Raw genomic sequence first — 229,921 nt, 5'->3', positions numbered from 1 at the left:
AGCAATAGGATGGAAGGGCGATTAACTAGCCCACGGGCGATGGCGACACGCTGCGCCATGCCGCCGGAAATAGCACTGGGTAGGTGGTGTTCAAACCCCTGTAAACCCACCAAATCGATGTGCTGCTGCACTCGCTCTTGTTGTTCTTGGGTAGACAGTTTGCTGTTGCGCAGAGCGAATTGGATGTTTTTACTGACTGATAACCAGGGCAATAAACGGTGATCTTGGAACACAATACCGCGATCTAAGCCGGGGCCGCGTATAGGCGTATCACCCAAGGTGATGCTGCCTGTGAAATCAGTGTCTAGACCAAGTATGAGACGCAGTAACGTCGACTTCCCGCAGCCGCTGCTACCCACAATACTGATGAACTCACCTGGGCGTATTGCCAAGTTGATGTCGTCCAGCACTTGTAAGGTACTGTGGCTGTCAGGCTGGTGAAAATGCTTAGTAATATGCTGCAGCGTGAGCGCAGGGCGTTGCTGAAGAGTCATAAGAATCCTTAGGTGGCGTTTAGGTAATGCGTTACTGTGGGAAGTACAGACGCAAACGTCGTTCTATGAGTCGGGCAGACCAGTTCAAGCCAGCGCCGATCAGCCCTATGGTGGTCATGCCTATCAGCACTAAATCCATGCGAAACAACTCACTGCCTTCAATCAGGATGGTGCCTAGCCCTGGTCCGGAAACTAGCAGGTACTCCGCCCCGATGGTGGCGAGCCAGGAGTAAATCAGTGCGAGATACACACCAGTGAAAATGGCGGGTAGCGCAGCAGGCAAAATGACGTGGGCGATGGTTTGTGGCGTGCTGTATTGGTAAACACGGGCCACTTCTAGCAAGCGCAGTGGTACGGCTTGAATGCCATCGGCGGTGTACACCGTGACAGGCACTAAGGCAGCCAAGGACAAAAACACGACTTTGGCGGTATCGCCCAACCCAAACCAGACAGAAATCAGTGGAATCCACGCAAATAATGAGATCTGTTTGAAGGTGTTGAAGCTAGGGCCTAGCAACTGTCTAGAACGCGTGGATAAGCCCAATGTGATACCCAGCGCTAAACCCAACACAGAACCTATAAAGAAACCGCTTAGCTCGCGTGTGAGGCTGGCCGTGATGGCGCGTTGCAGTTGGCCGGTACGGCACAGCTCCACCAACTGTTGCCAGACGCTGGTAGGAGACACCAGCAGAGATGAATGCCACAGTTGTTGAGTAGCGGCCCATTGCCAGAGCACAAGCAGGGATAGCGGTAGCACCCAAGGCTCAAGGCGATACAGAGTGTGCTGTAACCACGATGTAGGATGACGCATTACACAATCCTTGTTTTCGGGGTAGAGGACGTTAAAACACGCCGTTCTATGGCATCGAGTAGGCGGTCTATGAGCAGGCCTATCAGCCCCACAATGAAGACGGTTGCCATGACCAAATCCAGCTGGAATAGTTGACGTCCGTACACAATCAGATAACCCAAGCCTTCACTAGAGGCCACCAACTCTACGACCACTAATGACAGCCATGCTTTGGTGAATCCCAGACGTAATCCGGTAAAGAGAATGGGCACGCCAGCAGGCAGGCTCAGGTGCAGAAAACGTTGTGATGGGCTGTAGCCATACACGTGCGCGACTTCCAGTAAGCGCTGCGGCTGCTGGCGCAGTAACTGGAAGGTGCTCATGAGCGTAGGCACCAAAGCGGCTTTAGCAATCAAGATGTACTTGAGTGCCTCGCCTATACCCACGAGTAACATCACAAAGGGCAACCAGGCTAAGACGGGTATCTGCACCAGTGCATTAAGGGTGGGCATAAGTAGGCGTTCGGCATGTTTGGATACCCCCACCACAATACCTATTGCTATGCCAATGACGGAGCCTGCTAGATACCCCACCAACACGCGTCGCAGACTGGCTTCTACGTGTAGCCAGAGCTCACCACTGTTCAAGAGGTCCAGTAAGGCTTCCAGCACATACGCGGGTGGTGGTAGCACTTGGGGCGACACCCAACCTTGTTCTGTACTGATCACCCACACGGCAAAGAGCAACACAGGCACTAATAAGGCTTGGGCATACAGCGTCGCGGCGTGGCTCAGTTGGGCGGCTAAGGGATAGCGGTTAGCACCATAGCCCCCCGCGTGTTGCACCAGTTTTTCTTGTGGGACTAGGCTCATGGCGTGCTCTTAGCGCTAGGGGTCACACCATCGGCGTCATAGGCTACCCAGAAGTCGGTGAGCTGCTGTTCTTGTAGCGCATGTTGTAAGAAGCGATCGTCAAAGATTTGTTCTACGTTGACGGGGCGGCGGATGAATTGCAGATCTTTGGCGCCATCGGCCACCACTTGATAGCGGGTGCGGAAAAACTCGTCCAAAAGAGGGCTGTTACGTTGGGCGAGTGGTGTACCTTCGAACTCGACGACGAAAGACTCATACGGCGTGCCACTTTTGGCCCATATACGCAATAAAGCATCACGGTTTTCTTCTTGTGACGCCCAATGCGAAGCACGTACAAACTCATCCACTACTTTTTGAGTGAGATCAGGGTGATCAGTAATGAAGTCCTCGCGTCCTACCAACGAGGTTTGTCTCGTGAATTTTGGGTCTTTACCGTGGGTGGAGTAGGGTACGGCAATTAAACCGTCGTTGAGTAAACGTATGTATTCGAAGCCACCAAAAGCGGCATCGATGCTGCCAGAGACCAAGGCGGCTTGGGCGCTGCCTGTATCGAGGTTGATGCTACGTAGATCACTTTCTTTGATGCCGTTATCTAGCAGCAGATTATTGGCAACTAAGTGCCCATTAGTGCCTTTAAAAATTGCGACTTTGCGATCTTTAAGATCCTGAATATTGGTAATGTCTGAATCTTTAGGTGTGGCTAAATACAAATTGGTACGTTGCCCACTAGCAAGTAGAATTTTTGTATTTAACCCATTAGAAACGCCAATGATCGTGGGAAGGTCACCTAAATAAGCAAAATCAATTTGTTTGTTAGAAAGTGCTTCATTGACTGCAGGGCCCGCACCTTTAAAGAAAAACCACTGTACTTCGGTGTCGCCAAAGGCAGATTCCAACCATTTGTTTTCGCGTACTACGCTGCCAGGTGAGCCGCCCCAAGTGATGGGATCCCCGCCGCCAGCGGTAGCAACGCCTATGCGTATGGCTTTGGGGGCTTCGGTAGCGTGGCTAGGTGTAATGGCGGATAGCCCTAGGCCTATAAGTAGAGGGAGTGCGCGCAGTATTTTTCGAGTTAAGAACGTACCCAACATAAAAACTCCATGGTGTGGAAAATTGATTTTTTATGTTAGGTGAATAAAACTATTACAGATAAGAAATAATATATATTTAAAAATATCGAGATTTATAATAAGTAAATTTATTAGGTATTATTTTTTTAATAAAAATTAATTGATATAAAAATAATGAATTAATTAATAAATGGGTATGGCATAGATTATGTGTTTATAAGCCAAAATGGCATCAAGCTATATCCGATGGTTATGTGGAAAATCAAATGGTGTGGTGTGCTGAGTGATGCCGTTGATTTCCTGTTGCTTCAACATGTGCTGGCGTAGCTTTGGGTGTACAAAGCAGGCACTAATACGGCGTGGTTTGCCGGTATATGTTGTAGTCTTACCAAGAGCTTGAGGCTGAGTGCGTGTATTGCGATATAGCCAATGACTATTTTCAATAATCTTCGCTATAATCGCTCCATCAAGGGGAGTAGCTTAATTTCCGCTGCATCGTCATCACGGTAGTACCATGAGTACTCCCGGTGCACGGGTAACAAGCAGGCATTGCCTAATTTGTTACAAGCAAGACCTTGCCGTTAAAGGGCAAGGTACGACTCCAATTCGAGAAAGCCTGTCCTTTTGGATCAGGCTTTTTTTGTTTTTGGAGTGCTTATGTTGGAATTTCTGCAAACGCTTAGTTGGGCAGCTGTTTTTCAGATCATCATGATCGACATCCTGCTGGGCGGCGATAACGCGGTCGTCATTGCGTTAGCGTGTCGTAACTTGCCCGCTAAACAGCGTCTGCAAGGGGTGCTGTGGGGTACAGCAGGGGCGATTATCCTGCGTGTGATACTGATCGCTTTTGCGTTGACCTTGTTGGCAATCCCTTATTTGAAAGTGGTAGGTGCCCTATTGTTGGCATGGGTGGCCATTCGTTTGCTGATCCCAGAGGAAGGTGAACATGGCGACATCAAAAGTGGCGTCTCTATATTAAGTGCGATTAAAACCATCATCATTGCTGACTTTGTGATGAGTCTAGATAACGTGATCGCGATTGCAGGTGCGGCACAAATGGCTGATCCTAGCCATCAGTTGGGTCTTGTGATTTTTGGTCTGTTAGTGAGTATTCCTATTATTGTGTGGGGTAGCACTATCGTTCTGAAATTGATTGATCGATTCCCTGTCATTGTGACGCTGGGTGCTGCACTGCTAGGCTGGATCGCTGGTGGCTTGATGGTGACCGATATTGCTTACACCGAGCGTTTTGGTGAGCCAAGCAATGTGGTTTTCTACGGTGCACACATCGCGGGTGCTGTGTTGATCGTGGCGATAGGTAAATGGCTGGCAAGTCGCCAAGCTAAAAAGGCAATTACGCCAGCTGAGTAATACCCACGCATTCTATTACTGTTGTATCAAACAGCCATGGTGCCCGTTGCCATGGCTGTTTTTTGTTTGCCTAGTGAGACGAAAATGGGTTGTTCTTGGTTTTTTCTCATTAATAAATGATAATTATTATCGTTCTGTGTTTTGAGTGAAATTGTGTGTGGCCATGACCCAGCCTGTATTGCCAGAGAAAAACTGGCTTATCCGTTATGCCGAGCTACTAGGAGGATGGGTTAAACGCGCCAGTATTCAGCAGGATGCCGAGGACGCTGTCCAAGATGCGGCACTTAAAATGTTGGAAATGGGGCAGGTGGTGCCCAGAAATTCCACGCACTATTTTCATCGCATCGTGATGAATCAATCTATCAGTATCTACAGATCAGAGCAGGTTCGACAAACGCAGAACGTGGACGACTTAGCGGAAGATGCTGTACCTACTTCTGCCAGTGCAGAAGAACACTATGAGGCCAATGAATTGATGCGTACTATGCAGCAGGCGTTGGCGCTGTTACCTGATGCGTGTCAGGAAGCCTTTAGGTTGCGCCAGGTAGAAGGGCTTAGCAATAGTGAGATCGCTCAGAAGCTGGGCGTGTCCTTAAATATGGTAGAGCGTTATATGATGCGTACTATCCGACATTTACAAGATCATCTATGAGTGCCTTATGTCTTGTATTGATAGAGGTGGCGTAGCGCATGAGTGACCGTATAGAAGTAGACACACTGACAGATTCGCGAGATGTGGCAGCGTATTGGTATGAGCGCTTTCGCTCGGGCAATATGACACCACAAGAAAAACAAGATTTCGATGCATGGTTAGCACGCGACCCTCAACACCAGACGCACTACCAGCGTATTCAAGCATTGTGGGCGGTGACAGAGCAGTTGCCGCAGGCCTGTGCGGCGCAGTCTCAAAAAGCATCTACTTCACGACAGAGTAAGCCACTCCGTTCGCGTCGTGCTTTTCTAGGCTATGGCTTGGCAATGGCGGGCGCAGCAGGTGTTGCTGCCGTGACCGTAGGGCCATGGCAATGGGGCGCAGCAATCACCTTTCAACAGGTCTATACCACCGCGCAAGGCGAACAACGTAATGTGATGCTGCCAGATGGTTCTAGCATGATGTTGAATACGGATACGGTGGCTGAGGTGCGCTTTAGTCAGAACAAACGGCTCATTAACTTGCAAAAGGGCGAGGCCTTGTTCGCCGTGCAAACCGTCGCCAACTCCCCTTTCATTGTGCAGATGGACATGGGCTCCGTGCAGGTGACCGGGACACAATTCAATATTTACCAAGCGGATCAGGGATTCACCGTGACCGTATTGGAGGGTTCTGTGCAGGTAGAAACAGGGCCTAGATGGCACCCAGTGCGCCAAGCGTTAGCAGCAGGGAAAGCCTTGCGCGTGACAGAAGGGGTGTTGGCCGCCGTGCCAGCGGATGCGCATAAGGCCGTTGCATGGAGCGAGGGCAAAGTCGTGTTTAGGGGTACGTCATTGCGTGACGCGATTCAAGAACTTAAACGGTATAACGATTTGTCGGTACAGCTCACTACCGCGCAATTAGGGCAACTGAAGGTATCAGGGGTGTTTCGATTGGATGACCCCTATGCATTTCTGGAAGCACTGCCACATATTATCCCCGTGGGTGTGAAAGAAAACGCCCAAAATCGTGCGTTTGAAATCTTCCCGTTACAGCAATTTTACAATTAGTAACAAAATAAGAATAAATCTCATTCAGGTTACGGTGGGGTTAAAGCGTCTGTATGCATGAAGAGGTTGTCGTGACCTCATAACTGTTTATGGTGATTACCGTGTAGTGGTAATGCCTTTATGCTGCATTAAGGATGCTTAGAATCGTGAGTCGTCATTCTGTTTATCATGCGCCGCGCCGCTTGGCATGTCGTTCTGTTTTGAGTTTGAGGTTAGTTACCGCTGCGGTCATGTCGGTGGGCATGGTGGGTTTTTCGTCGTGGGTGCAGGCGCAAGATGCGGCTGTAGCCATTGACCTTCCTGCACGATCGTTAGATGAGTCCTTAATCGAGTTGGGGCGTCAAACATCATTACAGTTTTTCTATACCCCCGATGTGGTGGGTGGCATTCAAATCACGCCGGTTAAAGGGGTGATGACCCCAGAGCAAGCCTTGCAACGTATGTTGGCAGGTACGCCTGTGCAATATCGTCGACAAGGTAGAAATGTGACGCTGTCACGAGCTTCTGCGCCTGCCGCAGGAGAAACGACGCAGTTGAGCGCAATACGCGTAGCGGGTAAAGCTGCTACAAGCGTAGAGCCGGCCTACGCGGGTGGCCAAGTCGCTACAGGTGGTCGTATGGGGTTGTTGGGTAACAAAGACGTCATGGACACACCCTTTAACGTGGTGAGTTATACCGATCGCTACATACAAGATAAACAAGCTCAAGAACTGTCCAGTATTATTGCGGCGACTGACCCAGGCGTATTTAGCAACGGTTCTACCGGCATGATTGGGGACAGCTTCAGTTTGCGAGGCTTCTCCGTCAGCAATAGTGATATCGCGTTGGGCGGTCTGTATGGCATGGTGCCTTACTGGCGCATTACACCTGAGTTCGTTGAGCGAGTAGAAGTACAAAAAGGGCCAGCAGCCATGCTAAATGGTATGCCTCCCGGTGGTTCGGTAGGCGGTAGCATTAACTTGGTACCTAAACGTGCAGGGGATGAGCCGCTAGCACGCTTGACTGGTACCTATGCAGAAAAATCCCAATTTGGTACGCATATAGATTTGGGTAGGCGCTTTGGTGAAGATAAGCAATTTGGTGTGCGCTTTAACGCCATGTACCGAGACGGCGATAGCGCTGTAAAAGGGCAGTCTAAGCGTGCAGATTTAGCGTCTTTGGGATTGGACTGGCGTACTGATCGTGTACGTGTTTCTGCCGATTTATACACCAACAAAGACCATATTAGTGGTCTGAATCGCGGTATTTCCTTAGCCAAAGGCATGGAAGTTCCCGAGCCTCCTAAATCCAATACCTTATTAGCGCCAGATTGGACGTTTACGACTACCGAAGACAAAGCGGCGTTATTGCACGCGGAAGTGGATATCACGGATAGAACCATGGCCTATGCCAACTTTGGGCATAGCAAAACCAAGTTCAATTCCTTAGCGAGCTCAACCAACACGCTTTTCAATGAAGAGGGTGATTACAAGAATAACTACTCGTTTCAGCGCATGATTTATAAGAAAGATTCTGCTGATGCCGGTATACGTACGCAATTCAGTACGGGCCCTATTGGTCACGAAGTGGCATTTAATGCCTCTTATTATCATCACGATTATTACTTTGGTTTTCAACGTAATATGATGCCTAACGATTGGATCACGAACATTTATGATCCACAGTGGGGGCCAAAAGTAGACACGAGTTTTAGATACGCTAGCCTGCCTAAAACGGGTGAAGTCAAAATCACCAGTTTCGGTGTGGCCGACATGCTGTCATTTTTTGATGATCGCTTACAGTTAACCGTAGGTGTACGTCATCAGAACATTGTGAGTGATACTTTTGACGCCAATACCGGACGGCGTACCAACCGTTACGATGAAGGGGCATTTACCCCAACAGTAGCGGCATTGTTCAAAGTCACAGATCAGGTTTCGATTTACGGTAACTACATCCAAGGTTTAAGCCAAGGCGCTACTGCCCCAGTGACTGCGGCCAACGCGGGCGAGGTCTTTGCACCGTACAAAACCAAACAGCACGAAGTGGGTGTGAAGTGGGACAGTGGCAGCTTGATCACGTCGTTAAGCGCCTTTGAAATCAAACGCCCTAGCAGCTATACCGACCCTGTCACAAATGTTTTCTCGTTTGATGGCGAGCAGCGTAACCGAGGTTTAGAGTTTGGTTTTATGGGTGAACCAGGTAAGGGCGTGCGTCTATTAGGGGGCGTAGCGTATACACAAGCCAAACTGACTCGTACCGCAGGCGGTGTGAACCAAGGTCGCTATGCAACCTCTATGCCACGATGGCAAGCCAAGGCGGGTGTGGAGTGGGATCTTCCGTACCTGAATGGCCTGACCTTAACGGCGAATGCGGTCGCCACATCCAAACAGTACATCAATGCAGATAATTCGATGTCTGTGGCCGGACGTACCATTTTTGATGTGGGTGCACGCTACAGCACGGTGGTTGCGGGTAGAGATGTGACCTTGCGTGCGCAAGTGTTGAACGTGGGTAACAAAGCATACTGGGCCAGCTCGTTGGGCAGCGGTTTAGGCGCACCTCGCACTATTATGTTCTCGGCTAGCGTGGACTTCTAAGCGGCATGCAAGCGTTACGTTATTTGCCGCTGTTGTCGCGGTGTGTAGCAGCCATCATAGGAGGGTATGTGGTGGCTGCTTTGTTTTCTATTGCTATGTTGCGCTTGCCACAAGAGCCCGCTGAGGCGGTGATGTTTGGCATGTTGTATAGCTTTTTAGTATATGCGGCAGTCGTCATTTGGGTGTTTGCTGTACGTTCAGCTAAACGTGCATGGTTGGGTGTGATTGTTCCGGTGGCGGTGCTATGGCCTATGGCAAATTGGCCTGATCTGAGGGCAATGCTATGAGCGATGTCATCAAAAAAGCACCGCCTAAGCCGCGTGGTATACGACAAACCATGTCCGATCTGCATATCTGGACAGGGTTGTTGGTAGGGTGGGTGCTTTATGCCGTGTTTCTAACCGGTACAGCCTCATTTTTCCGAGAAGAAATTTCTCAATACATGCGGCCTGAGTTGGCTGTGCAGCATCAGGCCGGTGATGTGTCTGCATTGGTACAGCGCACAGTAGATGCCATACGCGAACAACAGCCTGAGTTAACCCAAGTCAGTATTCAGTTGCCCACAGAGCGTAAGCCTACGATCACAGCATCGTGGCGGGACCCACAAGCGGGTGGGCGCGGGTTCAAAAGCGTCACATTGGATCCCGCGAGTGGGCAAGAGGTCAGTGCGAGGGCAACGCGCGGTGGTGACTTCTTCTATGCTTTCCACTTTAATTTTCACTACATGTCGGGTTTGTGGGCCAGATGGATTATTGGTTTTTGTGCCATGTTCATGCTGGTGGCCATTATCAGTGGGGTGATTACGCACAAGAAAATCTTCACGGATTTCTTCACCTTCAGACGTAGAAAAGGCCAGCGTTCGTGGTTGGATGCGCATGCGGCGTTATCGGTATTTGGGCTGCCATTTCACTTCATGATTACGTGGAGTGGCTTGGTCACCTTGATGGTGCTGTATATGCCTTGGGGGCTGCAAAGCTTACCTACTCCCGCCGATAAAGCAGCGGTGACCAGTGAGATGCGTTTTATGCAGCCTGCTGCGCCGAAACCTGCTGGTGTACCGGCTACCTTAGTGGCATTGGCACCATTGGTTGAGCAAGCTGAGCAGCGATGGGGTAAATCCACCATAGGCAGCGTGCAGGTGAGCAACATTAATGATGCCAATGCTCGCGTATCAATGGTGCAAAGCCAGACAGCACAAGTGTCTACTACGCCTAAGTATGTGGTCTTTGATGGCGTGACGGGTGAGCTGTTACATGCTAAGGATGGTTCTGGCGCTGTAGCGACAACGCAAGGTGTGCTCTATGGCCTGCATTTGGGACGTTTTGCCGACATAGAAACACGGTGGTTGTATTTCATTGTCGGGCTGGTAGGGACGGCGATGGTGGGGTCAGGGCTAGTGTTGTGGACAGTGAAACGTCGCAGCAAATTGCCTGATCCAGATAAACCGTATTTTGGCTTTAGGTTGGTAGAGCGGCTCAATATTGCCTCCATTGCTGGGTTATCGATCGCCATGGTGGCTTTTTTCTGGCTAAACCGTTGGTTGCCCGTAGAGATGCTTGATCGTGCACAGTGGGAAATACATGGGTTCTTCTTGGTGTGGCTAGCCACCTTGGTCTGGGCCTTGGTGCGTCCTGCTAAGCGTGCTTGGGTTGAGTTGTTAGCGGTAGCGGCAGGGCTGTGCTTTTTGCTTCCTATCGCGAATATGTTGGGGTTGGGGCAGGGCATGCAATCCAGCTTTGCTCAAGCGGGTTGGCTGTTTTTAAGCTTTGACCTAAGCCTGTGGCTGTTGGCGATTGTCCATGCGGCTATGGCATGGCGGGTCGCTAAGCACCAACCGCCTCGCCCACGTCCCGTGGCGAAAAAGCGGCCGCCGGTTGCAGCGCCGACCTTAACCACGCAGGAGTCATGATGGATCAGGCATGGTGGGGTACGCATGTGGTGTTACTACTGACGTCTTGGCTGGGCTTTTTGTGTTTGGGTTTTGCCATGGTCAGACATCAAGAAGACGTATTTGAGCGAGAAATGCCCATTAGCGTGACGCGTACATTACGCAGTGTGGGGTGGTTGCTATTGATCGTAGCGGCGGTAGTGGCTGTGCAGCAGTTGGGATGGGGAAAAGGTTTGGCGGCGTATAGCGGGCATACCAGTGTAGCGGCGGGATTGGTCCTGTATTTTTTTGTTCTGATTGAACGCCTGAAACGGCGTTGATCAGTTGGTGACATAACAAAACATCGAGGTAAACATGAAAGTAGCAATGATTTCTACCGTAGTGGTAGCAGCATTAATCGCAGGATGTGCGGGGTCTAAAGATCTTCGTGCCACCTCAGTACAAGGAAGTGCCATGACGGCAGAAGTAGCAGCCCCTAAAGTGGTGCGTACAGCAGTTGCGCCGGCGTTATACGAATTGGCCTATTCGCCTAAACAGCGCGCTGTGTTTGTGGCATCAGTTGGTGGTCAGGGCGAAGCGGCCAACCCTAAAATTTTCCGTCTGAATCCGGATACGCTGGCGGTAGAAGCTGAAATTGCACTGGATCTACCCGGTTTGGGCGTCACTTTGGATGATGAGAATAACCGCTTATACGTAGGCAATGCCTTTGATGCAGCCGTAACGGTGATTGATACTCGCACCAACCATGTGGTGGGTGTGGCCAAACTGGCCGAGAAAGTTCATGCACTGGGCTTTGATGGTAAGCCTACCGAACGTTATCCACACAACCTACGTGAACTGCTGGTAGATAACACCACAGGTCGTTTGTTTGCGCCAGGTATTTGGATTGATGACAGCTCGTTGTATGTGGTGAACCTGAAAACCTTGGCAGTAGAAAAAGTGATGCCAGGCTTTGGTTTTGGTGCAGCGGGTGTGACGATGGACCCTAAAGCAGGCAAAGTCTATGTCGCCAACATGCAGGGTCAAGTGTTTGTGGTGGATGCCAAAACCTTAGAGCTGGATCGTGTCATGGAAGTACAGGCTGACCAGTTATTGAACATGGTGTTTGATAACAAAGCAGGCCGTATTTTGGCGATTGACCAAGGTGGCTCCAACGTTGATGGCGTGCGTGCGAATCTGGCTAAGCTGGATTACAAACCTCGTGGCGCAGGTAACCGTGTTGTGGTGATTAACCCAGCGACGGGTGAGATTGAGAAAAGCATTCCTACGGGTACTGGCCCAGTGAACTTGGCGTTGGATGAAGAACGTGGCCGTTTGTTTGTGACGAATCGTGTGTCTGGCACGGTGACGGTATACGACCGTAACGACAATGATCGTGAGCTACACAGTGTGGCTGTTCCCGATTTCCCGAACACACCGCGTTTGGATCCTCAGACAGGTGCGTTATACGTCAGTATTAAAAATGGCGAACAAGCTGGCAAAGGCAGCAACGAAAGTGTAGCTAAGCTGTCATTTGAATAACGGCAGTACAAGCTTTGTGAACCTTGCTCTGTGTGACGGCAAGTAGAGCAAGGATGGCAGAGAAAGCGCTATACCCTGACAGTGGCAAGGGGTATAGCGCTTATTTTTTTAAGCTACGCAGAGACGCTAAGGTGCTGTATTAAAAAATAATAGTTTCCACAGCCTGAAGTAGGCAGAACCCATATATTTGCGTACGGCATTTGGGCAGACTACAGATTTTTCTATAAACTATAGAAGAAGAGCTTGGTGTAACGCGCCTGCAAACGCTTGTAGGGTAACAATCGTTTTGGTGTGTAGCCCAAGTTAGATTTTGTAGCGTGTGGCGATGATTCTGTTATGTCTGAACAAGCATAATGTGGCATTACGTTCGTACAGTATGTAGTTGTTCTCACGGCAGTAACAGTGGCCATAGGCTGGCCCTGCAGGTTCTGGGTATCACCATGCCCTGAACGACTACGGTTGTGGTGTTATGCAGCAGAACATTTCAGGGTTCCCAATAGTGTGTAACCAGGAATTGGAGATGCGGTATGAGTAACGTGAACAGCTTTGGCGCGCAAGCATCGTTGCGTGTAAATGATCAGGATTATCGTATATACCGACTTGATGCCGTGCAGGGTGAGGATCTTGACGTCAAGACCTTACCGTACGGGCTAAAGATTTTGTTGGAAAACCTGCTGCGTACCGAAGATGGCGTGAATGTACGAGCAGAAGACATCCTGGCATTAGCGGGTTGGGATCCCAGTGCAGAACCTGATAAAGAGATTGCTTTTAGCCCTGCTCGCGTTGTGCTGCAAGACTTTACCGGTGTGCCTGCGGTGGTGGATTTGGCCGCGATGCGCGAAGCGATGTCGGCCTTAGGCGGCAGTGCAACCCGTATTAATCCTCTGGTTCCTGTAGAACTGGTCATTGACCACTCTGTGATTGTGGACGACTTTGCCCACAATGATTCTTTCCGACGCAACGTAGAAATTGAATACCACCGTAACCTTGAGCGCTACGAGTTCCTGCGTTGGGGACAAAGCGCTTTTGATAATTTCAGAGTAGTACCTCCGGGCACCGGTATTGTGCACCAAGTGAACTTGGAGCACTTATCGCGCGTGGTGTTTAGTCGCACTGAAGATGGCGTGAATGAAGCCTATCCCGACACCTGTGTGGGCACGGACTCGCACACCCCAATGGTGAACGGTCTGGGCGTATTGGCGTGGGGTGTGGGGGGGATTGAGGCCGAGGCCGCCATGTTGGGCCAGCCTATTTCCATGCTGATCCCGCGTGTGGTGGGCTTTAAACTAACGGGCCAATTAAACGATGGTGTGACTGCCACCGACTTGGTGCTGACCATTACCGACATGCTGCGTAAGCACGGCGTAGTGGGTAAGTTTGTAGAGTTTTACGGCTCTGGCGTCGGGTCTGTGCCGCTGGCTAACCGTGCCACGATCGGGAACATGAGCCCCGAATACGGCTCTACCGTTTCCATGTTCCCTATAGACGATGTGACGCTACAGTACATGGCATTAACAGGTCGTTCGGCTGAACAGATTGAGCTGGTGAAAGCCTATGCCCAGGCGCAAGGTTTGTGGCACGATCCTCTGCATGAGCCCCGTTACTCAGAGCGTCTAGAACTAGACTTGTCCACAGTGGTGCCATCCATAGCTGGCCCTAAACGTCCGCAAGACCGTATTGTTCTCAGTAACGTAAAACCAGCTTTCCACAAAGATTTGACGGCACTGTACGAGTCCAGAAATCAGGCCGTAGAACCGCGCCATGCCAACGTTAAGCTAGCCGATGGAGAGGCGTTTACGTTGGATGACGGTGCGGTGGTGATTGCCGCAATTACCTCATGTACCAACACGTCTAACCCCAGTGTGATGGTGGCCGCCGGTTTGGTCGCCAAAAAAGCCCATGCGTTGGGTATTACACGTAAACCATGGGTGAAAACCAGTTTGGCCCCCGGCTCCAGAGTCGTGACCGATTACCTCGACAAAGCCAAACTGACGGATCCTTTAGATGCCTTGGGCTTTAACTTGGTGGGTTACGGCTGTACTACATGTATTGGTAACTCGGGGCCGCTGATTCCTGAAGTCAGTGCGGCGGTAAACGAGCAAGATTTGACCGTTGTGTCGGTATTGTCTGGCAACCGTAACTTTGAGGGCCGTATTCACCCCGATGTGAAAATGAACTACCTGATGTCGCCTCCGCTGGTGGTGGCTTACGCGATTGCGGGTACGATGAACATCGATTTGATGAACGATGTGTTGGCAGTAGATAAAGCCGGTAATCCGGTGTACCTCAAAGATATCTGGCCAAGTACGGCAGAAATTCAAGAGGTAGTCAGCGCGGTGATTGCTACCGATATGTACCGTAAAGGCTATGCCGATGTCTTTGCGGGTGACGAGCGCTGGCGCAATCTTCCTACGCCTAAAACCAAACAGTTTGAGTGGAACCCACAGTCTACGTATGTGCGTAATCCACCGTACTTTGAGGACATGCCTAAAACACCGCTACCGGTGCAGGATATTCAGGGTGCTCGAGTGTTGGCGATGTTGGGTGACTCGGTTACGACTGACCACATTAGTCCAGCCGGTAATATCAGCAAAACGACGCCAGCAGGTGAGTACCTACTTGAGCATGGAGTGACACAGCCTGACTTCAACTCGTATGGCTCACGCAGGGGGAACCACGAAGTGATGATTCGCGGTACGTTTGCTAACGTGCGTCTGCGTAACCAGCTTGCTCCCGGTACAGAGGGTGGTTTTACTCGTGACTTTACCCAAACGGGTGCTCCTGTTTGCACGATTTATGAGGCCTCTAAACACTACTTGGCGGCTAAAACACCATTGGTGATTTTGGCTGGTAAAGAGTATGGCTCAGGGTCTTCTCGTGACTGGGCGGCTAAAGGTACGGCGTTGCTGGGTGTGCGTGCAGTGATTGCCGAGTCGTACGAACGTATTCACCGTTCTAACCTGATTGGTATGGGGGTGTTGCCACTGCAGTTCCCTGCAGGGCTCACCGCAACATCACTGGGGTTAACAGGCGAGGAAGTGTTCAGCATTACCGGCGTAAAAGCCTTGAATGCTGGGGGTATTCCTAAAACCGTACATGTAGAAGCCGGTAACGTGAAATTTGAAGCAGTCGTACGTATTGATACGCCTACCGAGGCAGACTACTACCGACATGGTGGCATTATGCAGTTTGTATTGCGTAGTCTGCTGTGAATGTTGGATATGAGCGACTGAGATTAGCCCTAGCACCATTGATGTAGAGAGTGCGTGTCGTATTGCAAATTTGGTGCTATGGTTTGTATTGTGCAGTGCCATATTTCTACGGAAATATGGCACTGTTTGCCGAAACCAGAAGCTGGTTTGCATCGGCACTATTAACAAGAAACATGTAGTCAACAGGAGTTATTCATGAGTGTACACAGCCAAATTAAGCGTCGTACAGTTCCCGAACTAATGGCTTGCAAAGGAGGCCAGAAGCTAGTTTCACTGACCGCTTATATTGCGCCTATAGCCCGACAGCTAGACCCTTACATGGATATGATCCTTGTTGGGGATTCCACAGCGATGGTTGGCTACGCCATGGATGACACCCTAAGTATTACCGTTGAGCAGATGACTGCCCATGCACGTGCGGTGGTACGTTCCACTTCACATGCATGTGTGGTGGTAGACATGCCTTTTGGCTCGTACCAAGAGTCGCCAGAGCAGGCATTTCGCAATGCGGCCTATATGTTGGCACATAGCGGCGCATCCGCCGTTAAAATGGAAGGTGGAGAAGCATTAGCAGAGACCACCCGCTTTTTAGTGGAGCGGGGCGTTCCAGTGTTGTCGCACGTGGGCTTGATGCCGCAGTACGTCAACACTATGGGTGGTTTCAAGGCTCAAGGTATGAGCGATACAGCTGCGCAGCGTATTTATAACGATGCGTTGGCCCATCAATCAGCAGGTGCTTTTGCAGTAGTGTTGGAAGGGGTGGCCGAAGCATTGGGGCGTCGCCTGACAGAAGATCTGCGCATTCCTACGATTGGAATTGGTGCATCACCAGCATGTGATGGCCAGATTCTAGTAACGGAAGATATTCTGGGCTTGGGTGATGGGCATATTCCACGTTTTGCTAAAACATTCGCGGATGCGGGTGCGGTAATTCGTGGTGCAGCAGCAGCCTACGCAGATTCTGTACGTAATGGCAGCTTCCCTGGGCTGGAAAATTGCTTTGGCGTGAAACGTAACGCTGAATAACTATGATCACCCGTCAGGGTGAGACAATCAACGCATGGAAATACGTCAACTGGAGGCTTTTGCCGCGGTTTTGACGGCGGGTAGTGTTACGGCTGCGGGGCGTCTCTTAGAGCGTTCGCAGCCGGTCGTTAGCCGTCAGCTTCAAGACTTAGAGCAAAGACTGGGTTTTACCTTGTTTCATCGTACCCGTCCCCACGTCAAATTGACGGAAAAGGGCAGGGAATTTTATGAGGAAGTAAGGCCAATCCTAGCGGGCTTGGAAGTGTTGGACGCGAGGGCACGAGATATTGCGCAAGGGTTAAGCCGCCCGTTACGGGTAGCGGCGACGCCGTCCCTGTCTCTGAGTGTGTTGCCCCAAGTTATTGCTTTATTAGAGCAACAACAGCCTTTCTTCCAGCAAAAGCTGTTTATAGACAGCTTGTTGCCTGATGAAGTGATTAAACAGGTCAGCGAAGGCAAAGTCGATATAGGACTGACCAGCCTGCCGGTAGACCTGGGCACCAACCGTTTACACTGGTCGGGCCAAGCACCGTATATGCTGGCGTTGCCAGAAGGGCATGCTTTAGCGGATCACGAAGTGATTGATTTATCCACCATTGAAGATCAGATGGTGGTGTCGGTGTTTCATCGTTATCGCATGCGGTACCGACAAGCGACAGCGTTGATGCGAGCTCATGCCACACCTAACGAGTTGCGCCGTATAGAAACCGCCAGCTCGGTTAACGTATTGAGCATGGTACGAGTGGGGTTGGGCGTGGGTATCTTGGACCCGTATCTAGCCGCCTGCTATCCCATGGATGGCGTGGTGGTGCGAGAAATACAAAACTACATTCCTGCCATGATAGGGGTAGTGAGTCATACCGATAGACCCTTACATGCAGAAGCCCCTGTATTGATCGAGGCCTTACGCCAGTTTGTGGTAGAAAGTGTGCCTCGCTTCATTATTGGCGATGATAGTGGGTTACCGCAGGAACACGATCCGTTTCCTGAATTATCAGTGAGTGAGTAAGCGTGAGTAGTTGGTTGGCAGCATTAGCCCCTTTTTGGACTCCATTACTGGGCGTGGGGCTAGTGATAGCGCTGCTGTTGCTGTATGGGCGACACACAGCGTTGCGTTTGGCCAGACAGCAAACTCAGCATGTGCAAGATAGGCTGGATGAAAGCTTGGATAGGGCGGCGTATCTGGAAGCGCAGTGGCAGCAAAGTCAGTCCGATGCACGACAACTAGACAAGCAACTCACCGAATTGCAAGTTAGGCATGATGAAAAAGAGCATGCCTATCAACGGTTGGAACACAACCTAGAGCAATCCAAGCAACTGATGCAAACGGAATTCCAGAATTTGGCCAACACCATTCTGGAAGAAAAAGGCCAGCGCTTTCAGCAAAGTAATCAACAGGCGTTACAGACCTTATTGCAGCCTTTCAGAGAACAGATATCGTCCTTTCAGCAGCGTGTTAACCAATTGCATGACCAGTCGCTTAAAGGGCAGGTCAATCTGGAAGCGGAAATTCGGCGCGTGCTGGATATAGGCTTACAGATGTCGTCCGAGGCAAAGCATTTATCCAAAGCATTGAAAGGGGATAAAAAGCTGAGCGGTATTTGGGGTGAGTTGCAGTTAGAACGTACGTTAGAAGCCGCCGGTTTGGTGCGCGGTGAGCACTTCCTTAGCCAAGCTGCCTTGCAAACAGAGTATGGTCATAAGCGCTTCCCCGACTTTCTGATCAAGCTGCCTGAAAACCGTCATATGGTCTTGGACAGTAAAACCTCGCTAGTTGATTACGAGCGAGCGGTACGTGCTGAGGATGATGTAGAGCGTGGCCAGCATATGGACAACTTGCTGCGGGCGATGCGTCATCATATGGATGATTTGGCGGGGAAACGCTATGACCAGTTGCCGGGGTTGAGTAGCCCTGACTTTGTATTTATGTTCGTACCTATTGAAGGGGCGTACATAGAGGCGATGCGCCATCAGCCTGATTTATTTGAATACGGCATGAAGCGCCATGTGATGTTGGTGTCGCATGCTACGTTGCTACCCGTGCTGCGCACGGTAGCGAACTTGTGGATGATTGTGCGTAGCAACGAGCAAGCACACGAGCTAGGGTTACGTGCTGCTGATTTGCATGACCAAGTAGTGTTGTTGGCAGATAGATTCAAGCGTATGGGTGAAAGCCTGCGCCAAATGAATGGGCATTTCAATAGTACGGTGACGGCGTTATCAGGGCAGCAAGGGGTGTATGGCAAGCTGCAGCGCTTCAAAGAGTTATCGGCGCGTAGCACCAAGACGCTGCCAGCGTTGGATAGCCAGCAGCATGATGTGGAGCTTTATCGCTTAGACAGCATTGAGCCTGAGTCCGCCGCACCTGAAGGCGATGATCAGCCCTAATCGCTACGATTAAGGCCGTGGTTTGCTCAGCAAAAATTGATGCCATTCTTCTTGTGGCATGGCTTCTGCGTATAAGTGTCCTTGCAAGGCCGAGCACTGATGCTGGGTTAAGAAATCAGCTTGCGCTTGCGTTTCTACCCCTTCGGCCACAATGTGTAAGCGCAGTTGCTGGCCTAAGGCCAAAACCGCCCTCACAATGGCGGCGCTATCTGGGTCTGTCGCTATATCGTGAATAAGGCTACGGTCTATTTTTAGCTCGTACAGCGGCAGGCGTTTCAGAGCAGCCAAGTTGGAATAGCCAGTACCAAAATCATCAATAGCAAAACGAATCCCTCGCTGCACCAACCTATTCATTAAGGCAGTGGTTTGGTAAGGGTCTTGCATCAACATGCCTTCGGTAATTTCAAAGATCAACCTGTTGGCTGGTGCTTGATGCGTGTCCAAGGTGCGTTCTATACGCTGCAAAAGGCTGGGATCACGAAACTGTGATGGACTGATATTGACCGATACAGTGAAGTGGTGTGAGGGGTAGGCCAATAATAAGGCGCAGGCTTGTTCTAGTAACCAGTCGCCCAATTTTGAAATCAATTGGCTTTCTTCGGCAAGAGGGATAAAACGCTCAGGAGTAATCCAGCCTCGTTCGGGGTGATGCCAACGCAGCAGCAGCTCTACACCTATGGTCTCTTGTTGTGCATTGAACTGAGGCTGAACATAGGCTTTGAGCTGATCAGAGCCTATGGCATAGCTTAGGTCGCGGCCTATGCTCACACGATCCTCTGCCTCTTGCGTCATGGTGGGTTCGTAAAAGGTGACCTGATTTCTGCCGTTGTCTTTGGCGCGGTGCATCGCCACGTTCGCTTCGCGCAGCACATCTTCTGTGCCCACACTGTGAGCCGTCAAAAAGGCTACCCCTATAGAAGCACTGAGCAGGTAGGCTTGGCCATTAATGAAGTAGGGGGCTTCTAGTGCGCGACGTATACGGTCGCTAACTTCTACAGTCGTGCTGTAGTAGGCTTGTGGGTCTTCTGATAACTGGGTAAGGACTACGACAAACTCATCACTGCCCAGACGAGCTACGGAGTCATCTTGACGCATCATGCGCATTAAACGACGTGCGACTTTTTTGAGTAACTCATCACCTATATGGTGGCCACGGGCATCATTGATGTGCTTGAAGTTGTCTAAATCAATGAACAACACGGCACTGTTTTGTTGATCTCTGCGAGCCGTGAGCAAGAGATTTTCCAAGCGGTTCAGCAGTAGACGTCTATTGGGTAGCTCTGTTAGCAGATCATAAAAAATCAGTTGGTGATTGATATCACGTATGGCTTTGTAAGCCGTAATATCCGTAGAGATGCTGCAGACAGCAGTAATGTGTTCGTATTTGTCTCGTAACGGAAATTTTACCGATAGAAAAGTGCTGGTACGTTTGTCGTGAGCATTAATGAACTGCTCTTCCATGCTCAGGTGATCGCCATGTAGCAACACCTGTAGATCACTTTTACGGTTTTTAGTTTGCTCTTGCGCGGAAGCATAAATATCATCGAAGCGTTTACCTAGGGCTTGCGTCGCATTAATGTTAAAAAAGTCACAGACTTTTTTATTCACATGCAGATATTGTAGGTTGGCGTCTTTGATGGTGATCAGGGCGTCAATATTATCCAGAATACCTTTTAGCTGTAGATTGCTATTGGACTCGGCTTTGGCCCAGCGTAAGGTGCGGTGCTGCAGTAGCAGTAAAAACGTACTGAGCAAAAAGAGAGCCCCTAAAACGAGGCCAGCTACCCAGAACCAGATATGCGAGTGTGTTGCACCGTTTGCGGTGGCCCAGGATGCGCTACTAAAGCATAATAATACGCTGTAAAGTATGGGTTTAATGGTGGTAAGAATAGCGATCACCGTAAGCGCAGTAAAAGGGTAGAGATAATGTCTGAGTCGAATCTGGATAATGAAACAGTAGAGGTAGTGGTAACGGGCAAGGTGCAAGGCGTAGGCTTTCGCGCGGCCACTGCACGACATGCGCATTTGCATAAGTTGACTGGCTGGGTTCGTAATGCTCCGGACGGTTCAGTTGAGCTGTTGTTACAAGGTGGGACGGACAAGATTGATAGATTACTGTCATGGCTGTACCAAGGCCCGGAGCACGCACGAGTAGAGCATGTACAGGTTATGCGTTCATACGATGACAGACGATACCAGCATTTTCAAATACGATAAAGATCATGGTGCAACGATTTAGTAGCGGTTTTTTAAGGTTTGGATTCGCCATAATTCTGAGTGGCATAACAGCACTTTCGCATGCTGAATCACTGCCCACGCCAGCGACAGTGGTGAGCATAGGTGCGGGTGGTGTAGGGGGCGTATATTACGCGGTAGGTGGCGCAATGTGCAGGATGTTAAGCCGTGCCACACTAGAAACGCCCTACATTTGCAAAGTCGATGCCACAGGCGGTTCAGTGTTTAACATGAACGCCCTGAAAACCGGCGAAATAGACTTTGCGATGGTGCAGTCTGATATTGCGAATCACGCGTATGTGGGCGATGCCCAGTTTGCAGCCGTTGGCCCATACGAGCCATTGCGTGCGATGTTTTCGCTGCATCCCGAGTCTGTCACGATTGTGGCACGTAAAGAGTTAGAGGCTACGAGCTTCGACGACTTACAAGGGAAGCGAGTCAACATTGGCCACCCCGGGTCGGTAGCGCGTGCGGCGGTAGACCAATTATTGGATGCCAAGGGCACAGACTACGAGTTCTTTTCCAGAACCACAGAGCTGCGCGCTGATGAGCTGACTGAGTCCTTATGTAGTGGCAGAATTGATGCCTTCATTCTGAGTGTGGGCCATCCATCAGCGTCTGTGCAAGATCCTGCGGCGTTGTGTGGTGCGCAAGTAGTGCCACTGACGGGTGAGGTGGTAGAGACATTGGTAGACACCTATCCCTACTACGCCAAGGTAGATATTCCGGGCGGTATTTATTCCAATAACCCTGCCAATGTGCCCACATATGGGGTGTTATCAACGGTAGTCACACGCGCCGATGTAGACGAACAGCGCGTCTATGACATGACCAAAGCGATCTTTGGTGGGTTGGATAATTTCAAGCGCCTGCATCCTTCGCTAGAGCACTTGGATAAGCAGCGCATGACTAAAGATGGGTTGTCCATGCCCTTGCATCCTGGTGCATTGCGTTATTTCCGCGAACAGGGCTGGGTGAAGAACTAAGTTATGCAGGACCTGAACACTATGCGCGACGCACCACGACGTCGCGCGCCTATTGCGCCCTTACCCACTAAAGAGGGCGTTTCCCCAAGTAGAGTGTGGTTACCTGAAGGTGCATGGCTCACCTTGGGTGAGTTTTTGCTGCAGCGTTTTGAATACTTGGACCCAGCCGCCTTACAGCAGCGTATTGAGCGTGGCGATGTGGTGAACGATGCTGGTGAGCCGCAAGCGCTAGATATGCCTTATGTGCCGGGCCAATGGTTGTGGTACTACCGCGAGGTGGCCGATGAAGCAATCGTGCCTTTTGAGATGCCTATACTGTATGCGGATGATCGGTTAATCGCCGTAGACAAGCCGCATTTTTTGGCGACCACACCGTCTGGCAGCTACCTGAAAGAAACCGCTTTAGTGCGCTTGCGTGCGCAGTTTGATAACCCTGATATTACGCCGCTGCATAGGTTGGATAGGGATACAGCAGGGGTGCTGCTATTTTGTGTGCAGCCGCAGTATCGCGGGTTGTACCAAAGCTTATTCCAGAGCCGTGATGTACAGAAAGAGTACGAGGCTATCGCACCAGCAGGGCTAAAGCTTAATTTGCCCAGTCACTATTGCAGCCATATAGAGGCCTTGAAAGGGGTGTTTCTCGTGCGTGAGCGCGATGACTTGGATGCAAACAGTGAGACCTACATAGAAGAACTGTCACGCTGGCAAATGGAAGATGAGTCGTGGTGGTGCCATTATCGTTTGCAGCCTACCACGGGGCGTAAGCACCAATTGCGTGTACACATGAGTAGTCTGGGTAGTCCTATTTTAAACGACAGCTACTACCCGCACTGGGATCAGTCTAGACCTATAGACGATTTCAGTTTGCCGTTGCAGTTACTGGCACGTCGTATCGCGTTTGTAGACCCGGTGGATGGTGAGCACAGGGCATTCACCAGCCAGCGCCAGTTGGACGCGTTACCCAACAAGCGTTAAGCGTGTTTAACGCTTGGCAATGTGTAGCCAACGCTCGATGACATGCACAATGGCGAGCAATGTGAAGTTGATAGCCAAATACAGCAAACCCGCAATCATGAAGGTTTCAATGATGGCGTAGCTTTGGTTCATCAAGCGTTTGGCATGGCCGGTTAAGTCCATCACGGCGATGGTGGACGCTAAGCTGGTGCCTTTGATGACCAAAATGATTTCATTGCTGTAAGCGGGTAGCGCTTGGCGTATAGCCAAAGGGAAGCTCACACGACAGAAGCGTTTGAACGGGCGCATACCTATGGCTTTGGCGGCTTCGATTTGACCGTTAGGGATGGACTGAAAACCGCCCCTAAACACTTCACCAATATAGGCACCACTGTTTAGCGCGATGGCCAAGATGGCACAGCGCGTCCCATCGCTGAATATCCACCACAGGGCAGGCGTGTGACGGATGAATCCCAACGTACCCAAGCCGTAGTAGAGGATAAACAGCTGTACCAGCAAGGGTGTGCCGCGAAATACAGTGCTGTAGCCAAAGGCAAAACCGACAGCAAGCTTGTTACCCGATACGCGCATCAAGGCCAGTGCCATGCCCACCAGCAGCGATAGGCCTATACCAAACAAGCCTATTTGCAGAGTAGTGCCAAAACCTTTTAGCAGGTTGGTGACCGTGTACTCAAACAGTTCCATGTCTATCATGCGACTGTCCTCATGCCACGGCCAAAGTGGCGTTCAGCCCAGACAAACATGCCTTGGCTGGCAGCACCAATAAAGAAATACAGCACGGCGGCCATTAAGTACAAGGCTAAGGGTTCGCGTGTAGAGGCGGCGCCCAACACGGCAGCACGCATTAGTTCGATCAGCCCCACTAGGGAGATCAGCGCGGTGTCTTTTAGCGCGGTTTGCCACACGTTGTTGGCGCCTGGCAAGGCATACCAAAACATTTGCGGCAAGGTAATGCGGAATAAGCGTTTTCGGGCTGACATGCCAATGGCGCGAGCAGCTTCGAATTGGCCTTCGGGAATAGCTTGTAATGCCCCCCTAAAGACTTCGACGCTATACGAGCCAGCAATCAAACCTATGGCCAAAATACCCACCAACGCAGGGAACCATTTATTGACGGTTTCTTGCCATTGCAGGAAGTTGGCTAAATCAGAAACGGCTTGAATACTACCGAAGAACAGCAGGTAGATAATTAGCAGCTCTGGGATACTGCGCACCACGGTGGTGTACAGGCTAATGAGCCAACTTAGCCACCGTGGTCCTCGAACTTTGATGCTGGCACCCGCTATGCCTATCACTGTACCCAACAACATACCAAAAAAGGCAATGAATACAGTCATGAGGGCACCGCGTACTAGCATAGTGCCCCAGCCGTCCTGCAAAATGCGCAGCATGGTGTCCAGCATAGTAATTCAGACCTACTTTTTGCAGACGTCGTAGTTAGCGATATCAATCTCGAACCATTTTTCGCTTGCGGTCTTCATGGTGCCGTTATTGATCAGTTCGCACAGAGCTGTGTCGACTTTAGCTTTCAGTTCTGCGTTATCTGGGTGAATACCCACCGCAATACCGTAGCCCAGAGTTTCAGGATCGGAAGAACCTTTGATGACGTACTCGGTCAGCGCGTACTCGTTGTTATCCATTTTGTGCAGGAAACGAGATTGCGATGTCAGGTCAGCAAATGTACCGTCTAGACGACCAGCGTCCAAATCGATTTGCATCTGATCCAGTGTTTCGTAGTTGCGAACGGTGGTTTTAGGAGCCACTTTGTTCAGGTATGCGCCGTGCGTTGTACCGCCTTGTACACCAATGGTTTTACCGTCTAGGCCTGCGAAAATCGTGTCAGCATCAGCAGCTTTGATCAAGTCGCTGTTCGCTGGCAAAACGAAAATTGCGTCTTCTACAGCGTAAGGGATACTGAAGTTCACACGTTTTGCACGCTCAGGGGTGTAAGACATGCCCGAGATGATCAAGTCAAAACGGTTAGCGTTCAGGGATGGAATCAAGCTGTCAAAGGCTTGAACCACAAATTGGCAGTCGTTACCCAACTGCGCGCAGAGGGCTGCGCCCACGTCTGCATCAAAACCAGTCACAGTACCGGTAGCATCAACCATGCTCCATGGTGGGTAACCACCTTCAGTACCAATTTTCATGGTGGCGGCGTTGACGCTGCCCAGACCCAAGAGGGCAAAGCTTGCGCAAATGGCCGCTTTTTTCAGAATTTTCATGAGTGTAGTCTCCCTTGAAAGGCGCAGTGGGACGTCCACGGCGAAAAGGCATTGTAAAGGGTGAATGCCATCGCACCCACTGTTTAGTGCGATGGTGTTAGAAACTGACGTAAACGCTCGGATTTCGGGTTCTGGAACAGTTCCTCTGGCGGTGCGTATTCTTCAATACGGCCGTTGTGCATAAAGATGACATGACCAGACACGTTGCGCGCAAATTGCATTTCGTGTGTGACCAAAATCATGGTGCGGCCTTCGCGTGCCAAATCGTTGATGACGCGCAGCACTTCCCCCACCATTTCTGGGTCTAGGGCGGATGTGGGTTCATCAAACAGCATGACTTCAGGGTCCATAGCCAGCGCACGGGCAATGGCTACGCGTTGCTGTTGTCCACCCGATAACTGAGCAGGGTAGGACGCGGCTTTGTCGGCAAGGCCTACTTTGTCTAGCAGCTCCATGGCGTAGCGTTGTGCTTGCGCTTTGGGCATGCTTTTGACATGCACAGGGCCTTCCACCACGTTTTGCAACACAGTACGGTGAGACCACAGGTTGAAGTTTTGGAACACCATGCCCAAGCGACGACGTACTTGTTCCAATAATTTTGGGTCAGCACTTACCATGGTGCCGTTGCGCAAACGTTTGCTGCGCAATACGTCATTCCCAATGTGAATGTCGCCTTGATCGGGGACCACCAAATGGTTAATGCAACGTAGTAGCGTGCTTTTTCCAGAGCCCGATGCACCGATGATAGAAACCACTTCACCTTTTTGCGCAGTAAACGAAATCCCTTTCAGGACTTCATTGTCTTGAAAGGCTTTATGCACATCATGAACCTGTACGGCATAGGGGCTAGAAGGGGTACTCACGTGATAATCTCGGGCGGAAAATAAATGCCAAACAGATAATTATAAAGAGTCTGGGGCATTATTGCCGAAATTACGGTGCTTTCATGCTCAGATGCAGCGAAAGCACCGCTTTTGCAGTGGCTATTTAGGGATATAGACCACGTAACTCTTGGGCTTCCAAGATGCGTGAACAGGCCATAATAAATGAGGCTGTGCGCAGATTGATGGCATGTTGACGGGCAATGGTAGAGATATCTTTGTAGGCATTGCGCATCATGCTTTCTAAGCGGCGATTAATCAGCTCTTCTTCCCAGAAAAAGCTGGAGAAGTTCTGTACCCATTCAAAATAGCTCACCGTGACGCCACCCGCGTTGGCCAGCACGTCAGGGATGACAAACACACCGTTTTGGGTGAGGATGTCATCGGCCTCAGGGGTGGTTGGGCCATTAGCGCCTTCCACCACAATGCGCGTGCGAATAGACGCTGCATTTTTAGCAGTGATTTGGCCTTCTAGCGCGGCAGGGATCAAGATCTCGCTTTCTAGTGTCCAGAAATCCTCATTGGCTAAGGCCTCGCTGTCGGGGGCATTCGCCACACCGCCAGTGCTACGTACATGTTCTAAAACAGCGGTGACGTTTAAGCCTGCCGCGTTATAGATAGTGCCCGTGTGATCTTGTGCAGCAATCACTTTAGCGCCGACTTCGGCGAACAGTTTGGCGGCAGTGCCACCCACGTTCCCCATGCCTTGTACCGCAATGCGTGCGCCCTCTAGGCTAATGCCCAAATCGCGTGCGGCTTCGACGGCAACGGTGAACACCCCACGGCCCGTAGCGTCTACACGGCCTAGGCTACCACCCAGTGCCAGCGGTTTACCCGTCACGACGCCGGTGCTGAGGTGACCCGTTTTCTGAGCATAGGTGTCTAGAATCCATGCCATGGTTTGGGCATTGGTGTTGACGTCTGGTGCAGGAATGTCTTGGTTAGGGCCAAGAATGTCACTGATTTCACTGGTGTAGCGGCGAGTGACACGTTCCAGTTCACGTTTGGAGTAGTTGCGCGGGTCGATGCGAACCCCACCTTTGGCACCACCAAACGGTACGTTGACCGCTGCACATTTCACGGACATCCATGCTGACAGCGCCATCACTTCAGACAAGGTCACGTCTTGGTGAAAGCGTATGCCGCCTTTGCCGGGGCCGCGCGCCATGTTGTGCTGCACACGATAGCCTTCGAAGTGGGCAATGGTGCCATTGTCCAGTTCGACAGGAATATCTACCGTCAAAATGCGTTTAGGGTGTTTGAGGGTGTCTACCCAGCGGGATAGTTTGCCTAGGTAGGGCGTGACACGCTCTACCTGTTCCAGATACACAGCCCACGGGCCGGGATTATCTGGTGGTAAGTAAGAAGGAAGTTGCGACATTACGGTGCTATAAATAGTGTTGTTGTAAAGATTGTGATCTGCCTCTTTGGGCAGTACTTCATTTTTGCGCCATTTGTGGTGTGTCGCAACCCTGTACCAGATACGTACACCCCAGACCTATGATTCAATAGTCATGGGCAGTCCTGTTATTTGATTACACATATTCTTGGTAAAACACTATGCAGCAACGTCTTGCCGCCATTAGGCACACTATTGAGCAAGCTTGTCATAACGCTGGTCGTGATGCGTCTGACGTGACGCTATTGCCGGTCAGCAAAACCTTTGATGACACTAAAGTACTAGAAGCCGCCGCGTTAGGTTTGCGACGCTTTGGTGAAAATCGTTTGCCGGATATACGTCAGCGCTGCGAAAACATGCCAGACCAGCAGTTTGAGTGGGTCATGATTGGGCATGCGCAAAGTAACAAAGCACGCGATGTGGCACGTTACGTTAGCGAGTTGCAGTCGCTGGACAGAGAGTCCTTAGCCGAGGCGTTAGATAGGCGTCTGGAACAAGAGGGGCGAACGCTAGATGTTTTGGTGCAACTTAAAACGGCCGCTGAAACGAGCAAAACTGGCTTGGAGCCTGCTGAGGTAGTCACTTTTTTGCAGAAACTCAAAGACTATCCGTGTTTGCAGGTGAAGGGTCTGATGACCATGGCAACGCAAACCGACGACGAAGCGGAAATACGCCGTTGTTTTAGAGCCGCTAAGTTGGCTCAGCAACAGGCATTAGATGCTGGATACCCCGTGCACAGGTTGTCTATGGGCATGAGCCAGGATTACGTGCTGGCCATAGAGGAAGGCAGTACTGAGCTACGTATTGGGTCAGCCTTATTTGGGCATCGTGACTACGCATAAATACCCGTTAGCCATAAACTAATGCTGCCGCAATGACGCATAGGCTGCGGTACTATTTTGCTTGTACACCATTATGGTAAGAAAGGAGATCAGAGATGCGTTTAACACAGATTGTGGCAGCAGTAGCCACGGCAGTTGTGGGGATGTCAGCAGCACAGGCAGGAACACTGGATGTGGTGAAAGCTCGCGGCTATGTGGCTTGCGGCGTGACTACAGGTTTTGCCGGTTTTTCTGCTCCTAACGATAAGGGCGATTGGGAAGGTCTGGATATTGATGTATGTCGTGCAGTGGCGGCAGCGACCTTGGGCGACTCAGAAAAATTCAAAGCAGTGCCGTTGAACGCGCAACAGCGCTTCACCGCATTGCAGTCTGGCGAAATTGATGTGTTGGCGCGTAATACTACCGTGACACAGCAACGTGATACATCGGTAGGTGCGATCAGCGCCGGTATCAACTTCTACGACGGTCAGGGCTTCTTGGTGCCCGTGTCTTTAGGTGTAGAGAGCGCCAAAGATTTGAACGGTGCCACAGTATGTATGCAGACTGGTACGTCCAATGAAAACACCATGGCTGACTGGGCACGTGCTCACAACGTCGAGTACACACCGGTGGTGTACGACCAGTTTAACGAAGTGGTAAACGCGTTTGTGTCTGGCCGTTGTGATGTGTTCACGACAGATGCGTCCGGCTTGGCGTCCATCCGTATTTCCCGCACGGCTAACCCTGCCGATTACGTGGTATTGCCAGAGATCATTTCCAAAGAGCCTCTAGGACCTTTCGTACGTCAAGGCGACGATCCATGGCTGAACATTGTGAAATGGTCACTGCAAGCGATGCTGAATGCCGAAGAGCTGGGCCTGACTTCCGCGAATGTGGATGCACATTTAGACAGCACAAACCCAAATATTCAACGTTTGTTGGGTGTGACAGCAGGTTCGGGTAAAAACTTAGGTCTGGACGAAACCTGGGCGTACAACATCATCAAACAAGTGGGCAACTACGGCGAAAGCTTTGACCGCACTGTAGGTGAAGGCAGCCCATTGCAGATCAAACGTGGTTTGAACGCGTTGTGGACTGACGGTGGTTTGATGTACGGCTTGCCAGTGCGCTAAGCCTTATGTCGGTAGGCCAGGGCGATGCGAGCAAAAGCCACTTGCACGTCCTGGTCACTGCCTTGAAACGTGACCGGTCTGCCGCGTACCGGAAAGCAGATCAATCGTTTAGAGAACAGCATAGGCACGAATTTAGCGTGTCGAATGTCTTGCCATGCAATGTGGCGTTTGAATAGCCAGCTTTGGCTAATCCCTTCTTCGGTAATGCTTGTTTGACCATGGTACATGTACCAGGCCATCACAATAATCCCTGCATACGCCATCACAATCGCTGCGATGATCATGGGGCTTACGCCTTGGCCGTGTGGGCCAGATGCCGTTAGTACCAACCGTATTCCAATCCCGATGACGACTACACATGCCAACCAAGCGATGGCTTTGGGCCATGCTCTGCCTTGTATGGGTAAAGAGCCCAGTTCAGCGAGTAGGGTAGTGGGAATAGGAGAGGTCATGAATCTGCTCGGGCAAAAACTAAAACGGTGTGGGTGGATTTAATCAGCGGTAATACGTTGGTAATGTCCGCTTTGCGACAGGGCAATATTACCTGCCAGCTCTAGTTCCAGTAAATGGGTGGCGAGCGTGGCCAAATCCATATTGGTACGTTGCTGGATGGTTTCCGGGCTGATGGGGTCAAAGCCCATTACTTCCAGAATCTGCTGCTGTGCCGAGGGCAAAGCAGGAGCCGGAGTGCGAGGTTTAACCGGCATGGCGTATTGAGACAGGCTAGGGTTTTTATGCGCGATTTCTTCTTGTATGTGTTCGGCAGACTCCACCAACTTTGCGCCTTGGCGTATTAACTGGTGGCAGCCCCTAGCTAAGGGGGAGTGTATAGAGCCGGGGATAGCAAAGACTTCTCGGCCTATATCTAGGGCTTGTCTGGCGGTGATTAATGAGCCGCTTTTTAAGGCAGCTTCTACCACTAAGACGCCAGCGGCTAGCCCCGCCACAATGCGATTTCGTTGCGGGAAATGGTAGTGCAGCGCCCGTGTACCCAGAGGGAACTCACTGATCAGCAGCCCATGTTGGGCAATGCGATGCGCCAAATCACGGTTGCGGGCAGGGTAAATGATGTCTAACCCCGTACCTAATACGGCGACGGTACTGGCATGTGGATTAGCCGCATCCAAACTGCCGGCGTGTGCGGCGGCATCAATGCCGCTTGCCAAACCACTGATAATGCTCCAGCCCAACTCGGTTAAATGTTTTGCAAAGGCGTAGGCATTTTCATTGCCCGCTTGCGTGGCACTTCTAGCCCCCACAATGGCGAAGCTAGGCACGTTCAGCAAATGCTTGTTGCCCTTGGCATAGATCAACAGTGGTGGATCATGGCTTTCCAACAAGGCTTGTGGGTAATCGGGGTCAGCCAAGGTGATGATGTGATTGGGTTCGGTAGTAGACCATTTCAAGGCTTGTTGAATGTGTGCTTCGATTTCAGCACTGGGCGATGCTTTTAACTGTGCAGCCAGATTGCTGGGCAATAGTTTGCTCAGCATACCCACGGGTTGGCTGTAAATATCGGGCGGCAGTCCAAAATGGGCCAGCAAGGCACGTGTTTGTGCCGGGCCTATGGCCGGCTCAAAACTTAGCCGTAGCCAGTAATACAGTTCGGAATTAGAAAGATCGGTGGTGGGCATCATGTAGCGAAGTGTGCCATGGAATCAGCACAAAAAACGGCCATAAGTGTTGCCATTATCCATGTATTTGTAAGGATGTAGCGCCTGTTACCTACGCAATGGCTGTCTACATCACGCATGATGGCTTAAAATACCTTTTTAAGTATCGTTTTGTGTACCGACTAAATGGCTTTACTTCCTATACTCCAATATCCTGATGCTCGTTTGCATACCGTGGCAAAACCTGTTGCGCAAGTGGATGATCGCATTCGCCAATTGGTGAAGGACATGGCTGAAACCATGTACGATGCTCCCGGCGTGGGCTTGGCTGCGACCCAAGTAGACGTGCACGAGCGCGTGGTAGTCATTGACGTATCCGAAGAGGGTAATGACTTACACGTACTGATCAACCCCGAAATCATCTGGAGCAGCGACGAAGGTCGTGTGTACGAAGAAGGGTGCTTGTCTGTGCCCGGTGTCTACGACAAAGTAGAACGTGCTGCTCAAGTGCGCGTACGTGCCTTGAACGAAAAAGGCGAAAGCTACGAGTTCGATGCCGATGGTTTACTGGCGGTGTGTGTGCAGCACGAACTGGATCACTTGCTGGGCAAGGTGTTCGTGGAATATTTGTCTAACTTGAAGCAAGACCGCATTCGTACCCGTCTACGCAAACAGAAACGCGAAGCCGAGAAGGTATAAATCAGTATGCGCGTTGTATTTGCGGGCACCCCCGAGTTTGCGCGTCAGGCGCTAGAGACAATTTTGGCTGCAGGTCACGAGGTTCCCCTTGTGATGACGCAGCCTGATCGTCCTTCCGGGCGCGGTATGAAACTGCGTCCTAGCCCTGTGAAAGAGGCGGCGTTGGCGCACGGCATAGACGTCGCCCAGCCGCAAAGCTTACGTTTGGATGGTAAATACCCCGAAGATGCCGAGGCGGCCTTACGTACGTTGCAAGCCGTTCAACCCGACGTTATGGTCGTGGCGGCTTATGGCTTGATCTTGCCGCAGTGGGTGTTGGATTTACCTAAGTATGGGTGTTTAAACATTCATGCGAGCTTGCTGCCGCGTTGGCGTGGTGCGGCACCTATTCAGCGTGCGATAGAAGTGGGTGATGCGCAAACTGGTATCACCATCATGCAAATGGATGCTGGGCTAGATACTGGCGATATGTTGCTGGTGCGTGCGATGGATATACGCCCCGATCATTCTGGCGCGAGCTTGCAAGACGAGCTTACCCATATGGGGGCGGACTGCATTGTAGAAATACTGCAGCAACTTGCTGATGGCACTGCACCTACCGCGGTGAAGCAGCCTGAGGCAGGTGTGACCTATGCCGAAAAACTGCTGAAAACCGAAGCGCCGTTGGATTTCACGCAATCTGCCGTGGCGTTGGAGCGTCGTATACGCGCGTTTGATCCTATGTTGGGCTCTACCATGACCTTGGATGGTATAGAGGGTTTAGTTAAAGTGTGGCGTGCTCAAGCATTGCCTGCCGCGACTAACGGTGCGGAACCTGGTCAGATTGTGGATGTCACAGCAGAAGGTATTGATGTGGCCACATCAGAGGGCATTTTACGTATTACCGAACTTCAGCGTCCGGGTAGCAAACGTCAGCCAGTGAGCAGCTTTGTGCAAGGTTGGTCCAGAGCGTAAGTGCATAGACCTGTATAAAAACAGCCCGTTTAACGGGCTGTTTTTTTATTGTGTGGCGTGTAGACCTATGCAGTTACCTTCAGCACCCTGTTACCCGTCCTTGTGGTGAAGCCTCGTACTCTGCCAGAGAAAATAGACGCTATGGTTACATTCAATGGGGAGTAGGTGTGCGGCGTTTTATAATCAAGGTACTACCCAACCGCGTATGGATACCGCAATAGGAATAAGTATGGACGCGTACAGCATTGCAGAGGTTCAGATTACAGAAAGCGACATTGTGTTGAATCTGCATAATGGGAGTACGCTCAGTACACCTATACAACGCTATATACGGGTAGAGAAAGCCTCGCCCGCAGAGCGCACAGGGTGGGAGCTGACCGAAGACGGTTATGGCGTGAATTGGCCGCAACTGTGGAAGCCTTTTCCTACGGGCATGGTGTCGGTGTGGGATCTATTGCAAGACCCGTTGTACGAGGCGGCCATGAAGAAAATGGCAGATAACGAGTGGGATATCAGCCGACTCACTCCACGCGATCAGGAACTAGTCGCGTTGTGGCGTTTAGAGGCTGACGTGAATAATGGCGGTTTTTTGCAGTTTTTTTGTAATTGGGGCGAAGAAAACTGTCTGATAGCTATAGGGGCATTAGAGGCGATTGGCTCTAGCGATATGCTGCATATCGTGCAGCAAATGTATGCACTTGTGGAACCATACGGGCAAACGGATGCCGCTGTGTCGCTGAGCGATTTACCGGTGTTGATCACTGAGGAAGATAACGACCGCATGTACGAGCTAGATCAGGCGTTCTGGGATTACCCAGAGCCATTACCTGAACTGGTCGTGCGGCATTATCTATAAACGGCAGCGTGTAGCGTTAACCGTGTGCTTGGCGACGCCATTCCATAATGCCAATCACAATGCCGCTGCTGCAAATAATGGCGATACCCAACCACGTTAGTGCATCAGGGAAGTGTCCCCATACCAACCAACCTAAGGTGGCGGCGCTCACAATCTGTAAGTATAAAAACGGTGCCAGCATTGAGGCGGGGGCGCGTTGATAGGCCTGTATTTGTAGCAAGTGACCTAGCCCACCCCAGAAACCCGTAGAGAGCAAAATCAGCCATTGGGTGAGGTCAAAGCCCGCCAAAATGCCGCTGATGTCTTGCCAATGAAAAGGCACTAACACTGCACTGAGCACAGAGCCGGTAATGCCCCCCCAGATTAAGGTGCTAAACGCATCATCCAGTGCAAGCTTACGCGTCACTATATGCTGCACAGCGAATAGACAGGCGGTAGTCAGCCCCCACGCTACGCCCACCATATCTAAGCCTGAACTGGGTCGAATGATAATCAACACCCCGGCAAAACCCGTCGCAGCAGCAACCCAGCGGGAAATGCGCATAGGCTCTTTTAAGACCCACGGTGCTACGGCTAGCATGAGTAAGGGCGACAGGAAATTAATGGCTGTTGCTTCGGCTTGTGGCAGGTAATGAAGGGCGGTGAAGAAGGTGAAGGTCCCCACCAAGGCGACCGTACCACGCAGCATCTGTAATCCTGGGTAGCGTATACGCAAGACAGATAGGCCCTTAGAGGGTAGGGTGATCATCAAAATCAGCCCTAAGTGCACGGTATAACGTACCCAGCACAGCAAGACTAGCGAGGCGCCAGCCCCCATGATCCACTTTCCACTGGCATCAAGGCCTGAAAGCGACCAAGAGGAAAGAATCAAAAGCAAAATGCCAAAGATGGGATTGGGTGCAGCCATGAAGCGATTCCTGCGGTGTCTCGTCGTGGAAATTATTATTTATGTAAATGATTATCCCTTGTTTGCTACACCTTGTCTGAGGTCCTAGCAAAAAGAGTAAGGAATGTTGTAAAAGATGAAAAAATGGTGAAAAAAAGAAATGCATGGACGTTGAATCGCCGCATTTCCCCTACGCTATAATGCAAAGATGACCTGTGAAATTCTAATCGTACGCACTTCCTCGCTAGGCGACTTAGTGCATATGCTGCCTGCTATCTCTGACATAGCTAGGCATGTGCCAGACGCTCGTATTGACTGGGTAGCGGAAGAGGCGTTTGCCGAAATCCCTGCTTGGCATCCGGCTGTGCGTAACGTCATCACAGTGGCACATCGCCGTTGGCGTAAAGGGTGGTGGTCAGCCCAAGTACGCGCTGAGCGTCAGCAGTTGAAGCAACAATTAGCCAGCAAAAAGTATGACATCGTGCTGGATATGCAGGCACTGATGAAATCGATATGGCTGGTGCGTCAAACTACAGGCGTGCGTCATGGGCTGGATTGGAAATCTGCACGTGAACCCTTGGCTTCCTTGTTTTACGATGTGAAGCACCGCGTTGAATTCTGGCAGCCTGCCGTTATACGTCAACGTACCTTGGCCGCAGCTACGTTTGGTTATCAGTACGATGGTGCTCCTGATTTTGGCTTGCAAGCAATCAGTGATCGCGTACCCGTACAGCCCTACGCCATCATCATGCCGTCCGCCAGCCGAGACGACAAACTGTGGGCACCAGCGAATTGGTTGCGCGTATTTGATGATCTACAAAACCGAGGTTTATCGTTGCGCTTATTAGCAGGTAGCCCTGCAGAAAGCGCACGCGCCGAAGCCTTAATTAAAGGCAGGTCTGACGCGCAAGTAATGCCGCGTATGGCCTTGTCTGAAGTAGCTGATCAATTGGCCGGTGCGACGCTGATGGTGGGTTTAGACAGTGGGTTAACGCACTTATCGGCGGGCTTGGGTAGGCCTACTATTGGTATCTACAAAGCTTCTACTCCTGTGCGTACACCGTTGGAAGGCGCTGCCTACACCGCTAGCTTGGGTGAACGAGGCAGAGAGCCTTCTGCAGAAACGGTGTTAAGTGCTATCAATCAAGCATTGAGCTCACCCAGACACGACTCGCTGACTGGAGCCGATGGCTTGTTGCAAGCCATGATCTAAGACGACGGCTAAACGTGAATCGTTTCTTTTATACCCTTCTGCTGCGTTTGTTTTCCCCATTACTGTTAGCGTGGATGGGGTTGAGGGCGCGGCGAGTCGGTGGTCGTTGGGATATTCTGGGCGCTAAGCGATTTGGCTATTACCGTGGGCCGCACTGGCAATCTAAACCTATTTGGATTCATGCGGTGAGCCTAGGCGAGATCCGAGCCGCGCAACCGCTGGTTGCGGCGTTGCTTAAGCAGGGCCACATTATTTTGCTCACACATCTGACCTACACCGGTAGGGCCGAGGGTGAGCGCATGTTTGCTCAGGAAATCGAAGAAGGGCGATTGTTTCAACAGTGGCTGCCTTACGATTTTCCCGGTGCTTGCAAGCGATTTATACGTCATTATCAACCTGCCATTGCCGTCATGATTGAGCGCGAGGTGTGGCCAAACTTGATGTACGCGGCGAGTAAAGCGCGTTTACCGGTAGTCTTGGCGAGTGCACGTTTTTCAGATCAGTCATTGCGTCAAAGTTTGCGTATAGGCAGCATGATGCGCGTTGCGTATTCACGTTTTACCGAGATTTATGCGCAAACCTTGAACGACGCGCAGCGCTTAGAGCAGGCGGGTGGTCATGCGGTACGGGTATCAGGCAACTTCAAATTTGATGTGCAGTTGTCAGAAGAGCAAGTCAAACGTGGCCGCAGTTTTGCGAGCAGTGTAGGCAGACGTGTGGTGTTGGTAGCCAGTACCCGCGAGGGTGAAGATGAGATGTTCGTGCCTGAACTTACTCGTCAAATACGCAAAGAGCAGCAAATGGACTTGGATCCTGCTCAGCGTACGTTGTTCTACGTAATTCCACGCCACCCCCAACGTTTTGAGTCAGCCTTTGGCTTATTAACTGGCCAAAGTTTGAATGTGTGTCGTCGTACCGATTTGTTGAAAGCGGGTGATGGTTGCAGCTCGGCCATCGCCATGTGTAAAGAGGCCGATGTGGTCTTAGGCGATAGCCTGGGTGAAATGCCTTGGTATTACGCACAAGCTCAAGTGGCGATTGTGGCGGGTAGTTTTGCACCCTTGGGTGGGCAAAACTTCATCGAAGCATGCGCGTTGGGTGTACCGGTGATCGTGGGTTCCCATACGCGCAATTTTGAGCAAGCGGTGACTGACGCCATCTTGGAAGGTGCCGCGTTGCGGGCAGCGAACGCCGCTACGGCAGTCAAACAGGCGATGGAACTACTCGAAGACCGACACAAGCTGGAAAGCATGTCCGATGCTGGGCTGCACTGGGTGCAGCAGCATAAAGGTTCGGTACAGCGTGTGATTGGTGGGATTAACGAGATCCTGCAGCGCCAACAGCCTTAAACGGCTAAAGGTCGCAACAGTTCTAATAACAGTTCGCGGTGTGCATGACGTAGGTTATGCAACCTGTCGGTATCTGTATCATTAAACAGCACAGCCAAAATGACCCATTGTAGGGACGGTGCTGCAGCCAAGAAAAAGTTGTCGGTAATCGGGCTTTTGCGTAGCAAGCCACGACGTACACACTCATCCACAATCAATTGATCGCGTTGTACCCGTCTATCGATGACGTGGGAGTGCCAGTGCTGAATCAACTCGGGCACACGCACACTTTCAGAGATCAGCAATCTAAAGGTAGTCAGTACCGCTGGGTCTTCCAGCTTGTCATATTGCTGCGCTAGGAAAGCATCCACGATTTCTTCTACCGAAGGGTTTTCGTGTTCTGGCATCCATGAGGAATCCACAGGCTTAACAGGCGTAAGCACCGTCATCATCAGCGCTTGGAAGATTTCTTCCTTGCTGCGGTAATGGGCGTAAATACCTGCCTTGGATATCTTGGCCGTAGCCGCAATACTTTCCATGGTGGTACTAGAGTACCCATTGCTGGCGAACTCAGTGAGGGCAGCATCCAAAATTTCCTGCTTGCGTTTAGCAGCAGGTAGATAACGCCGACGTGGCTTTTTCTCTGTGTCTTTAGTCTCTTCTGTAGACGTCGTGGCACAGGAATCAGGGTTGGGCGTACAAGGATGGTGGCTGGTAATCATAATAATGCTGAACTTCTGTATAATACAAAACAACCGACCGGACGTTTTATTCTATCAAATCTTTTCATACTGTGAAACAGAGCATGGTTTACACAATAAAGCCTGTGTTGAGTACGGGCACTGCGAAATGGCTGCAACGACCTATAGTGGTATTGGCCGCTTTGGCTCTCAGTGGGTGCATGTCATTGGCTCCTGACTATGAATCCCCGCCGTCTCCCATACCCGCTCAGTGGCCTGTAGACACAAAGTCTGATCAGAATCTAAACGCCTCGGTAGCCGCTAGTTTACCTTGGCAAAGCTACTTTACCGACCCTCAACTGCAACAGCTCATTCAGGTTGCATTGGAAAATAACCGTGATTTACGGTTAGCTATCTTGCGTATGGAAGAGGCACAAGCTGCTTTTCGCATACAACGTGCAGATCAGCTACCAACGGTAAACGTGGGCGGGCAAGGGGCTCGTGGGCGTGTGCCAGCAGATCTATCACCAACTGGGCAGTCACGCGTAGGCAGTGAGTACCGTGCCGAGGTGGGCTTTAATAGTTGGGAAATTGATCTTTGGGGGCGGGTACGCAACCTAAAAGATGCAGCATTACAACGTTGGTTAGCGACAGAAGCCGCACAACAAGCTGTGCGTGTGGCACTAATCTCGCAAGTAGCGGACGGCTATTTCCAGTTACGTGGTTTGGATGAGCGCGAGGCGTTAGCACGCCGCACAGTGGAAACACGCGAGAAATCGTATAGGATTTTTAAGCGCCGCTATGAAGAAGGCGCGACATCACGCCTAGACCTCACACAAGTAGAAACCTTGTTGCATCAAGCACAGGCATTGCATGTGAGCTTGCAACAAGCGCGTGCTGCACAGTGGCATGCACTGTATCAATTGGTGGGTACAGACATCAGTTTGCCAGAATCTTTGCCGCCTTTAGACACACAAAATGCCATGGTGGCTCTCACCCCCGGGTTGCCATCTGATTTATTGCTGAGTCGTCCTGACATCATGGCGGCAGAGCACCAACTACGCGCTGCGAATGCTGATATTGGTGCTGCGCGTGCCGCTTTCTTGCCACGCATTGCACTGACCTCCAGCTTGGGTACGGCGAGTGCTGAGTTAGATGATTTGTTTTCATCCGGCAGTAGAGCGTGGACATTTGTGCCAGTGATCTCATTACCGATCTTCGATACAGGGCGTAGACAAGCAAACCTTGATATAGCCGAGGTACGACATTCCATGCAAGTGGCAGAATACGAGAAAACGATTCAGACCGCTTTTAGAGAAGTGTCTGATGCGTTGTCTGCTCAGTATTGGTTAAGTGAACAACTGATTATTCAGCGTAAAGCTGAACAAGCCCAAGCTGAGCGAGCACGGTTGGCTCAGTTACGTTACGACAATGGTTCGGCTGCGTACCTAGAGGTTTTAGATGCCGAGCGCGATTTGTTGGCAGCAGGTCAGCAATTGGTGCAAGTACGTTACGAGCTGTTAGCCAGTCAGGTAGGGTTATATGCCGCTTTAGGTGGTGGCACACAGCAGTCCAAGGAAGAGGCTAAGGCAGCGCCTGCCTCTGAGTATGTTGCGAGTCAAAGAGAGTAATGCACAATGAAGAAAAAAATTGTGGTGGTAGCTGGTGTTTTGATTGTTCTGGGCCTGCTCTGGAAGGGCTGGGAATGGTACAACGATGATGGGCTAGGCGATGCGTTTGTCAAGGGCAATGGGCGTATTGAAGCTACCGAAGTGGATGTGGCAGCCAAGCTAGGCGGCCGTATTGAAAGTATTGTGGTACGCGAAGGTGACTTCGTGACCAAAGATCAACCGTTGGCGTCCATGCAAGTAGATGTGTTGATTGCCCAGCGAGACGAAGCGGTAGCCAGTTATCAACAAGCTGAGCACGGTGTGGCTGCGGCGCAAGCACAAGTACGACTGCGTGAAAGTGATGTATTGGCTGCACGGGCATTGATTGCTCAACGTGAAGCCGAGCTAGACGCCGCACAACGCCGATTGGCACGTTCACGTACCTTATCCAGAGAAGGCGCTGCCTCGGTGCAAGAGCTGGATGATGACCGTGCACGAGTACGTGGCGCAGAAGCCGTGTTGGCAGCGACCAAAGCACAAGCAGCTTCGTCTGATGCAGCGGTAGAAGCGGCCAAAGCGCAACTGATTGGTGCGCAGTCTACGGTGAAAGCTGCCGAAGCCACCATTGCTCGTATTGATGCTGACTTACGCGACAGCGAATTGAAGGCTCCACGAGCAGGTCGCGTGCAGTTCCGTATTGCTCAGCCAGGTGAAGTGCTAGGTGCAGGCGGTAAAGTACTGAATCTGTTGGACTTAGAAGACGTGTACATGACCTTCTTCTTGCCTGAGTCGGTAGCAGGTAGAGTGGCTATTGGTACAGACGTGCGTATTGTATTGGATGCCGCACCACACCTAGTGATTCCGGCCAAAGTGTCGTTTGTAGCAAGCAATGCGCAGTTCACCCCTAAAACGGTAGAAACGGCGAATGAACGTCAAAAACTGATGTTCCGCGTGCGAGCACACATCTCTCCTGAGTTGCTGCGTAAATACATGGAGCAAGTCAAAGTGGGCTTGCCAGGTGTAGCGTGGATCAAGCTGGACGCTGACGCGTCGTGGCCTGCTTCGTTATCCAACGTCGTTTCAGTTACGGAGTAAGCCATGGCTGAACAAGGTAGCCCGGCTGTGGTTGCCCAGGTTCGGGATGTATGGCAACACTACGGTGAAACGGTAGCCCTGCAGGGATTGAGTCTAGATATTCCTGCTGGGTGCATGGTAGGGTTGCTGGGTCCTGACGGGGTGGGTAAGTCAAGCTTACTGTCGTTGCTGGCGGGCGCACGGGCGATTCAAAAAGGGCGTATCGATGTGCTGGGCGGTGATATGGCCAGCAAAGAACACCGTGATAACGTCTGCCCGAATATTGCCTACATGCCTCAGGGCCTGGGTAAAAACCTGTACTTCACACTATCGGTAGAAGAAAACCTGCAGTTCTTTGGTCGATTGTTCGGTCACGATGCTGCCGAGCGTAGACGCCGTATTGATGAGCTGACTGCCGCCACCGGTCTACTCCCGTTTTTGTCGCGTCCTGCAGGTAAGTTATCGGGTGGGATGAAGCAAAAGTTGGGCTTGTGTTGTGCGTTGATTCACGACCCAGACTTCCTTATTTTGGATGAGCCCACCACCGGTGTAGACCCATTGGCGCGTGCGCAGTTCTGGGATCTGATTGACAGTATTCGCGTAGACCGCCCCAGCATGAGCGTGATTGTGGCGACTGCCTACATGGATGAAGCGCAGCGCTTTGACTGGTTGGTCGCGATGGACGATGGTCAGGTTCTGGCCACGGGTACGCCTGAGGAGTTTTTCGAGCGCACTGGAAAAAATAATCTGGAAGAAGCTTTTATTGAGTTGCTGCCAGAGTCCAAAAAGCAAGGCCACGCGCCAGTGGTCATTCCGCCGTTAGAGGTGGACGATGACGATATCGCTATTGAGGCCGAAGACCTCACCATGTGTTTTGGTAGCTTTGTCGCGGTAGATAGCGTGTCTTTCCGCATCCGCCGGGGCGAAATTTTTGGTTTCTTGGGCTCGAACGGCTGCGGTAAATCCACCACCATGAAGATGTTGACGGGTTTGTTACCGGCAACACGAGGTCAAGCGTGGTTGTTTGGCCACGAGGTGGATCCCCATGATTTGGATACGCGCCGTCGCGTTGGCTACATGTCTCAGGCCTTCTCGCTGTATAGCGAACTGACGGTAGAACAAAACTTGGTGCTGCATGCGCAATTGTTCCATGTTCCAGAAGCGGAACTGGATGAACGCATTGATGAAATGGTGCAGCGTTTTGATTTAAGCCAAGTTCGACACAGCCTACCGTCTAGTTTGCCGTTGGGTATACGTCAGCGTCTGTCGTTGGCGGTGGCAATGGTGCACAAGCCAGAACTCTTGATTCTGGATGAGCCTACGTCGGGTGTGGACCCTGTGGCGAGGGATGGCTTTTGGCGGTTATTGGTAGAGCTGTCACGTAGAGATAAAGTCACTATCTTTATTTCTACGCACTTTATGAACGAAGCGGCGCGTTGTGACCGTATGTCCATGATGCACGCTGGTAAAGTGCTGGACAGTGATGCGCCAGCCAAACTGGTAGAAAAACGCGGTGCTGCGACACTGGAAGAAGCTTTTATAGGCTACTTGCTGGAAGCCAGTGGTGAGTCCATGGAGAGCAAGCCTAGTGAGGCCGAAGCACTACACGAAGCCGTGGCCGAACCTGCTGCTACACCACATAAGCAGAAACGTTTTAGCCTGCAGCGGTTGTTGAGCTATACCTGGCGTGAAGCTTTAGAACTGCAACGTGATCCTATACGGGCTACCTTGGCGTTGGCGGGTTCGCTCATCATGATGTTCATCATGGGCTACGGGATTAGCCTAGACGTAGAAGACTTACGCTATGGGGTGTTAGACAGGGATCAATCGTCCATCAGTCAGAACTACACCTTGAGTTTGGCTGGGTCGCGCTACTTCATAGAACAACCGCCTATACAAGATTACGATGAACTAGATCAGCGCATGCGCAGTGGCGAGCTATCCCTGGCCATTGAGATTCCGCCGGGTTTTGGGCAGAGCGTGAAACGTGGTCAGAATGCAGAAATAGGGGTGTGGGTAGACGGTGCGATGCCTACGCGTGCAGAAACGATCCAAGGCTATGTGCAAGGTATACATCAGCACTGGTTGTTGGATCAGGCTCAGCAAGCAGGAATGGATTTCACGCTCCCAGCAGGCATAGAGTCGCGTTATCGCTATAACCCCGATGTACGCAGTTTGCCCGCTATGGTGCCCGTTGTGATTCCGTTGCTGCTGTTGATGTTCCCCGCCATGTTGACGGCGTTGGCGGTAGTACGCGAGAAAGAATTGGGTGCCATCATTAACCTGTACGTGACACCGGTCACCCGTTTGGAGTTCTTGCTAGGTAAGCAGATTCCCTACGTGTTGTTGGCATTGATGAACTTCCTGTGCATGTGCTTGTTGGCGGTGACGGTGTTTGGTGTGCCGATGAAAGGTAGTTTTGTGACGCTGTTCTTGGCGGCCTTGCTGTTCACCATCATTTCCACAGGGATGGGGCTGTTGGCATCAGCCATTACTCGTAGTCAGATCGCGGCCTTGTTTTTGGCGCTGATTGGTACCTTGATTCCCGCCGTGCAGTTTGCAGGCATGCTGAACCCAGTGTCTTCGCTAGAAGGGGTAGGGCGTTTGGTGGGGGATATTTATCCTGCCACCTACATGTTCATTATCAGTCGCGGGGTGTTTGGCAAGGGGTTGAACCTGCATGATTTGGCCACTACCTTTGTGCCGTTGTTGATTTCGGTACCGGTGATTATCGGGTTGTCGGTGCTGTTACTACGTAAGCAGGAGCATTGAGATGCGACAGTTACGCAATATCTTTCTGCTGGGACGTAAAGAGCTGTGGAGCTTGTGGCGTGACCCCATGCTATTGCTGTTGATTGTGTATATCTTCAGCGTGTCGGTGTACACCAGTGCTACGGCCATGCCTGAGACCTTGCATAATGCCGTGATTGCCATCGTGGATGAAGACGAATCTCCGTTATCCACACGTATTAGTTCGGCATTTTATCCACCGCAGTTCACCACACCACAACGTATTACGCTAAGTGATATGGATGCGGGTATGGATAGAGGGGATTACACCTTTGTGCTGAATATCCCTCCGGGTTTTCAGCGTGATGTGTTGGCAGGGCGTAGCCCTGATGTGCAGTTGAACGTGGATGCGACGCGTATGAGTCAAGCATTTACGGGTAATAACTACATCCAGCAAATTGTGAACGGCGAGGTGCAGGAGTTTGTGCAGCGTTACCGCGCAACTCAGGCGCTGCCTATTAATCTGGAAATTCGTCAGCGTTTTAACCCCACGCTTGAGCGCAGTTGGTTTGGTAGCATTGTAGAGGTGATTAACTCGGTCACGATGCTGTCCATCATTCTGACCGGGGCAGCACTCATCCGTGAGCGCGAGCACGGCACGATTGAACATTTGCTGGTCATGCCGGTCACACCAGGAGAGATCATGGTGTCCAAGATTTGGTCCATGGGGCTGGTGGTGGTGTTCGCCACCTTTACCTCCTTGATGCTGGTGGTGCAGGGGCTGTTGAAGGTACCTATAGAGGGTTCTATAGCGTTGTTCCTCTGTGGTGCAGCCTTATGTGTGTTTGCCATGACTTCGTTAGGTATTTACTTAGCGACCTTGGCGCGCAGTATGCCGCAGTTTGGTTTGCTGCTGGTGTTGATTTTATTACCGCTGCAAATGTTGTCGGGGGGGATGACGCCGCGTGAAAGTATGCCCTTGCTGGTGCAGAAAATCATGTTGGTGGCTCCCACTACGCACTTTGTGGAAATTGGACAGGCCATTCTTTTTCGCGGCGCAGGGCTTGCCGTAGTGTGGCCTGCATTTGTAGCCCTGTTAGCAATTGGGATTGTGCTGTTTTTGCTGTCGTTACGACGCTTCAGAAGCACGATCAACCAGATGGCTTAAGGCCGTTGGGGGCAAGGTGTAGCGGGTTGTTAACGTAGGGCCTTGGCGTCGTACAGCGGCATTTTTCAGATTGCTTTACTACTTTTGGAGAGAGCAAAAATGGCTAGTCGTAAACCCACTTCACCTTCCGAGAACACGCCTTTTTCGTGGGCATGGAATGCCGCTGAAGCGGGAGCAGAGTACGCCAAGGATTTCTGGCAACGTAGCGTGTTGTATGCCGATGTACGACGTCAGCGCGGTGACCAGTACCGTGAACACTTGGAAGAAGACGCTCCCACTGTATTGAAGTTCGAGTACGAGCAACTGTTGTGCGGCCAAGATTTGGCACGCCCCGTTAACTACTCCTTGATGCGCATTATTCCGCCTGCTGGTGTAAAAGTAGACGAGAAAAAACGCCCCTTCATTATTATTGATCCCAGAGCGGGCCATGGCCCAGGTATAGGTGGGTTCAAGGCTGAAAGTGAGATGGGAGCAGCTCTCAGTGCGGGCCACCCTTGCTACTTTGTAGGCTTTTTGCCTGATCCTGTGCCGGGTCAGACAGTAGAAGATGTCATTCGTGCAGAAGCAGAGTTTGTACGCCATGTAGGTAAGCTGCATGAGGATAGCGTGGGTAAGCCAGCGGTGATTGGTAATTGCCAAGCCGGTTGGCAGATCCTGATGACAGCGGCTCTATGGCCTGAACTGTTTGGTCCCATTATTGTGGCTGGTGCGCCGCTCTCGTACTGGGCTGGCGATAATCCTATGCGCTATAGCGGTGGTTTGCTGGGCGGTAGTTGGTTGACTGCCATGACCAGTGACTTAGGCGATGGTCGCTTCGATGGCGCGTGGTTGGTGGAAAATTTCGAGAATTTAGACCCCGCTAATACGCTATGGAATAAGCAATATAATTTATTTGCAAACGTCGATACGGAAGGCCCTCGTTATTTGGATTTCGAGAAATATTGGGGCGGCTATGTATTTTTAAATGACGTGGAAATGCAGTACATCGTCGATGAGCTGTTCATCGGCAATAAGTTGTCCACAGCACGTTTAATGACCTCAGACGGTCTACGTATTGATTTGCGTAATATCCGTTCACCCATACTGGTTTTCTGCTCACATGGCGACAACATTACGCCTCCGGGGCAAGCCTTAGGGTGGATTACGGATTTATACAGAAATGATGATGAAGTACTGAGTCATGACCAAACTATTGTCTACGCAACGCACGACAGTATTGGTCATTTAGGGATTTTTGTATCGTCGCGTGTAGGCAGCAAAGAATACCGAGAGTTCACCAGCCATATAGATACTATCGATTTGTTGCCAGCAGGTGTTTACCATGCCTCTGTAGAGGATTGTGATGAAGTACGCGCAGCATGCCCGGTAGATGACCCTTACATGCTGAAACTGCGACGTAGCAGTGTGGCTGAAGTACGTGACATTGTGCAGCCGGATCAGGAGTCCGAAAAGCGTTTCGCAGCCGCAGCTAAGGTATCAGAGATTAACTTGGCCCTGTATCGCAACCTGATGCAGCCGTGGGTGCGTGCATTTGCAACGCCCTATACTGCCTATTGGATGCAGACCTTGCACCCGCTACGTACCTCGTACGAGTGGTGGAGCAGCAATCATCCTTTTGCCGCATGGTTGGGTGAGCAAGCTGAACAGGTACGCGAGAACCGAGCTCCCGCCAGTGCGGACAATCCTTTCTTGTTATGGCAAGAGCAGGTGTCTGATGCGATTACTCGATTCCTGAATCACTACCGAGACAACCGCGACCAAGGCTATGCCGCTTTCTTTGACTCGGTATATGGTTCACCATTGATGCAGGCGTTGGCAGGGAGAGCGCTAGACGATACGTCCGATGTGCGACCGCACCCAGGTGATTGGCCAGAGCACAAAGCGTATGTGGAAGCGACCTTACGACACTTGTGTGAGCGTATGGATGAAGGTGGGCTGGCAGAAGCGGCTATACGTGCCATGTTCTATGTATTGAAGGAGCGTGGCGAAGCGGATGACAGGCATTTCCACTATGCTGAGCAGATGGATCAAGCGGGTTGGCTGAAAGGCAGTGAACGGCCAGCATTCCGTCAGCTATTGCGCGAACAAGCTTTGTTGCTGCACATGGATGAAAATGCAGCGATAGAGGCGATTCCTACGTTACTGAAAGATGCGACGCCTGATGCGGTTCGTAAGCTGGCAGAGTTCTTGTTGGGATTGGCACGTAGTAGTGAGAACCAGTTGTCCAAAGCAGAAGCTAAAGCTCTGGAACGTATCATTGTGATATTGGGGTCGGTATTGGAAAAGCAGGAACAAGCTGCCAAATTGACATCAACTGTTACAGAAGAAACTAAATCTATCCCAACTTCTATTCCTGTTAAAACTGCTAAGGCACGTAAAGTATCGACACGCGCTGCAAAGAAAACAGTTGCGAATATCAAACAGGAAAATGAAAAGAAATAATAAAATAATAATCTATTGATATAGATTAAGAAGAAATAAAAAAAAGCCCTGAATTTAATTCAGGGCTTTTTTAATATTCTTTACGAATATCGTGTCAGACTCAATTACAGAGCTTGCACGGATTTGGCTTGTGGGCCTTTTTGGCCTTCAGCTGGCTCGTAAGAAACGCGTTGGTTTTCTTGCAGAGATTTGAAGCCTGTACCGATGATATCGGAGTGGTGAACGAACAGATCTTTGCCACCGCTCTCAGGAGTGATGAAGCCGAAGCCTTTTTCGTTGTTGAACCATTTAACAATACCAGTTTCTGTTTGCATGATTGTTGCAATCCCTAAAAATGACGAGCTTGTGCTCTAAAAAAAGATTGTCAAGGTGTAAAAATCAGGCAACTGGTATATGGATACCGCATTGAACGAACTTACAACTAACTTGATAACCTACGAATCGAATCGTATTACGGGCATTGTTTGACGTCAAGCAGAACCCGTATACGAATACAATTATTAACGCATAAAATTGTTAATAGAGGCTACTGGTATTAATACTAGGAGCGTTTAAAGGTTGTGATATTTACGACCAATTTCTACGGTAGCTTTAAAAAAGCCATCTTTACTTCCGCAGTCATAGCGAGTGCCTTCGTATTGGCATGCAAATACATTACGAGATTTCAATAAACTAGCGATACCATCGGTAAGTTGAATCTCACCGCCAGCTCCTGGCTGAGTTTTACGCAAATGTTCAAAAATCTCGGGTTCCAGTACGTAACGGCCTACTACCGCTTGTGTGGATGGCGCATCTTCTGGGCGTGGCTTTTCCACAATACCGTGCAAGCGTGTAGCATTCGCATCTACGCTAGTGCCAGACACAATGCCGTATTTGCTGGTGTCTTGGCGATCAACTTGTTGCGTGGCCACAATGCTGCCGTTGTATTGATGGGCAGCTTCTACTAATTGGCGCGCTACAGGAGTTTGGGCGTCGATTAGGTCATCCGCCAACAACACTAAAAATGGCTCGTCACCCACGATAGGTGCTGCACACAATACAGCGTGTCCTAGCCCCAGTGGAGCAGGTTGACGTGTGTAAATACAGCTCACGTAGGGAGGGATAATGTTTTGTACACGCTCAAGTAGTTCGATTTTGTTTTTGCTGGCTAATTCGGACTCTAGCTCGGGCATGCTGTCGAAGTGATCTTCGATGGCGCGTTTATGACGTCCTGTAATAAAAATCAGTTCTGTAACACCCGCTGCGATAGCTTCTTCTACCGCATATTGAATTAACGGTTTGTCCACAACGGGTAGCATTTCTTTGGGCATCGCTTTGGTGGCCGGCAGAAAACGGGTACCAAGTCCCGCGACAGGGAAAACAGCTTTGCGTACAGGTTTCATAAAGGTAACAGCATCCAGAGTATGTGGTGTTAGGACTGGGGCAAGGCCGAGCCGACAGTAACCGCGTTCTCATGTACAAAGGGGGCGGGACTGATGCTGCGACCGTATTCACTAGGCTGAACACCAAAAAAGCCCTGACCGTAAGCCAGCAGCGCCACGTTTGCAATCAGGCAGAGCAGGGCGATGTATTTCATATGGCGATCAGAGAGTAGTGATGACTATGAATAATGTCAGGAATTGTAGCGCTTATGATCGCACGAATCTACGCGAGACGATTGGCAAGAATCGCTAAGCCATCTAGGGTAGGGGTGTCGTACCATACGGGTTCAGGCAATGATAAGGTCGTTACATGGTGCAGACGATGTAGTGTTTGCTCTAGTTCGGCTTCTACTAAAGATCTACCCCCACCGCTACAAAATAGCAATGGAGCATGCCCTGCCGCTTCTAAGGTGATGAGCCATTGACGCATCACTGCACCAGCTTGTGCCGCAGCGATGCCCGAGCTTATCGCAGCGGTAGTGTGGTCTGGAAAATCTTGCAGAGCCCCCGGTATGGCGTCTAGCCTAGCCGTATTTTGGCTGAGGGCTAGTTGCATCAACTGTGGGCCGGGCAGGATCAAGCCACCTTTGAACTCATGACCACCGGCGTGGGGCACAATAGCGTCAACGGTAGTGGCTGTACCAAAACTGACATGCAAGAAGGCAGAGTGAGGGGCATGGGGCTGTAACCCTATGGCGGACACCCATCGGTCAGAACCTAAGCGCTCCGGCTGTTGATACTGATTAAGCAAGGTCTGGCATGGGGTATCACCGGTTTGCCACTGAATAGAGGGCACGTGATGCGCATGCAGTAATGCTTGTACTTGCGCGGCCAAGGCTTCGCTGGCCACATTAACACCGATGGCTCCAGTGGCTGGTGAGCTTAGATGCTGGGTTAGCCATGTAGCGATAGGGCTAAGGTCGGTATGTGGGCATGCCAAGGTTAAGGGCAACCGTGAGTGGCTGTCCGTATCCAGTAGCCCCATTTTGACGCGTGTATTGCCAATGTCTATCAGTACATACATGGTGTTCTTTCCATTAGCGTGGTGTGGAAGGTCTGACCGACACTTCACCCACAGACACTACCTGTGTACCCAGTGCATTACGCATCATTAATTGCCCTTGGGCGTTAACACCCTGAGCAATACCGGTTTGTAGAATTTTATCGTTGTGCACGATATTGATGGTTTGGCCTAATAAAGCGTCTACCTGTGAAAAGCGCTCTGGCAACGAGGCAAAACCGTAAGCGGTGGCCTCATTCATGGCGGTGTATAAACCAGATGCCATGGCGGCAACTAAATCACTAGGGCGATGAGCGGGCATATCGGCACATTCGTTGCTAATGCTTTCCCAATCAGCGACAGGGCGCTGCAAAGACTCGCTGAGTGATTGTGCATCATTCAAGTTCAGCCCTATGCCGATGACGACTACATGGTGATCTTTACTTTCAGGGGCGGTGCTAGCTCTGGTGACTTCCGTCAGGATGCCAGCGAGTTTCGCGTCATACCACAGCAAATCATTGGGCCATTTAAGTTTGAGTGCTACGCGGTGGCGCTCGGGCAGTAAGTTGCGCAAGGCCTCGCATGCGACTACTCCACATAACGGCGATAAGGTCGCCAGAGCATGGGGAGGCACAAAAATGTCAAATGCACAGGAGAACATCAGGTGAGCACCCTCACGGTTCTTCCAAGTACGACCTGCGCGCCCTCTACCCCTATCTTGTAAGTGAGCGCCACGCAGCCATGGGCGTAGCGAGGGATTATCTTCCCTCGCCCATTGCAGTAAATCGGCGTTGGTGGAGTCAGTACGGTCTACCCATTCAATACGTCGGAATTGAGGCAGAGCTTGGCGTAGCTGGGACACCATGCGACTGGGAGAAGTTAAGGAAGGCGCATGTTCAGACATGGTAATGACAGCGAGAAGTAGAAGTTCCGTTAGAATGCAGAATACATGTATCGCTATTATGGCATTTTGTGAGCTATGACACAGATTCGGAACGTGGTTTTTAACGGAGAGGCGGGTGCGATTGACTGCGCCGTGGATTGGCCTGAAGGCACGCCTCGTGGTTGGGCATTGGTGTTACACCCGCACCCTTTGCATGGTGGCGCCCGGAATAACAAGGTAGTGACTACCATTGCTAAAGCCTGTACTCAGCATGGCTTGGTGGTAGTGCGGCCAGATTTCCGTGGGGTGGGTGCATCGGCTGGCAGTTTTGATCATGCCAAGGGTGAAACTGCTGACATGCGTTTGTTGGTGCAGCAATTCCAAGCGGCTTATCCCGAGTTGGCCGCAGGAAAATGGGCGTTGGCAGGGTTTTCATTTGGTACTTCGGTCGCTGCGCAGCTGTATTCCTGTTTGGCTGAAGAGCAGCAGCGTGTTCCAGACGCATTAATTCTGACGGGGCCCGCAGTAGAGCGTTTCCGTTTCCGTGAGTTGATGATTCCTGCCCATACCTACTTGTTGCACGGTGAGGTGGATGAGGTAGTACCCTTATCCGAAGCCATGGACTTTGCTAGGGCTCAAGATTTGGCCTTGACCGTGCTGCCCGATTCCTCTCACTTTTTCCACGGCAAGCTGGTACAGCTGCGTGAGTTGGTCGCTCAGCAATTGCAATTATTTGCCTGAGACAAAGCTGGGTGTAAAAAATTGTATGCGGGACAGGGGCTAAGCGTGCTGCGCTCCTGTCATCTGCTTATAATGGGATGCAGCCGCCCGGCGTGGCCATTCAGAAATCAATCCGGAAATTACGCCAGTCTCATGAAATTTTTGTCCCGAATTCGTTCCAAGCTGAGTGTACGCACTCAGCCCATTACTCCTTTATTTATGCGCAAAAAAGTGGCAGCCGCTGTGATCGGTGTGCTGAGCTTTTCGTTGCCTGCCGCCGTTGCTCCCGTTTTTGCGATTGAACCAGGTGTGGTGCAAACTGTAGGCCAGCTTTCTACTATTCCCGCTCCTACTCTGGGCGCTACAGCATGGTTGAGCTTGGATGCTAATAGCGGCCAAGTTATTGCCGCGCAAGGGCTGGATGAGCAGGTAGAGCCTGCTTCACTGACCAAACTCATGACCGCTTTCTTGGTTTTTGAGGCCTTGGAAAAAGGGCGTTTGAGTTTAGATCAGTTGGTGCCTATCTCTGAACATGCATGGCGTACTGAAGGTTCCCGTATGTTTGTGGAGCCTAATACCCAAGTTAGCGTCAATGATCTGCTGCAAGGCGTGATCGTGCAGTCTGGTAACGATGCGACAGTTGCCTTGGCAGAAGCAGTTGCTGGTAGCGAAGAAGCTTTTGTAACGCTAATGAATGAGGAAGCAGCCAGACAGGGGCTGACCCAAACGCATTTTGAGAATGCTAGCGGTTTGCCCGGCGCGACTCATCTGACCTCTGTGCGTGATTTGGGTACGTTGGCACAAAATTTAGTGCAACGTTTTCCACAGCACCTGCACTACTACGGCCAAAAAGAATTTGAGTACAACAAGATTAAACAGCCTAACCGCAACCGTTTGCTGTGGTTGGACAATACCGTTGATGGCCTGAAAACGGGGCACACCAACTCTGCTGGTTACTGCTTGGTGTCTACGGCAGTGCGTGATGGTCGTCGCATTATTTCGGTAGTGGTAGGTACAGCGAACGATGCAGCACGTACAGAAAACAGCTTGAAGCTGCTGAACTGGAGCTTCCAAAACTTTGAAACGGTAGAGCTGTACGGTGCGAGACAACCCGTGGTCAGTGCACGTGTGTGGGAAGGCGAAGCCGAATCAGTAGGTCTAGGCGTGACCAAACCTGTGATGATTACGGTTCCTCGTGGTCGTGCTGGTGAGTTGCAGCCTGTAGCCGAGTACGCTCAACCCCTGATTGCCCCCGTTGCGGATAACGCTAAAGTGGGTCAGGTAAAGCTGATGCTGGGCGATACCGTTTTGCGTCAGGATGATTTGGTGGCCTTGGAAGCTGTGCCTCAAGCAGGCTTTTTTGGTCGTATGGCGGATAAAGTCCGCATGTGGTTTGAGTAAATATTATGACTGGAATCATTCCTCCTGAAGATTCGCTGATCGAATACCCTAGCGAATTCCCTATCAAGGTGATGGGTAAATCCGTACCAGAATTTGCTGAGGTTTTGACAGCACTGGTGCTAGAGCATGACCCTGTGTTTGATATCACAACTATTGAGTCGCGTCCTAGCAAGAACGGGAATTACGTAGGCCTGACCTTCCGCATCACGGCCACCTCGCGTGAGCAATTGGATAATCTGTATCGTGCGTTGCACGGTCATCCATTGGTTTCCATGGTGTTGTAATGGCCGAGATGCTCACACCGGTGATACGCCATTTAGGTACGGACATCAGTTACGACGAGACATGGCAGGCCATGCGACGTTTTACTGAGCAGCGTACAGCAGACACGCCGGATGAGTTATGGGTGCTAGAGCATGCCCCGGTCTATACACTGGGGCAGGCAGGCATGGAAAGCCACGTCTTAAATGCAGCGGGTATTCCGTTGGTGCGTTCTGACCGAGGTGGTCAAGTGACGTATCACGGGCCTGGGCAGGTCGTGGTGTACTGCCTTATCGATTTACGCAGAATAGGTTTATACGTAAAAGCGTATGTAGCAATGCTAGAGCAAGCCATTATCGATGTGTTAACGTCGGTAGGCTTGGATCAGGCATGTAGAAAAGTGGGCGCGCCCGGTGTGTATGTGCCGGGTAGTTGTGTCAGCCCTGTGGTAGCCCCGCCAGACGAACTGGTGAAAATAGCCGCTTTAGGCGTGAAGATCCGCAATGGCTGCAGTTATCACGGCTTAGCGTTAAATGTGAATATGGATTTGAATCCGTTTTTGGGGATTAATCCGTGTGGATATCAAGGACTGCAAACCAGTGATCTACAGCACTGTGGTCTGCAATTGAGTACGGAAAAAGCAGGTGAGCTGCTCGTTTCGACTTTACAACAGGCCTTGTCCTATGCCGCAAAGCAGCATGAGTATTGCTCTGCCTGAGAGCGGCGAACATGATACCCTAGATTCTTAGTTGGCTTTATACGTGCGTGTAGAGCCCATAATTTTGCTTTTGTATACCTTGCGGTGCTTGCTTTATGACTACCCTAGATACCACTGCTGAACGTAAACCTACGGTGCGTGCTCGAGAAGAGCTGTACGACCCTACGGCTAAACAGACAGCACAGGCCAAGACATCACGTATCCCTATTAAAATCGTGCCTGTTGAGCGCTTGAAGAAACCAGAGTGGATTCGGGTTAAGGCGGCTGCACCCAACTCACGTTTCCACGACATTAAAAAGATTCTGCGTGAAAGCAATCTGTTTAGTGTGTGTGAAGAAGCTACCTGTCCAAACATTGGCGAGTGCTTTGGTAAAGGTACGGCAACGTTCATGATCATGGGCGAAAAATGTACCCGTCGTTGCCCGTTTTGTGATGTGGGCCATGGTAGACCAGACCCTCTAGATCAAGATGAGCCTCGTAACTTGGCGAGCGCCATTGGCAAAATGCGGTTGTCCTATGTGGTGATCACATCTGTAGACCGTGACGACTTGCGCGATGGTGGTGCTGCTCACTTTGCGGAGTGTATTACCGAGATTCGTACGCAATCCCCCAAAACTTCTATTGAAGTCTTGGTGCCAGACTTCCGTGGTCGTTTGGACAAAGCGTTGGACATCATGCAAGAGACACCTCCTGATGTGATGAATCACAACTTGGAAACTGTGCCTCGTTTATACAAACAAGCCAGACCTGGTGCAGATTACCTGCATTCGTTGAAGCTGCTGAAAGAATTTAAAGATCGTTGCCCAACTGTTCCTACTAAATCAGGTTTGATGGTGGGCTTGGGCGAGACTGACGAAGAAATCCTAGAAGTGATGCGCGACATGCGTGCCCACAATATTGATATGTTGACCATTGGGCAGTACTTGCAGCCGTCTGAGCACCACTTACCGGTGATGCGTTACGTTACACCAGAGCAATTTAAGGCTTTTGAAGAGGCTGCTTACGAAATGGGCTTTACCCACGCGGCAGTAGGTGCGATGGTGCGTTCGTCTTACCATGCTGATCAGCAAGCAGAACAAGCAGGTGCTTACGCGGCTGGTTAAGTTGCTCTGACACCTAGTAGTTCTATGCAAACCCCTAGTCGTTGACTGGGGGTTTGTTTTTTGGGCAAGCGATACCGTGTTTTGTGGCCTAAGGCTCATGAAACCAGTCGCTGAGCAGTGAACCTCTACGGTTAATACTGATAACTTATTTAGGCTGTGAACGTTGCCGTAGAAAGACTGTATTCATCGCACACGCTGGGGAACTGCAGGAATACTTTTTGTGATTTGTACACCAAATCAAAAAAGTTTCCTCTCCGTCCCCCCCGAAGGTTCTGGATTTTGGCAGGCTTGCTGTCCTTTCTTACGTGGGAGTCCTGTCTGTTGTAACAGTTATCTGCCTACTGCCTTGAGCACGTAACAGATCCGAGCAAAGCACACTACTAAGACGCTACTCCATATTTTCTACAGTTTTCCAGGTAGAAGTAGGACTACAGCGCTGCTAGCACTTCCCATGAGCTACTACAGAAAGACGACTTACTGCCAGTAGCTACCAAAGCAAAGGCCGTGGCAAGCGATGAAGGGAAGGCGGAGGGAAGTATTTTTTTATTTGGTGTACAAATTAAAAAATACTTTCGCAGCCTAAGGCTACGGCAGCTAGTCTTTGATTCGTGGGCTTCTTATCCTTACTACGCATAACCCATCCTAGGTTATGAGTCGCTGACATGAGAATCCCACAGAAGCTCACCACCTTGATAGTAAGCAAGTATTACAAACTTCAAATGGTCTACAGTGTAAGTAGAAGCTCGTTACTGAGCTGGTGCTCGTAGAGCGCTAGATGTTGTCATGTTTGTGGGGCATGATAGCAGTCACTATCCAATACCCTTTCTAGGAGAGTCTTATGGGACGCGTAGCAGAAAAAGTAGCATTGGTAACTGGGGGCGCTTTAGGCATTGGTCGTGCAACGGCCGAATTGCTGGCTCGTGAAGGTGCGAAGGTTGTGGTCACGGATGTGAAGCAAAAAGAAGGCGAAGAGGTAGTCGCACGTATCAAGGCACAAGGTGGTGAGGCCATTTTTGTGCAGCACGATGCGTCTAGCGAAGAGCAGTGGAAAGCGGCTATCGCTGAAAGCTTGAAAGCCTTTGGTAAGTTGAACATTGTGGTGAACAACGCGGGTATTGCGTTAGGCAAAACGGTAGAAGACACTACGCTCGCTGAGTGGCGAAAAGTCCAAGAAATTAACCTAGATGGCGTATTTCTAGGCACCAAATACGGGATTGAAGCACTGCGTAAAAGCGGTGGCGGCTCGATTGTGAACTTGTCGTCTATTGAAGGCCTAGTAGGTGACCCAGGTTTGGCGGCGTATAACGCCAGTAAAGGCGGGGTACGTATCTTCACCAAATCGGCAGCATTGCATTGCGCACAAGCTGGTTATGGCATTCGTATTAACTCGGTACACCCAGGCTATATCTGGACACCGATGGTGGCCGGGCTGGCTGAAAGTGAGCAAACCGAGAAATACAAGCGTTTGGTGAGTCTGCACCCTATTGGGCATCTGGGTGAGGCGGATGATATCGCCTACGGTATTTTGTATTTGGCGTCTGATGAGTCCAAGTTTGTGACTGGCTCTGAGCTGGTGATTGATGGCGGCTATACCGCGCAATAATCGAGTAAAGCTTAACGCTCTGTAACTTTCTGATGTACATGAAGGGGGATTGTGGCATGATTTGTCGCAATCTCACCTTTCTCAAGGAGTTCTCATCATGATACGCAAACCTTTATCGGCCATGCTGTGTGCGGCAGCGCTGGTTGCTGGCCCTGTTGTCTTTTCCGAAGCAGCATACGCGTGTACCCGTTTGGTGTATCACGGTGCAGACAATCAAATCGTGACAGCGCGTTCTATGGATTGGAAAACCTCCATTGATACGAACTTGTGGATTTTCCCACAAGGGATGAAGCGCTCCGGTGAGGCGGGAAGTAATTCGTTGGAGTGGACGTCTAAGTACGGTAGTGTGATTGCATCGGGCTACGATATTTCCACGACCGACGGCTTGAACGAAGCGGGCCTGTCAGCCAGCGTGCTGTGGTTGGTAGAGTCTGAATACCCTGTGCGTGATGAAGGCAAACCAGGTTTAACCATTGCCGCGTGGGCGCAGTATGTACTGGATAACTTTGCGACCGTGTCTGAAGCTGTGGCTGAGTTGGAAAAAGAGCCTTTCACCCTGATCACCGATAACGTGCCAGGTGAGCAGCGTTTGGCGACACTGCACCTTGCGATCTCTGACGCCAGTGGCGACAGCGCCATTGTGGAGTACATAGACGGCAAGCAGCATATTCATCACAGTTCTGAATACCAAGTGATGACCAACTCGCCTACCTACGACAAGCAGTTGGCAATGAATGAGTACTGGGAGCAAATTAGTGGCACAGTGATGTTGCCAGGGACTAACCGTTCAGCAGACCGTTTTGCCCGTGCATCGTTTTACGTGAATGCTATCCCTAAAACACCTAACCAACGTGAAACTATCGCGAGTGTGTTTAGCGTGATTCGTAACGTGTCGGTGCCTTACGGCATTACTACACCGGATCAACCGAATATCTCGTCTACACGCTGGCGTACGGTAGCAGACCAAAAACGTCTGCATTATTTCTTTGAGTCAGCCCTTACACCCAATACTTTCTGGGTAGACTTGAGCAAGTTTGATTTGTCTGAAAAGAGCGGCAAAGTGTTGAAGCTGGAACTGGGCCCAGACCAGACTACCATCTACTCCGGCATGGTGAATGCTGAGTTTAAAGAAAGTAAGCCATTTCAGTTTTTAGGCGTATAAGCCTGTTGTGGTTAGGCCCCATGCATGCGTGGGGCCGTCCAATAGCCCTATGGTGTGGTGTAGAATCATGGCTTTTGCACCCCTATCGCCATGCAACCCACTACATCCACTCAGGTTGACGATACGCAGCTTGTGTACGGTCCGTACGATAAGCCTCGTCCTTGGATCAGCTTTTTCGCTGCACTCCAACACTTATTAGCCATCATTGTGCCCATCGTGACGCCCGGTCTGCTGATTTGTCAGGCGTTGGGAGTGTCGGCACACGATACAAACTTAATCTTGTCTATGTCCTTGGTGATCTCCGGGATTGCGACGTATGTGCAAAGCAAACGCTTCGGACCGTTTGGTGCGGGCTTGCTGATCGTGCAAGGTACAAGTTTCAACTTTGTGGGTCCGTTGATTGCGGGTGGCGCATTGATGGTGAAACAGGGCACACCTGTAGAAACCGTGATGGCGACTATCTTTGGCGTGGTGATTGCCGGCTCGTTTATTGAGATTGGTGTATCACGCATATTGCCAGTGATTCGTAAGTTAATTACCCCATTGGTAACGGGTACGGTGGTGCTGCTGATTGGTTTAACGCTGATTAAAGTGGGTATTATCAGCATGGGCGGCGGCTACGGCGCAATGGGTAATGGCAGCTTTGCGAGTGGCGAGAACTTGCTATTGTCGTGCTCGGTGCTGGTGATCATCATCGTGTTGAACCGTATTCCTGTGGTGTGGGTACGTAGTGCAGCTATTGTGATTGCGTTGGCGGTGGGCTATGCCATGGCGGCCTACTTGGGTCGTTTGGATTTCAGTGGCTTAGAAAAAGCGGCCACGTTCCAAGTTCCTGTGCCACTGCACTTTGGTTTGGATTTCTCGTGGGGACTATTTATCCCTATGATCGTGATTTATCTGGTGACTTCCTTGGAAGCCATTGGTGATGTGACAGCGACCAGTAAGATTTCCCAAGAGCCTGTAGAAGGCCCTGTATGGATGCAGCGTATTAAGGGTGGTGTGTTGGTGAACGGTGTGAACTCGCTGTTGGCCGGTATTTTCAATACCTTCCCAAGCTCTGTGTTTGCACAGAATAACGGCGTGATTCAGCTAACTGGCGTGGCCAGCCGTCACGTAGGTATTTGGATTGCCGGTATGTTGGTGATTCTGGGCTTGTTCCCCGTCGTGTCTGGCGTATTGCAAGCTGTACCTGAGCCAGTGTTGGGTGGCGCAGTAATGGTGATGTTTGGTGCGGTAGCTGCGTCGGGGATCAACATTCTGGCTGGTACCACATTGGATCGTCGTTCTCTGCTGATTATTGCGGTATCTCTAGGCTTGGGCTTGGGCGTGTCTGAAGTACCTGAGCTGTTGGCAAATGTGCCAGAAGGCGTACGTAATGTACTGGGTTCTGGTGTGGCCACGGGTGGTATTTGTGCGCTGTTGATGAACTGGTTCTTGCCAGATCGCTCGCACAAAGAGGCGTAACTTTCTCGCTTAGCTATAGCGGTGGTTAGTCATGCAAACACCCCAAACGTCATGCTGCGTTTGGGGTGTTTTTATTCGCACTGGTGCGTGCAGTGGGGGTTAGCCCGTTAGCTGAGAGGCAACCAGTCGTTTAAACGGTTGTAGGGCATCGGCGGCTTTAAGCACTGTTTTTCGCAAGAAACGAGCCGGTGCCAGATCGTTGGTGTACAGCGCAATTACCATGTTTGTAGCAGCGTACAAAGGTAAGCTGCTGCGTCTGTGGGCATGGGTATAGCTTTGTAGTAGCTCAGCAGAGGCAATGTCTTTACCTTGTTGGAAGGCTGTGATTACGCGTTCGCTTAGGTGTTTAACGCTGAGCGCGCCTAGATTAAAACCGTGAGCGGTAACAGGGTGCATCCCAACGGCTGCATCGCCAATGAGGGCAAAACGTGGGTTATGGAAACGGAAGGCGTAAGCCCCCACTAGTGGATACACATTGCGTTCACTGATGCGTTGCATAGTACCCAGCTGGTATTCATACCGCTGGCTAATGTCTTGATCAAAGGCCTCGTCATCCAAGCGCTGTAATGCTTGCATGGCATGGTGGGGCAGGGTGAGTACTACAGAGGCTTGTTGGCCGTTTAACGGCAGTAATGCGCGTGTTTGACCATAGCCAAACCATTCCCAAGCCACATGATCGTGTGGGATTTCATGTTTAACTCTGAACACCATCATGCTCTTACCGTAGTCGTGCATTTGGGCGGGAATGCCTTGTGCTCTACGGGTTTCCGAAAAACGGCTATCTGCGGCGACGAGCAAACGGCTGCTAATCGTACGACCATCCTCTAGCTCCACTTCAGCGCCATGTGAGTGCGTGCGGGTACGGCGTATCTGTATGCTGTCCAGAATGTGTACACGCTCTTGTGTGGCGCATTGTTTGAAGGCTGCCTGACGGATCAGGTGGTTGGGGATAAGCCAACCCAACTGCGACTGTTTGCCCAGATCAGCACGAATGTTCATGCCTTTGAGTGCATGGCCATCCAAGACTTTGGCGTGACGTAAGTCGGACACTTCTTCGGCAGGAAAATGCTCCCATAGTCCCCAGTCTTGCAACAAGCGTTGAGATTCGTGGGTCAGCGCAATTTCACGTCCGTCAAATGCGGGATCAGCCAGTGCTTCGCGTGGTTGTCGTTCCAGTACTGCCACGTCCATGCCTGCGCGAGCCAGTGTGTAGGCTAAGCACAATCCTGTCGGCCCTGCCCCGACAATAGTTACGTCTACATTCATGTCACCATACCTTTATAGTGTGAAGTCAGTCTCAGCCATTCTAGGGGTTAGAGCGCGTAGTGGCTTTGATCTGTGCTAAGAGATGTGAGGACGAAAAATGTGGTCAAGAGCGGCACCTCACTGCGGTATGGGGAAGTTCTGACTGTACATACAACAAAGGCGTTATCAAGCTTGCTCTTGTATAACGCCTTGTGTTGACCCGTTGGGGCAGGAGCTAGCCTGTTATACCTGTGCGCACTGCACCTGGGATACTTGGCTTTCGGGTGGCACATCACGTGTCAGCCAGACGTTACCGCCAATCACAGAACCTCGACCAATGGTTACGCGGCCTAGAATGGTAGCGCCTGCGTAAATCACCACATCGTCTTCAACGATAGGGTGACGAGGGTTACCTTTGACCAATGAGCCATCATCTGACACAGGAAAGCGCTTAGCGCCCAGTGTGACTTGCTGATACAGACGTACATTGCGGCCAATAATGGCGGTTTCACCAATAACTACACCCGTGCCGTGGTCAATAAAGAAGCTCTCACCAATCTGTGCACCGGGGTGTATGTCTATACCCGTTTGCGAGTGCGCGATCTCGGTAATCAAACGAGCGAGTAAGGGAACGCCACGTTTGTATAACGGGTGGGCTATACGGTGGGCAATAATGGCGGTCACCCCGGGATAGCACAGCAGAACTTCTGAGGTGCTGCCTGCAGCAGGGTCACCTTGATAGGCGGCACGTATGTCGCTGACTAATAGCGCACGTACAGCAGGCAGTTCAGCAGCGAATTCGCGCGTAATGGCGATGGCTTCTTGCTCTATGCTGTCGTCATCACAGTTCTCGCGGCCCGGTACAAAACAGAGTGCGCGTCGCACTTGTTCTACCAAAATGGCTAGCGTGGAACTGAGGGTAGTGCCTACGTAATAATCGATGGTTTCAGCCGTAAGATCGGCGTGACCGTAGTGTGTAGGGAACATCGCGGCAGACAAGCCTTTGACGATGCCTTGTACAGCTTCACGAGAAGGTAGTTCACGCACGCGGCCCAAGTAGCGAATTTTATGGGTAACTTCACGAGACTCACGCAATGCCGCCACAATGTTCTCAACTCCCCAATGAGAGTGGGCAAGGCTGGCACGCTGAGCGGGGTTGGATCTGGAGTTCATATACATACCTAAAATGACATGTGTATATTATGTGTCTTGTGCACTCATTCAGGAAGCCCCTCATGTTCGAAGATGCAGAAACCGACCCTTGTTTAAGCAAAGAAGAGGCACAACAGCGCATTGCTGAGTTGCGTACCGCCTTGCAGCACCAGCAGTATCGTCGCTTGCATGAACAGAAACAAAGTTTGTTGATTGTGGTGGCGGGTATAGATGGCGCAGGTAAGGGTAGCGCCATCAACCAGTTAAATACATGGTTGGACCCTCGGTATGTGCATACCTTAGCGTATGGCAAGCTGACGTCCGGTGAGGCAATGCGTCCTGCTATGTGGCGGTATTGGCGCGATTTACCCACTAAGGGCAGCATAGGGTTAGTGTTTGGGTCGTGGTATGCCTCGTTGTTGAGTGAAGCGGTACGTAAGCGACCTGATCACGACAAGATCATGTTGTACGCTACATTGATCAACCGTTTTGAAGCCATGTTGGCCGCAGAAAATGTACAGGTGGTAAAGCTGTGGTATCACTTGTCCAAACAAGCGCAGTACGAGCGTACGCAGCGTTTATTGGCGGATCCGGCTACGGCCTGGCGGGTGACCAAGGCTGATCTGAAAGTACAGAAGAAGTTCGAGCGTTTACGCCATGCGGCACAAACCACCTTAGAGCTGACTACACGTAGTTATGCGCCTTGGGTCATCGTACCTAGTGCTGATGACAACTTACGTGCTGTGCGCACCGCTGAAGTCGTGTTGCATGCATTGCAACAGCCAGTGGGCCAAGCTATTCATCTAGATGAGGCGCTTGCTTTGCCTATGGCAGCGCACAAAGCCACATTGCGTGGGGTAAATTACCGCACACAATTGAAAAAAGATAACTATGCAGAGCAGTTAAGTCATTGGCAGGGGCGCTTAGCTCAAGTGGTGCGTAGTGATACGTTTAAAGAGCGTTCCTTAGTCTTGGCTTTTGAAGGCCAAGATGCTGCAGGTAAAGGGGGGGCGATACGCCGTGTTACGGAGGCCTTGGATGTGCGTAGTTATGCGGTGCATCCTATTGCGGCCCCCTCAGCAGAAGAGCTGGCGCGTCCGTATCTATGGCGGTTCTGGCGATCGTTGCCACGTCATGGGCACGCGGCTATTTTTGACCGTTCTTGGTATGGGCGAGTCTTGGTGGAGCGGGTAGAAAAACTGATCAGTCCTACGCGGTGGCGTCAGGCATACGACGAAATCAATAGCTTTGAGTCGCAAATGGTGGCCAATGGCACGGTGGTGATTAAGTTTTGGCTGGCGGTATCCAAAGGGGAACAGTTGCGCCGTTTTCAAGAGCGCGAGGACTCCCCCTTCAAACAGTACAAGATCACCGAGGACGACTGGCGCAATCGCAAAAAGTGGTCGGCTTACCATACTGCCACTGAAGACATGCTGACGCACACCAACACCTTGTTGGCCCCTTGGTATATCATCCCTGCAGACGACAAACGTTACGCACGTGTAGAGGTGCTAAAGCATATTGTGTTAACGCTGGAAGGGTTGGATAAACAAGAGGTGTTGTATAGTGAGCCGCCAGTTCTGCAGCAAAGTAGCGAGATCCTGTGAGGGGGATCGGCAATTAATGAAAAGATTACAATAGTATTACAGAGCAGGTCGGGATAAAGGGTATAATTTATTTTTTACCCATTTATCCTGAATTTCTTGAGTGTTGTGAATACTAAAAATCATTTAAATCAAAAAGAGGGCACTACAGAAATAGATTTATCAGAATTAATACGGTCTTTAGGACAGCAGTGGAAATTGATTGCCGGTATTATGGCAGCAGTATTTTCCTTAGCAGTAGTGTATGTGATTGTGGCGAATCCGGTATACCAAGCTAAAAGTGTTCTGCGCGTCGCTGAGCTTCGAGATTTGGACCGTTTAAATCTGTTGGATCTGTATTCTCTAGATCGAGAAGTTGCATTACAACAGATAGGGAACGAGTTAGAGTCGTACAGCACACGACTGGATTTCTTCCGTGAGAACCCTGAGCTGTTCAAAGCCCTGGAAAGTCCAATTCGCTCGTTAGAACAGTCATTTGATGTGTTCAACGAGGATGCCTTTACCGTCACACGATCTGCGCAACAGCAGAAAGATGGGCAACAGCGTAGTCGCTACGTAGAGATCGTGATGGAGTACTCAGGCGGATTGAATGGGCCGGTAATCCTCAATAACTTAGTGTCTTATGTGCATGCGCAAGAACAAGAGCGTGTGAAGTCTGACGTGTCAGCGTTGGCAGACAATCGTATTGAGCGCCTAGAGCGTCAGCTAAATACCGCCTTGGTGGGCTACCAGGCAGCGGTAGAGATGGAGGTCGCACAACTGCGTGAGCAAGACATACTCAAGCAAAATGAGCTAGAGGATGAACTTAATGCGTTGCGACTAGAACTTAAAAATCAGCGATTAAACAGACTAGAAAAGCTTAACGAAGCTATTTATATTGCGACAGAATTGGGAATTAAAAACCCCACTACATTAGCAAGCCTTTCTCAAGAACAGCAGCAACGAATAAATGCTAATGTTATTCGCGCTGAAATTAATGCTCAAAATAAAGACCCGTTATACTTCATGGGAACTAGAGCGTTATTAGCTGAAAAAGAAATATTAAGCTTACGTGAATCTGATGATTTTATGGAGCCACGTATAGCGCAAATATATAAAGAATTAGAGTTATTGAAAAATAATAGAAGAGTAGAAATGTTATTGGCCCGTGATAACGAAAAGCTTTTCTTGGAATCTAATTCACAAATTCGTTCAGATATTGCACGTTTACAAGAATTAAAATCTGATCTGGGTAATTTGCGTTTGGTACGTTTAGATCAAGTAGCGGTAGAACCTGTAGCGCCTGTGCGCCCTAAACGGTTGTTGATTTTATTGTTGAGCCTCGTACTAGGTGGGATACTTGGTGTGAGTGTTGCTCTAGGTCGTAGCCTACTGAGACAGCGATAGGTACATAGGTCTATAGCGAGTTGAGTGGGTAGCCCTTTACTTCTATGAGGTGAAGGGCTTTTTATTGCCACGTATATGAGAATGGTTTTTATTTACGACAATAAAAGATAAAGAAGGGATAATTTTGTCCATTTATTGATCGTTTAAAATCGCAATCTTCGTTACAGTTCATAAAATATGATTGTCTATAAGGTAACGAGATGATTCTTAACCTTGTAAAATATATTCGTTTATACTTCGGCGATGTACTATAAAAAGAACAGCACGGCAGTCTACATTCCATATAACAAGTTTCAGGTATATACGCACAGTGAGTGAAAACAGCACAAAGCAGCCGAATAACGGTATGGCGACAGATGAAATTGATTTGCTGGGATTATTTAGCGCGATATGGAAACAGCGCTTATTAATCTTGGCAATTACACTGGCTGTGACAGTTTGTGCAGCACTGTATGCCTTTCTGGTAACGCCGCAATATCAAGTTAAAAGTGTCTTGCGAATTGCGCAGCTCAAAGACTTGGATAGGTTGAACTCATTGGGTTTGATGGAGTTGGATGGTACGGCCGCTCTAGAGATGGTTGGGCAAGAGCTAGAGTCGTATAGACTGCGCCAAGAGTTCTTTGACGAACATCCTGATCTTTTTGAGAAGTTGAAAAAGGGCGATCTGAGTGCTGAGCAGGCTTTTGCGCAATTCAACGATGAAGCCTTTAAGGTACTGTGGCCACCTATTCCGCCTAAAGGCGCAACACAAACTAATGTGTACGTTGGGTTGGAAATGACTTATCCAGCAGGTCTGGATGGCGCCAAAATACTGAATGAGCTCGTGCGTTTTGTATTGCAAAGAGGACAAGATCGCGTCAAACAAAACATTGATGTGTTGATTACCAACCGTATAGAGTTGCTGCAGCGTAAGCTGCGTTCTGCAAAAGTGGCCTATGAGGCGTCAATCGAGTCACAGATAGAGAACTTAAAAGAGCTGGATACGCTGAAACGTCAGCAGTTGGAAGACGAGTTGGTTGCGTTGCGTTTAGAGCTGAAAATCCAGCGTCAGAACCGTCTGGCAGCTCTGAATGAGGCTATTGAGATTGCACAGAAACTGGGCATAGAAAACCCGACCACCTTATTAGGCATGTCGCAAGCTATGTCGCCATCACGAGCAGCGACTAGCGTGATCAGCACAGGGGTAGCCGGACAAGAAGAACCATTGTATTTCTTAGGCACTCGCGCGTTACGTGCTGAACGCGAAACGCTGCTAGCGCGAGAAACCGACGATTTTGAGGCACCACGTATTGCTGAGATCTTCAAAGAGTTAGAGCTCTTGAAGAACAACCGCCACATTGAAATGTTGCAGTCTCGCGAGAATGAGCAGGTGTTCTTGAAAGCCCAAGCTGAAATACGTTCTGAAATTGCCGGTTTAGAAAGCTTGCGCGTAGATTTAAGTGATATACGTCTGGTAAGGCTAGATCAGTCTGCTGTTGAGCCATTGAAGCCTGTTAAACCACAACGAAAACTTATTGTGTTGCTGGCCCTGATCGGTGGTTTGATTTTGGGTGTGATGGTGGCGCTAGTACGTAGCCTAGTGCTCCCTACCAAAGACGCCTAAGCGACGTGGATCACAAAAAACCGGAGCCGTATGATGCGGCTCCGGTTTTTTTATGCCTGTTTCACTATCTAGGCAGTTGTAGTGGGGGGCGGCGCAAGGAGCGTAGTAAACGCACAATCAAGGGCAAGAACCACACTACCAATACGAGTGTGCCCAAACCTGCACTAATAGGGCGAGAGAAGAACTCGGTTAGGTCGCCATTACTACGCATCATGGACGTCATGAAGCTTTTCTCTAGTAGGCCACCCAATACCAATCCCAGAATAATAGGGGCTATAGGGAAGGATGCTAAGCCTAAGATGAATGCAGCCAAGCCTGCAATAAGCATCAAGATAATGTCTACATCAGAGTTATTAATGGCATAAGCTCCTACTACACAAAATGCCAATACTATAGGCATCACAATGCGTGGAGGCGTAGCGACAAAGCCTTTGCTAGCACGGATGGCAATATAGCCTACGGGTAACATGACCAAGTTGGCCACGATGAACACAGTGAACAAGCCGTAGATCATTTCCCCACCATTTAAGAAAATAGCTGGGCCAGGATTCATGCCTTTCATGTACAGCACGCCAATTACGACAGCAGTGATAGAGTCTCCAGGAATGCCGAATACGAGAGCAGGCACCCAGGAACCGCTAACAGCAGCGTTGTTAGACGAACCGGCTTCTACAATGCCTTCAATATGCCCAGTGCCAAACTTTTCAGGTGTTTTAGACATTTTTCGGCTGACGGCATAGGATACCCATGCCGCAATATCAGCACCCGCACCGGGCAATACGCCAATCAAACTACCTGTGCCACTGCCGCGTAAAACGGATGGCCAATGTTTACGCAGGGCTGGACGTACCTCTCCGAACACTTTGCCAGAGTCCTTCACGGCCACTTTTAAGTCAGCGCTGCGCTCAGCAGAGAATCGCATGACTTCGGCGATGGCGAACATACCAATCATCACAGGAATGAAATTCACGCCAGCCATGAGATCAGGTACATCAAAGGTAAAGCGTGGTGAACCGGTAATCAAATCTAATCCTACCGTGGATAGGAATAAACCTATACACAGCGACAGCAAGGCTTTGAGGCGAGATCCTGAAGAAATAAAGATCGCACAACTTAGTCCTAGAACCGCTAACCAGAAATACTCAAAGGAGCTGAATTTCAGAGCCACCTCGGCTAGTGAGGGAGCCACAAAAATCAGCACCAACGTGCCTGCTACACCACCGATGACTGAACAGACTAACGCTACACCTAGGCACTCACTGGCTTTGCCACGTAGCGAGAACTGGTAGGCTTCATCTACATAGGCAGCTGAAGAGGGGGTGCCAGGAATACGTAAGTAGGCACCAGGAATGTCACCCGCAAAAATAGTCACTGCTGCGGTAGTCACCATCGCTGCAATCGCAGGGATGGGGTCCATAAAATAGGTGACGGGAACTAATAGAGCGACAGCCATGGTAGCGGTAAGCCCAGGCACAGCGCCAAGGAATACCCCAAAGGCTGCACAGGCCAAGATGACGGCCATGGTCTCCAGATTAAAGACTAGAGCCATACCTCCAAGAATTGCATCCATAATTGTTATCCAAGCAGCACGCCCAAAGGTAGGGGTACCTTGAGCATATAGACAAAAGCGAACCAAATCACAGCACTAGTGGCAGCAGCCAGCACAATGGCTAGTGGCCAGTGCACACCGTTACACAACATCAGAATGACAACTAAGAGTGTGAGCGTGAGAATGGCACCAAGGGTGTCAGCTAAGAGTAGATACGCAATGATTAGCAGGAGAGGAAGGATGAGCCTAAAGAGAAACAGTAGTGTGAGGCTCAGTGGGGTGGCGGGGCGCTGTAAGCGTGCGAGTAAAAATGGGTGTACCGCTTTGATAAACACCCAAGCACCGCCTAGCGTGAGTATGAAACCGATGATTTTAGGAAATAGGTCTGCGCCGTAATCGTTGCCGGGTAACGTGGGAAAGCCCTGGGCTTCTACCAGTACGTAGATGCCCAAGGCTGTTACCACCAATCCGGCCAGTAACTCACTGAGTTTCTGGGCAAAAATGGTGTTCATGAGTGATGTCCTTAGCGTTTTAGGCCCAGTTTCTCAACGGTTTCGCCCATCACTGCATCGGTATCCACCAAGAATTGGGTGAAGTCTGCGGTGTTACGCCACACAGCACCAAACCCCTGCTTTTTCATGAAGTCTTGGTAAATATCACTTTGATAGGCTTTTTCCAAAGCTGCTTCCAAGGTTGCTACCACTTCAGGGTCCATACCTTTGGGGCCACCAATAGCGCGCCATTCACCTAAGGCGTAATCAGAGTTGATTTCTTCTTTCAGAGTCGGAACCTGATTGAAAACAGGGTTACGCTCAGGAGCCATAATGGCTAAGGATTTCACACGGCCAGCATCCATCATGGAACGGGCTTCAGGAACCGAGGTAGGGGCAATATCAATACCGCCTGCTACCAAGTCAGTCATGGCAGGCGCTGCGCCTTCGCTAGGGATCCACTGTACGGCTTTAGGATCGATACCCTGGTCCACTAACAAACCACCAAAGGCAATGTGCCAAATACCGCCTTGACCCACGCCAGAGGCTTTTAAAGTCCCAGCAGGTTGTGCACGAATGGCTTCAATCAGTTCGCCTACATTTTGGTAGGGAGAGTCGGCACTGACTTGTACGCCAGCATAGTCGTAGTTGATTTGAGCGATAGGGGTGTAGGCTGTGTGATCCAGTTTGGTCAGCCCTTGCCAGTGCATCATGCTGACTTCACCAGTCATCAAGCCCAGTGTGTATCCATCAGGTTTAGAGTTGGCCAATACGGTGTGGCCTACTACGCTACCACCACCAGCACGGTTAACCACGTTAATGGGTTGGCCCAGTTCTTGTTCCAGAGCAATAGCAATAGTGCGGGCAATGTTGTCACTGCCACCACCAGCAGCCCAAGGCACGATCAAAGTGATGGGGCGGTCTGGGTAAGCGGCCATGACAGCAGAGGCGCTGACGCTTAGGGCGAGGGCGCTGATGGCCAGCGCAAAAGGTGTTGTACCTGTTCTTTTTTGCATGATGTCTCCCTTTTTTATAGGAAATAGGTGTAAATAGCTAACAGCCTTAGTTGCTTAGTGGTGCTCTAGTCATTTGCCCATCAACCAGACGCAGAATGCCCAAGGGGTTACTGTTCTGTAAGGCAGGAGGCAAGAGCGTGTCTGGATAGTTCTGGAAGCAGACAGGGCGCAGGAAGCGACGTATAGACAAGGTACCTACAGAGGTGCCTCTAGCGTCTGACGTGGCTGGATAGGGGCCACCATGTACCATGGCATCACAAACTTCTACGCCGGTAGGGTAGCCATTGAGCAGCAGGCGACCGCTGCGTTGTTCCAAGGCACTCAGCAGCTCGGGATGAGCATGCAGATCGTCCGTTTCGCCTTGCAACGTAACAGTGAGCTGGCCTTGTATTTCATGGAAGAAGCGCTGAAGCATTTCCACGTTTGGTACGGTAACCACCACCGTTGCTGGCCCAAACACTTCAGCTTCCAGTAATTTTTCCGGATGAAATAATAACTCAGGTGTGGCACGTAACACATGGGCGCGTGCTTTGCCTTCTTCAGCTTCACCACCGTGCAGTTGCGTAATGCCGGGGGTAGCCAATAAGCGTGTGATACCTTGTTCGTAGTGAGATAGGATCTGGCGATTCAGCATCTCTTGATCCGGTATGGCGGCCATGGCTGTTTGCAGTTCGCTGATGAACAGCTCAGTTTCGGGTGAGTCTATCGCCAGAATCAAACCAGGGTTGGTACAGAATTGTCCACAGCCCATGGTGACAGACGCTGCCAAATCTTTAGCCAAACTGGCATGACGAACCTTTAGTGCGTTGGGCATCATCCAAACCGGATTGATGCTGGACATCTCGGCAAATACAGGAATAGGTTCTGGGCGTGCGGCTGCCAAGTCACACAAGGCGCGACCACCAGATAACGAACCGGTAAAGCCTACTGCTTTGATATCCGGGGCACGCACAAGGTCTTCTCCTACGCGGCTGCCATACACCATGTTGAATAGGCCAGCAGGCATACCTGTTTTGATGATGGCGCGCTCTATGGCTTGTCCAATCCACTCTGCCGTAATCATGTGGCTAGAGTGCGCTTTGACGACCACAGGGCAGCCTGCTGCCAAGGCAGAAGCCGTATCACCACCGGCTACCGAGAAGGCAAGCGGGAAGTTGCTGGCACCAAATACAGCGACAGGGCCCACACCAATATTCACCAAGCGTATGTCGGCGCGTGGTAACGGTGTGCGGTTGGGTTGTGCTGGGTCTATACGCGCATCCAGAAAATCACCTCGGCGCAGTACGGAAGCGAACAAACGCAATTGCCCTGAAGTACGGCCACGTTCACCTATGATTCGGGCAGTAGGTAGCGCGGTTTCACGTACGACGTCAGCAATAAAGTCGTCACCCAACGCATCAATTTCAGCGGCAACTTGCTCTAAAAAATCGGCGCGTACAGAAGGTGACTTCTGGCGATAGGTAGAGTAAGCGTGGCTGGCAGCGGCAACAGCTTGTTGTACCTCTTCCGGTGTGGCTTGGAAAAAAGCGGTAGGGTGTGCGCTACCATCGGCGGCGGCAAGGCTACGTAAACAGGCTTCACCGCTAGATGTACGTTGACCACCAATGAATTGTTGTCCAGTAATGGAAGTCTGCATGGCTGACTTTCTCCTTGTTATGGTTAGTGGCAAGAGGGGTTACAAAGAAGCTTCCAACATGTGGCGGTAGTCTTCAGGGCTTGCGTCACGAGGGTTGGTTTTATGGCTGTGGTCAGCTAAAGCACCTTCGATAATGCGATCAAAGAGTTCTGGGCCTACACCGATTTGGCTCAGCGTGGTGGGCAAGCCCAAACGCGCGGTGAGCTCCAACACTGCTTGAGCGACATCAGCACCAACGGGCAGACCCATGGCTTGAGCCATACGGGCCAGTTTGTCTTCATTGATCATGGTGTCGACGCTACTGTTAAAGCGGATAACAGCAGGCAGCAAAATGGCGTTTAGTGTGCCGTGATGTAGGCGAGGGTTAATGCCGCCCAGCGCATGGCTTAAGCTGTGTACACAACCTAAGCCTTTTTGAAAGGCCAGTGCCCCCTGCATTGAGGCGCTCATCATGTTTAGGCGCGCTTCTTGATTGCTGGGTTCTGTGGTGGCGGTTTCAATGTGTGCCCAGGCACGACGCAAACCATCCAATGCAATACCATCGGCTGGTGGGTTGAAGGCGGGAGCCATGAACGTTTCCATACAGTGGGCAATCGCGTCCATGCCGGTGGCGGCAGTCATGTCTGCTGGTAAGCCCATGGTCAGTTCGGGGTCACAGATAGCAACGCGTGGCACGACGAATGGGGAGATCACGCCTACCTTGCGGCCGTCATCTAAAATCAGGATAGCGCCACGGCCCACTTCACTGCCGGTACCTGCGGTAGTGGGTACGGCAATCACAGGGGCAGTTGCAGAGGTAATGCGAGCCAAACCGCCTTCAATGACGGCAAATTGGCGCAAGGGGCCGGGGTGGGCAGCACAGACAGCAACCCCTTTGGCCAAGTCTATCGCTGAACCACCACCCAGAGCGATAATGCCATCGCACGCGTGCTCTTGGTAGTGCGTCACAGCGGCACGTACAGCAGCTTCGTTGGGGTTAGGTGGTGTTTGGTCAAAAACGGCTGCGGGCGTTGCTAGCTGTTGCTGAACGGTGTCCAGCAGACCCGCATTGCGTATACCGGCATCTGTTACAATGAGTGGGTTCTGAATACCCAGCTTAGTACATTCTTCTTGCAGTGTTTTGATACTTCCAAACCCAAACTGCACTTGCGTAATATAGTTGATAAGCGCCATTGTCGTATTTCTTCTTTAGTTGCTAGGAGATGGCTGTGTGTTAACGCCAGATGGCCTCAACTATATCCACGGGTAGTACTTTGGGATAATGACAACCACTGATAGGCTCATAACGAAAATTCATGCCTGCACTGCCATCCCTTACTTCCATCATCTCCCGACTGCGCATGCGCCATTTGCGGCTGCTCATAGCGCTGCATGAACATGGCACCGTACAGAAAGCAGCAGAAGCGGTAGCGCTAACACAGCCTGGGGCGACTAAAGCACTAGGGGAAATAGAAAGCACGCTGGGTGTACAACTGTTTAAGCGCACGCATCGAGGGCTAGAAACTACCGAAATGGGCTTGTGTGCGGTGCGTTATGCGCGGCTGATTAATACCGATCTGGCACATTTTCACGAGGAAATGGAAGGCATACTGCAAGGCCATGGTGGGCGCTTGTCGGTAGGGTTAATCATGGGTGCGGTACCCATCTTGTCGGCGGCGTTGGCGCGTGTGCAGCAACTGCAGCCTGCTATTGCTATAGAAGTTGTAGAAGACACCAGTGCTAGATTGCTGCGATTATTGGATCATGGGCGTTTAGATGTGGCTATCTGTAGGTCGCGGGTAAACCAAATGCCGCATCTATATGACAGTTTGGCCATTAATGACGAAGAGTTGGCCGTGATTTGCCACCCTGAGAATCCCTTGGCAAGCCAAGCGCACATAACTCTAGAAGATTTGGCGCAGGCGCCTTGGATTGTGTACCCTGCCAATATGCCCATGCGATTGCTGCTAGAGCGAGAGTTTCACGAGGACAATTTGCAGTTTCCGTTGTACCCCATTGAAACAGCATCGGCCTTTACTACGCTATTCATGTTGCAACACGATAGGGCATCGGTGTCAGTGATGGCAATGGATGCAGCCCAGCCTTTTTGTGATGCTGGTATGGTGTTGCGATTACCGCTAACACTGCATTCGCGTAGTGAATCGTATGAGTTGGTGACTCGTAAGGGGGCCTCCTTATCACCTGCCACACGACTCTTTATGAAAGAAGTGGCACAAGCAGGCAATCTGAAGCCTGATATGACGGTGTACTTGGAGTCATTACAACAGCGGTCATAACGTCATGATGCGCCAAAAATCGCTACACTAGAGGTTTGACGATTAGCGATAGCCTTGCCCTAAGCAGGGTTTGCCAGAGACAACTGAATGAGCGCTTTATATTCCAATTTGCTGACACTGAATGTGGATCAGCATCCCGATCTGAAGATCAAAACCCTAGACGACCATTTTGCTTTTGCGCGCTCCATGCACGTGATGCCGTTGAGCATTAGTGAGTTTGGTGCAGCGGCGGGGCATTATCCTATTGTGTTTGTGCAAGGTGCTGATCAGCTGTTTTATGCCATGGCATTGACGGGTTTGGAGCCTGACAGCAACTTGTTTGTGGATAACGCGGGTCGTTGGGAAGCAGAAACCTATGTACCGGCGTTTGTACGCCGTTACCCCTTTATGTTGGGTACGTCAGATGACGGTCAAGCATTGGCTGTTCAGGTGGATGTTGATTACGCTGGTTTGCGTCATGCCGAAGGCGTAGCGTGTTTTGAGGATGGCGAGGCGACCGAGTACTTGCAGCAAGTCATGAGTTTCTTGCGTGCTTACCAAAACGAAATGGCCGCAACCCAACAGTTTGTGAACCGACTGCATCAGTTGGGGCTGTTGGTGCCACAGCAAATCACAGTAAGCGATGAGCTGGGCCCAGATAAGACTTTGGGTGGTTTCTGGGTGGTAGACGATAAAGTCTATAACGATCTGGATGACCAGCGCGTCGTTGAGATGTTCCACAATGGTTTCTTGCGTTTGATTGAACAGCACAAACTGTCGTTGAACCGTATTCAATCGTTGGCGCGTCGTGCAGAGCGACGTTTGCAGCATTAAGCATTATGCGCACAGAGGGCAGCCCACGTTTTCATCCGCTCAGTATTGAGCCTACCGCCGAGCAGCGTGCTATTCAGGCGGCGCGGTGGCGGGTGTGCTTGGTGCACGCGAATGCGGGCGCTGCCAAAACCACAACATTAGCGTTACGGTTGGCGGAAGCCTTAGCGTGGGGGGCTGCGCCCTCTAGTTTGTTGGCGTTGGTGTTTACGGAAGAAGCGCGCCAAGTATTGCGCCAGCGCTTACTGGAAATAGGCGTGGCGCCAGCTCGTGCCAGACAGATCCCCGTACAAACCTTTGAACAGTTTGCTGAGCAAATCTTGCTCAAAGCCGAACAGGTGTCGGTGCCTCGTATTGAGGATGCTGCTGCGTTGCGCCCTTATGTGTTGCAAGCGCTGGAGCAGGTGAGCAATAGATACGCGCAGCGCTATGAGTATCTGGATATACGTACGCACCATGTGGCAGTCAGTCAGTTTCTGGAATGTCAGCAGCGTTTAAAAGCCAGCATGCTACTGGAAAGCGATGATGCCAGTTTGGATGCGGAAGACAGAGCAATACACGCACAAACTACGTTGACGGATTATTTGTGTGCGCATGAGTTTGAAGCACTGCGCAATAGTCGCTACGACGGTGTGATGTTCCGCAGTGCGCAAGATGCTACCTATGATCTGGCTAAGAATCTGCAAGAAGAGGCGTTCTGGCACGATTACCTACCGACTTGCAGACTGATTGTGGCAGACGAATTGCACGACATGAACGAGTCGGCGTTTCAGGTGCTGTGTGCACTCTTGGATAAGGGCGATGTGTTCTTTGTAGGGGCTGGTGATAAAGATCAGGTGATTCACCGTGCAGCGGGTGCCGATGAGGCTTTCTTATTGGAACGGTTTAGGGATAGATACCCAGCAACGCGTTCGCTGCCACTGACGCAAACGTACCGGCACGGCCCGCATTTGGCCTTTGCGGTAGAGCATTTCAAAAATAAAGTAGTGAGTTCGGCATTGCCTGAGCACACTGGCGTAGAGCTAAGCCTGTACAACCACCATGAGCCGCAGGCTGCCGCACAAGCGACATTGCGGGCAGTACGTAAATGGGTGGGCTTGGGGCATGGTCTAAATAGTTGCGCCATTTTATTGCGCGACACACACCAGTCGGTAGTGCTGGAAAACGCCTTGTTGCAAGCTGGTGTGCCGTATCGTATTCAAGGTTTTACCTCGTATTTGCAGCGCCGAGAAATACTGTTCATTCAAGGGCTGTTGGCCTTATCCATTGGTGCGTTGGAAACGGTGCCAAACACCACTAGGCGTGGTGATATTGTGGCGGCTTTGGCATTCTTTGCTGAGTTGAGCATGGATGACCACACGCTAGAACAAGCACAAGCTGAAATCGCCGAATACCCCGAACTGATGCAGTCGTTTTTTCATGGGCAGATTGAGCGTACTGCCCCTGAAATGTCGGCGCAGCGCATGCGCATGGCGATAGAGTTGCTCACAAACGAAGGCACAGACGCTAACGCGGCCATGGTGCTGCGACAGGTGTGTGATGCCGTAGATTTGCAGATGGTGGCCAGACGGCTGTTTGTGCATGAAGAACAAGCTCGTGTGATACAGAAATCCATACAGGGCTTGATTGCTATTGCTGAGCAGCAAAACTGGTCATTAAAGGCCCTATACGATTGGTTAGGGACGGCGGGTTCTGCCCCTGAGCGACGCGGTGACCAGGCGGTGGTGTTGGAATGCGTGGCGCAATCTAAGGGTAAAGAGTACCCGCATGTGCTGTTGCCATGGTTGGAGCAGGGCGAGTTTCCGGCTGAGGGGGCGGTGACCCAGGAAGAGGAAAACCTATTCTATGTGGCCATCACACGAACACAGCAGCAGTTGAGTTTGATTGTGCCGCAAGAGGTGGCCAGTCAAAGTCCGTTTGTGGCCAGACTAGGTTTAACGCAGGTAGATCAGCGGGCTAACGAGGCCCTGCGTCAGAACCAGCAACGCCAACAGGCACGCCCCTATCAAGCGGTTACCCGCCAAGCAGCGCCTAGCTTTAGAGAGCCACAGCCTACTCAAGATGGCCGTTTGGTCTTGGCGGTGCCCTATGCCGAAAAAGATGAGGCTAAAGCCTTGGGAGCCATGTGGGACCCAGCAGGCAAAGTTTGGTATGTGCCAGCAGGTAAAGATCACCGTTTGTTTGAGCGCTGGCTGCCTAACTAATACTTAGCTATGCTGATGACGACGGTCGAATTTTCGTGCCAGCACAATAGCGCTGTGGGTACGTACCACCCCCTCTAATGCACCGATGGTGTCTAGCAACAGGTCTAGTTCTTCAGTACTACGGGCGCGTAGCCAGATCATCAAATCAAACTCACCACTCACCGTAGCGGCGGATTCCACTTCAGGGATTTGGCTGAGCTGTCGCAGTACCTGATTCCCCAACTTGGGCTTCACGATAATACCGGCGTAGGCTTGCAAACCTTGCTCATGGAAGGGAGCGGCTAATTGCACGGTATAGCCGTGGATCACGCCTTGTTTTTCCAGACGCTGAATACGCGACAAAATAGTGGTGCGTGCTACCCCTAAGGTACGCGCCAAACTGGCGACAGACTCACGTGCATTGATTTGTAAGGCAGCAATCAGTTGCCTATCTAAACTGTCTAACTCGGGATAGCGAAAAGCGTTCATGAGGGTTTTGGCCATAATGACGAAATTTTTCGTCATTATGACGTAATTTAGTCAAAAAGACGATAAAAGTGATCTTGGGCTAGCCGAGCAAAATTCGTAGACTATTTCTATTCACATAGGAGGCATTGTATGAAAATGTTGTTGCTGGGTGCCGGCCATATTGGCCAATCTATTGCTCATCACCTTACGCATTCTGGGCACTACCAATTAACGGTAGTGGATCAGCAGGCAGAGGCCTTACAACAGGTCGCCAAGCAAGGGATAGCAACGCAGGTTGTGAATCTGGGTGATGCGCAAGCGTTGGATGCGCTGTTACGCGACACCGATGCGCAGACGGTGATTAACGCACTGCCTTTTCACATGGCTAAACAGGTATCTGCAGCAGCAGTGAAGCATGGCCGCCATTATTTTGATTTGACCGAAGACGTACAGGCGACGCAGCACATGATGGCCTTGGGCAAGAGTGCTTGTACCGTGTTGATGCCACAGTGCGGCTTGGCACCGGGTTTTGTGGGGGTAGCAGCTCACTCGTTAGCGGCTGAGTTTGACGAGGTGCATCATCTGAAGCTGCGCGTGGGGGCCTTGCCGCGTAATCCAGACAATAAGCTGATGTACAACCTGACGTGGAGCATTGATGGGCTGATTAACGAATATCGTCACCCCTGCGAGGCATTGCGCGATGGTGAGTCGGTGTCTGTAATGCCTATGGAAGGGCTGGAAAACTTACATGCAGATGGCGTGTTGTATGAGGCTTTTAATACTTCAGGTGGGTTGGGTACGCTGTGCAGTACGCTAAAAGGCAAAGCACAGAATTTGGATTACAAGTCCATACGTTACCCGGGGCATCACAACTATATGCAGTTCTTGCTCGATGACTTGCAACTGCGTACACAACCCGATGCGCTAAAAGCATTGTTGATGAAGGCTATTCCACGTACCTATGACGACATGGTGTTGGTGGTGGTGTCGGTATCTGGGCGTAAGCACGGTGTACTGCAGGAGCAGAAGCTAATGCGTTGTGTGCACTCGGCACAAACCTCGTTTGGCTATGAAAGTGCGATTCAGCAAACCACCACTTCTGGCCTATGTGTGGCGGTGGATTTATTCCGTCAGGGTAAGTTGCCACAGTCTGGTTTTGTGGGCCAAGAGGCCATTGCACTGAAAGATTTCCTCGCTAACGACTTTGCGCGTCCTTACCAACAGTAAACGACTCACGCCACAGCGAGACCACGTGCCGCGATATAATGCGATGTAGTCGCAGGTCGCGGCATTTTTTATGTAGTGCAAGTATGGTCACGCATTCGGTCAGCATCATTGGAGCAGGCCCAGCCGGTCTGATGGCAGCTGAAACCTTGCTTCAAGCAGGTGTACAGGTCTCGTTATATGACGCTATGCCGTCGGTAGGACGCAAGTTCTTACTGGCAGGTAAGGGCGGATTGAACCTGACACACAGCGAAGCCGCCCCCCTTTTTCTTTCTCGATATGGTGAGTCTGCCGCTCAGGTAGCGCCGTGGCTGGAACGCTTAGATGCGACAGCCTTACGGCAGTGGGCGGACGCGTTGGGGGCGGAAACTTTTGTGGGGTCGTCTGGGCGTGTATTCCCCAAGGAAATGAAAGCGGCTCCGTTGTTGCGTGCGTGGTTGCACCGCTTGCGTAGCCAAGGCTTGCAATTGCATACCCGTCATCGCTGCACAGGGTGGAATGATGATGGTCAACTATGTTTTGACACTCCTAAAGGTGAGGTGACATTACACGCGCCAGCCGTCATTCTGGCCCTAGGTGGTGGCAGTTGGTCGCGCTTGGGCAGTGATGCCGCATGGATGCAGTGGTTAGGTGCTCGGGGTGTGCAGATGACAGACTTAGAGCCATCTAACGGCGGCGTGGTCGTGCCGTGGAGCAAGCATTTTGCAGAACGTTTTGCTGGCCAAGCGGTGAAAACGGTTGCTATGCAGGTAGCGGGCCAATCAAGCTGGCGACGTGGTGAAATCATGATCACTGAGACTGGCATTGAGGGCGGCTTGGTGTATGCCTTATCAGCGAATTTACGTGCCTTGTTACGTAACCAAGGTCATGCCGATTTTGCCTTGGACTTAACGCCAGATCGTGACTTGTCTGCAGTGGAAAAAGCGGTGAGCGCTGCGCGTTCAGGCCGTTCGTGGTCTACCTTCTTGCAACGCCAGTTGGGGCTTAAAGGCGTAAAGCTGGGCTTGTTGTACGAAGTGCTACCCAGAGACGAGTTTGAGAACCCGCAGCGTTTGGCGCGTACCATCAAAAGTTTGCCGTTGCGAGCAATAGGGCTGCAATCCATGGACGAAGCCATTAGTACAGCCGGTGGTGTAGCGACTACCAATCTGGATGACAACTTGATGTTGTGTCATCTGCCCGGTGTATTTTGTGCCGGTGAAATGTTGGATTGGGATGCCCCCACAGGTGGCTATTTACTCACCGCCAGTTTTGCCAGCGGCAAAGTGGCAGCAGAAGGTGTAATGCGTTGGTTGGTGTCGCAGTCAGCGTGAACAACAACGCAGGAGTACAAGTTTTATGTCAGCAAAACCCGTAGAAACCGTACAGTACAGACCCGTTACGGGGGTTACGCTGTGGCTGGCGTTAATCGCTTTGGCCGCAGGTGGCTTTGGTATTGGTACGGGTGAATTTGCCATCATGGGCATCTTGCCCGAGGTGGCGCAGTATCACCAGATGACCGAACCACAAGCCGGTAGGTTAATCAGCGCCTACGCGTTAGGGGTGGTAATAGGTGCACCCATATTGTCAGTCTGGGGAGCCAGATTGCCTCGTCTTTGGTTAGCCATCAGCTTGATGGTGATGTATGCCATCACGAACTTTGCCAGTGCGTTGGCTCCCACATTTAACTGGTTAATGCTATTTAGATTTTTGAGTGGCTTACCGCACGGTGCGTACTTTGGTGTGGCGGCATTAATTGCTGCGTCTATGGTAGAGCCCTACCGACGCGGCTATGCCGTGGGGCGGGTGATGATGGGGCTAACCGTCGCGGCGCTGGTGGGGAATCCCATTGCGATTTGGTTAGGTCAGTGGGCAGGCTGGCGTTGGCCGTTCGCTTTGGTGGGTGGGATTGCCGTGCTAACCATTTATTTAATCCGTCGTTTTGTACCCCGTGATTTACCTGAAATACACAGTTCGGCACGCCAAGAGCTCAGTGCCTTACGTAATCCGCGAGTGTGGATGACGTTGGCCATAGGCGGTATAGGGTGTGGCGGCATGTTTGCGGTGATGAGCTATATCGCTCCCATCGTGACCGAGGGTGCGGGTTTGCCCACCCAAGTCGTGCCTTTAGCACTATCAGTGTTTGGTGCAGGCATGATTGTGGCGAATTACATAGGCGGCTGGGCGGCTGATCGTTGGTTATTCCGGGGTGCGGGAGTCATCCTGTTATGGGGGCTGTGCTTATTGCTGATGTTCCCTGTGATGATGCGCCATAACGTGACCCTCTTTATCGGTATTTTTACCGTTGGCACCATTGGTGCACTAGGCACGATACTGCAAGTGCGTTTGATGGATGTGGCGGCGAATGCGCAAACTCTGGCTGCATCACTCAACCATTCTGCCTTTAACTTTGCTAATGCCTTGGGGGCGTGGTTAGGGGGTGTGGTGATTGACGCGGGCTTTGGCCTGCAATCCACAGCATGGGCGGGTGCAGCGTTGTCGTTTAGTGGTTTGATTGTGTTGTGGCTTGCTTGGCGTCAAGAGAAAGCCTGGCAACGCCGGAGGGCGGCTGATGCCCATACAGCCTAACGACAGTGCCTCCGATCGCCCTTCATTGTGGCAATTGTTCTGGATCTTTACGCGCATTGCGTTGACCAGTTTTGGGGGCGGCGTTAGTGGCTGGATGATGCGTGACTTTGTACTAAAACGTGCATGGTTAACGCGTGATGAGTTCTTGAGTGGGCTAGCACTATCGCAAGCCCTACCCGGTTTAAATGTGGTGAATCTCGCCATTTGGGTGGGCTACCGCTTACGCGGTGGGGCAGGTGCTTTCTGGAGCGCCGTGGGCATGGTGGTGCCTGCACTATTGTTGATCTTAGTGTTGGCTCAGCTCTATGGCACCGTGCAGGCGATTAGCTGGGTGCCAGTGTTGATGGCAGGTATTGCCGCCGCTGCCACTGGTTTATCGCTGGAGATGGGGGTACACGCAGCCAAACGAGTGATACCTGATGTAGTAGGTCTGCTATTGATGGCGATGGTGTTTGCTGCCATTTATGTATGGCAGATTAACTTGATCGTGGTAATCGTGATCGCGGCTCCTTTGTCGGTGTGGTACGCCTATCACACGCTGGAGGACTAAACATGTGGCTGTTATTGCTGGCCTTGCTGCGTGTTTTTATTCCCTTGTCGCTGCTGACCATAGGCGGTGGGCAAAGTGTTATTCCTGCCATCCATGAGCAAGTGGTAACCCAGCAGGGCTGGTTAAGCGATCAACAGTTTTTAGACCTGTTCGCGTTGTCCCGTTTAGCACCCGGGCCCAAAACCTTATTAGTCGCCTTAATTGGGTGGGAAGTCAGTGGTTTTTGGGGGGCTTGGGTGGCTGCCATCGCGATCTTCTTGCCGTCTGCACTATTGATGTATGCCATTGTGCGAGTGTGGCAACGCCACGCGGGAAAACGCTGGGTGCGGGCGATGGAAAAAGGCTTGGTGCCCATTGCGGCGGGCATGGTGTTTGCGGCCGCCGGTACGATTTTGGATGCCAGCAGTCATAAAGAACTGGCATGGGTAGTGGCCTTGGGCAGCACTGCCTTATTGCTGTCGGGTAAGTTCAACCCGTTTTTACTCTTGGGCGTAGGCGGGTTGGTATTTGTAGGGGTAGTGCCCCTGTTGTGAGGCCCATTACAGCGGCCCTTTGAACACAAAGAACGCACCCGCACAAATCAGTGCAAAACCTACAGCGTGATTCAACGTTAGGCTTTCTTTTAAATACAGCACTGAGAACACCGCAAACACGACTAAGGTGATGACCTCTTGCATGGTTTTCAGTTCGGCCGCGGAATACACCGCATGGCCTAATCGGTTAGCAGGCACGGCTAAACAGTATTCCACCAAGGCAATCGCCCAACTAATCAGAACCACCTTCACGATGGGGCTATGGGGAAATTTCAAATGCCCATACCACGCGATGGTCATGAACACGTTAGAACAAATCAGCAACAGTATGGGCAGGAATTTCTGCATCATGGCGTTTAAGAATTAGTAGAAGAAAAGGCAGCATACACGAACTGTATAGGCGATGTGGGCTAGCGTTGTTTGCTGATGATTGTATATACTTGATATTCAAATCATTTCAATATCATCTATTTTATGAGTACGAAATCTAGCGCCAGAGAACGGTTTGGCATGATGTTTGTTGGCGTGTCCCGTCGTTGGCGAGCTGGTGTAGACAGTAGCTTGGCGCAAGCTGGGCTGACCGATGCAACCTGGCGTCCGTTGGTGCACATTGAGCGCAGTGGCGGCGGCATTTCGCAGAAAGACTTAGCGGCCAGATTAGACCTAGATGCGTCCACCTTGGTGCGCTTGATTGATGTGTTGGTGAGCAAGTCACTGGTAGAGCGCCGCGCCGATGAAACCGATAGACGTAGCAAACTGCTGTACCTCACCGAACAGGGTAAAACGGCATTAGCTCCCTTGCAAAAGCGCTTGTTTGTCGCCGAAAACGAGATGCTGGCTGGCCTGAGTGACGAGCAGATAGAAAAGTTCAGCGCCATGCTGGAACACATAGACGCCAATATCCGCACCTTGCAAGAAGGCGGGGCAGAGAAGGTATGAGTTGGACGCGAGGCTTAAGTAAATGGGGTTTTGACGAACCGCGTATGGCCTTTGCTGGGCGTACGGCACTCGCGGCATGTGCGGCGGTAGTGATTGCGTGGTTGTTAGGGCTAGAGCATCCGCAGTGGTCAGGCATGACTGTCTGGGCGGGTTCCCAACCGTGGCGCGGCCAGTTGGCGGAAAAAAGTGTATTCCGATTACTAGGTACGCTAGTGGGCGGTGTGTTCGGTATGTTGCTGTTATGGCTGACTGACGGCAACCTAGTGTGGCTGACCTTTGGTTTAGCCGTGTGGATAGGGTTATGCACATGGGCTGGCAATCGCATACGCGGCTTTATCTCGTATGGTGCGATGCTATCGGGTTATACCGCTGTCATGGTGACCTTGCTTAAAAGCACGCATTTCTCGTCGATTTTTGCCATTGGTATAGACCGTATCTTCACCGTATCGCTAGGGGTGTTAATTGCGCTACTGGTGGGCTGGTGTTTTGCGCCGGTGGCCAATGCGGTGAACATCCCCAAACGTTTTAAAGGGTTGGTAAGAGAAACCGAACAGGTGTTGCGTGCCGAGCAGGCTGCAGGTCAAAGCATGCCTGAGTTGGAAGAAAAGAAGCGACAGATTTTGCGCCAACTGGCACTAATGGAAGAAAGCCTAGAAACGCAGGTGGCTGGCTCATGGAGCTTACGTCAACGCGTACGCCGTTGGCGTGGGCAAATCGTCGCATTGGTGCAAGCGTTACTGAGTAGCGATGCATCGCGTATTACTAGCCAGTTTCTGCCGCGCGAAGTTTCTGCCTATTACGACACACGCGAAGCATGCCGGTCAGCGTTGCGATCATTTTTGATGATGGCATTAGCGGGGGCTGCCTGGTTACTGAGCGGCATAGAAATGGGGGCTTTTATGCTGGTGGGCACAGCCATTATGGTGTCTGTGTTTTCTACTGTGGCGCAGCCATTGCCATTATTGAAGCAAGTGGTAATAGGGCAGGCGTTAGGGGTAGGAGCTGCATGGGTATGCCGGTGGTTGGTCTGGCCCTATATGGGCAGCGAGGCCGCACAAATTCTGAGTTTGATGCCGTTTATTTTGATGGGCGGTCTGTTTTTTGGACACCGAGTGGGGGCAGGACCCAGGGGCTTTGACTTCAATATGGTGCTCTTGCTGTTGGTGCAACCTGGTTGGCCGTTAGTGGGCGATTGGACACATGCGTGGCAGGCCGGTATTGCCGTGGTGCTGGGGCCAGTCTTGGCCATGGTGGCGTTCTGGCTGATTTTCCCCGCTAACAGTGCCTCGCAGATCGCTACCTTGCGTACTAAAGTACGCCGTACCTTGTTAAAGCAAGCCGCTGAACCGCTAAACGAGGCGCATAAAGCCGAATGGTACGCACAACTGAGCTTGGGCGTATTGAAGTTGGCGCGGTATCAGACTGCGGAAACAGCGACGCCTTCCGGTCATGCTTTGGTATGGGGGTACAACGTGAAAGCACTAGGGTTATTGCAGCAGCATTTGTTTGAGCTGCAGCGTGTGGCCGATGCTACCGATGAGCAGCGTAAGGCAGTGATACATACTCGGAATCTGTTACTGTTAGGCAAGCTCACAGCAGCGAATGCTCAAAAGGAGCTTCAGCAGTTAACCCTGTGTTGGCAGGGAAGTACGGCGTTAGATACGGCAAAGATACGTGCTGCTGCGCAAGCTTGCTCCGAGCTCTAACCAAATAACCGTAGGTCGCTCAATGTCAGCAACGTAGTCTTGTTGACACTTCATTGTTTTATCACACCGTTACGCCTATTTACTCATGCGACAGCATGAATAAATAGGCTACTGGTGCATGTCTATTGCGCAACCGTAGCCTGTGAGTGGCAGGTGGTAGCAGCGCTGTTTCTATTCCTATTTCCATTTTCGATTAAGACAAAAACGTCAAGGGTAAACCCTGTGTGCAGATGTAATAAAGCCGATGTATTATGATCAAAAAAGAACTAATGTTCATATATAGAACAAACATGGGTGGAAATACTAATGGAAAACGCTTTTATTTGTGATGCTGTTCGTACAGCTTTTGGGCGTTATGGCGGTGGGCTTTCTACCGTTAGGGCGGATGATCTAGGTGCCGTTCCTTTGAAAGCATTATTAGCCCGCAACTCTTCTTTAGACCCTGCGTGCATAGATGAAGTGTTATTTGGTTGTGCTAATCAAGCAGGCGAGGATAACCGCAACGTAGCACGTATGTCTTCCCTATTGGCGGGGCTACCCGTGACGGTGCCGGGTGCCACGATAAATAGGCTGTGCGGATCAGGTATGGATGCCATTGGTACCGCAGCACGGATGATTAAGTCACACGAAGCCGATTTAGTGCTGGCAGGTGGTGTGGAATCTATGTCCAGGGCCCCGTTTGTGATGGGTAAAGCAGAGAAGGCTTTTGATCGCAGTGCGAACGGATTGTTTGATACCACTATTGGATGGCGGTTTATTAATCCTGCCATGAAGAAAACCTATGGTGTGGACTCTATGCCTGAAACTGCTGAGAACGTAGCTGCAGTATTTGGTGTTTCTAGAGCGGATCAAGATGCGTTCGCGCTGCGTAGTCAGCAACGCGCAGAGCGGGCGATTGCTGCGGGTTATATGGCTGAAGAAATTGTGCCGGTGTATCTGCCACAGCGCAAAGGCGAAGCTATTGCAATAGACGTGGATGAGCATCCACGAGCCACTACCCTAGAGGCGTTGGCAAGATTAAGTACACCTTTTCGTGATGGCGGTACGGTGACGGCAGGCAATGCATCAGGGGTAAACGATGGTGCATGTGCGATGATTATTGCATCAGAAAAAGCAGTGAAAGAGCATGGCCTTGTGCCTAGAGCTCGCATTATAGCTATGGCGACTTCTGGACTAGAGCCAAGGATTATGGGGTTTGGTCCGGCTAAAGCTATAGAAAATGTATTAACACGTACTGGCCTACACATCAGCCAAATGGACGTTGTGGAACTGAATGAGGCATTTGCTGCTCAAGCCTTGGCTGTGATGCGTCATGTGGGACTGGCAGATGATGCGGAGCACGTAAACCCCAATGGGGGGGCTATTGCCTTAGGGCATCCTCTGGGGGCAAGTGGAGCCAGACTAGTCTTAACGGCAGTAAATCAGTTGCATCGTATACACGGTAAGTATGCGCTATGCACGATGTGTATAGGGGTAGGGCAAGGAATAGCGATGGTTATAGAGCGCATCTAAAAAGAAGAGATGTGCCTTGGAGGCATTCAATCATAAGGCGGTTCCTAATTGGCAGAGAAGATTTTTTAAGTAGTTAAGGAGAGGCTGCACCTGCTTCTGGTTTTGTTGGTACATAAAAAGACTTAGAAATCCCAGATAACCACAATCCGGTGGTGAATGGGGGTGATAGGAGATGACATGAAACTACGTTCTATTTTGGTAGCCACTGCTGCATCGTCGATGTTGATGGGCATGAGTGTAGGGGCACAAGCAGACACCGTGAAAATCGGTGGGCTATATATCTTGTCTGGTAGCGCTGCAAGTTATGGAGAGTTCGCCTCTCAAGGCATGAAAATGGCCATAGATGAAATTAACAGTTCTGGTGGTGTTTTGGGGCAGCAGATGCAGTTGTTGATGGAGGATGATCAGGGTAAAGCGGCAACTGGTATTCAGGCGGCTCGCAAACTGGTTTACCAAGACAACGTAAACGCCTTGGTGGGTATTGATAGCTCAGGTGTGGCGTTAGGTTTGGTGCCGGTGATGAAAGAGCTAAAAACACCCCTCATCATTACGCATGCGGCAACCCCTCATGCGACGGGTAAGTTGTGTAATGCTTATACCTACCGCATCTCAGTGAATGAAGCTCAGAATATGCGGGCAGCAGCAGAGCTGGCTGCGGCTACAGGTAAAAAGCGCTGGACCACCATTGGGCCAGACTATGCGTTTGGGCATGAATCGTGGGAGCTGTTCAGTGAGAACTTGAGTGCGCTAAGCCCCGATGTGGAAATCATGAAAGAGACGGCATTCCCTCGTTTTGGTGCGGAAGACTTCACGCCGTTTATCAATAACATCATGGAACAAAAACCGGATGGTGTGTTGATCTCTGTCTGGGGGGGGGACTTGGTGAACTTTGTTCGACAAGCTAACAACCTAGGTTTTTTTGAACAAGACTACGAGATTATGTTCACTGTAGGGGCTGCGACCGAGGCGCTAGCAGCATTGGGGGAGCAGATGCCTGAAGGGGTATGGTTGGGCACGCGTTACTGGTATGACTCACATGATACGGACATTAACAAAACCTTCGTAGATAACTATAAAAAACTGTACAAAACGCCACCTAGCTATAACGCTGAGGGTGCGTACTCTGCTGTATATGCCATTAAAGCGGCCATCGAGAAAGCTGGTTCAACAAAACCTGAAGACATTGCTGTCGCGCTATCTGGTTTGACGATCAACACGCCAGCGGCAGAGCGTACTTTCCGCGTAGGTGATAACCAGGCGTTGATAGGGCCAACATGGGGTAGAGCAGGTCCTATGAGCGGTGACGGTGTGCGTTCCTTGGTTGAAATTCATAACTTTGATGGTGCACAAGTTTCACCATCTTTAGAGCAGACTGAGTGCAAGGTCTAGTACGCCGTTTCACAATTTGGTGCCTGTAAAAAGGCACCAAATTCATCTTGAGGTGGTCTTTATGGCTAGTTTTTTTGCGGCCTTACTAAGTAGTCTTGATATTGCCTTATTGCTATTCATCATTGCGATAGGCCTGAATATTATCTTCGGTGTGCTGAATATAGTGAACTTCGCACACGGTGCCTTATATATGCTGGGTGCATATGTGGGCTATAGCTGTATTGTGATGTTGGGAATGCCATTTTGGTTGGCAATCATTGTGGCCCCATTTGCCGCAGTAATCTTAGCTATCTTTATTGAAAGATGCATGCTTAGGTTTGTATATAACCGCGATGTATCTGATTCGTTGCTTTTAACATTTGCATTAATGTTAATTATTAATGAATCTATTAGGTTGATATGGGGTACAGGTATTTATATTATTGATCCTCCAAATTTACTGACAGGGACATTTTCATTCTGGGGAATTAAATACCCTAAATATAGTGTGTTTGTCATTGTGATGGGGCTTCTGTGTTTGGCTATCTTGTGGTGGGGTTTTAACCGTACACGATTAGGAAGAGTTGTACGAGCAGCTGCGATGGATAGAGACATGGCTCAGTTGGTATGTATTAATACAAAATTTGTTATTACCGCTGTGTTCGCATTTGGTGCATGGTTAGCGGCGGCAGGCGGTGTAATCGCCGCTCCTATGCGAGCAATAGACCCTGGTATGGGCGACAAAATTATCATAGAAAGTTTCATTATTGTAGTCATCGGAGGGTTGGGGAATTTTTCTGGAACCTTGATTGGTGCAATGGTTCTAGGGTTGATTCATGGTTTTGGTGGTAGATACTTCCCAGAGATTAATTTGCTGCTTCCTTTTATTGGGATGGCTTTAGTGCTGCTGTTTAAGCCTTATGGGTTGATGGGTGGGAGGCATAAATGAAAAAATACACGCTATTATTTGTTCTCTTGGTTGTTCTGGCCGCATTCATTTCAATTCCTTGGGTAGCACCTTATTTTTATATTTTCCTTGCAACAGAAATATTAATATTGGGTTTGTTTGCAGCAAGCTTTAATTTGGTTTTTGGTTATACCGGCATGTTGAGCTTTGGTCATGCTGCATTCTTTGGTATAGGCGCATATGCCACGGGGATGATTCTGTTGTGGTTACAGTGGCCGTTAATCGTGTGTTTGATTATTTCGGCAGTAGTGGGTTCTTTATTAGCCTTTATTATTGGGGTATTTAGTGTTCGATTGAATGAAATTTACTTTGCCATGCTGACACTAGCGTTTGGTATGTTGGCTTACAGTGTGGCTCACCAGTGGCGTGATGTGACTGGTGGTAGTGATGGGCTGTCTGGCTTTTCGTTAGAGGAGTTTGGCTTAGGCATTGATTTGAACTTAGGTAATCCAATGGTGTACTACTACGTGGTGTTGGGCATAGTAGTGGCAGCAACGGCATTGTTATATCTCATTAGCCATTCCTCTTTTGGGTTGATATTGCGTGCCATTAGGCTGAACTCAGAACGGGTTGCTTTTTGTGGTCTGAATATACGCCATTATCGTCTTGCCTCCTTTGTGGTCAGCGGAGCTTTTGCTGGGTTGGCGGGTGGCTTAATGGCACCGTTCCTACGTATTGCTAGCCCTGAGTTAATGCATTGGTCCATGTCGGCAGAGCCAGTATTAATGACGATTCTTGGTGGGGTGGGCTATTTTTTTGGCCCATTCTTAGGCGCAGCTATCTTTGTACTGCTAGAGACCTGGATCACTTCCTTTACACAAAACTGGATGCTGATTTTAGGGATTGTATTGGCGTTGATGGTCATGTTTTTCCGTCATGGCGTATTGGGAACGTTCGTGGTTTGGCGAGAGGAGCGTAAAAAATAATGAGTACGCCTATTTTAGAAATCAGAGACTTACACAAGAGTTTTGGTGGAGTGGCCGCTATTTCTGGTGTGAGTTTACGTGTGCAGCCTAAAGAAACGTTGGCCATTATTGGCCCTAACGGTGCAGGTAAGACCACTTTTTATAATATGTTGTCAGGCCGTATGCCGCCTACTAGCGGACAAGTGTTGTTGGAAGGTAGAGATATCACAGGCCTTCCGCCACATCGTATTAGCCGACTAGGTATATCGCGATCCTTCCAGATTAATAATATTTTTCCTGAAATGACTGTGCGGGAAAATGTGGAGGTGGCGCTTACGGCGTTTTATGGTCAAAGTAAGCGTTGGTATAACCTATATAGCAACAATACAGAGATACAGCTGAAAGCTGATGTCTTATTAGAGCGCTTAGCACTACTAGAGTTAGCACATCAACGTGCGGGTACCATCAGCTACGGTGATAAGCGGCTCTTAGAGATAGCGGTGGTGTTGGCGACTGACCCACACGTAGTGTTGTTAGATGAGCCTACAGCCGGCATGACGCCAGATGAAACCAAGCGGGTCACGGCATTGGTGAAAAAGCTGGCAGAAACTGGAGAATACACCTTCTTGATTACTGAGCATGATATGGAAGTGGTGTTTTCACTGGCCGATAGGATTATGGTGATGCACAGAGGGCAATGCTTAGTAATAGGTACGCCAGAAGAAGTGCGTCAGAATCGAGAGGTACGAGTGGCTTATCTGGGTGAGGAGGAGTGACCTAATGCTGCAAGTAAACGATATACACACGTACTATGGCGAGAGTCACGCACTGCAAGGTGTGTCTATAGAGCTCAAGGCAGGAGAAACAGTATGTTTGTTAGGACGTAATGGAGCCGGGAAAAGTACCACCTTAAAAAGTATTGTGGGGTGGACGCCAGCACGTAGAGGGCAAATTTTGTTTAATGGTAAGGACATTACACGTCTAGCACCGTATCAGATTGCCCGTCAGGGTATAGGTTTAGTACCTGAAGATAGGCGCGTCTTTGCTAGCTTAACAGTTAAAGAAAACTTAGAGGTAGCACGTTATATACGACCAGGGGTACAGCCCAAATGGTCTGTAGAGCGTATTTTAGACGAGTACCCCATGCTGGCCGAATTGGCGAATCGTGATGCGGGTAATCTGTCGGGTGGTCAGCAGCAAATGCTAGCGGTGGCACGCTCATTAATGTGTGAACCAGAGCTATTGCTATTGGATGAGCCTAACGAGGGTTTGGCGCCAGTGATTGTGAAACAAATCGGTGCTCTTATTGATGCATTGCGTGATACTACGACGATTTTGTTTACTGACCAAAGCGTGCATTTTGCATTACAGCATGCAGAGCGTGCCTATATTCTAGAGAAAGGGCGTGTGGTACATAGTGCTACTAGCCAAGATTTAAAAGATGATGTAGAGACGCATCAGCGTTATTTATCAGTAGCTTAATAGTTTCTAGCGTTCTATTTAGAAGTCCCCTATTTAAAATAATAGGGGGCTTTTTTATGGCATGAGGGTTAAGCAGGTATGGATGTCTAACAAAAGCTATGTAGGGATTAGGGCCGCGGTGGCATATGCCAGAGTATTGCTGTTGTGGCGCATGGAGAGGGGTTGTGATGAATAGAAAAACGCCCAGCATTGCTGGGCGTTGTCGCGTGCAGCAGCAGAAGAAAGGGTTAGCTTTCTTTGTTTAGCATCGTTGCTGTTACAAAGGCAGTGTTGAATTCGCCTGATTGAAACTGCGGGTGACTAAGCAGTTCGCGGTGAAAGGAGGCTGTGGTGCAGACGCCTTCAATTTGCGTTTCATCCAAGGCTCGGATCATGCGGGCAATGGCCTCATCACGGTCTTTGCCCCAGCAAATTAATTTGCCTACCATGGAGTCGTAGAAAGGAGGGATGGTGTATCCAGTTTGGATGTGGCTATCCATCCTGACGCCAAATCCACCTGCAGGGCGGAAGTAGGTAATGGTGCCGGGGTTAGGCATGAAGTTCTTGGTGGGGTCTTCGGCGTTAATCCGGCACTCAATAGCGTGACCAGTGATTCGTATATCGTCTTGCGTTAGCTCTAGTGTGAAACCGCTAGCAATCTGCAATTGAGCCTTAATCAGGTCAATGCCCGTAATCATTTCGGTCACGGGGTGTTCTACCTGAATACGTGTGTTCATTTCAATAAAGTAGAACTTGCGCTCAACGTTATCAAACACGAACTCTACAGTGCCTGCGTTTCTGTAACCTACAGCATTACAAAGGTTGATTGCTGCGTTATAGAGATCGTTACGTAACTCGGTGCTCAGTACAGGTGAGGGGCCTTCTTCAATGAGTTTCTGGTTACGTCGTTGAGCAGTGCAATCGCGCTCACCTACGTGCAGCGTTTTCTCGTTGTCGGATAACACTTGTACTTCTATATGACGTATGTCGGTTAAGTAGCGCTCAATGTAGACAGAGGGATCACCAAAGGCGACTTCCGCTTCAGACATAATTTCTGTAAGGTCTTTGGCTAATGTGTCTTTGGATTTCACTACACGCATACCGCGGCCACCTCCGCCTGCTGCTGCTTTAATTAGCAGAGGAAAGCCTACTTGGGTAGCGACTGCTAAGGCTTCGTCAGCTTCAGAAATAGAGCCTTCAGAGCCAGGTATAGTGGGTACACCAGCTTTTTGGGCTAGCTGACGCGCTTCAATTTTGTTGCCCATCTGATGGATGATCTGGGCAGAGGGGCCAACAAAAATGATGTTTTGTTCTTCACATAGGCGAGCAAAGTCAGCATTTTCGGCCAGGAAACCATAACCAGGGTGAATGGCATCTACGCCATAGGACAGCGCTAGACTCACCAAGGCCTGTTGGTTTTGATAGCTCATGCGAGCTTGTGGCGGGCCTATGCATACAGCTTGATCAGCAAGTTGAACCGGTAGCGAGTCAGCATCGGCCTCGGAGTAAGCCAGTACACTGTTTATACCGAGTTCTTTGCAAGCACGAATAATGCGCAGAGCAATTTCACCTCGGTTAGCAATCAGTACACTGTTCAAAAGTTTAGGCATGAACCTCTCCGTGTGCTTATTATTTGAGCTTAATAACGATCAGAGCTTGGTTGTACTCAACGGGTTGTTCATTTTGAACCAGTATTTTGTGTACCACACCAGTGACGCCTGCTTCGATGTTATTCATCAATTTCATGACCTCAATAATGCACAGTACGGACTGAGCATTCACTTCGTCCCCTTCTTTAACGAATGCGGGGTCGCCTGGTTTAGGAGAGGCGTAGAACGTACCAACCATAGGTGCTCGAATGACAATTTCGTCTGCGGCAGGTTGGTAGTTTTTAGTGTTCGTGACGGGGGCTGTTACTGGAGCTGCGGGAGCAGCGACAACTGGGCTACTAACAGAGGCGGGCACTGGTGCGGCAGCAACGGGGGTAGGAGCGGTAGCCGAAGGGGCACTGTGTTGGTTTCTGGAAATAAATAATTCTAAGCCACCATACTTTAATGATAGCTCGCGAATGTCATCATTTAAGTTAACCCAGTTAATAATGGCTTTAGCTTCATTGAGGTCAATTTTTTGTGACATTAGTTGTCTCCTTTATCTATATTAATTTCTAAACCATTAGCTTTTAGTGTGATTCGACCCTGCTCCTTTTTAGAGGCTAGGTCTTTAATTAGCTCAAGAATTGGATAAGGCACATCTGTTTTTTCACCGTTCTCTATAGCACGTAGCATTTCGTCTACCTGTGTGCCAGCAAACATGGCACGTAGCAGTAGGTGATCGATGCTGTCATGTGGGTAGCGTTGACGTAATGAGGGCAACATTGGCGGTATAGATGAAGGTTTTTCAGCTATATCAGATGGGCCATTTTTGACAATTTTTTCAAGAACAGAGGGCTCTATAGGAGCGAGTAATTTGCCGTAATGGCCTAGTGCATATTTCTTGATTTCGTTAGGCACCACAGAGTATCTATCACCCGACATGACATTCATCGCGGCTTGTGTGCCTACGAACTGTGCAAAAGGGGTGATCATAATGGGGTAAGCGAGTTCGGCACGTACGCGTGCGATTTCATATAGCAGCTCATCAAAGCGATCAGCCAGCCCCACAGTTTCTAATTGTGATTTGAAGTTAGAGAGCATGCCGCCTGGTAGCTGGTGCATAAAATGCAGGCCGTTATAAGCTACGGGCTTACCTAAAGGTTTGTTCTCGGTTTCAGCGATCTCGGTAATAACGTCGCTGATTTGTTGGACCTTGTCCGTGTCTACATTAACTACATAGCCTAAAGCTTTAAGGTCACGGATGATATCTTGGGTGGCTGGCTGGCCGGCGCCGTTTGCCAATGGGGCAATAGAGGTGTGCAAGGCGTCGCAACCAAGCTCTACGGCTTCTAGGTAAACCAAAGGTGCTAAGCCCGTTAAGCAGTGGCTATGTAGCTCGAGCACGCGATCGCCAATAACGGCTTTAATGGCGGGTACTAATGTACGTATACGATCAGGGGTGAGTAAGCCGCCTGCATCTTTAAGCATAATGGCGTCTACGTCTGCTTTTTCAATGAGTTCCTTGGCTTTACGTACATAGAGCTCATCGGTGTGCACAGGGCTTTCGCAGAAGGATAAGGCGCCAAAGGTAGAGGCGCCCAGCTCTTTAGCCTTGCGTAAGCCTGCCGCAATATTGTCCATGTCGTTGAGGCCATCGAAAGAGCCAATCACTCTGAAACCGTTGGCGTACAGTCTTTCTACCCATGCCTCAATAACATCGTCAGCCAAAAAGTCGAAGGCGGCAATATTTTTAGAACGTATTAAGGCTCTGAATTTTGTATTGGGAGCATATTGGTGAGCTAACCGTACGCGTTCCCATGGGTCTTCTTTTAGATAGCGTACTGCAACGTCAAACTGAATAGGAGCGACTAAGTCCACCTGCTCACAGCCAGCTTCATCAAATAATGGCGCCATTCTTACAATGTGCTCAGTACGCATACGCGTAGCCCACAAGCTTTGATGAGCATCACGTAGCGTAGTGTCGATGATCTTGATTTCCCGTTGACTGTTAGCTGGACGGCCACCTTGACTCATGAGGGTCGTAATTGATGGCGTTTCTGCAGTTGGCATCTTGCTATCTCCTAAGTATGTAACTACCAAGAGATAGGTGTTAGCGTCTCTCTTGGATGTACTATTTTTATTGATCTAAAAGTGATTTTTATCACCTGTTTAAAGAATGGTGCACCAACATATTTTGTTTGTCAAGCGTATTCATGTTCGCATTTAGAACAAAAATAGAGATTTGAATGACGCGAAAATAGAGGGTTTGAGCCAGCGTAATACATAAAAAAGCGCCTTATGCTATGCAGCTAAGGCGCCTTTTTAAAATGTGTTTGGTGACTAGCGTTTTTTCAACAAGTTAGAAATCTTCTGGCTAGCCGCAAGCAGGGGAGGCAAGAAGGTTTCTTGCATTTCTGAAGCGGTCTTACGCTGTACGTTACCACTAATATTAATAGCAGCAATGGTGCGCCCTTGGCGATCTACGATGGGGGCTGCGATAGACATTAGGCCATCCTCTAGCTCTTGGTCGACTAAGGCCCAGCCCTGTTTACGTACATTACGAATCTCGGTTAGTAAGCTGCCGGGAGTGATTAGTGTGCGTGGGGTGTGCTGCACGAAGTCGGTTTGTTCCAATAGCATTAAGATCTGATCATCCGTCAGTCCAGAGAGCAGTACACGTCCTAATGACGTCCAAAACGCTGGTAAACGACTGCCTATGGAAAGGCTGACTGTCATGATCTTACGGGTAGGGACCCTTACTACATATACGATCTCGTTACCGTCCAACACGGCGGCAGACGAGCTTTCATGCACAGTAGAAACCAATGCTTCTATAACGGGTTCTGCCAAGTTCCAGAAGGGCATGGAACTGAGATAGCTAAAGCCTAGATCCAAAATTTTAGGGGTAAGCCGGAACTGTCGGCCTTCAGCTTGCACGTAACCTAAGGCGATAAGCGTGAGCAGAATACGGCGTGCACCAGCCCTTGTTAAGCCAGCTGCTGCGGCGACTTCACTGAGTGTTTGCTCAGGGTTATCTGCATTAAACGTGCGGATAACGGTTAGTCCTCGTGCAAAGGACTGAACAAAGCCATCACCGGGTCGGCTGGTGGGTTGATCGTTGGGTTTTTGGTCTATATCTGTCAAGGCGTTAGGTTGAATCTTGAAAGTGCAGAAAAGGCTGTGATTATAGCAGAGCCCCAAATTTGTCCCTTTTGTGACGTGAGTAATAAGCGGAATTTTATATACGTATTTTCCCTAAATCTGAAACGAGGTATAGCAGTCTCTTGACATTAGTAATTGCCACACCTAATATCAAACAAATGTTCGCATAACGAAATATAGTTCATAAATAATGATACAGAACAGGGTGGAGATATGTGTGGGCATTCGCATTTGAGAGACTTACTCGTTCCAGGAATTTATGATTAATAAAATCTATCCATCAGCTGCTGAGGCTGTGTCTGTGATTCATGATGGCGCCACTATCATGATTGGGGGGTTTGGCTTAGCAGGTATGCCTGCGGAGCTAATTGATGCTGTGATTGCTACTGGGGTAAAAAACCTAACAATCATCAATAACAATGCAGGTAATGGTGACACCGGTTTAGCTGCATTGCTCAAGGCAAGGCAGGTCAGCAAGATTATCTGTTCCTTTCCTAGACAAGCAGATTCCCATGTTTTTGATGAGCTTTATCACGCAGGATTGATTGAGCTTGAGTTGGTGCCACAAGGCACCTTGGCTGAGCGTATCCGTGCAGGTGGGGCAGGTTTAGGTGGCTTTTATACGCCAACAGCGTATGGCACCTTGTTGGCAGAGGGCAAAGAGACGCGCGTGATTAATGACAAGGGTTATGTGTTTGAAGAAGCGCTTACAGCTGATTTTGCATTGATCAAAGCGCATAAGGCGGACCGTTGGGGAAACCTTATCTACAGTAAAACGGCCAGAAATTTTGGGCCGGTTATGGCCTCTGCGGCGAAGACTGCCATTGTGCAAGTGGATCAGGTGGTAGAGCTAGGTGAGTTAGATCCAGAGCAGGTGGTCACCCCCAGCTTATTTGTTCAGCGCGTAGTCGCATTAGGTAAAGGGGAAAGACAGTGAAACGACTATCACGACAAGAAATTGCAGTACGTGTTGCTCAAGATATTCCCGCCGGTGCGATTGTGAATTTAGGCATAGGCATGCCCACCATGGTGACGGAGTATTTAAACCCTGATAAAGAAATTATTCTACATAGTGAGAATGGCGTATTAGGAATGGGGCCTGCACCAGCAGCGGGGGAAGAAGATGAGGATCTGATTAATGCTGGTAAGCAGTATGTGACGCTGCGCAAAGGCGGGGCTTACTTTAATCATGCAGATTCGTTTGCCATGATTAGGGGGGGGCATATAGATTTTTGCATTCTAGGTGCATTTCAAGTCTCAGCCACGGGAGACCTGGCAAATTGGCATACCAATCAGCCTAATGCTATACCAGCAGTGGGTGGTGCTATGGATTTATCGGTAGGGGCTAAGCAGGTCTATGTAATGATGGAGCTGTTTACCAGAGAGGGGGAGTGTAAGCTGGTGGAGCAATGTACTTACCCTGTGACCGGATTGCGGTGCGTAGACCGTGTGTATACGGATATAGCGGTGTTTGACATCACAGCTACAGGTGGTTTTAGTGTACGTGAAATTTATGCTGATATTACTAAAGAGACGCTGCAAGAGATGTGCGGCGTACCGTTGTAAATCAGAAAAAAGCATACCACCAGAACTGCTTTGAGTGTTCTGGCGGTATGGTTTTGGTTAGTAATGCAACGCGCGTTGGTAAGCGTCTAGCACCGCTTCATGCATAGACTCCGATAGCGTGGGGTGAGCAAACACGGTTTGCATCAACTCTGCTTCGGTGGTTTCTAACTGCATCGCAACGCCGTAGCCTTGGATGAGTTCGGTGACTTCATCACCCACCATGTGGGCACCCAATAACTCACCGCTTTGCTCATCAAAAATGACTTTCACGAAACCGTCGGGGGTTCCCATCGCCAAGGCTTTACCGTTGGCGGCTAATGGGAATTTACCGATGCGTAGCGCGCGGCCAGTGGCGTTGGCTTGTTCTTCGGTTAGGCCCACGTGAGCCACTTGTGGGTGACTGTAAATGCAAGCAGGAATACGTTCAGCACACAGAGGGTGTGGATTCAGACCAGCAATATGCTCCACACAAATAACGGCTTCGTGCGAGGCTTTGTGTGCCAACCACGGTGCACCGGCTACGTCACCAATGGCGTAGATATGTGGGTGTCCTGTGGCACTGAAATCTTGCGTCATGATGTGGGTGTTTTCCACTTTTACAGCGTAGTTTTCTAGGCCCAAGTTTTCGGTGTTGCCCACAATGCCTGCGGCAACTAACACTACATCGGCTTGCAGGGTTTTGGCACCGATAGAGCCTTCTAACTGTAGTGTCCAACCTTGGCCTTGTTTCTTGGCTTCTTGAATACGGCAGCCCAAGTGCAGGTGTATGCCGTCACGCTGTAAGGCTTTGGCTACATGCTGGGAGACTTCGCCATCTTCAGAGGCCAAAATCTTATCGCCCATTTCTACTACGTGTACGTCGGCACCCAACGCGCGGTAGAAACTTGCAAACTCAATACCGATCACGCCCGCGCCAATAATGGTGAGCGATTTAGGTACGGCAGTAGGCACTAACGCTTCTTTGTAGCTCCACACCGATTGCCCATCTACGGGGAACATAGGTAGGGTACGGGCACGAGCGCCAGTAGCGAGGATGAGATCTTTGGTGTGCAGCGCTTGGGTGCTACCGTCGGCTTGCTCTACCACGATGTTGAGCCCTGACGCAGCAGGGCTGCCCAGCTTGCCGTGCCCGTTAAAGACTTGCACGCCGTTTTTCTGCATCAGGTGTTTTACACCACGTTGCAGTTGAGAGGACACGCCACGTGAGCGCTGCACGATGGCAGCTAAGTCCACCGTGGGTTCGGCGCATTGGATCCCAAAGCTGGCAGAGTCACGGATCAGACGCAACACATCGGCAGAGCGCAGCAAGGCTTTGGTGGGGATGCATCCCCAGTTCAAGCAGATGCCGCCTAGATGCTCTTTTTCCACCAACGCAGTGCGCAAGCCCAGTTGTGCTGCACGGATGGCAGCAACGTAACCACCAGGCCCACCACCAATGATGGTGACGTCAAAAGTTGAGGTAGTCATGGCAGGCCTTAAATCAGAATGGAAAGCGGTGCTTCTAGTGTTTCTTTGAAGCGGGCTAACCAACGTGCCGCCAAGGCACCATCAATCGCGCGGTGGTCTACCGACAGTGTCATGCTTAGCATTTGTGCAATGACCATGTCATCACCCTCGGCAATCACGCGGCGCTCTGCAGCACCTACTGCCAGAATGGCGGCTTGTGGTGGGTTGATGATGGCAGCAAAGTTTTGCACACCGTACATGCCCAAGTTGCTGATGGTGAAGCTGCCGCCTTGGTATTCGTGAGGCTGCAACTTACCGTCGCGTGCGCGTTCTGCCAGTTGACGTACGTTTTGGCTTAGGGCGGACAACGACAGATTGTTGGCGTTACGTACCACTGGGGTAATCAAGCCAGAGTCTGTGGACACAGCCACTGAGATATCCACATCGTGATACTGCAGTAACGCCTCGTCTGTCCAACTGACGTTCATCTCTGGCATGGCTTGCAAGGTGACGGCGACAGCTTTGACGATCAGGTCATTGACCGAGACTTTTTGGCTAGCAGTTTGGTTGATTTGCGCACGTAGTGCCAACAGGGCATCCACACGGCATTCTGCTTGCAAGTAGAAGTGCGGTACTGTGGATTTGCTTTCTGTTAGGCGTCTAGCGATAGTACGGCGCATTGCGCTGTGCGGTTGCGCGGTGTAAGCGGCATTGCCGGCGGCGGTCGGTGCAGCAGTTGCTGCGCTAGCCACTGCAGGTGCAGGTTGAGCTTGCGCTTTCAGTACATCTTTTTTAATGATGCGACCATGTGGGCCACTGCCGTTGATAGTGGCCAAATTCAGGCCAGCTTCCAGCGCCAGTCGGCGAGCCAAGGGGCTAGCAAAGATGCGACCCGTAGGGGCTACAGCAGCGACGGGTGCAGGTGTAGCAGCGGTTGTGGTGGTAGCGGTAGGCTCGACCACAGCGGGTGCAGCCGTGGCCGCTTGTGGAATGTCTGCCAATGCGGCTTGCAGTTCAGCATCGCCTTCACCAGCAGCCAAGATAACGGCGATGGGTGCGCCCACTTCTGCAGACTGACCAGCAGGCACCAAAATACGTGCCAAGGTGCCCGAGGCTTCGGACGCGACTTCAACAACCGCTTTGTCGGTTTCTACTTCCAGAAGCTCGTCATTCAGGTTGACGGCTTCACCTTCTTTTTTCAACCAACTCAAGATTTGAGCGGCGTCATTGCCGGCAGCAACGCCGGGCATGGTTATAAGGGTAGCCATGGCTTAATTCCTGTTTTCCAAATCATTACGGTAGGCGTGCAGGTCAGCGTAAGTGACCAATTCCAATACGTTGCCTTCAGGGTCTTTGCAGAAGGCAAGGTAGACGCCATCGCGTACTTCGACGCGACGATCGCCTGTTAAGAATTGCGCGCCTGCCTGTTGTAAGCGCTGTATCGCAGCATCAATATCTGCCACGATAAAGGTGAGGTAGAAGCTGCCCGCACGGTCCAACAAAAAGGGTAGGTCGGTCTCTGCATCCAAGGGGGCGGCATCAGGTTGTAGTAACTTGATGCGTTCGCCGTTGGTGGTTTGCAGTCGCACGACGCTGTAGCCATGGGCTGACATGGCAGCGTGCATGGCTTTGTCAGCAGGCACGTGAATGAGGCTCTTAGCCGTGCAACCCAGCCCTTCTTCGTAGAAGCGTTGCAGGGCAGGAAGGTCGCGGCAGCAAATACCTACTTCCAAAGGGGAGACCATCGTAGTGCTCATGTGATGCTCCTAGTTCAGGCCTTGACCTTGTTGTACGCGTTGCAAGCCTTCAACTACTTCTTCAGTACGGGCGTGGGCAGCACGTTCCAGCACTTTGGAAATACTTGGGGAGGCTTCGCCACCGGTGACACGTTGAATAGGCTGATCCAACCAGTCGAAGTAACGGCGTTGAATTTCATCGGCCAACCAGCCACCGTAGGAGGTGCCTCTAGCACCTTGTTCTACGATCAACACGTTGTTCGTTTTGCGGATACTTTCACCGATAGTGTCCCAATCCAAGCTAGCTTGATCCAGCCAACGCAAATCGATCACTTCAGCATCAACGCCCGTTTGCTCTACGGCTTCCAAGCTGTGCTGAACCATGGACAAGTAGGTCAGGATGGTGAGGGCTTTACCTTCACGACGTACGGCGGCTTTACCTACTGGCAAGCAGTAATCCAAGTCGTCAGTGGGGGCCAAACCGCTGGAGGCGTACAGGTCAATGTGTTCGATCACCAGAACGGGGTCGTTCAGTTTCAGCGCCGTGTTCATCAGGCCTACGTAGTCGAAAGGCGTAGATGGAGCCACAATGCGCCAACCTGGGCTAGTCGCAAAAATACCTGCTGGGTCCATAGAGTGTTGCGAACCATAGCCGCTGCCCATTGCCACTTTGCTGCGCAGTACCAGTGGCACATTGATGTCGCCACCAAACATGTGACGCACTTTGCCAATCTGGTTGAAGATTTGGTCAGCGGCTACCCACATGAAGTCGGGGTACATGAATTCCACTACAGGTCTGTAGCGGCCATCCATCGCCAGACCACCACCCAAACCAGCGAAAGCGTTTTCGCTAATAGGTGTGCCCAAAACGCGATCAGGGAAACGATCAGACAAACCACGAGTTGCACCGTTAGTACCGCCTTTCAGACGGTGTACGTCTTCACCCATGATGACCACGCCGGGGTCAGTTTCCATGCGTCGGCCCATCACATCAGCAACCACGTCGATGAATTTGCGATTCTCTAGGGAGGAGGTGAAGTTGTCTTGCTCTACCGTTGCGACGCCATTCATTTCGCTCAGGTCGCCACGCAACCCTACGTCACGGAAGTGTGGAGCAGGCCACAGTTCAGGACGAATACGACGTTTGCCTGCTTTGCCATCAGGGTCAGCTTCTACCAGCGCGTCAGCCGCATTTTTCATGGCTTGCTGAATGCGGTTTTGCAATTGCTCAATGTCGTCAGCCGTGATCAGACCCAATTCCACCATTTTGGTGTTCATCAGCGCCACTGGATCACGTTCGCGCCATTGCTGTTCTTCTTCTTTGCTGCGGTAACCAAAGGCGCTACCGGCAAAGCCACCGTTCTGGTGGTAGAAGCGGTATAGGTCAGCCTCAATAATGGTTGGGCCACGGCCTGTACGCATGTGCTCCAGCGCTTGTTCCATCGCCAAGTGCACGGCCAGTGGGTTCATGCCATCTACTTTCCAGCTAGGAATGTTGAAGGCTTGACCACGCGCAGACAGACGAGGCTCAGCAGTAGCTTCTTCTACGGATGTGGATACAGCGTAGCGGTTGTTTTCAATGAAGAAGCATAGTGGCAGTTTCCATGCCGCAGCCAAGTTCATGGTTTCTAGCGCAGAACCAATGTTCACTGCACCGTCACCAAAGTAGGTGATGGCTACATCGCTAGTACCCGCGTGTTTGTGCGCCCATGCAGCACCAGCTGCCAACGGAATACCACCGCCCACAATCGCATTCGTACCCAGCACACCCGCATCGTCCCAGCGCAAGTGCATGGAACCGCCACGGCCTTGGCAAAAACCTTGCGACAAGCCCAGGATTTCCGCCAATGTGCGTTGCAACAGGGCGGTGGTGTTAGCGCCCAGCTCGGCGGTAGGAGACATGCCGTTAGGGTGGATGTGCGCCAGTGCTTTACTCAAGAATTGGTGGTGACCACGGTGTGAGCCGTTGATTTGGTCAGTCGTGCGCAGGAACGCTAGCGAACCTGCTGCACCACCTTCCTGACCCACGCTGGAGTGTGCAGGGCCGTGTACCAAGCCTTCCATGGCAAGGCCAACGACGGTTTCTTCAAAAGCACGAATCAGGTGTACATGCGTGAGCAGCGTACCCAGTACCGCTGGGTCTGCGTTTTTCCAATCACTGTCGGTAATCTGGAATTCAACCCAGGGAGCCTGGGATTGCAAAGGGGTAATGTCTGGCATAGTGAAACTCACATGGGAAAATTAGGTTCAGAACTAGCGTCCAGCACAGGCTGGGAAGTGAATGCGTTACAACGGGTGGTCTGTAGATCGCTCATACGGCCAACCAGTTTTTCAAGAGCTGGGCATCGCCTAGCAAAGCGTCTGGTGTGCCACGGAACACCACGGTGCCGTGACCCAATACGCAGACGCTGGAAGAAATCTTCATGGCAATGGTGAGCTTTTGCTCTACCAAAATAATGGAGACGCCACGTTTATTAATGTCGGCAAGCGCTTCGCCCACCACTTCTACAATCTTGGGGGCTAAACCTTCGGTGGGTTCATCCACCAAGATCAGGCGAGGGTTACCCAACAACGATCTACAAATGGTGAGCATTTGCTGTTCACCACCAGACAAGTTGCCGGCCAGTGTGTTGCGGCGCTCTTTAAGGCGAGGAAAGTAGTCAAACATTTGCTCTACATTCCACACCGGTGCGTTGGCGCGCTTGGGCTGCATGCCCATTAGCAAGTTTTCGTCTACGGTGAGGTTGGCAAAAATGTCGCGTTCCTCGGGTACATAAGCGATACCTGCACGGGCGATTTGGTAGGCGGGTTTGCCTGCCAATTCTTGGCCATCCAACACCACGTTGCCAGAGGTGGGCGTCAACATGCCCATGATGGCTTTGAGTGTGGTGGAACGACCTGTACCATTACGACCTAGTAGGCTAAGCACCTCACCTTGTTGCACTTCAAAGCTCACGCCATGAAGGATGTGGCTTTTGCCGTAGTGGGCGTGCAAGTCTTGCACACGCAATAGAGGGGATTGGGCTGTACTCATGCCTGTACCTCCGTACCCAGATAGGCTTCTTGTACGAGTTTGTTGTTGCGGATTTCTTCGGGTGTGCCAGTGGCAATAATTTGCCCGTACACCAGCACACTGATGCGGTCGCTCAACGAGAACACCACATCCATGTCGTGTTCAACGATCATGAGGCTACGACCTTGGCTAAGCTCTTTAATGAGGCCTGTGGTGTAGTCAGTTTCCTCGCGGGACATACCGGCCATAGGCTCATCCAACAGCAGCACGCTAGGGTCAGAGGTTAGGGCAATACCGATTTCCAACGAACGCTGTTCGGAATAGCTCAGCTCGCCAGCCAGTGTGTCGCGGTGGGCACTTAAGCGCACGTTTTCAAGCAGTACATCGACTTCAGCAGTTACCGCTTTAGCACGTGAGGCTGGACGCCAGAAGTTGTAGTCCAGCTTGTGACGACGCATCACACCTAAGCGCAGGTTTTCAAATACGCTGAGGCCAGGAAACACGTTAGTGATCTGAAAAGAGCGCGCTAACCCTAGGCGGTTAATACGTTGTGGGTCCATGCCCTGAATAGGACGCGAATCCAACTGTATGGTGCCGCTACTTGGGCGCAACAGCCCTGAGATCAGGTGAAACAGTGTGGATTTACCGGCACCGTTAGGACCAATAATCGCGTGGCGTTCGCCTTTTTCCAGCGTCAGGTTAACGCCGCGCATGATGTGTGACTCACCAAAGGATTTATGCAAATCCTTGATCGTCAGAATAGGGGAATGAGCAGTAGACGTCATGGCTATTGTTCCTCGTTCATGGCTTGCCATTTACGTGTCATGGTCGTAGTGATGATGACGCCAAGGATGACCAGCAATATAGGCCATACCCATGTCATGACGGCATTAGGTACCCACGCTTGTCCAAACAACTGGATAGCAGGCCAATCCATATTGGCTGCGACGTGGTAGTCGGGGCTGAGAATGCGGCCTAGTAGCTCAACGATGAGCACAATACCGGCTCCACCCGCCACTACACCCAGCGTCCACACCAGTAGCGCACCGATGAGTACGAGCACGTTGTGACGCAGGCTGCTGCGTTGCCACCATTGCAGAATGCTGAATAAACCCGCAGGCAAGAACATCATGACCAGAACGAAGATAATGCCTTGGTACAGCAACCATGAGCGAGTCAGGTCAGACACGGCATAACCGAAGAAGCTCATGACGGCAGCGCCTAGGGCTGGGCCAAAGAAACTGGCAATACCACCGATGTACGAGAACAGCACGGCTTGGGTAGACAGTGTCATGTCGAACAGCACGTAGTTGGCTGCTTCGTTGTGCATGGCTTGCAAACCACCGGCCAGACCTGCAAAGGTGGCAGAGATAGTGAATACCATCACACGCAGACGGTGCACGTTGTAGCCCAAGAAGCGCAAGCGATTGGTGTTTTCGCGCAAGCCGTTACACAAGCGACCCAATGGTGTGCGAGTGAAGTAGAACAGCAGAGTGATAGCAATCAGCGCCCAGACCAACGTCAGGTAATACACCTCGGTAGACGTACCGAAGTCAAAGCCCCACGCAGGCATACGCATGGCAGAGATACCGCCTTCGCCACCAAACACCCCTTTAAGGTGTGGTGCCAGAGCGTGCAACAGTTCAGCCAAGGCTAGTGTGATCATAGAGAAATACACACCGCTACGTTGGGTAGAGAACCAACCTGCTACAACACCCAGTAAACAGCCGGCCAATGCGCCCAGTAATGGCAGCAAAGGCGTAGGCAACAAGCCCATACCGTCTACCGCATTCATGGCGTGAATGGTGGCGAAGGTACCGATAGCGAAGTAGGCCGCGTGACCAAATGACAGCATGCCGCCTTGGCCTGCCAACACGTTAAAGGCCGTCGCAAACAAGACTGCGATCAGCATCTGGATAGCAGCATTTAGCAGGGCAGGAGTTAGGTAAGAAGGTGCTAGCGCAAGCGCGACAATCAGCACTACAAACAGAAAAACGCGTTTCACCGTATTACTCCCTATTTCCCATCAGACCCGACGGACGGATCAATAACACCAGTAGCATGAGCAAGAAGGGAATCGTGGCTGCCATGGAAGAAACTTTCAGTGTGAGTAGGCCACCGGTAGCGCGAGCCCATTCACCCAGACCAACTAGGTTGAACAGGTCGGCGAGGCTCCAATCTATGCCTACGGCAAAGGACGACACCAAACCGATGATGAGGGAGGACAGCATAGCGCCGCCCAGAGAACCCAACCCCCCTACAACTACCACCACAAACACCAGTACGCCTAGTTCTAGTGCCATGTTGGGGTTGGTGGTGTAGAACGCACCAGCCACAGCACCAGCCAGACCGGCCAAACCAGCACCCACGGCGAATACGCCCATGAACACCATAGGCACGTTGTGGCCCAAAGCCTCGCCCATGCGTGGTTTGTAGATGGCGGAACGCACCACAATCCCAACGCGGGTGCGGGTTAACAGCAGGTAGATCAGGGCAAACATCAGCAAGGATGTGGCACCGATCAGCAAGCGGTAGAAGGGGTAGTTCGTACCGAAAATGCTGAACGCCGAGAAGTTCAACGCTTCGGGTACGCGGTAATCCACAGGGTAGTTACCGTAAAACAGTTTGATGACTTCGGTGATGATGAAAGACACACCAAAAGTCAGTAGTAACTGATGACCATGCCCGTATTGGTGTACGCGGCGCAACATGTAGCGCTCAACAAAAGCACCGATCAGCCCAACCAAAATGGGGGCAATGACGATTGCAGGCCAGTAGCCTATGTATTTCTGCAAGGTGTAGGCCAAGTAGGCACCAACCATGTAGAAAGAGGTATGGGCGAAGTTCAGAACGCCCATCATGCCGAAAATGAGGGTCAGGCCGGCGGAGACCATGAACAATAGCAATCCGTAGATGCTACCGTTCAGCAGGGACACAACAAAAAACTCCATGCGTATGCCTTTTTTGCCTAGGTTATATGTATAGGCTCTGCCAAGCGCAATAGGTAGAGCTATCAGGGGCTAGAGACTATAGAGGTGAAGACGCCAGCCATTAACGTATGGCTGGCGTATAGGAACAGCGATTAGGAAGGACGCTTCATGGAGCAGGTTTGTTCTACGGGGTTAACCGCGTCTGCACCCGTAAAGAGTTTGACCACGCTAAAGCCCATATCGGTGCCGTCTACTTTGTATTCAGCGTCACGCGATACTTGAGATACCACGATAGGCAACATGACTTGGTGGTCGTCAGCACGAATAGCGATTTCACCCAATGGGCCTGCCAGTGTGACGTTCTCCAAATTCAGAGCCAGTTGTGTGGCGTCCATTTTGCCGTCGGCGTTTGCAGCAGTATTACGCAGTGCTTCGCCCAGCATCTGGATACCAAATACGGTTTGTGGCTCTACGTAAGTGGGGTAGTGGCCAGTGACCGCTTTGTAGTCCTCAGCAAATTGTTTGGCAGCATCATTGGCTTCAATGTTGAACGCGTGGGAAATGTAGTGGCCCAGAGCCAAATCACCCGCGTTGGCGATGTTACCTGGCTGATCCAAGAACACCGTGCCGAAACGTACTTTCAGGCCCGCATCACGCGTGGCTTTCATCAGCAACAACAAGTCGTTGGACCAGTTGCCAGTAATCACCGTCTCCGCACCGCTGTTTTTGATGCGGTTAGCGTAAGGAGCGAAGTCTTGAATGCGGTTTACATCGTGCAGCGTTTTTTCTACCACGGTGTAGTTGTTAGCGGCCGCTTGCTGCTCGGTCGCGTATTCCATGTCACCACCCCAGGAGTAGTTCTGGTTCATGGCATAGACTTTGGAGCCCAGCACGCCGTCTTCTTGCATGGCGTTAACCAGTGTTTTCACACGAATAGGGGCGTTGGTGGTGAAGCGGAAGTGGTAGAAGTGGCATTTGTCAGCTGTCAATTCCAGTGCTTCGCCGCCCATGTTCAGGTACAGCACTTCTTTGCCACGGTTACGGATGTTGTGTTTGCGGATGTCTTCGGTGATTTGACCAGAAACCGCAGAAGAAGAGCCTTGGATGATGATGTCAGCGCCATCAGCAATTGCGGCTTTCACTTTGTCCGACGCACCAGCAGGACCGCCTTGGTTGTCGTATTCCATGATCTCGATGGCTTCACCGTTCCAGCCACCAGCTTGGTTGATTTTGTCCAACTCGTATTTCACAGCGGTGCGGTACAGCAGACCGGTAGACGCTTGAGGGCCAGACAGAGTTTCCACTAAAGCAATTTTGAGTGGTGCGGCTTGTACAGAAGCCAAGCTACTCAACCCAGTTACCGCTAGCGTTAGTGTCAGGTGTTTCAGTTTCATCGTTGCTCTCCATTCTCCGAAAAGAATTCGCATGTGGCGCGGCCTTTGTGTGGGAAAGATATTGGTTTAGGAATATCCATCACAAAGGATAATTTTTATGTAACTTGTCTGATAAGTTTGATATGCTTGTCAGACGATTGAAAAATACTATATCAGCAACAAAAAGAGTGTCAACGAGCATTGATCAAGAAACGTAGTAATTGTGATTAGTTCGTTTTAAATCAATATGTTGCTCTTATAGGTATAAACCCGAATACGAGGAGGATCTATGCTGGGACTAGAGAAAAAAACGGTGTTAATTACCGGTGCAGCAGGTGGAATTGGTCGTGCATTAGCCCTGCGTTTGGCACAAGCAGGGGCACAAGTTGCACTATGTGATCGCGATGCCTCTGCACTGGAAAAACTAGAACAAGAGATACGCGAACAGGGTGGTGTGGCAGCACGTTATGCCGCAGATGTGAGCTCGCAGCCGTCCTGCCAAGCGTTAGCGAAAGCCGTGGCGGCGCAATTTGGCGGCATTGATTCTTTGGTGCACTCAGCAGGTATTTATCCTGAATCTAAAGTCGCCGAGATGAGTGCAGAGCAATGGCGTCAATTGATGCAGATTAATTTGGATGGCACCTTCTACATGTGTCAGGCCGTGATGCCGTACTTGTCAGAACGCAGCAATATTGTGAACTTGTCTTCTATGGCAGGTCATCGTGGCAGTTATGCTCATGCGCATTACTCAGCATCCAAAGGAGCTGTGACCAGTTTTAGTAAAAGCTTGGCCTTAGAACTGGCACCACGCACCCGCGTGAATTGCGTCGCCCCCGGTATTATCGAAACCGCGATGACGCGTGATTTGCTGCAAGAAAAAGGCCAAGCTTTATTGGCTTCTACGCCCTTGAAACGCTTTGGTACAGCGCAAGAAGTGGCTGATGTCATTCTGTTTTTGTGTTCTGATTTGGCGTCGTTTGTGACGGGTGAAACCATCCATGTGAACGGTGGGTTGTACATGGTGTAACGCTGGGCCGCCAGTGTCGTTATACTGGCGGAGTTTCATACATTACCTACTCAGATCAGGATTGTTTGACCACTATGGCAGGGCATAAACAAAGCATTGCATATTCCACGCCCATCGTGACGTGGATACGGCAGGAAATAGAAGCTGGCCATTTTGTTGCCGATCAAAAATTACCCAGTGAAGCGCAGTTGCAGGAGCGCTTCGGGGTAAGCCGTTCCGTTGTGCGTGAAGCATTGTCACAGCTAAAGTCGGAAGGCTTGGTGAATTCACAGCAAGGTAAAGGCGTGTTTGTGAATGCACGCGGTGAGCGTCGCATGTTCAGTTTGGACATGTCAGGAGCTACTCTGGGTGACCTGACTAGTCTTGAGCACGTGATTGAGTTGTTGGTGGCGATAGAGGTTGCCGCTGCCAAACATGCAGCCGAACGGCATACGGCGGCTGATCTAAAAAAGATACGCAAAGCGTTAATAGGCATGGAGTACGCCATTGCGTGTGATCAGTTGGGCGACGAAGAAGACTACGCGTTTCACCAAGCTATTGTGGATGCTACACATAATCCGCACTTCATCACGCTCAATGAGTATTTAGAGCAGCATGTGCGACGATTAATACGCCAAGCGCGTAGCCACACAGCGCAATACCATCAAGACTTGATCGAAGATGTGCAGGCGGAACATCAGGCGATTATTCAGGCTATAGAACAGCGCGATCCAGACGCTGCCGCTGCCGCTGCAGAGCGTCACTTACGCAATGCAGCAGAGCGGTTACGTACTTACATCGAGGCGTAAACGCCTGTGTGCACCATTACATGATGGCGGCAAGCGAAGCGGCTGGCACCCAGCCGCTTTGCTGACTGTGCATACTTTTGCACCACATCCACCCATTCAGCTCTTTGATCACCGTGACAATTTCCCCAATCTTGACGTTTAGCTCTTGGGCGGTGTAGTCCTCTAGCGCCCTCCCTTCAGAGGGGGAATCCTCTTTTCTATCGATAATCTGACTAGGCACCCAACCGCCACTGTGCGTAGGCAGTGTGCAGAAGAACCAGTTATCCCACCCTTCAGGGCCAGCGTATTTAGCCCCTACAGTCAGTGGTGTGCCTTTGGTAAACGAGATGGGGTCTGGGAATTCGCTGTGATGAATAGCAACGACACGGTGCACATGGGGGAAGTCAGGCGCATTGTCGGCGTTGTAACGTTGGACTGAAAACCCTTCTGCCTCGGTGGGGGCAACGAAATAGCTGCTGATGGCATCAAACTCCGCTTCTGAGGTTTGGTACGGGTGCGTGCCAGAGATATTGCGTTGGTGCAGTCGTGCTTTACAGATGTCGTCGGGCAGATCCAAAAAGTGCAGTATGTGTGGAGCAGAAGTGCTGTTACACAGGGATTTCATCCAGGCGCGGCTAGCCAATGTGTTAGCTGGGAAATCCAGCACAACGGATATACCTGCGGCCAGCAACTGTTGAATGTGTGGGGTGATCGCGGTACGCAATAGCCCAGAACAGCGCGCATAGTCAGTAATGGTTTTGATGCTGTCGGGGTAGAGCGATGAGAGCCACTGATCTTCGTTCAGCAAAATAGTGTGGGGAGCAGCAGCTAGTCGGGTTGCAAGCGTCGATTTGCCAGAGCCGATTTTTCCGCAAATGAAATGCAGCATCGCGCGGGAGGGGGCAGACGATGTATTGGCAGAAGTCATAGTGCTGTTTCCTTGATGAAAATCCAATCCCTATAGGGACAAAAAAACCCGCCTCGTGGGGCGGGTTCTGTGCAATGGTGGTGCCCACCCGCTAACCCGCCGTTTTGGGGCGAATAGTCTGTGTGTAAATGAAGGGGTGGGTAGTCATTGTCATGAAATCCAGTATAAGCAGCTTCAGAGGGTTGTGCAAAGCGGTTTGCATGTTGGTACTGAGTTCACGTACTTGAACGTTTACTGCTGAAATTGTTGCAAGCACCAGTCCCACACGGCTTCTACTGCTTTGGGGCGTGCCGATGCGCGTTTGCGTACCAAGTAATACGAGGCGGGCAAGGTGATGCGGTGTGCGCTTAAGGGGATTAATCGGCCTGTTTTTAAGTCATCCGCTACAAATGCTTTGCTGGTGAGGGCGACGCCTTGGCCACCGAGGGCCGCGTCGATGGCTAGTGCGGTTTGGTTAAAGACAGTGCCGGGTAAGCGGCCATTCATGTTCAGAAAGGTAGGCCAGCGATCGTGTGCGTCATGCAATAAGGGCAAGCTAGCTACTTGTTCGGCAGATAACGGTGGTGGTTGGGGTAGTGCTAGCTGCGGGCTGGCAACAGCAATTAGCTCTTGATGAAACAGCAGCTCTGCTTCCAGTGCGGCGGGAATAGCCCGTGGCGTTAAGCGTATGGCAATGTCCACTTGGTCTCTATCAAAATCCGAGAGCGCATCGGTGGCAATGGTTTGCAGCTCTATCTGCGGCAAAGCCGTATAGAGATGCGCCAAGCGGGGGATCAAGAGTTTGGCCGCAATGGTGGGCGTCACGCTAATGGTGACTCTGTCTGGACGATGGGTGAGTTTTTCCGTGGCCTGAGCGAGCGTGTCAAACGCATGGCTAATGTCGCTTAAATAATTGGCTCCTGCCGAGGTTAAGGCTAAGCCGCGCGGTAAGCGTTGAAACAGGCTTGCGCCTACATGAGCTTCTAAGGCGCGTACTTGTTGTGCGACGGCGCCTTGTGTCACACCCAACTCATCAGCGGCCGCTCTAAAGTTTAGGCGTCGGCCTGCAACTTCAAACGCGCGTAGCGCATTTAATGGAGGGAGTTTGCGTCGGTTGATAGACATATAAGGCAGTAGTTTTTCTACAGGATAGTGCGTGTATTTATCGTTAGAACATTAGTGGCTACCGATTGATAATAACTCCATACACTGTCTTTAGGAGTAGATCATGTCTGTAGAAAAAGTAGCACTGATTACCGCCGGTGGTTCTGGTATGGGCGCAGCCACTGCTAGGCGTTTAGCCAGCGATGGGTATGCCGTAGCGATTTTGTCTTCTTCGGGAAAAGGTGAAGCGCTAGCCAAGGAACTGGGCGGTATTGGGGTAACGGGTTCTAACCAGTCGCAGGATGATTTACACCGTTTGGTGGACTTGGCCATGCAGCGTTGGGGGCGCATTGATGCGTTGGTGAACTCCGCAGGTCATGGCCCGCGTGCGCCCATTTTGGATCTGAGTGACGAAGATTGGCACAAAGGTATGGACGTCTATTTTCTGAATGCCGTGCGCGCTACGCGTTTAGTGGTGCCTATTATGCAAAAGCAGGGCAAAGGGGCGATTGTGAATATTTCTACTGCCTGGGCTTTTGAACCTTCAGACATGTTCCCTACCTCTGCGGTGATGCGTGCAGGTTTAGCCAGCTTTACCAAAATCTTTACCGACACCTATGCGGCGCAGAATATACGCATGAATAACGTGTTGCCAGGGTGGATAGACAGCCTGCCTGCTACCGATGCCAGACGTGACAGCGTACCCATGCAGCGCTATGGCAAAGCAGAAGAAATCGCGGGCACCATTTCGTTCTTGTTATCGGATGATGCGGGCTACATCACAGGCCAAAACATTAGGGTAGACGGCGGGATCACCCGATCTATTTGAGTTATGACAGCATGAACAAACAAGGCACCACATGGTGCCTTGTTTGTTTTCAACGTCCTCAGCAGTGAGTAAGAGAGCCTTGGACGTGTGTGATCACCCACAAATCAGTACAGCCTGTATTGGAATGGTAATTGTTATTGATTGTTATGTTATAACATAACATTTCATTTTAGACCTTACCTTTACATGTGACTTATGAAATTCCCTCTCAAACCCCTTAGCCTAAGCGTCATGCTGAGTATGGGCAGTGTTCAGTTGGCACTGGCTCAGGATAGCGACGCGGCGAATGCCAGCGTGCCCACATTAAGCGCTATACGCATTTCAGCCTTGCCCCTGCATACAGAACTGAATAAAGCCGTTGGCGCTATCACTGTCGTAGAGACACATGATTTGTTATCGACAAATGCCGCTGATACCTTGGGTAATGTGCTGGCACAATCACCTGGTATTCATAGTGACACCTTTGGTGCAGGTGCCGGTCGCCCAGTGATACGTGGCCAAACGGCACCGCGTGTGAAGGTATTGAGTGATGGGGTGGAGTTCATGGATGCGTCGGGGGTATCGCCTGACCATGCAATCCCTGCCGATATTTTTTCTGCAGAACGCATAGAAGTCCTGCGTGGGCCGTCTGCCTTGCTATATGGCGGAGGTGCGATTGGTGGCGTGGTGAATATTGTGGATAACAAAATCCCCACCGCTATCCCCGAAAAAGCGTTTTCAGGGCGTATTCAACTGCAAGGCAGTACCGTCGATAAAGGTAATGCCGAAGCCATATCGCTAACAGGCAATACAGGTTCAGTGGTGGTGCAACTGAATGCTAACCACAGTGAGGGCAAGGATTACCGTGTACCGCACTGGAAAGACAGACGGGTTGGAAATTCCAACACCTTGAGCGATAACATGAGCTTAGGTGTGTCGTTTGTCGGCGATAGGGGGTACATCGGGGCAGCCTACTCTTACCGTTATGACAAGTATGGCTTGCCAGGTCACACCCATGAGTACGAGGACTGCCATCCTCATGGTTCCTCACTGCATTGTGGGGGACACAGCCATGATCATGGCCATGATCACGACCACGGCGGACACGATCACGGCCACGACCATGATCACGAGCACGATCATCAAACTAATGCGGTGTTGCGCAGTGACCGTTTTGATCTGCGCGGTGAGTTAGATAACCCTTTACCAGGGTTTGAGAGTGTGCGATTCAGAGCAGGTTATACCGATTACCGACATGACGAGCGTGATGACGGCGTAACCGGTACACGCTTTACCAACCGTGGCTACGATGGCCGTATCGAATTGCAGCATAAGCCGTGGATGGGCTTAACGGGTGTAGTGGGGGTGCAGGCATCCAAGTCTAATTTCAAATCAGTAGGCGGCAGCGAGAACTTTATTCCTCCTAGCAAAACCCACAGTACAGGGTTATTCATGGTGGAAAGCTATGAGTGGGATGCGCTGCGGTTTGAGTTGGGGGCACGCTATGAGTGGCAGACGATTAAGCCAGAGACGCAGTCAGTCAAACGCCCGCTGAATCGCTATAGCGATCAGGCTGCATCGTTATCGGCAGGTGTGTCATGGGCTTTTGCGCCAGACTACGTAGCATCACTATCGCTCTCGCGTTCACAACGTATGCCTAATGCTCAAGAACTCTATGCAAGAGGGGTGCACTTTGCAACCTTGACCTACGAGCTGGGTAATCAGGATCTTAAAAAGGAAACCAGCCACAGCATAGATCTAGGGTTACGCAAAACAGAAGGTGCAGCACAGTTTGCAGTGAACCTGTTCCATAGCGACATCAAAAACTATATCTACGCTAACACGCTGGATCAGTACGAAGATTTTCGATTGATTCAGTACACCCAGCATGATGCCCGTTTCACAGGGCTAGAAGCCGAGGCGTCTTACCAGTTCAACCCTATTGTGAAAGCAACCGTTTATGGGGATTATGTGCGTGGAAGCTTGCGCCATCATGGTGGTTCATTAGCGCGTATTCCTGCGGCAAGAGTAGGCGTGCGCACTGATTTTACGTGGAATAACTGGCAGGCCTACTTGAACTACAGCCAACATTTCAGCCAGAATCGCATTGCTAACTATGAAAGCCGTACGGCTGGGTATGCGATGTTTGGTGCAGGTGTGAGCTATAAAACCAAACTGGCGGGCAACACCTATGAGTTCTACGTAAAAGGCAATAACTTGTTTAACAGACTTGGCTACAACCACACCTCCTTTATTTCCAGAGCGGCACCTTTGGCGGGGCGTAATGTGATCGCTGGCGTACGGATGGAGTTCTAAGCATGACCACCCCCAGTATTGGTTTACTCTACCAAAAAGTCACCGAGCTACAGGCACAAACCCCATGGGGAAACGTGCTGGATGCCGGCACAGGGCTAGGTTCTATGCGGTGGTTGCAGTCCATAGACAGTAGTAGTTGGACGGCGATTACGGGTGCCGAAGGCATGGCGCGTCAGATACGGCAGTCCCCCATTTTCCACGCCAGAGAGCAAGATCGCTTACTGGTGGATAACTGGATGAATGCGGAACTGCTGGCTAACGAGCAGTTTGATACGGTATTGGCAGACTACTTACTGGGGGCGATAGAGGGCTTTGCCCCCTATTGGCAAGATCAGTTGTTTCCTCGTTTGCGGCAACTGGCCAGAGGTAATTTATACGTCATAGGCCTAAGCCCTTACGTGCCGTATGACGCCGATCATGATGCTGGAAAACTGGTCACCGAAATAGGGCGTTTACGTGATGCCTGCTTATTGTTGGCAGACGAGCGTCCCTATCGCGAGTACCCGCTGGAATGGGTGCTGCGTCAGTTGCGTCACGCCAATTTCAAGCCCGTAGACGTACAGCAGTTTGGCATACGTTATGGGGCAAACTTCGTGAATGGTCAGTTGGATATGTGTGCTGCGCGTACCCAGCGATTTAAAGATCGAGGCCTAGCCTTAGCGATGAGTGAACACATCGCCGACCTACGCCAACGAGCCCTCAACTACGTGGCGCAAGAAGGCGGGTTACGGCATGGTTTTGATTATGTGATTCAGGCACAAGCTATGTAGCATGGCGTACAGCTAACCATCGCTGCACCACCGCCTCAGCCAGAGCCTGATTAGGGTCGGTGCTGTGGTGCAGTAACGGTGAGTGCACATGAGAGAGGGCTAAGGCTACTTCAGTGCAGGCCAAAATTAGGTGTTGTGCACCCCTATCAACCAGTGCTTGAGCGGCGGCTTCAATCAAGGCGGCCCCCTCATCCAGCGCATGGCGTTTGATGGCATAGCACCCGGGCATGAATAGCGTGTCTAGCTCTGTCTCGGTGTTTTCTAGTACCTCTACACCATGTTGTTGCAGGATGTCTTGGTATAGGCGTGTACGTAGCGCGCCGCGTGTGGCGACTAAACCGATGCGTTTGAGAGGCGAGCCGTACGAGGCGCGCTGCAACGCTTCAACTGTAGCGGTGACTATATGCAGAAAAGGGGCAGGGCTGTTGGGTTGTAGCGCTGTGATCCAGTGATGGACAGTGTTGCAGGGCATGACCAATAGGGTCGCACCAGCGTGATTGAGCTGTGTCACGGCCTCTAGCAAATGAGGTAAAGGTGATGGCCCCGTGCCAGCGATAGCCTGTTGGCGATCAGGAATTTGCGGCACGTTCCACACGATAGTGGGAACGTGGTCTTGATCGCGTTGGGCAGGGGTAGCAGCAACCAGCTTGTGTAGAAAATCGACGGTTGCGAGTGGCCCCATTCCCCCCAGCACACCCAGCATGAACGGCTGAGTATCAGTTTTCATACACGGCAGCGTAACGTTCTAAGATGTTGCGGTACCCAGGCAATGCGGCTGCGCCACCGGTGTGTATAAACACGATGTTTTGGCCAGCTTTAAAAATGCCTTTGCGTACGTAGTCCAACAAACCGGCAAAGCCTTTGGCGCTGTACACAGGATCTAGCAAAATGCCTTCTGTGCGGGCAAGTAGAAACAAGGCTTCTAGGGTAGCAGGGGTAGGGATGCCGTAGCCCTCGCCTACGTAGTCAGCATTGGCCTCTACCGTGTCAGCAGGAAACTCGCCGCGTATTTCTAGTAACTCCCAGGTTTGACGGGCGAGTTTGGTGACGTTCTCGATTTGACGGTCGCGGGGGGCTCTGACACTAATGCCCAGCACGGGTATATGGCTATTGTTGCCTTGTAAGCCCACCACCAGACCGGCTTGTGTGCCTGTGCTGCCAGTCGCATGTACGACGTGGTGTACGTCCAGTTGTTGCTGGTTAATTTGTTGCAGTAACTCTTGGGCCGATTCTACATAGCCTAAGGCTCCAATGGCGTTAGAGCCGCCACCGGGAATGAGGTAGGGGACTTCACCCGCTGCTTGTAGGCGTTCACCAATGGCGACCAGTTCGTGGTTCATATCTAGCCCACTAGGTCGGGCTTCAATTACCGCACCGAAGATGCGATCCAGAAGCACATTACCGTTGTGGTCATAGTCGTCATCCGTGTTTGGAATGCGTTCTTCTAACAATACGGTAGTGCGTAACCCTAACGCAGTGGCCGCTGCAACGGTTTGGCGCACGTGATTGGACTGTCTGGCACCTTGGGTCACGATGTGAGTAGCGCCTTTGGCTAAGGCATCACCCAACAAAAACTCCAGCTTACGGGTTTTATTGCCACCTAAGGCTAAGCCAGTATTGTCATCGCGTTTGATATAGATTTCTGGGCCACCTAGCAAGCGGCTCAGGCGGGGTAGGTGTTGTAACGGGGTAGGGGCTTGCGTCAGTACTACGCGGGGGAAATGGGATAGTTTCACGATAGTGTCTCGTCAAATAAATGGGTGCTTTCTTCGCGCAAAATTTGCAGGATCCGACGTTTTGCAATGGCGTAGTCGGGATTCACAAGCAAGGCATCAGGTGTACGCGGTCTAGCAAAGGGGACATTGATGATTTCTCTGACTCTGCCGGGGTGAGCGGCGAGCATAACGATTCGGTCAGCAAGAAATAGCGCTTCGTCCACATCATGTGTGACAAACACAATGGTGGTGCCGGTGTCTGACCAAATACGGTTGAGTAACTCTTGCATGATGAGCCGAGTTTGCGCATCCAAGGCCCCAAACGGCTCATCCATCAGCAGCACTTCAGGCCCAGGTAACCAGGCTCGGGCGAGTGCCACACGTTGCCGCATGCCACCTGACAGTTGCCACGGGTAGTGGTTGGCGTAGCGCTCCAACCCAATCTGCCGTAAATAGTGCTGTGCTTGGGGTAGATAATGGGGTTCGGGTAGGCCTTTCATGCGTGGGCCGAACGTGATGTTGTCGAGTACGGTGAGCCACGGAAACAGGTTGGGCTGTTGAAACACCATGCCGCGGCTGGGATCAGGGGCGGTAATGGCTTGACCATCAAGCAGCAGTTGTCCGTGGTCAGGGTGGTCAAAGCCTGCTAATAGATTGAGCAAGGTGGATTTACCGCACCCAGAAGGGCCTAGCAAACAGAGAAATTCACCTTGGTGTATATCCAGATGGATATCATCCAGTACTGTTTGTGGGGGTTGTTTGCCATGCGAGAACGCTTTGCTCACGGCATGCAGTTGAAGTTTGATCGTGCTCATTACGCTTCCTTTCCTGCCCATGGCACGAGTTTGCGTTGCAAAATAACCAGTACGGCATCAAACAGATACCCCAACAGGCCCAGCAAGAAAATGCCTAACATGACGATGTCGGTGCGCAGGTACGTGCCTGCATTGATAACCATCCACCCCAAGCCGGAGTCAGCTGCCACCATTTCCGCAGCGATCAACGATGTCCAGCCTATCCCTATAGCGAGTCGGATAGTCGTGAAAACTTCGGGCAGTGCATTGGGTAAGATGACGTGCCAGAAAATTTGGCGACGGTTGGCCCCTAAGGTAGCGGCGGCGCGCAATCGGTTGTGGCTTACGTTCAGTACGGCAGCGGCAGAACCCACCAAGATACTGAGTAACGTAGAAATGAAGATCAGAAAAAATTTAGCGCCTTCATCAATGCCGAACCACAAAATAACCAATGGAATGAGGGCGATTTTAGGTAGGGGGCGCAAGAACTGCACAAACGGGTCTAACAAGGCAGACAGCCATTTTGAACGCCCCATAATGAGCCCTACGGGTACGCCAATCACAATGGCCATCAGGAACGCAAAGCCGGCGCGGGCCACACTGATGCCAATATGTTGCCAGAGGGAAGACTGACGGTAGCCGTTTTCAGCTAAATCCAAGGCTGTACTGAACACCTCGCCCAAAGACGGTAAGAGTAATGGGTTTACCCATCCCAAGGTGCCAGACAGTTGCCACAGCAACAAAAACACAACCACGGCCATCACACTGATGAACGCATATTTCCAGGGTGCTGCACCCGTAGGTGCAGCGGATCGTGACGCAGAAACAGACATTTATGGCTTGGCGGCGGCGTTGTGCGCGGCCTGCTCCAAATAACGGGTGTTGATCGCACCAGCGTAGCTGGCAGGTACATCGGATGGCCGCAGTTCACCAATATTGGCCAAGAAATCGGCCGCACTCTTGTAAGAGTGGGTAATGCGGGAATCGGTTTTAGTGGTGCTGTCGCCCAAGTAGTCCACCGTTAATTGCTCGGTGATGGACGGGTAGGTGAGGCCAGCCAAGGTAGCGCTCACGGTTTCTACAGGAATCTGTAAATGTTGGGCGATTTTTTCTGAGGCGGCGTGTGGGTCAGCCAAATATTCGTCGGCTTTTTCTTGTGCGACTTCCAGAAACTTCACGATCAATTCGGGATGTTGATCAGCAAACTCTTTGCGTACTACGTAGTTATTGAAAACCAGTACGCCATAGTTGGCTAAATCCTGAGTAGCAAACAGTGCTTTGCCTTGTTCGGCTTCCAGCTGTTGGCTAAACGGCCCCCAAACGTAAGCCGCATCAATATCACCGCGCTGCCAGGCCGAGACGATTTCTGCTGGTTTCAAAGCGACCGTGTGTATTTTGGAGCGATCAGCGCCATTGCTCGCTAACTGTATGGCTTGTTCAAACGCAAATTGGGCGGTGGAGTTGGCTGGGTAAGCAACGCGTTTGCCCTCAAGGTCTTTGAGAGAGTTAATACCGGGCTTGGCAATTAAGCGTTCACTGGTGGCAATGATTTCTTGTACACCAATGACCTCAATGGGTAAGCCACGGGCGATACCAGCCGCCGCCGGGCTGGAACCAAACCGAGCAATATCAATTTCTTTGGCGGCAAAGAGGGCCAGCACATCTGCCCCAGAGTTAAAGGCTATCCACTTTACGGGTGCGTTAAAAGCGTGGTCGAAAGACTTGTCTATTTGTCCTAAAACCCATGTGCGAGGGCCACCTGCCCACGCAAAACGCACTTCATCAATAGATTCTTGTGCAACAGCAGCGCTAATAGGTGCCACGCTGGCTGTTAATAGCAGGGTGGCGATGAGTTTTTTGAAGATAGGCATGAAGGTCTTCCTGATAGAGTGATGAGACACAGTGTAGGAAGGCGATTTACTTTGCAAAAATACGCAATTCATCTTTCTTTATAAGAAAGAGATGAATGTCTACATGCTTGAATCGGTAATTAAGGTATTGCTAATAATAAAATGGTGCTTCGGGTGGTGGTGGGAGCCAGCCTGCTTGCCTCTATCCTAGAGTCGTACCTTGCTGTGGATGGGCTAGGCGATGGTGTGTGTTCCATTTGCTTGATGCATTTGAAATCAGACATCTGGTGTTGTGTTTGATACGATGGGAAGATTTATTTCCCCTATAAAGAGACTGGGATGCGTCATACGTTTTTAAGATGGTTGTTCGTGCTGTTGTGCGTGTCGGTAGTGTCTGGTTGTGCCAATGTGAGATGGAGTCATCCCACGCCTTCGCCTGAGCTTGTACAAGATGTTGCTAATGATATTTATGGCATTAAGTACGAGAAAGACTACACAGCCAAGACAGAAGAACCTGCCACGCAAGCAGAGTTTGACCAGATTATGGATAATCCGCCAACCAAGGAAACGCGCGGTATAAGCTGGGTAACTAGGCTGGAGGACGGGACCCTCTTGATAGGGGGCTATAGCACGCACCTGTATCAGTTGGGCTTAAATTCAGAAAAAGACTACGCCGCTATAACATCGAAAACAAGCCGGTTATTGGGTATAAGTATGCCTACCAAGGCAAGATTACAGGCATTGGATTCCAGATGCCCCATATGGTGATGCACAGTAATGAGAGAACGAGCCTCGTGTTACGAACCACACCCGTTTCGGCATTTACGGTGAAAATTTTCTATGAAGATAACACTAGCGCTTCATTTGAGTTTTTATCCTCCAAGCTCTCTAGTCGATTTGGTGGTGGTTTTAAATTAACGCCCCTGAGCTATTTTGACGGTTGGTTACTCATCGATCATAGCTATTACAGCGATACCTTTACGCTAGTTGGGCCGTACAACAGGTGATAGGGGCGATGCCCCTTGGTTGGATACAAGCCTAAGACAGCCTATACAGGTGTTTGATAGATGAGACATGTTCTCATTAATTCTGTTTATTTGCCCAAACACTACGCCCTACTTTTTCGTGACAAAAAAGCCTAAAAAGCAGGCTTGTTGCAAGAGAAGTAGGGTTTTTTTGTATTGAATTCGTGTGCAGTCTATTGAAGACTGGAATAGCGAATTACATATTTCTGTAAATTATAAGTAATTGAATTGTTTAATTTTTTTGTGGTTATCCATATAAGGAGTAGTTCATAAGGTTCATGCTTTAATGCGTCGTGGTAGAGAGGTGGTTAACTTTAAAAAAATATTTTGGAGAACACGTCTATGCATGTAGCAGAAAAGAATAAAGGTTTATCCATACTGATATGGATAGCGGTAGCCTTACTAGGTGCTTTCGCGTTGGGGACGGTAGCACTGACTCGCGGGGAAACTGTGAGTGCTCTGTGGGTAGTAATTGCTGCCGTGTGCGTGTATTTGATCGCGTACCGTTACTACAGCAAATTCATTGCTAATAAGGTGTTTGAGCTGAATGCGAACCGCATGACACCGGCTTGGAAACACAACGATGGTTTGGATTACGTTCCTACCAACAAACACATTTTATTTGGTCACCACTTTGCCGCTATTGCCGGGGCTGGGCCGCTGGTTGGGCCTGTTTTGGCGGCTCAGATGGGGTATTTGCCCGGCATGTTGTGGATTCTGGCGGGCGTGGTATTTGCTGGTGCCGTGCAAGATTTCACCGTGCTGTTTATTTCTAGCCGCCGTGATGGCCGCTCGCTAGGTGATTTGATCAAGGCAGAACTAGGGCCTGTGGCAGGCGTGATTGCGCTGTTTGGCGCGTTCATGATTATGGTCATTATTCTGGCGGTGTTGGCCTTGATTGTGGTGAAAGCCTTAATTGGTTCACCTTGGGGCACGTTTACCGTTGCAGCCACCATTCCCTTAGCTATTTTTATGGGCATTTATCTGCGTTATCTACGCCCAGGGAAAATTGGCGAAGTGTCTATTATTGGCTTGGTGCTGTTGCTGGCCTCTATTCTTTACGGTCAAGACGTGGCTCAACACCCTTATTGGGGGCAGGTATTCAACCTAGATGGTGAAGAACTGACTTGGGCGTTGATTATCTACGGTTTTATTGCCGCCGTGTTGCCGGTTTGGCTGCTGTTGGCGCCCCGTGATTATCTGTCTACCTTCCTGAAAATCGGCACGATTGTAGGGCTGGCCATTGGTATTGTTTTTGTAGCGCCTCCGTTGAAAATGCCGGCTGTCACACAGTTTATTGATGGCACGGGGCCGGTATGGGCAGGTGGTTTGTTCCCCTTCTTGTTCATCACCATTGCGTGCGGGGCGGTATCTGGCTTCCATGCGCTGATTGCATCGGGCACCACGCCTAAGATGATTGAAAACGAAACCCAGGCACGTTACATCGGGTATGGCGCGATGTTGATGGAATCGTTCGTCGCTATCATGGCGTTGATTGCCGCTTGCGTGATTGAGCCTGGTATTTACTACGCCATGAACAGTCCAGCCGCCTTGATTGGCACAACGCCAGAGCAAGTAGCACAAGTGGTGTCTAGCTGGGGGTTTATGATCCAGCCTGAGCAGCTAACAGCGATGGCCTCTGCAGTGGGCGAGAACACGATTATCTCTCGTGCCGGTGGTGCGCCTACGTTAGCGGTGGGGATGGCCTACATTCTGCACTATATGTTTGGCGGTCCTAGCATGATGGCGTTCTGGTATCACTTTGCCATCTTGTTTGAAGCCTTGTTCATCTTAACGGCCGTGGATGCCGGTACGCGAGCGGGTCGTTTTATGTTGCAAGACTTGTTGGGCACCTTTGCCCCCAGCATGCGCGCAACCGATTCGCTGGTGGCTAACCTTACGGCGACGCTGTTATGCGTAGCAGCATGGGGGTATTTCTTGTACCAAGGTGTGGTGGATCCATTAGGTGGTATCAACACCTTGTGGCCATTGTTTGGGATTGCTAACCAAATGCTGGCGGCGGTAGCGCTAACGTTGGGTACGGTGGTGTTGTTCAGAATGAAGAAAGACCGCTATGCGTGGGTGACAGCAGCACCTACCGTGTGGCTGTTGATCTGCACCCTGACAGCGGGTTTTCAGAAAATCTTCCACCCCAATCCAAAAATTGGCTTCTTGTCTCATGCTGAGATTTACAGCGCTGGGCTGGCCGAAGGTACAGTGATGGCACCCGCTAAATCCTTAGAGCAGATGCGTCAGGTCATTATTAATGACTACGTGAACTCCATTTTGTGCGCATTGTTTATTTTTGTGGTGATCAGCATGGTGTTCTTTGGCATACGAGCCATCCAAAAAGCTCGTCGTAGTCCGCAGAACACAACGGCTGAAACACCATTTGAGCCATTGCCTCCACAGGCGTTGGCAGGAGCAGAGTAACCATGAAAACTACCGGATTATTCAGCAGCTTCGCTCGTTCAGCGACACAAACGGGGGCTCAAACGGGGCGCTATCTAGGGCGTACGCTACGCCTGATGGTGGGCGTGCCGGATTACGATGTGTATGTGAAGCACATGCAGACCACACATCCTGATCAAGAGCCTATGGACTACGCTACTTTTTTTAAAGAAAGGCAGGCCGCACGATATGGTGGTAAGGGCAGAATTATGTGCTGCTAATCTGGCATAACACTATGACAAATGCGTTCTAGCAGGTGATGTCATCCAAACACCCCAAGGTTACGGTTCAAGCTTTGGGGTGTTTTTGATGGCGCACACTTTGTGTATAGGAGTACGGGGGTAATGAGGTCAGATGTCTGTATAGAGGTTGTGTCGCATCACGAGACAACGTACGTGTGGCGAATGGGGTTAGTATGTAGGGATGTTTTTGTCTTAAGAGCCTGACTGTTATAGGGTGTTGCCAATGTTTAGAGATTTGATTGATGACTTGGATGACATTTCTGCAGGGCCAGAAATTCTGCTAGATGTGCCATTCGTGCCCACTGATGACAGTGTCATCAAGAAAATGCTTGGGCTTGCGCGAGTGAATGCTAAAGATGTGTTGTATGACTTAGGGTGTGGAGATGGCCGTATTGTGATTGCCGCCGCCAGAGCCTATGGCGCGCAGGGCATAGGTATAGAGATGGACCCGTTGCGCGTGGCCGATGCCATGGAAAACGCCGCGCATGCTCGTGTAGAGCACTTGGTGGATTTTCTTGAAGAAAGCATTTTTACGGCTGATATCAGTGAGGCCACGGTGGTGACCTTATACCTACTTGAGTCCGTTAACCTAGACTTACGACCCCGTTTGCTCAGCGAGTTACGTCCTGGTGCCCGTATTATTTCTCATGCGTTTAGTATGGGTGACTGGAAAGCAGATGAAGAGCTAGAGCTTGGGGGGATCAGTATCTACAAATGGGTAGTACCCGCCCACGTCGAAGGCGCATGGGAGTGGGAAGGCTTAGATGGTAATACCTACCATGTGGAACTACAGCAAAACTTCCAAGAGGTTACGGGTACGGCCTGGATAGGCGATCACGAGGTAGAGCTGAGTCGGGCCATATTGCAGGGTGAAAACCTAGAGCTGCACATACAAGAATCAGGTAGTACGCCTCATGTTGTGACGCTGGTGTTTGCTGATGGCGAAGTAGAGTCAGTGTTTGAGAGTGTGTAGCAAGGGTAGAGGCGTAGGTAAGCGCAAAGGGGTATGTAGAGTAATGCAGGGTGTTTTACGGTGGATACGGTACTGTGGGCAACGGGTGATGTCTTGCTTGGGTAGAAAAAGGCTGGCGTGCCTACTAGTGAGTATGTTGCCGTTTGCCGTGCAATCGCACCCTCATGCGTGGATTTACGTAGAAACCTCATTTTTGATGTCAGCCGATGGGTATGTGACTGCAATAGAACAGCACTGGAATTACGATAACTTGCTCACAGATGTGCTGTTGGATGACTTGATGCGCGAGGCGGCAGGTGAAGCCCTAGATATGGATAAGTGGGCGCAAGAGACATTGAATAAGCTGGAGCCTCTTAACTACTTTTTACGCGTTCAATCCGGTGAGACTACTTTAGCGCTAGGGGACATCCTGCAATTCTCAGGCGAGCTTCTGGATGATGAATTGCACCTGCGTTTCACCGTTTTACTGAAGCAGCCCATGAAGATGGCTGGTGCTGATATGGCGTTAGCGGTATTTGATCCGTCTTTTTATATTGAGATACTGCAGCACCCAGAAAGGCCTCCGCGTATTCAGGGCGACTCGGCACGTGAGTGTGAACTGCGGTTGCAATATCCAGAGCCCACTACAGAAGATTTTTTAATGGCAGCCGCGATTGATAACGGGCTGGAGGTTGGACCACAGTTTGGTGCGCTCTTTGCCGAGACGGTGCATGTACATTGCGAATAGAGCATGCCGTATTGCGTAGCGACGTGCTCTAGAACAGAGGGTTTGGAGTGCTGCGCAGCCCCTGCTGTAAGAGCCCTATACCGAGTAGCAAAATGACGATGCCACCGAGTAAACCTAGTAGGTCAAAGTAAAAGAGGTGTTGAGACATAGCACCAGACTGGCGTTGAAACAGTCGTAAGGCTAGCTGTTTGAAGGATACGGTGATAGTGGCGAGTAGGCTCACGGTGAACGCGGTGCCGATGGACATGGCCAAGACTGCTGCAATACCTACCCATCGTAAGTCCATAGAGTACGCACCAAGTAGGACAAGGATTGCGCCTGTGCACGGTCGCAAGCCTATAGCCATAATAATGGGGATAGCGGTACGCCATGTTAGCGGTTGGCTGAGGTGCGCTTGGTTTAATTGGTGGGCGCCACCACACTCTGCGCAGTAAGCCTGCATTTTCCGGCCAGTGGTAAATAACCCCTTGCTTGTGGGTTTAGGGCGTTTCCAGTATTGGTAAAGCTTGTGTGCACTACGTAAGGCAAGAATGGCACCTAGTGCAATCACAAATGCAAAACTAATGTTTTCCAGCTGAGTAGCTGCTTGTTGGGTATGGCGTAATGAGTAACCCAGTAGCCGCGCCAGCAGCTCTACCAAAAGGATAGCCACTACACCTTGCATGAGCGATGAGGCAATAGAAAGCATGATCCCTCGGCGTAAAAGGGTGCGGCTTGTGCCTAGGTAGGTGGTAATGACGGCCTTGCCATGCCCCGGGCCTGCGGCATGAAACACACCGTACAGCAAACTAATACCAATAAGTGGCCATGCTGCCGACCATCCACCTTTAGAGACCACGCGTAGTGTGGTGGCCAGTTGTCTATGCAATTGTGCTTGGGTTTTCAGCACCCACAGAAAAAACTGGTTCCAAGGAACGTAGCGGTATAAGAGTCCTATAACCACCACAAGGGCTGCGGCGATGAGCACATAGCGTGTCCAAATACGTGTGGAGGAAGGCGTTAACTCTGGCATTGTATATGTACTTTTTCTGCAAATAAGTGCCCCAAATCGTCGTCAACACTATCTTCCTTATCGAGTGCAAAGGCGCGGCTGAAGTCCTCGGCAGAAGGGGTGGGTTGGGTGACGTAGGCTCGACAAGCTCCCCCATTGTTTGGGCTTATCGAAGGGGGCGACTCAGCGGGGTGAGTCATGTGTATATAGTAGGTCGGGTCATAGACCGAGAAAGCGACAGAGTGCTGTGTAGGGGCTACGGGAACGGCTAACGGGGCCGTGAAAGATAAGAGCAGTTGTGAGCCGCGCTTGTCTATAGAGAATTGTGTAATGGGGTTGAACGCTGCGCGCTTATCATCGACAACGAGGCGAATGAAGTAGCTGTATGGCTGAAGGTTATGAATCACATCCGTCGCGTATTGCTGCAGGGCTTTTTCGGTGTCTTCATAGTCCTCTGCAATACCCTCCAGTATGGCTGCGCTGTATAAGTCATCAAACAGCCAGGCCTGCTCTATGGCTTGTACCTGGCCATCCTCTGAGAGCACGATAGTGCTTTGTACGTCTATCCAAGCATGCGGGTGTGCGTGTGCCTGAAAAGAAAACCATGTCAGTCCACATCCTAATAGGGCAAGGAGTTTTGTCACGCGTAAGTAGCCTCTTGGGGTGAAGCAGTGGGCAAGTTTGATGAGGTATAGCTAGTAGGCGAGCAGTGAGCGTAACACCATACAGTACGGCATATAGTGTATTGCTTTAGCGTCGTGGGTGCGAGTCACAGCCACGAAAAATCCACACTGTTTAGTGAGCAGGGTGCATGGACGTAGTGGGATTGTGGGAGGGGGAGTAGCTTGCCGTGTCACTATCAGAGGTCATTGCACAGGGGGCTGAGCACATTACCTTGCGTTGTGGTGGCTGTATGTAGTGGCGCGACCAACAGGAATCGAACCTGTATCGAGAGCTTCGGAAACTCTAATTCTATCCATTGAACTATGGTCGCAGAACTGAGCATTTTACCTTGTTTTTGGAAAAAATGCTGGAAGCTATAGGGTGTAGACGGCAGGTTAGGGCAGGGTGTGCGTACAAGTTGGGTGCAGTCCGCTATAATGCCATGTTGGTCACTATGTACGTATTGCCGAGTAGGGAAGCGTAGGTCTGGCAGTGCGTGTATGCGTCTTTAATGTTGGCGTGGCTCGTAAAGAGTTGTCGCCTGTTACTGTTCAAATTTGCGGGATCCGATTATGAGCAATACGGAACAACTCCATAATAATCAAAGCGGCCAGCAAGGCCCAAAATTCTCTTTACAGCAAATCGTGCTGGTGGTGATCTTGGCAGTGGTTGTGCCTATCGCGCTGGTCATTATGCTGGTGAACTTGTTTTCGGTGGGTCTGAAAGCTGGTGCTAGCTACAACGATCAAGCACATGAAGCGATTGCTGCCCGTATTCAACCCGTAGCAGGTTTTGTACTAGGGCCAGCAGAAATCGTAGCCGAAGGGCCTAAAGTGCTGAAAACAGGTAAAGAAGTCTACGACTCAACCTGTGCGACCTGTCACTCCGCGGGGCTTGCAGGAGCTCCGCTATTTGGTAGTGCCGAAGCATGGTCACCGTACTTCCAAGAAGGTTACGATGCGATGCTGAAAGTGGCATTGAACGGTAAAGGTGCTATGCCTGCTCGTGGTGGTAATGCTGGCTTGGAAGACATCGAAGTTGAGCGTGCAATGGTGTTCATGGCGAACGAAGCTGGTGCAGGCTTTGACGAGCCAGCCGCGCCAGCCGAAGATGAGGTCGCGTCTGAGTAATAGTAGGGTACGCGTCTAGCATCCTTACTGTGTAGCTCAGTCTAAAAGCTTAACTGCTGTTAGGCTGACCACACATAAAAAAGCAGAACCTATCACTGGTTCTGCTTTTTTTATGGCCAACTAGCAGCTTAGTTCGTGGTTTCAAACGAGCGTAAGTAGTCGTCAAAGCTTTGATTGGCTTGGGCTGACTCAATGTTTGCTTGCAGGGTCAGTGACTCAGTTGCCGCCTGCTCGTACGCCGCTTGGCGTTTAGGGCACAACGCGGTATCCAGAAAGTGCTGACGGTGTGCTTGGCTTTGTTGCAGAGTGAAGTCCACAAAGCTCAAACCAGAAGCGCTTAGATCGCGCAGCAAGCGCGCTGAGGGTGTGTTATCTGGATCGCGTAGCTTATGAATCTGCGCATTCAGTGCATCACGGTGTGCTTGGCCACTTTGCAAATGCTGATCTAGTAGATCGGCATACGGTGTCATGGCATCCAGCAACTGGTTGCCCCAATCTTGCAAACTGATGCTGCCGTGTTCAGGCGTGTTCAGAATCAGACCAGGTTTACGGCCTTCGCTCACGACGTGGGCGAAGTTATTTTTGCTGTGCTGGCAGAAGCCGTTGTTAGGAAACTCGTCGCTGGACTCTAGGGTACAGAACAACAAGAAGGTATCTAAGAAGTGACAGCTTTGTTCGCTAATACCTAATGGAGCATACGGGTCTATATCCAGACAGCGCACTTCTACATACTCCACACCGCGTTGGGCTAGCGCAGCCGAAGGGCGCTCGCCAGATTGCGTGGTGCGTTTAGGGCGTATGTTGGAGTAGTACTCGTTTTCTATTTGCAGAATATTGGTATTGAGCTGTATCCACTCGCCGTCACGGTGTGTGCCTAGGCGTTCGTAATCAGGCCACGGAGTACGCGTTGCATGCAGCATGCGCATCAAGAAGGTGTCCAGATCGTTGTAGCACAACTGTAGTTCGGCTTGAGCTTCTTTGTTCTGGTAGCCTAGATCGCTCATGCGTAAGCTCGTGGCCCAAGGTAGGGTGTAGCTGTCGGGAGCAATCTGCTCCAAAGCCAGTGAGTGGCCTTTCAGGAAACCGCTGGACACCACAGGCGACGCACCAAACAGGTACATCAGCAGCCATGAGTAACGGGTAAAGTTACGGATTAGCGCTAGATAACCGGTAGAACGTTGTTCTTGTAAATCTAACCCTTCAAAGCCCATCAATGGCCATAAGGTGTCAGGCAGCGAGAAGTTGTAATGTATGCCGGCAATACACTGCATACGTTTACCGTAACGTTCAGCTAAGCCACGTCGGTAAATGTGCTTCATCATGCCCACATTGGACTTGCCATACCATGCGATAGGAATGTCTTTTTCGCTAGGCAGCAGTGCTGGCATAGACTGATTCCACATGGTTTCAGTGTTTATACCTTGGGCAGTGAAGATGTGTATGGCTTCTAGCTCATCCAACAAACCAGCCACGTCATGGTGCGTACCCGTGATCAGTTCCAACAGGGCCTCTGAATAGTCTGTAGTGATATGCTCGTTGGTCAGAGCAGAGCCCAGTGCAACAGGGTGCGGGCGTCGAGACAGATGTGCAGACGTATCAACTCGCAGTCCTTCTTTCTCTATACCGCGTCGCAATGTGCGCAGGATATCGGGCTGATCTTGAAGGACGTGGAGTAGTCTGGAGCGAGTATTCATTGAGGCCACCACGGGGGTTGGATAAAGCTATTAAATAGTACTAGTTTGATAGGGATTAAAGCAGTATATGCCGATCAGGTAGGCTTTGACCAAAAAAAGCGGTAGTGGGGCTGTGCAAGCGGACGCCAAGTGATACACTTTTAGCGATCAATTCATTTGTTTGCGCCGATTTGCCTGATCCGCTTGCGGGCGCTCCATAAATCCAGCTAAAGAGGTCCCTATGGGTACTACTGCTAATTCTATTCCTGCTATTGCGGGCTTGTCTGATGCCATCGTTCCTGAAGGTTCGGTGGGTATAGTCAAACCAGAAATCATCGGTTTTTCCGAGCCACTATTACTGAAAAGCGGCCAAGTGCTGCCGCAGTACGAACTGTGTGTGGAAAGCTATGGCACATTGAACGCTGACCGCAGTAATGCGGTATTGGTGTGTCATGCCTTAAACGCGTCTCACCATGTGGCTGGTATTGATGCCGCTAATCCTAAAAATATAGGTTGGTGGGACAACATGGTTGGCCCCGGTAAGCCGTTGGATACCGACCGTTTCTTTGTCATTGGTGTGAACAACATAGGTTCATGCTTTGGCTCTACGGGCCCCGCCTCTACTAATCCTGCTACCAATAAGCCTTGGGGCGCCGACTTCCCCATTTTGACGGTGGAAGACTGGGTGAATGCTCAGGCCCGTTTGGCGGATTACTTTGGTATTCAAAAATTTGCGGCCGTCATGGGCGGTTCATTGGGCGGCATGCAGGCGCTGGAGTGGGCGATTAGCCAACCAGACCGCTTAGAAAACTGCATTGTGATCGCCAGTACGCCCAGATTGAGCGCGCAGAACATCGCGTTTAACGAAGTAGCGCGTAGAGCCATTATTTCTGACCCAGAGTTTCACGCTGGTGATTACTATGCGCACAATACCGTGCCACGTAGTGGGTTGGGTGTGGCGCGCATGTTGGGCCATATCACCTATTTATCCGATACCGTCATGGCCGAGAAGTTTGGCCGCAGTCAGCGTAATCCGTTGGATGACCAAGCCTATCGCTATGGTTACGACGTAGAGTTCGAGGTGGAGTCTTACTTGCGCTACCAAGGCGAAAAGTTCTCTACCTATTTTGATGCAAATACGTATTTGCTGATTACCCGTGCGCTGGACTATTTTGATCCTTCGCGTCTGCACAATGGTGATTTGGCCAAAGCTTTGGCCCATGTGAAAGCGAAGTTCTTGTTGGTGTCGTTCACCACAGACTGGCGCTTTTCGCCAGAGTGTTCACGTGAGATTGTGCAAGCGCTACTGAAAAACCGTTTGTCAGTGACGTATGCGGAAGTCGATGCCCCACATGGGCACGATGCATTTTTGCTGGATGACGAGCGGTATCACGGCGTGGTGCAGGGATATTATGATCACATTGCAGAGACCATGGGGTTGGGAACCCGTGCACGAGTAACGGGGATATTGGCATGAGCAACATACATTCAGAGTCGTTAGCGCAGCGTCCTGACTTACAGCGCATCGCATCGTGGATTGAGCCCTCGTCCAGCGTGCTGGATTTGGGCTGTGCGGATGGCAAGTTATTAGCGCATTTGCGCGACTCGCTGCAGGTAGATGGTATAGGGGTAGAGCGTCACCCACAGTCTATGATTGGTTGTGTACGCCGTGGCGTACCAGTCATTCAGCAAGACTTGGAGCAAGGTTTGGCATTGTTTACCGACCAGTCTTTTGACACGGTGGTATTATCTAAAACCTTGCAGTCTATGTTGAATACCGAGCATATCTTGCGCGAAATGGCACGTGTGGCACGGTTTGGGGTGGTGTCTTTCCCCAACTTTGGGCACTGGTCACACGGTCTGTCTATTTTAGCTGGACGCATGCCGGTATCGGGCGAAATGCCATACCAGTGGTATGACACGCCCAATATCCACTTGTGTACGTTTAAAGATTTTGAAGATCTGGCGCGTTCACTGAATTTACGTATTACGCATCGTGCAGCCTTTGACCACAGTGCTGAGGTACGTGTGTTACCTAGCCTGCGTAGCCGTTTGGCTGTATATCGTTTTGAATCGCCGCATGCGGCAGCTTAGATAAAGGTTTTAGCATCATGGCGTCTCCCTATGCCAGTCCACGAGTTTTGTCATTGCTGGCGCTGGGGTTTGCGAGTGGCCTGCCACTGGCTCTCACAAGCGGGACGTTACAGGCTTGGGCTACCGTAGAAGATGTCAGTTTGACGCAAATTGGCTTTTTGACGCTGGTGGGGTCTGCTTATACGCTGAAGTTTTTGTGGGCACCCTTAATCGACCGTTTTGCCTTTCCTTTCTTAGGCCGTAGGCGCGGTTGGATTCTCATTTCTCAGTTGCTGCTGGCGGTGTCTATTGTGGCGATGGGGCTGTTATCGCCCGGCACACAATTAATGCCATTGGCGTTATTGGCGGTGTTTGTGGCCTTTATGTCGGCCACGCAAGATATTGCGTTTGATGCGTACAGCACCGACGTCTTGCACCAAGACGAGCGAGCGGCGGGGGCCGCCTTGCGTGTACTGGGCTATCGCATAGCGATGCTGGTATCCAGTGGTTTGGCCTTGATTCTGGCTGATAAATGGTTGGGTTGGCAGTACACCTACATGCTCATGGGCTTGCTGATGGCTGGGTGTATGGTGGCCACATTGTTGGCCCCAGAGCCTGAGCTTAAAGTGAAGCCGCCGCGTAACTTACGTGATGCGGTGGTAGAACCATTTAAAGAATTCTTCTCCCGCGAGGGGGCGCTAAGCTTATTGCTGTTGATTGTGCTGTACAAGCTGGGTGATGCATTTGCTGGAGCATTATCCACCACGTTTTTGATTCGTGGGGCAGGGTTTAGCTTAAGCGAAATAGGCTATATCAACAAAATATTCGGGCTGGCGAGCACCATTGCAGGAGCCCTATTGGGCGGTAGCATGATGGCCAGACTGGGCCTGTATCGTGCATTGATGTTATTTGGTATTTTGCAGGCGGTGTCTAACCTAGGCTACTGGGTCTTGGCGGTGAACTCGTCCGAGCTGTGGCTCATGGCCGTTGTGGTGGGGTTGGAAAATCTGTGCGGCGGCTTGGGTACGGTGGCCTCAGTGGCCTTGTTGATGGCGCTGTGTAATAGACAGTTTTCAGCCACGCAATTCGCGCTACTGTCTGCCTTGGCAGCCGTGGGACGTACGTACTTGGCGGGCCCGCTTACCCCGTTCTTGGTAGAAAGTTTAGGCTGGCCTACCTTTTTCTTGGTCACTATTGTGATTGCGTTGCCAGGGCTGTTCTTGCTGCGTTGGCGCAAACAACAAATCCTGGCATTGGATCATCGCACCGAGTAATTACAGCATACCCAGTGAACGGCCTATCGCAACGGCTGCGGGCATGAGCAATGCGGTGGCAATACCCGTTAAGCTCATACCCAAGGCAGCAAAAGCGCCGGTGGTTTGATTAAGCTGCATAGAGCGAGCCGTCCCAATAGCGTGTGCCGTTAAGCCTAGCGTAAAGCCTTCGGTAATGGGGTCAGTCACCTTCATCATGCGCAGTAGTGGCACAGCAATAATCGTGCCACCAATACCGGTAATGGCGACTGAAACAGCCGCTAACGAGGGCTCACTGCCAAAGTAATCGACCAAAGCCATGGCAATAGGCATCGTGGCCGATTTGGGCATCATGGCAATGATAATGGCCGACGAGCCACCTAACGCCCACGCAATAAACACTGTGCTAAACATGGCGACGTTAGTGCCTACAAACAGCGCCGCCATAATGGGCTTCCAGTGTTGGCGTAGCAGTTTTAGCTGTTTATACAAGGGAATAGCTAAGGCCACAGTAGCTGGGCCAATCAATAACTGTATAAACTGTGCGCCCTCAAAGTAGTGTTCATACGGAGTGTCTGTCCATTGCAAAATGGGGACCAGGATCACTACCGATGTCAGTACGGGCAACAGGAACGAATTGGAGTTGGCGCGCTTGTAGATGGTCAGGGTAAACAAATACACGCAGAGTGTGAGTGTTAACCACAGCAGGGGGGATTCGGTAAGGAATACCCAAATACGGAAGAAATCGTCGTTCATTGTTCTTCCTTATCTGCTTGTCTGGACATCAGTTTTTTGAGCACAAAGGCGGTACAGAAAATGGTCAACGCCACCGCTAGTAGGTTACCTACGATAAAGGGCAGCCATTCTTCGGCAATCTTGTCAAAGAACAGCATGATCCCGGTAACGGTTGGGATGAACAGCAGCATCAAGTGCTGCAATAGCGCTGTACCGGCTTTATCAAGCTCGGTAGGAATACCCCCGCGTATGATGAATACGGCGAGCAGCAACAGCATGCCGGCTAAAGGTCCGGGTAATGGTATGCCCAAGTATTGGACTACGATTTCCCCTAGTAATTGAAAGACGAATAAGGCTGTAATAGCAACAATCATGGAGCCTCTCCGCCGGCTACTGAAAGATAATTATTATTGACTGTCGGCGCTAACTACTGGAGTCGCGACCCACGTGCGCCAACGTAGTTCTACTTCTTCAGGTAGATAGACTACGACGGGCAATCGGCTATTGTAGTACAACAATGACCCCGCACTGCCAGTGACGGGTACAAACTGCATCTTTTTGCTGTCTTCTGGACACGCCATCATCGTGGAGATTGGGCCCTCTATACTGGGAAGCACATAGTAGGTATAACCCCAGCCTTCTAGCGTTTTCTCTTCTAACTGACCAATGAACTGACGCGTGTTGCAATCGGTCTCTACGACTTTACCGGGCAGTAGCTCGACTTTCAGATCATTTTCATAGTTACCCACAGGTAAGTGGATTACATGGCGTACAAAACCGGGCTCAGGGGCAGGGAACGCATCTACCGGATCGTTGACGGTAATGACGTTCTCAGGCGGCGCTTTGGGTGCGGCCTCAGTGGTGTGTGTGGCAGCGGCTGGCTCTTGGGTTGGTGCGGCTTGTACGTCTGTCGCGGGGGCTGGTGCTTGTGTTTCTGGAGTCGCTGCTACCGTTGGCGTTTCTGGTGCAGGGGCAGTTGGACTGTTGCTGGTTGGCGCTGAAGTTTGTGCCAAGCTAAATGGACTGTAGCTCAGTAAGCCTGCAGACAGTAAAGCGGCACACAATGCTACCGCTGGAGTATGGCGGTTGCGAAACGCGTGAGACATGGTGTTCTCCCAAGAAAACATAGGGTATAGACGGCCGGAATGAACGCCACATTGTACTGTCAGTGCTTAGAGCGAGACATCGGTGAGGGGCGATTCTTTTGTGGCTTGATTGTGAAAATAGTAAGTGTTTTTTCCAGATTGCTTGGCCAAATACATGGCTTGGTCAGCCAACTGCAATAGGCGTTCTGGGTCGGTAGCGTCGCTAGGGTAGAAGCTCACCCCAATACTGGCAGACACGGTGATGGGTTGTAAACCGTGTATTTGATACGGTTGAGCCAGCAAGTTCAAGAGCTCTTGCAAGAGGCCACAACTGTCATCGGGAGACTTAAAGTCGCCCAGCAGTAATACCATTTCATCGCCACCTAAGCGGGCAACAGTATCGGTCTTGCGTAGTTTGCTGGTGAGTCGTACGGCCACTTCTTTCAGTAGCATGTCGCCAATACTATGGCCGTACTGGTCATTGACTGCTTTGAAGCCGTCTAGATCCACATAACACGTAGCCAGCAGGTTCTGATTGCGGTCGGCGTGGGATAACGCTTGACGCAAGCGATCAGTGAGTAGGTAGCGGTTAGGTAATTGGGTGAGCGAGTCAAAGTGGGCGAGGCGTTCTAAGCGTGCCTCACGGGCTTTGAGTAGGCTGACATCGGTACCCACCACGATATAACGCAGAATGGCCCCTTTGTTGTTACGCACTGGCACGATGGAGACCTGCAAGGGGCGCTCGGTCTGGTTGTGGGAATGCATGGTAACTTCGCCTTGCCATGCACCAGTGGTCATGACTTCTTGCCAAATAGCCCGTTGGAAGTTCACGGCTTGCGATGAAGGTGGCAGCAATAGGTCTACAGTATGACCACGCAACTCGCTCAGGGTATAGCCGCTTAGGCGTATGGCTGATGGGTTGGCGTTAATGATGCGATGCTGATCATCCAAAATCAGAATGCTGTCATAACTGCGTTTGAATACGCTGGCCGCAATACGTTGTTCAAACTCATTACGACGAGTTTCGGTGATGTCGGTTTGTACGCCGTCACACAGAATGTCGCCGTTAGGCAGGCGGGTGGAATTACTTTCTATACGTATCCAGCGCTCTTGGCCATTGATGATGGCGCGGGTATCCAGACGCATAGGGCGCAACCATGCACGGGCCTCGGCAGTGAGGCGTATGGTTTCGGCGCGGTCTTCTTCGTGCCAGCAGTTGCTGATAGCCGCTGGGTCGGCATAAATGGCTTTATCCGACAGGTTATACATTTCGCACAGGCGTGGGCTGACGTACTCGTACATAATTGCACCATCTAGCGATTGGCGCAGGGTAAAGACGCCTACCGGTATGCGTTGTACGAGGTTTTCATAGCGTTCTTTGGCTAACAACAGCTCTTGTTCAGCTCTGGCATGATCGCTCAGGTTAATCCCTATGCCTATCGCTTGGTTTTCATCAATCTGTATATTGCCCCATAGTGTGCTGAGTCTATGGCCTTGTTTAGTCCTAGGGTGCCAGGTTTGAAACGACACTTCGCGAGTAAAAATGCTGTGCCGGGCAGCGGAACGTTGAATAGCATCGGGATACAGCAGCGCCAATGGATCTGGTGAGTTGAAGAGTTCTTCGCGTTTCCAGCCAAACACACGCTCGCACTCTTTGTTCCACACCACACAACGACCATCCATATCAAAGCTGTTGATCAGCACAGGGGCATGGTTAAACAGCTTATCGTATTGATCTGAAGTGTGCAGATTCTGCGCTTGCTTAAGTTGTTGTGTGCGGTAGCTGATGTTGCAGGTGATGGCTAAGGGCAAGCTGCCTAGCAAGAACCAGAGTAGCTCAGGGGCATCTACGCCTGAATACACATATAACTGTGTTGCCAGCATGGTGAGGGTCATGCATAGCAGGCTGATACTAAAGAGCAGCAGGTTTTGTCTGGTGGATAACCACGCCAGCACTGGTAGGAGTAAAAACAGCCCGTTAGGACCATAACGGTAAGCGTAGAACGAAGCGAGACAGAGCAGCGCTGTGCTGAACAGAAACTCGGTGAGTCGTGGACGTTGAAAAGAACAGCCTTTTGCCCATGCCAGTATCAAGGGGATGAACAAGAGTTTTTCTACCAAGCTCACCGCCCAGAGGTTGAGGTAGCCATCACTAAGGCTAGACTGTAACAAAGGATGACTAAGATGCAGGACTGCACTGTAGCCAAGCGCACTGAGGTTTTGTGTGCCCAATGCCAGTACGAGCACCAAGGTAATGAATGGACGTGGCGACTCTAATGAGGCATCAAAGCGCAGTTTGCGCATAATCCAGCAGGTGAGCACGATCTCTAAGGCGGCGATAGCAGCCAGTAAAAAACTGTACTCAACTGAGGTGTTGCCTGCTAAGGCATAAATGAACTGTGCGGCGGCGGCACTAATCCAGAATCTGGAGTCACGTGCCAACGCCAGTGCCAGAACGATGCCAGAGGGAATGAGTAACCCAGGTAGTGTGCTGAGTGTGGGGTTGTAGTCAATGAACTGCCCCCAGACGATGCCCAACGCTATTTGTATTAAGGCGATGAATACTGCCCACACCCCAAAGGGCAGCCTATGCCTGCTTTGAGGGTCACCTGCTACGAGAGGGGGGGGGAGGGGAGCACTCATCGGCCAAGCATAATTGTATTGTTAGCAAATGTGTACGTTTCTATTCATCATTTGATATTTCTTAACAGTTTATTTCTGAGTGCTGTAGAACCTATAGCTGCCCCACAGCACAATTAACCAGAAGGCGTACACCATCACACCGCTATTATGAGTGAGAAATGCTTGGGATAAGCCGAAATCTATATAGGCGATAGGTAAAAGAAAGCCAGCTGTTGCTAATGAGCGTTGTGTTAACGACGCGGCGCGTAGTCCCGAAGCAAAGAGGCGTAAGGGCACTACATATAGAAACAATAAGGCGAGAATCCCTACGATGCCCTGTTTTGCGGCGTTATTCAGTATTTCGTTGTGGGGGTGGTCAAACATTTTCACAACAGGGTGCGCCTTGCCTTGGTCGGCAAGCTCTGTCATGGCTGATTTGTACTGGGCTTTACCCCAACCGAAAATGGGTTTGGCCATGAATAATTGGCTTGCGCCATTCCACATTTCAAACCTAGCGCCTAGAGACGTATTGCTTTGTCCTTGTGTATAGAGGCTAATGTTATTGATGGCTTCGTGTATGCGCTGTTGTACACCAAACTGTGGGACGCTATAAATCACCACCGCTAGTCCGACAATGGCAGTGCTAAACAGCAGTTTCAAACGTAGCGAAAAATACTGGTGGTAGACACGGAAGAAAATCAGTGCAATCAAGGGCAACCCTATCCACCCTCCACGGCTGCCTGAGAACAGAGAGCCGGCAATACCACCCAGAGCGCCAAGGCTTAACCAGAGAATCCAGCCCCGTTTGTTAGGGCGAGTACAGGCCCATGCTAGGCCAGCCAAACAAAATAGGCCTGTCAGCATGGAGATATTGCCAAACTGGATGACGTGGGTGAAGCCTTTTGCACGATCTATATGCAAAAAGATTTTTTGATATCCAGCCCAACAGCCAGCCAATACGCCGCCGGTCGCTAAACCAGCCCATACCCACGTGAGACGAGGCGGATATTTCAGTACAAAAAATAGAGCAATAGCCGCAGCAAGAAAGCGGCTGGGTAAGTCGTAAGCGCGTGAGGGATACTGATAGAACAGGCCTTCAATGATACCCATCAAGCCGTAAAGGACTAAAGCCGCCAGTACCAACCAATCTTGTTTAGTGAGTGCTGGTTTATGACGGCTACACAGCACATATAGCCCACCTAATAAAAGCAGAGCAGCACCTACGGAGTAGCCTGAGGAGACGACTAGCGCAATTGCGCCTAGCAGAAACACTGCAATGCTGCTGTAGAAGGAGGGCAAAAAGAAAGTGGCTGGCATGGTTATTCGATTAGCGTCAGACGCTGCAGTAGATGTTCACTATTTTATTCACTGAGTATTACGGATATACACAGGAAATTTCGAGTAACAAAATATTACTTTTGCAATAAATGTTGATGGGTAAAGAAAGCGTGGCAGCGTGAGTATTGTATGCCTGTAGTAAGAGCTACGTCTTAACCTTTAGTACATCGTAAATTTTACTGTTCATGAGATTTTGGAGATAGTCCTGTTTTTGCGGGTTTATGCGAATTTGATGGGGATGGGTATCGTGGGTATAATGATCCGGATTCAGTCAGAATGGCTGCAATCAGCACGTATGTGTTACCGGTCAAGAGGTTGGAGGCTCGACAATCGGTAACCTTGTCTCAGGTCGCTATACAGTGACCCGGCTTGTAAGCCGATACACCTATGCCCGTCCGAAACGGTCGTGGCAACCATCAACTGCTTTAGCAGTCTGCGTCGGGGCCCGTGCGGCCTTCCTTAAGGCTCTCACGCCCCTTAGGCACCCTTGTGTCTGCGTATCTCAAACTTTCTTGGGATGCTTTGTTGCGTTTATTTCCGGTTATTGGTGTTTCGGTTGGTGCGCGCTGGTTTTACTGGCGTCGGCTTTCTAATGCCTATTACCCAGTAAAGCCTTTTTGTTGAAATAACATTAAGGAAACGATAAAAGCATGCAAGAAACAGAGTTCTTTCAGCTGTCTGCAACCTCAGCGATTTTGCTATTGCTGGGATTCTATTTACTGACGTTCTTATTGTCATTACTCATCAGTAAAAAGGAGGAAAACGTAGACGGTTATATGGTGTCTAACAGCGCTGTAGGGTTTGGGCTGTCAGCCGCTAGTATGATCGCTACCTGGATTTGGGCGGCATCTTTCTATGCAAGCGCCACCTCGGGATATAAGTATGGGTTGTCTGGCCCTATACATTATGGATTCTGGGGCGCATTGATGATTTTGTTTATCTTCCCTTTTGGAAGACGCTTTAGAGAATTAGCGCCTGAAGCTCATACGCTGGCTGAGGTGGTATATGCCCGTCATGGCCGATCCAGTCAGATGATTATGGCGGTATCCAATTTGATTGGTAGCTGTATCAGTTTGATGGTGAACTTCACGGCAGCCGGTGCATTGGTGTCCATGCTAAGCCCGCTGAGCTTTATTCAGGGGGTATTAATTGCGGGTTTGGGGGTGTTGTCTTACACCTTATGGTCAGGTTTCAGAGCTTCTGTGCTGACAGACTTTGCGCAGTTGGTGGCAATGATTCTGGCGGCGGTAATTATCATTCCACTGATCTTCTTTAACGCTGGAGGACCGGATTTAATTGCGGATAACTTCTGGCGTTTAAGTAGCGAACAAGCTGATTTCTTCTCGACCACGGCCATCTTGGAGCAAGGCGCTCCGTATTTCATCGCGGTGTTGGCTTATGCCATTGGTAACCAGACCATTGCACAGCGACTCTTTGCCGTACGCCAAGACTTAATCAAACCTACGTTCTTAACGGCAACCGTAGGCTACGGTGTGGTTGTGATTGGTTTGGGTATTTTGGGCTTATTGGCACTCTTTACTGGTTTGCAGCCCATTGATGGGGACATGAACAATATCATCCCGCAAATGGCGTCGGCCTACTTGCCACCATTTGGTATTGCGCTGTTCTTTATCTTGGTGATTGGTTCCTTGTCGTCCACTGCTGACGCAGACTTGTGCGCGTTGTCAGCGATTGTGATGACGGATATTTACGGTAAAAACATCGCTAAAGGAAAACCAGATCCACGACGTATGTTGTTGTGGGGGCGTATGACCATGATTGTGGCCACCATGTGTGGTGTGGTCTTTGCAAGTTTGCGTCTGGATATTCTGGTGATGCTGGTGTTCGTCGGGGCTCTGTGGGGAGCAATTGTATTTCCGGTGATCAGTAGCTTCTTCTGGAACCGTGTGACCAATACGGCCTTTACTACCTCGGTAGCGTGCGCCGTCACCATGTTCTTGTTGGTGCGTTTTGAACTCATCCCCATGACCGGCATTGTGGCTGTATTTTTCGAGCTGGTGGCCTCTGTGGGTGGTGGCGTAGTAGTAGGTTTGATGACCTTTGCCTTCTTTGGACGCAACCTGGCGTTGACAGTGGGGGCAGTGGTAACCGTTGTGTTGATCTACTATGGCGTCGGTTTCTGGCGTGATTACACTGTTTTGCTGGGCTCGTTGACCTCATATGGTGCGAGTGCGATTGTGTGTACGTTGCTGAGTCTACGCAGCTCTGAGCGTTTTGATTTCTCTGTGTTGTCGCATCGTGTGCGGGCTTTCCATGAAGAGCAAGAAAAGATGGTGAAGCCTTCCAAAAAACAACCAGCGCTTACGCCTAAGCCACAACTGTAATAAGAAAGGAGCAAACATGAATTGGATTGTGACCTATATATTGATCTGGCCAGTATTGTCTGCGGGCGTGTTGGCATTGTTGATCGGAGCATTAGTGCGTGATTGGCGGGCAGCCAAACGTGATGGCAAAGAAATGATCTAAGTCAGTTGCAACGCGTAACCTTTACGGGCCATGTACTCAAGCAGTACATGGCCCGTTTTGCGATGGCCTATGTTACAAAGAACTAGCCGTATCGCAGTGTGAGATCATGCAGCCATAAAAAGAAGTAGAGGAGAGACAATGCAGGATATTCACAAGCCGTTATTGCCATTTGAGTGGCATGCGCCAGATAGCGCCTTGCAGGTTCCGTTGTTGGCGGACTCCCCGCACAGTGGCAATGTTTATCCCTTAGATTTTCGTAGCCGAGTACCCATGCAGGTATTGCGTCGCGCCGAGGATGCGTTTGTGGATCAGCTATGGTCAGCCTTACCAACGCAGGGGGCGGGTTTGCTGGCCGCCCGTGTTGCCAGAAGCTATGTGGATTTGAATCGTTATGAGACCGATCTGGATCCCAAAATGATGGATGCACCGTGGCCAGGCTTACTTGAACCATCCGAGAAAACCCAACTTGGACATGGGTTGTTGTGGAAGAGTCTAGGTCCGGTTGAGCTGTACGATCGTCAGCTAAGCGTAGCGGAGGTGCAATCGCGCTTAGCGCAGGTGTATAGGCCGTATCACGATTGGTTGGGGCTACAAATACGCCACCTACATAGGCGTTTTGGCGGAGTTTGGCATTTGAATCTGCACTCAATGCCTTCCAGTGTGAAAACGGTGTTCACCACGGGGCCTGTGGCTGACTTTGTATTGGGGGATAGGCAAGGCACTAGTTGTAGCGCCGACTTTATCGCAACCGTCGAACATCTGTTGAAAGCAGCAGGCTACAGGGTAGTGCGCAACCATCCCTATTCAGGGGCGGCGATCGTGACACAAGTAGGAAAGCCCACACAAAATCGGCATAGTTTGCAGATAGAGGTAAATAGAGCCTTATATATGGATGAACGTCATCACCGTAAGAGCTCTGGCTTTACGAGTCTGCAAGCTGATTTGGCGAGGGTAAGTCAGCAGTTGGCGAACTATGTGAGTAGTTGCGCATCATGATTGCGCGTGAGGTTGCCACAGTACATCGGGTTGGCCAGTGTGCTGATTCAAGCATCGTGCCAGAATAAAGCACAGGTCTGAGAGCCGGTTTAAATACTGTACCACCACGGGCCGTACGCCATCGAATTGCAGTAACGCCACGACACTACGTTCGGCTCTACGTGCTACCGTACGCGCTTGATGAGCCAGTGCAGCGGCACGGCTGCCACCAGGAAGAATGAATTCTTTCAACGGTGGTAGCGGTGCATTGAAAGTGAGTATGGCGTTATCTAACTCAGCCAATTGCGAATCGCGCATGGCCTCATGACCTGGAATACAGAGTTCTGCACCCATATCGAACAGATGGTGCTGTATATGAGACAGCAAGGTATCGATGGCTTCAGGTAGGGCTTCACAGCGCCACACCCCAATCAGACTGTTTAGCTCGTCCACCTCACCTAAGGCGTGGATACGCAAACTATTCTTGGGTACGCGTTGACCATCGCCTAGGCTGGTTTCGCCTTGGTCGCCGGTACGTGTGGTGATGCTGGAAAGCCTGTCGCTCATAGTGATTAGCTCGCTTGGGCTAAGTTCTCTAGTGCACTGCCTTCAATGCGCACAATACGCCAATCAGGCAATACCGAGGCCCCTAAGTGTTCGTAGAACTCAATCGCACTTTGGTTCCAGTCCAGCACTACCCATTCAAACCTCGCGCAATCTAGCTCCAGTGCTTTGCGTGCCAAGTACTGCAAGACTTGCTGCCCCAAGCCCAAACGGCGGTGTTCGGGGGCAATATAAATGTCTTCCAGGTACAAGCCGCGTTTGGCTCTGAAAGAAGAGTAGTTGTGAAACCACATGATGTAGGACACCAGAGTTTCCGGCGCATCTTGATGACAAATGACCAAACAGTTCACGGCAGCAGGCTGTGTGAAGATGTTGTCGAGCAAGGTTTGCTCAGTGGCTTGGAAAGTATCCAGCAATTTTTCAAAGGTCGCCATTTCCGTCATTAATTGATGGATTTGGGGAATGTCTTGACGCGTAGCTTCGCGTAAAATATAGCCAGAGGAAAGAGGGTATGACATACAGACTGTGTGCGATAATTCAGAAAATACGCGTATACGGCGTAGTCAACATGGGCTGCTACAATAATGCATCATGCCGTCAAGGAGTGTAATCGATGCTGCGAACTTTGCGTAAGCTAAGTGCTTTACTAGCTATAGTATTCATGACGTTGTTCTCTAGTGTAAGTGTTGCCCAAGAGGCCAGAGCCTCAGGTGAAGTGCGCCGGGTAGACCCTGACGCTGGAAAAATCACACTTAAACATGGTGAGATTGACGTGTTACGGTTGCCAGCGATGACTCTGGTTTATCGTATTGATCCTACGTTACTGGCTGATTTAAAACCGGGTGATAAAGTGCGTTTTGTGGCCATTCGCCAGAATGATGAGTACGTGGTGATCAGTATTCAGAAATAAGTAGTTTAGGTAGTACCAGACAGAAGCCCTCGCTGTGGCCGCGTTTCCTCGTAATAAGGAATGGGCAAACAGAGAGGGCTTTTTAGTTCTTGTGCCTCACGTATAGAGTGTTCGTAGAGAGACCGTACTAAGCTGCCTATAGTTTTCTACAGACAAAGACACTGTCCTAATATAAAAACAGCCGCCTCAAGGGCGGCTGTTTCGTTGGTGCTGAGTCAGTCAGGCTTACAGCACGTAGCGTGCCAAGTCTTGGTGTGTCACAGCTTCGTGCAGTTGTGCCTCTACATACGCGGCATCAATCACTACGGTTTGCTCGGCTTTAGAGCCGGCCTCGTAGGACAGATCATCCAGCAGTTTTTCCATCACGGTGTACAAGCGTCGTGCACCGATGTTCTCAGTGCGCTCGTTCACCTCGAAAGCCAATTCAGCCAAACGGCGAATACCTTCTGGTGTGAAGTCTAAATGCACATTTTCGGTGGCCAACAACGCGGTGTACTGTTTAGTCAGTGACGCGTCGGTGTCAGACAAAATGCAGACGAAATCATCGGCAGTCAGGGAATCCAGTTCCACACGGATGGGGAAACGGCCCTGTAGCTCGGGGATCAGGTCAGACGGGCGAGATAAGTGGAACGCGCCTGAAGCAATGAACAAAATGTGGTCTGTGCGTACCACGCCGTACTTGGTATTGACGGTAGTACCTTCTACCAATGGTAGCAAGTCACGTTGCACGCCCTGACGAGAAACCTCACCGCTGGTGTTGCCTTCGCGAGAGGTGATTTTGTCTATCTCGTCCAAGAAGACGATACCGTTTTGCTCAGCGTTTTGTACCGCTGCAGCGCGCAGTTCTTCTTCGTTGATGTGTTTAGCCGCCTCTTCATCTACCAGTAGCTTGAAGGCTTCTTTCACACGTAGTTTGCGTTTTTTGGTTTTATCACGACCCATGCCCGCAAACATGCCACGCAGTTGCTCGGTCATTTCTTCCATTCCTGGGGGCGCCATGATTTCCATTTGAGGCATGGCTTGCGCCACATCAATTTCAATCTCGGTGTCATCCAGCTTGCCTTCGCGCAGACGTTTGCGGAAGGTTTGGCGTGCGCCAGTTTCTTCGCGTTCAGGTTGGCCGTAGCTGTCACGCGCAGGAGGAACCAATGCATCCAAGATGCGGTCTTCGGCGGATTCTTCAGCTTTGCTGCGTACGCGACGCATTTCTAATTCGCGAGTTTGTTTGACGGATGCATCGACCAAATCACGGATGATGGTTTCTACGTCACGACCTACATAACCCACTTCAGTGAATTTAGTGGCTTCGACTTTGATGAAAGGTGCGTTAGCCAGTTTGGCCAAACGGCGGGCAATTTCGGTTTTACCTACACCGGTGGGCCCAATCATCAAAATGTTTTTAGGGGTGATTTCGTGGTTGAGGGGCTCTGGAACCTGCTGACGACGCCAGCGGTTGCGCAGGGCCACGGCCACAGAGCGTTTGGCACGATTTTGGCCAACAATATGTTTGTCTAGCTCGGAGACAATTTCTCCGGGTGTCATGGATGTAGCGGACATGATGATACAGCCTTTGAAAGTCAGAGCGTTTCTATAACGTGGTTGCCGTTGGTGTAGATGCAAAGATCGCCAGCGATTTCCAAGGATTTCTTGACGATGTCAGCAGGTGCCATATCGGTGTTTTGCACCAAGGCTAACCCAGCGGAATGTGCGTACGAACCACCGGAGCCAATAGCGGCGATACCGTGTTCAGGCTCAAGTACGTCACCGTTTCCGGTCAATACCAAGGTGTGCTCTTTGTCGGCAACAATTAGCATGGCTTCCAAGCGGCGCAAGGCACGATCGGTACGCCAATCACGAGTCAGCTCAACGGCGGCTCGCATCAGGTGACCCTGATGTTTTTCCAATTTGGCTTCGAACAGTTCTAGCAGGGTGAACGCATCGGCAGTGGCGCCAGCGAAACCCGCCAGTACGGAGTTCCTGTAGAGTTTACGAATTTTGCGTGCTGTGGCTTTGATGACAATGTTGCCCAGCGTGACTTGACCGTCGCCACCAATGGCAACGTTCTCGCCGCGACGTACGGCAATGATGGTAGTGGCGTGAAATTGTTCCATAACATTCCTTACTGTTCTTACTCTTGCAAATGGGGGTGGATGCCATAAATTCAAGAGTGAGGTCAGCAGAAAATAACTGTGCCACGCTAGCCGGGGCTAGCGTGGCACAGAGTACAGAACTGGGCGGTCTGCAAAGCGGTATAAAAGCCGCTGATTAGTCCCCGTACAGTTTCTGACGTTTTTCGCGACGTTCTTGTGCTTCCAGAGACAAGGTGGCGGTAGGACGGGCCAACAGGCGCTGCAACCCAATGGGTTCGCCTGTTTCCTCACACCAGCCGTATTCGCCAGCATCAATCAGGGCAATGGATTGCTGTACTTTCTTCAGCAGCTTGCGCTCACGGTCGCGGGTACGCAGTTCCAGTGCATGTTCTTCTTCGATAGTGGCCCGGTCCGCTGGGTCAGGCACGAACTGTGTTTCACGCAGGTTTTCAGTAGTGGCGCCTGCGTTAGCCAAAATTTCCTGCTCCAGCTCTCTCAACCGGTTCTTGAAAAAAGCCAGTTGTGCATCGTTCATGTAGTTGTTGTCCGGCATGGCCAATAACTCTTCAACGCTTAGCAGCTTGGTGGGGTGATTGCTGACATTCGATTTGTTTGCCATGATTTTCTCTCTCTAACGTAGTGGGGCAGAAGGGAGAGCGAGGTCCTTAGACCAAGCAGTTTTCCAGCCCTTGCGTAAAAATCTCCTGAGGCAGTTTACGTCCGATGAAAACGATTTTACTTTCAGGTTTTTCTTTGGCTGCCCACGGTTTCCCGGGTTCAACCCCCATCATCATGTGTACCCCCTGGAACAACATGCGGCGATTCACGCCTTTTAGGTAGAGGATACCCTTGTACCGCAGTAGATCCGGACCAAATACCTGGGTGATACCGCCCAGGAAATCTTCCAGGCGTTCCGGATCAAAAGCTTTGCGTGAACGAAATACAAATGCACCAATTTCATCTTGATGCGGCGCGTGATGGTGGTGATGACCACAATCAGACCCGCAGTGCTCGCCATGTTCGTGCTCGTGTTCATGGTGATGCTCATGATGGTGATGATGTTCGTCCTCGTCTTTGAGGAAATCTGGGTTGATATCCAAAATGGCATCCAGATTAAACCCACCCAAGTCCAGCAGCTCATTAATATCTGCTTCACCGAAGTGCACAGGGGAAATGCTGGCGCGGGGGTTGATCTTCACAATGCGGTTACGCAGTGCGTGGTATTCATCGTCGGATACCAGATCTTTTTTGGAAATCAAGATGCGATCAGCAAAGCCAATTTGTTGTTGCGATTCGGCTTGTTGATCTAGGGTTTCCATACCGTGTTTGGCATCTACTATCGTGATGATGGCATCTAGACGATAGTGAGCAGCGATCTGGTCATCCACGAAAAACGTTTGGCATACAGGGCCAGGGTTGGCCATACCAGTCGTTTCGATGATGACACGATCAAATTTGACGTTGCCGTCTGCACGACGCTGATACAGGTCGTTCAATGCACGCATTAAGTCGCCACGCACCGTACAACACACGCAACCATTGCTGAGCTCAACGATTTCTTCTTCGCCGTCTTGGATCAGCAGTTCGTTATCGATGTTTTCAGGTCCAAACTCATTCTCGATCACGGCAATGCGTTGGCCATGCTGTTCAGACAGTATGCGCTTGAGCAGGGTAGTTTTACCTGCACCAAGAAAGCCGGTCAGAATGGTTACTGGGATCATAGAAACGTTTGTTGCATTCATGGTTGTGCAATCAGGTTGGTGTAAACAAAAGCTGCATAGGCAATAAAATAACTTGCAGATTACAGCACAGCCTTGCGTTCAGGGCAAATGCCCGAATCGCACGGCGAGAAATAAAGCAATATATACGTTTTATGCGTCAGAAGCCATCGGTAAAAGGTAGGAATATTTAGCTACATAAGCTTTGTTGACAGTTTTTGCACAATGCTTGCAGCTCAGTCTCCTGTGTGCCGAGCGTAAAACCGGCCTGTGCCACGCATTCTGCCAACTGGGCAGTAAGTTGTGGCGCACACAGCTCAGCGACGGCACCGCACTTGGTGCAGACGATCAGCAGATCGTGAGGGTGGCCATTGGCATCTACACAGGCAGTCCAGGCGTTCACGGCGTCTAATCGGTGTATTAAACCTTCTTCGGTCAGGAACTCTAGTGCCCTATATACCGTGGGGGGCGCAGCACCCGGTTGATCTTGCCTGAACAAATCGAGCAATTCGTAAGCTTTGAGGCTACGCTGTTGTTTGAGCAGTAATTCCAGTACCTGCTTTCTGATAGGGGTTAAACGTTTACCCCTCTGCTGACAGAGCTTTTCCGCTGTTTGCAGTTGTGCCTCTAGGGCTTGGGGAGTCAGAACATGCACAGGCATAGTAAATAAACAGACACAAAAAGTTGGATATGTTATAACATAACGTATCTAAAAATAATGCTATCTAACGATCTTACCAGTAAGTCATGCATCACAGTAGAACGACCGCACATTCCGAGCCTAAAGTGGATAAAAGAATCTATAGAGGCACGGTGCTGCTGAGCTCAGCTTGGCAGCGTTGTGTGCGTGTATTGCCTGTGGTTGTGGGATTGTGGCTACTGAGCGCATGGGCGTTAGGGTGGTTCAAATAATGACCACTGCCAATGCGGTAATTAGTTTGGATCAAGTGTCGTTGGGCTGGCGCGATAAAGTGGCTGTACGTGATGTCAGCGGCCAGTTCATGCAAGGTGGTTTATATGCCTTGGCAGGCCCCAATGGTGCAGGGAAATCTACCTTGCTTAAAGGCTTAGCCGGCCAACTAGCACCGTTGAAAGGGAAAATACAGATCAACTCGCCCCAGCGTTTGGCATTTTTGCCCCAGTTTGGTGAGTTGGATCGCAGTTTCCCTATTAGCGTGTATGACTTGGTGGCCATGGGGGCATGGCGGCGCACTGGTGCGTGGCGAGGGTTAAGTGAATCGGAACACCAGCGTGTACAAGATGCACTATGCCAAGTGGGCCTGCAGGGGTTTTCTGAGCGTGCCATTAGCACCTTATCAGGTGGGCAAATGCAACGCGCCTTGTTTGCGCGGTTGATCATGCACGATGCCCCTATCTTATTGTTAGACGAACCTTTTTCTGCTGTGGACAAAGCCACCACGGATGACCTGATGGTGTTATTGCACCGTTGGCATCAGCAGGGGCGTACGGTCATTGTGGTGCTGCACGACTTGCATACCATTCGACAAAACTTCCCCGAAACCGTGCTGCTGGCTGGTCAACTGGTGGCGTGGGGCGAAACTGAGTCCGTGTTAACCGCAGAAAACATGCATTTAGCCCGTCACTTATGCGAGGGAGACTACCTGTGATGTGGCTGTACGATGTATTGATCTCCCCCTTTGTTGAATTCGGTTTCATGCGCCGAGCCTTGGCAGGCTCGTTTGCGTTGGCTGCCGCCGCAGGCCCATTGGGTGTGTTTTTGGTGTTACGTCGCATGAGCCTCATGGGCGACGCCATGGCGCACGCCATTTTGCCCGGTGTGGCAGCAGGTTTCTTGCTATCAGGCCTGTCGGTAGGTGCTATGGCACTGGGTGGTGTGATTACTGGTTTGGTAGTGGCATTACTGGCGGGCTTGGTGTCTAGGCTGACGCCCTTGCGTGAAGACGCCAGCTTTGCTGCGTTTTATTTGGTGTCATTGGGCTTAGGGGTGCTGCTAGTGTCCCTCAAAGGCTCCAATATGGATTTAATACACGTGCTGTTTGGCACAGTGTTGGGGCTGGGCGATCAAGCATTGCTGCTGGTTACCGGAACCTCTAGCGTGGCGTTGCTGGTGTTGGCCATTATTTATAGGCCGCTAGTACTAGAGTGTTTAGACCCTCTGTTTTTACGCGCTGAAGGGCGATCAGGCTCTTGGGTGCACATGCTGTTTTTGGTGCTATTGGTGGTTGTATTAGTAGCAGGCTTTCAAGTGCTAGGCACGCTGATGGTGGTGGGGATTATGATGTTGCCCGCCACAGCGGCCCGCTTTTGGGCGCGCTCTGCCAGTAGCCAGATGGTGCTGGCAGCCTTGCTTGGTATGGGCGAGTGTTTTGTAGGGCTACTGCTTTCTTACTACGCCAATGTACCAGCATCACCCGCCATTATTTTGGTTGCGGGGATCACCTATTTTCTATCACTAGCCTGTGGTCCACAGGGCGGGCTGCTGCAACGATTGCGGTAGTCGTTTAGGGACCACCTATTCATCACAGAGGAAAGCCCATGAATACTAGAGACAGTCAACGTAGGTGGTTACGCCCCATTGGTCGCTATATGGCGCAAGGGGTTGCAGCCATGTCCATCAGCGTAGCAGTGGTGTCCGTTGCGGTAGCCAAGCCTTTGCCTGTGGTGGCAAGCTTTTCGATTTTGGGTGATATGGTCAGCGTGGTGGGTGGCGACGCGGTTGAGGTGAATACCTTGATTGGCCCAAATGCCGATGCCCATGCGTTTGAACCTAGACCAGGTGATGTACGTAAATTGGCCGATGCCCAATTGCTGGTCGTTAATGGTTTGCAATTTGAGCCGTGGTTGGCTGGGCTGGTGCAGTCAGCAGGCTATACCGGTAAGCAGATAGAGGCCACCAAAGGTGTGCAACCGTTGGCTAATCATGGGCACGCAGACGATCATACTGACGACCACGACCACGACCACGACCACGACCACGACCACGACCACGACCACGACCACGACCACGACCACGACCACGACCACGACCACGACCACGACCACGACCACGACCACGACCATGGTCATAGCCATGGGCATGAGCATCATCAGCATGGGCCTCAAGATCCCCATGCATGGCAAAGCTTAGAGAATGCCGTGGTGTATGTAGAGAATATTCGTGACGCGTTGAGTGAAGTGGCTCCGGAGTCAGCGTCGGTATTCCAAGAAAATGCAGCACGCTACATTGAGCAATTGCAGCAACTAGATGCACAGGCTAAGGAGCGTTTGGCCGCTATTCCAACTGATCGTCGCAAAGCGATGGTGTCACACGATGCGTTGGCGTATTTAGGCAAAGCCTACAACATCGAATTTGTGCCGTTGTTGGGGATGTCTAGCCAAGCCGAGCCTTCTGCACGTGAAGTGGCTGATTTGGTAAAACGGGCACGCGCGGAGCACATCACCGCAATCTTTTTGGAAAATGCCGTCAGCCCTGCTTTAGCTGAACAGTTGGCCCGTGAAACGGGGGCGCGCATGGGTGGCACGTTGTATACCGATGCGTTGGCTGAACCGGGCCATGAAGCTGATACCTATTTGGGCATGATGCAGGGCAATCTGCGCACTATAGAGCAGGCTTTGCAACCGTAATTAGGGTTTGCGACGGGCACGGGGGTGCGCTTGGTCGTACACCTGTGCTAAATGCTGAAAATCTAAGCGCGTATAGATTTGAGTGGTGCTGATGTTGCTGTGGCCCAGTAGTTCTTGCACTGCTCGTAAGTCTTGAGCAGATTGCAGCATGTGGCTGGCAAAACTGTGTCGCAACGCATGGGGGCTGATGTCTAACGATAGCCCTGCCTCTAGACAGAGTTTCTGCAAACGGGTTTGCACCATACGCGGGTGTATACGTTTGCCTTGCGCACCCAAAAATAGCGCATGGTAATGTTCGGCATCGTCTGCGGCACTACGCTGCACGCTGCTACGTTGCTGCAACCAACATTGCACCGCATGCAGTGCTTTGCTGCCTATGGGCAGAGAGCGTCTTTTATTGCCTTTACCCAGTACGTGCAGTTCAGCCTCCTGAAGACTCAGCCAACTGGACGACTCATAGCCGGCCTGTTTCACGTAATGGGTATCTAGGCTCACCAATTCACTGAGTCGTAATCCGCTGGAATACAACAACTCAAACATGGCCTGGTCGCGTGCTTGCATGGGGCTGAGGTGTTCCAAGCTTTGTGCTGGCTGGTGATCCAACAGTTGTTGCGCTTGGTCTACGGATAAAGAACTGGGGAGTGGACGCGGGCTTTTGGGGGCCTTGAGTTCAGCGCACGGGTTGGGGTGAGCAGGGTACTGCTCGCACCACCAATGAAAAAAATTACGCCATGCCGCGAGCGTACGCTGCAAACTGCGAGGGTGTAGCCCACCAGCATGCAGCTCAGCCAGTTTTTGGCGTAGTTGAGCCGGTGTGAGCGTGTCAGGCGAGACAGAACCAGATACAGGCAAAATGTGCTGTATATCGTGCTCGTATGCCGCCAGACTGTGCGCTGATAACCGTCGCTCGTAGCGCAGATGATCCAACCATGACTGCACCGTAGCAGAGGCTGGGCTAGACATGATTATTCAGTGCCTCGGCTGAGTGCTGCAGAGCATAGTTGGCCAATGTTCAGCAGGAATTCGGTACCCATGTCCGTGGCAAAGCGCTCTGCTTGCGTCGCACCCATAATCAGTACGCCGGAGTTGTTCTGCGTCACGGGGTGCAGCAACGGTACAACTGCTACCGATTGAATGCTATCCGGCAATAACGCCAGCACTTCTTGGGGTGGGATACCACAGCGCGGAGTCGTTAGCGGTTGGGCGTAGAGTTGCAGATCCTCAGGTGCCTCTGTGGCAACGAAGTCTCCCCAGCAGTGCAGGGCAATGGCGTCCAGATCGAACACTTCGGTTAAGGATTCTTGTATATGCAGTGGCAACTGTGCGGTATCGGTCTCAGCGAGCATGGCGCAGGTCCATGTGCGTAGCTGATCGGCAATACGCTGATTGGCGCTCGCGTTTTCTATCAGTGTATGCAGCTTACGTTCTAGTTCTTTGTTTTTTGCACGCAGCCCCAGAATTTGACGCTCGCCCAACGAGATGGCTCGGCTTTCATGAGGGTGCGGAACACGTAACTCTGAAAAGAGATCGCGATGTTGCAGGAAAAAATCTGGGTGGGTACTCAGGAACTGGGCGATAGCAAGGGCGTTCAGATCAGAGGGACTCATGCAGTATCCTTTGGCAAAAGCGGTAGGCAGCGTTAAGTTTAGCGTAGGTGTTCAGGAATAGGGGGCGCCTCGGGTGGCACCTTGTAGCGGTTGTAGCTCCACAGGTATTGTTCAGGAAAGCGTTGAATCAACGTTTCCATGCCTTGATTGATCAGTAAGGCCATGTCGTCTACGTTGTCAGGAAACGGCTCTGGCAGGCGCAGGTAATGAATTTTCCAGCCTTGGCCTTTGGGCAAACGCTCGCCTGCAGTCAACACAACAGGAACCTTGGTTTGCAAAGCCAGCTTGGCTGCTAAGGTCATGGTGTAGGCGCGTTTTTCGAAGAAGGGCAGCCACACACCATCACCACTACTGGGGACTTGATCCGGCAACATGCCTACCGCTTCGCCACGACGCAGAGCGCGCACGAATTCGCGTATACCTTGCACATTAGCCGGTACTGAATGCAGCCCGGGCGTATCGCGCGAGGCGCGCATGGCAGGCTCTAAAAACGATTGTCGGGGGGGTCTGAACATGACCGTGATGGGGCCATATTGCACTAAGCGACGAGCGGTAATCTCAAAACAACCCAAGTGCGGAGTGAGGTACAACACGCCACGGTTTTCGGCCAACGTTTGTGTAACGATGTCGGAATCGGGGTTTTGGCATAGCGCTAAGCATTGCTCGGTTTGTAGCCATACTTTGGGCAGTTCCATCAGCATGGCACCGGTTTCGGCAGCAGCGCGGCGGGCAAATTTACCCTCGGTGAACCCCGCTTGTGCAGCATTTTCACGCAGCCTATTGTGGTAACGGCCCGGCACAAAATAGACGATAGAACCCGCAAAGCGTCCCAGTGCATGCAGCACGCGCAGCGGCAACGCAGACATCAGACGTAAGAAAAACAACAGCATAAATCCCAGGGCATAATGCCAGAAATTTGTTTATACATTTAAAGATGTGCTATTTTCGCTTAAAATGCAATTTATCGCTGAGTTAACCGACAACTTGCGGAGCGATATGCCAGTTTACTGGCCCATAAACCCGCTAAAGCGTCGCGCCAGATTAAGCCTTTGTGTGTGGTGCAACGCAGCTCGTTTCCTTTTAATACGCATCACTACAGGACGCAAAAGCTGTGGCAAATAACGACTTCTTATTTACGTCTGAATCTGTCTCCGAAGGTCACCCAGATAAGGTTGCTGACCAAATTTCCGACGCCATTCTTGACGCCATTTTCGAACAAGACCCTAACGCTCGTGTTGCAGCAGAAACGCTGTGCAACACCGGGCTAGTTATTTTGGCGGGTGAAATTACCACCACTGCCAACGTAGATTACATCCAGGTTGCACGCGATACCATCAAACGCATTGGTTACGACAATAGCGACTACGGTATCGATTATAAAGGTTGTGCCGTTTTGGTGGCGTACGACAAACAGTCACCCGATATTGCTCAGGGCGTAGACCGTTCTGAAGAAGAAATTCTAAACCAAGGTGCCGGTGACCAAGGTTTGATGTTTGGTTATGCGTGCGATGAAACGCCTGACCTGATGCCAGCGCCTATTTGGTACGCCCACCGTTTGGTACAGCGCCAAAGCGAACTGCGTAAAGATGGCCGTTTGCCGTGGTTGCGCCCCGATGCAAAATCTCAGGTGACATTCCGTTATGTGGATGGCCGCCCGGCAGAAGTAGATACCGTCGTGTTGTCTACGCAGCATGCGCCTGAAATTTCTCAGGAAGACATTCGCGATGCCGTGATTGAGCACATCATTCGCCCTAGTTTCCCTGCCGAACTGCTGACAGAAAACACCAAGTTCTTGGTGAACCCTACCGGTAAATTTGTGATTGGTGGCCCACAAGGCGATTGCGGTCTGACAGGTCGTAAGATCATTGTGGACACCTACGGCGGTGCATGCCCACACGGTGGCGGTGCATTCTCCGGTAAAGACCCTTCTAAAGTAGACCGCTCTGCTGCTTACGCTGCACGTTATGTTGCGAAAAACGTGGTAGCTGCTGGCTTGGCTCGTCAGTGCCAAGTGCAGGTGAGTTACGCCATTGGTGTGGCTGAGCCTATTAACATCACGGTGTACACCGAAGGTACGGGTGTAGTGTCTGATGAGCGTATTGCCGAATTGGTGCGTGAGCACTTCGATCTGCGTCCTAAAGGCATTATCAACATGTTGAACTTGCTGCGTCCTATCTACAGCAAAACAGCGGCGTACGGCCACTTTGGTCGTAACGAGCCCGAGTTCTCATGGGAAGCCACTGATAAAGCTGCCGCTTTGCGTGCTGCTGCAGGCTTAGCGTAATTACTCGCTGACTCAAGAGGCGCTTAGGCGCCTCTTTGTCATCGTGATGCAGATTTTTGTTGTCATAGACCTTAGCTAAAATCAGGGCATTAGGTCTTAGCACGAAGGCAATAAGCAGGTACAATTTACACGTTTTGATTCCTGCCTGAGGAGCGTTGCGACAAACCCCATGCGGTTTGCCAGGCTCAGGCAGTAGCGTTGATTCCCCTCAACGACGCTCACCAGATTCTCGTGCCGAGAAGCCGTGGTGATGCCAGTAGTGTGCCCCGTCGGTTCTCGCACCAATTTATCGGAGCACACATGACTGTTAAAACTGAAGATTACGTGATTGCAGATATTAGCCTGGCAGGCTGGGGCCGCCGGGAAATTGCTATTGCTGAAACAGAAATGCCGGGTTTGATGGCAACTCGTGAAGAGTACGCTGCATCCCAGCCACTGAAAGGCGCACGTATTGCTGGCAGTTTGCACATGACTATCCAGACGGCTGTGCTGATTGAGACACTGGTGGCGTTGGGTGCAGAAGTACGCTGGGCCTCTTGCAATATTTTCTCTACACAAGATCACGCTGCTGCGGCTATTGCTGATGCTGGTATTCCTGTGTTCGCGGTAAAAGGCGAAACCTTGGAACAGTACTGGGAATACGCCCACGACATCTTCAACTGGCCGGGTGAACAAGCCAATATGATTCTGGACGACGGTGGCGATGCCACGCTGTTGTTGCACTTGGGTGCCCGTGCAGAGAAAGACTTGTCCGTATTGGACAAACCTACTAGCGAAGAAGAGCGCGTACTGTACGCCAGCATCCGTGCACGTTTGCAGCAAGACGGCACATGGTACTCCACACGTTTGGCACAAATCCAAGGCGTAACCGAAGAAACCACAACAGGCGTACACCGTCTGTACCAAATGTCCAAACGTGGTGAATTGGCTTTCCCTGCCATCAACGTGAATGACTCTGTAACCAAATCCAAGTTCGATAACTTGTACGGTTGCCGCGAATCATTGGTAGACGGTATCAAACGCGCTACTGACGTGATGGTTGCCGGTAAGATCGCCGTCGTAGTGGGCTTTGGTGATGTGGGTAAAGGTTGTGCACAAGCATTGGCCGCTTTGCGCGCTCAAGTGTGGGTGACTGAAATTGACCCTATTTGCGCACTGCAAGCCAGCATGGAAGGCTACCGTGTAGTCACCATGGAAGAAGCCGCTGACAAAGCGGATATCTTCGTGACAGCTACAGGTAACTACCACGTGATCACACGCGATCACATGGAGCGCATGAAAGACCAAGCTATTGTGTGCAACATTGGTCACTTCGACAACGAAATCGACGTAGCCGCGATTGAAGATCTGCAATGGGAAGAGATCAAACCTCAGGTTGATCACGTTATTTTCCCAGACGGTAAACGCATCATCTTGTTGGCACAAGGCCGCTTGGTGAACTTGGGTTGTGCAACAGGCCACCCATCGTTTGTGATGTCTGCTTCTTTCACGAACCAAACTATTGCGCAAATCGAGCTGTTTACCCGTGGTGAAGCCTACGAAAGCGGCCAAGTTTACGTATTGCCTAAACACTTGGACGAAAAAGTAGCACGTTTACACCTGAAAAAGTTGGGTGTTAACCTGACAGAACTGAGCCAGCAACAAGCTGACTACATTAACGTTCCTGTAGATGGCCCTTACAAACCAGGCCACTACCGCTACTAAACGTGTAGAGCAGGGCATTGCATTGTGCGATGCCCTTTTTTAAAGGGAGATTCATGATGATCTTATTACTGATCTGGATTCTGAATGCTGTGGCACTACTTGTAGTCGCCTATGTGCTGCCGGGGATTCATGTGGCCTCGTTTGGCTCAGCCATGATTGCTGCTGTGGTGCTTGGCCTGCTCAATACTTTAGTGAAACCAGTGTTAACACTATTGACGTTGCCCATTACGATTGTGACATTGGGCTTATTTCTTTTGGTCATTAACGCACTGGTATTCTGGATGGCTGGCTCGATCTTGAACGGCTTCCAGGTGGATGGTTTCTGGTGGGCGGTGATAGGGGCCGTTATTTATAGTGTGGTCTCTGGATTCTTATCAAGGTTATTAGTCAATGGCACAGAAACAGTCGCTTAGTCTGGAGTTTTTTCCCCCGCGTGATATTGCCGCGCAGGAAAAGCTGGTACGTACTGCTAAAACGCTGCAGGGGTTGAATCCAGCCTATGTGAGTGTGACCTTTGGGGCGGGTGGTTCCACCCGCACAGGCACTGTGGGAGCCGTCGATCTACTTCAGAACTTAGGTTTTGATGTGGCTCCCCACTTGTCCTGTGTGGGGTCTACACGTGCCGAACTGTTGGCGATAATGGATGACTACCGCGAGCGCGGTATCAATCGTATCGTGGCGTTACGGGGTGACTTGCCTTCCGGGATGGGGGGTGACGCGGGTGAACTGCGTTATGCCAGCGACTTGGTGCGCTTGATTCGTGAGCACAGTGGTGATCATTTCAATATTGAGGTAGCAGGCTACCCTGAAATGCACCCTCAAGCTATCAGTATGGAGACAGATTTGCAGCACTTTATTCACAAGGTGCAGCAAGGCGCGAACAGTGCAATCACGCAGTATTTTTTCACCGCGCATGCATACTTTGACTTTGTGCAGCGTGTGCGTGAGAAAGGCCTAGATATTCCTATCGTGCCCGGCATCATGCCTATTACTAACTCATCGCAGTTACTGCGCTTCTCGAATATGTGTGGTGCAGAGATTCCGCGTTGGATGCGTTTGCGGTTGGCCGACTTTGGTGATGATCGTGCATCCATTCGTGCCTTTGGTGTGGATGTGATTGGTCGCCTATGCCAAGACTTGCTAGATGGTGGTGCGCCAGGTATTCACTTCTACACCTTAAATGGTGCAGATGCGTCGATGGCTATATTGCCTAAACTCACGTTTAAGTAAGACGTGGCTGTACATAAAAAAGGGGCTTGTAAAAGCCCCTTTTTTGTTGCCGCTTACACCGTTGGTGCGGGTTTAGCCCAGCCCTTGTCGGTCAGCACAGCATCTAATTGGAAGTCGTGATCTTGAGGCGTGTATTCCTCAGCGGATAAGTCACCGCATGCCCATGCCAACCCTACGGTTAGGAAGTGGTGGTTTTGTTCACGTAGAGCAGCCAGAGTACGGTCGTAATAGCCTTTGCCGTAGCCTACTCTATCGCCTTGACGGGTAAAGCCTAAGGTGGGGACCAGCACTAAATCAGGGGCAGGGGCTTCTACGGTGGTGTCGGGTTCTTGTATGCCAAAAGCACCTGTTTTCATTTCGCCTTCGGGATCCCAGCATTTAAATTGTAACGCTTGGTCAGGGCCTAGCACGGAAGGTAGCGAAACTTGCATGCCTTCATCAGCCCATTTGTACAGTAAAGGCTGCAGTTCTGGCTCGTCTGGCATGGACCAAAAACCGGCTATATGCGTGATGGGCGCTTTGTTTTGCTCTTTACGGGTTTTGTTGACGCCAGCAACCCATGTGTACAACCGACCGCGCATCAGCAGGGCTCCGCGGCTTGTATCGGATTTTGCTTGTTGTTTACGTTTTTCTAGCAGTCTTTGTCGTAACATAATGAATTGGTGTCCTACAGTCAGGCGATTCCGCCCAGCACGTTCTCAAGGCAGGTAAAAATATGAGTGCAAAGCCCTTAAGGTATCAGAAAAACGAAGCGGTTTCACATCCCGTGTTACCTTCACCGCTTTCCATGTTGACAATAGCCTTGTCAGTGTTGGGGTTGGCAGCATGTTCGGGGGCTCAATCCAGTGAACATGCAGAAAAAAAGATAACAGCTGAACCGCCGGCTGCACAGGTAGCGGTGGTAGAACCTACATTGCCTCGCATGGCGGTAGCACCTAGCGTGCCGCCACAAGCACGGCAAGCAGTGCTGCAAGCCAAAGATGCGTTGGACGCCAAACGTTGGAATGCCTTGCCAGCGTTAGCTAGCCAAGCTAAAGATGATGTCGTACTGGGGGCTTATCCGCAGTACTGGTCATTGCGCCAACAGCTACAGGACCCAAAGAACGTTGCTCCAGCCGACTCACTACGCCATTTCCTACGTACGTATCCTGATCACTATTTGGCAGAGCGCCTAAAAGGTGATTGGTCGATTATTGCCGTACGTGGTGGTGATTACGCGTTGATTAATGAATTGAACGCTGCTGATCTGGGCAATGCACAAACACGCTGTGCACAAAGCTATGCGCGTCATATGGCGGGTCAAGCTATAGACAGCCAGACGGTGCTGTCGCAGTTTAAACCTGGCGCTACGTGTTGGACCATGTTGGATCAGTTGTATGCTGATCAAGCTATTAGTTGGCAAGATGTACGTGGTTTGATGCGCAATGCGTTAGAGCAAGGGAAAGCAGCCGAGGCGCAACGTTTGGCTGCGATTATCTTCACGCCAGCGCAAATGAAAGACTATGCGGCCTTGTTGAAGTCGCCGCAGCAGTGGTTAAAAGCTCAAGGGGCTATTAAAGACCGTGGGCAACAAGAGTTAGTGACTTTGGCATTATCGCGTTTAGCACGAGATGAAAACCGGGCCACACAAGCGGCATACATACAGCAGAATTGGCAAACCCGTATTCCACGCGAGAATATCGATTGGGTATGGGGTCAGTTTGGGTTAACGACCGCATTGCGTGTAGAGCCTGACGCTGCACGTTGGTACCGACTCTCTGGGGCTACACGAAAAACAGATTACAACCACGCTTGGGAAGTACGTGCTGAGCTGCGTGAGCCTGTGATTGATTGGTCGAAAGTGCAGGAAGCTGTAGAAAAAATGTCACCGCAGCAGGCTGCAGAGCCAGTATGGGTGTACTGGAAAGGTCGTGCGCTGCAAAGCCAAGGCCATACAGCAGAGGCCAATGCGTTGTTTGAGTCCATTACGGGTGACCTGAACTTCTATGGTCAGTTGGCGCACGAAGAACTGGGCAGATTGCCGCAATTGCCAGCACGCCCTGCTAGTGTGAGCGCTCAAGAAATTGCCGACATGCGTTTGCATCCCGGTTTGATGCGTTCGTTAGAGTTATTCCGTTTGGGTTGGCGTCCAGAGGCCGTATCAGAGTGGTCGTTTGCGCTGCGTGGTATGAGCGACAGACAACTGCGTGCAGCAGCTGAGTTGGCTCGCCAAGAGCATATCTATGATCGCGTGGTGAATACCTCGCTGCTGACCCGTAATGAAATCGACTTTGATCAGCGCTTTATTGCCCCGTTTGAAGACCGTGTAGCTGAAAAAGCCGAGTTGGTGAGCCTAGACCCAGCATGGGTATACGGGTTGATTCGCCAAGAGTCGCGCTTTATTACCGATGCACGTTCAGGTGTTGGCGCATCGGGTTTGATGCAGTTGATGCCAGGCACAGCGAAATGGGTAGCGAACAAAATTGGCATGAGCAACTTTACGCCTTCTAGCGTGAACGACTTCGATACCAACACCATCTTGGGTACTAACTACTTGAACATGGTGTTGCAGCAGTTAGATGGTTCTGAGGTATTGGCGTCTGCCGGGTATAACGCTGGGCCAAAACGTCCGATCTTGTGGCGTTCACGTTTGCAAGCACCCGTAGAGGGCGCCATCTTTGCCGAGACCATTCCGTTTACAGAAACCCGTTTGTATGTGAAAAACGTACTGTCCAATGCGACGTATTACTCCATGATGTTTACGGGTGAGCCTCAGTCGTTGAAACGCAGATTGGGTGTGATTTCGCCTACGGCTAACAGCGTGGCGGCATTGCCTTAATGAATGCTGCGGGCGTAGAACAAAAGCTAGCAGCGTTACGGCCTGCAACCCACGATCGCTATATCGCGGGGTTGCAGGTGTACGTGGTGGGCGGGGCAGTGCGTGATGCGCTGCTAGGTCTACCTGCTGGTGATCAAGACTGGGTAGTGGTGGGGGCAACGCCTGAGGCCATGCAAGCGCGTGGCTTCATCCCTGTAGGGGGCGATTTCCCCGTGTTTTTGCACCCACGCACCAAAGAAGAATACGCACTGGCACGCACCGAACGTAAGTCGGGCAGAGGCTACCAAGGCTTTACCTTTTATACCGGTACTGAAGTCACCCTAGAAGATGACCTGCGTCGCCGAGACTTGACCATCAATGCGATGGCCTTGGGTGCTACCGGTGGAATTGTTGATCCCTTACATGGGCAGGACGATTTAGAAGCAAAATTGTTGCGTCATGTGGGGCAAGCCTTTGTAGAAGACCCTGTGCGCCTACTGCGTTTAGCGCGTTTCGCTGCCCGTTTTAGTACCTTCAGTATTGCCACTGAAACAGAGCAATTGGCCAAGCAATTGGTAGCTGATGGTGAAGTGGATGCGTTGGTGCCTGAGCGCATTTGGCAGGAATTACGTAAAGCCTTACATACCCAAGCGCCTTGGCGCTTTGTGCAGGTGTTGGAGTCTGTGCAGGCTACGCAGCGCGTCATGCCAGGGTTGCAGTATGACGCCCGGGTAGAGCAAGCGCTACAGCTAGCTGTGCAGCGTAATCTAGACAGCGTGCAGCGCTATGCGGTGTTGTGCGCAGTGAGTGATGCACCATTGGATCTGGCTAACCGCATACGTGCTTCAGCCGAGTGCAGAGACTTGTCGCAATTGATGTCGGTCTCACTGACACATGCCGCCTTGGAGCAGGATGCTACCGCCGACACACAGCTGCAATGGTTGGAAAAGGTAGATGCGTTACGCAGACCAGATAGGTTCGCTCTGCTATTGGGGGCCTTAGCGTGCTACCGCCATGTAGAGGACGCGTTGTGGTTGCAGCGCTTGAATGCTGTATTGCAAGTAGATGCGGCGAGTATTGCCCGCCAGTATGCCGGACAGGGGCCACAAATACGGGCAGCTGTACAGGCTGCCCGCGTGATGGTGCTATCTGGTTTGATGACTCATTAAAGGCGATCGCGACGGTCGCCGTTAAAAAAGCCTATTAGTGGTGGATCTACGTCTTTACCCAAGGCCAGTACTTTAAACAGCTCACCCATTTCAGCTTCAGACAGCAGTTTTTGTACAGCGCCCACTGTGTGCGCCCAACGGGCGGTGGCTTCAGCATTTTGGCTGTCTGGTGCCTGTCCTAAACGCTGTGCTAGGCCACTGTTGAGTAAGAAACGCCCTTGTGCGGTGTAACCCAGCACGTCCAATCCACCTTCTAACGCAGCATCCGCCATTGCCGTGAAATCTACGTGCGCGGTGATGTCTTGCAGGCCGGGGTAAAGCAGCGCTTCAGCGTGTGCGTAATGACGGAAGTGGCACATCAACGTGCCTTCTTCTCGCTGACCATGGTAGTACTCATGGCGGGGAAAGCCGTAGTCGAATAACAAGATAGCCCCGCGTTGCAGCCATTGACCTGCGCCTTTTACCCACGCTTCGGCTTGCAGATTGATTTCTGTGCGGTAGCCCGGAATGTTGGGTAAACGCTCTTCGGCAATGGCAGCAAGCTCAGGCGCGGCGGGTTTGGCTGCCCATTGGAAAGGGCTGACTAAGGGGCCGGTAGCAGTAGCGGGGTCGGCAAGCGTGACACCTACTTCTAGGATGCTGCCGTCGTCAGCGCGTTGCACCATATGTACGGGCATGGCATCTAACACTTCGTTGGCGATCACGCAGCCAACAAAGTTCTCAGGCAATTGCTGTAGCCATTGCACCTGCGAACCAAACTCTGCCAAGGTGTGTTGCTGGCGTTGTTGTAGATCTGGCGATAATTCCAAAATAGCGTAGTTGGCTTCAATGCCTAGGTCTGCCAAGGCTGGGATGATAGATTTCGCCCACGCGCCTGTGCCCGCACCAAACTCCAAAATATTGACGCTACCTAATTGCTGCAGCACTTGTTGAATTTGCAGGGCAACGGTTTGGCCAAATAAAGGGGTGAGTTCGGGGGCGGTAGTGAAGTCACCTTGTGGCGAGGTGCTACCAAACTTTGTGCTGCCACCAGTGTAGTAGCCATAACCGGGCGCATATAAGCACTCATGCATCCAGCGATCAAACGGTATAAAGCCGGATTCAGCGTGGATACGAGCACTTAATATGTGGTGCTGTTGGTCCAATAGGGCGGTCAGTTCAGGCTCCAACATAGGAAGGCCTGAAGGCATATGGGGAGTTTGCAGCAGTTTCATGTGATCAAGACGAGGAAGGCGGTTCAGATTTGTCGCGTTGGCGTGCTTCTAGACGCCGTAGTTCAGTGAGCATGCCAATAAGATAGCTGATAGCAGTGGCACTGATCACTGCCAGCAAGAAATTGCTGAAGATTATCCACAGCGGTATGCAAAGGATAATGGCGCGCCAGATGGGGCGTTGCAAGAAAGCTTTCATGGCATAAACAATAACCGGATAGGGTATTGTAGCCTGCCTGCCGGTAGCTAGACCAGCAGGCAGGACAAGGCTTTAGCCCGAATTACGTAGACCTGCAGCAATACCGTTGATGGTGATGTGTATGGCCTCTTGCTCTTCGGTGGCTACCTCTTGAGGGTGCTGACGCAATCGACGCAGCAACTCGACTTGCAGGTGATTCAGCGGGTCAATGTAAGCAAAGCGTTCGGTCAGTGCAGCTTGCAGGGCAGGGTCATGCTCCAGCAAGGTGTGTTCTGTTAGCAGTGTAAATAGCGTGCAGCAACGTTGGTATTCTTCGCGTATCGCCCCAAAAATACGCTGCGCTAGGTCGGCGTCAGGGCACAGTTGAGCATAGGCCTCACCAATATCCAGATCGGTTTTGGCCAGCACTTGCTCCATGTTAGACAGCAACGTGCGGAAGAACGGCCAGTCTTTGGCCATGTCTCGCAGTTGTTGTAAGCGCAGTTCTTGCGTGCGTGGGCCACCGGCTATGCCTTCGTCTAAGTAACGCTGAATGGCACTGCCTACCCCGTACCAGCCAGTGATAGGCAAACGGCATTGCGCCCATGAGAATCCCCATGGAATAGCACGCAAGTCTTCAATGGTTTGTGAGGCCTTGCGGGATGAGGGGCGTGAACCAATGTTTAACCCAGCAATTTCACGAATAGGGGTGGCGCTGAAGAAGTAGTCGTTAAAGCCAGGGGTGTCATACACCAACGCACGGTAACTGTCGCGCGCCGCATCGGACATAAATTGCATGGCCGCGCCATATTGACCTACATGCAGGTTTTCTACATCGGTAGAGCTGTTTAGGCTGGCCTGCAGCGTAGCGGCTACCAGCATTTCCAAGTGCCAACGGCCCACGTCGGCATTTTTATAACGGCCCTGAATGATCTCGCCTTGTTCAGTGAGGCGGATTAAACCATTCACAGTGCCCGCAGGTTGCGCCAAGATCGCGTCAAAGCTTGGGCCACCGCCACGGCCCACCGAACCGCCCCTACCGTGGAATAGGCGCAGTCGCACATGGTGCTGGTCAAAGACCTCTACCAATTCGCGCTCGGTTTGATACAGCGACCAGTTAGAGCATAAATAACCGCCATCTTTATTACTGTCGGAATAACCCAGCATGACTTCTTGTACGGAGTCTTGGGCATGGCGTATACGAGCCGAGACCTCAGGCAAAGCCAAGTAGGCTGCCATGATGGCGGCACCACATTGCAAATCGGGAATGGTTTCAAACAGAGGAACCACCATCAAGCCCGATGAATCACGATCGTGCAGGCCAGGAAGAATCAGCCCCGTTTCTTGTTGCAGCACCAGCACTTCTAGCAAGTCGCTTAAGGTTTCGGTGTGCGACACGATACTTTGTTCAATGGCGCGATAACCGTATTGCTTACGCGCTTTAGCGGCATAACGCAGGATGGCCAGTTCTTTTTCGGTTTCGTCGGAGTAGCTGAGCCACGGCGATACCAGTGGTCTAGTTTCGGCTAACTCTTGGCGTAGCAGGGCGACACGGTCTGCTTCACTCAACTGACTGTATTGCACAGCGTGGCCTTGGAATTGCACTCCCGCTGCCAGAAACAATTCATGCAATACGCGCTCGTGTACGTCAGAGCTTTGGCGCAAGTCTAGTGTGGCCAAGTGGAAGCCAAAGATACTGACTGCTTGCATCAAATTGCGCAAACGTAGATCAGCCACAGCCCCTGCATGGCTAGCTTGCAGCGAGTCGGCAATGCATTGCAGATCAGCCAGCAGTGCCGCAGGTGACTCATAGGCAGGAGCCGCGTAGGTGTGGTGCATTGCCAAGCTTTTGCCAGTGAGGTGCTGGCTGGTGGCTGCGACGCGCGCATAGAGATGAATGCAGGCGCGTCGGTAAGGCTCATCCACACGGTGCGGGGACTGGTCTTGGCTAGCAGCCGAAAGCGCCATCAGGGCGTCGCTAGCCGGAGCTAAGGATTCCGATAATGACAGCTCAGTACCTAGGGCTTTGATCTCACTTAAATAGTGGCGCAGTGCGGTGCTGCTTTGATGCAGCAAGGCTTGTTCTAGTGTGTTGGCATCCACGTTGGGGTTGCCGTCACGATCGCCGCCAATCCAACTGCCCATGCGCAAGAACGTAGGTAGGGGGCGCAATGGTGGTAGGTTTAAGGCAGTACGCGCTGTGGACGGTGCAGGGTGCAGCAACAAATCCAAATCGTGATACAGCTGCGGAATAGCCTGAAAAAAGGTATGCGGATAGTAAGCCAGTGCGTTGTCTATCTCATCCATCACGGTAAGCTTGTGTTGACGCAACATGCGTGTTTTCCACATGGTAGTGATGAGCGCGGTTAAGCGGTGACGCAACTGAGGCTGGTGACCGGTCGCTTGTTGATCCAGTAGCGGCAGCAGTGCAGCAATAGCTTGGTGTAACGCCAATGTACTTTGACGTTGTACCTCGGTAGGGTGAGCCGTTAGTACCGGCACAATGCAGGCTTGTTCTAAAAAGGACAGCAGTTGTTCAGGTTCAGGCTGCTTGGCAAATAAGGCCAAGGCGTATTCCAGCGAACCGGGTGTTTGGTCTGGACTATGTTGTCGACGTTGGCGAGTCTGCTCGCGGTCCTCGGCAATATTAGACAGGTGTAAAAAGTACGCAAAGGCCCGTGATACGGTGTGCGCATCCAATAAGCTGAGTTGCGGAATATCTGCGGTGAGAGCCCGTAATTCGTTTTGGTCTCCCGTGCGTCGGTAGCCTACGGCGCTGCGTCGCAAGCGCTCAATAATGTTGAAAATATCAGCCCCGTCGGTATCGTAAATCACGTCTCCCAGTGCTTTGCCTAACAATCGTATGTCTTGGCGTAATAAAGGAAGTTGGTTAGGAAGTGATTGCGATTGGGGCATGATGTCTCCTTTAGTGTGGTGGGGCCGGTATGGTTCCTATAGCACTGTGCAGGCATTTAGCTGTGTTTTTTTAGCAGTCTGGTCGCTTTATGTTGCCTGCACGTTTATCATAGTCTTCTTTTCCATGCTTTTTGATTAGAGCAGCACACATGCCACACTATCGTTCACGTACATCTACTCATGGCCGCAACATGGCCGGCGCGCGCGCATTGTGGCGCGCGACGGGCATGAAAGATGGCGATTTCAGCAAACCTATTATTGCCGTAGTGAACTCGTTCACACAGTTTGTGCCGGGTCACGTGCACCTCAAAGATATGGGCCAATTGGTGGCACGTCATATCGAGGCTGCTGGCGGCGTAGCCAAAGAATTCAACACCATTGCGGTGGATGACGGTATTGCCATGGGTCACGATGGCATGCTGTATTCGCTGCCTTCGCGTGAGCTGATTGCGGACTCCGTCGAGTACATGGTGAACGCGCACTGTGCTGATGCCATGGTGTGTATCTCTAACTGCGACAAAATCACCCCCGGGATGTTGATGGCGTCTTTGCGCTTGAACATTCCAACCATCTTTGTATCCGGCGGCCCAATGGAAGCCGGTAAAGTCATGTCCAAAGATGGCAAAACCGTAGTGCGCAAGCTGGATCTGGTCGATGCCATGATTCAAGCGGCCGAAGACGGCGTATCGGACGAAGAAGTTGCTGAAACAGAACGCAGCGCCTGTCCTACATGCGGTTCCTGTTCCGGTATGTTCACGGCTAACTCCATGAACTGTCTGACCGAAGCGTTGGGTCTGTCCTTGCCAGGTAACGGTACTATCGTTGCTACGCACGCACGCCGCAAAGGCTTGTTTGAAATGGCTGGTGGCTTGATCGTAGAACTGTGCAAACGTTATTACGAACAAGAAGACGCTTCCGTATTGCCACGTAATGTGGCGACGCTTGAAGCCTTTGAAAATGCCATGACACTAGACGTGGCCATGGGCGGTTCTACTAACACCGTATTGCACTTGCTGGCAGCGGCTCAAGAGGCTGAAGTGAACTTCACCATGAGCGACATCGACCGTATTTCGCGTCGTGTACCGTGCTTAAGCAAAGTAGCACCTGCTACACAGCAATACCACATTGAAGACGTACACCGTGCTGGTGGTATTTTGGGTATTTTGGCAGAGTTGGCACGCGCCGGTTTGCTGAACCTAGATGTGAACAATATTCACAGTGGCACCTTGGGTGAAGCCATTCGTCGTTGGGACGTGAAAGGCGACAACCTGAAAGCCGTTGAAAAGTTCTACTTGTCGGCACCGGGTGGCATCCCTACCCAAGTGGCATTTAGCCAAGATCGTTACTACGAAGACCTAGACTTAGATCGCGAAGGTGGTTGTATCCGCAGCAAAGAGTTTGCCTACTCGCAAGACGGTGGTTTAGCCGTGCTGTACGGTAACTTGGCGGTGAACGGTTGTATCGTGAAAACAGCGGGTGTGGATGAAAGCATTCTGACCTTTACCGGTCGTGCCCGTATCTACGAAAGCCAAGAAAGTGCCGTTGATGGCATTTTGGATGGCAGCGTGGGCGAAGGTGATGTGGTTATTATTCGCTACGAAGGGCCTAAAGGCGGTCCAGGTATGCAAGAAATGCTGTACCCAACGTCCTACCTGAAATCCAAAGGTTTGGGCGCTAAAGCAGCGTTGTTTACCGATGGTCGTTTCTCGGGCGGTTCTTCAGGTTTGGTGATCGGTCACGCTTCTCCAGAAGCGGCAGAGGGCGGCACCATCGGCTTGGTAGAAGAAAACGATGTGATTGAAATCGACATTCCTAACCGCCGTATCCACTTGGCGGTGAGCGATGAAGAATTGGCAACACGTCGTGCAGCCATGGAAGCTCGTGGTGCAGATGCATGGCAGCCAGTAGAAGATCGCAAACGCGTAGTATCCCAAGCGTTGCGTGCTTACGCTGCTTTGGCTACCTCGGCTGACCGTGGTGCAGTACGTGACGTAAGTCAGTTGTACCGTAAGTAGATCGTTGCTGTAAGAAGGTAGCCCTTGAGGCTACCTGTAGATGACTGACAAAGCTCTGGTGTGTTGCCAGAGCTTTGTTTCGTTTGCGGCTACTGTTTATGGGCTATGCAGCAGGGCAACTTGTTGAAATCTGACGGCTAGAGTTCATTGCACGCGCTGTGGGAACTGCAGGAAAGCTTTTTTTGATTTGAGACACCAAATTAAAAAATACTTTCGCAGCCTTAGGCTCATGCAGCCCAGTCGTGAGTGAGTGGGCTTTACGCTCATTACACGCTTAAGTTGCCGTACCAGCCATGATGCAGTTGCGGCCAGCGCGTTTGGCTTGGTATAGGCGTTGATCTGCGCGCTGTATGGCATCGTTTAGGTGCTCGCCATGACGCAACATGCTAATACCTATGCTGACGGTTAGGCTCACGGCGTCACCCTCCATATTGGCCAGTCGCAGTTGATGACAGGCTTCGCGTATGCGTTCTGCTTGAGCCGTAGCGTTCTCTAACGAACAGGGGCCGCTGAGTAGCAAGAACTCCTCACCACCGTATCTACAAATCACGTCTTGCTGGTTAGCTTCTTTTTTGAGCAGCAGAGCAAAGCGTTTGAGTACTTGATCGCCCACAGAGTGCCCGTGCTGGTCATTAATCTGTTTAAAGAAATCCAGGTCTAACAGCATAACTGCGACGGGTGGCACCAACTCTTGTGGTGTTTGATGCTCGATGTGTCGAGTGAGTGCGGTACGGTTTAGTAAGCCTGTAAGCGGGTCGTGGGTGGCTTGGCGGTACAAACGCAGCAGTAACCCCAACTGGAAATGGTTGGTGGTCATGGCAATAGCCAAGAGTGCAGCCAACAACCATAAATCTTGTAAGGTGCGTGGGCTAAACGCTGTCCCGTCTACAAAGCCAGAGCAAAACTGTAGCAAGAGTAGGCCTAGTCCTATGCCAAACGACTCTAGCAACGTGAAGGGGAATATCCCCAAGGTAGCTGTCAGCAAGTAGGGGATGAAGCTATAGCCCACTAATGAATAGTGGCTGTCGTTGGGCAGATAGACCAAGACGGCCGCATAAAACAGAGCCGGAAGCACGAAGATAGATGTGCTTAATAGCAGGCTGCTACGGTTAGAACGCTTGAACCTAGAGGCCAGCAAAATGATCACCAAACCAATAAACATCACCACACGTAAGAGCAGCACATGATTAAGCGTGTGTTCTGGTAGGGCCAGATGATCCATTACTGCCCACAACGGGGTGAGTAAGGCAAAAAGCAGCGCAATTATCTGTATCCGTACGCGTAAGTACTCACTGCGAGCGAAGCTGAAGTCCTTAGAGTGATAGCGTGTGGAAAACGTATCTTGTAATGACGCGATGCTCAGTGTTTTTAAGTCTTGCAAGGAAGAGGTTTTCATCCTGATGGACAGTAACTAAATGACGCAATTGGTAAAGTTTTATCAGTATAGCGGGTAATGTTATGACAGACTGTCAGGATGTGTGGGGTACAGGCACAGATTTTTAACAGAGGGTCTGACAGCATGGCATTACAATAAGTGCTTCACTGTCGTTGGAACTCAAGTAGGAAATGACTATGCAGGATGCTAGATTGCGCGAGGCACAACAAAGAATTATTGAAGAACTGGGTGTGAAAGCTGACCTGAATCTAGAGCATGAGCTAGAACGTCGACTAGTTTTTCTAATGCAGTATGTGAAGCGCAGTCGTGTGCAGGCGATGGTGTTGGGCATCAGTGGCGGGGTGGATTCCTTGGTCGCTGCCTGCTTGGCGCAACGCACTGCAGAACGCCTACGCAAAGAGGGTGACAACGTACGCTTTATCGCCATGCGTTTGCCGTACGGTCAGCAAGCGGATGCAGCCGATGCCGAGGCATGCATGGAGGTGATCCAACCCGATGAGCGTCTAACCGTCGATATCAAGCCAGCAACAGACGCGTTATTAGCGCAAATGCTGCAAGCTGGGCAAACCTTCAAAAGCGCAGCACAACAAGATTTCATAGTAGGGAATATCAAAGCCAGACAGCGTATGGTGGCGCAATACGCCGCTGCAGCGGCTGCTTCGGGCTTGGTGTTGGGTAGCGATCATGCTGCTGAGGCCTTGATGGGGTTTTTCACCAAGTTTGGTGATGGCGCTGCAGACGTGATGCCCTTAGCAGGGTTAACCAAACGCCAAGTACGTGGTTTGGGGGCGTTGATGGGGGCTCCCGATACGTTAGTGTATAAAGTTCCAACAGCTGATTTAGAAGATTTGTCACCGTTGCGTCCAGATGAGGAAGCTTTTGGTGTAAGTTATGAGCAAATCGATGATTTTTTAGAAGGGAAGGCCGTTAGTGATGATGCTGCGCAAATCATGCTGCGTTACTTTGCCGCATCGGCGCATAAGCGTGCATTGCCTGCTACGCCCCTCTTTACTGCTTGATTCTTACTAACGGAAGCGCTTCCTATGCAACCTGTTTTACCGGCTCACCTGATTGCCCGTTGGTTATTGCTGCTTATAGTCTTGGCCGGTTTGTATTTCTTGCATGGCTTTTTGGTGCCCGTGTTAGCGGCGCTGATTATAGGCTTGGCAAGTTGGCCACTCTATCGCCGTTTATTGGCGTACTGTAATAACCGCAACACCTTAGCAGCCACGTTGGCGCTGTTGGTCGTGATTGTGGTGGTGGTTGTACCCATATCGTTGGCATTGTCCTTTGCTATTAAAGAAGCCAGCAGCTTTATTGCATGGGCTTTAGCGGCAAACCGTGATGGTATGCCGGTACCCGATTGGATTAGCGCATTGCCGTTAGTGGGCCAGCGTATCTCTGAGTACTGGACCTTTTATCTGGGTGAGCCTCATGCATTGGGCTCTATGGTAGAGATGGTGAGCGGCCAGCATTTAGGCAATATCTACCGTATGGTGTTGTCGGCGACTGGAAACGTGTTCCACCTGATGCTGACCCTCTTGTTTCTGCTGATTACTTTATTTTTCATCTATAAAGACGGCGATCATATATTGTCCCAACTGGATGTCATCGGCGAGCGTATTTTGCCCGAGCGATGGCAGCGGTTTTCCCGCGTCGTACCGGCAACGGTGAACTCCACCGTAACCGGCATGGGGTTAATCGCGCTGGGTGAAGGGATTGTGCTGGGTATTGCCTACTGGGTCGCCGGTGTACCATCGCCTGCTTTGCTTGGAGTGGTGACTGGCTTTATGGCCTTGATACCTGGGGGCGCTCCGTTGTCGTTCACCTTGGTGTCGCTGTACTTGGTTGGTTCGGGTAGCGTAGGCGCTGGTGTGGGGCTGTTCTTATGGGGGGCGATAGAGCTTTTCATCGTAGACAAAACGTTGCGCCCACGCTTAGTAGGTGGCCCGGTGAAACTTCCGTTTTTACCTACCTTCTTCGGATTGGTAGGTGGTGTACAGACTATGGGCTTTGTAGGGTTGTTTATAGGCCCGGTCTTGATGGCGTTGTTGGTTGCCATGTGGCGTGAGTGGACGCATCAGGCTTCCACTCGTCCTGTGTTCCCTGACGTTGATAAATGAAGGAGGCAGTCATGCGTTCTTTTTCCAATTCGCAAACACGATACGATGGCGTAAGTCGGTTTTTGCATTGGTTAATGACAATAGGCTTTGGTGTCATGCTAGTCACGATTCTAGCGAGACGATTTGCAGATGAAACCCCGTTGTCAGATGCCTTGTGGCCTTGGCATCGAGTGACGGGTTTTACGTTGTTCTTGCTGTGGTGGATACGTGTGTTGTGGGTGTGGAGAATGCGTGACGAGGCGCCAGCAGCGATTAGCGCTTTGGCCTTGTGGGGGCACCGATTACTGTATGTGTTTATGGTGGCTGTACCCTGTATGGCCTTGTTCCGCCAATATGGGTCGGGACGCGCTTTCAACTACTTTGGCATTCCTATTACGCAAGCCAGCGAGCACAAAGTAGAGTGGATGGTGGCTTTAGGAAACAACTGGCACGGTAATCTAGGCATTGTGTTGTTCCTTGCGATCTTCGCTCATATCTTTTTGGCCTTCTGGCACAAACGTAACCCTGCCACGGATGTGATGGGACGTATGTAATAGGCTAAGGTAGTGGACAATAAAAAACAGGCGCTTTATGCGCCTGTTTTTGTAGGTGGGTACTCGCTTACTTGATCAGAGTGACAGGAATGTCTACTTGATGGATGATGCGAGTGGCTACCGAGCCCAAGAACAAATTACCCAAACCGCTCATACCGCGTGTGCCCATCACGATGGAGTCACATTTTTGCGATTTGATCAGTTCGTTTACAGCGAACGCGATATCGGTGTCTACAGAGGCGTGAGCAGTCGTATTGATACCCGCCTCGCGCAGCAGTGCAGCGGCTTGTTCGGCCATATCAATAGCGTATTTGTGCGTATCTTCACGCAGTTGCTTCAGCGCGTCGCCAATGAAGGCTGTGTAGCTGCGACCATAAATTTGTGGATCAAACTGCACGTTCAGTACATGCACTGAAAAGCCGGAGTAATCCTTAGACAGATCAATCAGATATTGCAGGGCACGTTTGGCGGTATCAGAACCGTCGTAGGGCAATAGTACAGTTTTCATATATTGAAACACCTTAATGAAAAAACAATGGGCTTAAACACATTTTGCCATGACTGGTAAAAAAGGGCTTGATACGGGTCAAGCAGGCAAGTTGGCACGACGGTATTGTGGAGAATACAGCCTCTTATCGTGAGGTCGTGGCCACATGACTGTTTTGTATGGCTTGTCCCTTGTTTTACGTTATGTAGGCTTCTTCAGGTGAAAACTATATCAGCAAAGTTTGTGCCCTATGGCAAAAGGCTGTAATAACAGGTAAATACAGCACTTATTTCAGACCTGAGTTTTGGTATGTACTGACCACTTTGCTCAATGCTTTTTCAGAGGCATCTAAGTACTGTGCTAACTCGTGTTCGGCTTGGACGATATCACCGTCGCATAAACATTGATGTATACGGCGTTCCCAATCTATCCACAGCGGGGCTTGAACGATTTTTTCATCTGGCCCGGCAAAGAACACCAAACGTAGTTGCGCACAGAGGGTGAGAAAGAACTCGTCCAACAGTTTGCTGCCCAGCATAGACACCACCAGTTGGTGGAACATCAAACTGAGCGATCCCACTTCTTGCCATTGCTCTTTGGCCAAGGCGCGTTCGGCTTGTTTGTTGTTTCTGGCCATCTTGTTGAGCAACGCGCGGGAAGGCGGGGGAGAGGAGCGCACAGCGTGCAGCTCCAAGGTACGACGTGCGGTGTATAAGTCTTGCAGATCATCAACGTGAAACTTGCGTACAAAGACGCCACGGTGACGAATCGATGTGGCCAAGCCATCGCGAACCAGTAGGTGCAGCACTTCGCGGATGCTATTGCGTGAAGCATCGTAGGTTTGTGCGAGATCCACTTCTATCAGCTGTTCTCCGGGGGCTAACTTACCTTCGATAATGGCATTGCGTAGCTTGTAGCCAATGACATCAACAATAGATAGATTTTCCACATCGATTTTGGTTTTCAATGACTCATCTCCATTGAACGAGTTCAGGGTTCATGCCGTGGTGGCCGTGGTAACGGGCGCGTTCTGGTTGTGACCAACCTTCCAGTAATTCAGGTGCCAACGCATATACTTCTACACCTAATGGACGACAAACATCAATAGGGTCACGGGCATCTGGCCCCCATAATGGTACGGATAAATCACCACCAGGGCAGGTAGACAGCGCACACAGCAAGTCTATCTCGGCAAAATACTCGAAGTAGTCGCCTTTTTGAGCTGGGCAGGCCTTCATGAAATACTGATCGTCGTCATTCAAGCCTGTGCATTGAAACACATTTAAGACGTCGTGTACGTCGAATTCCGTTAAGCCGTAGGGAGCAACCGCACGTGTCAGATTGGAGTGACAGTGGAAATGGAAATCTTCACCTGTGAGCAGATGATTCACGTAAGGGTCGCAACGCGTGCCCAGCAAATCGTGCACGCGACCACCGTCACCATCAATGCCGTAATCGGCAAGGGTGTCGTCAGTAATAGTGGCCATAGGACGTAGGAAGGGCAGCGTAGACCACAGACGATCATGGACGCTAACGTGCGCCGCTTGTAGCTGACGTGTACGGGATGCCCACATGCGTTCACGTGGGTCGTGCCTATTCCACATGTTCAGGTCGGCGACTTGAGGGCCTTCAATGGTGACAATGCGGCAGACGTGGCCAGCCGGTACTTCCCATGCTTTGCCACTGCGGATGGGCACCACAAACTTGTCCACTAAGGTGCGCGTTTCTGGACGTTCTATCAGACGGCTGTAGAACGCTTTGTCCACAGAGAGTGCTGAGCCCTGAGTAGCCTGGTAGGCGGCAGGATAATTTCCCATGTGATACCTCTAAAGATGATGTGTAAGAATCAGCAGAAAACGTGGTGGCGATTAGTCGCGCACGTCGTAGCTGCCATCAGCGTTATGGGTTTCATCACCGTTGAGCGGTGGATTAAACACACACAGCAAATGCAGGTCACCTTTGATGGCGCGCAGAATGTGCGGGTCATTCAGGTTTAGCGCATAAATATCGCCTGCTTTGATGGGGTAGGTTTTGCCGGTGTTCAGGTCTTTCACTTCACCTTCGCCGGATACGCAGTAGTTGGTCTCGAAGTGGTTTTTGTATTCCAGTTCTAGCTCGGCACCTTCGGTGATGCGTGTTTCGTGTACGGAATAGCCCATGCCATCGTCTTTGACAATCATGCGCACGCTTTCCCAGCCCGGACCGCTTGCGTCTCTAGGGGTACCGCGCAGTTGTTTGGCATTAATCACAATCATGGTGTTGCTCCTTGGCAAGTAAAAGGGTTTCTATCCACTGGGCTAGAGCAAGAAGCCTAGGCTCGTTGTGGGGTTTGGCAGTCAGTAATAAGCCAATGCTGTGTGTATTGGCGGGGGTGTAAGGCAAGCTAAGGCTGGGTAGATTCAGGCGATTAGCAAATTCAGTGAGCGAGAACGAGCGCCGGTTGGTGGCCAGATAACGCTCACTGTCGTGTAGCGGGGCAAGTGCGGGAGCCAGCATGGGGCAGGTAGGCGTCAGTACGGCATCTACGTGTGCAAGTTGATGTAGCGCCGCGCGTGTTTGCTCGTGTAGTTGCTGACTAGCCTGTGCGTAGCGCCATGCCGGTAACGCGGCGCCAGCGGTAATGCGCTGACGTATAAGAGGGTCGTATTGCTCGCCATAGTTTTCAAGCCAGTGCTGGTGAATGCTGTAGGCTTCGGTGCTAATCATGCCGCCTTCTGCCGCTGTTGCACCGGCCGTGATCAATGCTGGAAAACTCGCTTTCACCAACGTTGCACCGGCTTGTTCTAACGCTTCGCAGGCAGCATGAAATTGCTGAACTACATCGTCATCCAGGTTCAAGCTATCTAGCTCAGTGGGCACTAACAGCGTCCACGGCTGAGAGGGTGAGGTGGCAGGTTGCGTTGTGGGGTGTAAGGCATTGAAGAGTTGAGCGCAGCGTGTGACGTTAGGGGTGATGATGCCCGGTACATCAAAGCTGGGCGAAAGTGGGAAGATCCCGTCTTCGGGCAGCAAACCTTTGGTGGGAATGAAGCCCACCACACCGCAAAATGCAGCCGGGATACGGGCCGAACCGCTGGTGTCTGTACACAAGGCGGCATCGCTAAAGCCCAAGGCGACAGACACCGCAGCCCCTGAGCTAGAGCCACCGGGTACACGCTCTTCATTGGGGTAACGCGGATTACGTGGTGTGCCAAAGTGCTGGTTCAAGCCCAATGCACCATAGGCAAACTCCGTCATGTTGCTTTGTGCCAGAATCGTGGCGCCTTGTTGCCGCAATTGCTGCACAAGGGCCGCGTCGTGTGTGGCAGCAGGGCGCTGTAAGAAGGCGGCAGAACCGGCATGGCTCACCCAGCCAGCCACATCTATATTGGCTTTGATGCTCAAATTCCAGCCTGCTAGTGGGCCAGCAGTGTGGGTGCTGGCTTGCCTGTCTATGGCCGTTAGGGCGATAGCGGCCTCACTAGGCGCAGCGTCAATACGATGCAAGCACGAAGCGGTAGAAACAGTTTCGGTACTCATGATGCGATTAGTGATTCAGTTGGCTCAGGAATTCACTGACGCGCGTATCACTGGATTGGCGCAAATCGGTGGGGGATTCGTCGTGCAAGATGGCTCCGTTTTCCATGAAAACGACACGATTAGAGACGTTGAAGGCAAAGCGCATTTCGTGGGTCACGATCAGCATGGTCATGCCTTCGGCAGCTAAGGACTCCAAGACACGAAGCACTTCGTTGACTAGTTCGGGATCCAACGCTGAAGTAGGCTCATCAAACAGCATGATGGAAGGGTGCATGGCCAAGGCACGGGCAATGGCGACACGTTGCTGCTGCCCACCGGAAAGCTGGTGCGGGTATTTGTTGGCGTGTTCTACCATGCCCACGCGGGACAGTTGGGTGAGCGCTTCAATACGTCGTGACGAAGCGGTGCCGCGGTTGTGATAGCTCAGGGCTAGCGTGACGTTGTCCAGCACGGTACGGTGTGGGAACAGGTTAAAGCTTTGGAACACCATGCCTATATCCAGAATAAGCTCAGGATGCGGTGCCGTTAAGCTTTGGCCGTTTTGTGTGCCTAAGAAGTGCTGGCCGTGGATCCACACGCTACCGTCTGAAAAAGCTTCTAAGCCATTTAACGTACGTATTAACGATGTTTTACCCGAGCCGGATGGGCCAATGATGGAAATCACATCACCGCTACGCACACTCAGATTGATGTCTTTCAGCGCATGGTGATCGCCATAGAACTTGTTCAGGTGGCGAACCTCTAGTGCAGGGGTGGAATCTGCTGTGGTAGAGGCTGTTTTCTCGGTGGCAGAGGGGGCTTTTTGAATGGCCGCTTGCTCGGCACTGCTTAAACGGTAGGCCGTGGGTTTGCGTTTGCTGACGTCCAAGTATTGCTCTAACCAGCCCAATGCTTTATCGAAAATCGTCACCATCAGCACGTAATAGAAGGCGACAGCCAGCATGGTTTCAAAGATCAGGAAGTTATGCGTGTACAGGCGTTGGCCTACCAACAAAATTTCCGTCAATGAAATCACCGATACTAGCGAGGTCAACTTCACGATGGTGATGAACTCGTTGCTCAGCGTAGGCAAGGCGATACGGATGGCTTGGGGGATGATGATCAAGCGCTGAATACCGGCATACCGTAGTCCCAAGGCTTTACCGGCCTCGTATTGACCACGGGGTACCGCCAGAATGCCGCCTCGGTGAATTTCAGCCATGTAGGCCGCTTCACTTAATACCAGCGCAATCAAGCCGGCATAAAAAGCTTCGGTAAGCACGCTGGCCGAGGCGGGGAACACCTGCGGCAGGTTGTAGATGAACATCAGCAGTACCAACAGCGGCAAACTGCGGAAGAACCAGATGTAGAGTCTAGATAGCCAATTGATGGGCCGAATGCTGGACTGTTTTGCCAGAGCCAGAAAGAAGCCTAAGCCGCCCGCCAGTAACCAGGACAAAAAGCCCAGTTTGGCGACTGTCCAGCAGGCGAGCCAAAAGTCATGATCAAAAAGTAGGCTATACGCATACGACCAATCAAGTTCCATTACCAGATACTCCGATTCTTATTGTGGTTGTGTGGCAAGAGAGCTTTCTATGTCGGCCTGTGTGGGGGCAGCAAGACCGTATTGCTCTAGCAGTTGGGCGTATTCACCGCTTTCGGTGGCGCGTTGTAGGGCTTGTGTTAGGGCTTCGGAAAGCTCTGGATTGCGTTGGTTAACGCCTAGCGCAATCACGATGGTGTAGAGCAGCTCGGGAGACGTCACTTCCAACTCGCCTTTCATGGTTTGCACCAGTTGGTGAGCCACGGCGGAGTCTTCCATCATCACGTCGGCAGCGCTGGAACGCAGAGCCATCAAGGCTTCAGGCGAAGTAGGGAATTCCAATACGGTGATGGTGGGCTTGCCTTGTGCTTGGCAATAGGATTGCGATACGCGCTCTAGCTTAGGTGTCCACGATGCTGCTTTGATGGTGCTGACTTTTAGGCCGCACAGCATTTCAGGGTTTTGGGGGCGCTGAGTGCTTTTGCTCAGGGCGATGAGTGATGACCCTGTTTTCAGATACGGCACATAGTTGATCAGCTTGGCACGTTCGGGTGTCATGTATAGCGCCGAGGCTACGACATCAAAACGGTTAGCGCGTAGTCCCACCACCAAATCAGCGAAACGGGTGTCTACGATGTTGGCATCCAAGTTCAGGTGTTTGGCCATTAGGCGGCTGAAGTCCGCATCAAAACCGGAAGGTACTTTGTCTTGGAAGTAAGCGTAGGGTGGGTAGGTTAAATCAGAAGCAATAGTCAGCACACCAGATTGCACGGTAGGAGGTGTGGCGGTAGAGGCAGAGGCGAGTGGGCTAAATGCCAAGATTGCGCTGCAACCCAACCACGTTAGTGGGCTGGTTAGAGCGTGAGTGAGTGCGCGTAAAGGCGTGCGCTGATGTGGCTTTTTCATGGGAGTCTCCTTGTGGTCTTGGTGGCGTTTGTGCTGCTAATAATTGTTGAACAATTTAATTATTGTTCAACAATGTTTTGCCCGGCAATAAGGGTTATCACGAAACATGCGTACACCGCCGCATGATCAGATGCAGTACAAAAACAAGGAGAAAAAGGTCTGGAAGCTAGGGTTAGAGCGCTTCGCCAATCCAGCGAGCGGGCCAGATGCCGCTGCTAACCATCTGAGAAATCACATCTAAAATTAAGGCTTCTACGGCAGCAATGGCAGTAGAGCCTGGGCGCGTCAAACTGGTGGCACACACCACGCGTCTGGATAAGTTACCCCCATCGATGTGGGCGCTATGCAGGGTGCCGTTGGCCACCTCTTCCAAAATACAGACTTGCGGCAAAATGGTGCTGCCTAGCCCTGCTTGGGTGGCACGTTTTACGCTGCCCAAGGATTCGATTTCGGCCACTACATCCAGCGTGAGTTTTTGGGTAGCGCAGGCGTCGTCAATGATGCGACGTAAGCCGTGTTCTTGGCCCGGCAACACGAGTGGGAGGTTGCTGATATCGGCCAAACTGAGGTTATCTGCCAAAGGCTGTTGAGTGCTGGAAACAAACACTAAGCTGTCGTCTAACAGTACGCGTTTGCTTAACCCAGGCTCAGGTTCAGCACCAAATAGTAAGGCGATATCTAAGCGACCTGAATGCAGCCATTCTTGAATAAACCCGCTATAGGCTTCCACAATTTTGAGCCGCACATTGGGGAATTGCTGACGGCAAGCGCTTAGTATGGGAAGCGTGGTGCTGAGGGCTATGCTGGTGGGTAAACCTATGGCGACTTCCCCGCTGGGGGTAGTGCTAGAAAAACGCACGGCTTGTTTGGCGCGTTCGGCATCAGCCAGCACCACACGCGCATGTTCCAGAAAGATGCGTCCGGCGTCTGTTTGAATCATGCCCCGATTAGAGCGTTCAAACAGTTTCACCCCCAGTTCATTTTCCAGTGCCGCAATCTGTTGCCCCAACGCTGGTTGGGCAATGTGTAAACGTGCGGAGGCACGCAGCAGACTGCCGGTTTCGCACACACCGATGAAGTAGCGTAGCTGACGTAATTCCATGGCTTTCTGGTATATGAAAAAGGTATAGCAAATAGACTTAATAACTATTTTACAGATATTTGAGTGATACCTAAAATCAATCTATAGCAGAACATAGAATCACAGCACAAAGGATGGGGCGATGGCAGCGGTAGACATGGAACATTTACGCGAGTGGATAGGGCGTACAGAAACCGTAACGGACAGTATTACTGCTGCACCGTTGAGGGCCTTAACGGCGACGTTGGACAGAGATGACCCCGATGTGGCTATGCTGGATTTACCGCCGTGCTGGCATTGGCTGTATTTCTTGCCGGTGCATAGACAGTCTGAGCTGGGCCATGACGGGCATGCACAACGCGGTGGGTTCTTGCCGCCAGTGCCGCTACCACGCCGTATGTGGGCAGGTAGCCAACTGGAGTTTGTAGCGCCTTTGCGTGAAGGGCAACAGATCAAGCGGGTATCACGCATTGCTGATTTGACGGTGAAAGAAGGCCGTAGTGGTGCGTTGGTGTTTGTGAAGGTAAAGCACGATATTTATGCGGATGACACACTGGCTATCGTGGAATATCACGACATTGTGTACCGTGATTTGCCTGCGGCAGATGCTCCTGCGCCTACGCCTATTCCAGCGCCAGAATCCGCGCAATGGACGCGCCGTATTACCCCCGATCCCGTGCTGCTGTTTCGCTATTCGGCACTGACGTTTAACGGCCACCGTATTCACTACGACCGCAGTTACGTCACACAAGAAGAAGGCTACCCAGGGTTGATCGTGCATGGCCCGTTGATTGCTACGCTGCTGCTGGATTTATTGCGTAGAGAACTGCCAGATGCTCGCGTACGAAACTTCTCGTTCAAAGCGGTGAGCCCTATTTTTGATATTCATTCGTTCACAGTATGTGGACGCCAAGACAACGCACATCAGGTTTCCTTGTGGGCCTGCACAGAAACGGGGCACCTGGCCATGCAGGCACAGGTAGAGCTCTACTAAAAATGGAGAATACGCATGCACATAGAACAAGATGAATTTGAAGAAATCCGCGATGGTATACGCCAATTGTGTAAACAGTTTCCGGATGAGTATTTCCGTGAGATTGATGCCAAGGAAGCCTACCCAGAAACCTTTGTGGATGCGTTGATTGAAGCGGGGTGGTTGGCCGCGATGATTCCCGAAGAGTACGGTGGCACAGGTTTGGGGCTAACGGCTGCATCGGTGATTATGGAAGAGATCAACCGTTGTGGCGGTAATGCGGGTGCGGTGCACGGCCAGATGTACAACATGGGTACATTGCTGCGCAGTGGTAGTGCGGCACAAAAAGAAAAATACCTGCCAGAGATTGCTGCAGGCAAATTACGCATACAGTCTATGGCGGTAACGGAACCCACCACGGGCACCGACACTACCAAGATCAAAACTACCGCCGTGAAGAAAGACGGTCGTTGGGTGGTGAATGGTCAGAAAGTGTGGATTTCGCGCGTACAGCATTCAGATTTGATGATTTTGTTGGCGCGTACCACACCGCTTTCTGAGGTGCGTAAAAAGTCCGAAGGTATGTCCATTTTTATGGTGGATCTGCGTGACGCCATCGGTAACGGCTTGGATGTGCGGCCTATTCCTAACTTGGTTAATCACGAAACCAATGAGCTGTTCTTCGATAATTTAGAAATCCCCGAAGAGAACTTGATTGGTGAAGAAGGCAAAGGCTTTAAGTACATTTTGGAAGGCTTAAATGCTGAACGCACCTTGATTGCGGCCGAGTGTATTGGGGATGGCTACTGGTTTATTGATAGAGCGTGTCGCTACGCCAATGACCGTGTGGTGTTTGATAGACCTATAGGTAAGAACCAAGGCGTGCAGTTTCCTATTGCTGAGTCGTTCATTGAAATTGAAGCCGCCAACCTGATGCGTTTTGACGCAGCGCGTAGGTTTGATGCCCGCCAAGCGTGTGGTGCTCAGGCCAATATGGCCAAGTATTTAGCGGCTAAAGCCAGTTGGGAAGCAGCCAACGTCTGCTTGCAAACCTACGGTGGTTTTGGTTTTGCCAAAGAGTACGACATTGAGCGTAAATTCCGTGAAACGCGTTTGTACCAAGTAGCGCCTATTTCTACGAACCTGATTTTCTCTTACGTGGCCGAGCACGTTTTGGGCTTGCCACGTTCTTTCTAAGCTGAGGTAAAGATGTCCCGTCCTCTTGATGGTGTGACCGTTGTGACGTTAGAGCATGCGATTGCTGCCCCGTTTTGTACGCGGCAATTGGCAGATTTAGGCGCACGGGTAATCAAAGTGGAACGCCCAGGTACGGGCGACTTTGCTCGCGCTTACGATGAACGCGTAGACGGTATGGCCTCGCACTTTGTATGGGCGAACCGATCTAAAGAAAGCTTGACGCTGGATGTGAAGCAGCCCGCAGCACAAGCAGTGTTAGAGCAGTTGTTGGCCAAAGCCGATGTGTTGGTGCAAAACTTGGCACCGGGTGCTGCTGCGCGTTTGGGGCTATCGTTTGATGCACTGCACGAACGTTTTCCACAGCTTATCGTTTGCAATATCTCGGGTTATGGCGAAGACGGCCCCTACCGCGATAAAAAAGCCTACGACCTGTTGATTCAAAGTGAGTCTGGATTTTTGTCGGTCACAGGCACGCCTGAACACCCTGCTAAGGCGGGTTGTTCTATCGCGGATATTGCGGCGGGCATGTACGCCTACACCAATATTCTGGCGGCGTTATTACAGCGGGGTAAAACGGGTAAGGGCAGCAACATTGACGTGTCCATGCTGGAAAGTATGGTGGAGTGGATGGGCTACCCCTTGTATTACGCCTTTGATGGCGCACCACCACCCGGGCGTTCTGCTGCGGCCCATGCCACCATTTACCCCTATGGCCCTTTCCAAGCGGGTGATGGCAATACGGTGATGTTGGGTTTGCAAAACGAGCGTGAATGGACGGTGTTTTGTGAGCAGATCATGGAGCAACCGGCGTTGGCGACGGATGAACGCTTTGTGTCTAACTCTAAGCGCTCTGAAAACCGTGCAGCCTTGCAAGCGTTGATACTGGAACGTTTTGCCAGCTTAACGGCAGATCAGGTGGTAGAGCGCTTGGAAAATGCGCAAATTGCGAATGCACGGGTCAACACCATGGCCGATGTGTGGCAGCATCCGCAGTTGCAAGCCAGACAACGATGGACCTCAGTGCCTAGTCCGGTGGGTGAGCTACCAGCGCTGTTGCCGCCAGGTCGTACCAATGCCTACACGCCGCGTATGGATGCGGTGCCTGGTTTGGGTGAGCACGTGGATGCCATTTTGCAGGAATTGGGCAAAACACCGGCACAAATTGAGGCGCTGCGTGCAGCGGGTGCGGTATAACATCGTCAGATCACCGTTTTTTGTAGAGCAGGGGAAAGCATGAGCAGCATCAGTCAAACCAGCATTGCGCAAGCACGTACGTTTTTGTTTGTACCGGGTAATAGACCAGACCGGTTTGTGAAAGCCTTACAAACAGGGGCTGATGCGGTGGTCTTCGACCTAGAAGATGCCGTGGGTTTGGCGGATAAAGCACAGGCCAGAGTAGAAATTGCTACGGCATGGCCTACTTTGCAGCAGCATGGGGTGCCGCTGGTGGTGCGTACCAATAGCGTGACCACTGAACTTGGGCAGCAAGACATTGCGTGGGCGAAAACACTGCCGGGCGAATTTAGCCTGTTGTTGCCTAAAGCAGAGTCAGCAGACGCATTGGCGGAAGTGCATGCGCAGTTGCCGCAGGTGCAACTGATCCCCATTATTGAGTCGGCGCGCGGCTATGTAGAGGTACAGCAGTTAGCAGCAGCGCCCGGTGTATGCCGATTGGCATTGGGGCATTTGGATTTCATGGCAGATACCGGCATACAGTGCTCGGAAGGTGAGCCAGAGCTATCCCCAGTGCGTTTTGCGATGACTATGGCGACGCGTTTGAGTAATTTAGCGCCAGCGATTGATGGGGTAACTACCGCGCTACAAGATGGCGAGCAATTGCGTATAGATGTACAGCGCGCGCTACGTTTTGGCTTTGGCGGCAAGTTGTGTATTCATCCCAAGCAGGTGGACGGTGTGCATCAAGCGATGCTGCCATCTGCCGAAGAGTTGGATTGGGCGACACGTGTGGTGGCGGCTGACGCATCAGCGGGCGGTTCAGCCGTACAAGTGGACGGAAAAATGGTAGACCAGCCTGTGGTACTACAAGCAAGACGTTTCTTGGCTCGCGCACGCTAAACAGGGTTTTTACCCCTGATTTATTTTCATAATCAAGGGTTAACCATAATAAAAATAAAGGTGCAACCAAAATACCCTGTAGGGTTGTGTGATTCTGTGCATGTGGGTTGTGGCGTAGGGCGGCGACACCGGTTTAGTCGTGTGCAGACAGAAAAGAATACGAGTAAGGAAAAAAACTATGCAGCTGATTGATGCTGATGTTTCTAATGCGTTGTTGGGCTTTGACAAACTAGTACCTGCGCTACGTCAGGCCTTCCAAGCGGATATCACCGTACCGCTACGACACACCCACACCATCGAGTGTGATGGTCGCAAAGGTATTACCTTGATTATGCCGGCATGGGATAACAAGAAATATTTTGGCCTGAAAACCGTCAATATTTTCTCGGCTAACCACGAGTTGGATCTGCCTGGTTTGCACTCTACGTACTTGCTGTACGACGGTTGCACAGGTAAGCCGTTGGCGCATGTGGATGGTGATGCCGTGACGTCACGCAGGACCGCTGCGGCGTCGGCTTTAGCCGGTGGCTACTTGGCGAAGAAAGACGCTAGCCGTTTGTTTGTGTTGGGTACAGGGCGTGTGGCCAGCTTCTTGCCAGATGCCTACAGCGTGGTGCGTCCTATTAAAGATGTGTTTATCTGGAACCGCCGCCCCGAAGGTGCAGAGCGCTTGGCAGAAGAGCTGCGTGAAAAAGGCTATAACGCCCACGTAGTCGGCACGGTAGAAGAGGGCGTAGCACAAGCGGACATCATCAGTTGCGCTACCTTGTCTGAAGCACCATTGGTGCATGGCGACTGGCTAAAACCCGGCCAACACTTAGATTTAATAGGCAGCTTTGCGCGCCACATGATTGAAACCGATGCACAGTGTTTTGCACGAGGCTCGGTGTTTGTGGATACTGATGAAGCAGCGAAAAAAGCGGGTGATTTGTTGCAAGCCTTTGAAGCTGGCACGCTTAAACCCGAAGAGATCAAGGCCACATTGTTTGACCTGTGCCGTGGCCAGCACGCTGGTAGAACGAATGACGATGACATCACCGTATTCAAATCTGTAGGCAATGCGCTGGAAGATCTGACTGCTGCCATTTTGGTGTATGAAGGCAGTCAGAAAGCCTAATAGGCGGTGATGTGTGTGAAAAGGGTGACGGTGCTTCACGGTCACCCGTAATGCAGTAGCAACCCTTGGAGGCACTAACATGGCCATGCAGTTTGATTTTGTCGATCTACGCTTGTTCAGTTATGTGGCCGAAGAGAAAAGCCTGACGCGTGCAGCCGCACGCGTTTTTATCTCGTTGCCTGCCGCGAGCATGCGCATCAAAAATCTGGAGCAATCCATCGGTGTACCGCTGCTGAACCGTAGTGCGCAAGGCATTACGTTGCGTCCAGCCGGGGAAACCTTTTTGGCGCATGCGCGGCAAGTGCTGCAGCAAGTAGAGCTGTTACGTTCAGATTTACAAGAATATGCGCAAGGCATCAAAGGCAGCGTAAGCCTACAAGCGAACACTACAGCCATGACGGAGTTTCTGCCGCATGTACTTAGTCAGTATTTGGCGCAGTGGCCAGACATTAATGTGGATTTACGCGAGCGCCCCAGCGATGACATCGTGCGCGCTGTGCTGTCAGGGGCTACCGATGTGGGCATTGTGGCGGGCTCGGTGAACACCGAAGGCTTGCAGGTGCTGCCATATAGGCAAGACAAATTGGTGTTGGTAGTAGCGCCAGAGCACCCCTTGGCAGAGCATGATGTGGTGGCGTTTGAAGACACCATAGACAGCTCGTACATCATGCTGCACGAAGGCACCGCCATCTACTCATTTTTAAAACGGGTGACTGACAGTATGAGTAGGCCGCTGCAAACCCGCATTCAAGTGGGTAGTTTTGAGGCAGCGTGCAGAATGGTGGCAGCGAATGCCGGTATTTCGTTAATTCCCGAATCCGTCGCGAAGCGGCATTCTACTGTGCTGCCCATACGCATCGTAGGGCTGACCAACGAATGGGCAATACGCGATCTGTTGATTTGTGTGCGTGATGTGGAGTCTTTGCCCTCATTCACTCATGAGCTGATTCAATTGTTATTGGCGGATGCCGATGCTATCCCGGTGTCAGCTATTGAGCCCACACCGGAGTAGCGGGACAGAGCTATAGCAAGCTGACCTGATCCAACTCGGGCAAGCGCCACACCAGATCAATCAATTTGGTGGCTAAGGCAGTATTACCTTCGGTGGACTGGGTAGGGTTACCGTACTCAATCAGGCGACGTACCTTGTCTTCTAGTTCGTCGCGGGTAAGGGTGTTGCCTGGGTCTCCCTTGGGTTCATCTACGCGCGTTTGTAGGGTACGGCCATCAGTAGTGCGCACACTGACTTTACCAATCCAACGACGTGGGTAGGCGCTGTCTACTTCCTCGTCCAGCGTCATCTGTACGCGGTCGCGGAAATCGGCCACAGCAGGGTTTTGTAGGGCTTGTTGATCAAAGGTGGTGAGATCCGCTTTGCCAAACAACGCAACCAGTGCCAACACAGTTCCCATCGAAAACTTAGACTGATGCACGGTTTGTGGGTTGGTGACTGCGCCCAACACATCAATAGCACCTTGGTGCACATGCGTCGTGACCTGCTCAATATCGCTGACGGCAAGATTATGCTCGCGCATCACTTGTAGCAGAGCATCGGCAGACGGGTGGGTATGGCGGCAAGAGGCGTGGAATTTGAACGACGTTTCGCTCAACGCCCACCGTGTGCCTAAGCCATCAACCAAGCGGGTAACATCCGAATCGCTAGACATGCCTGCTGCCATCCCTTTTTTACCTTCTAGAATCTGCGAGGCACCTGTGAACCCGGCTTGGGCTAGGTAGGCTGACCACAACCCACTGCTGGCCGCATGGGCAGTGTGCAGTTGTTTGGAGTCAGCGGCATCCCGCAGAAACTCCCACAGGCCAGCGGCTTGAGTACCTGCTGAGCCAAAGGCATGCAGCATTTGTTCGTTATCCAGGCGTAGTAAGTTGCCCGCAGTAGCGGCGGCGGCTAGGGTGCCAACGGTTGCTGTGGTGTGGAAGATTTGATAGTGCGAACGCCCCAAAAACTCGCCCACGCGTATGCCCACTTCGTAACCAGCGACGGCGGCTGTCAGTAAGTCTTTACCGGATTTTTTTAGGTCTTGGGTAACGGCTAATGCGGGTGGGAACACCACAGCAGCAGGGTGCAGTACGGAACTGTTGTGCAAGTCATCCTGCTCTACCACGTGCGCTGCTGCCGCATTAATCATGGCGGCGAAGAAAGGGGAACTATGCGTGGCAGAAACCAGAACCTCTGAAGGGCCGTGATCTGGTCGCATATGCTTGGACACGGTTTCTATCGTTTGTACGGGACGTGTGGCAGCACCAGCAAGAATGGAGGCTAAGGTGTCTAAAAATAACGCCTGAGTGCGTTCAATAACCTCAGCAGGGATATCTTCATAACGTAAGTTGGCCGCAAATTCGGCCAACTGTCGTGAATAATGCAAAGTCGTCATGGTGTGGGTGTAAAGCAAAATGGGGCCGTTAGTATGGCAAACGGCAAGCTCATTCCACTGTGCAGTATGTCTGCGACTTTGGCTATTGCAGTTTAATGAAGCTAGGCTTTAGTGCTACCAAAGTGCGGCGTTAGGGGAGAGGCAGCAGCCGCAAACAGGTGTCTGCCAGTTCGCGCGCATAACGCTGGTGATCTTGCTCAGGTTCGGCAATAAGGGCATCCGTCGCACCATGCACGCCTGAATACAGGAGCAGAGCCACGATGGCAGGGTTAGGACAGTACCACGCCTTGTCCTGTGCTCCTTGCTGAAGAATGTGCTCTAACTGCGTCAAAATAGCGTTTTTCTCGGCGTTATCACGCTCATGATGATGGTGCCCACCATAGACCATGTCATGCGTGCGAAAGCTTTGTGCATAAGTGAGTACGCTGGTTTCAATCCATACCCGTAAACGAGTCGGCCAGTCGTGTTCTGCACAGGCATTTACGGCCGTTTCTAGTTGGTCTACGTATTGTTGTGTGTAGCGGGCAGTTAAAGCCGCCAGAATGTCATTTTTAGACGCAAAGTAATGGTAGAACGTGCCTTTGGCCACGTTAGCGGCACGAGTAATGTGAGCAATAGTAGTGGCGTCAAAACCGTTCTCTAGGAATAGGGTTTCGGCGGCGTTCATCAGCTCGTCTAAACGCACTTCGGCGGGTTTAGTGCGTGGTGATGGCGAAGGCATAGAGGTGGTCATGCGGCAATTTTATCCCAGCAAAAAGGTGTATTTCCGTCAGTGTGGAGCACGTTGAATACAGAGTGTTTCTCATTCACATTCTCATTGACCGGCGGTCAGTCAATTGTTAGTATAACGATTAATGACTTTAGGAAAACCAGAATTATGCAAGCATCTAAACGTAGAGCCGCTGTCTTGGCGGCGTATTTAGGCACCTTCTTAGCCACTCTGGATATCAGCATCGTCAATGTAGCGTTGCCATCTATGCAAACGGCTTTACAAACCGATATCGCGGGCATGCAGTGGGTGGTGAATGTCTATGCCATTGGCTTATCCGCCATTATGTTGTCAGCAGGCTCAGTGGCCGATAAGGTGGGGCACAAGCGCTGCTGGTTAGCAGGCGCAATTGTGTTTACCTTGGCGTCGTGGCTATGTGGTGTCGCGCCTAGTGTGTCGTGGTTGTTATGGGGGCGTGCCTTACAAGGGTTGTCTGCCGCCTTTTTGATTATTGGCGCACTCCCAATCTTGACCCACTTATACACAGACCCCGCCGAGCGTGCGCATTGTATTGGTGGTTGGTCCGCTTTCACCGCATTGGCGCTTATCTTGGGGCCGCTATTGGGCGGCGTATTGCTGGAGCAATGGGGTTGGCAAAGTATTTTCCTGATCAATTTACCGTTGGGTGCGTGCGCCATTGTGCTAGGGGCGTGGGCTATTCCTGAACGACGTTATGTGGATCAAGCGGCCAAAGACCCAATAGGGCAGTTATTGAGCTTAGTGATATTAGGTGCACTGGCGTATGGCACGATTGCCGCAGGGCAAGAGGGGGTAACGGGCGTCACCCCTATGTGGTGTTGGGCGATTGCCGTGGTTGGTGTGCTGGCATTCATACAAGTGGAGCGTAAAGTCACTAACCCTTTGATCCCGTTAGTGCTGTTTAAGAAGCCCGTGTTTGCTGTGGCGAACATGGCCTCTTTTTTCCTTGGGTTTTCGTATTACAGCAGTTTGTTCTTTTTCTCACTGTATTTTCAGCAGGTGCAAGAGTGGTCGCCTGCCGAGGCAGGCTGGCGCATGATGCCGCTGTTTATCGCGACGGGTTGCGTATCACTGTGTTTTGGTCGCTTTAGTGAGAACACCAAGGTGTCTACTTTAATGACAGCAGGCTACGTATTGATTGCTGTTTCGATGGCCGCGATGATGTGGTGCACGGTAGATACACCGTATTGGATCATGGGTTCGCTCTTGCTGATTATGGGCGTGGGGGCAGGGTTTGCTGTACCCGGAACCAGCCTTACCATTATGAGCATGGCACCTGCCGAACTGACGGGTTCGGTATCAGGCACCATGAATGCGCTGCGCCAAGCTGGAATGACCATGGGCATTGCGTTGCTGGGTGTGATTTTGAGTGCAGAAGCGATTACAGAGTTAACACAGCGCTTAAGCGCCGAGGGTGTAGATCAGGCTGCGCATTTAGCCCAGCAAGCCGTGCTTTATCATGAGGGTGTGCATGGCCTATCTGGCATGGCAGGTGACTATGCGTTATCGATGGCCAGTGGTTTTCAAATGGCGATGCTAGTGGCGGGTTTGCTAAGTGGCGTCAGTGCGGTGTTGTTGTGGTTAAGTCGTCGATTCGAAGCTCAAACAGTACTACAGACGGTAGAAGCCTAAACAGTGTTGCTCAGGTGTAACGATAGAGGATTGCCAATGAGGGCTTCATGTCCGAACAGAGGCAGATTTGTTAAGGTGATTCTTTGGCTTTTCTCTTTCTTTATACGTATTAGGCGGCGCTATGACTACTCTTTCTTTACCCACTTTTGATGATGTTCAAGCTGCCGCCCAGCGTTTAACCGGATACGCGCACCGCACACCGGTGATGACCTCCAGAACCCTGAATGAACTATGGGGGGCAGAGGTCTTTTTTAAATGTGAAAACCTGCAGCGCATGGGCGCCTTTAAGTTTAGGGGCGCGTTTAATGCGTTGGCGAAGTTCAGCCCCGAGCAACGTAAGGCGGGAGTAGTGACGTTTTCGTCAGGCAACCATGCGCAGGCAATTGCCTTGTCGGCGCGCATTTTGGATATACCTGCCACCATCATCATGCCGCACGATGCGCCAGAAGCTAAGGCCAATGCGACAGAAGGGTATGGCGGCAAGATTATTCGTTACGACCGCTATTCCGAAGACCGCGAGCAGATTGGTCGTGACTTGGTAGAGCGTTATGGCTACACCATGATCCCGCCTTTTGATCACCCTGATGTAATCACTGGCCAAGGTACAGCCGCTAAGGAACTGTTTGAAGAAGTAGGCGAGCTGGATGCGCTATTTACCCCATTGGGGGGCGGTGGTTTGCTATCGGGTACGGCGTTATCCACGCGAGCACTATCACCTAACTGTGCGCTGTATGGTGTAGAGCCTGAGGCGGGCAATGATGGCCAGCAGTCGTTTGAACAAGGCAAGATCGTCTCTATTCCTACCCCTAAAACCATTGCAGACGGCGCACAAACCCAAGCCTTGGGCAAACTGACCTTTGCCATTATTCAGCGCGACGTTACTGGGGTTTTGACGGCGACTGAGGCCGAACTGGTGGAGTGCATGCGCTTTATGGCGCAGCGCATGAAGCTGGTGGTAGAACCTACAGGGTGTTTAGGCTTTGCTGCAGCCAGCAATATGAAAGAGCAATTGCGCGGCAAACGCGTCGGTATAGTGCTGAGCGGTGGCAACGTAGATATACATCAGTTTTGTAAATTACTGGGTCAGTAAGTTCACCACCTTGTCTGTTTAAGGACGATTCACATGGGCGCTATGTGGTTGCCGTTGGTGTTGGTGGTGTCGGCTGCGCTGATTCATGCAACATGGAACTTATTGGCCAAACGTGCGGCAGATGTCGGGCCTACGTTTGTGTTTGTGTTCACCTTCGTGGCGATGGTGGTGTATTTGCCATGGACGATGTGGCTACTGTTTCATGGTGAGAGCTTCTGGGGGTGGGAAGCTCTACTGTGTGTTGCCCTGAGCGGTTTCTTGCACCTGATCTACAACCTCTGCTTGCAGCGTGGGTATCAGGTAGCAGACTTCTCGGTGGTGTATCCCGTTGCACGGGGTAGTGCGCCGCTGATGTCGTCTATAGGGGCGTTCATGCTGCTGGGTGAGCAGCCATCGCTGTATGGGGTGGCGGGCCTGATTGCGGTAGTAGTAGGGATCGCCTTGATCTCTACGCAAGGCAATCTGGCGAGCTTTAAAGAGCCTGGCGCACACCGGGGTGTGCAGTGGGGCGGGTTAACGGGTGTCATTATTGCCAGCTACACCTTGGTGGATGCGTTTGGTGTGAAAGCACTACTCATACACCCTGTGGTACTAGATTGGTTCTCGAACTCGGCACGCTTGTTACTCATGACGCCATGGCAGTGGAAAGCCCGCCATAAGGTGCGCGAACGTATGCGTGGTAAGTGGGCCTTGGCCATCGCGGTGGGGATGCTGTCACCACTGTCGTACATCTTGGTGCTGCTAGCGTTGCAGATGGGGGCTGAGGTGAGCTTTGTTGCTCCAGCCAGAGAAATGTCCATGATGGTAGGGGCATTGCTCGGTATGGTGGTGTTGCGTGAAGCGGTAGGCGTGTGGCGCTTGGTAGGCTGTGGTGTGCTAATCGTAGGGGTGCTGCTATTAAGCAGTTATAACTAAGTACAGGCACTATGCCTACGCCGTAAGCGCTAGGTGGTGCAACACAAAATCCACGCGTTTCTGCACGCTGGTTTTTGGCAGCAGGTGTATGTGATAACCCAGTTGTGCATACACCTGTAGCAAGTGCTCATACTCTGCCGTGGCGGCTTCTATGCTGTGCTGTCTATCGTCATTTTTCTCGTAAATTTCTGGCCACGGTGGGGTCAGAAATACGCAGCGATCATAGCAATGTGACAGTTGGGAATCGTCTAGGCTTTGTGATTCCGGATGTAGTCGTTGTTTGGCAGCTAGTGCATCAATTAATCCTCTATCAAAAAAGACAATGCCATCGTGTGAGCCCTTTGCCGCAGCGAGATCAGTGGTTGCTAAGGCGATGATGTGCTCTACAAATAAGTCCATGTCACACCACGGAAGAGCACAGCTGCCACTTTCTTGTGCCTGTTGAATCACCCGTAAACCTGGTTCAGCAACAACGCCATAGCCATGCTGCTGCAAGGCAGTGAGTAGGGTGGATTTTCCACCACCAGAACAGCCAGAAATCACTACGAATCTCTGCATAAAAACTCCAAAATAAAGGGAAGGTATAGCCGTGTCTACAACTCCTAGGCGCAGGAAACGAGCACGGCAATGCGTGGTCACAGACCTAGTAGAGAAAAAGTATGGGAAAAGTGCCGGAATGGCTGAAGCGTAGAAGGCGACCGCAGTGCGGTGCACAGGGTAAGGATAACGAATAAAGCGAGGTATAAATAATAGCTTTTTGTTATATGAAAATTAACAAATGAGCTTTGATGGTTATATGCGGTGAGGGAGATACTAGCAGTACGTTGAATATTGTTACTTTTTAAAAGTTGTAGGCTCATGTTGAATCACACGTCTTTCCCCTTGTATCAGGCACCAGCCAAAAAAGCTGCTTCGTTCTTCTCACCCACTGTCTTGGCTCGTTCGTTAGCCGTAGCGGGGGCGTTGAGCATGCCTATGCTGGCACAAGCGGCGGTAGAGCGTGTAGAGATCGTATCGCGCACACCCTTTGCGACACAGCAGGGCGACAACAAATTTGAACGCATAGAAGGCCGTTTGCACTATGCCGTAGACCCTGAAGATGCAGCCAATGCCCCTATTGTGGATGTAAAACTGGCCCCACGTAATGCACAGGGTTTGGTGGAGTTCAGCGGTGATTTCACGCTGATTCGCCCCGTGGATGGCAAAGCGGCTAACGGTAAATTGCTGTACGAAGTGAATAACCGAGGCAACTACTGGTTGTTTAACCTGTTCCAGAACGGTGCGTTCAGTAATGACTTGAATAGCGCCGAAGCCCAAGGCGATAACTGGCTGCTCAACCAAGGTTATAGCTTGTTGTGGACGGGTTGGAACTGGGACGTAGTAGAAGGTGGTCAGCGTCAACAACTGACTTTGCCTATCGCCCGTGAAGCCAATGGCGATGCCATTCAGGGCGTGGTCGTCAACGAAATCGTAGTGAATGCCCCTACCAAAGCCTCATCACATTTGGGGATTTTGGCCAGAGGTTACCCGTTCGCACCGGGTGCTCAGGAAAAAGCTGAACTGACGGTACGCGATACACCTGAAGGTGAGCGCACGGTCATCCCGCGTGACCAATGGAGCTTGGCGAAACTGGACGATGGCAAAGTGGTGGCTGACGACACCAGCGTGTACTTACCCGCAGGTTTCGAACCGGGTCGCATTTATGAACTGCGTTATACCGCACAAGACCCTGTAGTCACTGGCTTAGGCTTGGCTGCGGTGCGCGATGCGTTGTCTTTCTTCCGTTACGAAGAGCAAGACAAAGCGGGCCAGACTAACCCCTTACTAGACCAGCAAGGCACGTTGCCTGAACACGTACTGGCCTTTGGTATTTCGCAGTCTGGTCGTGTGCTACAAACCATGCTGCTAGACGGTTTACATGTGGACGAGAAACAGCGTCCTACCTTTGATGGTGGTTTCTTGCACGTAGCCGGTGGCGGTAAAGGTAGTTTTAACCACCGTTTTGCACAAACGACTCGCCATTTCAGCCCACACGAAGAATCCATTTACCCTACTGACTACTTCCCATTTGCTACGGTCACACAGCGTGATGAGGTATCGGGTAAAGAGGCCAGTGTATTGGATGAGGCCAAGAAAGTAGGGGCAGTGCCTAAGCTGGTGTACACCGCTAGCTCTACCGATTACTGGGCGCGTGCCGCATCGTTGCTGCACACAGATACCGAAGGCAAAACCGACCTGCCGTTAGATGATCACGCCAGAGCCTACTTGCTGAGCGGGGCTCAACACGTGATTGCTACGCCTCCAGCTCGCGGCATTTACGAGAACTGCTTGTTGCCTACCGACTATCGTCCACAACTGCGTGCACTGTTGGTGGCCTTAGATGAGTGGGTGGTAGACGATAAAGCGCCGCCAGCCTCTAAGATTCCTAGCATTAAAGATGGTACTTTAGTGTCGTTGGTGGATTATAAGGTGGCGTTAACCGACGTACCTGAAAGTTTGCGACAACCTACTCGTTATTTGCAGCCACCACGTTTGCAATTGGGTAAGCGTTTCGATGCCCAAGGTATTTCGGATGTGCAACCCCCTGTTTTCGGCAAAGCCTACAATACGTTGGTGCCTCAGGTGAATGCAGAAGGTAATGAGTTGGCGGGTTTGCAAACCCCTCAAGTCGCGGTACCAGTAGGCGCGTATTTGGGCTGGAATTTGCGTAATGCAGACGCTGGCGCACCAGATGCCTTGGCACGGTTGTATGGGTCGTTCTTACCCTGGTCGGCCGAGCAATTGGCGCAGCGCTACGAATCGCGTGATGCCTATGTTCAGCAGGTAGAGAAAGTGGCTCGTGAACAGGTGCAAGAACGTGTGCTGTTAGAGCAAGATGTGCAGGCCGTGGTAGACCAAGCGGCAGGGTTGTATGACCGTGTGGTGGCCAAGCCTGTGGACAACCTGCAGTGTGAGTACCAGCAAGCAGCGAAGTCGTAAGCGAATAAAAGAGCACTGCAGTCTCTTGCACTGGCGTTATATACTACGTACCAATGTGGTTGGGGTTTTAGTACCTTAACCAGCAAAGAGACATCGTAAGCCGACCTCTGGCCATGACCAGCAGGTCGGCTCATACATTGGTTTACAGTGATATATGACTCAGCCTCACTCCGGTACGACCAAAGCGACGGGAACCGCTGCTTTTTCCAAATTTATCCATCTGCTGCAACTGGTTGCAGATAGTGCCGAGCCTTTAACCATCCCGCAACTGACGCAGTTGAGCGGATACCCGCGCTCTACGGTGTACCGTAGCGTGGGCGGTTTGGTATCTGAAGGCTTGTTGGTGGAGTCACTGAATGGCGAGGCCTATCAGTTGGGGCCACGTCTGGTGCAGTTGGCAAGCCGTAGCTGGGACCGATCAGAATTACGACTGGTCTCGGTGCAGGCCTTGCAAGCACTGCGCGATCAAACCAATGAGACAGTGCACTTGGCTGTGCCCAGTGGTGATCGTATGGTGTACATAGAGAAACTGGAAAGCACCAGTGCGGTGCGTATGGCGTCCTACATAGGTTCCAGCGTTTCTATGCATTCATCGTCGGTGGGTAAAGCCTATCTGGCGGCGTTGGGTGAACCCGAGCGTCAAGCGCTGATCAACAGCTTGTCTTACGAGCGCTATACCGAAAATACCGTGATTAATCCTACGCAATTGGCCGAACAGGTCAACATCGTAGAGCAGCGTGGTTGGTCGGTAGACGACGAAGAAAACGAAGCTGGTATTTACTGTTTCGGTGCCGTGATCTTAGGTGCTAAACAGCAGCCCGTTGCCGCCATCAGTGTTAGCACATTGCGCTTCCGTCAGGCCGAAGACCCTATACAGGCCTATGTGAAACCGCTATTAGAAACTTGCAAAAAAATCTCTCAACGTATTGCGCAAAGTCCTGCTTTGGCGGATAGCGCACATATCTGGTAATGCTAGGCGGCATTGTGCCGTTATCTTTCCTGGGGAAATCGGCGCAGGTGATGAACCTGCGCTAATTTTTTTTGGGTCTACCCAGCGACGCTTTGTAGTGCAAATCCTGCAAAAAAGCTTCAGGTTTCAATATTTTAGGGTTATCCCTAATAGTTGATAGGGAGAGGTAGTCAATAAAATTCTATCCACTATATGGACTAATTGCCCACAATATGGACATGAATATGACTACAGATACAAAAGAGTTCGGTGAGCTGACGCCTTACCAATACCCCAACCCTAAAGAAGCTTCGCCAGAAATCGTGGTTCCTCACGCTATTCCTGAAGACGAGCGCGTTTGGGTCCCTCAGGCAGAAAACGTGTGGTTCCGTCCGCTCTGTTTGAACGCCAGCCAGGGCTACTGGACTAACTTGCTGCGCGTGCGTAAATCCGGCGTGTTGAGCCGTCACCGTCACCCACAAGCGGTACACGGCTTTGTGTTGAAAGGTCGCTGGCGCTACCTAGAGCACGATTGGGAAGCCACAGAAGGCAGCTACGTATACGAGCCGCCCGGTGAAACACACACCTTGTACGTGCCCGAAGACGTAGAAGAAATGATCACCTACTTCACGGTGAATGGTTTGATGTACTACACCGACCCATGGGGCAACGGCGTAGGCTTTGAAGACGTATTTACCAAAATCGATATGTGCCGCAAGCACTATATCGAAGTAGGTTTGGGTGAAGATTTCGTAGATCAATTCATTCGTTGATCATGAAAAATTCCGTTCAATACGATTTTAGCGGCCAAGTTGCCATCGTTACCGGTGGCCGGGCTGGCATAGGCAAGGCTATCGCTGACAAATTGGCCAGCGCAGGCGCCACCGTTTCCATCTGGGATTTGGAAGCGGATGAGTCCCTGCCTTTGCACTATCGCGTTGACATCAGTAATGCAGAAGCGTTGCAGCAAGCCGCTGCACGCCTGCATGCCGATGCCGGACGCATCGATATGCTGGTGAACAATGCTGGTTATGCGGGCCCAACTACCACCTTGTGGGAGTACCCAGCAGATATCTGGCAAAAGATCATCGATATCAATCTGGTAGGGGTGTTTAACACCTGTAGAGCAATTGTGCCGTACCTGCTGCAACAGCAGTCTGGCCGTATCGTGAATATCGCGTCGCTAGCCGGTAAAGAAGGCACGCCTAATGCGTCTGCCTACAGTGCCGCCAAAGCCGGTGTGTTGGCGTTGACCAAATCACTGGGTAAAGAGCTGGCCACCAGCAACGTACTGGTGAATGCGATTGCCCCTGCTGCCGTGAACACTACCTTGTTGGCGCAAATGTCTGCCGAACACGTGCAGACCATGATCAATAAAAGCCCCATGCAACGTTTAGGAACCGTAGACGAAGTCGCTGAATTGACAGCGTGGTTGTGTTCGTCGGCGTGTTCGTTCAGTACCGGTGCAGTGTTTGATCTGTCCGGAGGTCGGGCTACCTACTAATCAGCCCGCATCGTTTTTCCAACAATAACTACCCCACAAATGCGAGACATAAGTATGCGTAAGCACAAAATTTTTGCCGCTTTCTCTTTGACTGTTTTGAGCAGCTTAGCGGCTAGTCCAGCGCTAGCAGCGTATCCAGAGCGTCCTATTCAAATGATTGTGCCGTGGTCAGCAGGCGGCGGCACCGATACCGTTGCACGTTTGGTTGCGGCAGGTTTGGAACGTGAGTTGGGTAAGCCCATCAACGTGATTAACCGCCCAGGCGCTGGTGGTGTAATTGGCCACACAGCCATTAGCAATGCGAAATCTGACGGCTACACCATAGGTTTGGCAACGGCTGAACTGGTGACGTACCGCTGGATGAAAACGTCCCCACTGGCGTACAGCGATGTGCAGCCTATCTCGCAAATGAACTTTGATGCGGCGGCATTTAGCGTCAACGTAGATAGCGAATGGGACAACATGGATGCGGCGTTTGAAGCCATCCGTTCCGAGCAAGTAGGCAAATACAAATTGTCTGGTATTCCTGCTGGTGCCGCCTACCACTTGGCGTTGGCACAAGCATTGAAACAAGCCGATATCGATCCTAAGAAAGTAACTGTAGTGCCTAGCCAAGGTGCCGCACCCGGTTTCCAAGAGTTGGCAGCAGGTGGTGTGCAGATCGTAGCGTCTGCGTTGCCTGAAGGTAAAACCATGCGTGATGCGGGTTTGGTGCGCACATTGGCAGTGATGGCTGACGAGCGTTTGCCATCTTTTGCCGATATCCCAACTATAGGTGAAGCCACTGGTCGCCCATTGGCAGCTGGTACATGGCGTGGTCTGGTAGGCCCTAAAGGTATGCCGGATGAAGCAGTACAAGCTATTGCTGCCGCCGCAGAAAAAGTGGCGCAATCCCCCGAGTTTCTGGAAGCCATGAACCGTGCTGGTTTCGGTGTGAAATGGAGCAACCCTGAAGAGTTCGGTGTATTCATGCAGCAATCCGACGAAGTGAGTGGTCAGCTGATTGCAGATCTAGAGTTGGTACAGCAGTAATACTTAGGAACGTAGCATGCGAATCAATGATGCATTAACTGGACTGATTTTGGCGGTAGGCAGTGTGTTGCTACTGATGTATGCACAGACATTGCCCAAATTATCAGGGTTGCCGTATGGGCTTGGCACGTTTCCATCAGTGATCGCATGCGGTCTGCTGCTGGGTAGTGTGGGGCTGATGTATTCAGGTCTGCGCCAATACCTGGCCACTAAAGGGCAGGCTAAAAAAGTACGCCAGCCACGGCTGGTGGCTTTTCTGTATGCCATGAGTGTGCCAGCAGCCATCGTGGTGTACATGGTGTTTGAGTCGTGGTTGGGCTTTGCACCACTGTGTTTTGTGATTGTGTTTGCCATGATTGGCTGGCTAACACAGCGTTGGAAAATGGCGGCACTCGTCGCACTCAGTACCACGGTAGTGATGTGGCTGGTGTTTGCCGAAGTCTTGCAGGTTCCTTTGCCAACCATGCCGTTCTGATATCACTACAAAGGAATAATTGTGTCTGCATTTCTTGAAGCTTTAGATCAGGTATTCAGCCTGCACGTCTTTTTGACGATTGTGGGCTCGGCCATTTTTGGTTTATTCATGGGGGCCATCCCCGGTTTAACGGCCACCATGGCAACGGCATTGTTGGTGCCGGTCACATTTTTTATGGGTCCTATACAGGCGATTGCGGCCATTGTGTCCGCCACTGTGATGACCTTGTTTGCAGGGGATATTCCCTCTGCTTTGTTGCGTATTCCCGGTACACCGGCGTCAGCAGCATACACCAATGATGCCTACTTGATGGGGCAGAAAGGCCGCCCCGGACAGGTGCTGGGCGTGATGCTATTGTGTTCCTCTATTGGGGGCATTCTGGCCATTATGGTGATCTCGCAATTCGCACCATCGTTGGCTCGCGTATCGCTGAATTTCACCAGCTACGAATACTTCTGGTTGGCACTGCTGGGCTTGTCCAGTGCGGTGTTGGTGTCTCAAGGGCAGCCGTTGAAAGGCTGTATCTCCTTGGGTTTGGGTTTGTTGCTGTCCACCATCGGTATTGATGCGGTAGTGGGTATGCCTCGCCTAACCTTTGATAGCATTGAGCTTAGTGCGGGTATTTCTGTGCTACCTACCATGATCGGTATTTTTGCAGTGACAGAGTTGCTGCGTAAATTGCCCAGCATGCGTTTTGCCCAAGAAGCGCCTAAGCCATTGAAGACTGATCAGGTGTTCAAAGGCACAGGCAAGCTACTGTACAAGTACAAAGGGCAAGCGGCAGGTGGTACGGCAGTGGGGACCATTGTGGGTATTTTGCCCGGTGCGGGCGCGGATATCGCTGCCTGGGTGGCCTATGCTATTTCCAAGCGCTTCTCTAAAACACCCGAAAAATTTGGCACTGGCCACCCTGAAGGTTTGATCGCTGCAGCATCGGCGAACAATACCTCCTTAACCGGTACGTATGTGCCTGCGTTGGTGTTTGGTATTCCGGGCGACACAGTCACAGCCATTGTGATCGGCGTATTGCTGATGAAAGGCATCACCCCCGGCCCTATGGTGTTCATCACCGAAGCGCCACTGGTGTACTCCGTTTACATCACCTTTATCGTCGCCAGTTTGTTGATGATTCCTCTGGGTTGGCTGGCTATTCGTAGTGCGGGTCGCGTGTTGTCCGTGCCTAGCAGCATCTTGTACCCCATTATTTTGATGTTCTGTATTGTGGGCGCGTACTCGGCAAACAACTCCATTTTTGATGTGGGCATCATGCTGGTGATGGGGCTGGTGGCGTATTTCTTAGAAGAAAACGACTTCCCCACTGCGCCGCTGATTTTGGCATTGATCTTGGGCCCGCTGATCGAAGAAAACTTGATGAAGTCCTTGATCAAAGCTGAAGGTGATCTGTCCATGTTCTATGACCGCCCGTTGGCCATGTGGCTGGGTGGGATCACGTTGTTGATCTGGTTCTTCCTGATCTTTGGTGGCGTTTTGCGCAAGTTGATCTTTAGAAAACCAGCCACGTCTGGCGCTGCCACTCACTAAAACGACTTTACGAGAAATAGTAATTATGAGTTTCAAAGAACAGCTCTTCCAAGGGCAGCATATCTTGGTGACTGGTGCTACACAGGGTATTGGTGCAGGTATTGCGAACTACCTGCACAGTTTGGGTGCGACGGTAACGGCGGCGGGTTTGGGCAGTACCGAAAACGTGTTGCATCCCGATATTCAAGTAAAGCTGGTCAACGTGAGCGATGAAGCGTCTGTACACGCGTTGTTCGATAACGATGAGCCTCTGCACCATGTAGTGAACTGCGCCGGCATTATCAAACGCCAAGCCGAGCACCAACTGGATGTGTTCGAGCAAGTATTGGATGTGAACCTGACAGGCACCATGCGCATCAGCAGCGATGCACGTGCTAAGTTGCGCGACACCAAAGGTTCTATTGTGAACATGGCCTCTATGTTGAGCTTTTTTGGCGGTGGTTTGGTGCCCGCTTATGCTGCCAGTAAAGGTGGCGTGGCCCAACTGACTAAATCATTGGCTATTGCTTATGCAGCAGATGGTATTCGTGTGAATGCGGTAGCACCAGGTTGGATTGCTACACCTTTGACGCAAGATTTGCAAAATGATCCTGTTCGATCTTCGGCTATTTTGGGTCGTACTCCGTTGAATAGATGGGGTACTCCGGAAGATGTAGCTAAAGCGGTAGCCTTTTTGTGCTCTGATGCAGCAGCCTTCATGACAGGTGTGATCTTGCCTGTGGATGGTGGTTACTTGGTTGCATAATGTGTCAAGTTACCGGCCTTTTCTGAAGGTGCCGTAAGAAAGTAAAAGAACGCCTGCAGGCTTTGTTTGCAGGCGTTTTTTTGGGGGCAAATGCAGGCAGAAAAAAGCCAAATACTTACATGATCGCTACAAAGGCAAAATATCAGGGTTTGTACTAGGTGGTAGCAAACTGCTCTGGTCATTGCACAAAAGCTGTTGCTATACTCGCCAACAGACGCAGGGGTACTCAATGAGCTTTTTTAGCTTTATTGGGTTGAGAGAGTCCCTTCGCACCAGTACGGATAATGCCGACGCTGGAAGCGCGTTCTGCTGTAGTTATATGCAGCATGTTGGGCCTCAGTGTGCACGGTTTCGTGCCTTCCGATGCCTGACGTAGGCAGAACTCCTCCACTCGGCTCCGGTTTTTTACTTACGGAGCTTCAATGAAAACCACTTCCCCATTCTTGGCTAACACGGCAACAGTAGACGAAGCCGCTATCCAGCCATTACCGTGTTCACGCAAAATCTATCAAGTAGGGTCACGCCCAGACATTCGTGTGCCTTTTAGAGAAATCACGCAGGCCGACACACCCACCATGCTTGGTGGCGATAAAAACCCACCGCTGACCATTTACGACACCAGTGGCCCCTACACTGATCCCGACGTACGCATTGATTTGCGCGACGGCTTGCCATCTGTGCGTCACGCATGGATCGAAGAGCGTGGCGATACTGAAGTATTGCCCGGCGTAAGCAGTGATTATGGCCGTCAACGTCAGGCTGACCCTAGCTTGGCAGACATGCGCTTTAACCTGACACGCCAACCTCGCAAAGCCAAAGCGGGCGCGAATGTCACACAAATGCACTATGCGCGTCGTGGCATTATCACGCCAGAAATGGAGTTCGTAGCCATACGCGAGAATCTGCGCCGTGAAGAGTACTTGGAGTCCTTGCGTAACAGTGGCCCAGAGGGTGAAAAGCTGGCTCAACGTATGACCTTCCAGCACCCCGGCGAGAGCTTTGGTGCGTCTATACCGTCCATCATTACGCCTGAATTTGTGCGCGATGAAATTGCACGCGGTAGAGCCATTATCCCTGCCAACATTAACCACCCAGAATGCGAACCCATGATTATTGGGCGTAACTTTTTGGTGAAAATTAACGCCAATATTGGTAACTCGGCAGTGAGTTCAGGGATCTCTGAGGAAGTAGAGAAAATGACCTGGGCCATACGTTGGGGTGGCGATACGGTGATGGATTTGTCCACAGGCAAGCACATACACGAAACGCGTGAATGGATTATTCGTAACTCGCCTGTGCCTATTGGTACGGTGCCTATTTACCAAGCGCTGGAAAAAGTGAATGGTAAAGCCGAAGACCTGACATGGGAAATCTTCCGCGACACTTTGATCGAACAGGCCGAGCAAGGTGTGGACTACTTCACCATCCATGCTGGTGTACGTTTACCCTTCGTGCCCATGACGGCAAACCGCATGACGGGTATCGTGTCGCGCGGTGGTTCCATCATGGCGAAATGGTGCTTGGCGCATCACCGTGAAAGCTTCATCTACGAACACTTCGAAGACATCTGTGAAATCATGAAAGCCTACGACGTGAGCTTCTCGCTAGGCGATGGCTTGCGCCCAGGTTCCACCTACGATGCTAACGATGAAGCCCAGTTTGCTGAGCTTAAAACCTTGGGCGAACTGACGCAAATCGCGTGGAAGCACGACGTACAGGTGATTATTGAAGGCCCTGGTCACGTGCCCATGCAGAAGATCAAAGAGAACATGGACTTGCAGCTTGAGCACTGCAAAGAAGCGCCTTTCTACACCTTGGGGCCATTGGCAACCGACATTGCACCAGGTTATGACCACATCACCTCAGGCATTGGTGCCGCGTTGATTGCGTGGTACGGCACGGCCATGCTGTGTTACGTAACCCCCAAAGAACACTTGGGTCTACCCAATAAAAAAGACGTGAAAGACGGCATCATTACCTACAAAATTGCGGCGCACTCGGCTGACTTAGCAAAAGGCCACCCCGGTGCGGCGGTACGTGACAATGCCTTGTCTAAAGCGCGTTTTGAATTCCGTTGGGAAGACCAGTTCAACCTAGGTTTGGACCCTGACACAGCACGTGAATTCCACGATGAAACCTTGCCTAAGGATTCTATGAAAGTGGCGCATTTCTGCTCCATGTGTGGTCCGCACTTCTGCAGCATGAAAATTACCCAAGATGTACGAGAGTATGCGGCTCAGAAAGGGGTAGAGGACGAAGCGGCTTTGCAAAAAGGTATGGAAGAAAAAGCCATAGAGTTTGTGCAAAAAGGCGCGTTGTTGTATCACGTGGAGTAAGTGAGAGGGAAGCATCATGGCTGGCGAGGGGTTGCTGGCCATGGTGTTTCTTGTTGCTGCTGTGAGGGGGTAAAAGCCCGCCTAGCAGCGACTGTCTGCCGTAGCTTTAGGCTGCGAAAGTATTTTTTAATTTGTACACCAAATAAAAAAACACTTCCATCCGCCTTCCCTTCATCGCTGGCTAGGGGCTTTGCGTTGGTGATTACTGATTGATATTTCTCTTTCTGTGACAGATGAGAGAAAGTGTTTTGGTTGGATGGCAAATCGGATGACTTGCTTAGTGCCTTACAGGGGCGTGTGGCCAAGGAAGCATACTCGTGCAAGCTATGTCGCTGCTGCGAATTTGACTGAAGCTCTATATAAGAAAGGGCAGTCAACCTATCAATAGCGGAATGCTCGGGGGGCAGAGGAAAACTTTTTTGATTTGGTGTCTCAAATCACAAAAAGTATTTCCGCAGTCCCCTAGCACGTGCAATGAATACTGACGTCAGAATTGCACCATCAGCATCACTGCTGCAATGCTGCATCCATTTAGGTATGTGTCTGCGTCCCCAAATACAGCTCCACCATCTCCGGATTATTCAGCAGTTCATGTGCGGCACCTGCTAACACCACTTTACCTTGATCCAGAATATACGCACGGTCACTGATATCCAGCGCTTGGCGAGCACGTTGTTCCACCATTAACACCGCCACATTCAGTTGTTTAAGCTGTACGATTACATCGAAAATAGACTGTATAAGTTTGGGTGCTAAAGCGGCTGTGGGTTCATCCAGAATGATGAGTTTGGGTGAGCGTATCAGCGCACGAGCAAAGGCTAGCTGTTGGCGCTCACCGCCAGAAAGCGTACCAGCCTGTTGAGATAAACGACTTCTCAGCGCAGGAAAGACGTCCAGCATTTCGTCTACTTTGGCACGGGTGACATGCTTGTCGGCCACCAATAGGTTTTCATACACGCTTAGCGTACGGAACACGTTGGTGACTTGGGGAACATAAGCTAAACCCTGTTCAATCCTGGCTTCAGTGCCTAGGTGACTGATGTCTTTCCCATAGAGCTGCACCGTTCCACGCGTGCGTGGCAGTAAGCCTAGTAAGGCTTTCAGAAATGTCGATTTACCTGCACCGTTAGTCCCCGCAATGGTGACAATTTCTTTATGGTTCACAGACAAATCAATGCCGTGAATAATATCCACATCGGTATAGCCGCCCGCTAGCCCGTCAATGGTTAGGACTTCGTTCATAGCACGCCTCCCATATAGGCATCTTGTACGATCTTAGAGTTCAAGACCTCTTCTGGGTTGCCTTCTGCAATCACCACTCCTTGATCCATCACATATAGCCGTGACGATAAGCTTTTGAGTGCTTGTAGATGGTGTTCCACAATCAGTAAGGCGATGCCCTGATCTTTAAGGCGTCTGAAAATGTCCATCATCTCGCCAATACGCACGGGGTTTACACCCGCAAAGGGTTCATCTAACAGAATGAGTGATGGCTTTTGCATGAGGACGCGAGCAAGTTCCAACAGCTTTTTTTGACCGCCCGATAATTGTGATGCAGGCAGGTCACGGACTGAGGTAATGCCTAGCGTGTCCAGTATTTGGTCAGCTTGGGCAGTACGTTGCTTCGTCGTGTCGTTCATGGTGCCGCGACGTAGCCACGCCGTCAGCATGTTTTCTTGTGAGTGATCTTGTGCGGCCACCAACAGGTTTTCTAGCACGGACAGTTTTCCAAATTCGCGTGGAATTTGAAAGGTACGGCACAAGCCTAAACCGGCACGTTTATAGGTGGGTTGATGCAGTATGTCTTGTCCATCGAAACTAATGCTGCCGGATGTGGCAGTGAGCTGACCGGCAATGGCAGCAAAGAGCGTAGTTTTACCCGCGCCGTTCGTGCCTGCTAGGCCAATGGTTTCGCCGGCCGCTACATGCAGGCTAGCATTGTTGACTGCCAGAAAAGGGCCATAGCTCACACTGACGTTTTCTACTTTTAGCATGAGGCTCTCCTAGTCTTTACGCCCGAACAGGCCTTGCGGGCGGAACAGGCTAAAGCCCATCAAAATCAAACCAATAGCACCCAAACGTATGTGTGCAATTTGTACGTCGGATACGCCAGGCAGGAAGTCACCAATAAAGCGCGAGCCTTCCAAAATTAATACCAGAATTAGGCTGCCAAATAGAGCACCGCGCATTGTCCCTACGCCGCCTAAGATGATAGACATCCAGACATAGAAGGTAATCAGGGCGATGAACTGTTCCGGCGAAATATAGCTGATGAAATGCGCGTAAAACGCACCTGACAATCCTGCTAAGAACGAGCCAAACATCAGGACTTTGATTTTGAAGGTAGAGGTTTTCTTACCTAAAGCAGTAACGGCTACTTCGTTGTCGCGAATGGCGCGCAAAATGCGGCCAAAACTACTGTGCTGTAGCAGGTAGACGGCCAACATAGCCAGTAATACCGTGGCGGCAATTACCACTGCAAACAAACGGTTTTGCGACAGGCTAGAAGACAGTGAGAATAATGGCGGAATAGAGGCTAAGCCTTGCACACCGTTTGTGAGCCAGTCTTCTTGTTGAATTACCAAACGCACGGTTTCTGCGAAACCCAGTGTGACAATGGCAAAGTAGTCTTCTTTTAGGCGTAAGGCCGCAAAGCCAATGGGAATAGCGGCTAAGGCGGCAATCAAGCCCGCCAACACCATGGATAATCCCACCGACATACCTGCGAGCGACAAAATTGCTGAGGCATAAGCACCAATAGCGAAGTAGGCGACGTGACCGAAGTTGATCAGGCCTGTTTCACCATATTGGATGTTTAAACCTATGGAAAGCAGGGCGTAAATGGCACCAATGATGCCAATGGATAATAAATAGGCTTCCATGCGAGTCCTCTAGCGGGTTTTTTCTGCGGAACCTAATAAGCCGGCAGGGCGAATCAGGAGCACCAGAATCAGGATGGAAAAAGCCGCAACAATCTTGTAGCTGGGGCCCACAAAGGCTACGGATAGCTCTTGGACCACGCCCATGATGACAGCGCCCAGTACCGCGCCAACGGGGTTACCAATACCACCCAGAATCACCGCTGAGAACGCAGGAATAATGAATTCCCAGCCGAACTCAGGCAGCAGTACGCTCTTAGAGGCAATCAGCACGCCACCTAGGGCAGACAGCACGCCAAACAAGCACCACAAGAACCAGATTAGGTATTTGGGGCGAATAGCACTGGCACGTGCGAGCTCTGGGTTATCCGCGATGGCGCGTAAACGGCGACCCAAGTTGGTGTAGCGGAAAATAGCAAACACAATTGCCAAGGTGACGGCACTGGTAAAGACTATCCAGAGGTCGGACGGCAAAATACGTACGCCATTGAAGTTCCACGCACGCACTAAGGGGAAGTCATAGACTTGCGGTTGGCTGCTCACGCTAAGTTGCAAAATACTGCGCATGAAAAACGCTAAACCTACGGCGGCCAACAGGTTCACCACCATGGGCGCACGGGTCAGTTTTCGGAAGATCAGTTGGTAACTGGCCAAGCTAATCAGCATGCACAGCAGCATGGCGCCGCCAACGGACAAGAAGAAGTAGGGCACACCAATGGATTGAAAGGCCAAAGCCGCATAAGCCCCTACCGTCATGGTGTCACCCACCGCAACGTTAGGGAACTTAGAGATGTCCAGCACCAGCGTTAAGGCTAGTGCTGGCAAGGCAATGATCATGCCTTCAATCAACCCGTTGATGACCAGATTAATTAACAAAATACTGGACATGTATAACAACGCTCCGGGGCGATCTATCAGTCAAGGGATACGGTGTCTACACGGTCAAACTGACCCTTTTTGATGACGTACACGCCAAAGTCGGGGTTGGAATCACCGTACTCGTCGAAGTTCAGTCGGCTGGACGCACCTTCGTAGTCAATCTCCTGACCTTGATCTAACAGTGCTTTACCTTCGGCAAAGGAATACACCTTAGTGCCTTCAGGGTTGGATACGGCACGAATCTGATTGCTGATTTGTTGTGGTGTGGCGTCTGGACCGGCTTTTTGGGCGGCTAGAGCCAAGCTGATCACCATGTCGTAGGTCATGGCGGCATACACGTTGTCGGCCAACTCGGTGTTGGTGGCTTTACGGTAGCGTTCGCTTAGGTCTTTGTAGCTGTCAGCGTTGGTATTGGAAACCGTATCAACGGAAATAATCCCTTCGGTGGCGGCTTCCCCTAGTGCTTGTACCAGTTCTGGGTTCGCAGCCCAACCGGGAATAATCCAAGCGTTTTCAGCGCCAGATTGGAACCATTCACGCAAGATGATGGTGGTGTCGGGCAGGTACGAGCCCATGACGATCACGTCGGGGTTTGTGGCAAGGACTTGTTGCAGTTCAGAGCGGTAGCTACTGCGGTTTGGTTCGTAGACTACGTTGGTCAGGACTTCACCGCCTTTTTCTTTCCAGGCTTTGATGAAACCATCGGTATTGCCACGGCCAGAGGCATTGTTAAATGCCATTGTGGCAGGGCGTTTGTAGCCGTTTTTCTCGGCGATCTCAGCAAACGCACGACCAAAGCGGTCGTTGGTAGCTTGGAAGCGCCAGACTAAATCTTTCTTATCCAACTCGGAAATAGCCGGTGCGCCAGAGACGTTCATTTCAATGATGTCGGCAGCGTCGGTGAGCGGCAAGACGGCAAGGGTAACGCCGGATGCCCATGTGCCCAAGATGGCTTGCACATGATTAATTTCAATCAGTTTTTTAGCAGCCAGTACGGCGGCTTGAGGCTGTGTTTGCGAGTCCTCGGTAATCAGGCGCAGTGAGCGACCTGCCATACCACCGGCTTGGTTGACCTCTTCAACGGCAATTTCCATTGCTTTGAGCATGTTGCCGCCGTAGGGGGATCCGGCGCCAGTGATGGGCACCAAACCGCCAATCAGCAGTTCATTGCTGGGGGCTTGCGCGTTGGCGTAGCTGCCAATGCTAAGGGCTGCACCTAGGGTTAGGGCGGCGTAGAGTTTTTTGTGGCCTTGTCTCATCCTGTTTCTCCTTGTTTGTATCATCTGTAATGGAGTGGTATGCCCGGGGTTATAGCTGGTTTTTGATCCATTCCCCGTTTTTAAGAATGCCTTTAAGTTGGGCGCCTTGGTTCAGCAGTACTTCAATGTTTTCCAAGGGGTTACCTTCTACAAAAAGCAGGTCGGCATAAGCTCCTGCTTTGACGACACCCAGTTGCTCCTCTTCGCGTAGTACTTTGGCGGCGTTAGTGGTGGCTGAACGTATGGCTTCCAAATTACCTAGAATGTGGGCACGTATTTTCAGCTCATTAGCTTGTTGATCATGGGTTTGGCCTAGTAGGTCAGAGCCAAAGGCCATGGTGACACCTGCGTCATGGGCAATGCGCAAGGCATGTAATCCGGCAGTGCGTACCCCGTCAATTTTGTGGCTAAGATCAGCAGGGAAGCCGAATTTAGGACCATCGTTAAACAAGGCGTCGTAGGTCACGTTGGTGGGCACTAAAATTGCATCGTGCTCACGCATCACCTTGGCGCTTTCTTCATCCAGCAAATTACCATGTTCAATGGTGCGTACGCCGCATTTCACTGCTCGTGAAATGGCTTCTGATGTGTAGGCATGGGCCATGACGTAAGTGCCGGCATTGCTGGCTTCTTCTACGATGGCGCGTAGTTCAGTCTCGGAATACCCCAAGAAATGTATAGGGTCGTTAGGTGAGGCTACCCCACCTGACGCCATGACTTTAATTTGCGTTGCGCCTTTTTGTATTTCTTCGCGTACGGCCAGACGCACGTTATCTACACCGTCTACGACACGAGCAATGGCCCCTAGACGATGGCTGCAAGCACAAGGTTCGATCACATCGTTACGTGCACGGAAGTCACCATGACCGCCTGTTTGGGATAAGGCTCTACCGGATGGGTAAATGCGTGGGCCTGTCACTAAACCTGTCTCGGTGGCTTGGGCTAACGAGAAATCTGCGCCACCAGCATCGCGTACTGTTGTAAAGCCGCGCTCGACCATACCTTGAAGAATAGGGATGGCCCTAAAGCTAATTAGAATGTTAGGAGTGAGGGCGTTACGGCCCAGATTCATGTCAGAGGCTAGCACGTGTACGTGGCAGTCAATCATCCCCGGCATCACCGTCAAGCCGCTTGCATCAATCGCATCAGTGGGGGCGTCGTCGGTAATGGATTCGATACGATTACCGTTAACGGTAATGCACTTGTTGGCCTCTAGTGTTCCTGTATGGGGATGCAAAATTGTGCAGTTTTTGAAGCGCAGCTTCGAGCTTTCCCGTGTATCCATAGCGTGTAGTCTCCTGTAGCCTTCGTTGGGCATTTTGTTCTGTTTTGATACGAGCAAGTAAACCAAGTCTTGTGATTGCCAGCAAACCAATAAAACTGGTGCGCGCATGAGTTTTAGTAATGGTGTGGAAGCATTATGAAAAAAGTTTGTCCGTCGACGTCTGAGCTGCAAGCCTTTGAAGCGGCAGCTCGTCATGCCAGTTTTACGAAGGCTGCTAATGAGCTATTTGTCACGCAGGGCGCGGTTAGCAGGCAGGTAGCGAACTTAGAAACTTGGTTGGGGACGACTTTGTTTTTGCGTTTGAACAACCGTTTAGTGCTGACCGAAGAGGGTGAGTTTTTCTTAGAGCAAGCCCAAGAGGCATTACGTATATTGGTGGAATCCAGTAGGCATGTAATGTCGGGAAAAGGGCAACGTCAGTACGTGACTATCTCGGTGCCACCTACGCTGACCATACGTTTACTCATGCGGTTGTTAGTGGATTTTTATCAGGCCTATCCGTCGATTCGGTTGAACTTTCCACCCTACGAGCACTTGGATGACTTCAGACAGAATGAAGAAGTGGATGTGTCCATTCAGTATGGTGAGGGTGAATGGCCGGGCATGGTGACCAGCTATATGGTAGGTAAGGAGCAGGCGGTGATTTGTGCCCCCAGTTATGCCCAAGAGCTAGAGCTGGATTCCCCTGATCGCCTCATGAAAGCCACCTTATTGCAGCACTTTAATGTGCCGCAAGCGTGGGTGCAGTGGTTTAGAGAAAACCGGCTGCCCATTGCGACGGCACATATAGGCCCAAGTTTTAGTCAGTATGAAATGATTATTCAGGCGGCACGCTTGGGGATGGGAGTAGGGTTGGTGCCGCGCTGTTTGGTGTCTGACGAATTGCGCAATAAGACTGAGTTGGTAGAGCCAGTGCCTACCTGCCAATTAGCACGCCAAGGGTATTTTCTGTGCGTGCGCAAAGAGCGTAGCGAAGACAAAGCCGTGCGTACGGTAGTGGAATGGATGCGTGGCTTGGATTTTGGGCCGTTCATCAGCCCCAATCCGGCTTGGGACGAATGAACGGTGGTAGTGTGCTTAGTGCTGGTCTGCGTCGGTCGCTGGAATGCAGGACTGCCACATCACTTCGTACATGGCGCGCTGGAAGTTAGCGTACTCTTCGCTCTCGATAATGAGGCCGTAGTTTTCTTTTTTAGAGGAAATACTGGCAACGCAGTTGTCGTAGATGAGAGTGGTCATCGACAAGGTAATGTTGGGTGGCGTGAAGCGTAACTCGCGTAGCTCACGGGTTTTATCGTTGGGCCAGATGTGTTGTACGTCTTTGCTGGCAGAGCGTATCACGCGCATGCTTAAACCCAATGCTAAGCGCTCCTTTTGGTAGAGCGTGATTTCATCTAAGCCTGGCACAGCTTCGAGTTCAGACATGGAGAAGGTGGCCAGCAGAGGGCCTCTTTTGCAGCGTAAGGAATCCCATAATACGGTTTTGACGCCTTCTGCGCCTTCATAAAAACGTATCTGCGGCTTACCCGTGGCGCGGTTATAGATAGAGCGCAGTTCGGGCAGCAGGTCTTCAATCAATTCGCGGCGAGCGGCAATGTGCTCTAGCAGTACGCCGGGGTTTAGCGCAGACACAGAGCGATCGCGCCCGCGGCCTTGCCATTGCACCAGCCCTTCATTCGCCAGACGCGTGATGGCATCCGCACAGGTGGTGCGGGCGATATTGGCGCGTGTGGCGACCTCTGTCACCGTGGTGTCGCCCAATTCCATGATGGCGCAGTAAACCTTGTACAGATTGCCTGTGATGCCAAGGCGTGCCAGCTTTTCTTTTAAATCCACTTTTTGATCCGTCAGAGTGTGAGAAGGCGTAGTGATGACATAACAATGATCCAGCGAATCTGGACATTGTAACCTTGCGCTTATGCTACTGTATTTTTTGTTTTGACGCTTTTATCCGTTAAAGATTTTGTGCATTTATATTCCTTGTAATCCTTTGGTTTTGAAGTGTTTGTTTTGTTTTGTGTCTGGTGAAAACCCCTATTAGATGAATATTGACGGAAAAATACGTCATAACTAGACTAGAAAAAAACAAACTATAAAAGCATGCGCAGAGGCACTGGCATGCGAGCACCTTATTTATTCCAAAAAAACTAGGAGACAATCATGGGGATAGCCAACAGACGTGGCGCTAGCCGAGCAAAACTGATGGCCTTGGCGTGTGGCGCATTATTAAGTGTGTCGGCGCAGGCAGCAGAACCTATACGCATAGGTATTTCGACATTCTTGTCGGGGGCGGGAGCGGTGTTTGGTGTGCCTGCACAGCATGCCGCGCAAATGCTGGCTGACTCCATCAACGCTTCTGGCGGCATTAACGGCGCGCCAGTAGAGCTGACCTTTATCGATGAAAACCGTGGTGTGGACAGCGTGGTGGTGGAGTACCGTGGTTTGGTGGAAGGCAATAAAGTGGATGCCATGATTATTGGCCTATCCAGCTCTATTTGCTTGGCCGTCGCCCCCGTGGCGGAGCAATTGCAGATGCCTACCGTATTGTGGGACTGCGGTACCGCACGCTTGTACGAAGAAAACCAATACCAATATGTGTACCGTACGGGGGATTACACGCCCTCTAATAATGTCGCGGCTGCTCTGTACCTGCTGAAGACGCATCCAGAGGTCAAAACCATTGCCGCTATCAACCAAGATTACGCATTTGGCCGCGATAACTGGGCAGCGTTCAAAGATGCGGTGAAAGCCATTCGCCCTGATATCACCATCAGTGCCGAGCTGTTCCCACGTTTAGGCACGTCGGACTATTCCACTGAGATTTCCCGCTTGTCGGCGCAGCGTCCTGATGTGATTTTCACCACCTTGTGGGGCGGTGATATGAATACTTTTGTGCGTCAGGCCAATTCTCGATCGCTGTTTAAAAACACGATTTTGGTGTCGCCAAATGGTGAAGCAGCTTTACAGCAAACCGGTGCGGCATTCCCTGACAACGCCATCGTAGGGGTACGAGGCGACAGCTATGCCTTTAGCCCAGTGATGAAAGACAACCCTGAGCATGCCAAATTTGTGCAGGACTTTTACGCGAAAACGGGTGCTTACCCAAGCTTCCCGTCGTACCACATGGTGCAGGCGTTGCAAGCGATTCAGGCCTCTTTGCAAGACTGGAACGGTGAGCGATCCACCCTGAAAACTGATCTGTTAGCCGGTCTTGAGGGGTTAGAGCTGAATGATTTCACCGGACATTTAGTGCTGCGTGAAGACAATCAAGCCATGGAAGGGCAATTGATAGGTACTACCCGTAGCTCGCCAGATCATGAGTTTAAAGTGATTGGTGATATTGCCATCATTCAACCTGCGTTGACCTCTCCGCCTGCTGGTGAATTGTCCCAAGAGTGGATCAAGAAACTGACTCAGGATGCTGTGCAAAACGTTCAGCTGCTTCCTTAATACGTTACTGAACGCTTATGACACAAATTTTCTTACTGGCAACGCTGGACGGCGTTGCCCAGGCCTCCATTTTGTTCTTAATTGCTGTGGGGCTGAGTTTAATCTTCGGCATCATGCGCATTTTGAATGTGGCGCACGGCAGTTTTTATGCGCTGGGGGCCTATGCGGCAGCCGTGCTGGGCGAGTATCTGTTTGGTGCAGAGGGCAGTTGGCTGAGCTTTCCGCTCTTGGTGTTTGCTGCCGTCTTAGTTGGCGTGCCGTTGGGGGCTTTCATCGAACGAGTGGTGCTTCGACGCATTTACGATAAGGAACACAGCCTGCAACTGTTGGCCACCTTTGGCATCTTCATGGTTTTAGAAGACGTACAAAAGCTGGTGTTTGGGGTAGAGCCGTATTTTTACGATGCACCGTCTGCACTGTTGGGCAGCACCGAAGTATTCGATATTTTCTACACACGCTATCAGCTGTTCGTACTGCCATTAAGCGCAGTCGTGGTGATGGTGGCGTTAAGCGTGTTCTTTAACCGTAGCCGCCAAGGCAAGCTCATTCGTGCGGTGATCGAAGACCGAGAAGTTGCCACCACACTGGGTATTAATGCCAGCAAAGTCTATCTGTGGACCTTTGCGTTGGGGGCGTCATTAGCCGCTTTGGGTGGCACCTTGGCCTCGTCCACCACGTCGCTGGTGCCCGGTATTGGGGCGGATGCCATTGTGTTGTCCTTTGCCATTGTGGCGTCTGCGGGGTTGGGGCAGTTTCAAGGTGCAGCCGTGACCGCTTTGTTAATTGGGTTAGCGCAAGCATTTGCCACCTATTTATATAGCGATTTGGCGACGGTAGTGCCGTACATCGTGATGACCATCATTTTGCTAGTGAAGCCCTACGGCCTCTTTGGTCGTGCAGAGATCAAAAGGTTATGAACATGAAGGCATCGTTGAAATCGTTGGGCATGAACAGCGTGGTATTCGGGCTGTTTGTGGTGTTGCCCATGTTGAATATGTCATTGCGCTCGTCGCTGTCGGTGGCAATGGCCTTGGCATTGTGCGCCATGGGTATGTTTTTACTCTTGCGAGCAGGCCAAGTGTCATTTGGACACGCGCTGTATTTCGCGTGTGGGGCGTACACGGCTGCGGCCTTGTCCCGCGTCACGCAGTGGGATGTTCTGTGGATTATGGTGGCCAGTGCCGTTAGCAGTGCCTTGTTAGGGGCAGTGTTAGGGCTGATTTTGGCGCGTTATCGCGGCATTTTTTACGGCATGCTGAATTTGGCTTTTTCCATGGTGGGTTTCTCACTGTTGTTCAAGCTGTATGAACTGACTGGCGGTAGTGATGGCTTAGGTGTGCGCCAAGTGTCGCTATTGAGCATGAGCCTAGAAGCGCGTGACTTCGCGTGGTGGTTCTACGGTTTGTCGCTAGTGATGCTGTGCGGTGCGTACCGCTTGTGCGTGCAGTATTTGCATTCGCCAGTAGGGGCCGCGCTGCGTGCTATTAAAACTAACGAAACCCGCTTGGAATACATGGGGCTGTCTGCTTACCGCGTGTTTTATTCCGGGCATGTGGTCTCAGCCATGTTGTGTGGCTTGGGTGGTTTTATTGTGGCCTTTTCTACTGGGCACGTAACCCCTGAACTCTCGTATTGGGCGTTGTCCGCCGAGTTCGTATTTATTACTGTGCTAGGGGGTATGGGGCATTTGCGAGGCGCGATATTGGGCGCGTTGGTGTTTGAACTGATGCGCGCCGCGGTCAGTGCCTATGCTGTGAATGCTTGGCAATTGATGATGGGCTTGTTGCTGTTGGGAATGGTGATGTTTGCCCCAGGCGGTATTTGGAGCTTGTTAGAGAAGAAACAGCGCACCGTAAAAGGAGAGCAAGCATGACCCGCACCGCTATTTTGACAGCCGAGCACATACATCTGGAATTCGGTGGTGTGAAGGCGGCGAATGACGCCAACTTGGCGCTGTATCAGGGTGAGCTAGCCGCCATCATCGGGCCTAACGGCTCGGGTAAAAGCACCTTCTTAAACATTTGCACTGGCTATGTGCCGGCACAGTCTGGGTGCGTGAGCTTTCAGGGGCAAGACATTACGCGCTTGAAACCACGCCGTATTACACGTTTAGGTGTCGCCAGAAGTTTCCAGCTACCGCAATTGTTCAGTGAGCAAACGGTAGTAGAAAACTTGCTGGTGGCGCTGGCGAGCCGTCATGGTTTCTGGAATTTGAAGTCGTTATACCAACGTGCGTGGCTGACAGAGGCGCATGAGTTGTTGGATATGTTTGGCTTGGATCGTTACGCCCAAACCATTATTTCTGATCTGCCCGAAGGCATACGCAAGCTTATTGATATTGCCGCTTCTATGGCATTGCGCCCCAGCTTGTTGTTGATGGATGAGCCCACCAGCGGAGTGAGCTCACAAGAGAAGTTCCTGATTATGGACACCTTAGTACCGGTGCTGCGCCAACAAGGCATTACCGCCTTGATCGTGGAACACGACATGGAGCTGGTAGAGAAATACATGGACAGAGTGCTGGTGTGGAATGCCGGCCAAGTGGCTGCAGATGGTACGCCAGCCGACATCTTGACGCGTGAAGATGTCATCAAAAACGTAGTGGGGGTGATGTGATGGCGTTGAATGTACGTACGCTAAGCAGCCAGATTGCGGGTAACACCGTTGTGAGGCAAGTGAGCTTCGCCTTAGAAAAAGGCAAAACCACGGCATTGATAGGTCGCAATGGCGCAGGCAAAACCTCCTTGTTGCGCACCCTCATGGGTTTATTGCCCGTCAGTGAAGGCGAGATGGAGTTTCAAGGCGTCAATCTTAACCAACGTCAGGCGCATGATAGGCCCATGTTGGGCATAGGTTATGCGCCTGAAGAGCGCCGGCTGATTGCCAAGTTCACGGTGCTGGACAACATGTTGGTGCCTGCGTGGGCCTGCAAATTATCACAGGCTGAAATAGGTCGCCGTTTGGCGCTGATCTACAGCTTGTCCCCCGAACTTGAGCAGATAGGCAGCCGCTTAGGTGGGCTGATCTCTGGCGGTCAGCAAAAAATGGTGGCGCTAGGGCGCGCACTGATGGCGGGTGACAAACTGATTTTGTTGGATGAGCCTTTTCAGGGCTTAGCGCCAGCGCTCGCCATCCGCTATGCCGAATCGTTGAAAGCGCTGCGCCAAGCACAGCCCGATCTATCCATTTTGATTACTGAGTCTAATCCCAAATTATTGGAGCCTATTGCCGATCAATTTCTGACCATTGAGCGTGGCAGTTTGGTGGCTTAAGCCGTATTTACTAGGTAGGAGGAGAACCTAAATGACATTTCGTGCAGCAGTAGTACAGATGAGTGCCGTGCCGTTTGATAAGGCTAAAAGCACCGATAAAGTGGTGTCACGTATTGAAGAAGCCGCCGCACAAGGGGCTAATCTGATCGTGTTTCCTGAAGCGACGTTATCGGGCTACCCCAAAGGGTTGGATTTCGGTGCGCGTGTAGGTGGCCGTCAACCGCGCGGTAAAGAAGAATACCTACGTTATTACAACGGAGCTATTGATGTACCCGGGCCAGAAACTGATCGCATTGGTGCGGCTGCAAAAGAAGCCAACGCTTATGTGGTGATTGGTGTGATGGAGCGCGAGCAGGGCACGATTTACTGCACCGCACTGCATTTTGGGCCAGATGGTGAGCTACTGGGTAAACACCGTAAATTGGTGCCTACTGCAATGGAACGCATCATTTGGGGTCAAGGTGATGGCTCTACCATGCCCGTGTACGACACCAGTTTGGGTGCAAAATTGGGTACCGTAATTTGCTGGGAAAACTACATGCCTTTGTTCCGTACCTACATGTACGCCAAAGGGGTGCAACTGTATTGCGCACCTACTGCCGATGATCGTGATGTATGGTTACCATCCATGCAACATATTGCGATTGAAGGGCGTTGCTTTGTGTTTAGTGCATGTCAGTACGCGACGCGTGGTGACTACCCTGAAGATTACGATGCCATCCAAGGTGATAGCGCGGATGCTGTGATTTTCCGTGGTGGTAGCGTTATCGTGAGCCCAACAGGTGAAATATTGGCAGGCCCTAACCACGATAGCGAATGTGTGTTGTATGCAGAAATTGATGTGGACGATACCATTCGTGGCAAGTTTGATCTGGATGTGGTGGGGCATTACTCCAGACCTGATGTGTTCCGTTTGTTGGTAGACGAACAGCCTAAAAACAATGTGATCAGCACCGAAGCAGTTGCGTATGACATGGAGTAATACGCTGTTGCTGCGAGTGTGAACACGTTAGTACGCAAAAAAAACCTCCCCACAAAGTGGGGAGGAAAGCTACCGTCAAGTAGTTAATCAAATCGTGTCACTGCTAGGAACTGCGGTTAGAACTGGATACGCACCATGCTTTCTGGTGTTTCTGCTTTTTTGCTGTTGCCGTCATTTTTGACCGATACATACAGCGCTTTTTCAGAAGGGATGTATTCCACGCTATTAGGGTGTGGGGTTAGCTCAATGGTTTGCAAAGGTTGGTAGGTTACGGTGTCAAAAATGCTGACCGAACCCTTACCTTCTTCTTCACGTACGCCACCACGGTTTGCCACAAACAAACGTTGAGAGGCTTCATCAAAGCGCAGACCAATAGGCACTTCGCCTGTAGGCATCACAGCTAAGGTCTCGCCGTTTTCAGCATTCAGCACAAACACCTGATGACCAGGGCTGCGTCGTGTGTACTCACGCTCTAAGTGCAGGTTGCGTGGGGCATCTCTATCAATGCCTTGGTCCACACCAAACAAGCGGTTTTGAGCTGGGTCGTACACCAAGTTCAGCAACTGATCGGCTTGTACTTCCCACACGTCGTCAATTTCTAGCGTTTGGCTATTTACCACCATGATCTGGCCTTGCATGTTTGCGACAAATACGCGGTTGTTGGCTTCGTCTACGGTGATGCCAGCAACGTTATAGCCAAAGCCTGGCATTACTTTTTCTAGCTCTAAGCTATCGGTGTTCACCACGAACAGCACGCTGTCAAAACCTAAGCCCAAGCCCGGTGCAAACAAGCGGTGGTTTTTCTTATCCACAACCAGTTCGCGTGTTTTGTATTGGTAGTCGTCGGTGACTTTAAAACGCTCCAACATTTTCAACAGGCCGTCTTTGCGCTCTTGACCGAAGTCAGCGGCAGCAATGGTGTCTTGGAAGTTGATTTTGTCTTGTATAGGAATGCGTTTCAGCACGGTGTTGGTGCTGGTGTCCACCACGGCGATGCTGCCGTTAAAACCTTGTGTAAGGTACAAGCGGTTGGCCGCATCATCCAAGGCAATCCCGAAGCTTTTTACCTCCATGGGGATCTCACCTTGAATCGCCAAGGTTTTAGGGTCTAGCACCAGAGTGCGCGACAAGGTTTCGTCTTGCCAGTTGGGGGACGACACGTACAGGCTAGCTTGGCTAGGGCTGTACACGATTTCCAGCACTTCTTTGGCAGTAGGTTGCTGCACAATCTGGGCTTCCGTTACGGGTTGGTAGGCAGGTTGCGGTGGGGTTTTAGCGTGCACATGCGTGGCTGATAAGCCTAGTACGATGGCGAGGTATAAACCACGAGCAAAGGGACGGGCAGTAAACGGTGTCATAGGGGTAGACTCAAAAAAGTTGGGATTACCACTGATAATCAACAGACAGATAGACGTTACGTGGTGCGCCGTAACGGGCACGGAAAATCACAAAGTTGTCGTAATAACGCTTGTTAAAGACGTTGTTCACGGTCAGTCTGGCGTTCCAGTGTGAGTTGATGCGGTAGTTAGCATGCAAGCCAACAACAGCATAACTGCTGTGTGTGGCATCCAGTGCTTTACCGTTTTTGGCGGTGTAAGCACGTCCAGCCGTCCACAGGTCACGTTTGCCAAACCAGTTAATCGTTGCACCTGCACTTAAACCTTGCAGTGCACCAGTGAAACTGTAGTTAGTACCCAGTCTGAAGGTGCGGCTTGGAATGTAGGTCATGATGCGTTCGCCTTTGCCATCTTTGGTGCTGGCGTAGCTGTATGAGGCAAACATGTTCCAGTTGTTGGTGAGCGCCCCACTTAGCTCGATCTCAAAGCCTTTGGTTTTGTTACCCGCGCCGGAAGACACATAAGGGCGGCTACCGTCAGGTAAGACGAAGTCGTCGGGTACTGAGGGGTCTAGTACTGCCAAGTTGTTTTGCTTGGTTTGGAAGGCCGATACCGAGAACTGCACTTTTTCATCCAGCAAACTCCCTTTTAAGCCCAACTCACGGTTCTCACCGGTAATGGGGTCTAGGTAGTTGTCATCTTTGTCTTTGTAGCCTTGCGGTTGGAACAGGCGTGTGTAGCTGGCGTAACCGGTTAGGTTAGGCAGAAAATCGTAGGTCACACCGAAGTACGGGGTGATTTCGTTTTTGTTGCGCAGCTCGCCGGATACGCCAGTGAAGTTACCCGAGGTGTTGTAGTTGTCGCGGTAGGTTTTGTAGTCCGACAACCGCATACCCAGAATCACGTTCAGGGGATCAATAATGTTTAAACGTGTGCCTGCAAAAAAGCCGTATTCACGTGTGTGGGTGCGTGTCCACGCGCCTGAGCGACTCACTACAGGCTCAGGCATAGCACCGTCCCAATCATAAATGTTTGGGATATACCAGTTATTGGTATCGCTGATGTTCATGGTGTATGAGGTGTCGCGTTTGCGTGTACCGTTAAACCCAAACATCAACTGGTGCTGGCGACCTAGCAACTCGAAAGGGCCGCTAGCAGACAGTTCTAAGTTGTCTTGTAGTCGGTAGCCTTCGGCCGCCAAGTTGGTACGAATACCTACGCCTGAGCCGTCAGGATTCACTACGGGGTTCACGCCTGCACCCCAACCCGTAATCACAGCATCGCCATCATCGCGTTGATGGCTATAGCTAATTTTGGCTGTCCAGTCGTTATCAAACTCGTGCTCAATAGAGATAAACGCATTTTGATGACGCTTGTTCCAGTACGTCCAATCTGGAGCGAGAGACATGGAGCGTGAGACATCAATACGCTCGCCGTTAGAGTCAAACAGGGGGATACCCATGTTCGACTCACCGTTAAGCTTTGAGTTTTGGAAGTCGTAGCCCGCTGTTAATAGCGTGCTGTCAGTGATGTCGAACTCTATGATTCCGGACAGCAGGTTGCTCTTGTTGTTTGTCCTATCAATAAAGGAATCCGCTGCTTTGTGCGAACCGATGACGCGCATACGCAAACGGCCATCTTCAGTCAGGGGGCCAGTCACATCAGCCGTGACGCGACGGTCTTTCCATGACCCAATATGCGTGTTTAAACGTGCGCCAAAAGTGGCTTGAGGACGTTTACGAATCAGGTTGATCAGAGCGGAAGGCTCACCGGTGGGTGACAGCAAACCAGTAGCACCACGTACTACTTCCACTCGGTCATACAAATCCATGTCTAAGGAAATGGGGTTAAACGCACCACGACCGGCCGAGCGATAGCTGCTTTGCATGCCATCTACTTGTACGTTGGTGATAGAAAAACCGCGTGACTGAAACTGGTATCCGCCCCCTGGGGATGCTGTAGCGGCAGTAATACCTGTGGTGAAATTCAGAACTTCATCGAAGTTGGTCAGCCCAAAGTCATCCATTTGTTGGCGTGTCATCACGCTGACGGATTGCGGCGTATGTTGGGTATCCATGTTCAGGCGGGTAGCGGTGTTGCTGGTGCCCGCCATGATGTATTCGCCTGTGCCTTCTGTGGTGGAGCTGGCAGAGCCTTGTACGCGTACAGGCGCCAATTGGTTAGGCGAGCCTTCTAGATTGCGGCTCAATGTCACACTATTGCCTTGCCATTCCACAATCAAACCAGTGCCTTGTATCAGGCGGTTTAGCGTTTCGTGGGGCGTGAAAGTACCTTCAACAGCAGGGGCCTGCAAGCCCGCAACCATTTCTGGAAGGTAGTAAATCTGTACATGGTTTTGCTGACCAAAGGCTAATAGGGCGGTGGTCAGGGGTTGCGCCGGAATACTGATATGGCGTGCCGATTGTTCTGCTGCACTCACGGGTTGTGCGACGGCACAACTGAGGCATAGCAGCGTGGCAAAAACCCATTTTTTAGATTGGTGTACCGAGGAGGGGGTCTGTTCAGACGTAAGTGGTGTGGCGTTGATGATGCTGTTCACGTTGCTCTACTCTATTGCTCCATGCGAGCCCGCGAGGCGGGCCTTCCCAGGCAGTGGGCGCTATGATGCAATCACTGCTTCTATTACAGAGAGTAGAATTAGCAATGAAACCCGTAATCATTCTCATTAATATATTGTAACTATTTGTATTTTTGAGGCGTGACGCGGCTTACGCGCTATTACGAGCCACGATCAGAATGCTGCCGTTAGCCTGACGTAGCACAGTCACAGGGATCAATGTTGGTAAACGTAGCAAGAAATCATCAATATGATTCAGCTCAAACACGCCACTGAGTCTGGATGCTTCGTACATAGGGGCATCCAAGAATATAGGCTGTGCACGGTACCGGTTTAGTTCGTGGATGATGTGGCGTAGTGGGGTGCGATCAAACACCACTTGATTGCGATGCCACGCAGCGACAGCAGTAGCATTGACCACTTCAATGTCGCTCCATGAGCCTTCAGCAGGAATACGCAATTGCTGGTTGGGGCGTAGCAGTGCACGCGAACGAGACCACCAGTTATTTGAGTGCAGCTCTAATTCACCGGCCAACACGGTAATGGCCGTTTGGTTATTGTCTTGGCGCACACTAAATTCAGAATTCAACGCGTGTATTTCAGCGTGGTTGGTGCGTACCAAGAAAGGCCGCTCTTGATCCATGCCTACTTTGAATAGAGCTTCACCTTGCTCTAGTAAGGCTAAGCGTTGCGAGGCCGAGAACATGACGCGCAGCATGGTTTCGGTATTCAACCATGCCGTGCTGCCGTCTAGCCATCGCAGTTCTTGGTGTTCTCCACGTGCTGTTTGATAACTTTCTTGGAACAGAATGGGTTCGTCTTGCCACAAGGCGCGCACGCCTAAACCCGTGACGGCTGCCGCAGCCATACCGCTGCCCCACCATAAAAATTGGCGTCTAGACGGATTAGGGGCTTTGGCGGGGGGCGAGGGCAACACCGCTTTGAACACGGCATCAGGTACGCGTTGGGTCAGTTGCCACACAGCGCACACATCGTCATACGCCTGTTTGTGTGCAGCGCTTTTCGCCAACCAATACTGAAATTGTTCTTCATCACCAGGCTGCATCAAGCCACCGTGGCGACGGGTGAACCAGTAGTTGGCAGCGTCGTCCGGATTAGCGGGTATAGGTAGTGAGTAAGGGTGTTCTCGTTTTGTCATCTTCTATGCGTGCTACTCGCGTAAACGTTGTTGAAGATGTCGCAGGGCAGCACTGAGGTATTTTTCCACACTACTGACTGAAAGTTGCATATGTTCTGCAATTTCTGGCACGGTCCAGCCTTCTAAGCGGTGCCATGCAAAAACTTGTTGTTGTTTGACGGGTAGCTCGGCCAGAGCGTGCTGTACGCGCTGGGTGAGCTCAGAGGCATAGGCATCTGTTTCTACATGGGACACCAGAGGGTGATCTTCTTCCTCTAGTTCATCCAGCGAGAGCAGGCTGACTTTTTGTCGTTGTATATGCTGGCGGTTCACGCCATTGATGGCGCTGCGAAATAAGTAGGCACGCATGTAGTCGACGGCAGAGTGTTCCATCTGAATCATGTTTACCGCTACATCCTGCACCGCGTCTTCGGCGTCAGGAGAGTGCGGGTGTTTTTTTGCCCACGAGCTAATAAGCTCTGTGTAGTGTGCCAGCCAGCCTTTATGCCGGGGGGAACGGCTTTTCATGCCACCGCCACAAATAGAAATGATTATCAATAACAACGTGGGATTATGCGGCAGAAATACGTTTAGGTACAAGTGTGTCGCGAGATGAAACCGCAATATGCAGCGTACTGGCATCGAAATGCGACAGATACGCCCTTGCCTGCAAAGCGTTGTGCGGATGAGAAGAGGCACAGCAGAAAACACAAAGGCGTGCTCATGATGAGGCACGCCTTTGTGAGGATGGCATCACCGTGTGGGATGCCAGTGCTGGGTACGCTTAGGCTTTCAGTGTCAAAGACACCGATGCTTCGCTAGTCAGCATCAAGAAAGTCAGAGTTTCGCGCAGGTACAAACGTACCACTTTGTCTGTATGGCTTTGGTAGCCGATGGACAGCTCTTGGCCTAGGTGCATTTCAAAGTCGCCACCACGGGTAGACAGTACGCAGCCACCGTTTAATGCGGGTGCCCAAATGATGTCGCCACTGATAATGCGCTTAATGTGTTCGATAACCGGGTAGCCGCCGTCGCTGGCTTCGGTCAGCGCGGTATAGGCATCAGCGCCCAACAGCACAGAGTAAGGGCCATCCACACCTTCTAAACGTAGTGTCTGCAACGCTTTACCAATGGCAGCAGGGTAGTCGGTGATGTCTTTAGGCAGAGCGATACCCGCGTTAGAGGAACCTTCGCGAATCCCTTGAATACCAGCCGCTTTATAACCATCAAAAATAGCTTGGTCTTCAGCAAAGGCAAGTTTTGTGGCGGCATCTTTAGCAGGTTGCCAGTCGGAGTCGTTAGAGCCGCGTTCTACGTTATCGATCTCGTCGCGTTGCAACTCGAAGGGTACGGTGAGCTCTACCAACGCTTTAACTTCACGCACTTTGGCGTTCACACCTTTGTGTGGGGAGGTTAGGTTCAACAAATGACCTGTACCCACGCCAGATTGCTCAACACCACTAGGGCCTTTTAAATCCACGACACGGCGAGCAGCAACAGAGCGCTTGAAGGTGCGCGCTATTTCTTCCTCGATTTGTTCCCAAGCGGCACTGGAAATAGGGGCTAATTCACGATGCAGGTTGTTCATATTACTGTCCTTTTAGAGAACCAATGTTCAGGGAGCCGTTGTGGGGGACAGCGGCAGGTGCGTCAGCAGCTGGGGGGGCTTCAGGTTGGCTGTCGGGTGTGCGTTCTTCCAGCTCTTCCATGAGTTCGGCAGAAGGTACAAAGAACAGGCCGCCGGTGACAGCGCGGCTGAAGTCCAGCAGGCGATCGTAGTTGCCTGGTGGGCGACCAATCACCATGTTTTCCAGCATTTGTTCTATAGGGTCAGGCTTGCGGGCATAGCCGATAAAGTAAGTACCAAACTCACCAGAGCCAGGTTTACCAAATGGCATGTTGTCGCGCAGAATTTTGATTTCGTTGCCGTTTTCGTCTTCCAACGTGGTCAACGAGCTGTGTGACGAGGTAGGTTTCACCGCATCATCTAGCTCAATATCAGAGAGCTTGGTGCGGCCAATAATGCGTTCTTGAGTTTCTACAGGCAGTTGGTTCCAGCCATCCATATCGTGTAGGTACTTTTGTATTAACACGTAGCTGCCGCCGGCGAAGTCAGGGTCATCATCACCAATCAGAGTGAAGTCAGCGGCTTCTTGGCCTGCTGGGTTTTCGGTGCCATCCACAAAACCTACCATGCTGCGCATGTCGAAATAACGGAAACCGTGTACTTCGTCTACCACTGTGATGGCATCGCCCAATTGATTCATGATTTGGGTAGCTAGCTCGAAGCACAGATCCATTTGTTCGGCACGGATGTGGAACAAAATGTCGCCTGGCGTAGCAGGTGCTTGACGATCGCCCGCGTGAAATTCGCGGAAAGGGTGCAGATCAGCAGGGCGGGGGTTGCCAAACAGACGATCCCAGCCGTTATCGCTGAAACCACAGACACAGGAAAGGTGGCCTGTAGAAACGCGGTGACCTACTGAACGTACCAAAGCCGCCAAGTTGCCGCATAAGGCGCGGATTTTGTCGTCTTGTTCAGAGCTAGGAGCCAGAGTGGCAACAATGTAGATAGCGCTGCGCGTAATGGGTGCTACCACAGCTTGTGGTTGTGGGTTTGTAGAGGACATGAGCTCCGACGCTGGTGTTGAAAAACTCTGTTGAATCTAAGACCCTGCCACGTGTACTAAACAGGGCCGCTGTCAATTCATTGTAGAGGAATTTACAGGGTGAATCCAACGCCTAACGTAGGGAGTTTGTGGCTGTTTGTATATGTTTAACGTTGTGTGCTTTTAGAGTTCTTGGCGACGTTTGAGTTCTAGGATGGCTTGCCCGCCAGACAAAATATCGGTTTGCACCGCAATACGCGCTGCTTGGCCGTCACGATTACGCATCGCGTCAATCAAGGCGTAGTGGCCATCAATCATGTCACGGCCGCCATCGCTATAGACCTCGGCAATCAGTGGCCCCATCTTGAGCCACAGTCTGCGCAAGATATCCAGCAGGATAGGCATATCGGCAATTTTGCAGTATTCAAAGTGAAAGCGTTGATTGAGCCCCGTTGCCGTAATGAGTTCGCCTTGTTTAATGGCATCTTCATTTTCAGTAATTAATTGTTCTAGGCGTTCTACATCGGCAGGCGTGGCTTTTTCTGCGGCTCGGGCGGCGGCCATACCTTCTAGTTCCAGCCGTATGTCACGGATCTCAAGGTACTCAGCCAGCGAGATCTGCTTCACTCTGATGTCTCGTGCGCTACGCATAATCAATGCCCCATCCTGCACCAAGCGCAAAATGGCATCACGTACAGGCGTAACGCTAGTACCCATTTCCTCGGCTAACTCACGAATGCGCAAACGCTCACCAGGTTTGAGCCTACCTTCTATTAAGGCAAGAGAAAGAATCAGGTACACCTGACTTCCCATGTTTTCGTGTTTGACCGTGCTGAAAGTGGGTGTAGTAGGGGCAGGAGGTGACATGGTCGCTAAAGAATAAAAAGCCAGCAGAAAGAAGCCACAGGATACCGCATCTACAGACTGCGGTTTTTCTTTGTTGATGCATCATAAAACATTTTAGACGTATTTTGCCGGGTTCAACCCCAATAGGGTTAACGATCATTAAGATTGAAAAAATTTATGATGTATCATGCATCAAAAATAATCATTTCTTTGTGTAGATGCTATGACCACTTTTGTGCCGTCCAAAAACTCGGCGATTGCTGTGACCAATGCATTGCTAACCACCTCGCCCCCGCATGTGAGCCACGATGAGGCCTTATGTGTGATGCGAAGCCATTTTGGTGGTGCGCAAGAGATCAAAGCTCTAAGCGGGGAGCGGGATAGAAACTTTATGGTGCGCAGCGACGCTGGCCGTTGTCTGACGCTGAAGTTCATCAACCATGCAGAAAGCACCGAAGAAATTGCTATGCAGGTGGCGGTACTCAAGCATTTTGCTGAGCATCATTTTGAGCGGGAAGTGCCCGTGCATATCCCGTCTAGCCTGACGTCGCAAGACTGGTTAGATATAGAGTTGTCTGACGGTGCGGTACGAGTGCGGGCTTACAGCTATTTAGACGGTTCACCTGGTAGCCAATTGAAAGCTGAGCCTGAGGTATGGCGTGACATAGGTCGGGCCACAGCACAACTCACCTGTGCGATGCAGCCCTTTACACATGTGGGCGCTCATCGACCATTTTTGTGGGATGTCACGCAGTTGCCATTGCTGAAACCTATGCTTTCGGTGATTGAGCAGCCTGCGCTACATGATGCCGTGCAACGATTTATGCAGCAGTTTGAGCAGCAGATACAACCGTTCTTACAGACCTTGCCACAGCAGGTCATTCATAACGATCTATCGCCCAGCAATATGTTGAGCTGTGCCGAAGGTAGACGGGTAGTAGGGGTGCTGGATTTTGGGGACATGGTGTACGCCCCGCGTATTGCTGAGTTGGCAGTCGCCGCATCGTACCAAATGAGCAGAGGGGAAAACCCGTTAGCGGTTTTGGATGCCGTGATGGCGGGGTATGGCGAAGTATTGGAGCTGACCGAGCAAGAGCGTACTGCCGTCATAGATTTAGTGATGGCGCGGTTGGTGCAGCGCATTGTGATTACGTCGTGGCGCGCCGCTCAGTTTCCTGCCAACAGCACCTATATCTTGCGCAGTAGGTCAGAGGCCGAAGCATTGTTCAAACAGTTAATGACGTTCTGGGAGCCCTCCCGAACAGGAGCAGAGCAGCAATGACAACGAATACATCTTTATTGGAAAGACGAAAAGTCTTAGGTACTGCCTACCGGTTGTTCTATGAACAGCCCGTGCATTTGGTGCGAGGTGAAGGCGTATGGTTGGAAGATATAGATGGCAAACGCTATCTAGATATGTACAACAACGTGCCAGTAGTGGGTCATGCTAATCCCGCAGTTGTACAGGCCATGACTCAGCAGGCCAGTATTTTGAATACCCATACGCGTTACTTGCATGAAAACGTGGTGGCGTATGCCGAGCAACTGCTTGCACTATTTCCCAAAGAGTTGAACCGTGCTGTCTTTACGTGCACAGGCAGTGAAGCCAACGACTTGGCACTGCGTATTGCCCACGAAGTGACAGGCAGACGCGGGGTGATCGTGACACAAAATGCCTATCACGGCGTGACCAGTTTATTGGCCGATATGTCGCCCTCGCTACGACCTGTGGCCGAGCATGTGGAGGTTGTACCAGCACCCACCAGTTTGCAGGGCAGTGCAACTGAAATTGCCAGTGAATTTGCTGCAGTGGTGGATGCGGCTGCGCAGCGTCTGGCAGCTAAAGGTGTGCCGGTGTGTGCACTCATGGTGGACACCGTTTTTGCCAGTGATGGGCTGTATCTACCCAGCCAAGGTGTATTGGCCGCAGCAGCAAAAGTCGTGCGTCAGCACGGCGGTTTATTTATTGCAGATGAGGTGCAGGGTGGCTTTGCCCGAGTGGGCGGCCAGTGGTGGGCTTTTCAGCAAGACGATGTGATTCCCGACATGGTGACTTTGGGTAAGCCTATGGGCAATGGGCATCCTATAGGCGCCGTCGTCGTGAGAGAGCAGTGGTTGCACGATTTCGGCACGCGTTGTCGCTACTTCAACACCTTTGGGGGCAACACCGTATCGGCAGCCGTAGGGTTGGCTGTGCTGCACGAGCTGCATAAATTAAATGCCACCCAGCATGTGCAGCAAGTAGGCAATGACTTAGGCCAACACTTGCATGCACTGACCACTCATGAACTGGTGCAGGCCGTGCGAGGCTCTGGCTTGTATTGGTCTATTGCTTTGCAGGGGAACGACACACATACCGCTTCAGAATTGGCGGTGCTGCTGGTCAATGGGTTACGCCAAGAAGGCATCTTAATAGGTACGTGTGGGCAGAAAAATGACGCACTGAAAATACGACCGCCTTTGGTATTTGCCAAGGAGCACGTCAGCCTATTTATGGAGGTATTGCAGCAGCAATTGCAGCAGATCAATGCGGTGAACTAGCTTTGAAAACGGGGGATACATCCCGTGGAAAACGCACTGTTTATAAGGCAGGCGTCCCTATACAACGATAAGGAGCAGACAATGAAGAGCACAATGACATGGTGGCAAAGCGCATTAGGGTGTGCCGCATTGGCAGTAGCAAGCCATAGCGTGGCGCAAACGGCAGGCGGTTCTATAAACGTGATTCTGAATCCAGAACCGCCTTCTCTGATTTACGCGCTGAATCAACAAACCCCTACGCAGATCGCCGCAGGGAAAATCTACGAAGGATTGCTTACCTACGATTTTGAACTGAACCCGCAACCTGGCCTAGCTAAATCGTGGGAAATTAGTCCAGATGGTTTGACTTATACCTTTCACTTGCAAGAAGGGGTGACGTGGCACGATGGTCAGCCGTTTACCTCTGAAGATGTGCGTTTCTCATTGCAAGATATGTTGGCCGATACTCACTCACGAGCACGGGCGAATCTGTCTCGCGTAGAGCGTATAGAGCTTCCTGATGAGCATACGGTAGTCATCACGTTGAAAGAGCCGTTTGCACCGTTCATCAATACGCTAGAAGTGTCTAGCGCCCCCATGATGCCTGCGCATTTGTACAAAGGCACAGACTATCGCAACAACCCTGCGAACCAAACGCCTATTGGTACAGGGCCGTTTAAATTTAAAGAGTGGCAGCGTGGTCGTTATGTGCAAGTGGTTCGTAATGATCAGTATTGGCAGGAAGGTTTGCCGTATCTGGATAGCATTTATTTTCAGGTGATTCCTGATGCCGCATCACGGTTGTTGGCGTTGGAAAATGGTTCAGTGCAAGTAGCCAGTTTTGGGGATATTGATTTTGCCTTTTTGCCCCAGTTGCAAGGTAATCCAGACCTGGCTATTACCCACAAGGGCTATGAGTTTGCAGGCCCTCAAGCCTTTATAGAGCTGAATCACCGCGATGGCCCATTGGCCGACAAACGATTCCGTCAGGCTATGCAATACGCCATTGATAAAGACTTTATCGCCAAGCGTATTTTCTTTGGTGCCGCACGACCTGCCACAGGGCCAATTTCTTCAGTCACTAAGTATCACGACAACGATGCGACTGGTTATGAATTTAATCCAGATAAAGCCATCGCTTTGCTGGATGAAATGGGGTTAAAACCTGATGCAGACGGTAAGCGTGCCACGGTGAAACTGTTAGGGCTGCCCTACGGTGATACGTGGAATAAGGTGTCTGAGTACATCAAAAACTCGCTCTCTAAAGTGGGGGTAGAGGTGGTGTTAGAAAGTACCGATGCGGGGAACTGGGCACGACGTTATGCCGACTGGGACTTCGAGATGGTCGTGGTGTACTTGTATCAGTACTCGGATCCGGCCTTGGGCGTAGACCGTACCTACTTGAGTAACAACATTCGTCAGGGTATTTATGGCAGCAATGCATCGGGCTACGAGAACCCTGAAGTGGATAGATTGTTTGCCGCCGCAGCGGTAGAAAACGATCAGGCCAAACGCAAGGCGCTCTACGAGCAAGCCAACGCGCTGTTGCTGGAGGACTCGCCTGCTATTTGGCTGGTAGAGCTGTCATTCCCCACCATTACCAATAGCAAAGTGAAAAACGTCACCACCTCCGCGATTGGAGTGGCTGAGAACTTTGCGACCACCTATCTGGAACCGTAACAGGAGCACTACATGAGGTATGTGTTGGCAGCCATTCCTGTTCTGCTGAAATCCTTGACGGTGTTGGTAGCAGTACTGGTGATTAACTTCACGTTGGTACGTATGGCCCCAGGCGACCCAGTCAGTGTTCTGGCTGGGGAGGCTGGTGCCTCGGATCAACAGTTTTTGGATCAACTGCGCAAGGAGTTCAACTTAGACCAACCGGTGATTGTGCAATTGGGTAGCTACTTGAAGTCCATGGCAAGTTTTGATTTGGGCTTCAGTTATAGGCAGCAACAACCTGTGTGGGATTTGATTGCAGACAGGTTGCCTGCCACCTTGATTTTGGCATTACCGGCCTTTGCATTGTCGTTGATATTAGGTGTGCTGTTAGGCGTATTAGCCAGCCGCTATAGAGGCACATGGAAAGACTCAGCAATTACCGCCGCTTCTTTGGCGTTTTATGCCACACCCATCTTCTGGGTAGGGCTAATGCTGGTGCTGATCTTCTCGGTGTATGTGCCGTGGTTCCCGCCGTTTGGCTTTGAAAAAATGGGGTCTACCTTAACCGGTGTATCGCGCTGGCTAGATATTGCCCATCATGCGTTCTTACCCATCGTGACGTTAGGTGCTTTTAACGTTGCGCTCTATACCCGTATGACGCGCGCTTCTATGAACGAAGTGCAAATGGCGGACTACGTCAAAACAGCATGGGCAAAGGGCTTGTCATCGTCTCGCGTCGTCTGGGTACACCAGTTGCGTAATGCGGTGTTGCCAGTGATTACGTTGGCGGGTTTGCAAGCAGGTCAGCTCATCGGTGGTTCGGTGCTGGTAGAGACCGTATTTGCGTGGCCTGGCGTAGGGAGATTGGCATTTGATGCATTGATGCAGCGTGATTATCAGATCTTGCTAGGGGTGTTCTTTTGTACCTC

The 229,921-nt window shown here is 51.1% G+C and carries 212 protein-coding genes, 1 tRNA gene and 1 riboswitch (2 of these 214 only partly in view); of the genes, 116 read left to right on the top strand and 97 right to left on the bottom strand.

All coding sequences use genetic code 11. The features are described from left to right. The 4 genes in view from ACLPHM_RS11060 to ACLPHM_RS11045 are tightly spaced (at most 31 nt apart) and all read right to left on the bottom strand, a layout consistent with a single transcriptional unit that may run on beyond the window. A protein-coding gene (locus ACLPHM_RS11060; RefSeq protein WP_430221288.1) for an ABC transporter ATP-binding protein crosses the window boundary here: on the bottom strand, window positions 1–494 show its 5' portion. Its footprint begins 352 nt before the window's first position; the window shows 494 of its 846 coding nt (coding positions 1–494); its start codon is at window positions 492–494; its stop codon lies beyond the left edge, outside the window. 31 nt (window positions 495–525) lie between these two features. Then, complete coding sequence (locus tag ACLPHM_RS11055; protein WP_430221287.1) at window positions 526–1,305, bottom strand: ABC transporter permease; 780 nt, start codon at window positions 1,303–1,305, stop codon at window positions 526–528. Then, window positions 1,305–2,156, bottom strand: a complete 852-nt coding sequence (locus ACLPHM_RS11050) for an ABC transporter permease (protein WP_430221286.1) — start codon at window positions 2,154–2,156, stop codon at window positions 1,305–1,307. The genes ACLPHM_RS11055 and ACLPHM_RS11050 overlap by 1 nt, the downstream gene beginning before the upstream one ends. Continuing rightward, a complete protein-coding gene (locus ACLPHM_RS11045; RefSeq protein WP_430221285.1) occupies window positions 2,153–3,247 on the bottom strand; it encodes an ABC transporter substrate-binding protein in 1,095 nt (364 codons plus the stop codon). The genes ACLPHM_RS11050 and ACLPHM_RS11045 overlap by 4 nt, the downstream gene beginning before the upstream one ends. Window positions 3,248–3,883: 636 nt before the next feature. Here ACLPHM_RS11045 and ACLPHM_RS11040 point away from each other — a divergent pair. From ACLPHM_RS11040 to ACLPHM_RS10985, 12 genes are all read left to right on the top strand, one after another. Beyond that, the gene (locus ACLPHM_RS11040; protein ID WP_430221284.1) at window positions 3,884–4,597 is read left to right on the top strand and encodes a TerC family protein; all 714 of its coding nucleotides are present in this window, start codon (window positions 3,884–3,886) and stop codon (window positions 4,595–4,597) included. Between the two features lie 163 nt (window positions 4,598–4,760). Continuing rightward, on the top strand, window positions 4,761–5,249 hold the full coding sequence (locus tag ACLPHM_RS11035; RefSeq protein WP_430221283.1) for an RNA polymerase sigma factor: 489 nt from the start codon (window positions 4,761–4,763) through the stop codon (window positions 5,247–5,249). A 38-nt stretch (window positions 5,250–5,287) separates the two neighbouring features. Continuing rightward, window positions 5,288–6,298, top strand: coding sequence for a FecR family protein (locus ACLPHM_RS11030; RefSeq protein ID WP_430221282.1), 1,011 nt, complete (start codon window positions 5,288–5,290; stop codon window positions 6,296–6,298). A 146-nt stretch (window positions 6,299–6,444) separates the two neighbouring features. Next, complete coding sequence (locus ACLPHM_RS11025; protein WP_430221281.1) at window positions 6,445–8,877, top strand: TonB-dependent siderophore receptor; 2,433 nt, start codon at window positions 6,445–6,447, stop codon at window positions 8,875–8,877. A 5-nt stretch (window positions 8,878–8,882) separates the two neighbouring features. Further along, window positions 8,883–9,164: a DUF3649 domain-containing protein gene (locus ACLPHM_RS11020; RefSeq protein WP_430221280.1), complete on the top strand. Its 282-nt coding sequence runs from the start codon at window positions 8,883–8,885 to the stop codon at window positions 9,162–9,164. After that, window positions 9,161–10,786: a PepSY-associated TM helix domain-containing protein gene (locus tag ACLPHM_RS11015; protein WP_430221279.1), complete on the top strand. Its 1,626-nt coding sequence runs from the start codon at window positions 9,161–9,163 to the stop codon at window positions 10,784–10,786. The genes ACLPHM_RS11020 and ACLPHM_RS11015 overlap by 4 nt, the downstream gene beginning before the upstream one ends. After that, on the top strand, window positions 10,783–11,085 hold the full coding sequence (locus ACLPHM_RS11010) for a DUF3325 domain-containing protein (RefSeq protein ID WP_430221278.1): 303 nt from the start codon (window positions 10,783–10,785) through the stop codon (window positions 11,083–11,085). Before ACLPHM_RS11015 ends, ACLPHM_RS11010 begins: the two co-directional genes overlap by 4 nt. 34 nt (window positions 11,086–11,119) lie before the next feature. Beyond that, window positions 11,120–12,286 (top strand): YncE family protein, encoded by a 1,167-nt coding sequence (locus ACLPHM_RS11005; protein WP_430221277.1) that lies wholly within the window; start codon window positions 11,120–11,122, stop codon window positions 12,284–12,286. Between the two features lie 527 nt (window positions 12,287–12,813). Beyond that, window positions 12,814–15,498 (top strand): aconitate hydratase AcnA, encoded by a 2,685-nt coding sequence (gene acnA / locus ACLPHM_RS11000; RefSeq protein ID WP_430221276.1) that lies wholly within the window; start codon window positions 12,814–12,816, stop codon window positions 15,496–15,498. Between the two features lie 195 nt (window positions 15,499–15,693). Beyond that, window positions 15,694–16,524, top strand: a complete 831-nt coding sequence (gene panB / locus ACLPHM_RS10995; protein ID WP_430221275.1) for a 3-methyl-2-oxobutanoate hydroxymethyltransferase — start codon at window positions 15,694–15,696, stop codon at window positions 16,522–16,524. Window positions 16,525–16,558: 34 nt separating this feature from the next. Then, the gene (locus tag ACLPHM_RS10990; RefSeq protein ID WP_430221274.1) at window positions 16,559–17,533 is read left to right on the top strand and encodes a LysR family transcriptional regulator; all 975 of its coding nucleotides are present in this window, start codon (window positions 16,559–16,561) and stop codon (window positions 17,531–17,533) included. 2 nt (window positions 17,534–17,535) lie between these two features. Then, on the top strand, window positions 17,536–18,912 hold the full coding sequence (locus tag ACLPHM_RS10985) for a DNA recombination protein RmuC (protein ID WP_430221272.1): 1,377 nt from the start codon (window positions 17,536–17,538) through the stop codon (window positions 18,910–18,912). A gap of 9 nt (window positions 18,913–18,921) precedes the next feature. Here the strand turns inward: ACLPHM_RS10985 and ACLPHM_RS10980 are convergent, their stop codons facing one another. Then, window positions 18,922–20,667 (bottom strand): sensor domain-containing protein, encoded by a 1,746-nt coding sequence (locus ACLPHM_RS10980; protein ID WP_430221271.1) that lies wholly within the window; start codon window positions 20,665–20,667, stop codon window positions 18,922–18,924. Window positions 20,668–20,838: 171 nt separating this feature from the next. On the opposite strand from ACLPHM_RS10980, the gene ACLPHM_RS10975 reads away from it, so the two are divergent. Genes ACLPHM_RS10975 through ACLPHM_RS10965 form a run of 3 tightly spaced genes read left to right on the top strand, consistent with a single transcriptional unit; the run spans window position 20,839 to window position 23,108 of the window. Further along, on the top strand, window positions 20,839–21,129 hold the full coding sequence (locus ACLPHM_RS10975) for an acylphosphatase (protein ID WP_430221270.1): 291 nt from the start codon (window positions 20,839–20,841) through the stop codon (window positions 21,127–21,129). A 5-nt stretch (window positions 21,130–21,134) separates the two neighbouring features. Next, window positions 21,135–22,133 (top strand): TAXI family TRAP transporter solute-binding subunit, encoded by a 999-nt coding sequence (locus ACLPHM_RS10970; RefSeq protein WP_430221269.1) that lies wholly within the window; start codon window positions 21,135–21,137, stop codon window positions 22,131–22,133. A gap of 3 nt (window positions 22,134–22,136) precedes the next feature. Continuing rightward, window positions 22,137–23,108, top strand: a complete 972-nt coding sequence (locus ACLPHM_RS10965) for a pseudouridine synthase (protein ID WP_430221268.1) — start codon at window positions 22,137–22,139, stop codon at window positions 23,106–23,108. Between the two features lie 6 nt (window positions 23,109–23,114). Here ACLPHM_RS10965 and ACLPHM_RS10960 read toward each other — a convergent pair whose 3' ends face one another. The 5 genes from ACLPHM_RS10960 to ACLPHM_RS10940 form a co-directional block, all read right to left on the bottom strand. Further along, window positions 23,115–23,801, bottom strand: a complete 687-nt coding sequence (locus ACLPHM_RS10960) for an ABC transporter permease (protein ID WP_430221267.1) — start codon at window positions 23,799–23,801, stop codon at window positions 23,115–23,117. Continuing rightward, a complete protein-coding gene (locus tag ACLPHM_RS10955) occupies window positions 23,798–24,511 on the bottom strand; it encodes an ABC transporter permease (RefSeq protein ID WP_430221266.1) in 714 nt (237 codons plus the stop codon). Before ACLPHM_RS10955 ends, ACLPHM_RS10960 begins: the two co-directional genes overlap by 4 nt. Window positions 24,512–24,523: 12 nt before the next feature. Next, window positions 24,524–25,333 carry a transporter substrate-binding domain-containing protein gene (locus tag ACLPHM_RS10950; protein ID WP_430221265.1) on the bottom strand — a complete coding sequence of 270 codons (810 nt, stop codon included), beginning with the start codon at window positions 25,331–25,333 and terminating at the stop codon, window positions 24,524–24,526. An 83-nt stretch (window positions 25,334–25,416) separates the two neighbouring features. Further along, on the bottom strand, window positions 25,417–26,196 hold the full coding sequence (locus ACLPHM_RS10945; RefSeq protein ID WP_430221264.1) for an ABC transporter ATP-binding protein: 780 nt from the start codon (window positions 26,194–26,196) through the stop codon (window positions 25,417–25,419). A 124-nt stretch (window positions 26,197–26,320) separates the two neighbouring features. Then, window positions 26,321–27,595 carry a Glu/Leu/Phe/Val family dehydrogenase gene (locus tag ACLPHM_RS10940; RefSeq protein ID WP_430221263.1) on the bottom strand — a complete coding sequence of 425 codons (1,275 nt, stop codon included), beginning with the start codon at window positions 27,593–27,595 and terminating at the stop codon, window positions 26,321–26,323. Window positions 27,596–27,774: 179 nt separating this feature from the next. On the opposite strand from ACLPHM_RS10940, the gene ACLPHM_RS10935 reads away from it, so the two are divergent. Continuing rightward, complete coding sequence (locus tag ACLPHM_RS10935) at window positions 27,775–28,455, top strand: YggS family pyridoxal phosphate-dependent enzyme (RefSeq protein WP_430221262.1); 681 nt, start codon at window positions 27,775–27,777, stop codon at window positions 28,453–28,455. A 95-nt stretch (window positions 28,456–28,550) separates the two neighbouring features. Beyond that, a complete protein-coding gene (locus ACLPHM_RS10930; RefSeq protein WP_430221261.1) occupies window positions 28,551–29,567 on the top strand; it encodes an amino acid ABC transporter substrate-binding protein in 1,017 nt (338 codons plus the stop codon). Here ACLPHM_RS10930 and ACLPHM_RS10925 read toward each other — a convergent pair. Both ACLPHM_RS10925 and dprA read right to left on the bottom strand, forming a co-directional pair. After that, complete coding sequence (locus tag ACLPHM_RS10925) at window positions 29,564–30,019, bottom strand: hypothetical protein (RefSeq protein WP_430221260.1); 456 nt, start codon at window positions 30,017–30,019, stop codon at window positions 29,564–29,566. The genes ACLPHM_RS10930 and ACLPHM_RS10925 overlap by 4 nt on opposite strands. Before the next feature lie 39 nt (window positions 30,020–30,058). Further along, window positions 30,059–31,201 carry a DNA-processing protein DprA gene (dprA, locus tag ACLPHM_RS10920; protein WP_430221397.1) on the bottom strand — a complete coding sequence of 381 codons (1,143 nt, stop codon included), beginning with the start codon at window positions 31,199–31,201 and terminating at the stop codon, window positions 30,059–30,061. A 165-nt stretch (window positions 31,202–31,366) separates the two neighbouring features. Here dprA and def point away from each other — a divergent pair, with 165 nt between their 5' ends. The 3 genes from def (at window position 31,367) to ACLPHM_RS10905 (ending at window position 33,689) form a co-directional block, all read left to right on the top strand. Next, window positions 31,367–31,879 carry a peptide deformylase gene (gene def / locus ACLPHM_RS10915; protein ID WP_430221259.1) on the top strand — a complete coding sequence of 171 codons (513 nt, stop codon included), beginning with the start codon at window positions 31,367–31,369 and terminating at the stop codon, window positions 31,877–31,879. Between the two features lie 6 nt (window positions 31,880–31,885). After that, window positions 31,886–32,833, top strand: a complete 948-nt coding sequence (gene fmt / locus ACLPHM_RS10910) for a methionyl-tRNA formyltransferase (protein ID WP_430221258.1) — start codon at window positions 31,886–31,888, stop codon at window positions 32,831–32,833. 229 nt (window positions 32,834–33,062) lie between these two features. After that, the gene (locus ACLPHM_RS10905; RefSeq protein WP_430221257.1) at window positions 33,063–33,689 is read left to right on the top strand and encodes a DMP19 family protein; all 627 of its coding nucleotides are present in this window, start codon (window positions 33,063–33,065) and stop codon (window positions 33,687–33,689) included. Window positions 33,690–33,705: 16 nt separating this feature from the next. Here ACLPHM_RS10905 and ACLPHM_RS10900 read toward each other — a convergent pair whose 3' ends face one another. After that, complete coding sequence (locus tag ACLPHM_RS10900; protein ID WP_430221256.1) at window positions 33,706–34,596, bottom strand: DMT family transporter; 891 nt, start codon at window positions 34,594–34,596, stop codon at window positions 33,706–33,708. Between the two features lie 187 nt (window positions 34,597–34,783). Here ACLPHM_RS10900 and waaC point away from each other — a divergent pair, with 187 nt between their 5' ends. Both waaC and ACLPHM_RS10890 read left to right on the top strand, forming a co-directional pair. Further along, complete coding sequence (gene waaC / locus ACLPHM_RS10895) at window positions 34,784–35,788, top strand: lipopolysaccharide heptosyltransferase I (RefSeq protein WP_430221255.1); 1,005 nt, start codon at window positions 34,784–34,786, stop codon at window positions 35,786–35,788. Between the two features lie 14 nt (window positions 35,789–35,802). After that, on the top strand, window positions 35,803–37,137 hold the full coding sequence (locus ACLPHM_RS10890; protein ID WP_430221254.1) for a 3-deoxy-D-manno-octulosonic acid transferase: 1,335 nt from the start codon (window positions 35,803–35,805) through the stop codon (window positions 37,135–37,137). Here the strand turns inward: ACLPHM_RS10890 and ACLPHM_RS10885 are convergent. Continuing rightward, complete coding sequence (locus ACLPHM_RS10885; RefSeq protein ID WP_430221253.1) at window positions 37,134–37,838, bottom strand: TetR/AcrR family transcriptional regulator; 705 nt, start codon at window positions 37,836–37,838, stop codon at window positions 37,134–37,136. The two genes, ACLPHM_RS10890 and ACLPHM_RS10885, sit on opposite strands and share 4 nt — an antisense overlap. A gap of 83 nt (window positions 37,839–37,921) precedes the next feature. Here ACLPHM_RS10885 and ACLPHM_RS10880 point away from each other — a divergent pair, with 83 nt between their 5' ends. The 5 genes from ACLPHM_RS10880 to ACLPHM_RS10860 all read left to right on the top strand — a co-directional run bounded on the left by ACLPHM_RS10880 (window position 37,922) and on the right by ACLPHM_RS10860 (window position 46,820). Further along, window positions 37,922–39,427, top strand: coding sequence for an efflux transporter outer membrane subunit (locus ACLPHM_RS10880; RefSeq protein WP_430221252.1), 1,506 nt, complete (start codon window positions 37,922–37,924; stop codon window positions 39,425–39,427). 6 nt (window positions 39,428–39,433) lie between these two features. Further along, entirely contained in the window at window positions 39,434–40,501 is a 1,068-nt protein-coding gene (locus ACLPHM_RS10875) for an HlyD family secretion protein (RefSeq protein ID WP_430221251.1), read from the top strand. A gap of 3 nt (window positions 40,502–40,504) precedes the next feature. Further along, window positions 40,505–43,252, top strand: a complete 2,748-nt coding sequence (gene rbbA, locus ACLPHM_RS10870; RefSeq protein ID WP_430221250.1) for a ribosome-associated ATPase/putative transporter RbbA — start codon at window positions 40,505–40,507, stop codon at window positions 43,250–43,252. 1 nt (window position 43,253) lies between these two features. Beyond that, window positions 43,254–44,378 carry an ABC-2 transporter permease gene (locus ACLPHM_RS10865; protein ID WP_430221249.1) on the top strand — a complete coding sequence of 375 codons (1,125 nt, stop codon included), beginning with the start codon at window positions 43,254–43,256 and terminating at the stop codon, window positions 44,376–44,378. Window positions 44,379–44,477: 99 nt separating this feature from the next. Further along, a complete protein-coding gene (locus ACLPHM_RS10860) occupies window positions 44,478–46,820 on the top strand; it encodes a DUF3141 domain-containing protein (protein ID WP_430221248.1) in 2,343 nt (780 codons plus the stop codon). A 104-nt stretch (window positions 46,821–46,924) separates the two neighbouring features. On the opposite strand, the gene ACLPHM_RS10855 is transcribed toward ACLPHM_RS10860, so the two are convergent. From ACLPHM_RS10855 to ACLPHM_RS10835, 5 genes are all read right to left on the bottom strand, one after another. Next, complete coding sequence (locus tag ACLPHM_RS10855; protein WP_135867225.1) at window positions 46,925–47,134, bottom strand: cold-shock protein; 210 nt, start codon at window positions 47,132–47,134, stop codon at window positions 46,925–46,927. Between the two features lie 237 nt (window positions 47,135–47,371). Then, the gene (gene galU / locus ACLPHM_RS10850; RefSeq protein WP_430221247.1) at window positions 47,372–48,202 is read right to left on the bottom strand and encodes a UTP--glucose-1-phosphate uridylyltransferase GalU; all 831 of its coding nucleotides are present in this window, start codon (window positions 48,200–48,202) and stop codon (window positions 47,372–47,374) included. Between the two features lie 29 nt (window positions 48,203–48,231). Beyond that, a complete protein-coding gene (locus ACLPHM_RS10845) occupies window positions 48,232–48,396 on the bottom strand; it encodes a hypothetical protein (protein WP_430221246.1) in 165 nt (54 codons plus the stop codon). A 68-nt stretch (window positions 48,397–48,464) separates the two neighbouring features. Then, window positions 48,465–49,265, bottom strand: a complete 801-nt coding sequence (locus ACLPHM_RS10840; protein WP_430221245.1) for a type III pantothenate kinase — start codon at window positions 49,263–49,265, stop codon at window positions 48,465–48,467. Between the two features lie 13 nt (window positions 49,266–49,278). Further along, window positions 49,279–50,145, bottom strand: a complete 867-nt coding sequence (locus ACLPHM_RS10835) for a biotin--[acetyl-CoA-carboxylase] ligase (RefSeq protein ID WP_430221244.1) — start codon at window positions 50,143–50,145, stop codon at window positions 49,279–49,281. Between the two features lie 75 nt (window positions 50,146–50,220). On the opposite strand from ACLPHM_RS10835, the gene ACLPHM_RS10830 reads away from it, so the two are divergent. From ACLPHM_RS10830 to ACLPHM_RS10795, 8 genes are all read left to right on the top strand, one after another. Further along, window positions 50,221–50,865 carry an alpha/beta hydrolase gene (locus tag ACLPHM_RS10830; protein ID WP_135866119.1) on the top strand — a complete coding sequence of 215 codons (645 nt, stop codon included), beginning with the start codon at window positions 50,221–50,223 and terminating at the stop codon, window positions 50,863–50,865. A gap of 198 nt (window positions 50,866–51,063) precedes the next feature. Next, on the top strand, window positions 51,064–52,245 hold the full coding sequence (locus ACLPHM_RS10825; RefSeq protein ID WP_430221396.1) for a D-alanyl-D-alanine carboxypeptidase family protein: 1,182 nt from the start codon (window positions 51,064–51,066) through the stop codon (window positions 52,243–52,245). A gap of 5 nt (window positions 52,246–52,250) precedes the next feature. Continuing rightward, window positions 52,251–52,529 carry a DUF493 family protein gene (locus ACLPHM_RS10820; protein WP_430221243.1) on the top strand — a complete coding sequence of 93 codons (279 nt, stop codon included), beginning with the start codon at window positions 52,251–52,253 and terminating at the stop codon, window positions 52,527–52,529. Window positions 52,530–52,549: 20 nt separating this feature from the next. After that, entirely contained in the window at window positions 52,550–53,224 is a 675-nt protein-coding gene (gene lipB / locus ACLPHM_RS10815; protein ID WP_430221395.1) for a lipoyl(octanoyl) transferase LipB, read from the top strand. A 95-nt stretch (window positions 53,225–53,319) separates the two neighbouring features. Continuing rightward, entirely contained in the window at window positions 53,320–54,327 is a 1,008-nt protein-coding gene (gene lipA / locus ACLPHM_RS10810) for a lipoyl synthase (protein WP_430221242.1), read from the top strand. Window positions 54,328–55,165: 838 nt separating this feature from the next. Beyond that, window positions 55,166–55,930 carry an SDR family oxidoreductase gene (locus ACLPHM_RS10805; RefSeq protein WP_430221241.1) on the top strand — a complete coding sequence of 255 codons (765 nt, stop codon included), beginning with the start codon at window positions 55,166–55,168 and terminating at the stop codon, window positions 55,928–55,930. Between the two features lie 121 nt (window positions 55,931–56,051). Next, on the top strand, window positions 56,052–57,092 hold the full coding sequence (locus tag ACLPHM_RS10800) for a linear amide C-N hydrolase (protein WP_430221394.1): 1,041 nt from the start codon (window positions 56,052–56,054) through the stop codon (window positions 57,090–57,092). Between the two features lie 90 nt (window positions 57,093–57,182). After that, window positions 57,183–58,556: a uracil-xanthine permease family protein gene (locus ACLPHM_RS10795; RefSeq protein WP_430221240.1), complete on the top strand. Its 1,374-nt coding sequence runs from the start codon at window positions 57,183–57,185 to the stop codon at window positions 58,554–58,556. Between the two features lie 99 nt (window positions 58,557–58,655). Here ACLPHM_RS10795 and ubiM read toward each other — a convergent pair whose 3' ends face one another. Continuing rightward, window positions 58,656–59,822: a 5-demethoxyubiquinol-8 5-hydroxylase UbiM gene (gene ubiM, locus ACLPHM_RS10790; RefSeq protein WP_430221239.1), complete on the bottom strand. Its 1,167-nt coding sequence runs from the start codon at window positions 59,820–59,822 to the stop codon at window positions 58,656–58,658. Window positions 59,823–60,044: 222 nt separating this feature from the next. Next, window positions 60,045–60,974: a serine O-acetyltransferase EpsC gene (epsC, locus tag ACLPHM_RS10785; protein WP_430221238.1), complete on the bottom strand. Its 930-nt coding sequence runs from the start codon at window positions 60,972–60,974 to the stop codon at window positions 60,045–60,047. Window positions 60,975–61,036: 62 nt separating this feature from the next. On the opposite strand from epsC, the gene pap reads away from it, so the two are divergent. The 3 genes from pap to ACLPHM_RS10770 all read left to right on the top strand — a co-directional run bounded on the left by pap (window position 61,037) and on the right by ACLPHM_RS10770 (window position 65,546). Continuing rightward, window positions 61,037–62,560: a polyphosphate:AMP phosphotransferase gene (pap, locus tag ACLPHM_RS10780; protein WP_430221237.1), complete on the top strand. Its 1,524-nt coding sequence runs from the start codon at window positions 61,037–61,039 to the stop codon at window positions 62,558–62,560. Between the two features lie 105 nt (window positions 62,561–62,665). Next, window positions 62,666–63,943, top strand: coding sequence for a Wzz/FepE/Etk N-terminal domain-containing protein (locus ACLPHM_RS10775; protein ID WP_430221236.1), 1,278 nt, complete (start codon window positions 62,666–62,668; stop codon window positions 63,941–63,943). A 346-nt stretch (window positions 63,944–64,289) separates the two neighbouring features. Then, window positions 64,290–65,546, top strand: a complete 1,257-nt coding sequence (locus ACLPHM_RS10770) for a Wzz/FepE/Etk N-terminal domain-containing protein (protein WP_430221235.1) — start codon at window positions 64,290–64,292, stop codon at window positions 65,544–65,546. 64 nt (window positions 65,547–65,610) lie between these two features. Here the strand turns inward: ACLPHM_RS10770 and ACLPHM_RS10765 are convergent, their stop codons facing one another. From ACLPHM_RS10765 to ACLPHM_RS10745, 5 genes are read right to left on the bottom strand one after another with little or no spacing between them, the layout of a single operon-like run. Further along, window positions 65,611–67,116, bottom strand: coding sequence for a tripartite tricarboxylate transporter permease (locus tag ACLPHM_RS10765; RefSeq protein WP_430221234.1), 1,506 nt, complete (start codon window positions 67,114–67,116; stop codon window positions 65,611–65,613). A gap of 5 nt (window positions 67,117–67,121) precedes the next feature. Beyond that, window positions 67,122–67,607 (bottom strand): tripartite tricarboxylate transporter TctB family protein, encoded by a 486-nt coding sequence (locus ACLPHM_RS10760; protein WP_430221233.1) that lies wholly within the window; start codon window positions 67,605–67,607, stop codon window positions 67,122–67,124. 11 nt (window positions 67,608–67,618) lie between these two features. Beyond that, complete coding sequence (locus ACLPHM_RS10755) at window positions 67,619–68,602, bottom strand: tripartite tricarboxylate transporter substrate binding protein (RefSeq protein WP_430221232.1); 984 nt, start codon at window positions 68,600–68,602, stop codon at window positions 67,619–67,621. 46 nt (window positions 68,603–68,648) lie between these two features. Next, window positions 68,649–70,238, bottom strand: a complete 1,590-nt coding sequence (locus ACLPHM_RS10750; RefSeq protein WP_430221231.1) for an aldehyde dehydrogenase (NADP(+)) — start codon at window positions 70,236–70,238, stop codon at window positions 68,649–68,651. A gap of 39 nt (window positions 70,239–70,277) precedes the next feature. Further along, window positions 70,278–71,411: an iron-containing alcohol dehydrogenase gene (locus tag ACLPHM_RS10745; protein WP_430221230.1), complete on the bottom strand. Its 1,134-nt coding sequence runs from the start codon at window positions 71,409–71,411 to the stop codon at window positions 70,278–70,280. Between the two features lie 122 nt (window positions 71,412–71,533). Between ACLPHM_RS10745 and ACLPHM_RS10740 the strand changes: the two genes are divergently transcribed. The 3 genes from ACLPHM_RS10740 to ACLPHM_RS10730 all read left to right on the top strand — a co-directional run bounded on the left by ACLPHM_RS10740 (window position 71,534) and on the right by ACLPHM_RS10730 (window position 75,528). Continuing rightward, on the top strand, window positions 71,534–72,514 hold the full coding sequence (locus ACLPHM_RS10740; RefSeq protein WP_430221229.1) for a LysR family transcriptional regulator: 981 nt from the start codon (window positions 71,534–71,536) through the stop codon (window positions 72,512–72,514). 87 nt (window positions 72,515–72,601) lie between these two features. Then, window positions 72,602–73,327 (top strand): SapC family protein, encoded by a 726-nt coding sequence (locus tag ACLPHM_RS10735; protein ID WP_430221228.1) that lies wholly within the window; start codon window positions 72,602–72,604, stop codon window positions 73,325–73,327. 5 nt (window positions 73,328–73,332) lie between these two features. Beyond that, complete coding sequence (locus ACLPHM_RS10730) at window positions 73,333–75,528, top strand: DUF5710 domain-containing protein (RefSeq protein ID WP_430221227.1); 2,196 nt, start codon at window positions 73,333–73,335, stop codon at window positions 75,526–75,528. Between the two features lie 3 nt (window positions 75,529–75,531). Here the strand turns inward: ACLPHM_RS10730 and ACLPHM_RS10725 are convergent, their stop codons facing one another. Continuing rightward, window positions 75,532–75,996 carry an Lrp/AsnC family transcriptional regulator gene (locus ACLPHM_RS10725; RefSeq protein ID WP_430221226.1) on the bottom strand — a complete coding sequence of 155 codons (465 nt, stop codon included), beginning with the start codon at window positions 75,994–75,996 and terminating at the stop codon, window positions 75,532–75,534. Between the two features lie 129 nt (window positions 75,997–76,125). Here ACLPHM_RS10725 and ACLPHM_RS10720 point away from each other — a divergent pair, with 129 nt between their 5' ends. The 5 genes from ACLPHM_RS10720 to ACLPHM_RS10700 all read left to right on the top strand — a co-directional run bounded on the left by ACLPHM_RS10720 (window position 76,126) and on the right by ACLPHM_RS10700 (window position 80,850). Then, window positions 76,126–77,202 (top strand): saccharopine dehydrogenase family protein, encoded by a 1,077-nt coding sequence (locus tag ACLPHM_RS10720; protein WP_430221225.1) that lies wholly within the window; start codon window positions 76,126–76,128, stop codon window positions 77,200–77,202. 83 nt (window positions 77,203–77,285) lie between these two features. Beyond that, window positions 77,286–78,512, top strand: coding sequence for a TIGR03862 family flavoprotein (locus ACLPHM_RS10715; protein ID WP_430221224.1), 1,227 nt, complete (start codon window positions 77,286–77,288; stop codon window positions 78,510–78,512). A gap of 25 nt (window positions 78,513–78,537) precedes the next feature. After that, on the top strand, window positions 78,538–79,767 hold the full coding sequence (locus ACLPHM_RS10710; RefSeq protein WP_430221223.1) for an MFS transporter: 1,230 nt from the start codon (window positions 78,538–78,540) through the stop codon (window positions 79,765–79,767). After that, window positions 79,751–80,317 (top strand): chromate transporter, encoded by a 567-nt coding sequence (locus ACLPHM_RS10705; RefSeq protein WP_430221222.1) that lies wholly within the window; start codon window positions 79,751–79,753, stop codon window positions 80,315–80,317. The genes ACLPHM_RS10710 and ACLPHM_RS10705 overlap by 17 nt, the downstream gene beginning before the upstream one ends. A gap of 2 nt (window positions 80,318–80,319) precedes the next feature. Further along, window positions 80,320–80,850 carry a chromate transporter gene (locus ACLPHM_RS10700; protein ID WP_430221221.1) on the top strand — a complete coding sequence of 177 codons (531 nt, stop codon included), beginning with the start codon at window positions 80,320–80,322 and terminating at the stop codon, window positions 80,848–80,850. A gap of 6 nt (window positions 80,851–80,856) precedes the next feature. Here ACLPHM_RS10700 and ACLPHM_RS10695 read toward each other — a convergent pair whose 3' ends face one another. After that, window positions 80,857–81,201 carry a DMT family protein gene (locus ACLPHM_RS10695; protein ID WP_430221220.1) on the bottom strand — a complete coding sequence of 115 codons (345 nt, stop codon included), beginning with the start codon at window positions 81,199–81,201 and terminating at the stop codon, window positions 80,857–80,859. Window positions 81,202–81,324: 123 nt separating this feature from the next. Between ACLPHM_RS10695 and ACLPHM_RS10690 the strand changes: the two genes are divergently transcribed. The 8 genes from ACLPHM_RS10690 to ACLPHM_RS10655 all read left to right on the top strand — a co-directional run bounded on the left by ACLPHM_RS10690 (window position 81,325) and on the right by ACLPHM_RS10655 (window position 89,729). After that, window positions 81,325–81,789, top strand: coding sequence for a MarR family winged helix-turn-helix transcriptional regulator (locus ACLPHM_RS10690; RefSeq protein ID WP_430221219.1), 465 nt, complete (start codon window positions 81,325–81,327; stop codon window positions 81,787–81,789). Next, window positions 81,786–83,495 (top strand): FUSC family protein, encoded by a 1,710-nt coding sequence (locus ACLPHM_RS10685; protein ID WP_430221218.1) that lies wholly within the window; start codon window positions 81,786–81,788, stop codon window positions 83,493–83,495. Before ACLPHM_RS10690 ends, ACLPHM_RS10685 begins: the two co-directional genes overlap by 4 nt. A gap of 306 nt (window positions 83,496–83,801) precedes the next feature. Beyond that, window positions 83,802–85,007: a 3-oxoadipyl-CoA thiolase gene (gene pcaF / locus ACLPHM_RS10680; protein WP_430221217.1), complete on the top strand. Its 1,206-nt coding sequence runs from the start codon at window positions 83,802–83,804 to the stop codon at window positions 85,005–85,007. Between the two features lie 177 nt (window positions 85,008–85,184). Then, window positions 85,185–86,396 carry an ABC transporter substrate-binding protein gene (locus tag ACLPHM_RS10675; RefSeq protein WP_430221216.1) on the top strand — a complete coding sequence of 404 codons (1,212 nt, stop codon included), beginning with the start codon at window positions 85,185–85,187 and terminating at the stop codon, window positions 86,394–86,396. Window positions 86,397–86,457: 61 nt separating this feature from the next. Continuing rightward, on the top strand, window positions 86,458–87,324 hold the full coding sequence (locus tag ACLPHM_RS10670) for a branched-chain amino acid ABC transporter permease (protein ID WP_430221214.1): 867 nt from the start codon (window positions 86,458–86,460) through the stop codon (window positions 87,322–87,324). Continuing rightward, window positions 87,321–88,268, top strand: a complete 948-nt coding sequence (locus ACLPHM_RS10665) for a branched-chain amino acid ABC transporter permease (RefSeq protein ID WP_430221213.1) — start codon at window positions 87,321–87,323, stop codon at window positions 88,266–88,268. Before ACLPHM_RS10670 ends, ACLPHM_RS10665 begins: the two co-directional genes overlap by 4 nt. Next, window positions 88,268–89,023, top strand: a complete 756-nt coding sequence (locus ACLPHM_RS10660; protein ID WP_430221212.1) for an ABC transporter ATP-binding protein — start codon at window positions 88,268–88,270, stop codon at window positions 89,021–89,023. Before ACLPHM_RS10665 ends, ACLPHM_RS10660 begins: the two co-directional genes overlap by 1 nt. A gap of 4 nt (window positions 89,024–89,027) precedes the next feature. After that, complete coding sequence (locus tag ACLPHM_RS10655) at window positions 89,028–89,729, top strand: ABC transporter ATP-binding protein (RefSeq protein WP_430221211.1); 702 nt, start codon at window positions 89,028–89,030, stop codon at window positions 89,727–89,729. Between the two features lie 227 nt (window positions 89,730–89,956). Here ACLPHM_RS10655 and accC read toward each other — a convergent pair whose 3' ends face one another. The 4 genes from accC to ACLPHM_RS10635 form a co-directional block, all read right to left on the bottom strand. Beyond that, a complete protein-coding gene (accC, locus tag ACLPHM_RS10650; protein ID WP_430221210.1) occupies window positions 89,957–91,318 on the bottom strand; it encodes an acetyl-CoA carboxylase biotin carboxylase subunit in 1,362 nt (453 codons plus the stop codon). Window positions 91,319–91,337: 19 nt separating this feature from the next. Then, window positions 91,338–91,844, bottom strand: coding sequence for an acetyl-CoA carboxylase biotin carboxyl carrier protein (gene accB, locus ACLPHM_RS10645; protein ID WP_430221209.1), 507 nt, complete (start codon window positions 91,842–91,844; stop codon window positions 91,338–91,340). Further along, window positions 91,844–93,370: a pyruvate carboxylase subunit B gene (locus tag ACLPHM_RS10640; protein ID WP_430221208.1), complete on the bottom strand. Its 1,527-nt coding sequence runs from the start codon at window positions 93,368–93,370 to the stop codon at window positions 91,844–91,846. The genes accB and ACLPHM_RS10640 overlap by 1 nt, the downstream gene beginning before the upstream one ends. 270 nt (window positions 93,371–93,640) lie before the next feature. After that, window positions 93,641–94,444, bottom strand: coding sequence for an IclR family transcriptional regulator domain-containing protein (locus ACLPHM_RS10635; RefSeq protein WP_430221207.1), 804 nt, complete (start codon window positions 94,442–94,444; stop codon window positions 93,641–93,643). A gap of 277 nt (window positions 94,445–94,721) precedes the next feature. On the opposite strand from ACLPHM_RS10635, the gene ACLPHM_RS10630 reads away from it, so the two are divergent. Together ACLPHM_RS10630 and ACLPHM_RS10625 are read left to right on the top strand one after the other, a co-directional pair. Then, entirely contained in the window at window positions 94,722–95,399 is a 678-nt protein-coding gene (locus ACLPHM_RS10630) for a 3-oxoacid CoA-transferase subunit A (RefSeq protein ID WP_430221206.1), read from the top strand. Then, window positions 95,396–96,028: a 3-oxoacid CoA-transferase subunit B gene (locus ACLPHM_RS10625; RefSeq protein WP_430221205.1), complete on the top strand. Its 633-nt coding sequence runs from the start codon at window positions 95,396–95,398 to the stop codon at window positions 96,026–96,028. Before ACLPHM_RS10630 ends, ACLPHM_RS10625 begins: the two co-directional genes overlap by 4 nt. 57 nt (window positions 96,029–96,085) lie before the next feature. Here ACLPHM_RS10625 and lpdA read toward each other — a convergent pair whose 3' ends face one another. The 9 genes from lpdA to ACLPHM_RS10580 form a co-directional block, all read right to left on the bottom strand. Continuing rightward, window positions 96,086–97,495, bottom strand: coding sequence for a dihydrolipoyl dehydrogenase (lpdA, locus tag ACLPHM_RS10620; protein ID WP_430221204.1), 1,410 nt, complete (start codon window positions 97,493–97,495; stop codon window positions 96,086–96,088). Between the two features lie 8 nt (window positions 97,496–97,503). After that, window positions 97,504–98,742 carry a pyruvate dehydrogenase complex dihydrolipoamide acetyltransferase gene (locus tag ACLPHM_RS10615; RefSeq protein ID WP_430221203.1) on the bottom strand — a complete coding sequence of 413 codons (1,239 nt, stop codon included), beginning with the start codon at window positions 98,740–98,742 and terminating at the stop codon, window positions 97,504–97,506. A 3-nt stretch (window positions 98,743–98,745) separates the two neighbouring features. Next, window positions 98,746–99,231 (bottom strand): VOC family protein, encoded by a 486-nt coding sequence (locus ACLPHM_RS10610; RefSeq protein WP_430221202.1) that lies wholly within the window; start codon window positions 99,229–99,231, stop codon window positions 98,746–98,748. Between the two features lie 9 nt (window positions 99,232–99,240). Beyond that, the gene (locus ACLPHM_RS10605; protein ID WP_430221201.1) at window positions 99,241–101,430 is read right to left on the bottom strand and encodes an alpha-ketoacid dehydrogenase subunit alpha/beta; all 2,190 of its coding nucleotides are present in this window, start codon (window positions 101,428–101,430) and stop codon (window positions 99,241–99,243) included. A 91-nt stretch (window positions 101,431–101,521) separates the two neighbouring features. Beyond that, window positions 101,522–102,244 (bottom strand): ABC transporter ATP-binding protein, encoded by a 723-nt coding sequence (locus ACLPHM_RS10600; RefSeq protein ID WP_430221200.1) that lies wholly within the window; start codon window positions 102,242–102,244, stop codon window positions 101,522–101,524. Then, window positions 102,241–103,008 (bottom strand): ABC transporter ATP-binding protein, encoded by a 768-nt coding sequence (locus ACLPHM_RS10595; protein ID WP_135863296.1) that lies wholly within the window; start codon window positions 103,006–103,008, stop codon window positions 102,241–102,243. The genes ACLPHM_RS10600 and ACLPHM_RS10595 overlap by 4 nt, the downstream gene beginning before the upstream one ends. A 2-nt stretch (window positions 103,009–103,010) precedes the next feature. Next, a complete protein-coding gene (locus ACLPHM_RS10590) occupies window positions 103,011–104,228 on the bottom strand; it encodes a branched-chain amino acid ABC transporter permease (protein WP_430221199.1) in 1,218 nt (405 codons plus the stop codon). 4 nt (window positions 104,229–104,232) lie between these two features. Next, window positions 104,233–105,174 carry a branched-chain amino acid ABC transporter permease gene (locus tag ACLPHM_RS10585; RefSeq protein ID WP_430221198.1) on the bottom strand — a complete coding sequence of 314 codons (942 nt, stop codon included), beginning with the start codon at window positions 105,172–105,174 and terminating at the stop codon, window positions 104,233–104,235. Between the two features lie 131 nt (window positions 105,175–105,305). After that, complete coding sequence (locus ACLPHM_RS10580; RefSeq protein ID WP_430221197.1) at window positions 105,306–106,547, bottom strand: branched-chain amino acid ABC transporter substrate-binding protein; 1,242 nt, start codon at window positions 106,545–106,547, stop codon at window positions 105,306–105,308. A 268-nt stretch (window positions 106,548–106,815) separates the two neighbouring features. Between ACLPHM_RS10580 and ACLPHM_RS10575 the strand changes: the two genes are divergently transcribed. After that, on the top strand, window positions 106,816–107,553 hold the full coding sequence (locus ACLPHM_RS10575) for an SDR family NAD(P)-dependent oxidoreductase (protein ID WP_430221196.1): 738 nt from the start codon (window positions 106,816–106,818) through the stop codon (window positions 107,551–107,553). 74 nt (window positions 107,554–107,627) lie between these two features. Beyond that, complete coding sequence (locus tag ACLPHM_RS10570; RefSeq protein ID WP_430221195.1) at window positions 107,628–108,341, top strand: FadR/GntR family transcriptional regulator; 714 nt, start codon at window positions 107,628–107,630, stop codon at window positions 108,339–108,341. Between the two features lie 16 nt (window positions 108,342–108,357). Here ACLPHM_RS10570 and ACLPHM_RS10565 read toward each other — a convergent pair whose 3' ends face one another. Continuing rightward, window positions 108,358–109,248 carry an AAA family ATPase gene (locus ACLPHM_RS10565; RefSeq protein WP_430221194.1) on the bottom strand — a complete coding sequence of 297 codons (891 nt, stop codon included), beginning with the start codon at window positions 109,246–109,248 and terminating at the stop codon, window positions 108,358–108,360. A gap of 231 nt (window positions 109,249–109,479) precedes the next feature. Further along, a complete protein-coding gene (locus ACLPHM_RS10560) occupies window positions 109,480–110,352 on the bottom strand; it encodes a LysR substrate-binding domain-containing protein (RefSeq protein ID WP_430221193.1) in 873 nt (290 codons plus the stop codon). 103 nt (window positions 110,353–110,455) lie between these two features. Here ACLPHM_RS10560 and ACLPHM_RS10555 point away from each other — a divergent pair, with 103 nt between their 5' ends. The 3 genes from ACLPHM_RS10555 to ACLPHM_RS10545 all read left to right on the top strand — a co-directional run bounded on the left by ACLPHM_RS10555 (window position 110,456) and on the right by ACLPHM_RS10545 (window position 114,225). Further along, window positions 110,456–111,160, top strand: a complete 705-nt coding sequence (locus ACLPHM_RS10555; protein WP_430221192.1) for an SDR family oxidoreductase — start codon at window positions 110,456–110,458, stop codon at window positions 111,158–111,160. Between the two features lie 195 nt (window positions 111,161–111,355). Next, complete coding sequence (locus ACLPHM_RS10550) at window positions 111,356–113,455, top strand: TonB-dependent receptor domain-containing protein (RefSeq protein WP_430221191.1); 2,100 nt, start codon at window positions 111,356–111,358, stop codon at window positions 113,453–113,455. A gap of 2 nt (window positions 113,456–113,457) precedes the next feature. Further along, on the top strand, window positions 113,458–114,225 hold the full coding sequence (locus ACLPHM_RS10545; protein ID WP_430221190.1) for a class I SAM-dependent methyltransferase: 768 nt from the start codon (window positions 113,458–113,460) through the stop codon (window positions 114,223–114,225). Here ACLPHM_RS10545 and cuyB read toward each other — a convergent pair. The 5 genes from cuyB to ACLPHM_RS10520 are packed head-to-tail and all read right to left on the bottom strand — an operon-like array spanning window position 114,218 to window position 118,605. Continuing rightward, on the bottom strand, window positions 114,218–114,952 hold the full coding sequence (cuyB, locus tag ACLPHM_RS10540) for a cysteate racemase (RefSeq protein WP_430221189.1): 735 nt from the start codon (window positions 114,950–114,952) through the stop codon (window positions 114,218–114,220). The two genes, ACLPHM_RS10545 and cuyB, sit on opposite strands and share 8 nt — an antisense overlap. Continuing rightward, window positions 114,942–115,961 carry a D-cysteate sulfo-lyase gene (cuyA, locus tag ACLPHM_RS10535; protein ID WP_430221188.1) on the bottom strand — a complete coding sequence of 340 codons (1,020 nt, stop codon included), beginning with the start codon at window positions 115,959–115,961 and terminating at the stop codon, window positions 114,942–114,944. The genes cuyB and cuyA overlap by 11 nt, the downstream gene beginning before the upstream one ends. Continuing rightward, window positions 115,958–116,755: an ABC transporter ATP-binding protein gene (locus ACLPHM_RS10530; RefSeq protein WP_430221187.1), complete on the bottom strand. Its 798-nt coding sequence runs from the start codon at window positions 116,753–116,755 to the stop codon at window positions 115,958–115,960. Before ACLPHM_RS10530 ends, cuyA begins: the two co-directional genes overlap by 4 nt. Next, window positions 116,755–117,567: an ABC transporter permease gene (locus ACLPHM_RS10525; RefSeq protein ID WP_430221186.1), complete on the bottom strand. Its 813-nt coding sequence runs from the start codon at window positions 117,565–117,567 to the stop codon at window positions 116,755–116,757. Before ACLPHM_RS10525 ends, ACLPHM_RS10530 begins: the two co-directional genes overlap by 1 nt. Further along, window positions 117,568–118,605 carry a taurine ABC transporter substrate-binding protein gene (locus ACLPHM_RS10520; RefSeq protein WP_430221185.1) on the bottom strand — a complete coding sequence of 346 codons (1,038 nt, stop codon included), beginning with the start codon at window positions 118,603–118,605 and terminating at the stop codon, window positions 117,568–117,570. It lies immediately after the preceding gene. Between the two features lie 1,346 nt (window positions 118,606–119,951). Here ACLPHM_RS10520 and ACLPHM_RS10515 point away from each other — a divergent pair. From ACLPHM_RS10515 to ACLPHM_RS10500, 4 genes are all read left to right on the top strand, one after another. Next, window positions 119,952–122,042, top strand: a complete 2,091-nt coding sequence (locus ACLPHM_RS10515) for a carbon starvation CstA family protein (RefSeq protein WP_430221184.1) — start codon at window positions 119,952–119,954, stop codon at window positions 122,040–122,042. A 2-nt stretch (window positions 122,043–122,044) separates the two neighbouring features. After that, on the top strand, window positions 122,045–122,281 hold the full coding sequence (locus ACLPHM_RS10510; RefSeq protein WP_430221183.1) for a YbdD/YjiX family protein: 237 nt from the start codon (window positions 122,045–122,047) through the stop codon (window positions 122,279–122,281). 244 nt (window positions 122,282–122,525) lie between these two features. Then, window positions 122,526–123,275 (top strand): class I SAM-dependent methyltransferase, encoded by a 750-nt coding sequence (locus tag ACLPHM_RS10505; protein ID WP_430221182.1) that lies wholly within the window; start codon window positions 122,526–122,528, stop codon window positions 123,273–123,275. A gap of 127 nt (window positions 123,276–123,402) precedes the next feature. Beyond that, window positions 123,403–124,002 carry a DUF1007 family protein gene (locus tag ACLPHM_RS10500; protein WP_430221181.1) on the top strand — a complete coding sequence of 200 codons (600 nt, stop codon included), beginning with the start codon at window positions 123,403–123,405 and terminating at the stop codon, window positions 124,000–124,002. Between the two features lie 28 nt (window positions 124,003–124,030). Here ACLPHM_RS10500 and ACLPHM_RS10495 read toward each other — a convergent pair whose 3' ends face one another. The 3 genes from ACLPHM_RS10495 to ACLPHM_RS10485 all read right to left on the bottom strand — a co-directional run bounded on the left by ACLPHM_RS10495 (window position 124,031) and on the right by ACLPHM_RS10485 (window position 125,987). Next, entirely contained in the window at window positions 124,031–125,014 is a 984-nt protein-coding gene (locus ACLPHM_RS10495) for a nickel/cobalt transporter (RefSeq protein ID WP_430221180.1), read from the bottom strand. Beyond that, complete coding sequence (locus ACLPHM_RS10490; protein WP_430221179.1) at window positions 125,002–125,637, bottom strand: DUF1007 family protein; 636 nt, start codon at window positions 125,635–125,637, stop codon at window positions 125,002–125,004. The genes ACLPHM_RS10495 and ACLPHM_RS10490 overlap by 13 nt, the downstream gene beginning before the upstream one ends. Before the next feature lie 275 nt (window positions 125,638–125,912). Continuing rightward, a tRNA-Arg gene (locus ACLPHM_RS10485) sits at window positions 125,913–125,987 on the bottom strand. Window positions 125,988–126,228: 241 nt separating this feature from the next. On the opposite strand from ACLPHM_RS10485, the gene ACLPHM_RS10480 reads away from it, so the two are divergent. Further along, window positions 126,229–126,786: a c-type cytochrome gene (locus tag ACLPHM_RS10480; RefSeq protein ID WP_430221178.1), complete on the top strand. Its 558-nt coding sequence runs from the start codon at window positions 126,229–126,231 to the stop codon at window positions 126,784–126,786. A gap of 128 nt (window positions 126,787–126,914) precedes the next feature. On the opposite strand, the gene gshA is transcribed toward ACLPHM_RS10480, so the two are convergent. Further along, a complete protein-coding gene (gshA, locus tag ACLPHM_RS10475; protein WP_430221177.1) occupies window positions 126,915–128,480 on the bottom strand; it encodes a glutamate--cysteine ligase in 1,566 nt (521 codons plus the stop codon). A gap of 220 nt (window positions 128,481–128,700) precedes the next feature. Here gshA and metX point away from each other — a divergent pair, with 220 nt between their 5' ends. Genes metX through ACLPHM_RS10460 form a run of 3 tightly spaced genes read left to right on the top strand, consistent with a single transcriptional unit; the run spans window position 128,701 to window position 131,806 of the window. Further along, window positions 128,701–129,936, top strand: a complete 1,236-nt coding sequence (gene metX / locus ACLPHM_RS10470; protein ID WP_430221176.1) for a homoserine O-succinyltransferase MetX — start codon at window positions 128,701–128,703, stop codon at window positions 129,934–129,936. After that, window positions 129,933–130,553: a methionine biosynthesis protein MetW gene (gene metW / locus ACLPHM_RS10465; RefSeq protein ID WP_430221175.1), complete on the top strand. Its 621-nt coding sequence runs from the start codon at window positions 129,933–129,935 to the stop codon at window positions 130,551–130,553. The genes metX and metW overlap by 4 nt, the downstream gene beginning before the upstream one ends. Window positions 130,554–130,570: 17 nt before the next feature. Then, window positions 130,571–131,806, top strand: coding sequence for a muropeptide transporter (locus ACLPHM_RS10460; protein WP_430221174.1), 1,236 nt, complete (start codon window positions 130,571–130,573; stop codon window positions 131,804–131,806). On the opposite strand, the gene ACLPHM_RS10455 is transcribed toward ACLPHM_RS10460, so the two are convergent. The 5 genes from ACLPHM_RS10455 to ACLPHM_RS10435 form a co-directional block, all read right to left on the bottom strand. After that, window positions 131,807–132,541 carry an LrgB family protein gene (locus ACLPHM_RS10455; RefSeq protein ID WP_135864151.1) on the bottom strand — a complete coding sequence of 245 codons (735 nt, stop codon included), beginning with the start codon at window positions 132,539–132,541 and terminating at the stop codon, window positions 131,807–131,809. Further along, window positions 132,538–132,894, bottom strand: coding sequence for a CidA/LrgA family protein (locus ACLPHM_RS10450; protein ID WP_430221173.1), 357 nt, complete (start codon window positions 132,892–132,894; stop codon window positions 132,538–132,540). The genes ACLPHM_RS10455 and ACLPHM_RS10450 overlap by 4 nt, the downstream gene beginning before the upstream one ends. A gap of 33 nt (window positions 132,895–132,927) precedes the next feature. Then, window positions 132,928–133,626: a serine protease inhibitor ecotin gene (gene eco, locus ACLPHM_RS10445; RefSeq protein ID WP_430221172.1), complete on the bottom strand. Its 699-nt coding sequence runs from the start codon at window positions 133,624–133,626 to the stop codon at window positions 132,928–132,930. 66 nt (window positions 133,627–133,692) lie between these two features. Further along, window positions 133,693–136,248 (bottom strand): diguanylate cyclase domain-containing protein, encoded by a 2,556-nt coding sequence (locus tag ACLPHM_RS10440; RefSeq protein WP_430221171.1) that lies wholly within the window; start codon window positions 136,246–136,248, stop codon window positions 133,693–133,695. 69 nt (window positions 136,249–136,317) lie between these two features. Then, complete coding sequence (locus ACLPHM_RS10435) at window positions 136,318–137,544, bottom strand: O-antigen ligase family protein (RefSeq protein ID WP_430221170.1); 1,227 nt, start codon at window positions 137,542–137,544, stop codon at window positions 136,318–136,320. A gap of 671 nt (window positions 137,545–138,215) precedes the next feature. Between ACLPHM_RS10435 and ACLPHM_RS10430 the strand changes: the two genes are divergently transcribed. The 3 genes from ACLPHM_RS10430 to ACLPHM_RS10420 all read left to right on the top strand — a co-directional run bounded on the left by ACLPHM_RS10430 (window position 138,216) and on the right by ACLPHM_RS10420 (window position 141,048). Next, the gene (locus tag ACLPHM_RS10430; RefSeq protein ID WP_430221169.1) at window positions 138,216–139,910 is read left to right on the top strand and encodes a sodium:solute symporter family protein; all 1,695 of its coding nucleotides are present in this window, start codon (window positions 138,216–138,218) and stop codon (window positions 139,908–139,910) included. Between the two features lie 16 nt (window positions 139,911–139,926). Continuing rightward, on the top strand, window positions 139,927–140,052 hold the full coding sequence (locus tag ACLPHM_RS10425) for a putative transporter small subunit (RefSeq protein WP_430221168.1): 126 nt from the start codon (window positions 139,927–139,929) through the stop codon (window positions 140,050–140,052). A gap of 138 nt (window positions 140,053–140,190) precedes the next feature. Continuing rightward, window positions 140,191–141,048 (top strand): N-formylglutamate amidohydrolase, encoded by an 858-nt coding sequence (locus ACLPHM_RS10420; RefSeq protein ID WP_430221167.1) that lies wholly within the window; start codon window positions 140,191–140,193, stop codon window positions 141,046–141,048. Here the strand turns inward: ACLPHM_RS10420 and ACLPHM_RS10415 are convergent. Together ACLPHM_RS10415 and ACLPHM_RS10410 are read right to left on the bottom strand one after the other, a co-directional pair. Continuing rightward, the gene (locus tag ACLPHM_RS10415; RefSeq protein WP_430221166.1) at window positions 141,043–141,594 is read right to left on the bottom strand and encodes a cob(I)yrinic acid a,c-diamide adenosyltransferase; all 552 of its coding nucleotides are present in this window, start codon (window positions 141,592–141,594) and stop codon (window positions 141,043–141,045) included. The two genes, ACLPHM_RS10420 and ACLPHM_RS10415, sit on opposite strands and share 6 nt — an antisense overlap. A 5-nt stretch (window positions 141,595–141,599) precedes the next feature. Then, entirely contained in the window at window positions 141,600–142,109 is a 510-nt protein-coding gene (locus ACLPHM_RS10410) for a GNAT family N-acetyltransferase (protein WP_430221165.1), read from the bottom strand. A gap of 95 nt (window positions 142,110–142,204) precedes the next feature. Here ACLPHM_RS10410 and ACLPHM_RS10405 point away from each other — a divergent pair, with 95 nt between their 5' ends. After that, window positions 142,205–142,501 carry a copper-binding protein gene (locus ACLPHM_RS10405; protein ID WP_430221164.1) on the top strand — a complete coding sequence of 99 codons (297 nt, stop codon included), beginning with the start codon at window positions 142,205–142,207 and terminating at the stop codon, window positions 142,499–142,501. Between the two features lie 225 nt (window positions 142,502–142,726). Here the strand turns inward: ACLPHM_RS10405 and hslU are convergent, their stop codons facing one another. The 5 genes from hslU to ACLPHM_RS10380 all read right to left on the bottom strand — a co-directional run bounded on the left by hslU (window position 142,727) and on the right by ACLPHM_RS10380 (window position 146,970). Next, the gene (gene hslU / locus ACLPHM_RS10400; RefSeq protein WP_430221163.1) at window positions 142,727–144,058 is read right to left on the bottom strand and encodes an ATP-dependent protease ATPase subunit HslU; all 1,332 of its coding nucleotides are present in this window, start codon (window positions 144,056–144,058) and stop codon (window positions 142,727–142,729) included. Between the two features lie 20 nt (window positions 144,059–144,078). Further along, entirely contained in the window at window positions 144,079–144,612 is a 534-nt protein-coding gene (hslV, locus tag ACLPHM_RS10395; protein WP_135866723.1) for an ATP-dependent protease subunit HslV, read from the bottom strand. Window positions 144,613–144,766: 154 nt separating this feature from the next. Next, a complete protein-coding gene (dksA, locus tag ACLPHM_RS10390; protein ID WP_430221162.1) occupies window positions 144,767–145,210 on the bottom strand; it encodes an RNA polymerase-binding protein DksA in 444 nt (147 codons plus the stop codon). Between the two features lie 46 nt (window positions 145,211–145,256). Next, window positions 145,257–146,333: a CobW family GTP-binding protein gene (locus ACLPHM_RS10385; protein ID WP_430221161.1), complete on the bottom strand. Its 1,077-nt coding sequence runs from the start codon at window positions 146,331–146,333 to the stop codon at window positions 145,257–145,259. Window positions 146,334–146,499: 166 nt separating this feature from the next. Beyond that, on the bottom strand, window positions 146,500–146,970 hold the full coding sequence (locus ACLPHM_RS10380; protein ID WP_135867083.1) for a Fur family transcriptional regulator: 471 nt from the start codon (window positions 146,968–146,970) through the stop codon (window positions 146,500–146,502). Window positions 146,971–147,056: 86 nt separating this feature from the next. Here ACLPHM_RS10380 and ACLPHM_RS10375 point away from each other — a divergent pair, with 86 nt between their 5' ends. The 4 genes from ACLPHM_RS10375 to ACLPHM_RS10360 are packed head-to-tail and all read left to right on the top strand — an operon-like array spanning window position 147,057 to window position 149,915. Beyond that, window positions 147,057–147,221 carry a hypothetical protein gene (locus ACLPHM_RS10375; RefSeq protein WP_430221160.1) on the top strand — a complete coding sequence of 55 codons (165 nt, stop codon included), beginning with the start codon at window positions 147,057–147,059 and terminating at the stop codon, window positions 147,219–147,221. Then, complete coding sequence (locus tag ACLPHM_RS10370; RefSeq protein WP_430221159.1) at window positions 147,221–147,937, top strand: metal ABC transporter ATP-binding protein; 717 nt, start codon at window positions 147,221–147,223, stop codon at window positions 147,935–147,937. Before ACLPHM_RS10375 ends, ACLPHM_RS10370 begins: the two co-directional genes overlap by 1 nt. Further along, window positions 147,937–148,788, top strand: coding sequence for a metal ABC transporter permease (locus ACLPHM_RS10365; protein WP_430221393.1), 852 nt, complete (start codon window positions 147,937–147,939; stop codon window positions 148,786–148,788). The genes ACLPHM_RS10370 and ACLPHM_RS10365 overlap by 1 nt, the downstream gene beginning before the upstream one ends. A gap of 38 nt (window positions 148,789–148,826) precedes the next feature. Continuing rightward, a complete protein-coding gene (locus ACLPHM_RS10360) occupies window positions 148,827–149,915 on the top strand; it encodes a metal ABC transporter solute-binding protein, Zn/Mn family (RefSeq protein WP_430221158.1) in 1,089 nt (362 codons plus the stop codon). Here ACLPHM_RS10360 and ACLPHM_RS10355 read toward each other — a convergent pair whose 3' ends face one another. From ACLPHM_RS10355 to ACLPHM_RS10345, 3 genes are read right to left on the bottom strand one after another with little or no spacing between them, the layout of a single operon-like run. Then, window positions 149,916–150,878 carry a tyrosine recombinase XerC gene (locus ACLPHM_RS10355; protein ID WP_430221157.1) on the bottom strand — a complete coding sequence of 321 codons (963 nt, stop codon included), beginning with the start codon at window positions 150,876–150,878 and terminating at the stop codon, window positions 149,916–149,918. Window positions 150,879–150,880: 2 nt separating this feature from the next. Continuing rightward, a complete protein-coding gene (locus tag ACLPHM_RS10350) occupies window positions 150,881–151,522 on the bottom strand; it encodes a DUF484 family protein (RefSeq protein ID WP_430221156.1) in 642 nt (213 codons plus the stop codon). Between the two features lie 38 nt (window positions 151,523–151,560). Continuing rightward, a complete protein-coding gene (locus ACLPHM_RS10345; protein WP_430221392.1) occupies window positions 151,561–152,421 on the bottom strand; it encodes a lysophospholipid acyltransferase family protein in 861 nt (286 codons plus the stop codon). 212 nt (window positions 152,422–152,633) lie between these two features. Between ACLPHM_RS10345 and metK the strand changes: the two genes are divergently transcribed. From metK to metF, 4 genes are all read left to right on the top strand, one after another. Continuing rightward, complete coding sequence (metK, locus tag ACLPHM_RS10340; protein WP_430221155.1) at window positions 152,634–153,806, top strand: methionine adenosyltransferase; 1,173 nt, start codon at window positions 152,634–152,636, stop codon at window positions 153,804–153,806. Window positions 153,807–153,947: 141 nt separating this feature from the next. Further along, window positions 153,948–154,033, top strand: a riboswitch (S-adenosyl-L-homocysteine riboswitch). Window positions 154,034–154,106: 73 nt separating this feature from the next. After that, complete coding sequence (ahcY, locus tag ACLPHM_RS10335) at window positions 154,107–155,510, top strand: adenosylhomocysteinase (RefSeq protein WP_430221154.1); 1,404 nt, start codon at window positions 154,107–154,109, stop codon at window positions 155,508–155,510. A 56-nt stretch (window positions 155,511–155,566) separates the two neighbouring features. Next, the gene (locus ACLPHM_RS10330; protein WP_430221391.1) at window positions 155,567–155,923 is read left to right on the top strand and encodes a phage holin family protein; all 357 of its coding nucleotides are present in this window, start codon (window positions 155,567–155,569) and stop codon (window positions 155,921–155,923) included. Next, window positions 155,901–156,740, top strand: a complete 840-nt coding sequence (gene metF, locus ACLPHM_RS10325) for a methylenetetrahydrofolate reductase [NAD(P)H] (RefSeq protein ID WP_430221153.1) — start codon at window positions 155,901–155,903, stop codon at window positions 156,738–156,740. The genes ACLPHM_RS10330 and metF overlap by 23 nt, the downstream gene beginning before the upstream one ends. A gap of 53 nt (window positions 156,741–156,793) precedes the next feature. Here the strand turns inward: metF and ACLPHM_RS10320 are convergent, their stop codons facing one another. Next, complete coding sequence (locus tag ACLPHM_RS10320; protein WP_430221152.1) at window positions 156,794–157,393, bottom strand: 5-formyltetrahydrofolate cyclo-ligase; 600 nt, start codon at window positions 157,391–157,393, stop codon at window positions 156,794–156,796. A 134-nt stretch (window positions 157,394–157,527) separates the two neighbouring features. On the opposite strand from ACLPHM_RS10320, the gene ACLPHM_RS10315 reads away from it, so the two are divergent. Then, a complete protein-coding gene (locus ACLPHM_RS10315; RefSeq protein ID WP_430221151.1) occupies window positions 157,528–159,558 on the top strand; it encodes a lytic transglycosylase domain-containing protein in 2,031 nt (676 codons plus the stop codon). After that, window positions 159,558–160,706, top strand: a complete 1,149-nt coding sequence (locus tag ACLPHM_RS10310; RefSeq protein ID WP_430221150.1) for a hypothetical protein — start codon at window positions 159,558–159,560, stop codon at window positions 160,704–160,706. The genes ACLPHM_RS10315 and ACLPHM_RS10310 overlap by 1 nt, the downstream gene beginning before the upstream one ends. Here ACLPHM_RS10310 and ACLPHM_RS10305 read toward each other — a convergent pair. The 3 genes from ACLPHM_RS10305 to ppc form a co-directional block, all read right to left on the bottom strand. Further along, complete coding sequence (locus ACLPHM_RS10305; RefSeq protein WP_430221149.1) at window positions 160,703–161,920, bottom strand: class I SAM-dependent methyltransferase; 1,218 nt, start codon at window positions 161,918–161,920, stop codon at window positions 160,703–160,705. The two genes, ACLPHM_RS10310 and ACLPHM_RS10305, sit on opposite strands and share 4 nt — an antisense overlap. Before the next feature lie 4 nt (window positions 161,921–161,924). Continuing rightward, window positions 161,925–162,116 carry a hypothetical protein gene (locus ACLPHM_RS10300; RefSeq protein WP_430221148.1) on the bottom strand — a complete coding sequence of 64 codons (192 nt, stop codon included), beginning with the start codon at window positions 162,114–162,116 and terminating at the stop codon, window positions 161,925–161,927. A gap of 72 nt (window positions 162,117–162,188) precedes the next feature. Continuing rightward, window positions 162,189–165,011: a phosphoenolpyruvate carboxylase gene (gene ppc, locus ACLPHM_RS10295; protein ID WP_430221147.1), complete on the bottom strand. Its 2,823-nt coding sequence runs from the start codon at window positions 165,009–165,011 to the stop codon at window positions 162,189–162,191. Between the two features lie 149 nt (window positions 165,012–165,160). On the opposite strand from ppc, the gene ilvD reads away from it, so the two are divergent. Continuing rightward, on the top strand, window positions 165,161–167,026 hold the full coding sequence (gene ilvD, locus ACLPHM_RS10290) for a dihydroxy-acid dehydratase (RefSeq protein WP_430221146.1): 1,866 nt from the start codon (window positions 165,161–165,163) through the stop codon (window positions 167,024–167,026). 274 nt (window positions 167,027–167,300) lie between these two features. Here ilvD and ACLPHM_RS10285 read toward each other — a convergent pair whose 3' ends face one another. Beyond that, entirely contained in the window at window positions 167,301–168,422 is a 1,122-nt protein-coding gene (locus ACLPHM_RS10285) for a GGDEF domain-containing protein (protein WP_430221145.1), read from the bottom strand. Between the two features lie 170 nt (window positions 168,423–168,592). On the opposite strand from ACLPHM_RS10285, the gene nadE reads away from it, so the two are divergent. From nadE to ACLPHM_RS10270, 3 genes are read left to right on the top strand one after another with little or no spacing between them, the layout of a single operon-like run. After that, on the top strand, window positions 168,593–169,441 hold the full coding sequence (nadE, locus tag ACLPHM_RS10280) for an ammonia-dependent NAD(+) synthetase (RefSeq protein WP_430221144.1): 849 nt from the start codon (window positions 168,593–168,595) through the stop codon (window positions 169,439–169,441). A gap of 24 nt (window positions 169,442–169,465) precedes the next feature. Continuing rightward, entirely contained in the window at window positions 169,466–170,545 is a 1,080-nt protein-coding gene (locus ACLPHM_RS10275; protein WP_430221143.1) for an AI-2E family transporter, read from the top strand. Between the two features lie 11 nt (window positions 170,546–170,556). After that, complete coding sequence (locus tag ACLPHM_RS10270) at window positions 170,557–171,078, top strand: cytochrome b (RefSeq protein WP_430221142.1); 522 nt, start codon at window positions 170,557–170,559, stop codon at window positions 171,076–171,078. 67 nt (window positions 171,079–171,145) lie between these two features. On the opposite strand, the gene ACLPHM_RS10265 is transcribed toward ACLPHM_RS10270, so the two are convergent. From ACLPHM_RS10265 to ACLPHM_RS10230, 8 genes are all read right to left on the bottom strand, one after another. Further along, window positions 171,146–171,586, bottom strand: coding sequence for a universal stress protein (locus tag ACLPHM_RS10265; protein ID WP_135862776.1), 441 nt, complete (start codon window positions 171,584–171,586; stop codon window positions 171,146–171,148). A 265-nt stretch (window positions 171,587–171,851) separates the two neighbouring features. Beyond that, complete coding sequence (locus tag ACLPHM_RS10260; protein WP_430221141.1) at window positions 171,852–172,532, bottom strand: GntR family transcriptional regulator; 681 nt, start codon at window positions 172,530–172,532, stop codon at window positions 171,852–171,854. 4 nt (window positions 172,533–172,536) lie between these two features. Then, on the bottom strand, window positions 172,537–173,382 hold the full coding sequence (locus tag ACLPHM_RS10255) for an urea carboxylase-associated family protein (protein WP_430221140.1): 846 nt from the start codon (window positions 173,380–173,382) through the stop codon (window positions 172,537–172,539). A gap of 51 nt (window positions 173,383–173,433) precedes the next feature. After that, window positions 173,434–173,820: an ectoine synthase gene (locus ACLPHM_RS10250; protein ID WP_430221139.1), complete on the bottom strand. Its 387-nt coding sequence runs from the start codon at window positions 173,818–173,820 to the stop codon at window positions 173,434–173,436. Further along, the gene (locus tag ACLPHM_RS10245) at window positions 173,807–175,084 is read right to left on the bottom strand and encodes an amidase (RefSeq protein WP_430221138.1); all 1,278 of its coding nucleotides are present in this window, start codon (window positions 175,082–175,084) and stop codon (window positions 173,807–173,809) included. Before ACLPHM_RS10245 ends, ACLPHM_RS10250 begins: the two co-directional genes overlap by 14 nt. Before the next feature lie 7 nt (window positions 175,085–175,091). Continuing rightward, on the bottom strand, window positions 175,092–176,609 hold the full coding sequence (locus ACLPHM_RS10240) for an amino acid ABC transporter permease/ATP-binding protein (RefSeq protein WP_430221137.1): 1,518 nt from the start codon (window positions 176,607–176,609) through the stop codon (window positions 175,092–175,094). Between the two features lie 18 nt (window positions 176,610–176,627). Continuing rightward, entirely contained in the window at window positions 176,628–177,512 is an 885-nt protein-coding gene (locus tag ACLPHM_RS10235; RefSeq protein WP_430221136.1) for an ABC transporter substrate-binding protein, read from the bottom strand. A 172-nt stretch (window positions 177,513–177,684) separates the two neighbouring features. Beyond that, window positions 177,685–178,614, bottom strand: coding sequence for a LysR substrate-binding domain-containing protein (locus ACLPHM_RS10230; RefSeq protein ID WP_430221135.1), 930 nt, complete (start codon window positions 178,612–178,614; stop codon window positions 177,685–177,687). Window positions 178,615–178,735: 121 nt separating this feature from the next. On the opposite strand from ACLPHM_RS10230, the gene ACLPHM_RS10225 reads away from it, so the two are divergent. The 6 genes from ACLPHM_RS10225 to ACLPHM_RS10200 all read left to right on the top strand — a co-directional run bounded on the left by ACLPHM_RS10225 (window position 178,736) and on the right by ACLPHM_RS10200 (window position 184,968). Then, window positions 178,736–179,587, top strand: coding sequence for an HTD2 family dehydratase (locus ACLPHM_RS10225; protein WP_430221134.1), 852 nt, complete (start codon window positions 178,736–178,738; stop codon window positions 179,585–179,587). Window positions 179,588–179,602: 15 nt separating this feature from the next. Further along, complete coding sequence (locus tag ACLPHM_RS10220) at window positions 179,603–180,763, top strand: acyl-CoA dehydrogenase family protein (RefSeq protein ID WP_430221133.1); 1,161 nt, start codon at window positions 179,603–179,605, stop codon at window positions 180,761–180,763. A 12-nt stretch (window positions 180,764–180,775) separates the two neighbouring features. Further along, entirely contained in the window at window positions 180,776–181,957 is a 1,182-nt protein-coding gene (locus ACLPHM_RS10215) for a CaiB/BaiF CoA transferase family protein (protein WP_430221132.1), read from the top strand. A 39-nt stretch (window positions 181,958–181,996) separates the two neighbouring features. Next, window positions 181,997–182,839, top strand: a complete 843-nt coding sequence (locus ACLPHM_RS10210) for an HpcH/HpaI aldolase/citrate lyase family protein (protein WP_430221131.1) — start codon at window positions 181,997–181,999, stop codon at window positions 182,837–182,839. A gap of 178 nt (window positions 182,840–183,017) precedes the next feature. Further along, window positions 183,018–183,956, top strand: a complete 939-nt coding sequence (gene lhpI, locus ACLPHM_RS10205) for a bifunctional Delta(1)-pyrroline-2-carboxylate/Delta(1)-piperideine-2-carboxylate reductase (protein ID WP_430221130.1) — start codon at window positions 183,018–183,020, stop codon at window positions 183,954–183,956. A gap of 79 nt (window positions 183,957–184,035) precedes the next feature. Then, window positions 184,036–184,968: a LysR family transcriptional regulator gene (locus ACLPHM_RS10200; RefSeq protein WP_430221129.1), complete on the top strand. Its 933-nt coding sequence runs from the start codon at window positions 184,036–184,038 to the stop codon at window positions 184,966–184,968. A 10-nt stretch (window positions 184,969–184,978) separates the two neighbouring features. Here the strand turns inward: ACLPHM_RS10200 and ACLPHM_RS10195 are convergent, their stop codons facing one another. Together ACLPHM_RS10195 and ACLPHM_RS10190 are read right to left on the bottom strand one after the other, a co-directional pair. Beyond that, a complete protein-coding gene (locus tag ACLPHM_RS10195; RefSeq protein WP_430221128.1) occupies window positions 184,979–186,349 on the bottom strand; it encodes an MmgE/PrpD family protein in 1,371 nt (456 codons plus the stop codon). Window positions 186,350–186,479: 130 nt separating this feature from the next. Further along, window positions 186,480–187,082 carry a TetR/AcrR family transcriptional regulator gene (locus ACLPHM_RS10190; RefSeq protein WP_430221127.1) on the bottom strand — a complete coding sequence of 201 codons (603 nt, stop codon included), beginning with the start codon at window positions 187,080–187,082 and terminating at the stop codon, window positions 186,480–186,482. A gap of 144 nt (window positions 187,083–187,226) precedes the next feature. Here ACLPHM_RS10190 and ACLPHM_RS10185 point away from each other — a divergent pair, with 144 nt between their 5' ends. From ACLPHM_RS10185 to ACLPHM_RS10175, 3 genes are all read left to right on the top strand, one after another. Then, complete coding sequence (locus ACLPHM_RS10185; protein WP_430221126.1) at window positions 187,227–188,729, top strand: MFS transporter; 1,503 nt, start codon at window positions 187,227–187,229, stop codon at window positions 188,727–188,729. A 121-nt stretch (window positions 188,730–188,850) separates the two neighbouring features. After that, window positions 188,851–189,819, top strand: coding sequence for a threo-3-hydroxy-L-aspartate ammonia-lyase (locus ACLPHM_RS10180; RefSeq protein ID WP_430221125.1), 969 nt, complete (start codon window positions 188,851–188,853; stop codon window positions 189,817–189,819). A gap of 33 nt (window positions 189,820–189,852) precedes the next feature. Next, window positions 189,853–190,734 (top strand): EamA family transporter, encoded by an 882-nt coding sequence (locus tag ACLPHM_RS10175; RefSeq protein WP_430221124.1) that lies wholly within the window; start codon window positions 189,853–189,855, stop codon window positions 190,732–190,734. A 15-nt stretch (window positions 190,735–190,749) separates the two neighbouring features. Here the strand turns inward: ACLPHM_RS10175 and ACLPHM_RS10170 are convergent, their stop codons facing one another. Then, window positions 190,750–191,292 (bottom strand): AAA family ATPase, encoded by a 543-nt coding sequence (locus tag ACLPHM_RS10170; RefSeq protein WP_430221123.1) that lies wholly within the window; start codon window positions 191,290–191,292, stop codon window positions 190,750–190,752. A gap of 300 nt (window positions 191,293–191,592) precedes the next feature. On the opposite strand from ACLPHM_RS10170, the gene ACLPHM_RS10165 reads away from it, so the two are divergent. The 9 genes from ACLPHM_RS10165 to thiC all read left to right on the top strand — a co-directional run bounded on the left by ACLPHM_RS10165 (window position 191,593) and on the right by thiC (window position 202,296). Further along, a complete protein-coding gene (locus ACLPHM_RS10165; RefSeq protein ID WP_430221122.1) occupies window positions 191,593–193,713 on the top strand; it encodes an alpha/beta hydrolase domain-containing protein in 2,121 nt (706 codons plus the stop codon). 154 nt (window positions 193,714–193,867) lie between these two features. Then, window positions 193,868–194,683, top strand: coding sequence for an IclR family transcriptional regulator (locus ACLPHM_RS10160; protein ID WP_430221121.1), 816 nt, complete (start codon window positions 193,868–193,870; stop codon window positions 194,681–194,683). Window positions 194,684–194,907: 224 nt separating this feature from the next. Continuing rightward, window positions 194,908–195,435: a 2,4'-dihydroxyacetophenone dioxygenase family protein gene (locus ACLPHM_RS10155; protein WP_430221120.1), complete on the top strand. Its 528-nt coding sequence runs from the start codon at window positions 194,908–194,910 to the stop codon at window positions 195,433–195,435. Next, window positions 195,435–196,166, top strand: a complete 732-nt coding sequence (locus ACLPHM_RS10150) for an SDR family NAD(P)-dependent oxidoreductase (RefSeq protein ID WP_430221390.1) — start codon at window positions 195,435–195,437, stop codon at window positions 196,164–196,166. Before ACLPHM_RS10155 ends, ACLPHM_RS10150 begins: the two co-directional genes overlap by 1 nt. A 54-nt stretch (window positions 196,167–196,220) precedes the next feature. Continuing rightward, a complete protein-coding gene (locus tag ACLPHM_RS10145) occupies window positions 196,221–197,198 on the top strand; it encodes a tripartite tricarboxylate transporter substrate binding protein (RefSeq protein WP_430221119.1) in 978 nt (325 codons plus the stop codon). A gap of 16 nt (window positions 197,199–197,214) precedes the next feature. Further along, window positions 197,215–197,673, top strand: coding sequence for a tripartite tricarboxylate transporter TctB family protein (locus ACLPHM_RS10140; RefSeq protein ID WP_430221118.1), 459 nt, complete (start codon window positions 197,215–197,217; stop codon window positions 197,671–197,673). A 21-nt stretch (window positions 197,674–197,694) separates the two neighbouring features. After that, window positions 197,695–199,215, top strand: coding sequence for a tripartite tricarboxylate transporter permease (locus tag ACLPHM_RS10135; RefSeq protein WP_430221117.1), 1,521 nt, complete (start codon window positions 197,695–197,697; stop codon window positions 199,213–199,215). Between the two features lie 25 nt (window positions 199,216–199,240). Next, window positions 199,241–199,960 carry an SDR family NAD(P)-dependent oxidoreductase gene (locus ACLPHM_RS10130; protein WP_430221116.1) on the top strand — a complete coding sequence of 240 codons (720 nt, stop codon included), beginning with the start codon at window positions 199,241–199,243 and terminating at the stop codon, window positions 199,958–199,960. A gap of 422 nt (window positions 199,961–200,382) precedes the next feature. After that, the gene (gene thiC / locus ACLPHM_RS10125) at window positions 200,383–202,296 is read left to right on the top strand and encodes a phosphomethylpyrimidine synthase ThiC (protein WP_430221115.1); all 1,914 of its coding nucleotides are present in this window, start codon (window positions 200,383–200,385) and stop codon (window positions 202,294–202,296) included. A 531-nt stretch (window positions 202,297–202,827) separates the two neighbouring features. Here the strand turns inward: thiC and ACLPHM_RS10120 are convergent. From ACLPHM_RS10120 to ACLPHM_RS10095, 6 genes are read right to left on the bottom strand one after another with little or no spacing between them, the layout of a single operon-like run. Next, the gene (locus ACLPHM_RS10120; RefSeq protein WP_430221114.1) at window positions 202,828–203,538 is read right to left on the bottom strand and encodes an ABC transporter ATP-binding protein; all 711 of its coding nucleotides are present in this window, start codon (window positions 203,536–203,538) and stop codon (window positions 202,828–202,830) included. Continuing rightward, window positions 203,535–204,290, bottom strand: a complete 756-nt coding sequence (locus ACLPHM_RS10115; protein ID WP_430221113.1) for an ABC transporter ATP-binding protein — start codon at window positions 204,288–204,290, stop codon at window positions 203,535–203,537. Before ACLPHM_RS10115 ends, ACLPHM_RS10120 begins: the two co-directional genes overlap by 4 nt. Window positions 204,291–204,299: 9 nt before the next feature. After that, a complete protein-coding gene (locus ACLPHM_RS10110; RefSeq protein WP_430221111.1) occupies window positions 204,300–205,178 on the bottom strand; it encodes a branched-chain amino acid ABC transporter permease in 879 nt (292 codons plus the stop codon). 9 nt (window positions 205,179–205,187) lie between these two features. Beyond that, a complete protein-coding gene (locus tag ACLPHM_RS10105) occupies window positions 205,188–206,063 on the bottom strand; it encodes a branched-chain amino acid ABC transporter permease (protein WP_135866276.1) in 876 nt (291 codons plus the stop codon). A 26-nt stretch (window positions 206,064–206,089) separates the two neighbouring features. Further along, entirely contained in the window at window positions 206,090–207,313 is a 1,224-nt protein-coding gene (locus ACLPHM_RS10100) for an ABC transporter substrate-binding protein (protein ID WP_430221109.1), read from the bottom strand. A gap of 49 nt (window positions 207,314–207,362) precedes the next feature. Further along, window positions 207,363–208,598, bottom strand: coding sequence for a metal-dependent hydrolase family protein (locus ACLPHM_RS10095; protein ID WP_430221108.1), 1,236 nt, complete (start codon window positions 208,596–208,598; stop codon window positions 207,363–207,365). Window positions 208,599–208,733: 135 nt separating this feature from the next. On the opposite strand from ACLPHM_RS10095, the gene ACLPHM_RS10090 reads away from it, so the two are divergent. Further along, window positions 208,734–209,660, top strand: a complete 927-nt coding sequence (locus tag ACLPHM_RS10090; RefSeq protein ID WP_430221106.1) for a LysR substrate-binding domain-containing protein — start codon at window positions 208,734–208,736, stop codon at window positions 209,658–209,660. A 15-nt stretch (window positions 209,661–209,675) separates the two neighbouring features. Here the strand turns inward: ACLPHM_RS10090 and ACLPHM_RS10085 are convergent, their stop codons facing one another. Further along, the gene (locus tag ACLPHM_RS10085) at window positions 209,676–210,434 is read right to left on the bottom strand and encodes a TrmB family transcriptional regulator (protein WP_430221105.1); all 759 of its coding nucleotides are present in this window, start codon (window positions 210,432–210,434) and stop codon (window positions 209,676–209,678) included. 324 nt (window positions 210,435–210,758) lie between these two features. Between ACLPHM_RS10085 and ACLPHM_RS10080 the strand changes: the two genes are divergently transcribed. Genes ACLPHM_RS10080 through ACLPHM_RS10055 form a run of 6 tightly spaced genes read left to right on the top strand, consistent with a single transcriptional unit; the run spans window position 210,759 to window position 216,302 of the window. Beyond that, window positions 210,759–212,048 carry an ABC transporter substrate-binding protein gene (locus ACLPHM_RS10080; RefSeq protein ID WP_430221104.1) on the top strand — a complete coding sequence of 430 codons (1,290 nt, stop codon included), beginning with the start codon at window positions 210,759–210,761 and terminating at the stop codon, window positions 212,046–212,048. 17 nt (window positions 212,049–212,065) lie between these two features. Continuing rightward, window positions 212,066–212,965 carry a branched-chain amino acid ABC transporter permease gene (locus tag ACLPHM_RS10075; protein WP_430221103.1) on the top strand — a complete coding sequence of 300 codons (900 nt, stop codon included), beginning with the start codon at window positions 212,066–212,068 and terminating at the stop codon, window positions 212,963–212,965. A gap of 2 nt (window positions 212,966–212,967) precedes the next feature. Further along, the gene (locus ACLPHM_RS10070) at window positions 212,968–213,921 is read left to right on the top strand and encodes a branched-chain amino acid ABC transporter permease (RefSeq protein ID WP_430221102.1); all 954 of its coding nucleotides are present in this window, start codon (window positions 212,968–212,970) and stop codon (window positions 213,919–213,921) included. Then, the gene (locus tag ACLPHM_RS10065; RefSeq protein ID WP_430221101.1) at window positions 213,918–214,664 is read left to right on the top strand and encodes an ABC transporter ATP-binding protein; all 747 of its coding nucleotides are present in this window, start codon (window positions 213,918–213,920) and stop codon (window positions 214,662–214,664) included. The genes ACLPHM_RS10070 and ACLPHM_RS10065 overlap by 4 nt, the downstream gene beginning before the upstream one ends. Continuing rightward, a complete protein-coding gene (locus ACLPHM_RS10060; protein ID WP_430221100.1) occupies window positions 214,664–215,320 on the top strand; it encodes an ABC transporter ATP-binding protein in 657 nt (218 codons plus the stop codon). The genes ACLPHM_RS10065 and ACLPHM_RS10060 overlap by 1 nt, the downstream gene beginning before the upstream one ends. 31 nt (window positions 215,321–215,351) lie before the next feature. Further along, window positions 215,352–216,302, top strand: a complete 951-nt coding sequence (locus ACLPHM_RS10055) for a carbon-nitrogen hydrolase family protein (protein WP_430221099.1) — start codon at window positions 215,352–215,354, stop codon at window positions 216,300–216,302. Window positions 216,303–216,418: 116 nt separating this feature from the next. Here the strand turns inward: ACLPHM_RS10055 and ACLPHM_RS10050 are convergent, their stop codons facing one another. From ACLPHM_RS10050 to ACLPHM_RS10020, 7 genes are all read right to left on the bottom strand, one after another. Further along, the gene (locus tag ACLPHM_RS10050) at window positions 216,419–217,660 is read right to left on the bottom strand and encodes a YncE family protein (RefSeq protein WP_430221098.1); all 1,242 of its coding nucleotides are present in this window, start codon (window positions 217,658–217,660) and stop codon (window positions 216,419–216,421) included. A 25-nt stretch (window positions 217,661–217,685) separates the two neighbouring features. After that, window positions 217,686–220,199 (bottom strand): TonB-dependent siderophore receptor, encoded by a 2,514-nt coding sequence (locus ACLPHM_RS10045; protein WP_430221097.1) that lies wholly within the window; start codon window positions 220,197–220,199, stop codon window positions 217,686–217,688. Window positions 220,200–220,368: 169 nt separating this feature from the next. Continuing rightward, complete coding sequence (locus tag ACLPHM_RS10040; RefSeq protein ID WP_430221096.1) at window positions 220,369–221,376, bottom strand: FecR family protein; 1,008 nt, start codon at window positions 221,374–221,376, stop codon at window positions 220,369–220,371. A 12-nt stretch (window positions 221,377–221,388) separates the two neighbouring features. Beyond that, window positions 221,389–221,883 carry an RNA polymerase sigma factor gene (locus ACLPHM_RS10035; RefSeq protein ID WP_430221095.1) on the bottom strand — a complete coding sequence of 165 codons (495 nt, stop codon included), beginning with the start codon at window positions 221,881–221,883 and terminating at the stop codon, window positions 221,389–221,391. Window positions 221,884–222,139: 256 nt separating this feature from the next. Next, window positions 222,140–222,943, bottom strand: coding sequence for a family 1 encapsulin nanocompartment shell protein (locus ACLPHM_RS10030; protein WP_430221094.1), 804 nt, complete (start codon window positions 222,941–222,943; stop codon window positions 222,140–222,142). Between the two features lies 1 nt (window position 222,944). Continuing rightward, on the bottom strand, window positions 222,945–223,985 hold the full coding sequence (locus tag ACLPHM_RS10025; protein WP_430221093.1) for a Dyp-type peroxidase: 1,041 nt from the start codon (window positions 223,983–223,985) through the stop codon (window positions 222,945–222,947). Between the two features lie 162 nt (window positions 223,986–224,147). Beyond that, window positions 224,148–224,831, bottom strand: coding sequence for a GntR family transcriptional regulator (locus tag ACLPHM_RS10020; protein ID WP_430221092.1), 684 nt, complete (start codon window positions 224,829–224,831; stop codon window positions 224,148–224,150). A 202-nt stretch (window positions 224,832–225,033) separates the two neighbouring features. Between ACLPHM_RS10020 and ACLPHM_RS10015 the strand changes: the two genes are divergently transcribed. The 4 genes from ACLPHM_RS10015 to ACLPHM_RS10000 form a co-directional block, all read left to right on the top strand. Next, window positions 225,034–226,092, top strand: a complete 1,059-nt coding sequence (locus ACLPHM_RS10015) for a phosphotransferase (RefSeq protein ID WP_430221091.1) — start codon at window positions 225,034–225,036, stop codon at window positions 226,090–226,092. After that, window positions 226,089–227,351 carry an aspartate aminotransferase family protein gene (locus ACLPHM_RS10010; protein WP_430221090.1) on the top strand — a complete coding sequence of 421 codons (1,263 nt, stop codon included), beginning with the start codon at window positions 226,089–226,091 and terminating at the stop codon, window positions 227,349–227,351. Before ACLPHM_RS10015 ends, ACLPHM_RS10010 begins: the two co-directional genes overlap by 4 nt. Before the next feature lie 81 nt (window positions 227,352–227,432). Beyond that, a complete protein-coding gene (locus tag ACLPHM_RS10005) occupies window positions 227,433–229,010 on the top strand; it encodes an ABC transporter substrate-binding protein (protein WP_430221089.1) in 1,578 nt (525 codons plus the stop codon). A 12-nt stretch (window positions 229,011–229,022) separates the two neighbouring features. Next, a protein-coding gene (locus tag ACLPHM_RS10000; RefSeq protein WP_430221088.1) for an ABC transporter permease crosses the window boundary here: on the top strand, window positions 229,023–229,921 show its 5' portion. The gene runs 76 nt beyond the window's last position; only the first 899 of its 975 coding nucleotides appear in the window; the start codon lies at window positions 229,023–229,025; its stop codon lies beyond the right edge, outside the window.

This window comes from Paenalcaligenes sp. Me131, from assembly GCF_050487225.1.
Lineage (GTDB): Bacteria > Pseudomonadota > Gammaproteobacteria > Burkholderiales > Burkholderiaceae_B > Paenalcaligenes.
This window is presented reverse-complemented; position numbering and strand designations above follow the sequence as displayed.

Excerpts from the sequence above, each read along its gene's own strand:
- ACLPHM_RS11055 (WP_430221287.1), bottom strand. The coding sequence starts at position 1,305 with ATGCGTCATCCTACATCGTGGTTACAGCACACTCTGTATCGCCTTGAG.
- ACLPHM_RS11050 (WP_430221286.1), bottom strand. The coding sequence starts at position 2,156 with ATGAGCCTAGTCCCACAAGAAAAACTGGTGCAACACGCGGGGGGCTAT.
- ACLPHM_RS11045 (WP_430221285.1), bottom strand. The coding sequence starts at position 3,247 with ATGTTGGGTACGTTCTTAACTCGAAAAATACTGCGCGCACTCCCTCTA.
- ACLPHM_RS11040 (WP_430221284.1), top strand. The coding sequence starts at position 3,884 with ATGTTGGAATTTCTGCAAACGCTTAGTTGGGCAGCTGTTTTTCAGATC.
- ACLPHM_RS11035 (WP_430221283.1), top strand. The coding sequence starts at position 4,761 with ATGACCCAGCCTGTATTGCCAGAGAAAAACTGGCTTATCCGTTATGCC.
- ACLPHM_RS11030 (WP_430221282.1), top strand. The coding sequence starts at position 5,288 with ATGAGTGACCGTATAGAAGTAGACACACTGACAGATTCGCGAGATGTG.
- ACLPHM_RS11020 (WP_430221280.1), top strand. The coding sequence starts at position 8,883 with ATGCAAGCGTTACGTTATTTGCCGCTGTTGTCGCGGTGTGTAGCAGCC.
- ACLPHM_RS11015 (WP_430221279.1), top strand. The coding sequence starts at position 9,161 with ATGAGCGATGTCATCAAAAAAGCACCGCCTAAGCCGCGTGGTATACGA.
- ACLPHM_RS11010 (WP_430221278.1), top strand. The coding sequence starts at position 10,783 with ATGATGGATCAGGCATGGTGGGGTACGCATGTGGTGTTACTACTGACG.
- ACLPHM_RS11005 (WP_430221277.1), top strand. The coding sequence starts at position 11,120 with ATGAAAGTAGCAATGATTTCTACCGTAGTGGTAGCAGCATTAATCGCA.
- acnA (WP_430221276.1), top strand. The coding sequence starts at position 12,814 with ATGAGTAACGTGAACAGCTTTGGCGCGCAAGCATCGTTGCGTGTAAAT.
- panB (WP_430221275.1), top strand. The coding sequence starts at position 15,694 with ATGAGTGTACACAGCCAAATTAAGCGTCGTACAGTTCCCGAACTAATG.
- ACLPHM_RS10990 (WP_430221274.1), top strand. The coding sequence starts at position 16,559 with ATGGAAATACGTCAACTGGAGGCTTTTGCCGCGGTTTTGACGGCGGGT.
- ACLPHM_RS10975 (WP_430221270.1), top strand. The coding sequence starts at position 20,839 with ATGTCTGAGTCGAATCTGGATAATGAAACAGTAGAGGTAGTGGTAACG.
- ACLPHM_RS10970 (WP_430221269.1), top strand. The coding sequence starts at position 21,135 with ATGGTGCAACGATTTAGTAGCGGTTTTTTAAGGTTTGGATTCGCCATA.
- ACLPHM_RS10965 (WP_430221268.1), top strand. The coding sequence starts at position 22,137 with ATGCAGGACCTGAACACTATGCGCGACGCACCACGACGTCGCGCGCCT.
- ACLPHM_RS10960 (WP_430221267.1), bottom strand. The coding sequence starts at position 23,801 with ATGATAGACATGGAACTGTTTGAGTACACGGTCACCAACCTGCTAAAA.
- ACLPHM_RS10955 (WP_430221266.1), bottom strand. The coding sequence starts at position 24,511 with ATGCTGGACACCATGCTGCGCATTTTGCAGGACGGCTGGGGCACTATG.
- ACLPHM_RS10950 (WP_430221265.1), bottom strand. The coding sequence starts at position 25,333 with ATGAAAATTCTGAAAAAAGCGGCCATTTGCGCAAGCTTTGCCCTCTTG.
- ACLPHM_RS10940 (WP_430221263.1), bottom strand. The coding sequence starts at position 27,595 with ATGTCGCAACTTCCTTCTTACTTACCACCAGATAATCCCGGCCCGTGG.
- ACLPHM_RS10935 (WP_430221262.1), top strand. The coding sequence starts at position 27,775 with ATGCAGCAACGTCTTGCCGCCATTAGGCACACTATTGAGCAAGCTTGT.
- ACLPHM_RS10930 (WP_430221261.1), top strand. The coding sequence starts at position 28,551 with ATGCGTTTAACACAGATTGTGGCAGCAGTAGCCACGGCAGTTGTGGGG.
- ACLPHM_RS10925 (WP_430221260.1), bottom strand. The coding sequence starts at position 30,019 with ATGACCTCTCCTATTCCCACTACCCTACTCGCTGAACTGGGCTCTTTA.
- dprA (WP_430221397.1), bottom strand. The coding sequence starts at position 31,201 with ATGCCCACCACCGATCTTTCTAATTCCGAACTGTATTACTGGCTACGG.
- def (WP_430221259.1), top strand. The coding sequence starts at position 31,367 with ATGGCTTTACTTCCTATACTCCAATATCCTGATGCTCGTTTGCATACC.
- fmt (WP_430221258.1), top strand. The coding sequence starts at position 31,886 with ATGCGCGTTGTATTTGCGGGCACCCCCGAGTTTGCGCGTCAGGCGCTA.
- ACLPHM_RS10905 (WP_430221257.1), top strand. The coding sequence starts at position 33,063 with ATGGACGCGTACAGCATTGCAGAGGTTCAGATTACAGAAAGCGACATT.
- ACLPHM_RS10900 (WP_430221256.1), bottom strand. The coding sequence starts at position 34,596 with ATGGCTGCACCCAATCCCATCTTTGGCATTTTGCTTTTGATTCTTTCC.
- waaC (WP_430221255.1), top strand. The coding sequence starts at position 34,784 with ATGACCTGTGAAATTCTAATCGTACGCACTTCCTCGCTAGGCGACTTA.
- ACLPHM_RS10885 (WP_430221253.1), bottom strand. The coding sequence starts at position 37,838 with ATGATTACCAGCCACCATCCTTGTACGCCCAACCCTGATTCCTGTGCC.
- ACLPHM_RS10880 (WP_430221252.1), top strand. The coding sequence starts at position 37,922 with ATGGTTTACACAATAAAGCCTGTGTTGAGTACGGGCACTGCGAAATGG.
- ACLPHM_RS10875 (WP_430221251.1), top strand. The coding sequence starts at position 39,434 with ATGAAGAAAAAAATTGTGGTGGTAGCTGGTGTTTTGATTGTTCTGGGC.
- rbbA (WP_430221250.1), top strand. The coding sequence starts at position 40,505 with ATGGCTGAACAAGGTAGCCCGGCTGTGGTTGCCCAGGTTCGGGATGTA.
- ACLPHM_RS10865 (WP_430221249.1), top strand. The coding sequence starts at position 43,254 with ATGCGACAGTTACGCAATATCTTTCTGCTGGGACGTAAAGAGCTGTGG.
- ACLPHM_RS10860 (WP_430221248.1), top strand. The coding sequence starts at position 44,478 with ATGGCTAGTCGTAAACCCACTTCACCTTCCGAGAACACGCCTTTTTCG.
- ACLPHM_RS10855 (WP_135867225.1), bottom strand. The coding sequence starts at position 47,134 with ATGCAAACAGAAACTGGTATTGTTAAATGGTTCAACAACGAAAAAGGC.
- galU (WP_430221247.1), bottom strand. The coding sequence starts at position 48,202 with ATGAAACCTGTACGCAAAGCTGTTTTCCCTGTCGCGGGACTTGGTACC.
- ACLPHM_RS10845 (WP_430221246.1), bottom strand. The coding sequence starts at position 48,396 with ATGAAATACATCGCCCTGCTCTGCCTGATTGCAAACGTGGCGCTGCTG.
- ACLPHM_RS10840 (WP_430221245.1), bottom strand. The coding sequence starts at position 49,265 with ATGTATGTACTGATAGACATTGGCAATACACGCGTCAAAATGGGGCTA.
- ACLPHM_RS10835 (WP_430221244.1), bottom strand. The coding sequence starts at position 50,145 with ATGTCTGAACATGCGCCTTCCTTAACTTCTCCCAGTCGCATGGTGTCC.
- ACLPHM_RS10830 (WP_135866119.1), top strand. The coding sequence starts at position 50,221 with ATGACACAGATTCGGAACGTGGTTTTTAACGGAGAGGCGGGTGCGATT.
- ACLPHM_RS10825 (WP_430221396.1), top strand. The coding sequence starts at position 51,064 with ATGCGCAAAAAAGTGGCAGCCGCTGTGATCGGTGTGCTGAGCTTTTCG.
- ACLPHM_RS10820 (WP_430221243.1), top strand. The coding sequence starts at position 52,251 with ATGACTGGAATCATTCCTCCTGAAGATTCGCTGATCGAATACCCTAGC.
- lipA (WP_430221242.1), top strand. The coding sequence starts at position 53,320 with ATGACTACCCTAGATACCACTGCTGAACGTAAACCTACGGTGCGTGCT.
- ACLPHM_RS10805 (WP_430221241.1), top strand. The coding sequence starts at position 55,166 with ATGGGACGCGTAGCAGAAAAAGTAGCATTGGTAACTGGGGGCGCTTTA.
- ACLPHM_RS10800 (WP_430221394.1), top strand. The coding sequence starts at position 56,052 with ATGCTGTGTGCGGCAGCGCTGGTTGCTGGCCCTGTTGTCTTTTCCGAA.
- ACLPHM_RS10795 (WP_430221240.1), top strand. The coding sequence starts at position 57,183 with ATGCAACCCACTACATCCACTCAGGTTGACGATACGCAGCTTGTGTAC.
- ubiM (WP_430221239.1), bottom strand. The coding sequence starts at position 59,822 with ATGAATGTAGACGTAACTATTGTCGGGGCAGGGCCGACAGGATTGTGC.
- epsC (WP_430221238.1), bottom strand. The coding sequence starts at position 60,974 with ATGAACTCCAGATCCAACCCCGCTCAGCGTGCCAGCCTTGCCCACTCT.
- pap (WP_430221237.1), top strand. The coding sequence starts at position 61,037 with ATGTTCGAAGATGCAGAAACCGACCCTTGTTTAAGCAAAGAAGAGGCA.
- ACLPHM_RS10770 (WP_430221235.1), top strand. The coding sequence starts at position 64,290 with ATGGCGACAGATGAAATTGATTTGCTGGGATTATTTAGCGCGATATGG.
- ACLPHM_RS10765 (WP_430221234.1), bottom strand. The coding sequence starts at position 67,116 with ATGGATGCAATTCTTGGAGGTATGGCTCTAGTCTTTAATCTGGAGACC.
- ACLPHM_RS10760 (WP_430221233.1), bottom strand. The coding sequence starts at position 67,607 with ATGAACACCATTTTTGCCCAGAAACTCAGTGAGTTACTGGCCGGATTG.
- ACLPHM_RS10755 (WP_430221232.1), bottom strand. The coding sequence starts at position 68,602 with ATGCAAAAAAGAACAGGTACAACACCTTTTGCGCTGGCCATCAGCGCC.
- ACLPHM_RS10750 (WP_430221231.1), bottom strand. The coding sequence starts at position 70,238 with ATGCAGACTTCCATTACTGGACAACAATTCATTGGTGGTCAACGTACA.
- ACLPHM_RS10745 (WP_430221230.1), bottom strand. The coding sequence starts at position 71,411 with ATGGCGCTTATCAACTATATTACGCAAGTGCAGTTTGGGTTTGGAAGT.
- ACLPHM_RS10740 (WP_430221229.1), top strand. The coding sequence starts at position 71,534 with ATGCCTGCACTGCCATCCCTTACTTCCATCATCTCCCGACTGCGCATG.
- ACLPHM_RS10735 (WP_430221228.1), top strand. The coding sequence starts at position 72,602 with ATGAGCGCTTTATATTCCAATTTGCTGACACTGAATGTGGATCAGCAT.
- ACLPHM_RS10730 (WP_430221227.1), top strand. The coding sequence starts at position 73,333 with ATGCGCACAGAGGGCAGCCCACGTTTTCATCCGCTCAGTATTGAGCCT.
- ACLPHM_RS10725 (WP_430221226.1), bottom strand. The coding sequence starts at position 75,996 with ATGAACGCTTTTCGCTATCCCGAGTTAGACAGTTTAGATAGGCAACTG.
- ACLPHM_RS10720 (WP_430221225.1), top strand. The coding sequence starts at position 76,126 with ATGAAAATGTTGTTGCTGGGTGCCGGCCATATTGGCCAATCTATTGCT.
- ACLPHM_RS10715 (WP_430221224.1), top strand. The coding sequence starts at position 77,286 with ATGGTCACGCATTCGGTCAGCATCATTGGAGCAGGCCCAGCCGGTCTG.
- ACLPHM_RS10710 (WP_430221223.1), top strand. The coding sequence starts at position 78,538 with ATGTCAGCAAAACCCGTAGAAACCGTACAGTACAGACCCGTTACGGGG.
- ACLPHM_RS10705 (WP_430221222.1), top strand. The coding sequence starts at position 79,751 with ATGCCCATACAGCCTAACGACAGTGCCTCCGATCGCCCTTCATTGTGG.
- ACLPHM_RS10700 (WP_430221221.1), top strand. The coding sequence starts at position 80,320 with ATGTGGCTGTTATTGCTGGCCTTGCTGCGTGTTTTTATTCCCTTGTCG.
- ACLPHM_RS10695 (WP_430221220.1), bottom strand. The coding sequence starts at position 81,201 with ATGATGCAGAAATTCCTGCCCATACTGTTGCTGATTTGTTCTAACGTG.
- ACLPHM_RS10690 (WP_430221219.1), top strand. The coding sequence starts at position 81,325 with ATGAGTACGAAATCTAGCGCCAGAGAACGGTTTGGCATGATGTTTGTT.
- ACLPHM_RS10685 (WP_430221218.1), top strand. The coding sequence starts at position 81,786 with ATGAGTTGGACGCGAGGCTTAAGTAAATGGGGTTTTGACGAACCGCGT.
- pcaF (WP_430221217.1), top strand. The coding sequence starts at position 83,802 with ATGGAAAACGCTTTTATTTGTGATGCTGTTCGTACAGCTTTTGGGCGT.
- ACLPHM_RS10675 (WP_430221216.1), top strand. The coding sequence starts at position 85,185 with ATGAAACTACGTTCTATTTTGGTAGCCACTGCTGCATCGTCGATGTTG.
- ACLPHM_RS10670 (WP_430221214.1), top strand. The coding sequence starts at position 86,458 with ATGGCTAGTTTTTTTGCGGCCTTACTAAGTAGTCTTGATATTGCCTTA.
- ACLPHM_RS10665 (WP_430221213.1), top strand. The coding sequence starts at position 87,321 with ATGAAAAAATACACGCTATTATTTGTTCTCTTGGTTGTTCTGGCCGCA.
- ACLPHM_RS10660 (WP_430221212.1), top strand. The coding sequence starts at position 88,268 with ATGAGTACGCCTATTTTAGAAATCAGAGACTTACACAAGAGTTTTGGT.
- ACLPHM_RS10655 (WP_430221211.1), top strand. The coding sequence starts at position 89,028 with ATGCTGCAAGTAAACGATATACACACGTACTATGGCGAGAGTCACGCA.
- accC (WP_430221210.1), bottom strand. The coding sequence starts at position 91,318 with ATGCCTAAACTTTTGAACAGTGTACTGATTGCTAACCGAGGTGAAATT.
- accB (WP_430221209.1), bottom strand. The coding sequence starts at position 91,844 with ATGTCACAAAAAATTGACCTCAATGAAGCTAAAGCCATTATTAACTGG.
- ACLPHM_RS10640 (WP_430221208.1), bottom strand. The coding sequence starts at position 93,370 with ATGCCAACTGCAGAAACGCCATCAATTACGACCCTCATGAGTCAAGGT.
- ACLPHM_RS10630 (WP_430221206.1), top strand. The coding sequence starts at position 94,722 with ATGATTAATAAAATCTATCCATCAGCTGCTGAGGCTGTGTCTGTGATT.
- lpdA (WP_430221204.1), bottom strand. The coding sequence starts at position 97,495 with ATGACTACCTCAACTTTTGACGTCACCATCATTGGTGGTGGGCCTGGT.
- ACLPHM_RS10615 (WP_430221203.1), bottom strand. The coding sequence starts at position 98,742 with ATGGCTACCCTTATAACCATGCCCGGCGTTGCTGCCGGCAATGACGCC.
- ACLPHM_RS10610 (WP_430221202.1), bottom strand. The coding sequence starts at position 99,231 with ATGAGCACTACGATGGTCTCCCCTTTGGAAGTAGGTATTTGCTGCCGC.
- ACLPHM_RS10605 (WP_430221201.1), bottom strand. The coding sequence starts at position 101,430 with ATGCCAGACATTACCCCTTTGCAATCCCAGGCTCCCTGGGTTGAATTC.
- ACLPHM_RS10600 (WP_430221200.1), bottom strand. The coding sequence starts at position 102,244 with ATGAGTACAGCCCAATCCCCTCTATTGCGTGTGCAAGACTTGCACGCC.
- ACLPHM_RS10595 (WP_135863296.1), bottom strand. The coding sequence starts at position 103,008 with ATGACGTCTACTGCTCATTCCCCTATTCTGACGATCAAGGATTTGCAT.
- ACLPHM_RS10585 (WP_430221198.1), bottom strand. The coding sequence starts at position 105,174 with ATGGAGTTTTTTGTTGTGTCCCTGCTGAACGGTAGCATCTACGGATTG.
- ACLPHM_RS10580 (WP_430221197.1), bottom strand. The coding sequence starts at position 106,547 with ATGAAACTGAAACACCTGACACTAACGCTAGCGGTAACTGGGTTGAGT.
- ACLPHM_RS10575 (WP_430221196.1), top strand. The coding sequence starts at position 106,816 with ATGCTGGGACTAGAGAAAAAAACGGTGTTAATTACCGGTGCAGCAGGT.
- ACLPHM_RS10570 (WP_430221195.1), top strand. The coding sequence starts at position 107,628 with ATGGCAGGGCATAAACAAAGCATTGCATATTCCACGCCCATCGTGACG.
- ACLPHM_RS10565 (WP_430221194.1), bottom strand. The coding sequence starts at position 109,248 with ATGACTTCTGCCAATACATCGTCTGCCCCCTCCCGCGCGATGCTGCAT.
- ACLPHM_RS10560 (WP_430221193.1), bottom strand. The coding sequence starts at position 110,352 with ATGTCTATCAACCGACGCAAACTCCCTCCATTAAATGCGCTACGCGCG.
- ACLPHM_RS10555 (WP_430221192.1), top strand. The coding sequence starts at position 110,456 with ATGTCTGTAGAAAAAGTAGCACTGATTACCGCCGGTGGTTCTGGTATG.
- ACLPHM_RS10550 (WP_430221191.1), top strand. The coding sequence starts at position 111,356 with ATGAAATTCCCTCTCAAACCCCTTAGCCTAAGCGTCATGCTGAGTATG.
- ACLPHM_RS10545 (WP_430221190.1), top strand. The coding sequence starts at position 113,458 with ATGACCACCCCCAGTATTGGTTTACTCTACCAAAAAGTCACCGAGCTA.
- cuyB (WP_430221189.1), bottom strand. The coding sequence starts at position 114,952 with ATGAAAACTGATACTCAGCCGTTCATGCTGGGTGTGCTGGGGGGAATG.
- ACLPHM_RS10530 (WP_430221187.1), bottom strand. The coding sequence starts at position 116,755 with ATGAGCACGATCAAACTTCAACTGCATGCCGTGAGCAAAGCGTTCTCG.
- ACLPHM_RS10525 (WP_430221186.1), bottom strand. The coding sequence starts at position 117,567 with ATGTCTGTTTCTGCGTCACGATCCGCTGCACCTACGGGTGCAGCACCC.
- ACLPHM_RS10520 (WP_430221185.1), bottom strand. The coding sequence starts at position 118,605 with ATGCCTATCTTCAAAAAACTCATCGCCACCCTGCTATTAACAGCCAGC.
- ACLPHM_RS10515 (WP_430221184.1), top strand. The coding sequence starts at position 119,952 with ATGCATGTAGCAGAAAAGAATAAAGGTTTATCCATACTGATATGGATA.
- ACLPHM_RS10510 (WP_430221183.1), top strand. The coding sequence starts at position 122,045 with ATGAAAACTACCGGATTATTCAGCAGCTTCGCTCGTTCAGCGACACAA.
- ACLPHM_RS10505 (WP_430221182.1), top strand. The coding sequence starts at position 122,526 with ATGTTTAGAGATTTGATTGATGACTTGGATGACATTTCTGCAGGGCCA.
- ACLPHM_RS10495 (WP_430221180.1), bottom strand. The coding sequence starts at position 125,014 with ATGCCAGAGTTAACGCCTTCCTCCACACGTATTTGGACACGCTATGTG.
- ACLPHM_RS10480 (WP_430221178.1), top strand. The coding sequence starts at position 126,229 with ATGAGCAATACGGAACAACTCCATAATAATCAAAGCGGCCAGCAAGGC.
- gshA (WP_430221177.1), bottom strand. The coding sequence starts at position 128,480 with ATGAATACTCGCTCCAGACTACTCCACGTCCTTCAAGATCAGCCCGAT.
- metX (WP_430221176.1), top strand. The coding sequence starts at position 128,701 with ATGGGTACTACTGCTAATTCTATTCCTGCTATTGCGGGCTTGTCTGAT.
- metW (WP_430221175.1), top strand. The coding sequence starts at position 129,933 with ATGAGCAACATACATTCAGAGTCGTTAGCGCAGCGTCCTGACTTACAG.
- ACLPHM_RS10460 (WP_430221174.1), top strand. The coding sequence starts at position 130,571 with ATGGCGTCTCCCTATGCCAGTCCACGAGTTTTGTCATTGCTGGCGCTG.
- ACLPHM_RS10455 (WP_135864151.1), bottom strand. The coding sequence starts at position 132,541 with ATGAACGACGATTTCTTCCGTATTTGGGTATTCCTTACCGAATCCCCC.
- ACLPHM_RS10450 (WP_430221173.1), bottom strand. The coding sequence starts at position 132,894 with ATGATTGTTGCTATTACAGCCTTATTCGTCTTTCAATTACTAGGGGAA.
- eco (WP_430221172.1), bottom strand. The coding sequence starts at position 133,626 with ATGTCTCACGCGTTTCGCAACCGCCATACTCCAGCGGTAGCATTGTGT.
- ACLPHM_RS10440 (WP_430221171.1), bottom strand. The coding sequence starts at position 136,248 with ATGAGTGCTCCCCTCCCCCCCCCTCTCGTAGCAGGTGACCCTCAAAGC.
- ACLPHM_RS10435 (WP_430221170.1), bottom strand. The coding sequence starts at position 137,544 with ATGCCAGCCACTTTCTTTTTGCCCTCCTTCTACAGCAGCATTGCAGTG.
- ACLPHM_RS10430 (WP_430221169.1), top strand. The coding sequence starts at position 138,216 with ATGCAAGAAACAGAGTTCTTTCAGCTGTCTGCAACCTCAGCGATTTTG.
- ACLPHM_RS10425 (WP_430221168.1), top strand. The coding sequence starts at position 139,927 with ATGAATTGGATTGTGACCTATATATTGATCTGGCCAGTATTGTCTGCG.
- ACLPHM_RS10420 (WP_430221167.1), top strand. The coding sequence starts at position 140,191 with ATGCAGGATATTCACAAGCCGTTATTGCCATTTGAGTGGCATGCGCCA.
- ACLPHM_RS10415 (WP_430221166.1), bottom strand. The coding sequence starts at position 141,594 with ATGAGCGACAGGCTTTCCAGCATCACCACACGTACCGGCGACCAAGGC.
- ACLPHM_RS10410 (WP_430221165.1), bottom strand. The coding sequence starts at position 142,109 with ATGTCATACCCTCTTTCCTCTGGCTATATTTTACGCGAAGCTACGCGT.
- ACLPHM_RS10405 (WP_430221164.1), top strand. The coding sequence starts at position 142,205 with ATGCTGCGAACTTTGCGTAAGCTAAGTGCTTTACTAGCTATAGTATTC.
- hslU (WP_430221163.1), bottom strand. The coding sequence starts at position 144,058 with ATGTCCGCTACATCCATGACACCCGGAGAAATTGTCTCCGAGCTAGAC.
- hslV (WP_135866723.1), bottom strand. The coding sequence starts at position 144,612 with ATGGAACAATTTCACGCCACTACCATCATTGCCGTACGTCGCGGCGAG.
- dksA (WP_430221162.1), bottom strand. The coding sequence starts at position 145,210 with ATGGCAAACAAATCGAATGTCAGCAATCACCCCACCAAGCTGCTAAGC.
- ACLPHM_RS10385 (WP_430221161.1), bottom strand. The coding sequence starts at position 146,333 with ATGAATGCAACAAACGTTTCTATGATCCCAGTAACCATTCTGACCGGC.
- ACLPHM_RS10380 (WP_135867083.1), bottom strand. The coding sequence starts at position 146,970 with ATGCCTGTGCATGTTCTGACTCCCCAAGCCCTAGAGGCACAACTGCAA.
- ACLPHM_RS10375 (WP_430221160.1), top strand. The coding sequence starts at position 147,057 with ATGCATCACAGTAGAACGACCGCACATTCCGAGCCTAAAGTGGATAAA.
- ACLPHM_RS10370 (WP_430221159.1), top strand. The coding sequence starts at position 147,221 with ATGACCACTGCCAATGCGGTAATTAGTTTGGATCAAGTGTCGTTGGGC.
- ACLPHM_RS10365 (WP_430221393.1), top strand. The coding sequence starts at position 147,937 with ATGTGGCTGTACGATGTATTGATCTCCCCCTTTGTTGAATTCGGTTTC.
- ACLPHM_RS10360 (WP_430221158.1), top strand. The coding sequence starts at position 148,827 with ATGAATACTAGAGACAGTCAACGTAGGTGGTTACGCCCCATTGGTCGC.
- ACLPHM_RS10355 (WP_430221157.1), bottom strand. The coding sequence starts at position 150,878 with ATGTCTAGCCCAGCCTCTGCTACGGTGCAGTCATGGTTGGATCATCTG.
- ACLPHM_RS10350 (WP_430221156.1), bottom strand. The coding sequence starts at position 151,522 with ATGAGTCCCTCTGATCTGAACGCCCTTGCTATCGCCCAGTTCCTGAGT.
- ahcY (WP_430221154.1), top strand. The coding sequence starts at position 154,107 with ATGACTGTTAAAACTGAAGATTACGTGATTGCAGATATTAGCCTGGCA.
- ACLPHM_RS10330 (WP_430221391.1), top strand. The coding sequence starts at position 155,567 with ATGATCTTATTACTGATCTGGATTCTGAATGCTGTGGCACTACTTGTA.
- metF (WP_430221153.1), top strand. The coding sequence starts at position 155,901 with ATGGCACAGAAACAGTCGCTTAGTCTGGAGTTTTTTCCCCCGCGTGAT.
- ACLPHM_RS10320 (WP_430221152.1), bottom strand. The coding sequence starts at position 157,393 with ATGTTACGACAAAGACTGCTAGAAAAACGTAAACAACAAGCAAAATCC.
- ACLPHM_RS10315 (WP_430221151.1), top strand. The coding sequence starts at position 157,528 with ATGTTGACAATAGCCTTGTCAGTGTTGGGGTTGGCAGCATGTTCGGGG.
- ACLPHM_RS10310 (WP_430221150.1), top strand. The coding sequence starts at position 159,558 with ATGAATGCTGCGGGCGTAGAACAAAAGCTAGCAGCGTTACGGCCTGCA.
- ACLPHM_RS10305 (WP_430221149.1), bottom strand. The coding sequence starts at position 161,920 with ATGAAACTGCTGCAAACTCCCCATATGCCTTCAGGCCTTCCTATGTTG.
- ACLPHM_RS10300 (WP_430221148.1), bottom strand. The coding sequence starts at position 162,116 with ATGAAAGCTTTCTTGCAACGCCCCATCTGGCGCGCCATTATCCTTTGC.
- ppc (WP_430221147.1), bottom strand. The coding sequence starts at position 165,011 with ATGCCCCAATCGCAATCACTTCCTAACCAACTTCCTTTATTACGCCAA.
- ilvD (WP_430221146.1), top strand. The coding sequence starts at position 165,161 with ATGCCACACTATCGTTCACGTACATCTACTCATGGCCGCAACATGGCC.
- ACLPHM_RS10285 (WP_430221145.1), bottom strand. The coding sequence starts at position 168,422 with ATGAAAACCTCTTCCTTGCAAGACTTAAAAACACTGAGCATCGCGTCA.
- nadE (WP_430221144.1), top strand. The coding sequence starts at position 168,593 with ATGACTATGCAGGATGCTAGATTGCGCGAGGCACAACAAAGAATTATT.
- ACLPHM_RS10275 (WP_430221143.1), top strand. The coding sequence starts at position 169,466 with ATGCAACCTGTTTTACCGGCTCACCTGATTGCCCGTTGGTTATTGCTG.
- ACLPHM_RS10270 (WP_430221142.1), top strand. The coding sequence starts at position 170,557 with ATGCGTTCTTTTTCCAATTCGCAAACACGATACGATGGCGTAAGTCGG.
- ACLPHM_RS10265 (WP_135862776.1), bottom strand. The coding sequence starts at position 171,586 with ATGAAAACTGTACTATTGCCCTACGACGGTTCTGATACCGCCAAACGT.
- ACLPHM_RS10255 (WP_430221140.1), bottom strand. The coding sequence starts at position 173,382 with ATGGGAAATTATCCTGCCGCCTACCAGGCTACTCAGGGCTCAGCACTC.
- ACLPHM_RS10250 (WP_430221139.1), bottom strand. The coding sequence starts at position 173,820 with ATGATTGTGATTAATGCCAAACAACTGCGCGGTACCCCTAGAGACGCA.
- ACLPHM_RS10245 (WP_430221138.1), bottom strand. The coding sequence starts at position 175,084 with ATGAGTACCGAAACTGTTTCTACCGCTTCGTGCTTGCATCGTATTGAC.
- ACLPHM_RS10240 (WP_430221137.1), bottom strand. The coding sequence starts at position 176,609 with ATGGAACTTGATTGGTCGTATGCGTATAGCCTACTTTTTGATCATGAC.
- ACLPHM_RS10235 (WP_430221136.1), bottom strand. The coding sequence starts at position 177,512 with ATGAAAAAGCCACATCAGCGCACGCCTTTACGCGCACTCACTCACGCT.
- ACLPHM_RS10230 (WP_430221135.1), bottom strand. The coding sequence starts at position 178,614 with ATGGAATTACGTCAGCTACGCTACTTCATCGGTGTGTGCGAAACCGGC.
- ACLPHM_RS10225 (WP_430221134.1), top strand. The coding sequence starts at position 178,736 with ATGGCAGCGGTAGACATGGAACATTTACGCGAGTGGATAGGGCGTACA.
- ACLPHM_RS10220 (WP_430221133.1), top strand. The coding sequence starts at position 179,603 with ATGCACATAGAACAAGATGAATTTGAAGAAATCCGCGATGGTATACGC.
- ACLPHM_RS10215 (WP_430221132.1), top strand. The coding sequence starts at position 180,776 with ATGTCCCGTCCTCTTGATGGTGTGACCGTTGTGACGTTAGAGCATGCG.
- ACLPHM_RS10210 (WP_430221131.1), top strand. The coding sequence starts at position 181,997 with ATGAGCAGCATCAGTCAAACCAGCATTGCGCAAGCACGTACGTTTTTG.
- lhpI (WP_430221130.1), top strand. The coding sequence starts at position 183,018 with ATGCAGCTGATTGATGCTGATGTTTCTAATGCGTTGTTGGGCTTTGAC.
- ACLPHM_RS10200 (WP_430221129.1), top strand. The coding sequence starts at position 184,036 with ATGGCCATGCAGTTTGATTTTGTCGATCTACGCTTGTTCAGTTATGTG.
- ACLPHM_RS10195 (WP_430221128.1), bottom strand. The coding sequence starts at position 186,349 with ATGACGACTTTGCATTATTCACGACAGTTGGCCGAATTTGCGGCCAAC.
- ACLPHM_RS10190 (WP_430221127.1), bottom strand. The coding sequence starts at position 187,082 with ATGACCACCTCTATGCCTTCGCCATCACCACGCACTAAACCCGCCGAA.
- ACLPHM_RS10185 (WP_430221126.1), top strand. The coding sequence starts at position 187,227 with ATGCAAGCATCTAAACGTAGAGCCGCTGTCTTGGCGGCGTATTTAGGC.
- ACLPHM_RS10180 (WP_430221125.1), top strand. The coding sequence starts at position 188,851 with ATGACTACTCTTTCTTTACCCACTTTTGATGATGTTCAAGCTGCCGCC.
- ACLPHM_RS10175 (WP_430221124.1), top strand. The coding sequence starts at position 189,853 with ATGGGCGCTATGTGGTTGCCGTTGGTGTTGGTGGTGTCGGCTGCGCTG.
- ACLPHM_RS10170 (WP_430221123.1), bottom strand. The coding sequence starts at position 191,292 with ATGCAGAGATTCGTAGTGATTTCTGGCTGTTCTGGTGGTGGAAAATCC.
- ACLPHM_RS10165 (WP_430221122.1), top strand. The coding sequence starts at position 191,593 with ATGTTGAATCACACGTCTTTCCCCTTGTATCAGGCACCAGCCAAAAAA.
- ACLPHM_RS10160 (WP_430221121.1), top strand. The coding sequence starts at position 193,868 with ATGACTCAGCCTCACTCCGGTACGACCAAAGCGACGGGAACCGCTGCT.
- ACLPHM_RS10155 (WP_430221120.1), top strand. The coding sequence starts at position 194,908 with ATGACTACAGATACAAAAGAGTTCGGTGAGCTGACGCCTTACCAATAC.
- ACLPHM_RS10145 (WP_430221119.1), top strand. The coding sequence starts at position 196,221 with ATGCGTAAGCACAAAATTTTTGCCGCTTTCTCTTTGACTGTTTTGAGC.
- ACLPHM_RS10140 (WP_430221118.1), top strand. The coding sequence starts at position 197,215 with ATGCGAATCAATGATGCATTAACTGGACTGATTTTGGCGGTAGGCAGT.
- ACLPHM_RS10130 (WP_430221116.1), top strand. The coding sequence starts at position 199,241 with ATGAGTTTCAAAGAACAGCTCTTCCAAGGGCAGCATATCTTGGTGACT.
- thiC (WP_430221115.1), top strand. The coding sequence starts at position 200,383 with ATGAAAACCACTTCCCCATTCTTGGCTAACACGGCAACAGTAGACGAA.
- ACLPHM_RS10120 (WP_430221114.1), bottom strand. The coding sequence starts at position 203,538 with ATGAACGAAGTCCTAACCATTGACGGGCTAGCGGGCGGCTATACCGAT.
- ACLPHM_RS10115 (WP_430221113.1), bottom strand. The coding sequence starts at position 204,290 with ATGCTAAAAGTAGAAAACGTCAGTGTGAGCTATGGCCCTTTTCTGGCA.
- ACLPHM_RS10110 (WP_430221111.1), bottom strand. The coding sequence starts at position 205,178 with ATGGAAGCCTATTTATTATCCATTGGCATCATTGGTGCCATTTACGCC.
- ACLPHM_RS10105 (WP_135866276.1), bottom strand. The coding sequence starts at position 206,063 with ATGTCCAGTATTTTGTTAATTAATCTGGTCATCAACGGGTTGATTGAA.
- ACLPHM_RS10100 (WP_430221109.1), bottom strand. The coding sequence starts at position 207,313 with ATGAGACAAGGCCACAAAAAACTCTACGCCGCCCTAACCCTAGGTGCA.
- ACLPHM_RS10095 (WP_430221108.1), bottom strand. The coding sequence starts at position 208,598 with ATGGATACACGGGAAAGCTCGAAGCTGCGCTTCAAAAACTGCACAATT.
- ACLPHM_RS10090 (WP_430221106.1), top strand. The coding sequence starts at position 208,734 with ATGAAAAAAGTTTGTCCGTCGACGTCTGAGCTGCAAGCCTTTGAAGCG.
- ACLPHM_RS10080 (WP_430221104.1), top strand. The coding sequence starts at position 210,759 with ATGGGGATAGCCAACAGACGTGGCGCTAGCCGAGCAAAACTGATGGCC.
- ACLPHM_RS10075 (WP_430221103.1), top strand. The coding sequence starts at position 212,066 with ATGACACAAATTTTCTTACTGGCAACGCTGGACGGCGTTGCCCAGGCC.
- ACLPHM_RS10070 (WP_430221102.1), top strand. The coding sequence starts at position 212,968 with ATGAAGGCATCGTTGAAATCGTTGGGCATGAACAGCGTGGTATTCGGG.
- ACLPHM_RS10065 (WP_430221101.1), top strand. The coding sequence starts at position 213,918 with ATGACCCGCACCGCTATTTTGACAGCCGAGCACATACATCTGGAATTC.
- ACLPHM_RS10060 (WP_430221100.1), top strand. The coding sequence starts at position 214,664 with ATGGCGTTGAATGTACGTACGCTAAGCAGCCAGATTGCGGGTAACACC.
- ACLPHM_RS10055 (WP_430221099.1), top strand. The coding sequence starts at position 215,352 with ATGACATTTCGTGCAGCAGTAGTACAGATGAGTGCCGTGCCGTTTGAT.
- ACLPHM_RS10050 (WP_430221098.1), bottom strand. The coding sequence starts at position 217,660 with ATGACACCGTTTACTGCCCGTCCCTTTGCTCGTGGTTTATACCTCGCC.
- ACLPHM_RS10040 (WP_430221096.1), bottom strand. The coding sequence starts at position 221,376 with ATGACAAAACGAGAACACCCTTACTCACTACCTATACCCGCTAATCCG.
- ACLPHM_RS10035 (WP_430221095.1), bottom strand. The coding sequence starts at position 221,883 with ATGAAAAGCCGTTCCCCCCGGCATAAAGGCTGGCTGGCACACTACACA.
- ACLPHM_RS10030 (WP_430221094.1), bottom strand. The coding sequence starts at position 222,943 with ATGAACAACCTGCATCGTGAATTAGCCCCTATTTCCAGTGCCGCTTGG.
- ACLPHM_RS10025 (WP_430221093.1), bottom strand. The coding sequence starts at position 223,985 with ATGTCCTCTACAAACCCACAACCACAAGCTGTGGTAGCACCCATTACG.
- ACLPHM_RS10020 (WP_430221092.1), bottom strand. The coding sequence starts at position 224,831 with ATGTCACCTCCTGCCCCTACTACACCCACTTTCAGCACGGTCAAACAC.
- ACLPHM_RS10015 (WP_430221091.1), top strand. The coding sequence starts at position 225,034 with ATGACCACTTTTGTGCCGTCCAAAAACTCGGCGATTGCTGTGACCAAT.
- ACLPHM_RS10010 (WP_430221090.1), top strand. The coding sequence starts at position 226,089 with ATGACAACGAATACATCTTTATTGGAAAGACGAAAAGTCTTAGGTACT.
- ACLPHM_RS10005 (WP_430221089.1), top strand. The coding sequence starts at position 227,433 with ATGAAGAGCACAATGACATGGTGGCAAAGCGCATTAGGGTGTGCCGCA.